This window comes from Kitasatospora sp. NPDC030952 (assembly GCF_055571335.1).
Map to the genome: position 1 here is coordinate 57,672 of NZ_JBVIFM010000012.1, position 191,139 is coordinate 248,810.

Sequence of the window (191,139 nt, forward strand, 5' to 3'; positions counted from 1 at the left end):
GAGACTGTCGTAGGTGGTGACGGTGCGGCCGGTGCGCCAGGTCTTCTGGTCGGACAGCAGCGCGCTGGAGCGGCTGGTGGTCGAGGTGACGCGATGTGCCTCCAGCGGCGGCAGTGTTGAGACTGCGGCGCCCGTCTTGGAGGTCCAGGCCGTTCTGGTCCTGCTGGCAGTCGGGCTGGGGGCGAGCACCGTGGCGTCGTTGAACTGCTTGGCGATGGGCGTGCCGCCAGCCTGGCTGTAGGTGGCGGTCTCCTGCGGTGTACCGGCACGCCAGTTGCTGTCGGTGGCCTCCTCGCCGAGGGAGTTCTTCGGCTTGCTGACTCGGCGGGTGGTCCGGTCAGCGAGGTAGTCGCCGTCCATTCCCTGCAGGTAGGAGACGGTGGTCTGGCCGACCGGGTCGGGTGCGGTGCCGGTGGTGGTGGTGACGGTCCGGTAGCCGCGGAAGTCATTCCAGGTGCGGTACTGGTCGTCGGTCTGGTCGGAGTCGTCGCGGTGCCACGCGGCGCCGTTGTAGCTGTAGGAGGTTTCGCGGGGCGGGGAGTTGGCCTTGGTGGTGTCCGAGGAGGTGACCTTGGTGACCAGGGTCTTGTTGAACCAGTCCGCGATAGGCGCGGCCGCGCCTGTCGGGGTCCAGTAGACCGGGTAGCAGGCCATCGTGTTGGTGTCGGCCGTGGTGGGCATGGTGCCCTTGGCCCGGGAGCACTCGGGGTCGCGGTAGGTGACCGCGATGGAGATGCCGGACTCGCTGTTCACGCCGATGATCCGCGGCCGGTACAGCGGCGGGGCTCCGGTGTCGGAGCCGTCGACGCGGTTGTCGATCTCGGTGCCGGCGAAGGTCGTCGGGTCGAGCTTGATCTCGCCTCCGCCGGCGGAGGGGTCCTGCGCGGTGTGTTGGACCTTGGACAGCCACATCACGGACTGCAGGCCGCCGACGTTCTGCTTGTCCGGGGTCTTGCCGGTGACCGGGTCCATGATGCCGCCGGCGTCCGAGAAGACCTGCGTCAGCTCGTACTTGTCCACGGGCTGCCAGCCGCTCTGGGTCCGCAGCTCGGTGCGGACGGCGGCGAGCCGTTTGGTGGACCAGAACGTCGGCGACACCGGCCGGCAGACGTTGGAGCCGGTCCCGCTGGTGCTCCAGCCGTCCTGGCAAGCGAGGTCGTATGGGACGTCGGGCCAGTTCGTGGCAGTGGAGGAGTTGAGGTTCTCCAGCTTGCACGTGTCCACGGAGGCCACGCACCGTTCGGCGGTGTCGAAGGTGATCCGGGCGGAGGGCTCGCGGCCGGCGAGCGCGTCGGCGAGCTGGTAGCCGTAGGAGACGCGGGTGAGGTAGCCACCGCGGGTGTACGCGGTGAGGGCTCCGCTGCCGCCGGATCCGCCGGCCTGGCCTCCGCCCATGGCGTAGCGGTTGGTCTCGGTGGCCCAGTCATAGCGTTGCACGTTGCCGTGCGGGTCCACCACGAAGTCCAGGTTGAAGCGCCAGCCGGGCTGCTGGTCGCACTGGGACTCCTTACCCTTGGCGGCGTTGTAGCAGGGGTCGCCGCTGTTCGGGTGGTAGACCGGGACGCTCCAGGCGCTGTTGGTGGCTCCGTCGGTGGTGGTGCCGGGGGCGTGGTTGAGGCCGAAGTAGTAGGCGCTGCCGTCGGTGGTGGTGACCTTGAAGTACTCGCCCTGCCACAGGCCGTTTGCCGCGCCGGTCAGCCGCTCGATGCGGGTGCCGTCGTCGTTCTGCAGGTGGTACAGGCCGTTGTCGTCGCGGACCAGTTCACCCGTACGAGAGCCGAGCGAGATGGTCGCGGTCCAGCCGGCCCAGCACTGGTCGCCGGACTGGTCGATGCCCGCGTTCTTGCACGCCTTGTAGGAGCGCTCGATGAAGCCTGGGCTGTACGACCAGCCGTCGCCGATCCAGGAGGCCTGGGAATTGCGCGCCGAGGTCTCGCCGTCTACGGCCTGCGAGTTGTACGAGAAGGCAACGCCTGGCGCCGTGCCCGTCAGCGAGGGTGAGACGGCGACCGGGTAGCTGTAGGTGAAGGCGCCGGAGGCGTTCTGCGACCACGAGCCGGTGGCGGACAAGTCGGTCGCGGTGTAGGAGCCTTGGGAACCGCCGGGAGTGGAGACCGCGGCCACGGCCATCCCGCCGCTCGCGGAGGTGGTGGCGGAGAGCGAGTCGAGTTTCATCGCGGCTGCCCCGCCGGGACGAGTCTTTGTGTCCGTCGCGGTGCCGCTGCTCGGCACTGCGACGGTGCCGCTGATCGTCTTGGCCACCGGGTCGATGACGGAATCGAGCGGTTGCCTGGTGCGGCACTCGGCCAGCTCAGGGGTGGTCAGCGCGCAAGCGGGCATGGCGACCAGGCGGAGGCGGGAGGCCCAGCCGCCCCCGTAGGCGTCGGCTATCGTCGTGTAGTCGAGGGATATGTCGAGGCCGGCCGCGTCACTACCGCCGTCGGTTCGCTTCAGTCCGACCAGAAGGCCGTCGACGTTGGCCTTCGTGGTCTGGGATCGGTCGGCGACTGTGACTTCGACCGAGGACGGCCGGGTGATCTTTGCGGTGCGTCCGGCTACGGCCTTGGCCTTGTCACCGACGTGGTCCGGTCCTACGGCACTGAGCCGGACCGGGGTCAGACCGGCCTGGACGGCGGCGACGTTGTTGTCGTTGGCGTTGCTCCCGACGGCCGGGAAGGCGGGTTCGGCCTTCAGGTCGACTGCGGCCGTAGCCTGGCTGGGCCACCGCACTGGGCTTGGGGTGTGCGTCGCGAGGTCGCGGGCTCCGGCCGGGCGCGGGATGTCCTTTCGGTTCGTCTTGCCGTCCACGTTGTGTCCGTCGACGTGCGGCAGCTCAGGAAGGTTGTCCTTGCCGTGGTCGGCGGCGTGGGCGATGAAACCGGTACCCATGTCTGCGACCGGTACGACCAACGACATCACGGTCGTCAAGGCCGCCGCTGTCAGGACGCTTCGTCGGCCACCGGCTCCTGGTGACCGGCCGACTTGCCATCTCCTGCTGAGTTTCATGCGTGTCCTTGCGTTCCTTTATCCGAATTCGGCTGGCCTGTATCGGTATGTAGTCAGATCAAGTCCATGAAGGACGGCGGGCACCGTATTGTCAGCACGCCATTCGACGCAATAGCGTTTGGCCACGTGCGATCGATCTACCTGACCGACCATCAGGTGAGGTCCAGTCAGATATCGCACCAGAAAAGGACAAAGACCACACCCCGCTGCGGTCACTGTGACGTATCACATATCCGCCGGCGGGGATTCAGCCCTGCCTGAAAGCGATTGACACACCATGGGGGAACTCCTTCCCATCCCGCCGTCGGCCTCTCGGAGACTGACGAGACGCCTTGCCGCCGTGTGCGCGCTCGCGCTGCTTGCCACCGCACCAGGAATCGCAGCGGCCGATGACCGGCCGTTTGCGGCCGCTCCAGGCCAATCCATCACGAAGGCTCCGAATTCGACCGAAATCACCCCGGGGAACGCCATCCAGGCAGCCCGGCTGACTGCGAAGAAAACGGGCAAGCCGGTCACAATTGACGCCTTGACCAGCGAGACATCGCTCACCGTCGCCGAACCCAGCGGCAAGCTCACCGTCACCTCACACCTCCGGCCGGCGCGGGTGAAGAAACAGGACGGTACGTGGGCCCCGGTGGACGCCACACTCAACCGCGGACCGGACGGGAGCTACTCACCGAGCGCCACCCCGTCACAGGTGTCCGTTTCCGGTGGTGGCACGGGCCCATTGGCGACACTGACCGACAGTCACGGGCGCAGCCTCGCACTGACTTTCCCGGTCGCGCTGCCCGCCCCCGCTGTCACCGGAAGCACTGCCACCTATTCCGGGGTTCTGCCTGGCGTGGACCTACGGGTCGATGTGTCCGATCAGGGCGCAGTCCGTGAGGTTCTGGTCGTCAAGGACGCGAACGCCGCCGCGAACCCGGCGCTCAAGACCCTCACTTTCGGCACCGCGGCCAAAGGCCTGACGGTCTCCGCCGATCCTCAGGGCAACCTGACGGCGGCCGGAGCGGACGGCACTCCGGCGTTCCGGGCGCCCGTGCCTCTCATGTGGGACTCGGCGGCGACGGAGTCGGGGGCGCCGACCGCGGCTCCGGCCAAGAAATCGTCCGTTGCGGCGCCGCGCGTCGGCTCGCTCGCTCCCGCCTCGGACTCAGCGCCGACCGGCCCGGACGCATCGTCCGCGGACGGCCCGGGCCTCGGAGCACACGTCAAGCCGGTCCCTGTCGACACGACGAACGGCAAGCTGACCCTGACCCCGGACTCGGACCTGATGGCCGGGAACGGCACTGTCTGGCCGCTGTTCATCGACCCGCCCTTCCAGCCCGCGCCGACGATGGGCGCCAGCCACTTCGCCCAGGTCATGGAGGGCTGTGCCGGCACCCCGCAGTACGACGTCGCCCAGGACAACGGGCAGGGCGTGGGCTACCAGCACTACCGGACCAACTGCTACGGCATGGAGCGTTCGTACTACGAGTTCGGCACCGGCTCGCTGACCTCGCAGATGTACATCGACAGCGCAAGGGCCTACTTCTCCGAGACCTACGGCGCCGCCCACGACTGCGCCGCCACCGCCCCGGTCACCCTCAAGTGGACCTGGGGATTCGACGGCGGCACCACCTGGAACAACCAGCCCGGCGTGCGCCAGGACGGCGAGACCAAGTGGCCGAAGAGCGCGTACGGCACCTGCGGCTCCCAGGGCGTCGACTTCGATGTCACCGGCGCGGTGCGCCAGGTCGTCCAGGAGGGCCGGCCCCTGACCGTCGGCTTGTTCGGCGACGAGACCCGCTCCACCGGCATCGACCACTTCATGCGGTTCAACGCCAACCCGTACGTCATCGCCCAGTACGACCTGCCACCGAACACTCCAGACTCGATGTACACCAGCCCGATGCCGATCAACCCGAACGGGTACGCCTGCGGCAACGGGCAGCCGGGCTGGATCGGACGGACCGTGCCACTGGGCAACGGCGCCTCCGACATCACCCTGCACGCTTACGCCTCCACCCCGATGCCGGGCACCAACATCAACGTCGGTTTCCACGTCTGGGACAACATGGCGGCGGACGCCAACGGCAGTCCCAGCACCGTCACCTGGCCGACCAGTCAGGCCATCAACGGCCGGGGCTGGGGCGACGCCAACATCGGCTTCCCGGCCTCCGACGGGCACCAGTACGGCTGGAACGCGTGGGCCACCGACGGGCTGATGAGCAGCGCGGGTACCGCGTACTGCTACTTCAACGTCGACCTGACCCCGCCCACTCTCGCCTCCATCGCGCCCTCCACCGTCTTTCCCCCGGTCGGCAGCGGTATCAAGCCCACCGGTCACGCGGGCGACCAGGGCGCCACCATCCGCGTCACCAGCAGCGACCCGGTACCGGGCGGTTGCACCCGCGGCAGCTGCCTGGCCAGTGGTGTGCGCGAGTTCCAGTACAACCTGGACGACAACATCCCGCCGACCGGCTACACGGCCCAGCCCGTCGCCGGCGTCGACGCCAACGGCAACGCCTACGCTGACATCCCGATCAACCTCAACCCCGACCAGTGGGGCACGCACCGCCTGTACGTGCGCGCTACCGACAACGCGGGCAACACCCAGCCCCAGGCCGCGACCTACGACTTCTTCGCGCCCTGGAACCCGACCACCAAGGTCGTCGCCGGTGACGTCGACTTCGACGGGACCCCCGACTACCTGGTCCCGGCGGCGGACGGGTCGCTGACCCTGCTTCCGGGCAACAGCGACTTCACCGCCCAGTCGGGCACCGCGTCCACCCGGGCGCAGAGCCCTGAGCAGGACAGTTGGAACAACTACCTGATCGCCCACCGCGGCTCGGTCAGCCAGAACAGCGTCGATGACCTGTTCGCCTACAACAAGGGCACCAAGCACTTCTACGTCTACTTCAACGACTCCACCCGCGTCCCCGCCGGCACTCCGGGTCACTTCAGCGACCGTTCGGGCGTCATGCAGATCGGCAACAGTGGCACGTGCCCCAAGGGACTCGGCGGCAGCTGGGACCACGTCGACCAGCTGACGGCCCTCAGCGCCACCCCGACCAGCGCGGGCCGGCCCAACCTGATCACCATCGAAAGCGGCCACCTGCGGTTCTACCCCGGTAGTGCGGTCGGCGGCTGCCCGCTCGGCGACGGTGTCGAGGTCGGCGGTGACAACGAGGACTGGGGCGGCTTCACCCTGCTGTCCCCCGGCGTGATCGCAGGCGTCCCGACCCTGTGGGTTCGCGACACGACCACCGGCGCGATCACCACCCTTCCGATGCCCCTCACCAGCGGCGCTCCGGCGACGAAGTCCCTGCACATCCCCGCCCGCAAGGCTGTGGTCTCGGCCGTCAAGAACGCCGCCGGAGCCGGAATGTGCGCCGACATCAACGGTGGCTACACCGACAACGGCACCCCCGCCCAGCTGTGGGACTGCCTCGGCATCAGTGGTCAGTCCTTCACCCGCGGCAGCGACGGAACCATGCACGTCCTGGGCAAGTGCCTGGACGTCAAGAACGGTGACACGTTCAACGGCGCCAACGTCCAGCTGTGGGACTGCAACGGCAGCGGCGCCCAGAAGTGGCTCGACGGCCCCTACCCCGGCACGTTGCAGAACCCCCAGTCGACCCGCTGCCTCGCAGTCCCCGACGGCCAGAACAACCCGGGCAACCACCTCATTCTCTGGGACTGCCTGAACAACCTCAGTCAGCAGTGGGTCAGCCCGACCGCCAACGCGTTGCTGCCCGGTGGGTTCAGCTCCGCCCTCTACCCCGTCGTGGACTCCCCGGGTGACGTCAATGGCGACGGCAACCCCGACCTCATCGTCACCGACACCAGCGGTGCCCTCACCCAGTACCTGGGCACCACGCCCGAGGCCGGCCTGCCGCGCTTCGGCACCCCGCGACAGCTGCCTGTACCGACGCCGGTCAGCTACAACATCAATTCCGTACAGAATCCGAACCGCTGCTTCGATAACTGGGGCGCCGGCAACGGCACCAACCTCAACTTCTACAACTGCTGGAACGGAGCCAGCCAGAAGTTCACCTTCGCCGCCGACGGCACCCTGCGCACCGGCGGACGCTGCGTCTCGACCAAGGACAACGGCACCGCCAACGGCACCCAGGTCGTCATCGCGGACTGCAGCGGCGCCACCGGCCAAGTCTGGACCTTGCAGGCTGACGGCACCATCTACAACCCCACCGCCAAGCGCTGCATCGAACTACCCGGTTGGAACGACGCCAACGGCACGTCCCTCGACATCTGGGACTGCCAATCCGGTCACGCCAACCAGCGCTGGACCATCTACCCGAACACCACCTGACGTCCTACGTCCCTGACGGGCCCGGCGGCGCATTCGTGCCGCCGGGCCCAACCCGTTTCAGGCCCGCCCGCGTGGTGGCCTGCCACCCAGCGCTCGTGTCATAGATGCACACTGAGCGGCACGTATCCGGTTCACCGCGGTCCGGTCTTTCGTTCGAGTCGGCCATGCTCTATGGGGGATCAGCCTGACGCTTCACGTCTCGAAGTGATCGCCGTCATCGGCCGTAGCCTCGCGCGTGCAGTGTCCTCGCCACTTGACGCTTCCTCACAGAGCAACGCATCGCCAGGCACCTGCCCCGATCGTAGGGAGCGACGAGTTCGACGCCGTCCGTCGGCGGACCGACAATGTGGCTTCCTTCGAGGGCAGTTGGTGCAGTTTCTCGCCTGCAGGCTCCTGCTGTGCCCGATCCCCGGCCCACGTTCGGGCAGCGTCCCCCTCACCGGATCACTTATGACGGCTGTGGATCTTGACAGGGCCGGGGAGCGGGCTGGGATCGTTGCCGGATGTTCACCACGCCCTCCCGGCCCTTCGACATCCTCATGGCCTTTCCGGAACTCGCGGCGTACGCGAAGCCCGCGACCCGGTTGCATCCGCGTCGCGGGCACCCGCAGGCTGCGGAGAGCTCCGTGGCGGGGCCGATGCTCTGGCCGGCGGACGAGCCCTGGCCGACCTGCCGACTGCCCCACATGGTCCAGATCGAGCGCGAGGCCACCGATGAGGAACTGGCCGCGTTCCGGCTCGCCGATGAGACCCGGGCCCGGCGGGAGGCTCAGTGGAGTGCCCAGTTCCCGGAACAGGCCGCCGACCCGGACTCGCCGCTCGGAAGAGTGCTGGCCATGCGGCCGCGGTCCCCGCAGGGAGCCCATGGTCAAGGCTCTCGCGGGAGGAGCGTGCGAACGTGGGCGCCTGCCGCTCCCGTCGAGCCGGTTCCCATGCTCCCGGTCGTTCAGCTGCACGCCGCCGACATACCGGAGACCCGCTTTCCCGACGGGACGGACCTGCTGCAGATGCTGTGGTGCCCGTTCGACCATCCCGAGGTCCCCGGGATGCACGAGCACTACCGAGGGCCCGCGCCGAAGGTCGTCTGGCGGGCCGCCGGATCACTCACGACGTCGGCCGCCGCGCCCGGCGGAGCGGCGCAGAACGGCGGCTGGGGCCTGGAACCGTGCGTCGTGCATCCGGAACCGATCACCGAATACCCCGACATCGATGACCTCCCCGAGTCGCTGCGGTCCCGTATCCGCGCCTGGCTCAGCGGCCTCGGCGAGGAGCCCGGCTTCGGCTACCGCAACGATCTTTCCGTTGCGCCGGGTCTCAAGAGCGGCGGGTGGCCGTACTGGCCCCACTGCCCGCGCCCGGTCCGGTGCTGCGCGTGCGGCTCGGAGATGAGCCTGCTCCTGACCCTCCCCAACGGCGAGCACACTGCGGAGAGCTGGGTCCCAGTGGAGGACCGGTCCCGCGCCGCCGAACCGGGCTACGATGCCCGGTTCCACAACCCGACGGGCTTCCGCGGCGCCCGCGACGAACTCCTCGTCTTCGCCTGCCGGGAAGACCCCGGACACGAGGTCTGGATCTCCATCGAATAGCCGGCCAGGAACACCGCGGGTGTGGGCGCGGACATCGATGCCGAGGCCCCCGGTCGGACCGGGCCGCTTCGAGCCCCTACTCGGGGCACCGAAATGCGCGAGACGGCGGAGGACCCTTGGGGCGCGGTTGGGCTCGAGCCAGCTCAGTTTGCGCGCGACGTTCTGGACCAGATCAGTGCCGCCTTGGCTACGTGACCTGGGTTTCTACACGCAGCCGCCGCTGCCTTAAATTACGTTCCACGCTGGTCGGGGGTGAGGTCTGCGGCGGCCGAATCAGCCACCTCGGAGCCGCTCCTACGCTAGCCTGCCAGGGGTGACAGAAGCGATCTCCGACGGCCCAAGCGACGCTCGGTACAGCGAGATCACAGACGACCTGGCGGTTCTCGGCGAGGCTCTCGGGCTGGGTGAGGTTCGGGAGTGCCGCTTCCTGTCGGCTAAGGGCTGTCCCGTTTAAGCAGGTGAGGCGGCACTGGCGGCCGCGGTACGGTCCCCCGGTGGAGCTCTTGAACCCGGCCTGCCCGCTGCACGGACCCGGCATCGACCCCTTGTCCTTGGTCGGCAGCCAGCTCCTTGAGGTGCTGGCTTCTTGGCACGTACACGAGGGACGCCCCGACGACGGCCCGGTCAAGGTGTGGCTGATCGACGATCAAGGCAGGTCCACCAACGTCGCCAGCGGCACGGACTGGTGCCTCGTGATCGAGTCCTCCCAGCCCGATGACGGCATCGACATGGGCGACTGGGGCCGGATCGACGTTCTACCCGTGCGTGACGAGACACCCTTCGCGGCCCACCTCGGGGAGCTCATGATCGGAGTCCGACAGGAGTGGGATCCGGCAACCGGGCGCGCGGCGCTCGAGCTGGACTTCCCCTCGGGCAGTGTCCGCTGCGAGAGCTGGAGCGGTGACCTCCGGGTCCTGGCCGTGGACCGGCCCGCGAGCTCGACCAAGCCAATGCCATGATCTTGGAGTGACTGGCGTGATCATGGCGTCAGAGCCGTCCTGGACATCCCCGTTCACCGGGGCTGGGCCCGCGCGACTTCCACAGGCTGATCACGATGCTCCGCCGCGAGGGCGCCGACACGGTACGCCGAGGCCGCCCGTGGAGCCTGTCGTTGGAGGATCGGGTCCTGCTGGTCGCTGCTTACTGGCGCACGAACCTGACACTGCGGCAGCTCGCTCCGCTGTTCGGGGTGTCCGAGTCTGCGGCCAGCCGATCATTGACCACGTCGGGCCCCTACTCGCCCTCAAGCCCTGGCGCCGGTTCCGCAAGGGCACCGTGCTGATCGGGGACGGCACCTGGTCCCCACCCGCGACCACACGATCGCCGAACAGTCCAAGAACTACAGGTACTCCACCAACCACCAGGTCGTGATCGACGCCCACACCCGGCTGGTCGTCGCGCTCGGCAATCCCTGCCGGGCAACCGGAACGACTGCAAGGCCTGGGAGGAGTCCGGAGCCAAGGCCGCTGTCGGCCGGACGACGACCATCGCCGACGGCGGCTGTCCGGGCACCAGCCTGGTCATCCCGCGCCGCCGGCCGCGCGGCGGGGAACTCACCGAGTGGCAGGCCGAGCACAACCGCGAGCATAAGCGGGTTCGAGCCCGCGTCGAGCACGTCTTCGCCTGGATGAAGACCTGGAAGGTCCTCCGCGACTGCCGCCTCAAGGGCGACGGCGTCCACCACGCCATACTCGGCGTCGCCCGCCTGCACAACCTCCTCCAAGCCGCATAGGCGAAGTCCGCTCAGAGGCGGATCACGCCGTCCCGATCCGCCAGAGATCAATTATGGGACGCCCCTTGGCTTGATGAACGGAAACTGGCGGCTGAATAGGGCCGAGGGCTCGTTCGCGTTGAAGCGGATCATGGATATGCCGTGGCACGTCGGAACCTGGCTGTGATGTCGGCGCTGGCCGACGACGGACTGCCAGTGAGCAGCAGGGGACGCCGTGGTCGAGGTCACTGGTCGCGGGTACTACCTGATCCCGTGGACGGAGGGGAGCCATCAGCCGGGTACGGCGCTTTCGGTTGGGCAGGCCGAGCCCACACCGCTCCGGTGCCCCGCTGCACCCGGAGCCCTGGCCAGCGAGAATGCGGCCCTCAAACCTGGAAACAACGGCCATTCAGGTGTGCTGTCGCGTGGAAAGAACAGGAATTCGCGAATCCGTGGTCCAGGACGCAACGGTGAACGCTGGCCCGCGAGACAGTGTCTCGCGGGCCAGCGTCGGGTCGGACGAGCCGGGTCAGCGCCGACGGGCGGTGACCCGGAGCCGTGCCTCTGGCATCAGCTTGAGCACAAAGCCGAGCTGAATGACCGTCAGCGGCCACAGCAGCCATCCAGGCCCACTGATCATCAGGATGAACAGCAGCGGCCCTGCCAGTGTGATACCGACGACGGCCCGCAGGTGCGGGAAGAACCGTAGCGGCGAGAGGGCCAGCAGGAGCACCAGGGAGGGCACGCCGAACAGCGGGAAGAAGATGTACCCCAACCCGAGCAGTCCGTAAGGCACTTGGTCGTACGACGGGTGGAACAGCAGGGTGAGCACGCCGGCCAGCACGAACCAGCCCACGGCGAAGGCCAGGATGTACCTGATCGCCGCCCGGAGGAACCAGCGCAGCGCGCCCTCCTCCCGCGCCTCGGCACCCATCAGCAGTTACCGGAGCATTCGAACTTGGCGTCGCGGCCGCCTGCAAGCGGGGGCGACGTGCCGAGCCCGTCGTCGATGGGGAAAGAGGTCGCCCTGTCCACACCTAGCATGTTCGGCGCCATCCCTCGACGATACTGCACCACCTCCATGTTCGGGTACCTGTCCCCCTTGCGCTCCACCGAGACGGAGTGCGTGCCGAGGCTGACCGTCACCGTCGCGTTGGCGGAGAACGTGTCCATCGCGGAGTTGATCCCGTGGATGTCCATCTTGATCTTGTCCGCGGAGAGTTCGAGCGGGTTGAGGTTGTTGTGCCAGGCCAGCGTGGTGTCCTTGGCGCTGTACGGGCCGACGTCCAGCGGTCGGGCGGCAATCAGTTTGGAATCGAAGCGCGTGCCGAGGCCGGGGATGAACCACGGATTAGAGGTCGACGGCGCGACGGTGAAGCTGATCTCGCCGGTCGCGGTGTCCCAGAACAGCGCCATCCGGTAGGCGGCCTCGGGGTCGTCGGAGGGGCCGCGGTCGTCACCACGCAATTGGAGGAGCGCTGCGTATTGGGTGTGGATGTAGAAGCGGACCATGATGATGCCGTGGTCCTCCGAGGACTTCGCGGTGGACAGCACCCTGCGCTGCGCCTTCGCCGGTGGGATACATCCGAAACCGAACTGGATGACGTCGTCCACCTTGTCGGCCGGCGGCGTGTACGGGGCGGGCGTCGATGTGGAGGGCGCGGTGTCCGGGCAGCTGTTGACCGCCCACGGGCTGTAGCTGCACGAGGCCGCGCCGCCCGAGGCGTTGGTCGCGTTGCAACCGATCTGGAAGATGCTGCAGGTGGGGCCCCCGCCGCAGACGTCCTTGACGCCATCAGCACAGGGTGCGAGTCCACTCGGGTCGGTCAGGTTAACCGGATTGTTCTCGCTGTAGGCATAGGCGTTCCACTGCTGCGGACTGGTGGGCTGGGTGATCGGGTCGGGACTGATGAATCGTCCGGTGCCCGGCTGATACATCCGGGCACCGAGCGTGGTCAGCCCCGTTGAGTCGTCCTTCAGGCCGCCCACGAAGCCCTTGTCGCCGGCCCAGGTGCTCGGCTGGCTGCCGCGCGGGTTGCCGAACGGGTCGAGCGGACGCCTGGTTTCGGCCAGCGTGGTCGCGTCGATCGACAGGATGTTGCTGCCGTGATTGTCCTCGAACTCGAAGCACTGCGAGTTGCCCTGACGCACCAGCGTCATACCGCCGGGGATGGTGTAGTACCGGGTCCCCGTCACCACGCCTGTGGTGCTGTTGTAGTGGAGCTCATCGTTGCCGAGGTACACCGTGGTGCCGCTCGGGTCCTGCTTCTCCAGTTGCTTGCCGGCAGCGTCGTAGACGTACGTCACTTTGCCGGCCGTCGTGTTGGTGAACTGACCGAGCTGGCCCTCGCTGTTCCAGGACAGGTTGGTCTGCTTCCCGGCGGCGTCGGTGATCTGGGTGGTGTCACCCGAGGCGTCGTACTGCGTGCTGGTGACCGACGGGGTGCCGGCACCGGTGACCGAGCTGGCGGAGACCAGCGCGTGTGGACCCGCGACCGCGCCGTTGAGCCCGTTGACCGACCCCGGGGCCGGGAAGGACTGGGTGACAGTGCGGTCGGCGGCGGTGTTGCCCGCCGGGTCATGCTGGACGAACTGGGTCCGGTTGCCAGTAGCGTCGTACTGGTAGCTCTGCCAGTAGGCGGCCGGCCCGCCGACCGTGGTCAGCGCCGGAGCCTGCGCGCCGCTGGTGGGCGTGGAATTCCCACACGAGCCCTGTCCGCCGATCGAGGGCTGCGCAGCCAGGGTGAGCCCGCCCGTGTCGCTCCACGCGGTCGTGAGGCGGCCCAGGTAGTCGTAGCCGAAGCACTGCAGGTCGGTGGAGGATGGAGCGTTGTCGGGAATGTTCCGCACGCCGGTGATCTGGCCGCTCTTGTTGTACGCGTACGTGGTCTGCTGCACCGCGCCGGTGGCGGCGGTCTGCTTGTCCACGAACTGCGAGAGCATCCGTCCGGTCGACTCGTCGTAGGTGTTGGTCAGGACGATCTGGGTGCCCCAGGGGTTGACCGTGGCGCGGATGCTGCGGCCGTATGCGTCCCAGTCCGAGGACAGGTCGTAGGTGGCGCCGCCGACGGCGCCGTAGGAGCGCAACGGGCCGTAAGAGTCGTAGGTGTAGTGGACCGTCTCCTCGGCGAGGTCGCCGACTGCAGAACGGTCGTCGTCGGTCAGTGCGCCGGTGATCGGGTCGTATTGTGCCTGGTAGGTGTAGGTGAACGGGGTCGTCGCGCTCTGGCCGATGTCCGTGCCGGGGATTGTGGTGGTGGTTGTGGTGGGGTGGTAGGCGGTGTCGTAGGTCAGCACGGAGCTGGTGTAGGCCGGGCCGCCGGCGCCGTTGGTGTACCGGGTGGAGGAGCCGGGCTGACCCGTCAGCACGGTGTCGTAGGTGTAGGAGGTCAGCTGGTTGGCCGACGCCACCGAACCGTTGTAGGAACCGGTCTTGCGGCCCAGCAGGTCGTAGGTGTACGCGATGGTCTGGTGACGGCCGTCGGTCTGGTTCACCAGGCTGCCGCCAGGGTTGTAGACCTGGGTCACGGTGCCGCTGTCCGGGTCTGTCGAGGTGGTCTGGCGGCCGCGGAGGTCGTAGCCGTAGCTCCAGACGTTGCCCGCCGAGTCGGTCCGGGTGGCCGGCTTGCCGCTGGGGGTGGAGGTGAACACGGTGACGTCCGCGTCGGACTGCTTGCCCGTGGCGGTGGCGGTGCGGTACTGCCAGATCTGCGCCACCTTGCCGCGGGCGTCGGTCACCGTGCTGGTCGGCGTGGTGCCCGTTGGCGGGGTGACGTCGGTGCGGTCCACGCCCGGGTAGCCGGTGGTCGTGGTGGTCTGCACCACGCCGTAGGCCAGGAACTGGGTGGCGACTGGTCGGCCCTGGCCGTCGAAAACGGTGTAGGTCTGTGCCGGGACCTTCTGTGTGGTGGTCAGGAACGGCGTGGTGCTGGGTGCGGCGTCGTTGTTGTACCAGGCCGCGTTGGAGCGCATGGTACGGCCCTGCGAGTCGTAGTTCGTGTCGGTGATCATGCGGCCCTGGTAGGCCGAGATCGCTGGGTCGGCCTGTATCTGCACGGTCCGTGCCAGGCCGTCCATGATCTGGATCGACGTGGTGTAGGTGTCGTTGGACAGCAGGCTCTTGGTCGTGATGGTCGGCGGGACCGCCGCGTTGTTCACGACACCGGGCACCGAGTAGCCGAAGGTTTTGCTGGCGTTCTGGCCGGTGGTCCGGCCCGGCTGCCAGACTGCGGTGAGCCGGCCGAGTGCGTCGTACGCCTTGGTGGTCACCCGCCCGTTGGGGTCCGTCACCACCAGCGGCAGGGCGCGCCCGGGAGCCATGGTGGTGGTGGTGATCCGGCCCGCGCTCTGCGCGTCCGGGGCGCCGGCGGGCGCTGGGGTGGTCACCGTCATCGAGTTGGGCAGTTCGCCCGGGCTCGCCGAGGAGTACGCCGTCGTGAAGGTGACGCCGCTGTGCGTGTTGTCGGTGTGGTTCGGGTCGGTCACCGTGGCCGAGCGCCCGTAGGCGTCGTAGGTGGTGATCGCCGAGGTGGTGAAGGTCGGGTTGCCCGAGCCGTCGATGCTCTCCACGGCCTGGGCGCTGGTCACATCGTGGGCGGAGCCGAGCTGGTTGAGCGGCTGGCCGTCGTAGAACGAGCGGGTCCAGGTCACCGTGTTGGAAGCGGTCGGGGTTGCGGTGCAGGCACCGCTACCCGACACGGTCTGCTGTTCGGAGGGCAGCGAGGAGATCTGCGGGTCGGAGCCGGCTGCGTACGAGTCCCGCTCGCAGCTGTCCGGCAGGCCGTCCGCGCTGTTCAGGACGGTGAGCACGCGGTTGGCGTGCGCGGGGTCGGTGGTCGTGGTGGTGCTGGTGGTCCGCCAGGTGCCGTCCGTTTTGAGCGCCTTGGCCGTGGTGGCTGTGGTGGTGGAGGCGTAGCGGGCGATCAGGGCCGGCAGACTGCCGCGACTGTGGGTCGCGGTGGTGCTCGGACCGCTGCTGGTGTTCACCGTGTACGAGGTGACCGAGCCGCCGGCGCCGGAGTAGGTGTCGGTCTCCAGAGCCCGGCCGGAGAGCCAGTCGGAGTCGGTCACCGAGCCGCTCTTCGGTCCCGCCACCGAAACGCTGCGGGCCGTGCCTCCGCTCAGCAGGTCGCCGTCCATGCCCTGGTGGAAGGTGCTCGAACTCTGCGCCTGCGGGCCGTCGTTGCCGCTGCCGGTGACGGTGGTCACCGAGGCGTAGCCGCGGAACTGGTCCCAGGTGCGGTCCATGTCCTTGACCATCGGCGAGTCGTTGCGGTGCCAGGCCGCGTTGCCGTAGCTGTAGGCGGTGGTCTGCGGCGTGGAGCCGGCCGTGTTGGGGTTGACCGTCACGGTGCTCACCGGGTAGCGCAGGAACCAGTCGTCGATCGGCTGGGCGTTCGGTTGCTCAGTTGACGGATGCCACTTGACGTTGTAGCAGGAGAGCGTGTCGGTGTCGGCCGTTGCGGGCATGATGTTGTTCACCCGTGAACAGGCCGGCTGGGCGTAGTTGACGCCGATCGTGCCGCCGGTCTCGGTGGTGATCAGCTGGATGCGCGGGCGGTTGAACGCCGGCCGGGCGGGGATCAGGTTGGTGCCGTCCACCCGGTTCGGCAGCAGTTGCTCAGTGAAGCTGACCGCGGGCAGCGAGACCGAGGTGGCCGAGGCGGTAGAGTCCTGCCCGGTGCGCTGGACCGAGCCGAGCCACGGGACCTGGGTGTTCTCGGTGGCGTTCTGCACGTTCACGAAGCGGTGGTTGAGGGCGTAGCCATCCACCGGGATGTACGTGCCGTTCGACCGGATCTGGGTGGTGATGCCGGTCAGCCACTTGCTGGTCCAGAATGTCGGCTGGTAGATGGTGCAGGAGCCAGTGGCGTCACACTGCTCGTCCATCGGGACGTCCGGCCAGTTAGCCGCGTTCGCCTTCGTACGCTGCGAGGGGTCGCAGGCGGCTGTCGACGTGACACAGCGCTCGGTCGAGTTGAAGACGATCTGGGCCGCGGCCTGGTAGTTGCCGCCCGCGCCGAGCTGGTCGGAGAGGCGCTGACCGTAGCTGATCGCGGAGAGCACACCGGATCGGGTGTAGGCGGTGTTGGTCCCGGTGCCGTTGTTCTGGCCGCCGCCGAGCGCGTAGTAGTTGGTCTCAGGGGCGTAGGTGTAGGTGGTCAGGTTGCCGTGCGGATCGACGACGTAGTCGAGGTTCCACCGCCAGCCCGCGTTGCACCAGGACTTCTGGCCCTTGGAACTGTCGTAGCAGGGGTCGCCGCTCTTGGGCGAGTAGACCGGGACCGTCCAGGCCGAGTTACTGGCCGGACCGGTGCCGGTCGGGTTGCCGTTCGCGTCGGGCAGGTGGTTCAGACCCAGATAGTAGGCGTTGCCCGCGGTGTCGGTCACCTTGAGATAGGAGCCGTTCCAGGTGCCGTTGGTGGCGCCGGTCAGGAACTGCACCTTGATGCCGTCGTCGCTCTTCAGCCGCCAGGTGCAGTTGGACTGCTCAGTGGAGCCCGGGGCGTTCGCCTGGCAGCTCGCGTCGTCCGGCACCAGTTCGCCGGAGTGCCCGCCCAGGGACAGGGTCAGGTTGGCGCCCGCCCAGCAGTCGTCCCCGGAGTTGGTGATGCCGTCGTTGTTGCAGGATTGGTAGGAGCGCTCCACGTAGCCGGGGCTGTAGCTCCAGCCGTCGCCGATCCAGGACGCCTGGGCGTTGGTGGAGGAGGTCAGGCCGTCCACGGAGGAGGAGTTGTAGGAGAGCGCGACCTGAGGCGTGGTGCCACCGAGGGTGGGCGGCGAGGCGATCGGGTAGCTGTAGGTGAACGAGCCCGCGGAGCCGCCGGAGGCCCAGGCCTGCGACGGGTTCAGACTGGTGGCCGCGTAGGTGCCGGCGCCGCTGGAGGAGCCGCTGACGGCGGCCAGCACCATCGGCGCGGCGGCCGTGGCGAGCGCGTCGGCCCGCGCCGCGGAGTTCGCAGCACCACGCGGCAGGGCACCATTGTGCGTACCGCTCGCCGGCAGGGTGACGTCGGCGACCAGCTTCTTGGCGGCCGGGTCGTAGTGCGAGGGGACCGGCTGCTGCGCGAGGCAGCCCGGCTCCTGGGGCATCGTCAGCGAGCAGGCCGGAAGCTCCACCACATGGGCGCGGGAGGCCCAGTCGCCGCCGATGCCAGCGCCGAGCTGCGTGGTGTCGAGCGCCACCTCGACCCGGCTGCCGGGGGCGGAGTCGGTGCGGGAGAGGGAGAGAGCCAGGCCCGATATGCCGGCGGCCGAGGTGGTCTTGGCATCGGCCACGTCCACCCGCACGTTCTGCTTGGCGGCCGGCGCGGCGGCCTGGTCGCCGGGGGTCGCGGCCAGCGGGGCGATGGTCACGGGCAAATTCTGCGCCTGGGCCGGGTCGCCGGCGGGTGCGGGCGGCGGAGTGTCGTCCGGCTGCGCCTGGGCCGTCCGCGCACCGGCGGTCGGCGCGGCGCCGAGCACGACGTCGGCCGTGCCGTGCGGGTGCGGCTTCGAAGCGGTGGCGGCCGGCGGCTGCCAGGTCGGCGGCACCGGGTGTTCCGGCTTCGGGGCCGCCACCGGTGCGGCGTCCTTCCCCACCACGGAGGGAGTCGTCGGCAGGGCCGTATTCGGCGGGGACCACTTGCGTGAGTAGTCCGGCCCGGCCGCTGCCGCGAGCGGCAGCGGACCGAGCATCGAGCCGAGGACAGCAGCCGTCGTGACGGCCGCCAGCCGTCCACGCAGTCTCCCCCTCCTGCCCCTTTTGTTCCTGAAAATCGGTGGTCGCCCAAATGGCATGCTATTTACCCCCACGCAGCTTTTGGCCCCCCGAATACGGGAGGCACGTCCTGTATCCGAACTGACGGATGGTAGCGCCCGTTGGTGACTGAACGTCAAGACATCGTGACTGGTGAGGATTCTCACGGGAGTCCACGAATCGACTTTATCGATGCAAGTCTGGACTTCGGTGTCGAATTGAACTGGCCGATGTCATTGCCTCCCCCTACGTTGCCTCTGTCCTGCGTTAATCCAGGCCTACCGTTTCCTTTGGGGGGAGATTCCCGTTTTGAACAGAAAACGCCGCCATAACGGTGCACCGCTCAGGGCCCTGACGGTGACTGCCGTTCTCGCGCTCACGACCGGCCTCTCGGGGCCCTCCGCGCTGGCTGCTGATACACCGACCGTGCCGTCGCAGGCCGCGATCGACGCCGCCACCGCGCAGAAGATGCAGGAGCGTCCACCGGCCAACGCGACCGATCGGGCCATTGCCCAGGCCAAGGCCACGCAAAAGAACGTCCCGGTCGACTCGCTCACGACCGAGTACAGCGAGACCGTTGCCACCCCTGAAGGCCACCTCGCGCTCACCAGCCACCTGGAGCAGCAGCGGGTGCGCCGGGGCGGTGTCTGGCAGGGGCTGGACGCCACCCTTACGGCCAACCCGGACGGCACGTTCTCCCCCAAGTCGGCGGCGGGGCAGGTGGCGCTGTCCAAGGGCGGGAATGGGCCGCTGGCGACCATGACCAGCGCGGACGGGAAGAAGCTCGCGCTGTCCGCTCCGTTCGCACTGCCTGCGCCGACCGTCAGCGGTGACAGCCTGGTCTATCCGTCCGTGGCCCCCGACATCGACCTGAAGGTCACCGCCACCAAGCTCGGCGGCCTGACCACCGTTCTGGTCGTCAAGACCCAGACAGCGGCCGCCAACCCGGTCTTGAAGAACCTGCACTTCGGGACCGCCCTCGACGGCGTCAGCGTCAAGAGCGACGAGCACGGCAGCGTCACCGTCGTAGGCTCGGACGGCAAGCCCCGCTGGGTCTCCCGCACCCCGCAGATGTGGGACAGCACCACCACACCCGCCGCAAGCGCCCCCGCGCCCGTGACGAAGACCGCCATGACGTTCAGAGCCGCCGCAGCGGACTCGCCCGCCCCCGCGCCGACGGACGCGGGCCAGGCTCCGGCCGTCGGCTCCGACACCGGCCCCGGGACGACCTCCAAGGTCGCCACCATGCCGGTCAAGGCCGACGACAACGGCATCGACCTCACCCCCGACCAGGACCTCCTGGCCCACGGCACCGCCCCGTACTACATTGATCCCGACTACCTGCCCTGGACCCTGACGGGCAACTCCTGGACCTGGGTCCAGTCCGCCCACGACAGCCCCGGCAACTGGAACCGCCAGGGTCCCAAGGATGCCGACCACCCGGGCGTCGGCAAGTGCGGCTACTACCCCAACGGCGGCAGCTGCTCACCCGTCGACATCGAGCGCAGCTTCTACCAGTTCGACATCAGTTCGCTCGGCGGGGCGGTCATCAACTCCGCGACGATGACCATGCAGGAGTACGTCTCCGCCGACTTCTCCTGCACCACCAAGTACCCGCTCAACCTGTACGTCGCCAACGGGCCGATCGGCAACGGCACCACCTGGTCGAACCAGCCCGGACAGCAGGGCGGTCAGCTCGGCGATACGGCATGGGTCGGCGGCTCGGGCCAAGGCACGTGCCACGACAACGTGCCGTTCAGTTTCGACATCACCGGCGCGATGAGGCAGTACGTCAACTACGGGCAGCTGACCTTCGGCCTCTACGGTGACGAGAACAACCAGTACGCCTTCAAACGCTTCACCTACCAGCCGGCGCTGTCGGTGATGTACGACCGGGTGCCCAACGTCCCCACCAACCCCGGGGTGTGGCCCGCCCCCACCACAGTCAGCCCCGCCGCGACCAACCAGTCCTGCGGCGACGGCAACGGCGACCACTGGGCCTGGCTCGGCGCCGGCTCCGCCCAGAACAACGCCGTCTGGCTCAACGCCACCGTCAGCAGCCCCGTCCAGTCCCAGGTCGCGACCTGGGACCACATCTGGGACTACAACGTGTCCGGCGTCCCCGACGTCGCGCAGGGCATGACGGCCCCCGTCGCCAACGGCGGTGTCACCAGCTTCCAGGTCCCCGCCAACGTCATCCAGGACGGCCACGCCTACGGCTACGGCATGGTGGCCAACGACACCGTGCGCGACATGCCGTCATCCGCCTCCACCCCGGCCTGCTACTTCAAGGTCGACCTCACCCCGCCAACCCTCACCTTCCCCACCACCGTCGCCGACACCAGCAAGCAGTTCCCGCCCAGCGGCAACGGCCAGGCCCCGCAGATCTACGCCGGCCAGAGCGGCGGCATCCCCTTCACCGCCACCGACCCCAACCCCAGCGGCGGCTACACCTCCGGCGTGGTCTGCCTGCGCTGGAGCTTCGACCCCCAGCTCGTCGACTCCACCTGGCAGTGCGGCGGCGCTATGCCCACTGGCCAGATCCAGGTGACCGCCGGACGCTGGGGCACCAACGTCCTCTACATCCAGGCCGAGGACAACGCCGGCAACCTCTCACCCGTCGCCCAGTACGCCTTCTACGCCCCGTGGAACCCCAACAGCCCCGCGCCGACCTTCGGCGATGTCACCGGTGACGCCCTGCCCGACATCGTCACCGTCGACCCCAACGGCGACCTGCGCGCCTACAGCATCCCCGCCACCGCCATAAAGGCGCCGCTGGCCGCCCCGAAGGCCAACTCTCCTGGCCACGACTCATGGGCGAACTACCGCATCACCCACCGCGGCAGCCTGCGCGGCGCCAACAACGTCGACGACCTCATCGTCCACAAGGACGGCGACCAGAATCTCTGGTACTACCAGAACCCCGGCAACTCCGGTGTCACCGGCGTCTTCGACGCCAAAAGCTCCTTGACCAAGCCTGCCTGCGACTCAAAACTGACCGACTGCACTGGCTACAACGCCACCGATTGGTCCACCACGCTGCAGATCGCCGCCAGTGGCGACCCCAGCACCACCAACCTCGACACCAGCAAGAAGTTCCTCAACCGTACTGGCCTGTTCACCGTCGAGACCACCCCGGACGGCACCGGCGCCCTCTGGTTCTACCCCACTATTGGCAATGGCCTCTTCGGGTCACCCGTCAAGCTCGCCGCGGCCGGCTGGAAGGACTGGGACCTCGTCTCCCCCGGCGACTGGGCAGGCCAGGGCCACCCCGGTCTGTGGGCCCGCAACGAGAGTAACGGCGACCTACGCGGCTACACCTTCACCACCGGCACCATCACCATCGCCGGCCCCTTCGGGCACAGCGTCAACTACCCCACCCTCACCGGCATCGCCACCGACACCAAGATCGGCAACGGCGTCACCGCCGCGAACTGGCCCGTCATCGGCTCCGACGGCGACCTCACCGGCATCGGCTCACCCACCCTCTGGGCCCTGAACCCCAACGGCGTGATCCAGACCTTCACCGGCCACTCCACCACCACCGACCCCTACTTCACCTGGACCAACGGCTGGACCAACGTCGTGAGCGTCTACGCCGAGAACAGCCCCATCACCCACACCGCCCAGACCGGCAAGTGCATGGACATCGCCAACGCCAGCACCGCGAACGGCACCGCCGTCCAGCTGTACGACTGCAACGGCAGCAACGCCCAGCAGTGGACCTTCAAGCCTGACGGCAGCCTCGGCGCCCTCGGCAAGTGCCTCGACGCCACCGACCGCGGCACCGCCAACGGCACCCCCCTGCAGATCTGGGACTGCGGCAACGGCGCACCGCAGCAGACCTTCACCCCCCGGCCCGACGGCAGCCTCTACAACCCCGCCTCCGGCCGCTGCATCGACCTCCCCGGCGGCACCACGTCCAACACCGCCCGACTCCAACTGTGGGACTGCAACAACACCCCCGCCCAGAAGTGGACCGCTCTCGTACGAAGCTGACCCCAGAGAGCAAGGATCGGAGCGGGCCGAGGTGAGCAGGTGCGAGGCGGTTCACCCGGCCCGCTCGGGGTCGTGTCATTTGGGACGGTAGTTCCCGTCCGAGCGCTCACGGAGCGCACGGATCTCGGTCGCTGTCGTTCGGCTGAGCCGCTGGGCTGCGAAGCGCAGCTCGGTCTCCCAGGCTCGGAAGGCGTCCGGCTGCTGGTCCGCGATGTAGTCAACGTAGTACTCGTCGCCTACAGCCTGTAGGAACTCACGCTCCGCTCCGGTCTGCGCTGATGCCAGGCCCTGCCAGACCCTGGCTGCTACGTCCCCAGGGGTCTTCGTCCCCGCTGCGAGCTGGCCGGCCAGGTGGTGAAGAAGGCAGCGTTCAGCGGTTTCCTCACTCGGCATTGACTCGCCGAGCTCGTGCACGGCTTGCCGGAACAGTTCTGCAAGTTCCGTCGTGACCTCGCGCCTGCCACGTCCGGCGAGGTCGCGCAGAGCGGGCGAGTCCATGCCGGCCGCCAGCAGCTCCGCTGCCCGCACAGGTAGGTCCTCGGACTCGATGATGCCCACGACGTACTGCCAGGCGACCGCGTACAACTGATCCATGTCGACATCCTGCCGAATGCCGGGCGCCCACGACGAGCGCATTCCCCGCAGGGCGGGAAGCGGGCGCGGCGCCTGTCCCTACGCTCGGCGCGTGACGATGGTGGAGCACCTGGTCCCTGACGAGTTGTGGGAGCTGTTCGAGCTGGTAGTGCCGGATGCCCCGTCCAGGCCCCAAGGCGGTGGCAGGCGGCGCTATGCGGACCGCGAAGTCTTGGCGGCCATCGTGTACGTGGCGACGTCGGGCTGCACGTGGCGCCAGTTGCCACCGGTGTTCGGGCCCGCCTGGCGGACGGTCTACCGCAGGTTCGCCGAGTGGACCCAGGCACGGGTGTGGGCCAAGCTCCATCGTGTCCTCCTTGACGAACTGGGCCGCCACGGAGCGCTCGACTGGTCCCGGTGCGCGATCGACTCGGTGAACATGCGCGCCCTGAAACGAGGGGACCTGACGGGCCCGAATCCCGTTGATCGGGGCAAGTACGGGTCGAAGATTCACATCATCACTGAGCGGACTGGCCTGCCCCTATCGCTGGCGATATCGGGGGCCAACGTCCACGACAGCCAGGCGCTGGTTCCGTTGGTAGAGAGGCGATCCCGCCGATACGTTCTCGCTGCGGCCCCAGGCGGCCGCGACCAGGCAAACTGCAGGTGACAAGGCCTACGATCACCGTTTCATTCGGGCGTTCCTGCGCCGCCGGCAGATCCCGGCTCGGATCGCGCGGCGCGGAGTCGAGCCTTCCACTCGCCTGGGACGGCACCGCTGGGTGATCGAGCGGACGGTCGCATGGTTCAACAGCTTCCGGCGTCTGCACCGCCGCTACGGGCGCAAGGCCGAGCACTTTACTGCTTTCGCCAGCATCGCGGCAGCGCTGATCTGCTATCGCAGATTCACCAAATGACACCTCTTAATCCGTAGGCCTGCCGATTTCATTCGGCGACCGCTTTTCGGCCCGCTACCCTTCGTGACCTGGTCTTTCTTCCCGTGCGAGAACGCGGCCGGGCAGGCGGCTCGTCTCCTATGGGTCGCTCGTGGGACATCGGGGCCGGGTGTCAGGCCGTCAAATGCTGACCCCGAGCTACACATTCCTCTGTTTATCGAGGTTCCCGGCAGTGCCTTCGCGCGCGCTGTGCGGCGTGGACTGGCACCGGATGCCCCGGGAGAACTTTCGGACCGCATCGATGACCAGTCGGACCGACGTTCTGCGAGCCGACGAAGATATGCGGCCCCGTACAGCTTCGCCTGGATGGGGATCCGCTGCCCAGCGGGGTGGTGGCCAGCACGTCCGCCGTGAGATCCCCCGCCCCGACGGCGGCTGACGGCGTTGGTGAATGAAGCAGCTCAGCGCCCCAGCAGGAATGTGCCACTCAGCCCACAGCCACACTCTCGTGGCACGATGTCCATCGTTCCTTGATTTCTCAACAGCCTGACCTGTCAGATTTGCCGCCAGCACACGAACGACGACGACTTAGCCGATGGTCAAGAAACAGCAAAGCCGCCGCGTCGTCGCAGGTCGCGAAGTATCCTCCCCGCCCCTGCGGGCGTCAGCCGCGCCTCGACGCGGAGGGCGAGCACCTGTTCGTATCCTCCCCGCCCCTGCGGGCGTCAGCCGCCGGACGGCAGTCAGGTCTGGGTGACCGCGTCGTCCTCCCCGCCCCTGCGGGGGTCAGCCGCGACGCGCGAGCGCACCGAGCAACTGGGACGGGTCCTCCCGCACCCGCAGGGGTCAGCCGTCGGTCACCGCTGCCCCGCTCCGGTTCGGCCGGTCCTCCCCGCACTCGCGGGGGTACTTCGGACAGCGCTCCACTACCACCACCGCCACCCTCGATGCGGCAGGTCACCGGCTGGCTGACCGGCCACTCAGCCGGGCTCAGCCCGGACGAAGAAGTCCAGCGCAAGACGATCCTCCCGCACTGCCCCGAACTGAACACCGCCGCAGGCCTGGTCAGTTCCTTCGCCGAGATGCTCACCCGTCTCGAAGGCGAACACCTCGCCGAGTGGATCACCGCGGCCATGACCTCCGGCCTGCATGGGATCAGCCCCACCGAAGGCACGGTCACCCGGATCAAGATGCTGAAACGACAAGTGTACAGCTGAGCCAGCTTCCGACTCCTACGTATGAGGGTTCTGCTGGCCAGTTGAGCCTGTAAGTCCCATAGGGTGTGCACCGACGAGAGAAGTAACTTGATGGACTCCCGCGTACCCCGCGTGCGGTGCAAGCTCGCCGCCGCACCTTTCCAGCCTCTCCGCAGCCACTCCTTCGGCGAGGAGAAGCATCAGTTCCGCCTTGGGCCGAAGCTGACCGAAGCCCGGATCGCGGAGTTCGAGTCCGAACGTGCCATCGCTCTACCCGGCCCGTACCGACAGTTCCTCTTGCACATTGGTGGTTCAGGAGCCGGACCCTTCTACGGCCTCAACCCGCTGGAGAAGTGCACCGTGCTCGTCATGCAGCCCAGCCCGGCGCCTGGCACCCCGCGCGGCTTCGACGAGGCGAGTACCGCAGAGGAAGGCGACCTGTTCCTCCACATCGTTGAGATGGGATGTACAGACGTCTGCGTTCTCGCCCTCACCGGTCCCCTCGTCGGTCGCGTTGTGATCGGCAACAGTGACGGGCACTGGGGGCCCAACGTCTCATCGGCGAGCGACTTCCTCGCCTGGTACGAGCGATGGCTCGACCATATGACGGCCGGGCTGGACAACCGCGCACTGGAACTCACCTCACCCCACCTCCGAAGCCACCCGCATCAGCATCGGCTGGCTCCGAAGATCTGACTCTCCGTAGCCACTCCATGGAAGTTGGCTCTGTCGCTGTTTGAGGGGTTTGTGCTGGACATCAGGTGGGCGGCGGGCCGCGTCACGGCGCTCGGGCCGGGGCTGTGGTCGTTGGTGGTGTGTGGCTACCCGTGTCGGTCGGCCCCGGGAAGGCGGACGAGCCCGATGGCTTCGATCTCGATCATCCACTCGGGGTCGGCGAGTGCGGAGACCTCGACGAACGACTCCGCGAGGTGGGGCTCGTCGGGGAAGTGTTCCGCGCGCAGCTTGGCGAAGATGTCCTGCTGTGCGATGTCGGTGACGAATACGGTCGCCTTGACCACGTCGGCGAGGCTGGAGCCCGCGTTCGTCAATACCGTCGACAGGTTCGCGAGCGCCTGGCGGGCCTGCGCCTCGAAGTCCCCGGCGCCGACTGTGGCCCCCTGGGCGTCGATCGGGGCCTGGCCCGAGGTGAAGACCAGATTCCCGACGCGGATGCCGAGCGATATGCCGGCCGACTCGTACCAGTCGGGCTCCGCGGAGACGCGTACACGCTCGGCGGCGGGCGGGGTAACGGACATGGTGCTGACACTCCTTCAAAACTGCTGCGTGTACCCGAGTGGCGGAACTTGCCAGCTCGGTGGTGATCCACGCAGGACAGCCACGGAATGCCGTGATCCATTCCCGAGGGCGTGTGGGGTCGCTCCTGGGCCAGGTCGAGTGTGAGCGCGCGGTGACGGTCGTCCAGGTACGCGAGGGCACGCCACACCTCAGACGTGATTCATCGGACGGGCTCGGGCAGTGTCCTGGCGGCCATGGGCGAAGCCCGAGGACCGGCGCGGCTGCGGTGACGGTGCCGAGGGCAGGGCCGGAGAACGCGATCGGACTGGAGATGTCCGCCGCGTTCGCCGACATGCTGACACAGGGAGAGAACCCTTGACCGGCACCGCGTCGCATCAGGGTGTACTCGCCGACCCGCTGACGAAGGCCGCGTCCTGACCACTCCCCCCTGGCGCACCGCCGTACGAGCGATCCCCGCGCGAGCCGTTCCTGGACCCAAGGGTCTTCCTGCCCAGGGGCGACAGTCGTTGGCGACCCTTTCCCGCACTGGTCACCGATCCGGTCGAGTTGGGCCGAGATCGCCTACAGCGACGAGTCCCTGACCACCCAGCTCAATGGCCGTCTGACGGCCGGCCGGACGGCGGCCCGTCACCCGGCGCCCCCACGTCCGCGTCCACCACCCCGTCACGGTGGTCGGCCTGCTCGAGCGTCTGGAGGTCGAGGACGGGCACACCGTGCTGAAGATGGGCGCCGGCACCGGAGTCCGCCGCCCTCATGTGCCACCGCCTGGGCGAAGACAACGTGACCACCGTCGAGGTGGACCCACTGGTCGCCGAACGCGCGGACACCGCGCTGGAGACGATCGGCTTCTCCACCCGGATCGTGACCGGTGACGGATTCCTCGGGTACCCGCCGCGCACCCTTCAACCGCATGATCGCCACCGGCGCGCGTCCGCCGCATCCCCTACACGTGGATCCGCCAGAACAGACCGGGCGGAATCGTTCTGGCGACCGTCGGTTCGTGGGGGTACGAACCGGGCTCGCCAAGGTCGTCGCCGACGACGGGACCGCCGAAGGCCGGGTCATCGACCGCTCCTCCTTCATGTAGGCACGCTCCGAGGCCGTGTTCCCGGGCTTCGGCAACCTGTCCGCCCGTACGGCCCATGCCGAGGGCGGGCGAACTGCCAGGGTGCCACCGACCGTCCTGACTGAATGGATACCGGCCGTTCTCGCCCAACTCACCGCTCGCAGCACACAATTCGTCCGCGCCACGACGGGCAACGGCGCACGACTGCTGTACGTCTTCGCCCCAGACCACGAGCCCTTCGTCCGGTTCATCGCCGACGGGGACGGCTGGACGGTCCGCCAGGGCGGACCGGTCGTCCTCTGGGACGACATCGAGCGGGCGCTCCTGGCCTGGGAGGACGCGGCAGCCCGGACATCTACCGCGGTCCGGCTCCGCGTCACCGAAGAGGCTCACACCTACTGGATCGACGGCACCCGGCACTCCACGGCCAGCACAGCCTGACGTGATCGCCGACAGCGACCTCAGGCGGCCCCGGTAGTCTGGCATCGGCCACACGGTCCCAGCCCAAGCGAAGGAACCAGGATGGACGACGAACCGCTACCGCAGTGGGCGGAACGCCGTGACCGCCGCCTGCGCCCGGTGGGCCAGCTCAAGGCCGTCATCCTCGGCCACGAGACCAGCCCCACCCACCTCTACCAGGACCTCCCTCGGCTTCTCCTCCGCTGGGACGGCTACCAATGGCTGGCCGACAGCTATGCCGAGAACTTCGCAGCTGCTCAGCGTCTCCTACACGGCGTCCCGGGCGATGGGGTGATCCAAGGAACTCCACCGCCGACGCGCAAGAAGTCGGTCGGCAGGCACCGAAAGCCGGCCTGAAACACGAACCGGCCCTGGGGTCTTGATGGTCAAGGCGATTCACTGCGCTCCGAACGATCAAGTGCGGACGAGGAACAGGCTGCCGCCGACGACCACCTCCGGCCACGGAACGGACCCGACGCCCACACGGGTCAGCTCGGGCTGATCCGTCGATGCTGCACGCGCCGCTCACCAGGCCCAGACGCCACGACAGCGGTTCCGCCGCACGCCTCCGGGTGCTGGAACTCCTGATTGACCAAGGCCAAGGTGCCGCCATTGAGAGGATGCTCGATCAGCGCGGCACACACCGTCAGCGGGGAGGCGATAAAGCGGTCATCGTGGTCGTAGGCGCCGACACAGGAGGCATGGGGGACGAGTTCGGTCGACCGCGCGGTCGACTCCGCTTCAAAAGGCTGATCAACCCAGTCTGACCAGGGTCATCGCTTTCCTTCCAGGGTCGATCACATGGCACGATGCCTATCGCTCCTTGACTCCTCAACAGGCCTGCCGTCTTAGTCCACCGCCGTCCCATCACACTTGCGGCGCCCCTCGCCCAATAGTCAAGAAACAGCAAAGCCGCCACATCGCCCCAGGTCGCGAAGGGTTCTCCCCGCACCCGCGGGGGTCAGCCGTCCGTGATGCTGGTGGACATCGCTCGCCACCTGTTCTCCCCGCACCCGCGGGGGTCAGCCGATGGGGCGGCCCGCGGCCCGGGTGGTGTTGGAGTTCTCCCCGCACCCGCGGGGGTCAGCCGCTGGCGGTGGGCGTCAGCCCGTCCCCCTCGGCGTTCTCCCCGCACCCTCGGGGGTCAGCCGTTCTCGATGATGCGCTCTTTGCGGTTGCCGAGGTCCTCCCCGCACCCGCGGGGATCAGCTGATCTAGCGGATGCGGCGCCCGTACGGGTCCATGTACCCCGCACAGGCGGCGTGCCGGCCCCCAGGATGGATCGCCCCGGAGTGGCGGTGCCGTCAGTCCGTGGCCTGGGGGTTGGGGAAGTCGGCGCTGAGCGTGACCTCCCGCCAGTCCTCGAAGCCGGCCTTGAGCGCGTCGAGCTTGGCGGTGACGAGGTCGTAGGCCGCCTTGCCCAGCAGCAGGCGCAGTGGCGGGTGTTCGGCGGTGACGGCGTCGATGACGGCTCGGGCTGCGCGTGCCGGGTCGCCGGGTTGGTGGCCGTAGGTGGCGAGGGTGGTGGCGCGACGGGTGCCTGCGGTGGGGGCGTAGTCGTCGATGGTGGTGGCGGATTGTCGCATGGAGGGTCCGGACCAGTTGGTGCGGAAGGCGGCGGGTTCGACGATCGTCACTTTGATGCCCAGTGGGGCGACTTCGGCGGCGAGTGACTCAGAGAGGCCTTCCACGGCGAACTTGGTGGCGTGGTAGTAGCCGGTGGCGCCGAAGGCGAGCAGGCCGCCGAGGGAGGAGACGTTGACGATGTGGCCGGTGCGGCGGGCGCGCATGCCCGGTAGGACGGCCTTGGTGGTGTCGATCAGGCCGTGGACGTTGGTGTCGAACAGGGCGCGGACCTCGGCCTCCTCGCCCTCCTCGATGGCGGCGAGGTAGCCGTAGCCGGCGTTGTTGACCAGGACGTCGATCCTTCCGAAGGTGGCCTCGGCGCGGGTGACCGCGGTGGCGATCTGTCGGGGGTCGGTGACGTCCAGGGGCAGCGGCAGGGCGCGGTCGCCGTGTCCGCGGACCACGTCGGCGACCGCGTGGGGGTCGCGGGCGGTGACCACCGCCCGCCAGCCGCGTTCCAGTACGGCGGTGGCCAGGGCCCGGCCCAGGCCGGAGGAGCAGCCGGTGATGAACCAGACGGGCAGGTCAGGGGAGGTCATGAGGGGTGTGCCCTTCGGCGGGGGTGTCGTGGAGGTCATCGGTGAGGGCGAGGCTGCCGAGCAGGGCCAGTGACTGCTCGGCGGCGGTGCCGGGTTCGGCCCGGTAGGCGACGAGGTGCTGGCCGGGGGCGCTGTTGACGGAGAAGGTCTCGAAGCCCAGGGTGAGGTCGCCGACCAGCGGATGGCGGAAGTGCTTCGTGGAGGCCGTCTTGGCCCGTACCTCGTGGCGCGCCCACATGCGGGCGAAGTCGGGGCTGCGCACGGACAGTTCGCCGACCAGTTCCTGTAGCCGCCGGTCGTCCGGAGCCGGGTTGGCGGCCCGCAGCGCGGCCACGCACCCCTGCGCGATGAGGGGCCAGTCGTGGTAGAAGTCCCGGGCGGCCGGGTTGAGGAACATCGCGGTGATCAGGCTGGATTCGCTGCCGAGCCACGAGAAGAGGGCCTCGCCGAGGGAGTTGACGGCCAGCAGGTCGAGGTGGCGGCCGTAGACCAGGGCCGGGGTGTCCGCCCACGCGTCCAGCAGGGCCACCAACTGCGGCCCCGCGTACTCCCGGACGGGCCCGCGGCGCTGCGGGTCCGGTGGGTGCGGCAGGTGTGGCTGGTACGGCGGATCGACCAGCGCGCGCAGGTAGGCGGCCTCCTCGTCCTTCAGCAGCAGTGCGGCAGCCAGCGCCCGCAGGACCTGGGGCGAGGGATTGCGTTCGCGTCCCTGTTCCAGCCGCACGTAGTAGTCGGTGCTCACCCCGGCGAGGACGGCGACCTCCTCGCGTCGCAGACCGGGAGTGCGGCGCGGCCCTGGGGGCATGTCGTGGTCCTCGGGACGCACCAGGGCGCGCCGGGCCCGCAGGAACTCGCTCAGCCGGTTCGTGTGCATGGCCACCAACGTAGGGGCAGGCGGCACGAAGAAGCTGGACCTGTCACACCCACCCGGGGAGCCCGGGGGTCACAGCCCTGTCCGAGGACAAGGTCATCTGAGACGGGACACCGGTTGTCCCGTCTCAGTGGCTGTCACCATCGGGGATTCAGGCCTGTGCCGGCTGCGCGATCGGCCAGCGCGGTCCGTTCGGACTGCCCTGCCACGCCCACTGGGAGTCGGGGGTCACGGTGATGCCGTAGTCGTAGAGGTCGGGCCGGCCCAGAGCCTCCCACTGCGCCCAGGCGGTCATCACCTCGTCACCGATCCGGCGCGGGCCGCCCTGCAGCAGCACCGGCCGGTCGGCCGTTCCCGGGTGGACCTCCGCCCAGGAGTGCGCACCGTCATGGACGAGGACGACCAGCCCTTCCGGCCCGTGGTTGCTGTAGATCACGGCGTCGGGGACGGCGACCCGCAGGGCGAACCGCACGCCCCAGTCCGCCAGCCCTGCCGGGTCCCGGTCCAGCATCCGCCGTACCCGGGGCTCCGCGTCCGCGCGCACCGCCGCGTGGGCGGCGGGTCCGCTGCTCGGCTGGGCGGGGCCGTGGCGGTCGCCCATGAACTGGGCGAGGCCGTGCACCCAGCCGCGCGCGCTGGTGCCGTCGTCAACGACGGTGAGGGCCACGTACCCGAGCCGGCCCCACGGGTAGACGATCCGTCCGCCCGGCCGCACCGCCTGGACCCAGGACCACGGCACCGTCTCCACGGCGTAGGTGGCGTGCAGCCGGTCGACCTGGCCGCCGCCGGGCGGCCCGCCCCGGGAGCCGTCGGCGACCACCACCTCGACGTCCAGCCCGGCCGCGGCGAGGCGGGCGCGGGCGAACGCGGCCAGGCCCTCGTCCACCTCGGTGGACACCACTCGGCCCGGACCGGCCCGCCAGGCGGACAGCGCCGCCGTCCAGCCCTGGCCGGTGCCGACGTCCCACACCCGGTGCGCGGGTTCCAACCGCAGGCTGTCCAGCATGTCGGCCACCACGCCGGGCGCGGACAGCGACGACGACGGGATGCCGCCGGTGACCTGGGTGATCGCGGCCGAACTGACGTCGCCGTACACCTCGTCGGCCCAGCCGTCCGGGTCGGCCGCGCGGTCGACCGGCACGTACGCCCAGCCGTCCCAGCGCCACAGCCGCTCCGGCGCGAACCGCTCGCGGGGCAGTGCGGCGAAGGCCTCGCGCAGCCACGGCGCACCGATCGGCCACTGCCCGTACCGGTCCATCTCCGAGTCCAGGGCCGTGCGGTGGGCGGCCAAGCCGTCGTCGTCGCTCACCCCTGCTCAGTCCTTCTTGTGCTTGCCCGTGCCGGCGGCCGGCTTCTCCACCTTGCCGTCCGCGTTGTTCGGGGGCGGATCGCCCTTCCCCGGATCCGGTGCGGGCTTCGAGTGGTCACCCATGCGCGTCCCCTTCGGCCGTGATGGACAGAGTCGCCCGCCATCCTGGCGCAGCCATGCACCGGACGGCAGGGGGCGTGTGGGCGCTTCCGAGGGGCGCGCGGCGGTGGAGGTATCCGCCCCTCTCCACGAACCTGCCACCCCGCCCACGCCCACCACTGACGCGGCCCGGCGCCGATCGCGTTGACGCACCGTTGACCGGTTGTCTACCCGGCCCTGTTGTCATGCCCTGCATCCGCCTGCACATCCGCACGCGGTCCGCCGAGCGTAGGAGACTCCCGTGTCCCACCCGTCCACCCGCACCCACCGTCCGGGCACCGGCACCCGCCGCCGCACCCGGCTGGCGGCCCTGGCGCTCGCCGTCTCCGCGATATCCGCGAGCGGCGCCACGCTGCTCGCGGCGCCGGCGAACGCCGCAACCACGGGCGTGGTCGAGCAGATGGTCACGATCCAGGACCACCAGAACCACCACTCGCTGGCCAGCGCCGACGGCGAGGGCTCGCGGATCGTCGCCCGTAGCTACCAGGACGCCTCCACCTCGTTCTGGATCTCCAACAAGCCCGGCGACCGGGTCGACTTCGCCCGCAACGTCAACGGCACCGAGCGCGTGCTGGAGATGGACACCCGGGACGGCCGGACCACCCAGTTCATCCACTGGTGGGCGGGCGACAACCAGCAGTGGACCCTGGAGTCCGCCGCCGAGGGCGGCACCTACCTCCACAACGCCAACGGCAACGGCTGCCTGACCTACCACGGCCTCGACCGGGAGGTCACCGTCGAGGGCTGCGACGGCACCATGTCCCAGCGCTTCGACCTGGTCGGGTCGGGCACCGGCCCGGGCACCGGTCCCGGCCCGGTCACCTCCGACCAGCAGCGCTTCCTGGACCGGCTGAACGCCGTCCGCGCCCAGTACGGCAAGGCACCGGTGCGGCTCAACTCGACGCTCTCCCAGGCCGCGAAGTGCAATGCCGACCAGATGGACCAGCGCCGGGTCTCCGGGCACTTCTGCGACTCGGGCAGCATCGCGGCGGGCCTCGGTTACACCGGGCGGGGCTTCGGCGAGATCGCCTTCTACGGGCCCACGAACATCGACGCGGCGGTCGACGGCTGGATCAACTCCCCGAGCCACCTGGGGATCATGATCGGCGACTACAACGAAGTCGGCCTGGCCCGCACGGGCGCGGCCTCCTGGAACGCCGACTTCAGCACCCGCTGACCTCAGCGCCCACAGACGTCAGCACCCGCTGACGTCCACCGGGGCCGCTCCACCTCCCCGGAGCGGCCCCGGAGCGGCCCCTCGCCCTCCACGAGAGTGATGAGGTCAGGGACTCAACCGCCGCTGGACCCGAAGGTGCCGGAAACGCGGAACGCGTCACCGCTGATACCTCCGAGGCGCGCCGACCAGGCCAGGGCGTCGTCGAAACTGACGTCGTCGCTCACCAGGCGCGCGGCAGCGAGGTTGGGGGGTGCGTTGCCTTCGTCCAGCAGGACGGACCACTGCTGTGCGGTGAGTGCCAGATAGCGCAGACCGTGAAGCTCGGCCAGGACGGCGAGGTCCTGCGTGTCGGCTCGGGAGAGGTCCAGGCAGCGCAGGTTCGGGACGGTGCGCAGCGGTGCGAGGTCGGTCGCGGCCGTGGCCCAGGTTGAGGGTGGCGAGGTGGCGGTGGCCGGCCAGGGGGGTCAGGTCGTTGCCGTCGAGGGTGACCCGCAGGGCCTCGACGGGCAGGGCGCGGACCGGGGCCAGGTCGGTGGTCGCACCGTTGTGGTGGTGGAGCCGTCGCAGGTTCGGGGCGGCGGTGAGCGGGGTGAAATCGACTGCGCCGGACAGGCTGTTGATGTGGATGTCCTGGAGGGTCGGCGGGATCTCCGTCGGGATCTCGTTCACGACCTCGTTGTGGCTGGAGCCACCGGCGCGCTCCAGAAAGCGGATGGAGCCGCCCTCCACCTCGTAGGCGCCTTCCTCCAGCAAGTCCAGGCAGCGGCCGAGCAGTGAGGTCACCGAGCCCGCGACGTACTCCGGGCGGTGGTCGTGGTCTCGGCCCATCTGGATGACTTGACCGGGCCGGCCCTCGCGGGCTGGGGCGGTGTCCACGGCCAGGAAGTTGCCGTCCTGACGGGTGGCGAAGGGAAGCCAGCCAGGGTGTCCGCCGCAGCGCCGGACGGTGTCGGTTGATCACGGGCTCTTCGCAGTTGAGGGTGTAGCGCCGAGAATGTAGAGCTGTTGGACGGTTGGATGGGTCGTCAGGAGGTGCGAGAGTCGCAGTTCTCGCGGTTTGCGAGGACCTCGGCCATGTGCGTCTGCGCCCACTTTCTGAGCCCGCGCGTCATCTGGTGGAGCGAGAGGCCGAGGTCGGTCAGCTCGTAGGAGACGGTGACAGGGACGGTTGGCGTCACGGTACGGGTGAGAAGACCATCGTGCTCCAGCGACCGTAGCGTCTGGGTCAGCATCTTCTGGCTGACCCCGGCCAGAAGACGAGAGATCTCGGAGTAACGCATCGGCTTCGGAGCGTCTGCGTGTGCCGCACCGGGCTGGCCAGCGCTGTTTTCGCCGCCCAGCGCACACAGGATCAGGACGACCCACTTGTTCGAGATTCGGTCGAGCAGCTGCCGGCTGGGGCACCCTGCCAGGAACGCGTCGTACTCCACCTTGGCCTGAGCCCTCTTCCGGGCCGCCTTCATCGTCGTCACTGATCGCACCTCTCACCAATGGGTGGGTTACGCACTCCAAAGTGCCTACTTCCCAACAGGAAGTTCCTCTCCAATGCTGATGCAGGGAGGCAGCAGGCGCCACCCCCAAGTGCACGACGAAAGGCAACAAAGATGAGCACACCCTCCCTCTCTCTTCCCGGCGGCACCTGGACTCTGGGTGACCTGACCGCCACCCGGTTCGGCTACGGCGCCATGCAACTGGCCGGCCCGTGGGTCATGGGGCCGCCCGCCGATCGCGAGGGTGCCCTGGCCGTTCTGCGTGAAGCGGTCGACCTCGGCATCACCCACATCGACACCAGCGACGCCTACGGGCCGCGCGTCACCAACGAGTTGATCCGCGAGGCACTGCACCCCTATCCCGAGTCGCTGCACATCGTGACCAAGGTGGGCGCGACCCGCGACGAACAGGGTGGCTGGCCTACGGCCCGGCGACCCGAAGATCTGCGCCGCCAGGTCCACGACAACCTCAACTCCCTCCGGCTCGACGTACTCGACCTGGTCAACCTCCGACTCGGCAACGCCGAAGGTCCCCAGCCCGGCTCGCTCGCCGAGGCATTCGAGACGCTCGTCGAACTCCAGCGGCAGGGCCTGATCCGCCACCTCGGGGTCAGCAACGCCACCGAGGAGCAGGTCACCGAGGCACAGAGCATCGCGCCGATCGTGTGCGTGCAGAACATGTACAACCTCGCCCACCGCCACGACGACAAGCTCATTGACCGGCTCGCCACTGACGGCGTCGCGTACGTGCCCTTCTTCCCCCTCGGGGGCTTTACCCCGCTTCAGTCCTCGGCGCTCTCGGCGGTCGCCGCTCGGTTGGAGGCGACACCGATGTCCGTCGCACTGGCCTGGCTGCTGCAGCGATCACCGAACATCCTGCTCATCCCCGGCACGTCATCGACGGCACACCTGCGCGAGAACATCGCCGGCGCGGGACTCTCCCTCTCCCATGAGGACTTGACCGAGCTGGACGACATCAGCCGCTGAATGCCCCAGAGCTGATGGTGAAGTTGATCGAGTCGGTCAGCCAGGGCGTCCCAAGCGCATTGAGCGAGATCATCACGCTCGGCCGGACACTGAAGAGCGAGCCGCGCTCTCATGGCACCATGTCCATCGCTCCTTGACTCCTCAACAGACCTATCGTCAGCGCCATCGCCATCACACGGCACCCCTCAGACCAACAGTCAAGAAATAGCAAAGCCGCTTCGTCGTCGCAGGTCGCAAAGGGTCCTCCCCGCACCCGCGGGGGTCGCCCGGCGCTGGAGTACACCGAGCGGGCCCGCGGCCAGTCCTCCCCGCACCCGCGGGGGTCGCCCGATGGCAGGTGCCGATCACGCTACCGAGAGCCAGTCCTCCCCGCACCCGCGGGGGTCGCCCGATGGCAGGTGCCGATCACGCTACCGAGAGCCAGTCCTCCCCGCACCCGCGGGGGTCGCCCGCGCCTGGGTCCAGTAACGGCAGCCGTGTGGCAGTCCTCCCCGCACCCGCGGGGGTCGCCCGCCGGCCTCATGGCTACCGGCGACCGCGCGCCTGTCCTCCCCGCACCCGCGGGGGTCGCCCGCAGCCATGCAGGCGCGCACCGTCTTGTGGACCGTCCTCCCCGCACCCGCGGGGGTCGCCCGCCCTCCACTGTCGCCCCTTGCTGCGACTGGCCGTCCTCCCCGCACCCGCGGGGGTCGCCCGGACGGGGAGGACCTTGACGTCGCCGTGGCCCTGTCCTCCCCGCACCCGCGGGGGGCGCCCGGCGATCTCCTCAGGCCTCTCCGCCGAGGGGCTGTCCTCCCCGCACCCGCGGGGGTCGCCCGATCCCCGAGATCGCCGCACGGCCAGTGGGGCTGTCCTCCCCGCACCCGCGGGGGTCGCCCGGTGGCGGCGTCCACGCTGCCGGCCGCGATCGGGTCCTCCCCGCACCCGCGGGGGTCGCCCGGTGGGCCCACGCGATCGTCCCGCCGGACGGGGGTCCTCCCCGCACCCGCGGGGGTCGCCCGATCCGGCTCGACGCGGTGACGCTGGTGTTGGCGTCCTCCCCGCACCCGCGGGGGTCGCCCGGTGGCGATGCGGAAGGCGATGTAGGACTGGTAGTCCTCCCCGCACCCGCGGGGGTCGCCCGCAGTCGCAGTCGTCGTCGCCGGTTTCGTCGTCGTCCTCCCCGCACCCGCGGGGGTCGCCCGGCCTGGCACCTCACCGCCCAGGGCGCGGCGGTGTCCTCCCCGCACCCGCGGGGGTCGCCCGGCCTGGCACCTCACCGCCCAGGGCGCGGCGGTGTCCTCCCCGCACCCGCGGGGGTCGCCCGTGCATGAGGTGTGGTCGATTCCGATCATGAAAGTCCTCCCCGCACCCGCGGGGGTCACCCGGTCCCCGTCGAGGTGGCCCCCTCCCAGATCGCGTCCTCCCCGCACCCGCGGGAGTCACCCGCCGGCCTGCTCCAGCCACTGGCGGCTGCGGCGGTCCTCCCCACACCCGCGGGAGTCACCCGACTCCTCGCACCTGAGACCCGGTCCCCGGTCTGTCCTCCCTGCACCTGCGGGGGTCACCCGTCCGCCTGCGCGTGGGAACTGCCCAGGTCGCGGTCCTCCCCGCGCCTGCGGGGGTCACCCGTTGGCCGGCGGGTCCGGCCTCACCCACCGTTCGAAGAGCGCCGTCCTCCCCGCACCCGCGGGGGCCACCCGTTGAACATGGTGGTGACGTGGTGGATGCTGCTGTCCTCCCCGCACCTGCGGGGGCCACCCGGTGTCGTCCGTGGCCAGGCTGGCGGCGTAGTCCTCCCCGCACCCGCGGGGGTCACCCGCCGAAGCGGTACGGCAACTCCCGCTGGTTCGGGTCCTCCCCGCACCCGCGGGGGTCACCCGTGGCTTGGGGTTCGGCCAGTGTCTACCCTTCTGTCCCCGCATCCGCGGGGGTCACCCGGCCGAGGACACCACACAGGCCGTTCTCCGGGCGTCCTCCCCGCACCCGCGGGGGTCACCCGCCCTCGCCCTGGTGGCCGTCGTCGGCCCCGAGGTCCTCCCCGCACCCGCGGGGGGTCACCCGCCGTCCAGGGCCGCCGCCATCATGTAGGTGCGGTACTCCCCGCACCTGCGGGGGTCACCCGGACAGCGTGCAGGCGCTCTCGGACATCATCTCGTCCTCCCCGCACCTGCGGGGGTCACCCGAGCGCAGATGGCTGCGTATGCAGAGTGGCTCCGTCCTCCCCGCACCTGCGGGGGTCACCCGTTGTGGGTCGCCACCGGCCCGACCGCGTGCCCGGTCCTCCCCGCACCCGCGGGGGTTAGCCGGGCGCCGGCACCGCCCTGTCTCAGGTCCGTCCTCCTCGCACCGCCTGCTCATGGCGGAGCGTCGGGCCCGGTCAGGGTGTCAGCTCGTGCTGGGTTCCCGGCATGGGCTGGACGGGGATGCGGGTGTAGTACTCGGTGGCGAGGATCCGGTCTCGGGCGTCGGCGCTCAGGCGGGACAGGAGGCTGGGGAGCGGGCGGTCCGTATCGAGCTGGCTGGCGTGGGCGAGCACCGCGGACCATTTCTGTGTCAGCCAGGGACGGACGTCGACGGTCGCGGTGACGTGCTCGTCGGGAACGCTGAGGACGGACTTGCCCACCCGGGTCAGCAGCGGGCCCAGATCGGCGAGGGCGGAGTCCGGGTGGGTCGCGCAGTAGAGGGCGTGGGGCTGCCAGGGTTCCCCGGCATCGGGGTAGGAGTGCCGGAGTGCGGCGGCCTGGACGGCGAGCAGGGTGACGCGGTGGGTGTGGACGTGATCGGGGTGTCCGGTCAGCCCGCCGTGGGCGTCGTGCGTGACGACGACCTGAGGCCGCACCTCGCGCAGGATCCTGACGAGTTGTCCGACGACTTCGTCCAGCGGCGCGTCGCACAGCCGCGGCCGCCCGGGCGCGGAGTCGGGGACGCGGTGGTCGGCCCACCCGAGCAGGCGGGGCTCGCCCGCGCCGAGGATCCGGACCGCCTCGGCCAACTCCCGCGCGCGGTACGTCCCGTGCGCCCAGGTGGCGGTGACCACCGTCGTCCGGGCTCCGGCGGCGGCGTGCTTCGCGAGAACGCCGCCGGCCACCAGGGACTCGTCGTCGGGATGCGCCATCACGGCCAGCAGGCCGGCTGGTCCGTCTGTCTTCTGACCGGAAGTCATCTGGCGGTGCTGGGTGACTCGGGTGTCGGGGCGGGTGGTCACAGGCCTCCCTTGCGCCAGTCTCCGTACGTCCACTGGCCGTCGCCAGCGTCCTGGAGGCCGACTCGGTGTCGCCGGTCCGCGCTGGCCATGGCGGTGTAGGTCGGGCCGGACATGACGGTCGTCCCGTCGTAGGAGACCTTGTCGGTCTGCAGTCGGAAGCCCCAGCCGTTCGACTTGTCGGCCTGCGCCCAGACGGAGTGGCACTTCTTGGAGTAGCGCAGCCACGCATGCACAGCCTGGTGGTGTCCCGGGGGGACCGCAGTGTCGGGAATCGTCTGCGCGTCCGCCGCGCAGCCGGTCGCCTTCGGGCTCTGGCCGTCGCAGGCATTGCCGTGGCAGGTCGTCGCGGCCACCGCCGCGGTGGGCGACAGCAGAGTCGGCGCCAGCACTGTGGCGGCTGCGAGAACCAGGGCAAAGGCCCCACGTGATACGCGCACTGTCCCTCCTTTCCGTCGGCAGCCCCGGCGGAGGCCGCTCGTCACTCATGTGAGTACAGCCGGCACCGCCGTGTGCGAGCACGGGACTTCGGGCGTTCACCCGAAAGGGGACACCCTCAGCCGACGCACTGGGGCACGGCGACGCGTGATGCCGCGGGCGGCAGCATCGGTCTCCCCGTGCTCGCGGGCTGCGGTGCCGCCGCTGGGGAGGCGGCGTCCGCTCATCGGTGGGCTTGCTGTGTCGCGGACAGTGCGAGGGGCGGGCAGGTCCAGGTGAAAGGGGTGGTGGCTTCCGGTGCCGCGAAGATCGCGTCGTAGGTGGAGAACAGGTCGCTGCCGGTCGAGGTGCCATGGAGGAGCCGGGAGGGGGTGAAGTCGGCGGCCAGCGGTCTCGGGTGGGCTTCGCCGCGGTGTGGTGAGAGCTCCCACTCCGGCCTCGTGAGCGCGGTGGCGGTGCTGGCGCCGGCCTCGAGGTGGGTGAAGGCCAGCTCGGGGGTTCGGATGAGGCCGCAGTGCCAGAGCGGGCGGGTTCACCCCGGGTCCCTCCCAGGGAGTCCGGGGCGGCGAGCCAGGTCACGGCCCCGGGTTCGACGGCCGGGCGGGCGCGCAGGTCGACGTGCCGTGGCCGCGGGAGGTGGCGGTGCTGGACGACGAGCACGAGGCGGGCGGGGTCGGGCACGGGCCCGAAGCTGCAGGCGATGAAGTGGACGCTGTGGTCCGGGGCTGGCATGGCCCGGGGAAGCGCGAGCACGGCGTGCCGGATGCCGGGCTCGGTCAGGTAGACAGTCCACGCCGGCGTCGCCTCGGCACGGGCCGGGGCGCTGGGGTACTCGAAGACCAGGACGGTGAACAGCCCTGGCGGCGTGTCGAGGATGCCCCCGTGGGACAGCCGCTTCCCGGGCTCGTCCAGCAGGGTTTCGGGAGGACGGATGACGGTGGGCCGCTCGCTCATCCTGCGAACGTAGGGGAAGGGCCGGTACGGCGCGCGCAGTCGCACCGGCCCGTCAGCCGGTCAGGCGCAGGGTGGTTCGGCCGCCTCGGACAAGGCCCGTCTCGTGCTTGCGCCGCCCTCACTGTGGACTTCCGCGGACACGGGATCACTTTCCGGAGCTCTTGACCGTGCCGAGGCCCGCGGACAACGTGAGACACATGAGCAACCAGACCTTCGAAGCCGAGGGCTACCGTTCGGGCGACGTATTGCGGATGAGCTGTCCGTTTGCCGAGGCCGTGGTCACCGGGGTCTCCCCGTACCACGTCTCGGTGCGCTGGCCATGGTGGGAGATCGACCCTGCGGCGGACGGGATCGAGTGGAACGGCGATGTGGCGCTTCCGACGCCGGCGGACCACGGCTGGAAGAGCGAGTACTTCCGGACGGTGCCGGCCTTGGACACGCTGAAGGCCGGCGACAGGTGCCTGGTGGGGATTCCCGCGACCGTGGTGCACGTCCTGGCGGTCCACCGTTTCGATCCGCCCCTGGAGACGGGCTGGCTGCCACGACCTGCGACTTACCTCGACGTCCTGCGGCAGGGCGAGTCCTACGACGCCAGGCTCGAAGAGCAGGGCTACCAGATCGACCCGGTCGGCGGCGTGCCGCTCCGACTCGAACTGCTCTTCCGCCCGTTCGCGTTCCTGGAAACCGGCGACGAGGTCGTCGACCGCGACGGGCGCGCGTGGACGTTCGACACCCCCTGGTCCTGGCACGCGTTCGACGGCGGGCAGCCGGGCACTCCGTCCTGGCCACTCGCCCTGCTCTTCCGCACCGGTGAGCCGACGCCCGAGGCCGCCGCAGCCGTCGCGAAGGCGACAGCCTCAGGCAGCCACGCCGACGAGGTGAGCCGGTGGATGGAACTCACCGGTGCGGAGCCGACTACAGGCGCCTGACCTGCCACCGCCGTTGGCACCGCGTGTCCTGTCCTCCCCGCACCCGTGCCCAGGACAGCTGGGCGGACCACCTCGCCGCTCGCCGAGAGAGCGAGCACCCCAGGCCGACGCGCAAACTGACGAAATCAGGGACCTCGGGGCCGTCCGGAACCGTGCCGTACGCGGCTTCGCCGGGCCCGTAGCAGCGCTCCGGCGGCAGTTCGCGACCGGGGATCGGGCGCCTCCGGGACAGGAGCTCACACAGCCGTCCACGCCCTCGGCAAACGTGGCCTGACCTGGTGTTTTCTCTGGATTCGCCTAGGCTGGGGAACTCGGTTGGGCACACTTGGGAGGGGACATCGTGAGTGAGGGAACCAACGCGTACGACGCCAGCCGGATCCAGGTACTGGAGGGGTGGGAAGCCGTTCGGAAGCGGCCCGGGATGTACATCGGCTCGACAGGTGAACGCGGCCTGAGCCACCTGGTGTTCGAGGTCGCCGACCAGGCCGTGAACGAAGTCCTGGCCGGCCACGCCAGCCGGGTCGACATCACTCTCACGTCCGACGGCGGCGTGTGCGTCGCCGACGACGGGCGGGGCATTCGCGTCGACGAGGCGATGGGCACCGGCGTTCCCAGCCTCGAAGCCCTACTGACCCGCATGCAGACTGGGGCCGGGCCCGGCAACCGCCACGACGTGACGCTCGGCTTCTGCCGTGTGGGGCCCTCCGTCGTCAATGCCCTGTCTGGCCGGATGACGGCCGAAGTGCGGCGCGGGGGAACCCGCTGGGTCCAGGAATACGCGCGCGGCGTGGCCGTCACCCCTCTCGCCAGGGCGGGAACGGCAACCGGAAGCGGGACCACCATCACCTTCTGGCCCGACGACGACATCTTCGGCACCGCGGAGTACTCGTTCGACGGCCTGGCCGAGCGTTTCAGGGAACTGACCTTCCTGAACCGGCCCTTGGAGATCCATCTGTCCGACGAGCGCCGTCCGGGCGAGTCCCGGTCGGCGCGGTTCCGATTCCCGGGCGGGGCGCGGGACTTCGTCGCCTTCCTCGACGAACAGCAGGAGGCGGCCGTTCATCCTGACGCCATCGGCTTCGAACACGAGGACCCGCGGATGGCGGGGACGGTGGAGTCGGCCTTCCGCTGGCGTGACTCCAGTGAGGAGCGGATCCGAAGCTTCGCCAACAGCCGGCCCACCATCGGCGGCACCCACGAGCGCGGCTTCCGCGACGGGGTGGCGGCCGCAGTCACCGCCTACGCACGGGGCAAGCGGCTGCTGACAGCCACCGACCCCGACCTTGACGCCGACCGGATCGGCGCGGGCTTGACGGCGGTCGTGTCGGTGAAGCTGGACCAACCCGAGTTCGAGGGCTCAACGCGCGATGTTCTGGGGAATGCCGCCGTACGCAGCTGCGTCGAACAGGCCGTCCGGGAGCACCTCGGCAGGTGGCTGGAGGGGCACCCGGAGCAGGCCGCGGCCGTCATCGACCGGATCAAGCAGGCCGCCCGCAGGGGCTGACCGGTGACGGACCGCCCTGCCGGTCGTCCGGGGAACGGGGCCCGGCAGGGCGTCGGCAGGACATGGCGCTCGACCAGGACCTCGACGGAATGACCCAGGGTCGGGACGCTGCCTCTCCGCCAGTACACCGGCCTGCTGGGCACTGACCGCACACCCATAGGGGCAGTCGGGCGGGCGTCCGCCCGACTGCCCCTGGTCGTTCCGGCCGAACGGGGGACGGTCAGCGCCGCAGTTCAGCGGCGCGGCCGGGCTCCTCCTCCCCCTGGAGGCGGTTCAGCCAGGCCGTCGGGTCGCGGAGTCCGCGGTTGGTCGGCAGGAGCGCCTCCTCGGCAAGGAGGCGCTCGACCAGCACGTGCCCGCCGTAGGTGTGGACGGCGGCGATGAACTGTTCGCCGAGGTCGTAGGCGCCGGCCAGGGGGAACTCGGAGGTGAGCCGGGTGAACAGGTCGGTCGGCTCGGGCTCGTCGGGGAGGGGCTTGCGGGTGGCGACCCCGCAGAGCCTCTCGGAGGCCCTGGACTGGACCCAGGCCGCGTGGCCCTCGATCACGGCCATCGGAGCGTGCTGGTCGTCGTGGGGCAGGCGGGCGTCGTTGTCCTTGAGGCTCCAGCGGGGGTAGGCGTAGGCGAGGGCGGGGTTCAGCTCGAACTGAGCGAGGTGGGTGATCTCGTGGGCCAGGACGCAGGTCAGCAACCGGTCGGTGGCCCGGGACTGGGCGTGGGAGGCGGGCATGAGCACCAGGGCCGGGCCTTCGGGGCTCCAGATGATCGCGCCCTGCACCATCGGCGCGAACTTGGCCGCCATCGACTGGCCCTTGGCCTGGGCCGCCCTGGCCGTCGCCTTGAGCAGCTTGGTCTTGATCGAGCCCAGCTCGAGGGAGTCGACCGCCCGGCTCGTCAGCAGGCGGTTGTGCGCGGTCTGCCCGGCGACGAACTGCTCGGCGGTGGCTATCCGTACGGTGATGCGCTCGGGCAGCGGCAGCTGGGAGAGGTCGGCGGCCAGGGGGATGGCGGACTCCAGCAGGCGTTCGTAGCGCTTCTGGTCGTCGGCGGGGGTGTCGGCGTCGTTGTGGATCGTGAACATCGTGGTCTCTCGATGGGTCGGGTAGTGGTGTGGCCCCGGGCCCGTAGGCGTAGGGCGGTAGCGGATGCGGCGGGTCAGGTGACCGGTCGGCGGGTGGTCATCAGGTGCTCGCCGGCTGGTGGTGGTGTGAGCAGGCAGGGCAGTCGGGGTTACGGGGGTGGGTGACGGGGGTGAGCGGTCGGCCGATGGGGGCGATCAGGCTGTGGCGGTGGACCGTGGCGGGTTGGAACTCGCGGGTGCCGGTGAGGTGGGTGAGCGCGGCGTGGGCGGCGAAGGTCCCGGCCAGGCCGGCGGTGACCGGGGTGACGGGGTGTCCGACGGTGCGGGGCAGTGCTGCGGCGGGGACGTCGGTGTCGATGCCGGGCAGGCCGTAGGCGAGGGCGTCGTGGTGGCGCAGGCACTCCCAGCACGGGCTGTCGCCGGTGCCGGGTGTATAGAGGGTGGTGCTGATGACGGGGCCGTGGTAGCCGGGGTCGATCCAGGCGCACCCGGTGTCGAGGGAGGCGCGGTTGGCGGTGCGGCGCAGGCCGTCGGGCTGGTCGGCGGCGAGGACGAGCAGGTCGCTCTCGCGCATCAGCCGGACGAACTGGGGTCGGTGGGTGATCCGTTCGGGGATCGTGACGAGGTCGAGGCCGGGGTGGCGTTCCTTGAGCCGGTCCCGGGCGGCGTCGGTCTTGGGGCGGCCGATGTCGGAGGTGGTGTAGAGGAGTTGCCGGTTGAGGTTGGACTCCTCGACGCTGTCGTGGTCGACGAGGACCAGGCGGCCGATTCCGGCGCCGGCCAGCGCGGCCGCGGCCGCCGTACCGGTGCCGCCGATGCCGACGACGGTCACCACGGCCCGGGCCAGGAGCCGCTGGACGTCCCAGCCGTTGCGGTCGGGCCGAAGGTCGACCATGTTCCAGTACTCGACGTCTCGGAGGTGGCGTCGGACGGTGGTGGGGTCCGTGTCGGCTGGCGGGCCGGGGGTGGCGTGCTGGAGATGTCCGTACCGGGCCAGGCCGGTGAGCAGGCTCATGACCTCGGCGGCCGGTGCGTGCGGGTGCTCCGTGGCGATGGTGGCGACGACCTGGTCCGTCGTCAGGGTGCCGTCCAGGAGTTGCAGGAGTGTCCAGCGCCAGCCGCCGGGGTCGGGCAGGATGCTCGCGATGCCGGGCAGCGATCCGATCTGGAGGTCGCCGTCCGGCCGGATGCTGGGTTGGTGTTCGGTGCGCAGACGGGGGTTCACCGGGGTTCCTCGGGGGCGAAGGGCAGGGACGGGGCAGGGACGGGGCAGGGGCGGGGACGGGGCGGGGACGGGCCCAGTCACCAGCCGGGCCCGTCCGGGTGCCGGTGCTACTGGCCGGAGACGGTGAGGGCCAGCAGGGCGCTGTCGGCGGCCGGACGCAGCCCGGTGTCGTCCTGCTCGGTTTCCTCGGGGTCGACGGCGGTGGCGGGGGTGTTCTCCACGATGTTCTCCTTTGATTTCTCTGATGGGGGTGGTGGTGGATTCTGCGGACCCCATGGAAGCATGTGTCCACTATTCCGAGAAGGGGTCTCCCGAGTATTTTCACCGGCGTTTTTGAGCCTGTCTTCGGGCAGCATTTAATTCCGGGCCGATGTTTTCGGTCCAGTTTCTGAAAGGGGTGTTCGTTGTGGCTGATGTCCTTTCCGGTCTTGGTGAGCGGCTGGCCGGCTGGGCGGATCTGGTGCCGGGCGGGGAGCTGGTGCCCTCCGTCGAGGAACTCACCTCGCGGTTGCGCGATCTGGCCCGGCGTGAGCCGGGACTGTGCCGGATGCGACGGATCGGCACGTCACGTGGGGGGCGAACGCTGCACGTCCTGTCGGTCGGCACGGGGCGGCGGGCTGTTCTGGTCGTCGGCGGCCCGCATCCGAACGAGCCGGTCGGATTTGCGACGATCGCGTTCCTGGCGGATCTGGTGGCCGGTCGGCCGGAGCTGCGCGACGGCGTTTCGTGGCATTTCCTGCCGTGTGTCGACCCTGACGGCTCGGCACTGAATGTGGAATGGACGAGCGTCACGCTCGACCTCTTCACTCAGCATCGCCATTTCTACCGGCCGGCGATGGCGGAACAGCCCGAATGGACGTTTCCCATTCCGTGGCGGGGCGGTGAGTACCGGTTCGGCCTTCCGGAGAACCGGGCGCTGGCCGACCTGGTGGACGAGCTGGAGCCGGCCGTCGCCGTCAGCCTCCACAACGCCGAGTTCGGCAGCCCTTTCTTCATCGCCAGCCACGAGGTGCCGGGCCTGCCCGAGCAACTGGCGGCCGTCGCCGAGAGGCAGGGTCTGCCGGTCGCCGAAGGGGCGCCAGGGGACGTCGTCGGCTGGCCGGTGCTCGGGCCAGGGGTGTACCGGATGCCGCCGGTGGAGGAGCTGGTGATCCGCGACCACGAGCAGCAGACGCCCGCCTTCGGCGCGCACCTGGCCCACCACTCCGCCCGGCACGGCACGCTCACCCTGCTGCCGGAGGTCCCCCGCTGGCACACCGCCACCACCTTCCAGGACGCCCCGCCCGTCGCACTCGCGGACCTGGCCGAGATCCTGAGCCGCGAGGCGGCCGAGGTCCGGCGGCTGATCGAGCAGGCCGGCCGTCTGGACGACGTCTTCGCTCGCGGGGCCGCCGACACCGTCGCGATCGCCGACACCGTCGCCCGCTCCTGGCACCAACGCGCCGACGACGACGGGCCTGTGCCGGGCGCCGACCTCGCCGAAGCCCACTACACCCGCGTCATGCTGACGCTGCGCTCGGCCGGGATGGCGCTGCGCTCCGTGTGCGGGGCGGCTCCCGGCACGGTCGACCCGGGCGTCCCGGCGCAGCTGCGCCGCCTGTTGGCCGAACGGGTCCGGCGCAGCGAGAGGGAGCTGGGGGCTACGCCGGTCGCGTTGCGGCGTCTGGTGGCGGTGCAGGCGTGCGCTGCGCTGGCGGCGGCCGCCCTCACGCGGTAGCGCTCGATCGTGGTCGGCGGTCACTGGATGAGGGCGGGCTCGTGGCCGTCGGCCAGGTATACCGGGGCAGCGGGATCGGCGAGGCGTCGTCGGTGGCCGGGGTGCTGTCCGCCCCGGGAGGTGTGAGGGTCTCGGGCAGCGTGTCCGCGTCCGCGTCCGCGTCCGCGTCGCGGACGGCCGCCGTGCAGGGGCTGGTCCTTGCGGACCCGCCCCGTCGGCTCCGTCCAGGCGGCGTCGTCGCGTACGTCGTACGACACGGTGAGGACGCGTCCGGCCGGGTCGCGGATCACGACCTCGGCGTGGACGCAGCGGCGGGGCGGGAAGAGCGGGTCGATCTCGAAGTGGTCCGTGGACATGGCGATCGGTCCTGGCGGTTGGGTTGATGGCGGACTGGTTCGGGGCGGTGGCTGGTCAGCGGACCGATGGCAGGAGGTCGATGACGCCGGCGGCGGCCAGCGCGTGGTGGAGGTCGCGGTGCTCTTCGTCGGTCATGAGCCGGGAGTGTTCAGCGGCGGCGCCGCCGTAAGCCGCAGCCTGGGAACCGAGCGGCGTGCCGGGGGCGGTGGCGGTGTGCGCGGTGGAGGTGTGGGGGCCGCGGAGCGTCAGGGTGGTGGTGTCGGGCCGCATCAGTGTCTGGTGCACGAGGGTGGGGGCCAGGGTGTAGGAGCTGCCGGGCAGTTCGGTGGTGGTGACGGCCGGGCGCAGCTGATCGGCGGTGAAGGGGCCGGTGTTCCGGCCGTCGGTGCGGGTGGCGATGGTGTGGAGGAGGCCGCCGGTGAGGACGCGGGCGCCGAAGGGGTAGGCGTGATTGTGCGGAGGCCGGCGGGACCGGGGGTTGGTGTTGAGGCGGATCTCGTAGCCGTGCTCGGGTCGGGTGCACAGGACGATGCGGTCCATGAGCGGGGTAGTGCGGCTGGCCTCGAACCGCTCGTAGTCGAGCACGGCGGTGGTGGTCAGGTAGGACAGCGCGCTGCGGCTGGTGGCGAGGTGGTGGAGGGCGTCGAGCTGGGCGTGGATCTTGGGCAGGTCGGCGCCGAGCAGGCCGGGGATGTCTTCGGGGCGGGTGCGGGGCCGGTGGTTGCCGTCGGGGCGGGTGCGGGTGAGGCGGGTGCGGGCCTCCTTCACTGCGACCTCGTACTCGGTCGGGGCGAGCTGACGGGCGTCGGGGGCGGTGAGCGGGTGGTGGGTGAGGACGAGCTGGACGCTGTCGGTGGAGCCGGTGAGTTCGGTGGCGGCGCCGGTGTGGACGGTGCACAGCTGGCCGGGGTTGAGGGTGCGCAGGTACTGGGGTCGGTGCTGGTCGACGTCCTCCTGATCCCGATAGAGCGTCAGGTCCAGGGTTCCGATGAGGGGGAAGGCGATGGTGGTGTGGGCGCCGGCTCGGGCCGGGGTGGGGGTGCCGTCGGGCAGGCGCAGATAGAGGGCGGGCTGGTCTCGGTGGGCGTCGGCGAGGAGCAGCAGGGTCTGGCCGGGCGCGGTGTGGGAGCTGGTGGCAACGGTTGTGGGGTCGGTGTGGTCGAGGAGGTGAAGGAGCTGGGTCGTGACGGAGGTGAGCCAGCCGTCGGTGATCAGGCGTTCCGGGATCGGGACGGTGCCGGGGTGCTGGGTGAGCAGGTCGGTGGCGGGCGGCAGGTGGAGCTCGGCCCGGGTGCCGTTCGGCAGGGTGAAGATCATGAGCGTTCTCTCGTCTCGTTCAGTGACGGTCAGCCGGCGCGAGGTCTGGCCCGGCGGCGGTGACCATCGGCACGTCGTGCTCGCGCCGGGCACGGGGCGGGGCGGTCCCCGCAGGTCGGGCAGGCCTCCGCGTCCGCGGTCCAGGCGGTGTTCACGCGATGCGACCCGTCGTGCAGGCGGGGCAGGGCGGTGTGGTGGCGGTCAGCACGCCGGGCACGCCGTGGAGCCTGGAGGCGGAAGGCGGCCGCCGGGTTGCCCTCGGCGAGCACCCGGCGCCAGGTGCGCGCCGGCGGTGTTCTTCGAGAAGCCCCGGAGCGCGGCAATCGCCTTGCAGGCCTTCCCCTCGGCCAGGTACTGGAAGGACACCAGGGGCCGGGGCGGTCAGCAGCCACCCCGGCGCTGCCTCCCCCGGCACGACGGGAAAGGGAGGCAGCTACCGGGCCGTATGGTGAGCGAAACACGGCTGGGGCCGCGCTGCTCTTCCGCTGCCCGCCGAATCCGGTGGGCGTCCTGGAGTCCGGCGGCATCTGCGCACGCGAAGGGGCTGCGGGCACCACCGGAGATCTACGAGGTGGAACTCACGCCGGTATTCGGCCGAGCCCCGGATGATCGGGCAGCGTGCCGACGGCGAGTCTGAGCCGGGCGCCCCGTACGGCAGTGTCCGCACCGGACTCCTTGTCGCACCAGGACGACCAGTGAAGCCTGACCTCACTCCCTCGGCCGGGCACCGAGGCGACCTCGAGTCGCGGCGCCTGAGCCTGCATGACGCTCTCCGGCTGCACTTCCGCCTCAACGGCGGTGGCCTGGCCGAAGATCAGCGGCAGATCCTGCACGTCCAGCTCGAACCATACGGACCAGCCGATCACCCTGCCCATACCGTCGCAGCGCTGGTTCCATCCGATGTCGTCCGCGTAACCGGCCACGACCGTGAGGCCCCGGCCGCCGGTCGCGTCTAGGTCGTCGACGCGGCTCTCCATCAGCGGCTCGACCATACCGGGATCCGTGACGGTGATCCTCAACCGCCTGCGCTCCGGGTCGACATCGCCTTCGACAAGCAACTCGGCGCTCTCGTATCCGTTTTCACGGGATCCGTGAGTGAATCCGTTGGCGATCAACTCGCTGGAGCACACACGGAGCGCGTATGCCCGAAGCTCGTCGAAGGTGACCCCAGCCCTGGCGATCTGGTCTGCCAGGAGGTTCCGGGTGGAGCCGAGGGACGCCGCTCTGAGCGGGGTCTTGATCTGTAGGACGCGGTGCATGGCAGTTCCCTCCGGGGCCTGTACGGCGGCTTGAAGGCGTTTCCGAGGAAGCGGCCTTGCGGCCGCCAGCGGGGCGAATGGGGTGCTCCGCTCTGGATCTAGACATGCTCGACTGCGCAATCGCCGATCACCGCCCGGAGGCGAAGTGCTGCGATCCGTGACAGCGAGGATGGCAGCTGAGTGTGCGTCAGTACAAGTCGTTCTCCAAAATTTGAGAATTCTCATGACCTGACCCCTGACTCGCATGCCAAGCCTGGGCATGGCTAGCGAGTGGCACCACGCAGAGGGCAGACTGGGCCACTTGATGGTTCAGATCTGAGAAAGGGGGCGCCGATGGCGGCAGCCACGGTTCGGCAACGCCAACTCGGCAACCAGCTGCGGGCGCTCCGCGAGAAGCGAGGCCTCACCCTGGAGGCCGTTGAACACCTCACGGGCATCACCATGGCAAAGCTCTCGCGGTTGGAGCTGGCCAGGACGCCGGCGAAGCACGCCGACGTCGACAAGATCGCCCGTGCGTACGAATGCGACGACGAACTCCGCGAATCGCTCGTCGCGGTCGCCCGGGAAGGCAACAAGCGAGGCTGGTGGTTCAACTACCAGGACGTGCTGCCGCCATGGTTGGCTGACCAGATCAGCCTGGAGTCCTCGGCGATCTCATTCCATACCTGGCAAGTTCAACTCATCCCAGGACTCTTCCAGACCGCCGACTACGCACGCGCTGCCATCAGTGGACTGGCAATAGGCGCGTCACCCGAAGACGTCGAGGCACGGGTGCGCGTCCGCCGTGAACGGCAGGCCGTACTCACCCAGCCGAAGCCCCTGGAGATGTGGGCCGTAATCCACGAAGCGGCCCTCCGCAGCCTCGTAGGCGGACCGCAAGTCATGCGCGGGCAGTTGGACAAGTTGTTGGAACTCGCTGTCCTCGCGAACATCACCATCCAGGTGATGCCCGCAGGGACCGGGGTCCACCAGGGCATGACCGGACCGTTCTCCGTCCTCGGATTCCCCGGCAGTGATCTCGACGTCGTCCTACTTGAAGGACTGCTGACCAGCGAGTGGGTTGAAGATCCACAGCGGGTGAGCGTCTTCGATCGAGCGTTCCGTGAAGTCGCTGCCGAAGCATGGCCTGTCAGCCAATCCCTCAACTTCATCGCTGAGCAGAAAGACCGGTTGAAGTGAGCATCGTGCCAAACTCCACGACTTTGCAGGTCACGTGGAGGAAGTCCAGCTATAGCGGCGGCAACGGAGACTGCGTTGAAGTCGCTGCTACCGACTCAATGATGTATATCCGAGACTCGAAGGACCCCGGAGGGCCAGCACTGGTCCTCTCCCCAGAAACCTATGCCATTCTTCTCCGCACGGTGGTGGCCGGGGGCTTCGACCTCGGCGTCCTTTGAGATTTCCTGGAACACAGTTACGGGCTCGGCGCGCCTGTGGTGCGCCGGGCCCTGCTGTTGTCCGGACCAGGAACCGCAGGTGAACCGGTCCAGGCGCGTGCGGAGGACCTGGTCCACCTCGGATGTCCGGGTGTCGGGCTCGACCCCTGGGGCCGCAAGGCGGCAGTGGCCGGGTCGAGCGGGTGTCTCTATGTCGGGTTGCCCTCTCACAGGAGGCTCGGGAAAGCGTGGGACCGGAACGAGCCGAGCCAGAACGCCGCGGCGGAGGGCTGGTCGAGATCGGCGGTGGAGCCGTCGTGTGGGAGGAGCTCGGTCGGCGCGAGGTAGGCGTCGCCGGGTTCGAGGCGCAGCCGAATGCAGGTGGGGTTGCCGCCGTCGGTGAGGTAGCGGCGGATGTCATCGGTGTGCGGCCATCGGGTGGCGAAGTCGACGGGGTGCACGGTGCGGGTGATGTGCTGAGCGTCGTGGTGTCCGAGGATGAGGTAGCGGGGGCCAGGGCCGAGGTTGACGCAGAGGCGGCGCCGGGAGAGGTGCCGTTGCGGGTACGGGAGGCGGTCCCAGTTGTCGAGGTGGATACCGAGCAGGCGCCCACTGTGGTGGTTGATCGTGGTGGTGGGCTGGCCGGGCGAGCTGGTGACCGTCCCGAGGTAGTGGGCCGGTCCGTCGGCGAAGCCGGTGAGGCTGGCTGGGCCGGTGGGCATGGCCAGTGCCCGCTCCAGGTTGAAGGAGGGAGGCAGGGCGACCAGTTGGGTGAGCAGGTTCGCGGGGGTGTCAGGTGCGACGGCCAGGCGGTGGGCGGCGGGCGGGGTGATGGGTGTCCAGAGGCCGGTGGGAACTGCGGCTCCGGGCTCGAAGGCGGGGTCGCGTCCGTCGGTGCGGAGCGTTCCGATGCTGCAGCGGTCGGTCAGGGCGGCCAGGGAACGGTAGTCGATGGCGATGGGCAACGGGCACTCCTCGTCAGGGCTGTTCCAGCGGCCGGATCGTGGCGTCGAGTTCCGCCATCAGCGCGTCGGTGAGCTGGGCGGGCTGGGCGGGGTCGAGGAGGACCCCGGCGAGGTTGGCTGCTCCCCTGATGGTGCTCAGGTCGTTGCCTCGCAGGTCGGTGTCCTTGTAGCGGCCGGGACCGAACGTGGTCCTGTCCAGGACGCAGTCCCGGAACACGACGCCGCGCAGGTCGCAGCCGGTGAAGGTGGCTTCCGTGAGGACGCAGCGGTCGAAGACCAGGGTGCCGCCCGCGCGAACGTTCTCGAAGGTGGCGTAGTCGAGGCGGCAGCCCTCGAAGAGCGTGTCGCTGAAGATGACGGCGGTGATCGAGGCCCCCATGAGGCGGTTGTCGGCCAGGAGGGTCTGGGTGGTGCGGCTTCCGGACCAGGCCAGGGCGGCGATCGTGCTGCCGGTGATCTCCAAGGAGGACAGCCGGACGCCTTCGAACGTGGCGCGCTGAGCCGAGAGGTTGCGGATGCGGCCTGCCAGGAGCGCGGTGTCGGTGAGGGCGAGGTCGCGCAGGCCGACGTCGGCGTAGACGAAGTCGCGGATGCTGTCGCCGACGAGGTGGGTGAGCGGCTCCAGGTGCGCGTCAGTCGGGCCGAGGCCGGGAAGGGCGACGGTGACGGTGCCGTAGGTGCGGGTGCTCATGGCGCTGCTCCGGAGTGGTGAGGGCGGGGCCGGGCCCGCCGTTAGGGGGCGGGCCCCGGCTGGGTGGCGCTGATTGTGGCAGGGCCGCGGGCAGCTATCGGTTGTTCGGGAAGTCCGCCCAGGCCGGGCCGTTGTGCCAGTCGTTCCACGGGTTGACGGGGGTGTTGTCCCAGGTGGGCTGGTTGTCCCACGGCGATCCGGGGTTGTTGCTCCAGCTGGGCTGGTTGTTCCAGCCCGCGTCGGGCGTAGCGGGGGTACGGGCGGCCTGCTGGATGAGGTGGTCGATCTGCGGGGAGCGTGCGGTGGCGAGTTCGGCGAGGGCGTTCACGCGGCAGTGCCCTTCTTGATGGTTTTGGTGACGGCGAGGACGAGGGCCTGTTCGGTGGAGCGGCAGTAGGCGGTCTCCGTAGCGGTGAAGGTGCTGTGTTCGAAGTAGCGGTTGCCGGCCTGGGAGCCGCGGCAGAAGTCGAAGAACTCACAGTGGGCTTGGCAGTTGTCCAGGCCGGTCAGGAACTCCTGGACGTAGCGGAGTCGGTGGGCGCGGGCGAGGATCGCGGCCAGCGGCTGTTGCAGGATGTTGCCGGCGAGGAAGTCGCCGTAGCCGGGTGCAGAGGTGTCGGCGAGTTCGGGGCTGAGCAGCACGACGTCTCCGTTGGCGGCGACGGTGGGGATCGGATCGTGGCGGCTGCTCTCCCACCAGGCGCGGTTGCCTTCGCGGGTCATCCGCAGATAGCCGCCGAGCCGGTCGAGTTCACGGATGGAAGGGGCGTCAGGGTTGTTCTGGCTCCAGGCGATCACGCTTTCCCAGAACCCGACGGTGTCGGTGAGGTCCGGTGTCGTCCGGCCGGTGTTGACTCCTTCGTACTCCTCGATGTTCAGGCCGATGGAGCGGCAGCCCAGGGAGGCGAGGAAGTTGAGCAGGAACTCGGGGTCGTGGAGGCTCTCGCGGCTGACGACGGAGATCACCGAGAACGGCAGGCCACGTTCGTGCAGCCTGCCGATGCCGCGCAGGATGCGGTCGAAGGCGGGGCGGCCTGACCGGTCTACCCGGCGTTCGTTGAGTGCGCGTGGACCGTCGATGCTGACTCCGATGCGCACACCGTAGGCGGTGAAGAGGTCGCACCAGCGGTCGTTGATGAGGGTGGCGTTGGTCTGGACGGCATGCTGGAGGCGTCCGGTTGCGCGAAGCGGTTCGAATGGGGCGAGGAGTTGCGTGAACCGACCGGTGCCGAGCGCCAGCGGCTCCCCTGCATGCCAGATGATCCGCAGCGGCGGACCGTCCGGAGTGATCAGGTCGGCGGCCGAGCGGGCGACGGCGTTGGCGACCGTGACGGGCATCGGGTTCTTCGAGTCGCGCTTGGGCAGGTAGCAGTACTTGCAGTTGAGGTTGCAGAAGGTTGTGGGTTGCAGAACGATCTGCCGGGGCAGGGCGGTGATCCGGCTCAGGTACCGGGCCCTGAAACTGGGTACCTGCAGGCGGGCCGTCGAACGCTCCAGTGCTGGTCGCATCGTGGCTGCCTCTCCGTGAAGTGGCGTTTGCACAGACGCTACGCAGTGCCCGTTTCCGAGGGCCATGATCTTGCGAGTTCTTGCGCAAGCTACCCGCGGTGGTCGATGAGCGCCGCGATCAGCGACCGGGCCTCCGCCCCGAACTTGGCCATCTGGGACAGCTCGGAGAAGGCGCGGGTGTACATCTCCATCTCGTGGGGCTGTGTCAGCCGCAGGTGTCCGCTGACCAGTTCGACGGAGGTCTGGGCGTCGTCGAACATGTAGAAGTCCTCCGCCGGCGACCTGGTGCGGCCCATGGCCAGCGGGATGACGCCCAGGCTCACCTGCGGCAGGGTGCTCACCGTGATGAGGTGGCCGAGCTGGCCGTCCATGGTGGCCGCGTCGCACACCGCTCCGCGCAGGACCGCCTCTTCGACGAGGAGGGCGAACGTGGCGCCGCCGGCGAAGACCATCGCCTGCCGGGCCATCCGGGACTCCACCGCGGCGTCCACGTCGTCCGCGATCGCCCGGGTCCGCTGGACGGCCCGAAGGACGGCCGTGGTGTAGGCGCGGGTCTGGACCATGCCGGGCACGGTTCGGCTGGCGTAGACGCGGAAGCGCCGGGTGCGCCGGTAGAGGTCGAGCACGGAGTCCTGTGCCTGGCGCAGCCCGGCTTTCTCCATGCGGCGCCACTCGACGTACATCGACTCGACAGCACGAGAGGTGGTGATCAGCTCCTGGGCCTGGTCTTCGGCGCCGCATGCCCGGCACCAGGCGCGGATGTCGGCGTCGGACGGGGCGGCTTTGCCGCCTTGAAGACGGGAGGTCTTGGCAGGGTCCCAGCCGCACCGGGCCGACAGCTGGTCGCCGGTGATCCCCGCGTCCTTTCGCAGGTCCCGGAGCCGCTCGGCGAGGGCCTTGCGGGCCGCGACGACGCTGGAGGACGGGGTGTACACCATGATGCGGTCGGTCCGGTGTGCTCCTGGGTGCGCCGGTCAGATCTTGTACTGGTCGTGCGGGATCGCCCGCTCCCACACCTTCTCGAATGCGTCAACGCAGAGCCGCACCGCGGCCGGGTCCTCGGTGAGTTCACCGCCGAGGGCGTCTCCGTCGCCGGAGAAGTGGCCCCACCGCACCAGGCGCCCGTCGAAGAGCCAGAAGTCGTTGCCGGGCAGCGCCAGGTCGCTAGCGTTGCGCCGGGGCAGCCAGCGGACCTGCTCCCCGGCCTCGACGTTGGGGAACGTCACGTCGTACTCGTAGCGGATGTACTCGCTGACCGGCTCGGAGACGATCCGCGCTCTGCGGATCTCCACACCGCGGCTGACAGTTTCGGCGATGACGTCCAGCCACGGCCGCCACCACGACGCCCGGTCGGCGGGGTCCAGGCGGTGCCCGGCCCGCCAAGCGTGCAGTGCGGGGTCGTCCTGCATGTAGCCGTCACGCATCTCCAAGTGGAGCGCAGAATGGCTGGTGTTCCTCAGCAGTTCATCAATCTTCGCTGCGGCGCTCTGCGACATCCAAAGCCTCCCTGATCGCCTGCGCGAGCCGCGCCGGCACGCGAACGACGGCCTCGTGATCGGGGATGCGACCGCTGGCGAGGCACTCGGCTTCCGTTGCCGAGTCGATCTTCCATCCCTGGATCACCAGGTCCCTCGTCTCCTCATCGACCCAGACCGTCGGCGAGTCACCGTCGGGGCTGTTCGGGTCCTTCGCGATGAACAGTAGCGACATGACGTCCCCCTGCACTCGATGGTTGCGAGATCTTGCGCTATCGCTCCATGCTGCTCCCGCCCGGGCACCTGGAGCAGAGCGATTCGGGCCAACTGTCGTCGTTTCCAATGGCCTTCCCCCGAACCCATGCGCCGGGGCGCGCCGGGCGGAAGGATTGCGCGAGTGAAAGCCACCTCCCCCGGCCAAGGCGCAGCGCCGGACCTCTGGCACCACTACGGCCGCACCCGCACCATCACCGACCGCGCCGTCCCCGACTCCTTCTCCTGGGTCTGGGCCCAGGACGGCGGGCCCGGACCCGAGGTCCTGGGTGACCTCACCGGCCTCGTGGTGGCCGACCTCGGCGCGGGCGCCGCCCGACACGCCGCCCACCTCGCCGTCCACGAGGCACCGGCCCGGGTCGACGCCATCGACACCTCTCCCGCCCAACACGCAATGGCCAGCGATCTCCACAGCCACCTCGCTCCCCGCCTGCGCACGGTGCACTCCGACGTTGCCGAGCACCTGGAGGACCACCCGGGCGAGTACGACATCCTCTACTCGGTGTTCGGCGCCGTCGACTTCGCCGACCCCCGCCGGCTGCTCCCGGCAACGGCCCGCGCTCTGCGTCCCGGCGGGCTGTTCACCGCTTCCACCCTGGGCCACTACATCGGCGGGGCGCCCGCCGAGCCGGACGTCCAGCACGCCGACATCCCGGCCCGCACGCCGGACGGCACCCCGACAACGATGCGCCGCTGGGTCCTCCAAGAGCACATCTGGACGAAGCTCCTGGACGAGGCCGGGTACGCGGCAATCAGCATCGACCGGCTCCCCCAGCCACTTCGGGCCCGCGCTCAGCCGACACCCTGCTCATCCGGGCCTACCGAACGGTGTGAGCGAACCCGCTGGTCAGCCGGGCGCGCCGGTGGGCAGCGTTCCTGAACAGCGCGTCCGCCACGGCATCCCACCCCCCAACCTCGACCGAAGGACAGAGATCCGGAGTACAAACCAGGTCGTCGCGCGCCCACCGACTTGCCCTCCCCGGCCACCCAATCAGGTGGTCTCCCTGAAGATGCTCCACCCGCCACCAGGCGTCGGCCGGCGGAACGCACCGGAAGCCACCCGCCGCACCGGGCGGGCCCGTACGGTCCTCGCATGACCGACACCACACCGTGGCGCGAGATCCAACGCACCACCGAGTTCAGCAAGTTCGGCCGGGCCATCGACCGCGTCGACTTCGAGATGCCAGACGGACAGAAGACCGAGTTCTACCTCAAACGGGAGCGGCCGGCTGGCGCCGTGCTGGCCCTTACCCCCGATCAGCACGTCATCCTCGCCCGTCAGTACCGCCCCGGCCCGGCCCGTGTGCTGCACGAGCTCCCCGGCGGGTACATCAGGCCGCGGCCGCCATCGCCCGGGAGCTACTTGAAGAGACCGGCTACCAGGGCACCATCCTCAAGGTCGGCTCCTACTGGCTCGACGCCTACTCCAACGCCCACCGCACCGCGTTCCTCGCTACCGGCTGCATGAAGATCGCCGACCCCCGCCCGGAACGCACCGAGTTCATCGACGTCATCACCCTCCCCCTGGCCGAGTTCCGCGATCGCGTGCTCCACCAGGGAGCGATGACCGACACCGCCGCGGCCTACCTCGCCCTCTCCCACCTCCAGCTCCTGTAACTGGAAATGCGGCAGACGGGCCGGGCACAGCACGACCGCCCCCCACCCGGGAGGACCCCCGTGAACGAACGGAGCACCGCCCACACTGCCGCCGAGTACTACACCAGCACCCTGCTCACCCTGCCCGAGCGCACCGTCGCCCTGGTCCTGGCCGGCGGGCGGGGCACCCGCCTGCGCGCCGCCGCCGACCCCGAGCTGCAATCCACGCCGAAGGTGCTCGTGCCGATCGACACCGCAACCGGCCCCACCCCCATGCTCGGCAACCGCGGCCTGCGGCCCCACCCCAGCGCCGTCGCCTTCGGCGCCCGGCACGACGATGGACTGCGACGGACCCAGCACGTAACCGAGCGCGGCCGCGACCACCTTCGCCGGATCACCCAGCTCCCGCCGGTCGAGACCCTTCTCGTCCCCATCCGCATACGCCAGCTGCCCGGCCTGATTCTGGTCGTAGGTGGCCAGAACCTTGTACGTCTGGAGTCGGCGCAGATCCTCCATCGGCACCCAGCCGGAGGCGAGTTCACCGAACGGCCCGACTCCGCGCCGCAGCGGCTGAGACATGATCGGCTTGTAGTTCAGCCACGACCACGCGTCGATGATCAGCTCACGCACGCCCAGGCCCATGAGTGCTGCCCTCCCAGGCAACCAGGCCCCACGCCGCCCACCAGCCTAGACGCCAGCAGGATCAGGTCGACTCGGCTCGGTCACTGGGCGGCCGGTGCGGGCACCCTTCTCTGCGACATGCCCAGTGGTCTACGCCGGGGTCAGGCAGCCGTCGTCGAAGCCTTGCTGGTCGGCCATGACCTTCTGCGCCGACGTGAACTTCTGCCCCTCGGCTTCGCACAGCTGCGCGTTGCCCTGACGCCCGCCGCTGTGGACGATGGCGAGTTGGGCGTAGCGGCCGACGACGCGGGAGGCATCGCGGTTCTGCTCGGCGTTGCCCAGCCACTTCGCGGCCCACTCCGGGGTACCCGCAGCAGGCCACCCACGAACCCCGCCAGACCAGCACCCTGAGCAACCGCATCAGGACGATGGATCGCATGGTCTATCAGCCCGCCTCAGCGGATCACAGGTGCGGGGAGACCGGGCGTTCAAAGAAGGTCTCCAGTACCACCGTGGCCTGCGTGCCATTGACGCCCTCGATCGCGTAGAGCCGGCGCAGCACGTCCTGGAGCTGCTGGGTCGTCGCGGTACGTACCTTCACCAACACCGAGGCGCTGCCCGCGATGACATGCGCCTCCTGGATCTCGGGCACCGCGGCGAAGTCGGCAGCCGAGTCGCCCATCCAGGCCGAGGAGTCGACCATCACGAAGGCCAGCACGCCCTGCCCGAGGGCCACCGGGTCGACCTCGACGGTCGTGCGGCGGATGACGCCGCGTTCACGGAGCTTGCGCACGCGCTCGTGTGCGGCTCCGGCCGACAAGCCGACGGCCTTGCCCAGTACCGCGTACGCCTGCGTCGCGTCCTGCTGGAGCAGTTCCACGAGCCGGCGGTCGATGTCGTCCACGCCTGCGATCCCACTTCCCGCGTTGCCCGGCCTTCCCGCGATCGGGGGCCACTTGCGGAGACGATATCCCATCCTGCAATACTTCACTTGAACAGAACCTGCTTCGGATCCTTCGGCGAATGAGGCAACTATGTCTTCCACTATCAGTCACGGGCTCTACGAGATCCTGGACGACCGCTTCCGCGCCGGACGCTGCGCCAACGGCGATGTGCGGCTGGAGAAGCTCTACGGCGACTGCCGCTGGGCCGAGGGCCCGATCTACCTGCCGGCCTGGCGGCAGCTCATCTGGAGCGACATCCCCAACGACCGGATGCTGCGCTGGGATGAGGCCTCGGGCGCGGTCACGGTCTTCCGCTCCCCGGCCGGCCACAGCAACGGCAACACCCTGGACCGCGAGGGCCGACTGATCAGCTGCGAACAGGGCGGCCGGCGCGTCAGCCGCACCGAGCATGACGGCTCGATCACGGTCCTCGCCGACCGCTTCGAGGGCAAACGGCTCAACAGCCCCAACGACGCCACCGTGCGCTCGGACGGCTCGATCTGGTTCTCCGACCCGGACTTCGGCATCACCAGCGACTACGAGGGGCACCGTGCCGACAGCGAGATCGGCGCCTGCAACGTGTACCGGATCGACCCGGAGACCGGTGCGGTCCGGCTCGCCGCCGACGGCTTCGCCACGCCCAACGGGCTGGTGTTCTCCCCCGATGAGCGGCAGCTGTACGTGTCCGACACTCGCGGCGCCTGCATCCGGCGTTTCGACGTGCGCGAGGACGGAACGCTCTCGGACGGCGAGGTCTTCGCCGCGGCCGCCGACGGCGTCAGCCGCTTCGACAACCTCCGCTTCGACGACGGCGGACGCCTGTGGGCGGCGGCCATCGACGGCGGCGTCCACTGCTACGACCCGGACGGCACGCTGATCGGCAGGATCCTGGTCCCCGAGCCGGTCTCCAACATCGCCTTCGGCGGGCCGAAGAACAACCGCCTGTTCATCACCGCCTCGACGAGCCTGTACTCACTGGTCATGGCCGTGACCGGAGCCCCACGCATCCGCCGAGCCTGACCCGGTGCCGATGGTGCGCCGAGCCTCCGGCTCGCTGCGAGCCGAGGCGTCCCGCCGGTGCCAACCTCAGTGACCTGAGCCAGGGTGAGGGAACGGCAGCGGCGAGGACACCCTGCCGTCCCAGCGCGACGGCTCCGGGCCCGGAACGCGGATGATCAGGGGGAACCGCCCTGTCAGACGATCAAGACCGCAGACTTCCACCCCCACCAGCACGAGCACGGTCAAGGGTCGTCACGCCAGCCCCGCTAACCAGCACGTTCGAGATTGCGAAGGCTCACCGGTGTATCTCTACAGCTACACCGGTGCACACCCCGCCGTTTCAGCGGCAGCCGGACAGCCGGTTGTCGTCCATGCCCTGTGCGAGGGCGTCGAGCTGCCCGCCGCCGGCCAGTTCGGTCAGGCCGTGCACGGGGGCGTCCATCCTGTCGGGGCTGTCCATCCCGGCGACCCACGTCGCCATCTGGCCTTCCAGCTCCGGGTAGTGGCCGACGTGGTGGACCCGGCCCTGCTCGTACAGCTGCGCCACGGGGCTCGGCTCGGAGCCTCCTGCCGACCTTGGCGTTGACTTCGACGATCAGCGGCATCAGCTGACCGCGGGTCTCGCCTTCGCGGGCGAGCTGCTTCCATGCCTGGGCGAGGATCTGGCGGGCCATGTTGCCGCCGTAGTTCGCCTCGATCACGATCGCGTCAGCGCCCAGCCGCAACGCGAGGCGGCACGCGGCGAGGCCCCAGTCGTTGGCGCCGAGGATGCCAGACTCGTCGGCGACGACGTACAGGCGGTCCTGGTAGTCGAGGCCGAGGTCGCGGTGGTCCGCGAGAAGCTCACCGAGTTCCGCCGGTTCATCACGGTCACCTCCCGCAGCAGCGGCGACCTGCTGGACACCAGAACCCCGTCGGCCGGCACCGAGCACCTCCAGCTCCACCACTCCCTCGACACCATCGCCCGGGTGTTGACCCCGGGCTCAACCCGTCCGCCCGGGCATACGACGGCTGAGCCCGTACGAACACCGTGTTCCCGACCGAGAAGCCGTCGGGTCCGGGCTGCCTGGGGGCGGGCGGCCCGGACCCGACGGGTGTCCCCACACGCGCGTGGGACAGTGGTGCGCGCGGGCCGGCCATCATCTCGGCCTTCGACGCATCCCCACGCGGGGTAGGGGGCGCAGGACCACGGTCCTGGCCAGCCGGTTCAGTCAGGCAACGGATCGTCAACGCACTGTCGAGGGGCGGCCCTTGTGACCGGGTCGGCCGGGTCAGTAGGAGTCGGTCTCCTGCCACCCGTTGAACGTCTCGTCGCGGGCCTTGGAGGTGAGGTCCTTGTCGTTGACCATGGGGCTCCAGATGGTGACGTGGCCGGTGGCGGTATAGGTGCTGTAGGACTGGCCGATGCTGTTGATGACCTTCACGGTCTCACCGGAGACGGTGTACTGCTTGATCCGTCCCCAGGCGGCTCGGCAGGACGGGCTGTAGCGCAGCTCGAGCGTGGTGTTGGTGGAGACGGTGATGGCGTCGTTGGCACAGGTGGTGCTGGCCGGGTCCAGCCCGTTGCAGCTGCTCGCGTAGCAGCTGGTGGCCGCCGAGGCCGGGGCGGCCGCGAGCACGGCCCCCGACATCGCCAGGGCCAAGGTGGCGCCGACCGAAGCGGCCTTGCGGGTGCGGGAACGCATGGAGTCCTCCGGACTGGTACGGGATCAATGGAGCAGCACTCCCACTCTCGGGCTCCGAACAGCGTCCCTCCACCATCCCGGCGTCCCAGGGACGCTGCGGACCGTCCCGGGACCCTCGCGTCACAGCCTGGCCAACGTGGTTGCCCGACCAACACCGGGCGACTTGGAGTCGTCGGGCAGGTCATGAACACATCTGGAGGCCTGGGGCGGCCGCTGGCCCTGGCCATCGACCGTGTTCATCCGTCCGGGGCGCGGCGATTGCCCGCTGAACGGCTCGCCGACGTCCCCGACGACCAGCTGCCCCAGGCCTGTTCCGACTCCATGGGTGGGCCCTGGTGTAGCTGAAGGGCTACACCAGGGCCCACCGCTCGCGTCATCGGCGGCCGGACGGCCGGTTGTCGGCCTGCTCCACCCGACCGACGGTGCCGGGAGACGCGAGGCCACCGACGCGCGCCGGACATGGGGCAGCAACCGCCCGTCCCTTCACTCAAGCGGTCACGGAACGGACGCCCGCCGACTACACCGAAGCCCTGCGACCACCCGGGCAACGATTCGCACTGACCGACCAGTTGCGGTAGCCCCGGGCACGGTTCGGGGCTACCACGGCGCGGACGGGTGGTCTTCGCCCAAACCCCTGCACCCGGGCGCGCCGGACACCAGGATGGCCCGGGTGAAGACCACCTCCCCCACCCAAGACGCAGCGCCGGACCTCTGGCACCACTACGGCCGCACCCGCACCGACACCGACCGCGCCGTCCCCGACTCCTTCTCCTGGGTCTGGGCCCAGGACGGCGGACCCGGACCCGAGGTCCTGGGTGACCTCACCGGCCTCGTGGTGGCCGACCTCGGCGCGGGCGCCGCCCGACACGCCGCCCACCTCGCCGTCCACGAGGCACCGGCCCGGGTCGACGCCATCGACGCCTCCCTCGCCCAACACGCCATGTCCCGTGACCTCCACAGCCACCTCGCCCCGCGCCTGCGCACGGTGCACGCCGAGGTGGTCGAGCACCTGGACGCGCACCCGGACGAGTACGACGTCCTCTACTCGGTGTTCGGCGCCATCGACTTCACCGACCCCCGCCGGCTCCTCCCGGCCGCTGCCCGCGCCCTGCGCCCCGGCGGGCTGTTCGCCGCCTCCACCCTGGGCCACTACCTCGGTGGAGCCCCCGCCGAACCGACCATCGTGCACGCCGACATCCCGGCCAGAACGCCGGACGGCACCCCGACATCGATGCGACGCTGGGTCCTCCAGGAGCACATCTGGACGAAGCTCCTGGACGAGGCCGGCTTCACGGCGATCACCATCGACCGGATCCCCCCGACGACATCGGGGCCACGCTCAGCCGACACCCTGCTGCTCCGGGCCCACCCGTCCCGGTGAGGCACGCCCCCAGCACGGCACATCCGGCGTAGTGGCCCCCGACCGCGAAGGCCCCTGCGCCCGCCCCCAACGACGGGCCCGGCCCCGCCCTCACCACCCCGGAGCACCAGCACCATGAGCACCCGCACCTACGGCACCGCCACCGTCGCCCTCCCCGGCCTCGGCCCGACTGACGCGCACCTGCAGCCGCTTACCCACCTCGTCGGCGACAGCATCCGCGACTTCGTCTACGCCGACGCCGACCTGCGCGACCTCGCCCTCACCGACACCGCGCTCCTGGCAGGCCGCATCCGCAACCTCTCGGCTCAGCGCGCCACGTTCGAAGGCGTCCGGCTGTCCTCCTTGGAGATCACCGGCAGCACGATCGCCGCCCTGGCCTGGTCCGGAAGCCGCACCACCCAGACCCTCCTGGCCGACAACCGCCTCATGGGGGCCTCGATCACCAGCGTCATCTTCAGCGACACGCTCTTCGAGGGCTGCCGCCTCGACTACGCCACCTTCGAGAACGTTCGCGCGGGCGGCACCCTGGTCTTCGACCGCTGCGTCCTCACGGAAGCCACCTTCACCGGCTGCGACCTGCGCGGCGTCGTGTTCCGGGACTGCGTCCTGGGCAGGACCACGTTCGGTGCCAGCCGCTACAAGGACACCGACCTGCGAGGCAACGACTTGAGCACCATCAGGGGAGCAGCCAACCTCGCCGGGGTCCTCCTCGACCCCGCCCAGCCCGCCCAGCTCACCGACGCGCTGATGGCGGAACTCGACGCCACGATCCGGCCGCTGGAACAGCCCTGACAAGGAGCACTCGTTGCCCATCGCCATCGCCTGCCCTGACCTGGCCGCCCTGGCCGCCCGCTGCGACGCCGCAACCATTTGCGCCGACAGTCTCGACCCCACCTTCGAGCCATCGCTTCCAAGGGGCTCCAGGAACCGGACGCGTGATCGCCATCACCAGCGACCACCGGCGCGTTCCAGGTCATCGGGGCGTGCCCGGCGTTGGACGTCGTCCTCACCTCGACCAGCACCCGCCGGCACTGGAACGATGCCAGGGCGGCCCTCGCCAAGCCGATCCCCGACAAGCGACTCAGGACGGTGCTCGATGTCCTTTCAGCCGGATGACGACACTCGGCACAACCTCACAGCGGCACACCAGAAGGCCGCCGCGTTCCTCGGCCTCGCGTGCACCGGACCGCCCGTCTTCGGCACCTCCGGAACCACCGTCGGCCGCCGGGCCGAGAACAGCTGGCTGCGCGTGTCCAGAAGCAGCCGCCGTCGGGCACCCCGGCCGCCCGGGCAGGGCGCCCTCGGCGCGGAACAGCTCATCCCCACCTCTGTACCGCGGCCCCGGCTCCACGACACCGTGGACTGGACCGAGAGCGGCTGGTTCTACCAGGCCGACGTCTTCGACCTGGCGGGTCCAGCGATCTGCTCCACCCCGGACCTTCGTGACGACCCCGGTCTGGACGACAGCTGGTGGCTCTCGCTGAAGCACGCGCTGGCCGGTATCGCGGAAGCACCCGGCACGAAGACCACCCCGCGCCAGACATGGGTCGAAGAGGCATTCCCGAAGTACCTCGGCATCCCGGCCCCCACGCGCGTCGAGCGGGTCACCGGCCACGGAGACCTGCAGTGGGCCAACCTGACCGCCGAGCCGTTCATGCTCCTGGACTGGGAACGCTGGGGATTCGTCCCGGTCGGCTACGACCCCGCTGTCCTCTGGGTCAACAGCCTTCTCGTACCAGCGGTCGCGGAACGCATCCGCGCCGAGTTCGCTGACATCCTCGACACCCCCGCCGGACGTGTCGGCCAACTGATCGCCCTCGCGGAGATGCTCCAGGCCGTCGACCGAGGGTACTACCCCCACCTGGCGCCGCTGCTCGCCGACCAAGCGCGCGAGCTGACCGGGATCACCCCGTCCCAGCCCACCGGCTCCGAAATCGTCCGGTAGACCATGGACCTGCGACGGGCCCCGTCGATCACGTACTCCCCCAATGTGGCCGGTCGATCGGACAGAATGTCGGTTTGACCGGCCGTTTTGGTGTTCGTGAACGCCGATCGCCCTCACCGGTTCATGAGGGGCGATCCAACCCGTAGCCATCGCACTCGCGCGCCGTCCCTGGGCGCCGACGGATCTGGTAGACGCTCTCCCGATGGCCGCCCAGCAACCCTCTGGGACTACGGCCGTGCTCCGATTGCAGCGGAGCCGGCCCCAGTCGACAGGCTGACCACGTTCGGGGACGCCCCCATGGCGTCCCCGAACCCCCGCCGGCCAGAAAGGCCGTCACGTCACGGCCTGGTCCACCTCGGCCCGCACTGTACGGTCACCCCGGCTCGCTCCGGACGACGGTAAGCAAGAGCCGGCCGGAGTAACGGGGACGGGGCTCAGCGACCGGGTAACGGCCCGATGACGGGATTTCCAAGGGCGGTAAAAATCTTCACCGGGAAAGAGTGTGCCTTTCGGACATTCCTTACCCGATCAACCACATCTGAGAAGGCGTCACACCGACGGGAATTGCGGACCGCTCCACCGGTCGAGTAGATGTTCCCGTCGGCATGCCCGTCCTGGCAGATCCGTCCCGGCATGCCCGTCACGATCCCAGGGGGACCTTCCACATGCGCAACTCGCGCAGACGCGCGCTCTACGCGCCCTTCACCATCGCCGCCGTCGTCCTCGGGGCGACCGCCGTCCCGGCGCACGCGGACGACCTGAAGCTCACCTTCGCCGGAGTCTCGAACTCCACCGTCCAGATCCCGACCAAGCCTGCGCAGCCAGGTCAGGGCAGCCAGAATCTGCACATAGAGATCGGCCGGATCGGCTCGGGCACCGCGCACGACGCGAAGGTCGTGTTCGACACCACCGACCTGGCCGGCGTCGCGGACCTGACCGTTCCCGGTTGCGCGACCGCGGGCAAGACCATCACGTGCGACCAGCGCGAGCTGAACTTCGACCGGATCAACCTCCTGTACAACCCGTGGCTCAGTGCTGTACAGGGGGCGACCCCGGGCAGCCACGGAGTGCTGCACCTGAAGCTGACGGCGTCCAACGCGCAGAGCGCGAGCCGGGACGTCCGGGTCGACGTCGGCGGGCCCGACTTCAAGGCCAAGCCGCTCGCCGACCAGAACAACGTCAAGCCCGGCACCGTGCTGACGCCGTCGGTGGAGTTCGCCAACGTCGGTGACCTGCCGGCCGGCAAGGTCGTGGGTGGCCGTCGACGCCATCTCCGGCATCGACTTCAAGCAGCGCCCGTCGAACTGCGAGTTCGCGTCCGAGCCGGATGGCGGCTGGGGCGACAAGACCTGGCCCGGTGACTCCGTCGCGATCTGCACCGTGGACACCACGGTCGCGCCCGGTCAAGTGGTCGCCCTGGACCCGCTGCAGCTCGGCATCACCGACAGCGCCTGGTACACCTTCGCGGACATCACGGTGTCCCCGGCCGAGGACGCCCAGTTCTCCGAGATCTCGGACTGGCGCAAGCGGCTGACCTTCCAGCGCGGCACCGGCCCGGCCCTGACCGTGAAGCCGACCAACGACCCCGGCCTGCTCAGCGCCCCCCGCACGAGCTACGACAACCGCGTCGAGCAGAACGTGCTGGCCACGAACACCGCCGATTTCTCTGCGCTGGGCTCCTGGAAGCCTAACGGCGACAAGCAGGGCACGCTGTCGGTCGGCTTCCGCAACAACGGGCCGGCCTCGATCTTCTACCGCAGCGGCGACGCGGTCGTGACCGTCCAGGCCGCGATCCCCGCCGGCGTCACCGTGACCAAGGTACCGGACGGCTGCCGACCCAAGACCTGGGAGAACGGCAGGCAGGTCGCCCACCCGGACAAGTACCTGTGCGAGTCCCCGATCTGGGTGGCGAGCGGGCTGGAGAAGGTGTTCCCGTTCGGGCTGTCGATCGATGCCGGCACCACGCCGCCGACCGTCCAGGTGACACTCCAGGACCAGGAGAGCCTGTACGGCACCGGCGCCACGATCGCCAAGTTGTCCTTCGAACCGGACCCGTCGCACGAGTCGGTCTCGGTCCAGCTGGGCACTCAGGCGAGCGGCTCGATCCCCGGCCCCGTCCCGACCTCGGAGCCCTCGCAGGGCCCGACGCCGAGTAGCCGCCCGACCTCCGCACCGCCGATCGCGCGGCCGACCGCCACGCCCTCGACGCCGGGCCAGGCCCCGAGCACGACGGCCCCGGCCGCGAGCACCACCTCCCCCAGCGCCCACGCGCTGAGCGGCGACCTCGCCCACACCGGTAGCGACGGCACGCTCCTGATCGCGGGCACCGGCGCGGCGGCCATCGCCGTCGGCGGCGCGCTGTTCGTGGTCGCACGCCGCCGCAAGGCCGCGACCCACCGCTGAGACCCGACGAGGGCGGGGACCGAGTACCGGTCCCCGCCCTCGTGCGCGTTCGGCGCCGCCCGGAACAGCTTCACCGGCGGGCCGAAGGGTCACGGCAAGTGCCCTCCCGCCGGGCAGGACCGCGCGGGAAATGTCTCCAAAGTCGCGGGCACGATCACCTCGCGGAACGGATGTCACTGCAGGTCAAAGGATTGTGTCGGTTGGCCTTGTAGGAGGGGCTGCCGCGGCAGGATCACGAAGACGATCTTTCCGTCGGCCCTCCGGCGGCCGCCCCGGACGCCGCCCTCCATGAGGGACATGGACGCCAAGCCGGTCGCGTGACTGTCGGCGCCGACGACCTCCCAATTCGGCGTCGCAGCTTGCCCGCCAGCACCAACCGACCTGCGAGGCAACGACCTGAGCACCATCAGGGGAGCAGCCAACCTCGCCGGGGTCCTCCTCGACCCCGCCCAGCCCGCCCAGCTCACGGATGCGCTGATGGCCGGACTCGACGCCACGGTCCGGCCGCTGGAACAGCCCTGACGAAGAGCATCCGGTGCCCATCGCCATCGACTACCGTTCCCTGGCCGCCCTGACCGCCCGCTGCGACGTCGCGACCATCCGCGCCGACAGTCTCGACCCCACCTTCAGGCGTGCGCAGCGTCGTCCTACCCGCCCTGGGCGGTCCGCTGACGGCGACCAGCGTCGGGCGGTCCGCCCCTCCCGCCCGTAAACACCTCGTCTACAACGTGTCTACAACAGCCTGCCAGCGTGCCTCTGTTCAACAGTGAAGTTCAGAGGAGCTCCTTATGGCACGCGCGGTCACGACCGCCCCATCGGCCGGACGGCGAATACGGTGGCGACCACATTGGGCGGGTGCGGCGTTCGTGACGCTCCTCGCCCTGATGGCAGGGCTCGTCGGCGGGTTCCCGGTTCCCGCGCACGCGGTGGGTCCTGCCGCCCCGCCGCAGGCCGGGCCGGCAACCGTCCAGGAACACACGGCCGCGACGTTCAACATCCTGGCCGGCACCAGGTGGCCGCGGGACATCTGGAGCGTTGCCCAACGCGTCGATGTCCTGGCACTCCAGGAGGTCAGGCACGATGATCTGATCGACGCGAACGACGACAAGAACGATCCGGACAACACCGACATCCATCGCCTGCCTCCGATTCAGGTGGATGCCAACGTCCAGGTCGACCGGTTCGAGTGGAACGCGTTTCCCGCCTCGATGGGCGGCACCCGCACCATCTACCGGCTTAACTCGAGCAACCCGCTCAGGCCCCTGATCAAGAACCGCTCGCTGGCCCTCGTGGTGGCGAAGCGCGTCGACAACGCGAACCCCGTCGTCCGGGTCATTCCAGCCCAACCGGAGGAGGACGACGGCCAAGTGGCGTGGGACTCCAAGCCCACTCTGGGCGTCAAACTGGCGGACGGCACGTGGTTCTACTCCATGCACGCCACGAACAGGGTGGGCGCCGCCGAACACAACAACGTGCCGGCCGTCGTCGACGCGATCGCGGCGACCGGCGACGCGAACTGGGCGCTGATGGGCGATTTCAACCGCAACCCGCGGTCACTGACGGCGGCGACGGCATTCGGCAGCGGCCGTGAGATCGTCAACTCCGGCCTGAACACCCACCCCCGGAGCAGGCCCGCCAACGAGTACGACTACATGATCGCCCGTGGGCTGCCCGCTGGCCACCAGTACACGGGGCGCCGTCTCAGCTACACGGAGGAATCGGACCACATCCCGGTGATGTTCAGCAAGGACCCGCTGCGCAGGCGCGACGAGCCGTGCCCGCCGACCGCACCGTCCCGGCCCCGGACGGCAGCCGTGCCCGCGCTCGCACTCGCCTCGTTCGACACCGCGGCCGACGGCACGCCGTCGACGCCCCCCGCTCCCGCCGCCACCACCCGGGAACCGCAGCACGGACGGGTGTCCGTCCTGACGTCCGCCGCAGCCAACCTGGTCGCCGACGTGCCGGATGCCTCGGCTGCTACGGGCAGCCTGGTCCTGGCGAGTGCCCCCGACTGCTCCGCCGGACAGAGCTGGGCGACCTGGCAGAAGCCGGACGACACCTGGGTGATCGAGACCGGCCGGACCAACGGCACCACCCCGGCCGGACAGGGCAGTGTGCTCAGCATCCCCGCGTACGGTGACCGGCTGACCATCCGTCCGATCGAGAACGACGCGACGACCGGCAAGCTCGACGGCAGCCCCGACCAGCGCTGGCGCTTCGTCGCCGACGGCGCGGGCGGCTACCGCATCACCTCGGCCGCCGACGGCCGCTGCCTCACCTCCGACGGCACCGGGCTGACGGTGGCGTCGTGCGACGGCTCGGACCGGCAGGGCTGGCGGCTGTCCGTGCCGTGCGCCGGTGCCGGCCACGCCGTCCCCGGCTTCCCCGACCTGCCGTGGCCGACCGTCGCGGACCACCCCGAGCTGACCTGGCCCTCGCTGCCCGGCCACCCGGCGATCCCGTGGCCGTCCGTCCCGGGCTTCCCGGGCGTCCCGATGCCCGGCGTCGCTGGCCTGCCGGAGCTGCGCTGGCCCGGCTTCCCCACCCTGCCCACCACGCCGTGGCCCACGATCTCCGGCCACCCCGAGGCGACCTGGCCGGCCCTCCCCGACTCCCCCACCGTCCCGTGGCCCGCCATGCCGGGCCACCCCGGCGTCCCGTGGCCGGTGCTGCCACTGCCCGGCAACGGCGACGGCACAACGCTGATTCCCGGGCTGCCCAACGCCGCCGACCCGGCGATCCCGGGGCACCCGGGCCAGGCCTGGCCCACTGTGCCGGGGTTCCCCCAGGTGAAGTGGCCCTCGGTGCCGGGCTCCCCGAACGTGCCGTGGCCGGGCCATCCCGACCTGCCGGACGGGTCGGCAGCGGGCGGGCCGGCCGTTCCGGACGTCACCTGGCCGACGCTCCCGAGCGCGCCGTTCTGGCGCTGGCCGTCCGTCCCCGGATTCCCGACCGTCCCGTGGCCCTCGCTGCCGGGGCTGCCGGACGTCCCCTGGCCGGCGACCACCGGCTTCCCGAACGACCCGGCCGCGTGGTCGAACCCGCCCAAGTCGCCGGAGGAGCCTCCCAAGTGCAAGCGGCAGAACCCGCCGGACGGCAACACCCCTGATGACCCGGGCACGAAGCCGACCGACCCCGGCACGGGTGGCACTCCCGATGGTGATCCGTCGGTGCCCCCGTTGCCGGCCATCGGTCTGCCCAGCTTCCCGGCGCTGCCGTCCTTCCCCAAGTGGGGCACCGGCCCGAGCGGGCCGGGTACCGGCCCCGGTGGCGGACCCCGGCCGGATCCGGCACTGGGGATCGGCATCGCGTCGGTGGCCGACCCCCAACTGGTGCCGGACGTGCGCGGCGGCGTGCCCGCCGCGGGCACGCCCGTGCAGGCGTGGCAGCCGAATGGGACCGACTCGCAGCGGTGGGTGTTCTGGGACCGCGGCAACGGCAACTGGCTGATCGAGACCCGGCTCAGCTACGGCAGCAGCCGTCCGCAAGACCGGATGGTGCTCGGGCAGGACACCGGCTCGCACCGGACGGCGCTCCAGCCGGTGGCGGCGGACCGGGCGGGCCAACTCTGGACGTTCGCCGACGCCGGAAACGGTTCCTCGACGATCACCAACGGTGACGGCAGGGGCTGCCTCACCCTGTCCGCCTCCGGGCAGCCTCTGGCGGTGAACACCTGTGACGGTTCCGACCAGCAGAAGTTCCGCCTGAACGGCCAGACGGGAACCGGCGGCGGCGACAACAGCGGCGGCACCCAGCCACCGCTGGGTGCCGGCGGGACCCAGCCCGCGCACAACCGGACGGTGGTGCTGCAGTCGGGCAACAACGCCATGGTCGCGGACCTCGACGCCGCGAACACCGCCGCCGGTACCCGGATCAAGGCGCAGGGCCGTAACAGCAACGACGCGCAGAAGTGGACGCTGTGGCAGAAGCTGGACGGCCAGTGGCTGATCGAGACCAAGCTCGGTGGCGGCATGGTGATGGACCACAATCCCAACACCCATCGCACCCACCTTCAGGGTGCGCAGGAGGGGAACGCGAACCAGTTGTGGCGGTTCGTCGATGCCGGGGGCGGCTGGTTCACGATGGTCAGCGCCGCCGACCGGGGTTGCCTCACGGCGGCGGCCGACGGCGAGGACCTGGCGATCCGCGGCTGTGACGGCACCAACGCGCAGAAGTGGCGTCTGACCGAGGCCGTCGACAATCCGCCGACCGACGGCGGCGGCAACGGCGGTGGTGACAACGGCAATGGCGGTGGCGGTGGCGGGAACGGGAAGCCCGACGAAGCGGCCGCGGTGCGGGTCTACTCGGCGTTCCCGTCCAAGTGTCTGGACGTCACCGGTGGCAACACCGCGAACAACACCCCGATCGACCTGTACGACTGCAACGACACCGCCTCCCAGCGGTGGACCCCGGCCGCGACCAGCGGTGGTCTCGCCCTGAAGGCGTTCGGCAAGTGCCTGGACGTCACCGGCGGCAACACCGCCGGCGGCACCCGGGTGGGTCTGTACGACTGCAACGGCACCGCGGCGCAGAACTGGCGCCAGGGAGCGGACTACTCCCTGGTCAACTCGAACTCGGGCCGGTGCCTCGACGTCACGGGCGGCAACCCCGTGAACGGGACCGCGCTGCAGATCTGGGACTGCAACGCGACCGACTCCCAGCGCTGGGGTCTGGGCGGCGTCCCGCCGCGCGCCCCGCAGCAGCCCGTGCAGCAGCCCGGCACCACCCCGGTGGTGAGCCCCGGCATCGCCTCCTCGCAGGTCGCCACCTTGCGCTCGGCCAACAACGCCATGGTCGCCGACCTCGACGGTGCGAACACCGCCTCGGGTACCTCGATCAAGGCGCTCGCCGGGAACGGCAACGACGCGCAGCGCTGGGCGTTCTGGCCCACCGCGAACGGACGCTGGATCATCGAGACACTGCTGACCGACGGCAAGACCGCCGCCGGCCAGGGCATGGTCATGGACCACGACCCCGGCAGCCACCGCACCCATCTGATCCGGGTGCTGGAGGGCAACGCCAACCAGCACTGGGCGTTCCACGACGCCGGAGGCGGCTGGTTCTGGATCACCAGCGATACCGACAACGGCTGCCTGACCGCCAACAACCCCGGCGAGCAGCTGGGCATCTGGGCCTGCGACGGCTCGGACCGCCAGCGCTGGCGCCTCGACAACATCCAGAACGGCCCGACCCAGGGCGGCGGCTCCGGCACAGGCTCCAACGGCGGAGGGAACACGGGCGGCGGCAACAACGGCGGCTCCTCGGCAGGCGGCGGGAACGTCAACACCGGCGGATCCCCGCAGGCGCCCGGCGCCAGCTCGGTGCGCCACGGCGTCACCACCGTCCTGCACTCCGGCAACAACGGCATGGTCGCGGACCTCGACGGCGCCAACACAGCCGCGGGCACCCGCATCAAGGCCCTGGGCAACAACGGCAGCACCGCGCAGCAGTGGATGCTGTGGCAGAAGCCGAACAACCAGTGGCAGATCGAGACGAAGTACGCCGGGGCGATGGTGATGGACCACAACCCCAGCACCCACCGCACCCACCTCACCAGCGCCCAGGAGGGCAACGCCAACCAGCTCTGGCGCTTCCAGGAAGGCCGGCCGGGCTGGTACCGGATCGTTTCCGCGGCCGACAACGGCTGCCTCACCGCCGTCAACGCGAACGAGGACCTCGCTGTCTGGGCCTGCACCGCCTCCACCGCCCAGTGGTGGAAGCTCAACGACTGGGGCACCGGAGACAACGGCGGGGACAGCGGGGGAGGTGGCAACACCGGGGGTGCCAACTCCGGAGGCGGCGGCAGCAGCGGAGGTGGTAACTCCGGAGGCGGCAGCAGCGGAGGCGGTAACTCGGGAGGCGGCGGCGGGTTCCGCCCGCCGGACGGCATCCAGCTCCCCCCGCTCTGCAACGGCAGGCAGTCCTCCAGCTCGTGGATGTGGCACGGGGACACCCTGTGCGCGGGCCAGAGCCTCGGGTCCTCGGCAGCAGAGCAGTCCACCCGTCTCGTCATGCAGCAGGACGGCAACCTCGTCGCCTACTACACGGAGGGTGGCGCCCTCGGCGACCACACCTGGTCCGTGTGGGAGTCCAAGACCATGGGCTGCGGGTTCCGGGCCGTCATGCAGGACGACGGGAACCTCGTCGTCTACGGCGCCGACGACCGCGTCTGCTGGTCCTCGGGAACCAGCGGTCGGGGCGGCTCCTGGCTGATGGTCAGCCCCCTGGGCAACATCCAGATCCTCCAGGCCGGCGACGCGACCGGCGCCGCCATCGACGGAGCCCGCGCGGTGGCCGCCGCGGGGAGGGGCGACTTCCTGGAGGCGTTCATCCACGCGCTGCAGGCGATCATCAAGGCCATTCCGAGTGTCCAGTGGGAGACGCGTACAGGACACCAGCGCCTTCTCCCGCCCAAGTGCGTCGTGTCGGGAGGCCGGGTCATCCCCTGTACCTGACCGACTCGCGCAGGATCCGGTAACGCCGGCCGCGTTCGCATAGCGGGAGGGGCACCCACAGGTGCCCCTCCCGCTCCATATGCCGGCCACCGGTCGGAAGGCGAGATGACCGCCACCTGCCGCCACCGCCTCGGTGACGTGGCACACCCCATCAGGTCAGTGAACGCCATCCGCCGGTGCCAGGCCCGCACCAACCGTAGCGAGACCGAGCGGGTCTGCGTCGCTGCCCGGGTCGGCGCCGGCCGAGACGACGTCCATGCATGCGACCCGCCCACCGCCCAAGGGTGCCGTCCACGGACCGGGCCAACACCCTCGCGCCGCTGGTCCGCTCCCTGACGACGCCCAACCCGCCAGAGCTGAGCGGCACCACTTCGGCCCTGCCAGGCCGACATCACGAGTCTCAGGTTCAGTGGTCCGCTTTGGGCCGAGGTCTGTCAGCACGTACTCGACCTTCCCGGCCTCGACGTGGCGGTCGACCAGGCCGCATCGTCACACCGCGCACGCCCGTTCGCCGCGCGGCCGCCCGCTACCGCCGGGATGGCTGCCGCCGGCCCCACCACCGGGTGCCTGAGGTGACGCCTACGGGTGGACGCCTACGGGTGGGTGTTCTTGACCGTGGGCTGGGTCTTCTGGTTGTAGATCTCCTTGCCGGCCGCGTTGAAGGCGTGGACGTAGGGCGTCGGGGGGCGGGAGTTCTTGTCGGGGCCGGTGGAGACGGCCGCCGTGTAGACGAACGCACCGTCGGCCATGACAGCCGGGTGCTGCGTCGGGTCGTCGCCGTAGCTGATGGTGACCTTGGCGACATCGGAGGTGTAGTGCCCGGCGCCCAGGGTGAGGAACTGCCCGGCACCGGCCGGCGTGCTGAAGCTGTCGAAGAACTCGATCAGGTGACCGGTGCCCCACAGGCGATCGTTGATGAACGTCGCGGGGACGGACCTGCTGGTGCCCTTGTCGCCCTTCGACTCGCACTGCACGTACTGGTTGGCGGAGTTGACCGCGATGACCACGCCGTCGGTGTCCGACGAGGCGACGGGAGTACGGACCGCGATCACCGCGTGGTACCGCGACGCGTCCGAGCCCAGGCAGGAGCTCAGGATCTTGGCGGCGGTCCCGGCGTCGATCGGGGTCGTCGCCGTGCTGGAGACGGTGAAAGCGCCCGGGGTGGCAGCCGCACCGGTGACGGACGAGCCGCTGCTGGGGGCCACCGGGGCGACGGCCGAGCCGGCGCCGGAGGGCGTGGCGGTGGGCGCAGCGGAGGGCTTGCCCTGGGCCGCGGGGGCGGCCGCGGGGACGGCCGGGGTGGCCGCGGGTGCGGCCGCCAGGGTGGCCGTGGGGGTGCTGGTTGCGGCAGTGGCAACTCCCCCGACGGTCGCGATGGTTGCGGCGGCGGCGGCGATGAGCACGATCGGGCGGATACGCATGAATCCGTGTCCTTTCCTGCGGGCGTCCGGTTGATGCCCGCACCCCTGAACGCCGCCCGACGCCCGGCAGGTCGCACCCCGCACACGTGATCCAGGTCATAGGCCGCGGGTGCGACCCTGGGACGGCGCTCGTGCGTACAGGCCGGGAGGCTCCGCCCAGGTCGCACGGCTCCACCACCGCGGCCGAGGAGTGCTTCTTCGCGAGCCGTCTGTGCCGCGAGCTGACGGACAGCCCCGGAGGAGAGGCCCTTGATGACGCCACAGGAGTTCGACGCGTTCTACGCGGCGTCCTTCTCCCGCCTGACCGGGCAGCTCTACGCGCTGACCGGCAACTGGTCCGAAGCACAGGACGTGGTCCAGGAGGCCTTCATCCGCGCGTGGGACCGACGGCGCACCTTCGACCCGGACAGCGCCCCGGAGGCATGGATCCGGACCACGGCCCGGCGGCTGGCCCTCTCCCGCTGGCGACGTCTGGCCCGCGGACTGCACCTGGCCGGGCGCCACCACCGCCAAGAACCACCCACCGTCGAGCCGCCCACCGAGGAGCACCTGATGCTGGTCACCGCGCTCCGCGACCTGCCCGAGGCACAGCGGAGCGCCCTGGTCCTGCACCACATGTGCGACCTCTCCGTCGAGCAGGTCGCGGCCGAGACCGGCGCCAGCGTCAGCGCCGTCAAGAGCCGCCTCGCCCGCGGTCGTTCCGCACTCGCGGCCAAACTCGCCGACCAGTCCCCCACCAGCGAGGAAGGAAAGCTCCGTGTCTGACCCCGTCCACGACGCCCTCGGCGACCGGCTACGGCTGCTCGGCTCGCAGATGCCCGCACCGGCCCTGCCCGCTGCGGAGGTCCGCCGACGCGCCGACCGGCGCCGCCACCGCCGGCACGCCCTCGCCGCGACCGCCGCCACGGCCTGCGTCGCGGCGGCCGTGTGCCTGGCACTGCCGTCCGCGCCGCACTCACCTGGCCCACAAGAAGGCGCAGCCACCACAGCCTCCCCCTCCCTGTCGGCTTCCCCCTCCCACCCCCCAGCCGCTTTCACCGTCACCAGCACGACGACGACCCCGATCGACGCCGGGGCGGTCGCCGAGATCCTGGGCTCCTGCCTGGGCTCGGACGCGTCGCGGTACCACGCGGTGATCGCGGTCCGTACTCCGGTCGCCTCGCAGAACGCCGACGGCGTGGTCATCGCGGTCAACTCCGCCAACCAGTACGTGCAGTGCGAGTCGAAGGGCGTCAAGGGCACCAGCAGGTCCGTCCCCGCGACGTTCATCAACGATCGCCTGTGGGGCACCGGTCACCTGATCGAGTTCTTCGACAACTTCAGCACGCCGGCCGGTGCCGGACAGTTCCTCACCCTGGGCGCCGGGCACTACACACCCGATGTCGCCAAGGTCACCATCAGCTACGGCGACGACCCGACGCAGCACCCGGCCACCATGGCCGACGGCACGTTCGTCTACACGGCGGCCATCTCCACCGACCCCAACGCGACCCCCTTCCCCCCGGCCCCCTACGTCCACGCCTACAACCCGGACGGCAAGGAGATCTACAACCAGAAGACCCAGCCCACAGCCCAGAACACCCACCCGTAGGCGCCCACCCGTAGGCGTCACCTCAGGCGCCCGGTGGTGGGCCGACGGCAGCCATCCAGGCGGTAGCGCCGCCTCAACGTTTCGCTCGGCTGCCTGGCATCCCTAAATTCGATTGCAGCCGGCCCGCGGGCTGCGTCGATACTTCGGCATGAGCAGAATCGCGCAGGTGATCGTGTTGGCGCAGTTCGCGGAGGGGGTGATGGAGCCGCTGACCAGGCAGGACGACTCGCGCAGCTGGAGTGGCCGATTCGAGCAGCTCGCCATGTTCGCTGACGGGTGGATGATCGAGTTCAACCGGGTGCGTCCTCGTTCGGGGCTGCTTCGGCACCTGGAGTCCCTGGAGTGGCCGCATCCGGAGAGCGTGCAGGTGCTGATCCATGACGAGGAGGATGACTGCTTCGGGCTGTGGATGATGCGGGACGGGGTGCTGGCCGAGGTGGAGATTCCCGGCCACAGGCGTCTGCATCCTCCGGCGCCGGCAACGGACGAGTTCCCTCCCGACCCGGGCCTGCTGTGGCGGACGGAAACGACCGTGCCAACCGGATTCTCGACGGAACGTCAAGACCAGCGCCCTGCCTGGTAGCGCTGGCTCCAGCCGCTGAGGAGGCTGCATCGGGGTCCGCCCCCCGGTCGGGGTCAGCCCGACATCACGTCCTCAAGTTCGGTGACGGCGGCGTGGGTGGGCGATCGGTACGACTCGATGGCGCAGAAGTGGGACTCCGGCGCGTCCCGCTGGTGAAGTCGGCCCGGGGCGCGGTTCCGGTCTTTCGACCGGCCCGTTTCCCCTGCCTGGTCTCGCCGGAGCCTGCCCGTCAGCGGGGGGTGTCGGCCGCCCGCAGCTCCCGGACCAGAGCGCGCACGGTGGCGGAGGCGAGGAGTTCCGGGGTGGTCACGTAGCCGACGCGGCGTATCGGGCGCTCCGGACCGAGATCGGTGATCTCGATCGAGTCTGGCGCTCCGACCAGGGAGAGCGCGGGCATGATCGCCATTCCGTGCCCCCCGCTCACGAGTGAGAGCACTGCTCCGTCGTCCTCGGCTTGGATCGTGGCCCTCGGGATCCAGTCCTGCGCGTGCCACCAGGCGCGGGTGTACGAGCCGCAGTTCTCGTCCCAGTCGACCAGCGGCAGTGAGCGCGGAGCGGGGTGTCCCGCCGGATGCACCAGGGAGTAGTTCTCTTCGAAGAGTTCGTTCGCCACCAGCCCCGCCGGGAACTGTGCTCCGTCCAGGGTGGCGATGGCGAGGTCCGACCGTCCGTCGGCCACCTCGCCCGCCGTGCCGCGCCCGAGCTCGCGGACGATCCGTACCTGCGGCTCGATCCCCGGATGCCGCGCGCGCAGCCGCTGCAGGACCGGCGGCAGCAGGTGCAGCGCGGTACTGCGGAAGGCGGCGATCCGCAGCGGGCCCCTTGGCTCCTGTGTCGCCTCGGAGCGGGCGGCTTCTCGCGCCTCGGCGGTCAGCATGTCCAGCAGCCGCAGGATGCGGCGCGCATGCGCCACGGCCTTGTCACCCGCCGGAGTGGGCCTGGCACCGCTGCGGCCGCGTTCGAAGAGAACGGCGCCGACCTTGCGCTCGCTGCCGCGTACGGAGTGGGAGACCGCGGACTGTGTCAGCCCGAGCTGCTCGGCCCCGGCCGAGAAGCCGCCGGCGTCCGCGACCGCCACCAGGATGCGCAGTTCGTGCGGAGCAAGATCGGTGTCGGTCGTGCGGGCCACAGGGCGTTCACCTCAGGTATGAGAACTGCTCATGGAACGGAGCATCGCATGAGCCTAACCAGCTGCCCGAGGGTTCCGTTCCGTTCTACGGTCCCGTCATGACCGAGAACGCGATCACCGTCCAGCAGACCGCCCGCCCTCGCGGTTTCCCCGCCACCGGGGATTTCGCCTTCGTCGAGTCCCGGATTCCCGATCCTGCGGTCGGCACCGCGCTCGTGCAGAACCTCTACTGGTCCGTCGACCCCTACCACCGCCAGATGATGGACGACGCGCCCGGCGGCTTCGCGCTCCACGCACCGCTCGAGGGCCGCACTCTCGGGCGCGTCGTCGCCTCACGGACGCCGGAGCTGACCGAAGGGGAGGTCGTGTTCCACCGGCAGGGCTGGCGCACACACTCCGTCGTCCGGCCCGAAGAGATCCGCAAGCTCCCCCGCTTCGACGGGGTCCCACTGACGGCCTACCTGAGCGTCCTCGGCGGTACCGGACTGACCGCCTACGTGGGCCTCACCCGCATCGCCCGGCTCCGCGAGGGCGATGACCTCTTCGTCTCCGGCGCGGGCGGCGGCGTCGGCACGGCCACCGGCCGGTTCGCCCGGCTGCTGGGCGCAGGCCGGCTCGTGGGCAGCGCGGGCTCGGCGGCCAAGGTCGACCACCTGACCCGGGAGGTGGGCTACGATGCCGCGTTCGACTATCACGACGGCCCTGCTGCCGAACTGCTTGCCAAGGCCGCACCGGACGGCATCGATGTCTTCGTCGACAACGTCGGCGGCGAGCAACTGGCCGCCGCGGTGGGCGCACTACGCGAGTTCGGGCGCATCGTTCGGATCGGCACCATCAGCCGCTACAACAACCCGGACGCGCCCCCGCCGAACGTCAACTACTCGGACATCGTGGAGAAGAGCCTTCGCATGGAGGGCTTCCTGGTCAGCAACTACCGCGACCTGCAGGACGAGCTGTACGCCTTCGCGGTCCCCCATCTGCAGAGCGGCCGGCTCGCGCTGGACCAGACGGTGGTGGACGGATTCGAGAACATCGTGGACGCATTCCTGGGCATGCTGCACGGCGAGAACACCGGAAAGATCATCGTGCAGGACCGCGCGTAGGCATGGTCCGGCCGTCTCGCGTGTGCCATCAGGTCAGGACTGGCCGGTCAAGGTTCCGTGAGACCCGTCAGACTCCGGTGAGACAGGACACCCGCCATGATGCGTTTCTGGCGCTTCACGTCGGTGATGCGGCCTTCGCGGACGCCGGAGTCGTGGTGCGTGTGATGCCCCGGTGGACCGCCTCCTGGTCTTCGCGCTGTGCTCGCCTTCGTACAAGGCGTTGTGGCTGACCAACACCTGAGGCGCTCACACAGGCAGTTCTGCGAAGCGGCTCAGGACGGACGGACATACCCGCGCCGAGGGCGTGGCCAGGCAGACTCGTCACTTGCCGGCGGGACCAAGGCTGCGGAACCGTCGGCCCTTACAGCGGACACAGACGTGGGCCTTCGGACCGCAGCCGACGCCTGGTCACCCCCGAACCGCCGTCGCCATCCGCAGCTCGAAGCGGAGGCCTGCCTTCAGGTGGCGACCCCGGCACCACACGACTTCTGGACCGTCACGCCGGTCACCCCCGCACGGCCGCGGCGCTGGACACCATACGATCCGCCACCCGTCGCACGGACCCGGCCCCGCAAGGTCGCGGCGGCAGGCCGGAAGGATCTCGGCGGCGGCCGCACCCGTTCCCGGTTATCCGCTCCTCACAGAAGCTTGGGAATGTCCTGGAGCAGGCGCAGGGCCTTCCGCCAGGGTTTGGCGGTGGTGCGCCAGTTCTTCTCCGTCTCGACGCTGGCACGCGTGACGGCGAGTCCGTTGCCGGTGGTGCGGACCATCTCGATCCGGTGGGCGACGGACGTCAGCGCGTTCGGGTGGTGCGGCCCGATGCCGAGGTAGGACGCCGCCTCTTCCTGGGTCATCCACGGACCGTCCGGCGCAGGGCGCGGCAGGGGAAAGGTATCTGCGGAAGACGGTCCGTCCAGGTCTTCACTGAGGCATTATCGCTGGTCAGGGGCCGAGCACCCTCACCTGCTCCCGGGCGTCGGTGTACCCGCGGCACCCTCCCCGCCAGCGCACCGCCCGGTTCTCCGGCAGCAGAGGTGAAGTCGGACAACAGCCGTGGGGTCACCGGCTGGGGCGCAGCTCCCGTTCGGCGACCTGCCGGAAGCCGTGCGGCGGACGGCCGGTGACACGCCGGACGGTGTCGGTGGTCCGGTCCTCGGCCCCCTCCGCGATGGCGCGGTCCATGCCGGCGAGCAACTCGGCGAACTCCGCCGGCATCAGGGCGGCCAGGCGGTCGCGCAGTCGCTCATGCGTCAGACGGCGGTGGACCACCGGTCGGCCGATGACCTCCGAGACGATCGCGGCGATGTCGTCGTGGGCGAGGGCGTCCGGGCCGGTCAGGACCAGGTCGGTGTTGGGCGCGGCGGCGTCGGTGAGGGCGTGCACGGCGACGGCGGCGATGTCGTCGGCGTCGACGAAGCCGATCCGGCCGGACCCGGCCGCGGTGAGGATGGCGCCGTCCTCGCGGATGCTGCGGGCGTGGAGGTGCTCGCCGGTGAAGTTCTGCATGAACCAGGAGGGGCGCAGCACCGCCCACTCGTCGAACAGCCCCGGCAGGGCCCGGTGGACCGCCCCCACGGCCGGGCCGCCCTCGGGTACGGCCGAGGAGCTGAGGAGCACCGCGCGGCGCACCCCGGCGGCGCGGGCGCGGCGCAGGAAGGGCAGCATGACCGCGGCCGGGTCGGGCTCGCCGACGGGTGGGACGAGGTACACGCGGTCCGTCCCGGCCAGGGCGTCGTCGAAGGTGGTGGGGTCGTACCAGTCGAAGCGCACCGGCTCCGCACCGGCGGACGGGACAACGGACGTGGAGACGGGCGCGGTGGCCCGCCGGCTGGCGGCCCGAACGCGGTATCCGGCGGCGAGCAGCCGCGCGACCGTACGGCTGCCGGTCGTGCCGGTGGACCCGATGACCAGGATGGTCCCGACGGCCGGGGCGGTGGCGGTGGTGGGGTCGGTCATGAGGCGGCGCTCCCGGCGAAGTCCAGGCCCGGCTGCTGGACGGCGAGGGGGTTCCAGTAGTCGCGGTAGGAGGTGAACCGCCCGTCCCGGACGGTCACGACGGCGATGTAGGTCATGTCGAAGGGGCCTCCGGTCCGGACGAGCCGGCCCACGCCGCGCATCTCCGCCACGACGGTCCCGGGATCGGTGGTCCGGTGGATCCGCAGGTCGGGGAAGTCGTGCAGTTCGATGTGGTCGGGGTAGTCGCGCATGTAGGCGGCGACGGCCGCCCGTCCGTCCAGCCGGCGCGGCCAGCCGGGCGGGGCGAACGGGAACTCCATGACGCCGTCCTCGGCCCACAGGCCGACCCAGGCGGGAACGTCCCCGGCCAGCAGCAGCCGCAGACCGTGGCGGAACAGTTCCGCGGGTGCGGGGTTCTCGGGCATGCGTGTCTCCATCCCGTACGATACGGACCGGCGGTCCGCTTCAATGAAAGATACGGACCGCCGGTCCGCATCGCAACCGGAGGCAATCACCCGTGCCCGCAGCCACGCCCGCACCCGACCCCGCCGCACCCCGACCCGCGGGCGTACCCCGGCCCACCGACGCGCCCGGCACCCCGGGCGAACGGAAGCCCCGCAAGGACGCGGTCCGCAACCGGGCGGCCGCCCTCGCAGCCGCCGACACGCTCTTCACCGCCTCCCGCCGCCCAGAGGACGTCACCATGTCCGATATCGCCGCGCAGGCCGGCGTCGGCAAGGGCACGCTCTTCCGCGCCTTCGGCGACCGCACGGGCCTGATCCGCGCCCTCTACGGAACGCGCCTCGCACCGCTCATGGACGCCGTCGAACACGGCCCACCGCCACTGGGGCCCACCACCCCACCCCTGGAGCGCATCCCGGCCCTGCTCGACGCCCTCCTGTGCTTCAAGTTCGACAACCGCCACCTCGCACTGGCGCTGGAGGGCACCGGAGCCGACAGCCCCTACCGGACGGAGCACTACGACCACTGGCACGCGCTGCTCCGGGACCTGCTGCACCGGACCCCGGCCGCGGCCGGCAGCGACTTCACCGCGCACGCCCTCCTGGCGGCCACCCGTGCCGACCTCGTCGAGCACCTGGCAGGCGAGAAACACACCTCCCGCGAGGAACTCCGCTCCCAGCTCGCGGACTTCACCAGGCGGGTGCTCGGCACCGGACTGCATCACGGCGCGTCGTAGCCGCCTAAACCGCTGCTCAAAGCCCTGCTGCTCCACGGGAAAGAGGCCACGCCCACGTCCGACAGCCCGAGAACACCAGGCCGCAAGCACGTATGAACTGCTCTCACCCCGCGGCCGCACTCTCCCATGGCACGATGTCCATCGCTCCTTGACTCCTCAACAGGCCGTGCCGTCAATGCCATTGCACGGACGGAAACCTTCAGATCAACAGTCAAGAAACAGCAAAGCCGCTTCGTCGTCCCAGGTCGCGAAGGGTCCTCCCCGCACCCGCGGGGGTCAGCCGTAACAGGCGGAGAATGCACGCGCCGTTGGGTTGTCCTCCCCGCACCCGCGGGGGTCAGCCGCTGTGCGCCTGGTAGTCCGGGTGGTGGGTTATGTCCTCCCCGCACCCGCGGGGGTCAGCCGGGCACCGTCAACAACAACGTCCGCTGAACCGGGTCCTCCCCGCACCCGCGGGGGTCAGCCGGAGGAGGTCCTGCAGGAGATGCTCGCGGTCGGGTCCTCCCCGCACCCGCCATGGTCAGCCGCTGCACCGCTGACCATGGCGCAGCGCAGGGGCGTCCTCCCCGCACCCGCGGGGGTCAGCCGTCGTCGGCATCTCCCAGGAGCTGCGCGACCAGGTCCTCCCCGCACCCGCGGGGGTCAGCCGATCTCCGGCAGGATGCCGGTCTGGCCCCTGGTGTCCTCCCCGCACCCGCGGGGGTCAGCCGCGGATGCGACTCTCGACTGCCGTCCATCTGCTGTCCTCCCCGCACCCGCGGGGGTCAGCCGTTGACGTTCGGCCAGGTCTGACGTCCGGCACCGTCCTCCCCGCACCCGCGGGGGTCAGCCGGCCCGCAACGGCATCGCCGGGACGACCCGGGTGTCCTCCCCGCACCCGCGGGGGTCAGCCGTGGACGCCGACCTCGGTTCCGAGTTCGCGCCAGTCCTCCCCGCACCCGCGGGGGTCAGCCATGACCGAGTTGTCCAGTGAGTTGGACACGCTCGTCCTCCCAGAACCCGCGGGGGTCAGCCGATGCTCGCCGCCACCTCGACCGGTGGCGTCGTGTCCTCCCCGCACCCGCGGGGGTCAGCCGGTGAAGATCAGGTTGCGGATGAGCGAGCCCATGTCCTCCCCGCACCCGCGGGGGTCAGCCGGTGAGCGAGTGACCGATATCGACTGGAGTTCGGTCCTCCCCGCACCCGCGGGGGCCAGCTGGACCGGGCCACCCGGCCGTCGTCACCTCTGGTGTCCTCCCCGCACCCGCGGGGGTCAGCCGGCACAGCCGGTGATCTCGGTTGTCTCCTCCCTGTCTTCCCCGCACCCGCGGGGGTCAGCCGCAGGTCGCGATGGTGGAGGCCCGGGGCACGATGTCCTCCCCGCACCCGCACCCGCGGGGGTCAGCCGGAATTCGTGATCGGGCCGAAGTCCTCGGGGATCGGCACCCATCCGATCACCGGGGCAACCATGATCAGTGCATCCCCCGGAGAAGCGATCGCCACCCGCCAACCATTCGGCGCCGCCACGAACCCGGCGAGCCCACTCTCGTTCAGCATGACCACCACGCTGGCCCCGACCCGTACCCGCCCCCACGTCCTGCCCTTCTCCGATGCTGCCCGGCCGGCCAGGCAACATCGGAGTGAAAGGGTCAAGCGGCCACCTCATCCGTTCCGGTGCCCAGTTGCTTGATGACGGCCCGGCAGGTGCGCAGCAGTGCCTCGTCGCCCTCGGCGTTCTGGAAGATGTCGCCGCTTCGGCGGGCGAGGGCGAGTTCCGCGTGGATCCGAGGACGGGCGGGCGCGGCGGCGGGACCCATCCGCCGCAGGCAGTCCAGGACATGGCCGGCGGTCGAGTCGTTCTCCTCCCACCCCTCCAGCAACACGGGCAGTACGACCACGGCCTCGGCCGGGCCGCCGATGTCGTAGATCGCTGCGGCAGCGTGCGTGCGGGTCAGGACATGGCCGGCTTCGAGCATCTGCCGCAGGCGGGGCAGCGCCTCGGCCGCCGGCGCTCCGATCCGGCCGAGGACGTCGGCGGCGTCGCGGTCGTTGTCGGTGTCGAGCAGGGCGGTCAGGCGCGGCACGGCGTCGGCGGGGTCGCTCTCGATGTGCCACAGGGCCTTGGCGGCGGCGAAGCGCAGGTTCGGGTCGTCGGCGTCGGCGAGTGCCCGGACCGTCTCCAGCGCGGATGCGGCGCCGCTGCCGATGGAGCTGAGCGCGTGGAGGGCCACGGCGGCGGTGTGCCATTGCTCCTGTTCGACGGCGGTGGTGAGTGCGGTGGTGAGTGCGGGTACAGCCGCCGGGTCGCCGAGCCGGTTGAGGGCGGTCATCAGCGCCGTGGCGGATCCCCAGGGCCAGGAGAAGTCCGCGTCGGCCAGGCGCCGGGTCAACCTCGGGAGCAGTTCCCCGGCCGCCTGGGGGAGGTGGCCGGCGACCTGCAGGGCACGCCACTCGTCGGTGCCGGTGTCGAGCGCCGTCAGCAGGCCGGGCAGGGCCCGCTCGTCGCCGAGGCGGGCCAGCGTCGTGACCGCCTGCTGGTGGGCCCGGCGCAGCAGCGGGTGCCGTGCGGCCCAGCCGTCCGGGCCGTGGGTGGTGCGGTGCGCTTCGACAAGGGCGGCGAGGGCTTCGCGGGCGGGTTCGGCGAGGGCGGCGGGGAGCTTGCCCAGGGTTTCGGCGGCTTCGGCGGCGGTGTACGGGTCGTCGGGAAGCAGGCAGTCGGCGAGCAGGAGGACGAGGCCGGTGTGATCGCCGCGCCAGGAGCGGATCAGGTCCCAGGTCATGGCGATTGCGTCGTGGCGGGTGGCCGGGTCGTGGCTGCGGAGTTGGGCGGTGAGCAGGGCGGTGCGCTCGGGTAGCCGCGCGTCCAGCACCCGGTGGAGGGTGGTCAGCAGTTCGGTGGTGGGGGCGTGGACGCGGCCATGGCGGTCGAGGTCCGCGAAGGCGGCGGCGATCTGCGGGGGGACGTTCTGGTCCGGTGCCGGCTGGGCGGAGGTGTCCGCGCAGGCGCACTGCCCGCAGTCCCCCGGCCCGGCCTTGTCCTTGTCCTTGTCCTTGTCCTCGGGCTCGGGCTCGGGCTCGGGCTCGGGCTCCGGTGCCGGTTCGGGGGTGAGCTGCTGGAGCAAGTCGGTCGCCGTCGGGACGAGGCCGGCGTCGATCGCCTCCGGTGTGCTGGAGGCCTGGTGGACGAGGGCGGCGAGCCGGATGTCGGCGTCCAGCGCCGGGTCCGTGGCCAGGGTGGCGAGCCAGGTCGTCACCGGGCCGAGCGCGGCCGGCAGTCGCTGGGCCAGTGTCGCGGCCGTCTCGATGACCAGCAGTCGCTCCACGGTGCCGTTCTCGGCGGCCAGCCGCTCGCGCAGCAGGGCGAATGCCTGGTCGGCGTCGTCGAGGAACAGTCCCAGGGCCGGTACGGCGGCCTGCCGCACCTGCGGGTCCGGGTCCGTGGCGTGCCGGACGAAGTCCTCGACGTGCTCACGCATCCGAGGCACGACATCCGCATGGGGCGTCGCCGCGTGGCCGGACGGACTGTAGTAGACGCCGTCGGGGTCGCAGTCCAGCGCCGCCCTGCCGATGCTGAGCACGAGCCGGATGACGGCCGCGCGGTCAGGCGTCTGCGGATCGTCGGCGAGCGCGAACAGGAACGGCAGGCTCGCCGCCGTGCAGGAGTAGACGTCGCCCTGGTGGTGGGCCGAGCCGTAGAAGCTGCTGAAGGCCCGCTCCCGGGCGTCCGGGTCCGGCGAGGCCATCTGCTCCAGCCACAGCGGGACTTCGTCGGCCGGACCGTAGGCGTGCCCCATCGACGACCAGTCGACGCGGTCGAGGCCTTCAAGATCGTTGGTCATGGGTCGCACGGTGACACGGGGCACTGACACCGCCACCAGCGCGCGGTCGGTCGCTGGTCATCGGCTCCCTGCGCAGCTCCGGCGAACGAGCAGAATCCTTTCAGCAAGCTCACCGGCTGCACCGTTCACCCGGGAGCCATGTCAGGGCCGGGATCCAGGTTCGTGGTCACGGACACCGATGATCTTGCCCGTCGGCCCCGCACGCTGACGGGTTGTCGTCCTCCGCCGCTGGCCACCGGGGCTTCTCGCCCGGGTCCGTGCCGAGCTGCTGGAGGTGCAGGGGGCTCAGAATTCGTGTCGGAATCTCAGGACCGGTGTGGGTCGGAGTACCTACGACTGAAGTGAACCTTTGATTTCCGACTGAGTTCCGACACGTCTGTTCCATCCCGTCAGGAACAGCCGCTGATGGAAACGGAGCATCGCCTGGTACGGCGTGAGACAACCGACCGTCGAGTGGAATTACTCTCGGTTGTGATGTTCCGCGACCCGCCGGACGACGTCTTATTGAGCCTGCGTCCGGAAGTCCGCTCCGATCTCTGCTTTGAGGACGGCGAGGAAGCTCTCCGCAATGGCATAGTCGAAGCACGACTCCGCGCGTCGTCGAATTTGCCGACTGATCGAGTGGTCGAATCTCCACGACGCCCGCGGCCCCGCAAATGCCATACCGCACCCGAGCCGGCAGCACCTCCACCGCGCCCCGGGCGACGGCCCGCCTCCCTGCGCAGCCTGGCAACCGGCGTGCCGAGGCTTGACGGGCACTACGACAATCTCCCTCGCCGGCGCGCGACACCCACCCAAGCCCGTGTGGACATTGCCGGTGAATCTCGATACCGTCCCGGAGCTCTTCCCCAATTCGCACCCCCGCACCGTTCCACTCCCGGAGGTCCGCATGCTCTCCTTAGCCACTCATGAAAGAAGGGACGTGCGTCGGACAATATCCCGCCTCGCTATTCCTCTTTTTGTGGCCGAATCCCTCAATTTCGCCGCCCAGCTCGGCGTCATCGCCATTCTTGGGCGCATGGGGGGAGAGACCATTTACGTACGCTCCCTCTACCAGCCTGTCAGCTTCGTCGTCCTCGCCCTGAGCGTGGGCTTCGCGGTCTGCAACCAGGCCGCCGCCGCGAGCAGCAAGGGGGCCGGGCGTCCCCGAGAGGTCATGTCGAACTCCGCCAGCCTGGCCAGGGTATGGCTCGGGCTCGGCGCGGCCCTGTACATGGTCCTCGCGCTCACAGCTCCCTTCCTGACCGGCCTGCTCAACGTGGACGCCGAGGTTCGGGCCACGTTCGCCTCCTTCCTGCGCTGGACCTGCGCCGCGAGTCTGCTGGCCGTCGGGGCGGAGCTCTGCGCGTCCGGCCTGCGCGGCTACGGGTACGTGCGACCGGCCACCGCCCTGGTCATCGGTACGGCGAGCGTGCGGATCAGCCTCGTGGCCGGCCTCGGCAGCGACCTCGGGATCGCGGCGGTGCCCATCGCCGAGGCGACGGCGGGCCTGACCGGCCTGATCACGGGCCTGGCGCTGCTGCGCCGCACCGAGCTGTGGCATCCTCCGGCCCTCCGGATCTGGCGGCCCGAGGTGCTCACGGACCTGCGCCGCATCGGGGTGCCCATCGCCATGTCCTTCGTCGTGATCTCGGCGTACAACTTCGCGGTCATCGGCGTCCTCGGGAACTACGGGGAGAACGCCGTGGCGGGGTTCACGGTCGCTTCCACGCTGCAGAATCTCGTGCTGCTGCCGGGCGCGGTCCTGGGTACGGCCACAGCGATCACCATCAACCAGCAACGCGGGTCGGGCGAATGGCTGCGGATACGTGCCTCGATGCGCGGTGGCATCGAGCTCACGGCTGTGACCTACGTGGTGATCGCGCTGCTGGTGTGGTCGGTGCACGACCCCCTGGCGAAGCTGATCGGCGGCGGCGACGCCGCCGTGGCCGCGGCCACTAGGGCGTGTCTCATAATTGATCTTGTGGTGGGTCGAGGAGAGATAACGGATGCTGCGTGGGCTCGGATCGAGCCGTTGCTACCGCAGCGGGATGGTGCCGGGCGTCCGTGGCGGGATCACCGTCAGGTGGTGAACGGGGTGTTGTGGCGGCTGCGTACGGGTGCCCCGTGGCGTGATCTGCCCGAGCGCTATGGTCCGTGGCAGACCGTCTATCGGCGTTTCGCCCAGTGGGAGAAGGACGGAACCTGGGCCGCGCTACTGCGGGAGGTCCAGGTCCGCAACGACGCGGTGGGCACCGTGGAGTGGATGGTCTCGATCGACTCCACAGTCGCCCGGGCACACCAGCACGCGGCCGGCGCCCGCAAAAAGGGGGCCAGTCCGAGGACGAATCGGATGATCCGGCAGCAGTTGCGCGCCGCGAGGCGCTCGGCCGGTCCCGGGGCGGGCTGACCACCAAGATCCACCTGGCGGTCGACGGCCGGGGCCTGCCGCTGTCGATCGTGCTGAGCACGGGCAACACGGCCGACTGCGCGATGCTGCCCTCCGTCCTCGACGCCATCCGCGTCCCACGCGTCGGGGCCGGGCGAGCGCGGACCAGACCCGACCGGGTCGTGGCCGACAGGGCTTACTCCTCCCGCAAGATCCGCAGCCTGCTACGGCGCCGACGGATCAAAGCGACCATCCCCGAACGCCGGGACCAGATCGCCGGCCGCGTCCGCCGCGCGAGCCGCGGCGGACGACCGCCGGCCTTCGACAAGGCCGCCTACAAGGGGCGCAACGTCGTCGAACGCTGCTTCGCCAAGCTGAAGCAATCCCGGGCAGTGGCCACCAGATTCGACAAGCTGGCCAACCGCTATCGGGCCGACGTCGTCCTCGCCTCGCTGATCCTGTGGCTGCGAGCCGAGGAGCAATGACTCACCACAAGATCAATTGCGAAACACGGCCTAGCGGTTACCTGGGCGCCGTGGCGCTCACCTACGCCGTCCAGGGCCCCGTGCTCACCTCGCTGACCGTCATGGAGGAGACCGGCGGCGGCTTCCGGGCCATTGTGCTCAACGCCATCTACTTCGGCCTGATCGTCGCGGTCAGCGCGGCGGCGGCACACGCCGTCGACAGCGCGGACGGCTTCTACACGGCGGTGGCGTACTGCAATCTGATCGGCGTGTCGGTGCCACTCATCGCCGTACGACACATACGGAAACTGGCGGCCAGGGGCAGCGCGCAGGCGGCGGCCGTGACTGGCTGAGCCACTGCGGGAACCGGACGACGAAGGGCGCCACAACCGCACTCCTGTGGCACGATGCCCATCGCTCCTTGACTTCTCAACAGGCCCTGCCGTCAATGCCATTGCACGGACGGAAATCCCTCAGATCACCAGTCAAGAAACAGCAAAGCCGCTTCGTCGCCGCAGGTCGCGAAGAGTCCTCCCCGCACCAGCGGGGGTCAGCCGTTGACCGGCTGCCACGTCTCGGTGGTGCCGTAGTCCTCCCCGCACCAGCGGGGGTCAGCCAGCGTACGGCGTCGTCTACGGGCTCGTCTGGGACGTCCTCCCCGCACCAGCGGGGGTCAGCCGCCGAGACGGCGCATGCCCAGGACCGCGCCCGGGTCCTCCCCGCACCAGCGGGGGTCAGCCGAGGCCCCCGGGAGACGGATTGGCAGTCCGACGGTCCTCCCCGCACCAGCGGGGGTCAGCCGGTCCCCGGCAGCCTGGCAGATCGTCGCCGTATCTGGTCAAAGACGTGGTCGGCCACGTCGTGACCGACTGCCAGCACGGCCCAGGTCGAGCCGAACGTCGCCAGCGTGGTCAGCCCTTCGATGCTGGCCACCGCCCACCCCCGACCGCCACGGGCGCGAGGCTGCGGTGTCCGATCCGGCGCATACGCTGTCGCGACGGAACGGAGATCTCGGAGCGGGAGGCGGCATGTCCTTGACGTGGCTGGAGACGGAGGGCGGCCCGTTCATCGTGGTTCCACGCGATGCTCTGTCGCAGTGGTCGGGAACGGAGGGCGACTACGACCGGGCCTGCGAGGTGGTGGAACTCGTCGGCGTCCTCGCTTTCCCCGGTGACGCCGAGGCGCTCGTCCTCGGGGATGAACCGCTCTCCACCGACTACCTTCCCGAGCACCGAATCCTCGTCCGCTGGTGCTAGGCAGAAACCGAAGAAGGCGTCGCTGACATCGTCCTGGCCGGACTTCCCACTGCCGAGTGGGAAGAAGGACCCGTACTGAAAATCACGGGCGAGCTCGTCATGTTCGACGCCGCCTACTTCGGCACCGAGGTCGGGACACTCGCTGAGAGCATCACCCTCACTCTTGGTCATGGGCACTACAGGGTGGACTCGGCAAGCATCGACCCGACGACCTGACCTGCTTCCGCGTCCACCGATTCGTTGAGCTGGCCTGACCTGGCGTTGATGCGGAGAAGGTCAAGGGCGTAGACGCCGTCCTCGCCGCACCTGCGGGGTCAGCCGCACTCCACCAACGGGGGAATCGACGGCGTCGTGTCCTCCCCTCCCCCGCACCGCGAGGTGGGCCTTGGCCCCGGCCCGGGTGGGCGAGTTGGTCAGATCGGCCGGGCCGGGTCGTCGAGCCAGGCGTGCCAGCCGTCCGAGGTGACGGTGATTCCGAGTCGCTCGACCCCAGGCTCGCCCGCGCCGTGCCACCAGGCGAGGGCGTGCTCGAAGTCGTCCCACAGCCGGCGTCCGCCGTACTGGCGGACCGGGTGCGCGTCCTCGCCGTCGCGGAAGGTCGCGGCGGCCCAGGCCGGAGTGGTGAGGGAGTAGAGCCACAGGGTGCGGGCGCCGTCGTCGTGCGGCTGGATCGCGTGGGTCACGTCGCGCAGGAACAGGCCGGCGGCGAACGGGAACGGGTCGAACTTGCCGTGCGGCGGCAGGACGGCGCGGGTGGTGGTCTCGGTGACGGTGTCGCCGGCGGGTGGGTTCTGCGGCCACCGCAGCCGTTGAGAGCGCATCTTCATGAACTCCACCGGCTGGAGGAACGGGCCGGACGCGGTGCCGTCGCCGTGGGCGGTGAGGCGGAGCAGGGCGTCGGCGTTGGAGTAGTGGGTGCCGAACGGCACGAGGATCAGCCCGCCGGGGCGGGTCTGTTCGATCCACGCCCGCGGGATCTCCCGCAGCCCGTAGGTCGCGGTGATCCGGTCGTACGGGGCGCCGGGATCGAAGCCGCGCGCGCCGTCCCCGCACACGATGTGCGGGCGGTAGCCGGCGGCGTGCAGGGCGGCGCGGGCCTGCGCGGAGATCCGCGGGTCGATCTCGATCGTGGTCACGTTCGCGTCGCCGAGCCGGTGGGCGAGCAGGGCGGCGTTCCACCCTGTTCCGGTGCCCTGCTCCAGCACCCGCATCCCCGGCTCGGCCTGGAGGTCGTCCAGCATGGAGGCGACCAGGGAGGGCATCGAGGCGGAGCTGGTGGGCACCGTGCCGGGCTGGGTGCCCTGGTGCTCGCCGTCGTCCCACTGGGTGACGATCGGGATGTCCGCGGCGGCCGCCGCCAGCCAGCCTTGCTCGTCCTCGGTCCGTACCAGGGGCCGGCTCGTGCCGGCGGCCATGTCGTGCGCCCAGATCAGGTCCGGCAGGAACAGCGAGCGCGGGACGGCCGCGAAGGCCGGCGCCCACGCGTCGGCGACGGGGAAGGACCGCCCCGGCACGGGGCGGTCCTCCTGCTCGGGTGCGAGCGTCACTTGCGGTGTCCCCCGTCCCCTGGCGGGGTGGTTCCGTCCGGGGACGGCGGGTCGGACGGCGGCGTCCACGGGGTACCCGGGTGCCCGTCCCCCTCGCCACCGCCGCCACCCGAACCCCCGCTGCCGTGGCCTCCGTCGATGTCCATACCAGGCTCCTTTTCGTCGCTGTGGTGGCCTCCCGGGGCGCGGGAGGAGTGGACAGGCGCTCTGGGGCACGGGTACGCCTGTGCTGTGCCGATCCGAGTGCGCAGCAGGTCCGCGAGGACGGACCCGCCGTGCGGATCGGGGGTGGCGCCCCCACGGCCGTCGATGGGCGGCCTCAGCCGTGGCCAGGGCCTGAGGTGCGCGGCCACAGTGGCACTCCGCTCTCTCGTCGGCGATGACGGCTGCGCGGATCCGACGGGGGCAGGTACGGCGCAGCGGTCCCAACTCGCCTGCCGGGGCGGGCCCGAGCGTCGGGTCCGTCACGGCGGGCGACGGATAGACAGTAGAGAGTGACCGGCCGGGCTCTCAAGACGTCTGCACGTGTTTGCAGGAAGTCAGCCCAGGGAGTCGGCGGCCCTGGTGATCAGAGCCCGTGCCCGCGCGCCAGTGGACCGCGAAGCCTTGAGCCGGTCGAACGCCTGGGCGTAGGGCGCGAGTTCGCCGGGCGTGGTGACGGCCACCTGGGCGGACAGCAGCTCCACGCCGGCTTCGGCGCCGTCGAAGACGGTGAACATCTCCGCCGGCCGCATGGTGCGCTGCGCGGTGAACGGGATGACGCCGAGTGAGACGGCCGGCAGTGCGATGGCCTCCGGCAGGTGGTCCAGTTGTTCGGCCATCGTCTCGACGCTGCTGCGACGGTCGTAGAGGCAGAGCTTCGCGACGGCGGGATCCTCGCACAGCTCCGGCCCCCAGAGGCCCCGTCGCCGGTGAAGTGTTGAACCGGACGACCGTCCCGTCGAACAATCAAAAGTCGTTCCCCGGCAGCGCGAGGTCGGAGGCCCGGCGGCAGGGCAGCCAGCGGACCAGCTCACTGGTCGCGAGGTTGACCACGGTTCCGGCGTGCTCGCAGCGGATGTACGCGGTGACCGGCTCGGAGACGATCCGGGCCCGGCGCACCATGACGCCGCGGGCAACAGCGGCTCGGCTCATCGACACCCAGCCGGACCAGCCCTCGCCCTCGGGGTCGAGGTCCGGGTGGGCCCCGGTCCGCTGGACTGCTCGAACTCCTCGGCTTCGCCGGCGATGCCGTTGGAGTCGCGCATCCCCAGGTGCACCGCGGAGTGCCGGGCGTCGGCTGGCAGCTCAGAGAAGGCCGTCAGAAGCCGTTGTCTTTCCGATAATGACGAGTGCGTTTCCGCTGGCCAGGTCGCCGAGCCGGAGCTGGCCGTTGACCGTATCCGCGGATTCACTGCCGAAGGTTCTTCGACCAGTCTCCCCCAGGGCGATAGGCCCGGCCGTCACAGACCTGCTTCGTCCCGCCGGGCACGACATCCCCGTGGTATGGATACTGTTCCGTCACCGCCGCCACCAGGAACTCCAGGAAGCCGCCCTCGAAGAGGTCCCACTCCCGCATCGAGTGGAACTTGGCGGCCACCGGCCACCGGTCCGGGTCCGGGCCCCGCATCAGCCAGAAGAAATGGTCGGAGTTCCAGTTGTTGCCCCACTTCAAAAGCCCGCCCTCGGCCGGGAACAGCGGATACGGGCACTCGTCGTGGTCCCCGTCCCGGTAGGCCTCGGCCAGCCAGGCGCAGTATCCGTAGGGCTCCGTCGTGTTGTACAGGAATCCCGCGAAGCCGAGCGGCTGTCCGATCTCGGGACTGGGCGCTGCCGATGGTGTGTAGATGTGAAGCTCGTTGCTGATGCTGACCATCCCGTACCGGTCGGCGAACGCCCGGTAGTCCGCAGGCAGCTGGAAACCGATCTCCTGAGACCCGAGCTCCCACGGAACCGGAACAACTCCATCCGAGGGCGGCGGCCCGATCACCGCGCCAAGCCGGTCCAGCATCTCTTCGATGTCCACGTCCACTCCCAGCAGCCGCCCGTTCCCGCCAAAGGCTATCCGCCTACGGTGACACCGGAGACGGATAGCCCGGTGACGGGCGAGCAGGTCGCGTGGTTCCGAAGACCCGTCGTCGTGACCTTGCGGGTCCGCCGGTTCTCCTGCGCGGAGGGGTCGTGTCCGCGACGGACCCTCGTTGAACAGGCGGAGGGGCTGACCCGTCGACACGGTCAGGGCACCGAGCGGCAGCGCGTCTCGCCCACGGGCCTCGGTCTGGCACTGGCGAGGCGGGTCGGCACACGGATGGCCCTGCTGCTGGGCATCCGCGCAGCGGCGAGCGGAGCCGGTTGGCCATCTGCTGACGGTTCCCGATGGCGTCCTGCTGAGCGCGGGCGAAGCCGGCGACGGCGCGGGCCAGGTCGCTGTCGTCAGGCAGAGGCCGGTGGGCGTGCATGTCGGTGCGGTACAGGCACCAAAAGCCTGCAGTCCCAGGCTGTCGGAGACGGCTCAGCCGCGTAGATGGGCCAGAAGCCTGTCGCTCGCCGGGTAGGGGCGCTCTGCGGGGAGGAGTCGGTGGGCGGCGTCCAGAGCTCCGTCCCTGACGTGGGCGTGGATATCGTGCGCGAGCGCGGTGACGTCGCTGATCGAGACGATCCACTCCTCCGCATAGCGCTCGGCGGCTTCGCCGGCGAGGCCGAGCTGCAGGGAGCGGTGGGCAAGCGGCTGTAGGTGCAGATCGCGTTCGGGGTCCCACTGCACTCGGGCCGGGGCTCGCTTGAGCCGGCGTTTCCAGGTGGCGCGATCGGGATGCAACCCGTGCTCGTAGTGGGCCAGGCAGGCGTTCTCCAGGGCCCATTCGAAGCTCTCTCGGGTGATTTCGATCGCGAGGACGGTCTCCTGGCCTTCCTTGGCCGCCCACCCGCAGCGATACATCATCCAGAGGAACGACGGCTTGATCCACGTCATCCGGTCCCGCCGCCAGATCGCGGGAAAGCGGCCATCACGTGCGGCGGGCAGGCCGATCTCCAGCGCGTATGCCTGGTAGACCGTCACGGTGGTCGCCGTATGGAGGGCGCGGATCTGATGCTTGGGCTCTGACACGGTGACCAGAGTCGAGGTCGGGTGCGCTTCGCGCCATCGAATTACTGGAGCCAAGTCCCATGGTCGGCTGCCGCATGGTCAGGCTCGTCCGGTGGTACAGGCCACCAGCAACACCCGGTCTGCCAGCGGCAGGCGCCATTGCCAGTCACCACCCGGACCGTTGCCACCCCACTCACGCACCACCCGTGTCAGGCCATCGAAGTACCGCACCCGCAGACCCGTGAACGTCCTTGCCTACAACGGCTCAGCCCGCCGCACCCCCCATACCGGAGGAAACACCCCGCACCCAACCTTCTGAAACAAGGTGTAGGACAGGTGGTGTCGCCGCTCAGGCCACACTGACGAACAACGCTGCGCAGCCGGAACTACGGCGCCGATAGGAAGCGGATACCCTCGCTGAGACATGGCATGGCAGCGCCCCGGCCGAGGGGCGGGGGGAGGACGAGCAGCCTGTGATCGACCTTGAAGAACGCCTCACTCGGATCTACAACGCCGAGGTTCGCCCTCTGGTACGGGACGCCCACCGCAGCTACGCGACCGGAGTACCCCGCGCCGCGATCGTCCTTACGTGGACCGCGGTCTGCGCCGACCTGATTGCCAAAGTCCAGGTCCTCAAGGACGACGGTGAGCCCGACGCCACAGCACTCGCGAAGAAGGTGGAGGAGGCGCAGAAGCTCGGTGGTGACAGCGACGAGAAGAAGCGCCGGGAGGCGGTGCAAAGCATGCTCGAGGTCGAGCGGGAGATCCTCGACACCGCGCTCAAGCTGGAGCTGATCGACTCCTCCCAACACGTTCAGTTGGAGCGGCTGCGGGAGGATCGCCACCAGAGCGCGCATCCATCCTTGCGCCCACTCGGCGAGCCGTACCAGCCGACCGCCGAGTACGCCCGCGCCCATCTGGTCGCGGCGCTGGACGCCCTGCTGATCCATCCGCCGAGCCAGGGCCGTAAGGTCGTGGCCAGCTTCGCGACGCACGTCGCCGACATTGGGTTCGTCCTCAACCAGGGCCACATCACCCACACGTACTTCGACCAGGTCCGCCCGTCGGCGCGTAATCGCGTGGTCGAGTTCGCGGCGAAGTTCGCCGTTCGGCAGATCGACGACCCCAATGTCGGGTTGTCGGCGGCGCAGCTGGCCGACCGGATGGCGGACTGTCTACGCTGCTTCGCGGAACGGGACTCCGCGCTGGTCGAGCAGGCGGTTTCCAAGCAGATGGTGGCGCTGGGGAACGCCGATCCGAGCGTGCAGCTTGCGGCCTTCGGCCGTCTGGGTGGCCTGCCGGCGTTCTGGAAAGCCCTGCCCGAGCCTCTACATGGCTTGTTCGCCGACCGGGTCGAACAGATCGGCAGCAAGGGAGCGGATGACGCCACGTCCTTGGGTGACGCGGAGATGAAGGTACTGGGACTTATCACTCACGCCGAGATAAGGCAGTCGTTTCCCGTGTTGGAGAAGGCATTTGAGGGACTGGCTTTTCCCAACCGAGTGGACGCCATCGGTCGACAGCCTGGCGCTTACCACGTGCAACACCTAGCCGGTCTCCTCGATAAGGTCCCCAACTTCGACACCGGCGAGTTCGTCGCCAGCACTGCTGTTCTGCCGTGCGCTCCCTTCCTCGACCTCGTGGCGTTGGAGAAGGTGCTGCGGGCTTGGTGGGACAATGATCAGTGTTGGGGGCGTCGCATGATCGGCTACTTGGAGCAGCTGTACCAGGGGACCGCTCATTTGGGAGTCGAGCGCGACGTCATCTGGCGCTCGTATCTGGATGAGCTGAGCGAGTACGAGTCCACCCATCGGAACCTGGCCCGCCGTCTCGCGCTTCCGAGCATCCCGACACAGGGATCCGAGTCAGAGCGGGTGAGGAGCTGAAGTCGCGTCGTCCGTCAGACCCCAGACGGTGACTACAGGGCGGGGCGGCGACCAGTTGCTGGTAGCCGCCCCGTGCGAGTGCCACATCAAGGGGTTCGCCCCGTCGAAGTCTTCCGTCACCGCAGGAACTGTCATCATCTGCTCCGCACATCATCGACAGGACAAGTTCCAATACCAGCCAACGACCGGACGATTCGCGGGAATGGCGTACCCACCGCCGACCCGTCGGAGGCGGAGCGGGTCCGGGTGCCGGAACGAACAGAACCCGCCGTTTGGTTGGCGGTGGCGCGGACCTGCTCGAACTCTCGTCGTACGGGACACGGGCGGCCGCGATCACGCCACCGGAGGAGCCCCCGCGTAGTCGGGGTTCTGAATCATCGTTCGGTGCAGGTGCGCGATGCTGACTCCGCAGTGGTCCGCGACCTCGATCTGGCGCAGGCGATCGACTGTCGGGATGGTCTCACCGTCACGGGTGGTGACGACTATGGCTGGACGCTGCTTCGCCCCGATGGCCTCATTGAGGGCCGCCCAGATGAGGTCCCGGAACGTGCCGACACGCCCCCAACACACATAGCGATTGATCTCGCCGTTCGTGGCGTAGCAATGATTCGGCTTCTCCCCGAGCGATCCGGACGCTACGGCCCAGCCCTCACCGAAAGCGGCGTGGACGATCTCCTCAGGTCCTCGGAAACGGTTCACGGCGTACCGGACGTAGTGACCGATGCCCTCCTGGGAGCGGCCGTACTCCTTCATGGGAACGTCCTTGATCCAGACACGGGCGTCCTTCTCGGGCCCGTATGCGAGGAGGACACCGCCCACCTTGGGGTCTTCGATCCACTTCCGGTACTGGGCCGTCTTCTCTCCATTGCTCAGGAACTCCCAGTCCAGGTCATTCGCCTGCTGGTAGATCTCAATCAGGAGCAGCTCGCGGACGGCGGCGGGTAGCTGCATAGCGGGCACGAAGTCACTCCCAGGGTGCGAGGGCGGTGGGGAACTGAAGGCGGTGTTCGTCGTAGGCGGTCTCGAGGCTTGCCGCGTCTTTGATCCATTCGTCCATGAGCGTGGCCACTCGCTGATCGCTGAAACCGATCCGCGATGGGGCGACCGTTGGCAGGATCTCGATCTGGCCGTCGCCGGCCAGCGCTCGCTTGAGCTTGAGGGCGGCCGCGATTCGGCGGAGGTCGCTGACGAAGTCGAGAACGATAACGCGATCCTTCCCCTCCCTGAGGCGAAGGCCGCGGCCCAGCTGCTGGACGAAGATACGGCGGGAGTGGGTCACTCGCGCGAAGCAGAGGATATTGACGTCCGGAACGTCTACACCCTCGTTGAGGATGTCGACCGATGTGAGGATGGGCACCTCACCGGCACGAAAGGCCAGGAGTCGGTTCTGACGTTCCCTCTTGGCGAGGCCGGCGTGGATCGCGAGCGCACCGGACCACAACGGGGTGCGCCGCAGCAGCTCCGCGAGGCGCTCAGCGTGCTCGATCGTGCGGCAGAAAACGATGGCGCGGGGGTTGGCGGTCGTCGTCCAGACCGCGGCTAGTTCGTCCCGGACCGCCTCGTCCCGCTGAGGCAGGAAGAGCTTGGCGTTGAGCTCGGCAAGGCCGTACTCGTGCTCGCTGGCATCGCGCACGACGTCCCAATCGACGTTGTCGACGAACAAGCGATAGTCGACTTGGGCCAGATAGCCGCGCCTCATCCCTTCCTCGATGCCGAGGCTGAAACTGGTGGGTCCGAGTTGCCGGGTGATGTCGTGCTTGTCACCGCGCCAGGGAGTCGCCGTAACGCCCAGGTGTCGGGCTTCGCGCAACAGGGCGAGGAGTTCGTCGAACTGGCCTTCCTCGCCGAGGTGATGGGCTTCGTCGACCATGACGAACCCGGGGCGGTACCCGAAGCGCGCGGCGTTGAGCGCCGATCCGACGGTCGCGCAGGTGAGACCCGAGAGATCGTTCGGCCGGCTGTCCCCCGTGAGAAGCCGGGTGGGTACCTCCTTCGGGAGATGCCGCCACAACGCCCGTTCCAGTTGTTGCACGAGGTCCTTGGCGTGCGCGACGACCAGGACCCTGTCCCCGGGATTGCGCGTCAGGTGGGAGGCGATCGCCTCTCCACCGACGACGGTCTTGCCCAGGCCCGTGGCCAGAACCAGAAGCGCTCGGCCGGTGGCGTCGAGATCCGAACCGAGGGCCTCCAGGGCCTCGGCTTGATACGGCCGCGGAGTCACTCTCGTGATCCGCTCGGGCACGCGGTCGAAACTCGCGGCCAGGTCCGCACCACCCCAGAGCATTATCGCGGGCCCCAGGCGGGCGAGGCTGACCACACGTTGGCGAGCGTCAGGGCTGAACCGGGTGTTGGTGACGACGACGGCGCGATGAGCGCGATAGGTGTCCCGCGCTCGAGCGACCTCTTCCACGGCGGCGGCCCCGACCGGCCCGCCGCGTCTCCACTTGCACTGAACCACCCAGACCTCGCCCCTGAGCCGTGCGAGGACGTCGCCCCCCTCGTCCCCCGAGCCATCGATGTTGGACACGTCGGAGAACCCCAGGTGCCACAGGAGTCTCTCGATCTGGCGTGGGAACTGCAGGGGACCGACGTCCAGTAGCGAGGCCGCGTCCAGGAATCCTGACATATGGAGCTGCCTCTAGTTGTTGTCAGTCACGAGTGCGCGAGCGATCAGGCGGCAACTGATACGGAACCGGGCCATCTCATCCACGTCCAGACGCGGTCGGTGCTGTTCGAGCAGCGCCAGGTCGCTCAACGGGTTGATCAACCGTTCCACCACGAGGGCCCTCGCCTCGGGGTCGCTCAGGGAGACGTATCCACGCTTGAAGACCCGGCCGTCGAGGAAGCTGTCCGGGGTCTCCTGGATGATGCGGATCACGGCGCTGGCCGGCACGTAGCGGATGAAGTCCCCGTTGGTGAGCGCGTCGTTCCATGAGAACTCGCCGCCGGACTGAACCGCGAACTTCCTTTCAGACCTCGCGCGTTCCTCCTGTGTCAGGAGCAACCAGTGGATGGCCGGGTTCTCTGCTACGGGAGTCACCATCGCCCCCCGCACCTGGTCCAGCAGACGTTCTGACTCCTCCGCCATCGCGGCCGCGGTCAACCTCGGGCTGGAGGTCTGGGCTTTGAGCTCGGCGATGATCCCCGTCAAAGACAGGGAGAGGTTGTTCGCGCGAACCCTCATGAACTCCGCGACCTCCACCAACGCCAGGTCCCGCAGATCCGCGCCGTTCTCGCTGAAGAGCGGGTGCCCGGTGTTGATGAAGACCTCGAGTCGAGGAGCTCGGAGCATCGACACGACCACCGGGGCGACGCGGTCGTCGCTGCTGACCAGTGTCTGGCCTCGAACCGCCCAAGCCACGAGCTCGACGCGGCCGAGATCTTCGAGGAAGTACTTGCCTCCCAGGTCCACGAGGGCCTCGGCGTTGGCGCGGTAACGCTGCAGACGCTGCCCTATCGTCTCCACGGGAACGGCGTCGTCCCCGATTTCGTCGCCTCCGATCTTCGTTTCGGCGCTCTGGCCGGTACCCGTGGGCGACGAGGTCCCGGGCTTGAGGAGATCGGTCCCGAGTCCGGGCAGGATCTCATCGTTCTCGGGGGTCGCCTCCGGCGAGACGGGGTTGTCGTGCTGGTATGCGGCCTGGTACCAGACCTCGTCGGTCTGGTATTCGCGATCCCCCAGCCTCATCAGATCGGCCCAGCGCAGGGCCTTGTCGTGGAGGGCGGTACGGCCATCGCCCGGGATCAGGTAGTTGAGTCCGGGGTCCTGGCGGCGGAAGCCCGTGTACAGCAGGGCCAGGGCACTGCGGTTCTCCGGCAATCCGAGCCGCTTGGCGATCGTCGGCCGCAGGGGGCTGGTACCGCGTACCTCTCGCAGGACCTGTCGCCATTCTGCGGTCTCGAACTCGAAGGCGGTCTTCTGGTAGTTGGGCGCGACGTGATCGCAGTGGATCTCACCGACGATCCGGCCCATCGGGGTCTTCGAATCGATGGGGTATTCGAGCTCTTGCTCCCCGAGGTTGTCCTCGTCCTGCCAGTAGAAAACCCGCTTGTCCTTGAGGAGGATCTTGCGTCCGTTGCGCAGGAAGTCCAGACCGTAGTCACTACGGTGAACGTACCGCTGGACGCCGATCCAACCCCAGATCCTGCGTTCCCTGAGTTCCAGCCGGTCCTGCCCGCACTCCTCACAGCACTCGGCGTCGACCGAGCTCCAGTAGCCGCACACCATGCAGGCCTTCTTGGGGCTCAGTTCTCGTTCGATGTTCTGGATGGCGTGGATCTCGACACCCTGACGGGTGACGGTTCGCTTCTCGTCCCAGACGCAGGGCAGCCGCGGCTTGACCTTCTTCCCGTTGATCGTCAGCAGGAAGTCCTTGGTGTGCAGAAGGTAGCTGTAGACATCGCCGAGCTTTTCCCGGATCACGGCCTGGGTCTGGGGACGACACAGCGTCGTGTGCTGCTCCTGCTTGAGGTCGTTGATGGTGACCGTTGTGCCGTGCTCGTCGGGGTTGCCCTTGGGCACCAGGCGATACGGAGCCTGGTACTGGGAGGAGTCGGCGATCTTCACCAGGTCGAGGGTGACCTCGATCCAGTAGGGATCGCCGGCTTGGCTGGTACGAACCGTGGTCCGTCGGCCGAGGCGAGCGGTACTGATGTTGAAGCCCATACCGAACAGGCCGAGCGAACCGTGCCGCCCGTTGCTCGTCCAGCCCGCGCTGATGGCGTTGGTCACGGCGTCCAGGCTCATGCCTCGCCCGTTGTCCTGCACGATGATCTCGGCCGTGGCGCGTTGGGAGTTGGCGGCCGGAAGGGAGATAGAGACTGAGAACCGGTCCTCGGGCTCGCCGGCGGCCTGGAACTCGTCGAATGAGTTGTCGACAAGCTCTGCCAGACATTGCCAGTGCGAGAACTCGATGTCACCCAGCACACCCAGGATCCGCGGGTGGGGCATGACATTGATGTACTGGCTCTCGGTCATCCCTTGCGTCCGTCCTTGTCCTGATCCCACCCCGGGGAAGACCGCTTCACGCCACCGCCCAGCGACCACACGGCACTTGTGGCTGGGCGGGCCCGGCCACGGGGATCTTCCGTCATCGACTCCCCAACAGTAGTCGGCACCGCCGGTACTTGGGATACAAAGATCCAGATACATGGCGCCGCCCACCTCGCCCTCCCGTCTCCGTGACCAGTGAGGATGGGTCAACCCCGACAAACCGGCTGCGTGGTCGGGATCCCGGGCGGACTTCGGCGAGGGTGGGCGTGGCCGTCGCCGCACGCGGGTCCCCTTCCGGGGCGGTGTCCGACCCGCGTTCGCCTTCCGGCGCGGGCTGACGGTGATGACCGACCCGGCCGGTTCCGGCGACCTCGGGGTGGGCGGTCCGACGCGCGTTGGGCGGACCGCGGCCCGCCAGGCCCCTGGCTCTCTGGTCGAACCGTGTGCCCGTGGGACGGTCGGTCCGCCACCTCCGAGGCCCGACGGAGCGATCGACTGGTAGACCAGTTTCCTGGGGGCGCTCGCCCGAGGCCGCGCTGACTGCTAACTTCTGCCTCGTCCGACGAGTCGCGCTGACGGTACCCTCGAGTGCGCGATCACCGTCGGCTGGATCGGCCCGATGCCACGCGGTTGAGGCGACGCGAGGTTCCCGCGCTACCGGGAGCACCTCGAGTCGACCGACCAAGATCGCTTGATGAGTGGAAACTCCGCGGTATGCTTTGATAATGGCTGAGCTGCGCGAAAAATCAACGAAGGATCGCACCGGTGTCGAGCTGTTCGCCGGCGCCGGCGGCCTGGCCATGGCCGTGCACCGCGCGGGGTTCCGCCCACTGCTCTTCAACGAGTTCGCGAAGCGCGCTTGCGAGACGTTGGAGGCCAACGGGGCGGAGTTGCTCCCCGAGGGCGAGAGGCCGACCAGGGCCCCCGAACCCGGTCAGAAGGTCCCGCTCGTGGCCGGAGACGTCCAAAAGCTGGAAATGGCCTACCTAAGGGATCAAGTCGACGTTTTGGCCGGCGGGCCACCGTGCCAGCCCTTCAGTCTTGGTGGTGTCGCCAAGGGCGACGAGGACAAGCGGAACATGTTCCCGCACATGTTCAGGGCCGTTCGCGAGATCCAACCGCGGGCGGTCATCTGCGAGAACGTCCGAGGATTGCTCAGGCCCTCGTTCAAGGATTACTTCGAGTACATCCAGCGCGAGCTCGCGCTCCCGTTCGAGGAGCGCGGCGAGGGCGTCGACTGGCGAGACCACAATGACAAGCTGATCGAGCGGCTGTCGCGAGAACCGGTCGACCTGCTCCCGGGGGAGCTCAAGAAGCGGTACGAGGTTGTCATGACGCCCGTGAACGCCGCCGACTACGGCGTGCCGCAGATTCGCAATCGAGTCATCATTGTCGCTTTCCGTCGCGACCTGGAAGTCGACATCGAGCTTTTCAAGAGGCTTGTCGGGCCGACCCACTCTGAGGTTTCGCTCATCCGATCCATGCTGGATGGGGGGAGCTACTGGGAGCGGCACCCGGAGGTCCCGAAGCACGTGCGTGAGTGCGTCAAGGCGCGCCTTCCGAAGAACCTGCCACTCGACGACGGATTGCTGCCCTGGAACACGCTGCGAGACGCGGTCAAGGGTATCGGTGACAACAAGCCGTTGCCGAAGATCACGGATGACATGCTGGACCGCACCGAGCGCTTCGTCGGGGGCTTTACGGAGCACATCGGGTGGCCGGGCGCGCGCATCTACCATGGTCACACTCCCAATGAGCTGGACCGACCGGCCAAGACCGTGAAAGCCGGCGTCCATGGGGTGCCGGGAGGCGAGTCGGTCATGCTCACTGATGAACTGATGCCCGATGGCGTGACCTACAAGCACCGCTACATGACGGTCCGTGAGACGGCCCGGGTGATGACGTTCCCCGACACCTGGGAGCTCAAGGGCCCACGTGGCGAGAAGATGCGCCAGCTCGGGAATGCCGTACCCGTCGTCCTTGGAGAGGTTTTCGCGAAAGCGGTCGCCGCGGTCCTGGACGAGGCGGAGGCACGTCGAAGGTGACCGAGGCGAGCGGCCTCGCGCGGGGCCGGTGGAAGTACGGCCCTCCGCCCGAGCGCGCCTGGAAAGGACGACCTCACCGAAGCCGCGAGACTCTGGCGGCTGAACAGGATCGGGCCGCCGGCGGCCGCCATCGACGATCGGTCGACCTTGGTGATGGCCGGTTCGCCCGTGCTTCCGTGGAACTGAAGGTACTTCCGGACACCCGCCGTATTCGCGCCTACCTTCGCTGGTCCGACTCGGGGAGGTCCCCTGCCCGTTACTTGGGCGAAGTCGAGCACGGCACCCGCGCGGCGAACCTCGCCGAGGGCTGGAGCCTGGCCTGGCAGAAGGGTCTCCTGACCGAGGAACCACTGGCGGAGGGCTCCTGGGCCTCCTCCCCCGCCGTTCGGGCCTCAATGCGGGGTAACCGGAACAAGGACACGAAACCGGAGCTTCGCCTTCGCTCGCTGCTACACAAGCGGGGCCTCCGATATCGCGTGGCGTCGAGACCACTGCCCGAACTGCGGCGGACCGCCGATGTCGTATTTCCGAAATGGAAGGTGGCCGTGTTCGTCGATGGCTGCTATTGGCACGGCTGCCCCGAACACCTACGGGCCCCCAGCAAGAACGTCGAGTTCTGGCGGGCGAAGATCGAGGGCAATCAAGCCCGGGACGCCGAGACGGACCGTCTTCTCCTCGAAGCCGGGTGGACCGTGATTCGGATCTGGGAACACGAAGACCCGGTCGAGGCCGCGGCCCGGGTTGCTGCGGTGGTCCAAGCCGCCACATCACGTGGGTAGGCACCACGCGCTGACCGTCGAGGTGCGAAGCGGAAGCCTGGGCTTGCGGTGCGCCCTGCCCGCCAGCACCGCGTCCCATCCCGTAGGGCCGATAGCGGCTATTCCAGCCTAAGCGAGACCTCGCGGTGCGAGACCAGTCGCGTCGTTATCACTGTGACCCTGACGTCGCGCACCACGCCGACGCCGGTTATCCCCCGTGCGTGAACCTGAGACCCGGACCCGCGCTGCGGCCGAGTTCGCCCTCTTGGCGAGCGTCGCAGGTCGGCGGCCGTGGACGGGTCCAACCGGCCCAGTCGGCTCTGGGATTCCCCGCAGGAGATCACCAGGGCGCCTTGAAGCCGATCCCCCTGCCCGCTGGTCATGTGCTGTCGGCGTACACCCGGGTCTGCCCAGGGCAGTACAGCTGAAGGTGCTCAGGTTTCACGCTGAACCCGGCTCGACAGAACGCGGCGCCTCGCGTAATCGGGAGGCGGTGAGGGCAGGTTGTGCGGAACACTTCGCCGGGTGATCGTGATGCAGCCCGTCCTGGAGATCCGCAGCCCTGACGGCTTCGACCTCTGGCCCGTCTCCGAGACCGAGGCCTCCAGCTTCGTGCCCCTCAGCGGCGGGCTCTCGCCCGCCGAGGTCGGGACGGCGGTGATGCGCATCGTCAGCTGCAACGACATCGACCCCGACGACGACCCCGCCAACAGCCGCCCTCCCCGGCCCGCCGACCCGCTCGGCTCCTTCCTTCACGGACTGCTGACCTTCGACACCCTCTTCGCGGCCGGCGGTCTACGGCTCACCGACACCACCACCGGCACCGTGTTCCTGCCCGGCTGCTGCGACGGGCTGGAGGACTGGCGCGACTGGCACCGGTTCGTCGAGAGCGGCGGCCTGCTCGGCTTCGGCCACGAACCCGTGTCACCGGTCGCGGAGTGCATCGGCGACACCGTCCGGCTCACGGTCAACGCCGAGCAGAGCGACAGCCCGGTGATCGAACTACCCGTCGCTGAACTCCGCAGCCTGCTCGCCGGTGCCGAGCACGACCTGGCCGGCTTCCTCGCACTGGCCGCCGACTGGGCCCGCCGGCGACTGCCCAACCACCAGGCTTCTGTCACCGCCGCCCTTGCCCGGGTCCTCGACCTGCCCGCACCTGCCGGATCGCCCGAGCAGTAGAACAGCGGTCCCAGTTCCACCGGCCGAACCGAGCTCGACACAGCACCCAAGCCTGCGCGCAGTGAGCACGTTCACGTGTACGCGGCTGGGCACCTCAATGTGTACGCCGACATGTGCGTCCGCCGGACGAACTGCTCAGGCGGCTGGGCCGACCAACGGTCAACGTGGGCACGATGGGCATCTCCGGCCCATTCGGTCCCGGGGCCGTCCGGATCGCGCGCTACGCGTATCCGCTGCGGCCTGGTCAAATGTCAGTGCCGCCGGGCAGCCTGGACGTATGCGCTCCCCGAGAATCCAATGCCCGGCCTGCGAACGGTCAGTAGCCCTCATGCCGACCCGCCGGAGCGGCTACGGCGTGATCCATGACCACAAGAGGGACCGGCGCTCCCTCGTCCTCTGCGAAGGAAGCATGAAACAGGTGGCATTGGCCGACGCCACCCTTTGGCAGGACGCCCTGCCGGGACTCGGCGGAACCGAGGGGTCCGAGCTCACGCTCTTCTGACCTCGACAGTGCACGGACAAGGGAGCCAGAGCCCGCGCCACCGGGTCCGGCGCTGGAGACGGTCGGCCGGTGAATCAGCCAGCCCCGGCTCCGACGCTGACGCCTCGTCCGGGCGCACCGCCGGGACCCGCTCCAACCCGGCCGCGTCGAGGCCTCCCAGCCACATCACCAACACCAATCCGCTTCTGGTGGGGCACCTCAGCACGTAGGAGGGCGACCGTGGCACCGCTGACGCGTCCATCGGAGGCTTGGCCACCGGGACCGTCCGGTAGCTCGAGGGTCTTTTCGGCGCGAGGCGGGGCTCGCCCTGGCAGTGATCATCTATAACACTTGAGGCGAGACACGGACACTGCTGCGATCGTCGAGCGCATCCATAGCCAAATGTTGGGAGTGGAGCACTACCTCCAGGTGACGGTGTCAGCACCACAGGGCTTATCGAACCGTCGCCCCAGTCCCCCCGTTCGCCAGATATGGAGGTAAGGCGGTGTCTTGTGGGCGCCGGTTCAGAGCGCGGACGGTCCTGTTGCCCAGGTAGCGGCATGGTCCGCTTATGTATCAGGGCCGTCGAAGCGGCGCGGAAGCGACGCACGGGCAGGGAACCTGTCCGCGCGTCGCCCCATGACCATCACCGAACGGATCTCGGGCGGGCCTTTACTGCCAGTCGCGCTCAGCTCGTCGGCCACCTCCAGACGGTGCCTTCCACTTGGGCGCTGCGCGTGCCCTTGAGACGGATGTCCGACACGGGTTCGATGCGGAGCCGGCGGAGGGGATCGTCGATCATGAGCAGCGTCGGGGTTCCTCCGCTGCCTTCCTCGAGGTGTTCGGCCAGCAGCAGGACGTAGTCCTCGCCCTTCTCCCGGGCGCGCCGGAACTCCGCGGCGGTGAGGGTGACCTCGTTCGGACGTGGGCCGCCGTGTGCCTTGATCTCGTAGTAGCGGCCCGCGCTGTCGACCGCGTCGGCTCCGACATTGTGCTTTCCCCGCTGGTCGAGGCTGTCCGCGTCTTCGCCGAGGACGGATGCGAGGAGTCGGATGACCAGTGCCTCCTTGGTCTTGTCCCGGTAGCCGAGGGGTGCCGAGTATTCGTGAGGCACGGCTCCGCCCGGCCTGGGTGCCGACAGTTCGGTGCTCCGTGTGCGAGTCGCACGTCGCGGTTGCCTCGGGACCGGTCCTCCTGTGCTGTCGGAGGATGCCGCGGTCCGGCTGACGGTCGGTTCGCCGAGTCGTTCGATGCTGACCAGCCGTCGCGGTTGCGGTGTGGTGGTGGCGGTCGGGTTCGGTGTCGGCGAGCCCGTCGACGCCGGTGACGGTTCGCTGTCGGTGCCCGATCGAGGTGCGGGGACGGCTGCGGTGGGTTTCACGGGTGAGTGACGGTTGCCGCGTTCAGGCTTTCGGGCGGGGGTCGGTTTCGTCGGGGGCTCCGCCGCCGCGGCCCGCAGGGAGCGCTCGCGCAGCAGTTCGGTGCGTCGCCGTTGTTCCTCTAAGTCCCTCTGGTCTGCCGAGGTGAGTGGTACAGCGTGGCCGGTCGTGAGGGCGTCCTCCTCCCAGAAGTCCCGCCAGTGATGGGCGACCTGGGCACGGGAGGCAGTGAAGTGGCAGGCCACGGCGGCTCCGGTGCCCAGTCGGGTGCTCAGTTCCTTCGGGGTGGAGAGGAACAGGGCCTTGGCCGTGCGGTCGACATGGGCGCCGATCGGGATCTCCAGCGGCTCCCGGCCATCGCCCGGGTCGAGCCGGATGCGCAGGCCCGGCAGGATGCGCACCTCCAGGCCGGTGAGCCAAGCCCACTCCGTGAAGGAGGCGGCAGCCTCCGGCTGGTCCCGGACCAGGCGGTCCTGCAAGGCGGTGACGGCACGGCGGAATCTCTCGGTGAGGGTGGGGTCGGGTAGGGCCGCGTCGGGCTCGACGGCCTCGGCCGACGCCGGATTCAGCTGCTGCACGCCGAGCGGGGCCATCAGTCCGGTGAACTGCTCCGCTTCGCCACCCGGCGTCCAGAGCGGGATACGGTCGGCGAGGGCCCGCTCGACGGACAGGTGGGCGGCGACGGCGTAGACCGGCCGTCGTTTGGTCCACCCGGCGCTGGTCCACAGTGGTAGCCAGCGCAGCTTCTCCCTCAAACCCTGGTTGACGGTGGCGCGCGCGCCACCGATCGACGTGTTCAGCGCCCGCAGGGCTTCGAGCATCAGCAGTTGCCGGTCCCCGTCCTCGGGCTCTCCGCCGGCAGCGAGCTCCTTGAGGACCTCCACCAGGTCCTCGGGGCCCGGCTTCCCGATTCCGAGGACCTGCCACAATGGCACCAGTTCGGGGCCGAGCGGCACGAAGGGACGCAGGCCGCGCAAGATGGTGGTACCCCGGAAGCAGTCGGCGGGGCGTCGCCAGCCGAGGTCGGTGAGAACGAGGGAGTCGTAGCTCCGGAACGCCGCCTTGATCGTCTCCTCGGTCTGGGCACGGGCGGTGTCCGCTGTGCGTTCCGCCAGGCGCCGGGCGAGCGCGCGGTAGACCAGGTAGACCTCGGTCCTGACTTCCTCCGCCTCGGGGCCGGTGCCGAGTGGGCGCTCGCGCAGGTCCCGGAGGCGGTCGATGAGCCGGGGTACGTCGGGGTCGCCGGCCACACCGAGAGCGGTGAGGACGTCGCCCCTGCCGGACAGTGCGGAGTGGAGTTCCGGGTGGAGGTAGTTCGGCTCGTCCTGCCCGTAGAGCGCCACGGCGTCGGGGGTGCGCAACTGGACCTGGCCGGGGCGGCGCAGGGTGCCCTTGGCATCCTCCAGCCACGCGCTGTCGCGCAGTTTCCAGACCCAGAGTGCGGCGATCTCGTCTCGCACGGTCCAGCCGTAATTGGCGACGGCGGCCTGGACGGTGGCGTGGTCGGGACTGGTGATCATGCCGGGCCTGCTCAGGGTGTGGAGCAACGCGAGCGTACGGCGTCGGCGCTCGGAGGTGTCCCGGTCCGCGACGATGTCCGCGACGACTCGCGCGAGGTCCGGCGAGGACCGGTCGTCCAGGGTGTGGTCGACCCTCAGCTCCAGCATGGCCCGCCGTCGGTCGGCGGGGGAACGCCTGGCATCGTAGGCGAGGCCGGCTCGCCTGTCGCGGGACGAATCGTACTTCTTCACTCCCGCTCCGTTGAGGACCGGAACCAGCCGAGGGATGTCCGCCACACCCAGCAGACGCAGGAATGCCGTGGGACCGAGGCCGCCGCTCCTCGAAGTCGACAGCAGGGTTTTGGCGTAGGCGCGGTCAGCCCACAGAAGGCCGGGCGTCTTCTGCGCTGCGGCCGCGAAACGGTCTCCGGTCGTGGTTTCCAACGACCGGGGGAAGTAGAGCCGGCTCGGTGCGGCCTGGCATGGTTTCTCCTGACCGTCCGTGCCGTACTCGTATGCGTCCAGTCGCACAGTTCGACCGATTCCTGGGCCAAGCCGGTCGCGCTCGGAGTTCGGAAGTTTACTCAGGGCCTGCTGGAGCAGGACCAGTCGCTCGGTTTCGGGCAGGTCGGTGGTCTGTAGCCGACCGCCGGCCGTACCCAGGTCCGCGATGCGGCGGAGCACGGCCGCCGTGTCGTCGCGTCGAACCAGGCGGTCGTACCTGCGCAGCCAGGCGATGACCGACCGGGCCGCGTCGTCGTCCTGCCAGTAGGCGGGGTGCAGGTCGCTGAGGACTCGCAGGGGGTCCAGTAGACCGGTGCCCCGGTCGTCGGCGAAAGCGTGCTCGGTACTCATCGGGGCGAGGCGCCGGCCGTCTGCAGTGGCCAGGCACGCGCGGTGGAGCAGCCTGTACTCCAGGCCACCGCTCAGGGCGGTGGCGGTGAGGCGTACCGTCCGGTCGATGTCGTACGCGGGCTGCTGAAGCAATGCGAGTGCGTCGGTGACCTCGATCTCGTCCGGGAGTTCCGTGACGCCTGCTGCACGCCAGTCGGAGAGCACCTCGCGCCAGCGGTGGTTCCGATCGCGGGCGGTGTCGGGGAAACCGTGGGTCAGGTCCGCGAGCTGAGCGGTGTCCCATCCGGAGATCACTCCGGTGAGCTCCTCCGCCTCGACCGCGAGGTCAGTGAGCGGGACGGCTGTTCCGTCCGGGAGGGGCAAAGTGAGCGCGGTGGCGACCTGATCCCGGGCCCGTTCCACGAGTGAGTCGACGAGCAGGTCGGGCAGCTTGGCCTTGCCGGGGCTGGAGGTCTCGGGCAGTGGCAGCAGGTGCCAGGCCGCCGGTTCCACCTGTCCGAAGATGTCGAGGACCGCAGCCTGCCACAGGTCGGCGACAATTGGGATCAGTGCCGAGTTCAGGGTGCTTGCGGCAAAGCCCTCGCGGCTGACGACCGGGTCGAAGTGCGAGTGCACCCGAGCCGAGACGGGCAGCGGTGCGACCGGCAGGCCCGCGTGGATGTGCCCGAGTGCCGCTACGTGCACAGGCAGCGCCACGGCCACCGGAACGGTGGGGCCGAGTTCCTTGTGCAGCCGGTGCCATCCCGGTCGGGAGGGGATCAGCGTGTCGTAGACGCGCCAGAGCCCGCCGTCGGTGGTCCGGGCCTCCCTGACCCGGACGCCGTGCTCCGCGCCGTCGACGCGCCGATGTAGCGTGGTGACGTCACGCCAGCTCAGCCGCAGCACCCGCGCCGGGCACGCGCCAGGGGGGTCCTCGGTCGTCACCGTGACCTGTTCGAGGTGACGAAGGAAGAGCAGGGAACTGTCCTGCCAGCTCTCGAACCAGGCGAGAAGGTCCTCTGCGGGCAGAACTCCGGGTTCGAGGGGGATTCGGAAGACCGTCCACTCAAGTCCCGCGATGTCCGGCGGCAGTGGTGGGGGGTCGGCCGGGGCAAGGGCGAGGTCGGTGAATCGGACGTGGTACGGGTGGCCGTGCACCTCCCAGGAGGTCGAGAGCAGGCGGAGCGTCGCCAGGCCGATGCCGAATCGGCCGGTGGCCTCGGAGTCCCGACTCTTGCCGCTGATCCACGGCAGCCCGAGCCGTGGGATGTCGGCCAGTCGCAGGCCGCCACCGTTGTGCGCGACCAGAAGTTCGGTCGGCCGCAAGCGGAAGCGGATCTCGCCCGCCCCGGTGTCGTCGGCGTTCTGCACCATCTCGGACAGGACTTGGAGCCGGTCCGAGGAGATCGTCTCGGCGCCCTGCTGGGCGCCCTCCGCCACCTGCCGGAGAAGTTTCGCTCCTGTGTGCAATCCTTCGTCGAAGAGTCTGATGGCTCGGGCGGCCTGCTCTGGTGTCGTCGCCTCGAAGCCCGGATCGGGCTCTGCGTCCAGTAGGGCCTGGACGGCCGCGGCCAGTTCGTCGTTCCCACCCCTGGTCACACTGTCTCTCCTTCTCCCCCGGGTACGGGTCTTGTGGACAGCATCCGTATGTGCTTGGTGCTTCGGGCCCACGACGTCGGATTCCGGTCACGTCCTCCTCGGCTGAGGATCCGGCGGTCAGGGCGGTGGAGGGACCGGGAACCGCGCGGTACACGAGTGGACCCGGGCGACGACCGGTCTCGCGATCCGACTGGATCGGTACCGGAGGAACGGCTGAGTGTCGGTGGCGGATGGTAGGGCGAATGCGCCATGCCCGGACGATGCACTCGTGCCCATCCGGTCTCTCCCGGTGGTTCGTCGCGACGTCGGACAGGTAGTCCCGCCGAGTGCGACGGTCAGGGCGAGGTCGAGCAGGACCTTGCCGGGATCATGCACCGTCCGCGGTTTACGCCACGGCTCCAGTGCCGTGGACAACGCGGTGTCCAGGCCGATCCGGCGGACGGCCTCCACCAGCAGACCTCCGCCAGCCTGCGAGACCACTCCCGATCCGTCCGCCGATATCCGGACACATGGATAGGACCTATTGCGCTTCATCAGGTATGCCTCATGCTGGGGCGACCTAACTAGACCGGACGGGCGGTATCCTCCCAGCTCAAGTGCACTTCGGTGATCTCCGGCTGCCGCCTGGGGCGAGGAGTCGCCGGTTTCGCCGGACACGAAGCACCCGGAGCGAAGGGGCCCACCCATGTCAGCCGGGCACATGGCCGCAGTTCTTGGTCCACTCCAAGCGGTTCACCGCGCTCTACACCGAGTTGCCGGCTTTGGAGCGCCTGGTTCTCAGGTCGGTGCACCTCAGTCCGTACGGCCCTGCTGTGACGTTGCGGGTCGAGCTCCCTCGCTTTCCCGACCTCGCGCCGCCGGACTGGACCGAAGCGGGTTGTGACCGGTTCGAGGCCCAGATCGAGTTCCACGCGGTGGGCAAGGACCTTCGGATGCGGGGTGTACCCGACAGCACCGTGGTCGACATCGAGTTCGGTCCCCGCCTCCAGACCCCGGAGCGCCGGATCAGGATCGCGGTGAGCGGTCCGGAGTTCTCGCTGGGCTTCACTGCGCACGCTCTGAAGGTGGGCCGTCTCAACGCCTATCGCTCCGGGGACGCGGACCCTTACACGGCTCGGCGATGGTTCGAGAGTTCCCTTGACCAGCGCCGGCACCAAGGGGTGCTGCCTCCCACTACTGCGAAGGTGTTCTATGAGCGAGCGTGACTGGTCTGCCGAGGTGGCCAACCCCGAGGCAATCCGCGAAGTCCTCGGCTCACCTCCACCACCCCTGGTGGACTACCACCTGGACTCCATCCACATCGACGAGCGCGAAGTGTCAGTCACCTTGAGATTCTCCGCCTTCGCCATCCCGGTCGGTGCCGCTGACCTGTGGCGGGCTCGCGGCCACAACGCAGTCGAGTTCGTCCTGGTCTGCGTCGGCGTGAAGAACTTCGAGGTGGACACCTGGTCCGGCTGGCCCACGACTGTCGCCAGCCTCAGCGGAAGAACCATTGTGCTCGCCGGCCAGGACAAGCGCGTGTCTTTCGAGACCGACGAAATCCGCGCTCAGTCCCCAGTTGGACGCCTACGGAGTCAAGCGCAGTGACCCCACCCAACGGTCAAAGAGGAACTGGCGTCCAAGACTTCACCTCGAAGGTGAACGCCGCGGATGCTCGACCGAGCCCGCGCAGGAGGAAGAGTCACAGGTCAGCGGTGGACCTTCGTATCCTGATAGCCAATCAGTACCTGTCCTCATGAAAGGGCGAGGCTAGACTTCCGGGTCGCTCGTGGCCCGGCTGATCAACGGCAACCGCCAGGTCACTACGTCTCACGGATCCTGAGCGCCGACCGACCCAGCCTGTCACACCCCTCGCTGGTGTCCGTCCGACGTGGCACCGGACGGGCAGGGGGACGGTGGCGGGCTCACGCGACTGCGGACTCGTAGGGCTGTCTATGACGGGTGCTATTGGCCCCGCATGGACGGGTTCGCATGGACCGGGCTGAGTAACGGGTTCGTGTGGCCCCACCTGGGTGACTAGGAGCGACGCGCCCACGTTCGTGGCAATCGCGGGTTGGTCCGCTTGGCGGCGTCAGGCTGTGCCTCGTCTTGATCGCGGCCGCGTCGGGAGGCCGGATTGTTGTCACGCGTGGAGTTGTTCGAGCGCATCCGCCGTGACCGGAGGCTCGAACAGACCTCGGTCCGGCAGCTGGCTCGCAGGTACGGAGTGCACCGTCGTGTGGTGCGCCAGGCTTTGGAGAGCGCGTTGCCGCCTGAGCGGAAGGCGCCCTCGAAGCGCCAGTCGGTGCTGGACCCGGCCAAGGGCTGGATCGACGAGATGTTGAGGGCGGACCTGAGCGCCCCACCGAAGCAGCGCCACACGAACCGGCGAATCCTCAACCGGCTGCGGGAAGAGCACGAGTTCGAGGTCGCCTACACGACGCTGAACGACTACCTGCGCAAGCGTCGACCGGAGGTCAAGGCCGAGGCGGAGCGGGCCCGGCTGGTCTATGAGGGCATGGTTCCGCAGATCCACCGTCCCGGCGAGGAAGCGGAGGTCGACTCGCCGAGGTCTGGGTGCGGGTGGACGGAAAGCCGTTGCAGTGCCAGCTGTTCACGTTGCGGCTGTCCTACTCGGGCAAGGCCGTCCACCGGGTCTTCTCCTCGCCGAGCCAGGAGGCCTTCATGCAGGGCCACGTGGACGCGTTCCGCCTGCTGGACGGCATCCCGACGCGCCACATCCGCTACGACAACCTCAAGCCCGCCGTCTCGAAGGTCTGCTTCGGCCGCTCGCGGGTGGAGTCCCAGCGATGGGTCGCGTTCCGCTCGCACTACGGTTTCGACGCCTTCTACTGCCGCCCCGGCAGGGACGGCGCCCACGAGAAGGGCGGGGTCGAGCACGAGGGCGGGCGGTTCCGCCGCACCCACCTGGTCCCAGTGCCCGAGGTCGACACGCTAGCGGAGCTGAACGAACGGATCGAGATTATCGAGGCGCTGGAGGACAACCGCCACATCGACAACCGCCCCACATCGGTGGGCTTCGACTTCCACTCGGAGGCCGGTCTCCTGCGGCCGGTGCCGTTCGAGGAGTTCGGCATCGGACTGACACTGACGCCCAAGGTCGACAAAACCTCACGGATCACGGTCCGCCAGAACCGCTACTCCGTGCCGGCCCGGCTCATCGGCCAGAACGTCCGCGTCTCGTTGCGGGCGGACGAAGTCGTCGTCTTCGACCGGCACGAGGTCATCGTCCGTCACCCGCGGCTGGCTGGCCGCTACAGCTTCCGGGACCTGCTGGACCACTACCTGGAGATCCTGCGAAGCAAGCCCGGGGCCCTGGAGAACTCCACCGGCCTGGCCGCCGCCCGCGCCAACGGGTCCTTCACTCCCACCCACGATGCCTTCTGGGCCGCGGCCCGGGAAGCGCGTGGCCGGTCGGAGGGAACCCGGGCACTGATCGACGTCCTGCTCCTGCACCGCCGCATGCCTGCCGAGGCCGTCATCGCCGGCATGAATGCCGTCCTGGAGGCCGGTTCCGTCTCCCCCGACCTAGTCGCGATCGAGGCCGCAAGGCCCTCGCGGCCTCCGGCGGGCCCCCGCCCGTCGTCATCGCCCCGCCCGCCACATCCCCGGAGGAGACCGAGAACATCGGGGCCGCCCCGGTCATCTCCCTGCCCGACGTCGTCCCGTCCTGCCTCCGGACACCCGCCCAGCACCGTCGCTGGCCGCCTACGGCCAGCTGCTTTCTCTCAAATCGAAAGGCTCAGCATGACGCAGAGCACCGCCTCAGCCTCCACCTCGCAGGAGTCCTGGGGTTCCCTCAGCCTGCCCGGACAGCGCAGTGCCGACCCGACCGCCGCTATCGAGGCGGCCTGCCGGTCCCTTGGCCTCACCACCGTCCGCGGCCGCTGGGAGGAGTTCGCCGCTCAGGCTCTGCGCGAACAGGCCTCCTACGGTGACTTCCTGGCCGAACTGCTGGAGCGCGAGTGCGAGGACCGCGACCAGCGGCGCAAGATCCGCCGGGTCAAGGAGGCGACCTTCCCCCGGCCCAAGCGCATCGAGGACTTCGACTTCTCCAAGAACCCGAACGTCCCCCAGGAGGTGATCAACACCCTCACCACGCCGGGCTGGGTGAAGGCCGGCCAGCCGCTCTGCCTGATCGGAGACTCCGGAACCGGCAAGTCCCACCTCCTGATCGGCCTGGGCACCGCCATCGCCGAGGCCGGCGGCCGGGTCCGCTACACGACCGCCGCGAACCTGGTGAACGAGCTCGCCGAGGCCGCCAGCGACAAACAACTCGGACGAACGATCAAGATGTACGGGCGAGTTGACCTTCTCTGCCTGGATGAACTCGGCTACGTCAAGCTCGACCGGCATGGCGCCGAGCTGCTGTTCCAGATCTTCACTGAACGGGAGGAGAGGCACGCGATCGCGATCGCTTCCAACCGGCCCTTCACCGAGTGGGACCAGACCTTCACCGACAAGCGGCTCTGCCAAGCGATCGTCGACCGGCTCACCTTCGAGGCCCACATCATCGAGACCGGAACCCAGTCCTTCCGCCTGGCCAGCACCACCGCCAAGCGCCAGGCCGCCGCAGCTGCCGCCTGAACCAAGCCCCCGACATCCCGCATAGATCAGCGGGACCGACCCGTCTCCGGGGCGACACCCGAGGAGAACATGCAAGCGGATCCGACAGCAAGCCTCCGTTGGCCCAGGTGACCGGTCGGCGGAGGCACGGCGGCTACCCGAGCATCAAAGGCCAGGGCCGCAGTCACCGGGCAGCAGCTCGCTGGCTCAGTCTGTGATCGGGCGCACCCGGCTAGGGTCCAGGTGCAGCTCATAGGCAGTGTTGCACTCGCTGATCAGCGTGCCCACCTCCACACCGCAGGGGCACAGTTGGTTCATACCGCTTTGGCCGTCGCGGCCGCAGCACCCCCTGGAATGCTTCTTCCAGTCAGGATGTGGCTGGAGCCCCGGTGCGTCTTCCGGGTGCAAGACCACCGTGTTCCGGGGGCCTGCGGACACCAGGAACCCGTCGCCGTCCGGGTCACCGAGGCAGGGTCCGCCGGCGAAGACCTCTCGACATTCGTCGGAGGGTACGAGCGGGGCTCCCCACGGCTCGGGTTCCAATGCGAAGAAGCCCAGCGGCAGGGTGGGAGTGGCTCGACGTGATCCGTCCGCTTTGGGCAATCCTTGATCCATCGGACGCGCGGGCACCTCAGGCAGCTTGGTCAATGGCCCCGCGATCGGACGATCGCAGGCCGCACACAAGAACACAGTCACCTTGAAGTGGTAGCACCCACCCTGCGCCCTTCCAAACGGATTATCAGCCGACGACCGCCGTTGGTCCCGACGCGCTCTCGACCCGGACACGGCTGCCGGCTTTCCCGTTCCAACGCTTCCGGGCACCCCGCATCGAACACAGCGGTGCCCGCCCTGACGCATCCTGTCGGGGGCGCGCCGCGGGCGGGCAGCACGCAACACACGCTACCGGCCCGCGACCGCCGTCCCCGATCCGGAGCTGACCAGAAAACCTCACCCGATCGAGGGTGGGGCCACCCCAAACCGTTCCTTCCGGCGACCGCTCCCCACCATCACCCACACAGCCTAAAAGTGGGGCCACTCGAACCCGTTCAGCCGGGGCCAGAACTCCCCGTCAAAAACATAGGGCCGAGGCGGGGCACGGATGGACGGGTCGAGGCTTCTGCTAATCGGCACAGTGGTCAACGGCATCGGCCTGGTGGTGCCGGCTCGGAACCGGTCGGTCGGCTGCCGGATCTGATGGCTGATGACGCTGGCGAACGCCGTCAGCGCGACGGCGCACATCGCGATGCGTTCACCGGGCTGGGCATCGTTCAGGGCGGCCTTCGGGGCGTGGTTCGCCTGGATGTGTGCAACTCCGGCGGAGGGGAGGGCACCCCCGCGGGCTGCAAGCCCTGCGGGCCAGGTTCAGAGGGGCTCATGGGACCGCGCCTGACACGCGTTACGGTGGCGGCGGGCTTCCTCACCGCCGTACCTCGGCGACGGCACCCGCCGTGCGGAGTTCGCTGACCGTGGCCTCGGCGAGCTCCGGCGGCACGTCCTCGAGCACGGTTGCGGGCAGCCGGCCGATGAGGACCCTGCCGTGCCAAAGGCTGAGCCCGGTCCCGCGTCTGATGACTTTCAGGACCTCCATGACGTTGGGGCAGGCCGGTGTTCAGGAGCCGGGCAGCAGGGTGGCCAGGTAGTCCTGGGTCTCGGGGTCGGTGGAGTAGAGGCGGGTGCCGTGGGTGGCCCGGGTGGCGAGGACGCGGTAGGTGTTCAGCGCGTACCGCAGGTATCGCTGCGGTGGCAGCTCCCGCAGTTGCCTCGCGTCGTGGCTGGCCTCGGGGTGGGCCTGCCAGCGGCCGTCGCGGCGGACCAGGTCGGCGCCGAGGATGACGGCGCCGAAGGCGTACTCGAGACCCTGGGCGGTGTAGATGCAGCCGACCTGGTCGTGGCCGCCCGGATCGGTCGCCCAGAAGGGGCGGGGCGGGACGTCGGGGAATCCGGGGACGGGCTGCTCGGCGCGCAGGTTCCAGGGGCGGGCCCAGGAGTGCTCGTCCTCGTCGGGGCCGTGCCAGCGGATGGCGACCTCCGGTTCCAGCGGGGGGACGGCCTCGGCGTTCCAGGGCCAGCAGAATCCAGCGGTGATCCGGGCGCTGTGTCCCTGTTGCGCGTGAGCGTCGACCCAGGCCGCGAGGGTATGCGGGTCCGGTCGTAGAGCGAGGTCGTAGCCGCCGATGTTCCACGGCTCCGGGGTCTGGTCCTCGGAGAAGAGGAGGTCGACCCACTGGTGGTAGGCCTGGGAGCCGTTGCAGCGGAACTGGGCCTCCAGGTCGACGCGCCGCATCACGGCCCCGGACTCGCGGGCGTGGCGCTCGAGTTCCTTCAGGGTGATGCCTTCGGTGGGGCGCACGATCTGGCGTTCGTCGAGGAAGAGGACCAGGACGCCGACCCGGTCGAGGAGGTTGCGCAGGGAGGCGGGGAAGGCGGAGGTTCGCTGCCCAGGGTAGGTCTCGGCGCGGTGGGCCTCGTCGAGGAGGACGACGCTGCTCTTGTCCAGCCCGCTGGGCGGCTGCTGCTTGAACGTCGCGACGAGGCCGCGGGATTCGTCCCGCAGCAGGCGCTGGAGCTGTTTGGTGAGGGCGCCGGAGGTGGTGAGCAGGCGGGGGTTGTGCCCTTCCATGCGGCACAGTTCGCCCATGAGGCGGGCGGCGATGGCGGTCTTGCCGGTACCGGGGCCGCCGGTGACCACGACCAGGCCCCCGGGGCCTTTCCCGCCGGCTTCCTTGACGGCGTCCAGGATCGCGAGGCGGGCGCGGTCCTGCTCGCCGACGAGAGGGAACCGGTTTCGGCCCTCGATGTTGTCGGCCAGTCGCTGCAGGGCGCGCTGGGAGGGCCGGTGCTCACCGGCCAGGAAACGGTCGATCGCATCCTTGGACGCGGGTGTCAGGTCTCGGCAGCGGAGGCGGTCCGCCAGTTCGTCGGCGGGGACGCTGTCGGCGATGTCGTCACGGCCCAGCAGCGGGAACTCGGCGCTGGGAGAGTCCGGGGACACCATCGCGCGCAGGTGCCCGAGCAGTTCCGCCCCGGCGTTGTGCAGGACCACCACGCCCCGTGCCTGTACTCCGGCCCCGCCGACGGCCCAGTCCCTGAGGTAGTGGACGTAGCCGCCGACCTGCCGGGCCGGGTGCGGCAAGGTCCGCTGCCCGGCTTCCAGCATTCCGGACTGGCCTGGCGCGGGCACGGCCCACGTCCATTGCTTGAGCTCGATCACCACGACCGTGAGCTCCGCGTTCGGGTCCTGGCCGACGACAGCCACGTCGACGCGCTCACCCGTTCCCGGCAGGGACAGCTCCAACAGGACGTCGAGGTCGCCCAGGCCTGCGCGCATCAAGGCGTCGAGCAGCACTGGCCAGCTCCGCCGCCAGCTGCCTGCCTCCTCCTTGCCTGGATCCATCCCGCGCCGGGCACGGAATCGTTCGGCGCACTCGTCGACGAACTCCGGCCGGGCACTCAGGCGTGCCGCCTCGCTGATGGTCCCCCGGTGTACGTACATGACCGATGAATACCACTGGCCTCGGACAGCGGGTGGCTCCGGGTACGCCCTCCTGCCGGCATAGACGGCCCTGGCCGGCCACGGCTGCGAACGGTGCGGCATGTCCGGACCAGAGTCGCTTGGGTCGCTTCGGTAGCTGGGAAGAGTGCTCCCGCTTTCTGAGATGCCTTCTCGGGTGCCGCTCCTGCTGCCGGGGGGCCGGAAGTTATAGGTGGCGGGCGGATTCGTGATTCGTGCAGGTCGTTGCGCGAGTTGGCAGCGGTAGTCGGCGGTATCTGGAAGTGATAGTTGGCGGCCATTGCGATCGCCGATCGCAGAGCGTGAGACGAGTGCTCGGCTATCGGGTGCGTCGATGCCCAGTGTCAGCGGGTTGGTACTGCCTTCCTCACCAGTGGGGATCGGGGTCCGGCTCGCTGGTCTGCTCGTACGACTCGAAGGTGTGGTCGTCGAAGTAGCAGGCGATGGAGAACGGCTGCTCGGGATCCGTCAGGACCCGGTAGATGAACTCGCTGGTGGAACCATCGAATCGCTCCCAGCCGGCGGCGACGTCATCATGTGGCTGGGCGAGAATCGGCCAGCGGTCGGGATCGGCAGAATCGGTCAGCCAGAAAAACTGATCGGCCTGGACCGAGTCCGCCCACCGAAGCAGGCCTCCGGTGGCGGGGAACACTGGATGCGGACTGAATAGGTCGCCGATCGAGGACTCGGCAGCGGCGCGTGACCCCAGCCACTCGACGTATTTGATCAGGTCGTGGTGGGGGCTCGGCGTGTCAGGGGTGGAGAGGTGCAGAAACCCGTCGAATGCGCCCGCGCCGAAAAACTGTGCCAGCTGCTTGTAGTCGGTCGGCAGGGCAACCCCGAGCCGCGCCTCGACCGAGGGCCAGTCGATCACCCTCCCTACCGGTCTCTCCCAACCGGTGACGGCTGCCAACTTCTCGTTCCATGTTGCCGCTGTGTCCACGGTGCCGAGTAAAGCGCAGTGGACGGACAAGGCTTCGTCGTGGGGCCTCGGTACTCCTACTTCGGAGTCACAGTCACTCACCGTGGTGAGCTCGCGGAGCCGCCACCTGACGGTTCCCAACGCCACCTGGGCTTCCAGTCACCCCTCTCCCGCTGCCGGCGGCTGGGCGTCGGCAGAGCGACCCAAGCGACTGAAGTGACCGAACTTCGGAACCGTGGGTACGCACGTTCACCTGGAGAACAACTCCTCGGGGCGGGGACTGCTGCGTCCCGCGCCGGCGGAGACAGCTACTGAAGCGACCCAAGCGACCGAACCGGCAGCTTCACCTCGCACCTGGCATGGGCGACACGCCGGGCCCTGACCCCCGAGAGACTCAGTCGCTTTCAGTCGCTGGGCTTCAGTCGCTGGACAAAACCCCAGGTCAGAGGGCATGAACCTACCCCATCAGCGACCCAAGCGACTCAAGGTCGGGTATATGAAGACATTCCCGTGTGCGTGTGCGCGTTATAGACCCGGGCTTCAGTCGCTTCAGTCGCTGTTGGCTTGGGAAAACGGCTCCGACCTGCGGAAACACTGGCGGACCGAAAACAGCGACCGAAGCGACTCGGTCGCTGCCCCAGGGTTCGGTCGCTCAGTTTCCCGGCAAGTCCCGGCAGTCCGGGACCGTATGTGCTCGCTCGGCTAGTCTGTGTGAGCTATCTTCTGGACTTCGGTCGCTTCAGTCGCTGATCCAGCACCCGCCAGTGCTCTGACCTGGCTTTTTGCTGTCAGCGACCGAACGAGCGACTCAAATCCGGGCAGCTACCGAGCTACCGAGGCAGTTGCAGCAGCTACCGAACCAAGGGGAAGGGACCAGCGTGACGGCGCCGAAGGCCGTGGGGAGCGACCGAACGGAGCGTCAGCCGGACGCACTGGCCGTCGCGCGCTGGTGTGCCGCCCAGGGCTGGCCCGTCCATCCGCTGGCCCCGGGACGCAAGACCCCGCCCGCGAACTGCCAGGCTTGCCAGGAATCCCCGCACTCCCCCGCCGAGTGCCGCTGCCCCCGCGTCGGTCGCTGGTGCCACGGGTTCCACGCCGCCACCACCGACCAGGACGTCATCGGCGCCTGGTGGCGGGTCAACCCGGGCTTCGGCACCGGGGTCGCCTGCGGGCCCGCAGGCCTGGTGGTCATCGACGTCGACAGCCACCCCGCCGACGTCCCAGCCCGGGACCGGATCCTGCCCGGCATCCCGATCCACGACCGCGTCGACCTCGACGGCCTGGAGAACGGCTACCACACGCTCGCCCTGCTCGCGGCCCTGCGCAAGGCACCCGACCCCTCCCAGGACACCGGGACCCTGCGTGTGCGCACCCCCTCCGGTGGCCTGCACATCTGGTACCGCGACGACGCCCACCACCGGTTCACCTGCTCCACCGGCTCCTCCACCGGACGGGCCCTCGCCTGGCAGGTCGACGTCCGCGCCCACGGCGGCTACATCGTCGCCCCCAGCACCGTCACCACCAGCGGCGCCTATACCCCGCTGCCTGGCGCCACCACCCCCTCACCACTCCCGCAGTGGCTGGCCGAGGAACTCATCCGCACCGGGCACCTCAAGGACCGCCCCGACCAGCAGCCCACCATCCCCCAGCCGGCTGTCCCCGACCGAGCCCGCCAGGCCGTCGTCGCTGCCGGAGGTGGCAAGCGCGGCGCCGAAAAGGTCCTCGACACCGTCCTCCAGGACGTCACCGACTGCGCCACCACCCCCGAGGGCGCCGGCTTCACAGGCAAACTCAACCGAGCCGCCTACACCGTCGGCGGCCTCGTCTCCGCCGGACACCTCACCCATGCCGCCGCCGAGCGACTGCTCGCCGACGCCGCCCGCGCCGCCCGCCCCTCCCAGGACCGGCAGAGCTCCGCCGTGATCCGCTCCGGCCTTGCCGCCGGAGCCCGGCAGCCCCTGCACGTCGGGAAGGCGCGAGGATGAGCGACAGCACCCGCAAGAGGACGGTCTTCGACCCCGTGGCCGCTGCCCAGCAGATCCTGGAGTACCCGCCGGTCCCCGGGCCCTCGCAGGCCCCCTGGCACGGCACCGCGGTCCAGGAGAGTCTCCTCGACACACCCGCCCCCGCGGCGGCCCCACAGGCGCCCGTCCAGCCCCTCCAGGCGCCCCCAGGCGCTGATTGGCCGGACCAGGCCCCGGCAGGCCCCCAGGCGAGCTCGCACGGCCTCCTGCCCGACTCCCTGTCCGACCGCGGCAACGCCAAGCTCTTCGTCCACCTCTACGGACGCGACTACCGCCACGTCCCCGGCATCGGCTGGTACCGCTGGGCCACCCACCGCTGGCAGCTCGACGAGGACGACACCGTCCTGTGGGCCGCCGGGGAGATGGCCGAGAGTGTCGCCACCCACGACCCCCGCGGCGTCTACACCAACGCCGACCTGCGCCGCCACCGCCGCCGCGCGCTGTCCACCTCGGGCATGAACGCCATGCTCGCCCAGGCCAAGTCCGCCCCCGGCATGGTCCTCAACGCCTCCCTCCTGGACGCCGACGCCTACGCCCTGTGCACCCCCGGCGGCGTCGTCGACCTGCGCACCGGCGCCATCGTCCCGCCCGACCCCAAGGTCCACCACCACTCGCGCTCCACCACCCTCGCCCCCGCCCGGATGCCCACCCCGCGCTGGGACCGCTTCCTCACCGACACCTTCGGCGACGACAAGGAAGGCCGCCAGACCCGCGACTTCCTCCACCTGCTGCTCGGCTACTCGATCAGCGGCGACGTCGGCGCCCAGGTCATGCCCTTCCTCTACGGCCAGGGCAAGAACGGCAAGTCCGTCCTCCTGGACGTCATGATCCAGCTGCTCGGCGACTACGCCGACGCGGCCCCGCCCGGCTTCCTGATGGCCAAGACCTTCGACGGCCACCCCACCGACCTCGCCGAACTCCACGGCCGGCGCATCATCGTCTGCTCCGAGCTCAAGCCCGGCGACCGCTTCGACGAGGCCCGGGTCAAGCTGCTCACCGGCGGCGACAAGATCAAGGCCCGCCGGATGCGCCAGGACTTCTTCTCCTTCGAGCCCACCCACAAGCTCTGGCTCCTCGGCAACCACCGCCCCGAGGTCGGCACCGGCGGCTTCGCCTTCTGGCGCCGCATGCGCCTGATCCCCTTCGAACGGGTCGTCCCCGAGGAACGCAAGATCGACAACCTGGCCCACGTCCTCGTCGCCGAGGAGGGCCCCGGTATCCTCGCCTGGCTCATCGACGGCGCCCGCCGCTACTTCGCCGGTGAGAAGGACCTGGCCGGCCCCCAGGCCGTCCAGACCGCCACCACCGCCTACGCGGAGACCGAGGACCACGTCGGCCGCTTCCTCAAGGAGGCCTGCATCACCGGGGAGGGCATGCGTGCCGAACAGTCCCAGCTCTTCGGCGCCTACACCCGTTGGTGCGGCTTCGAGGGAGCCAATCCCGTATCCGGTCGCGCGTTCGCCGCACGAGTCCGCGAGACACTGGGTATGACCTCTCCCAAGGAGATGGTCCTGTCCAACAGCCGCAAGTACTACCCGGGCATCGGCCTGATCACCGACGACACAGAGGAGCAGAACGCGTGAGCGCGCTGATCGACCCGGCCGAGCTCGCCCACGAAACCGACCTCGTCTGGCTCGAGGACACCACCGACCTCGACTACGTCCGCCAGTCGCTGGACCGCCTCACCACCCGGCGCGGCCGCCCGGCCTACCACCGCGACGGCCGGATGGTCGGCTACGCGATCCTCGGCCCCGACGCCAAGTCCTCCCGCGCCTCCGGCACCTTCCGCCGCCGCGTCTTCTGGCTCCTCCCCCACGACCGCGACCAGGACCCGGACGGCCTCTACACCACCGGCGCCCCCTCCGAGGCCGTGGACCCGCGCACCGTCGCCCCCGGCGTCAAGGGCTACAAGACTGAGCGCTCCGAGGGCGGGCCGGCCTCGCCGGCCATGCTCGAGCTGGGGATAACGCTGCCGAAGGCCTGACCGACCGCTCCGGAACGAAGGCGGTGGGGGAGCGACCCAGGTTCGGGGTCGCTCCCCCACCGCCTTCGTGGTTCGGTCGCTGCGTCGCTGCGCCGCCAGTCGTTCCCGCGGACCGTCCGGCTTGCTCCTTCCCCCCCCCCGTGCTCCAGGGGCCTCCTCGGTCGCTGCTGGCCATCTGACCTGCGGCTCCAGCCTGTCCGGGAGCCGCTCCCTGTCCTTGGGGATGCCCACGAAGCCGTCTCGAACAGCGACTGAAGCGACTCACCTCCAGTCTTCTTCCACGGATCCGGTCCGACGCCTGGACACCGGCCCCTGCCCGGCCCCTGCCCGGTCACGGCCTGCCGCCTGCCGCCTGCCGCCCGAGGAGCGACTGAGCGCTCCAGCCGGCGAAGGCGGCCGCCAGGACATAGCGACTGAGGAGCTCACGGTCATGGAAGGCAGCCATCGGCGAGCCAGAGGCAGTGCGCCGGGCACGAGCGCCCGGGTCGGCCACCGGCTCCGAGCAGCAGCCCCAGCATCACCCCGGGACGAAATCGGCTGCACACTCACTCAGATCCTTGCGAAGATCATCGGCATGACCTCACCGCCCGCCGGCCACGACGGCTCCGACGACACTCTCACCGAGATCGGCGATCCCCTCCTGGCCGTCAGGGAGAAGCGGCGGGGCCTGGTCGCCGTGGCCGGCGCGCACGAGTACGACGAGGCGAAGACGGTCGGCGTCTTCGACGTCACCGGCCGCGTCCGCCGTCGCCTGCTGATGGCCTCGCACTACCCCGTGCACGCGATGGCCTTCCATCCGACCCACCCCCTGCTCGCCGTGGGATCCGGCGAGTACGACGGCGGCTACCACTTCGAGGGGGAACTGCTGCTCCTCCACCTGGAGACCGGCACCGTTCGGTCGCTCATCGAGCACGACTTCGGACGGCAGGTCCTCGGGCTGGAGTGGCTGAACGACCAGGACCTGCGCGTCCTCATGGCGCCGCACGACGACTGGAAGGACCACAAGGCCCACGTGGAAGGGCACGTTGCCGTGGTGCACCGCGACGACTGGAGCGCGGTCGACGCGAAGTCGCTCACCGGCCGCGACCTGGCCGGCCCCCGGGTGCCGGCACCCCGTCCGGACCACCGCGAGGCCGCCCGTCAGACGGTCGCCCACCTGACGGCGCTGCGGACGCGTCGGCACCACACCGGCGCGCGCCCCAGGTGAGGACCAGGACCACGCACGTCGCATCTGCCGACGAGGCGGTGAGGGCAGACCCTCCTGCGTGGACGACCTCCAGCAGATGCGGCGATGTCGTCCACGACGGTGGGCGCATGCCGGGACCAGGCGCCCACGCGTCGCTCACATCCCGCGTTCCGGCCCGTACATCGGTGCGGGGCGGCCCTCGGGTGACATGGGCAGCGGTTCGAGCTTGACCGGGCCGGGGTAGAAGGCGGAGCTGTTCGGGCCGACCATGTCCTCACCGACCAGGTAGCGGTAGAGCCATTCGGCGAAGCTCATCCGGTACTCGTACCAGGAGCCGTCATGCTCCACCGCACAGATTCGCTGCCCCGTGCCATCCGGCAGCGGTGCCAGGAAGATGTACTCGCCGCGGTCGGTACTGGTGATGGAGATCAGACCGTCCTTCGTCCCGAACCGGACCTCCCGCAGGCCGAGGGCGGCGCGGATGTCCTCCTCCGGCTCCAGCCAGTCCTCCCGGTCCCAGTCGAGGCTTGACCAGACCCGGGAGTCCTCGCGGATCTTCTCCCCGAGGCTCCAGGGATCGGTGGCCGGATGCGAGAGATAGAGGTGCCCGTTGATCTGTATCGGGGCGTGGGCGTCGACGATCGCCTTGTAGTCCTCGGGGAACTCGATGCCGATCTCGGCCTCCAGCTCGGCCCAGGCAGCGGGGTCGGCGAAACGGCGTTCGCCAGGACCGAGCATGGCGAAGACGTCAGCCAGGTAGTCGCGCACCGGTTCTCCTCATACGGTGTCGGCGTCACGACGCCGGCGTCGTCGGCACACGAATGCCGTGGTCTGTCGTGAGGGTAGCCGCGGCCGGTGACATCGACTCAGCCGAGCAGACCCGAACGCGTCGAGCGGCGCGGTTCATGACCGATTGCCCAGCCCGGTGCCTGGCGCGCCGTTTCGGTGTACGGCTCGGTCAGCCCCGAAAGGGATCCTCGAAGACCGGTACACACGGCGACAGCGACCGCTCCTGGGGAGCCATCACCGCGACTGCGGCCCGAACCGCTTTTCACCACAGGCTGGGTGACGAGGGCCCGGGCCAGTGACGTTGCCGTCCGAGTGCGGTTGTCTCGGCGGGTCTTGCTTCTGATCTTGCCGAGTTTCAGCGGTCTTCCCCGGTTGATCTGCTCCCCCGGCCAGGCAGCTGGCTTTTGGGGCCGGCCCACGTGGAGCTACAGCACAGCAACGCATGAGCTCAGATCGGCGGTCAGGAAGACGACGTGCGTGTCTTCGGCCATATCCACTCGCCCCAAAGCGACGGGGGTATCCCCTGCACGCCGAAGGGCCGGCAATCCCTGCTCGAAGTCCTTGAGGCTGACGACGCCGTCCTCTGCCATGCATTGGGCCCGCCAAGCCCAAATGTCGAGGAGCTGGCTGGCGGGCACTGTCGAGCCGGCCCATATCCGGAAGTAGGCCCCGGTTCGCAAGGCCAGAGCAGCCTGACGGGCGGCATCGGTCTCATGCCGTTCAAGGGCGGTGATCAGGTCTTGGCGATCCATGACGTGCAGTATGGCGTTCTGCGGGGGCCAGCGGTGTGGCGGTCCAGTGAGGGGTCGATGCGGCGGAACTGCTCCAGTGGCGCCGTAACGTCGGGTCTGACCAGGTACCGGGCCAGGAGGTGCCGAAGGTAGTGCTGGCCCTGGTCGTCGTCGGGGGCATGGTTCAGTGACCGGGCGATTGTTTCCAGCAGGTTCTTGGCCGTGCGTGAGGACGGTAGGGCCGAGAGGCCGGAACGTCGGGTGAGTTCGTACAGCGCGTGCAGGAGTAACTGGGCGTGGACGGTGGTGGCGGCGCTGTCGTCCACTCGCGCCTCGAGCCAGGCGTCCAGCCAGGCATCGTCCTCGCCGGCGATTTCGGCGCAGGAGTTGCTGCCGGGACCAGCGGTTGCCCCTGTCCTGGCCGGCGGCTTCGACGAAGGCATCCGCTGATAGTCGCTCACCCTCCCCTGCTTCGTGCGCGATGGCTTGCACTTCCTTGGACTTCTGAGTGGGTGAGGGTGGCTCGACCTGGTGCGCGTCGAGTTGCTCGCGGGGCGGGAGCCCGTGGCGGACGGATCGAATCGGCGGCGGATCCAGAGCTACAGGCCGACCTGCCGTAGGCGGGAGCCGATCCGATTGCGATAAGTGGCGGGGAATCACGCTGAGCAGACCTGACCAAAGTCCCCAGCAGGGACAGGAGTCTTAGTGAGCATCATCATGGGTGCCGGCGGAGACCTACCCGGCGAGCTTGAGGGCCACAACAACAAGTTCAAAACGCTGAAGCGGCAGGTGTTCGGCAGTGCCAACGTCGACCTCCTGCGCAAGTACGCCCTCCACGCCCGTCCGGTTCCCTGATCGGCAACGAGTGGTGGACCCTTGGCGCCCTGGCCGCGCTGTCCGCCGGAGTGGCCGTCGAGAGGTGGTGCGACGGACGGGGATTCCGGCAAGTCTGTTCGGGGCTCCGACCACACGGCGGTATCCAGGAGTTCGAGCCGCCGCCTGGCAGCGGCAGCCGGGTGCGCCTTGCCCTCGACCCGGCGCACATCGGACCCGACGTCGTCCTCCCCGTCGAACTCGACGGCCTGAACCTGCACGGCCCGCTGTGCTCCGGGCAACCTGGCCCCGGTCGGCTACTGATCCGGGACCACCGGAGCGGTTCGGTGGCACGGGAGGTGCAGTACCGCTGACCACTCCCCCACGGCTTTGACTCGCCTTCCGCCGAGGCTCCGAATTTTCCGCGGAAAATTCCGGGACGCGTCACCAGTGCTGTGACCGAGAAGGTCAGCCAGGTTGGCGCTGGCGAGCCATGGAGGGGCGTCCAGGGCAGGGCCGTGGATGGCCGGAGGCGGCAGCAGCGGCTCGTCGGCGCCGACTGCCGGTCGCTCTGTCGCAGCCTGCTGACATGATCGTCCGAACAGTGCGGGCGAAAGGGGCGGGTATGGACCTGACAGTGGAACAGGCGGCGCGGCAGATCACGGCGGAGGTCGTCGCGCAGGCGCCGGAGGGCTGGACGAAGTGCGTGCTGCGAGGGCACGGGAGCCGGGGGAGTGCCGGCCTGTCCGGTGGCGGGTACGTGGTGCCGAGCCGTCCGGGCTCCTTCTTCCGGACGCCGTTCCCACACCAGAGCCTCGCCTCACTGGCGTCCTGGTTCCGGGACAGCCACGGCTGGGAGTCCATCGTCCTGGAGTTGACCTGCCGCCCGTCGGGTGCTTTCGAGCTGGTGGTGTTCCGGGGCACGCTGCAGCCAGGGAGCGGCCCCGAGGACGGCTGGACACTGACCATCGACCCCGGCTTCCGACCGTCCGAACCGGGCGCGGCCGACGGCGCAGAACCGGCGGAGCTGCGCCAGACCGGGGACCCGGCGGAGGCGGTCGAGCGGCTGCGGGCCGTCCTCCGGCAGCACACCGAGCGCTCCGGCGCGGAACCGGAGATGCCGGCGCCCGTCACCGAGGAGCAGCTCGCCGCCGCCGAGCACCACCTCGGCCAGCCGCTGCCCGCGGACCTGCGGGCGCTCTATCTGGAGGCCGACGGGGATGGCGGCAGCGAGGCGCTGGCCGGGTACTGCTGGCTGTCGCTCGACGGGGCCCTGTCCGAGCGCGACGACTACATCGGCGTCCCGACCTGGTTCGGCTGGGAGCTCGGCTGGCGCCAGGTGGTCTTCGACGCCGACCCGCCGAACACGGTGCGCCGTTGTTCGGGGCACCCGGGCTGGCTTCCATTCGCCACCTGGTTCGACGGCAACTTCTTCGCCGTCGACCTCGCGCCGGCCGTGGACGGCCGCCCTGGCCAGGTGATCGAGGTCGGCCGGGACTTCAACGACGGCCCGCGATACGTGGCTTCCTCCGTCACCGCATGGCTCGGTCAGGCCCTGGGCCAGCCCGATCCGCACGCCCAGCAGTCCGCGGACGGCTCGCGCCAGTTGGTGGTCTCAGCCCTGGACGAGCGGCTCGCGTCGGGCGTCCAGGCGATCCACCTCAATGACGCCCCGTCGCCCGTCGACCTCGTCCCGCTCTCCGCCACCCCGCACCTGCGGCGCCTGCACCTCAACCGCTGCACCACCACCGACCTGTCCCCGGTGGCAGCACTCCCCGTCGAGGACCTGGCCATCGACCTCGCCTCCGAGGCGGACCTCATCCCGCTCGCCGGCCACCCGTGCCTCGCCTCACTCGCCGTCGGATCCGAGGCCCCGATCGACCTCGCCCCGCTGCGCACCCTCCCCGCGCTGCGCTCCCTCGACCTGTCCCGTTGCTCCACCCCGGACTTGGCGTTGCTGGCCGATCTCCCCGGCCTGCGCTACCTCGCCCTCTCCGCCACCCAGTGGACAGCCCTGATCGACGCCGGCCGCCTCCCCGCCCACCTTGCCTCCGCTCGCTTGGCCGGAGCCCCGCCCCTCACTGCCGCCCTCGACCTGCTCGCCGCCCTCGGCGTCGACACCTCCACCGCCTACCGCCTCTCCGGCACCGCCGAGGACGGCTCCTGACACTGTGACCACATCGGGCCACGAGGTCGGTGCTGGCGCGACCTCGGCCGGTTGGATGGGTGGTCTGCCAGAACCAGTGCGGTGGCCACGCCTGTGCTCAGTACGAGCAGGAGGGCCACCTCGTCCCGCGCTACGGCACGGACCTGGACAAGGACCTGAACGAGATCTTCATCGGGGAGCTGAAAGGCCGGGGCATATGGGGGCGGGAGCGGCTGGCCCCAGTGCTCGATCGGCTACGAGCCGCCGTCGACTCCCTGGGCAGCTACGGATCCGGCCGCTCCGACGCCCTCACCGCCGTCTCTGGTCCTGGACGAGTTCCGGTTCTCGGATGCAGCCGAGGCCTGGATCCCGGTCATCTCCGATGAGACCTTCGCTTCGACGGACCGATTTTCCGCAGAAAATTCCAGAGCCTCGGGGGAGGAGCACCAACGGCATCTGCACCCCGAGGCGGTCGGGGTCGAGTCTCCGAGGCTGGCGCTCCGGTACGTAGGCGCAGCTGCCCGACGGCACAATACGTGTGCTGCCACTGGCCACTTCCCACGGGTTCGACGGCCTCTCCCCCGGAGGCTCCGAATTTTCCGCAGAAAATTTCGTGACGCGCTACCGGCGCCGACGAGCCGGGCGACGGAGCTGATCAGCTCTCGCGTACCCGCGTTCTCGCCGCGATGTTCGCCGAGCCCGCATGGTGCACGACCGCATCCCGGCAGCGGATGGCGCAGCCGTTGACGCTTCGGGCAGTCGCTGTGACCGTGATCCCAGGGTTGGCTCCAGTTGTCCGTGTCACTCCCGACGCTCCCCTGGTGACCGACGACGAGATCACCGAAGCCTGCCGAAGGATCGCCCAGGACCGGAACGCGCCCCCGCCCGCCCCGCCGACGGCAGTTGCGGGGGCGGAACGCGACATCGGGTTCGCTCTCCCCCGCTTCTACGACTTCTCTACATGGGGGTTCCAACGGTGGCTTCGGACCCGCTGACGGAGTGCTGCCGGTCGACGTCGGCCAGCGCCGCGAGCGTCTCGCGGATGCCCATGGGTACGGACCGGATCCCACCGGGGGAGTACCAGCCGGAGTGGTGCCGCTCTATGACTGGGCTGCGCGATGTGGTTGGTGATCGACTTCCGTGACCCGGGCGGCCCGGATCGGTCCAGCGCCGAGTGAACGTGCCGACCCCAAGGCGTGAGCCTCGCCCAGTGGCTGGCTGCCGCGATGAACGATGAGTTGCGCTTCGACTGGCCAGGCGAAGTCTCCGCGGAGCCCCGATGGCACCGGCCGACGCCGCCGACCGACCGACTGTCAGGAGCGCTGACCGGTGCACGGACAGAGCGGAGAGACGGAACGGATTCATCCCGGCACTCCCGAGCGGCCGCGTGCCACAGCGGTCGACTGGACACAGATGCGCGACTGCCGGGGGGACGTCGATCGTGTTCCCGAGCTCCTGGACCGCATCGAGCGCGAGGACGATGCCGAAGCGTGGACGGAACTCGGATACCGGCTGTGCCTGGAGAGCGACCTCACCTTCCCCGCCGCCTTCGCAGCCCTACCCCGGCTGGTGCGGCTCGCGTCGACCAACCCGCGGGCGCGCGCACTGGCCGGGACGATCGTCCGCTGCACCGCTGGATGCCATGGCTGTGACGATCTACTCGCGGCCTGCGCCGAGACGATCGCTGAGCTTCGCGTGCTGCTGGACCAGCACCTGAAGTCACGGCCGGACGACTACCTCGTGACGTTCCTCGACCCGCTGGCAGCCAAGGAGCAGCGCCACTGGAGCGCCAGCCTGGACGACTTCACCGACGACTTCTACCTCCTCCCCTGTCCCCAGTGCGATGCCGAGGTGACGATCGCCATCGGTGACTACTGGGGCTACTCGGCGATCAGGGACTGGAGTCACGGGGACATCGACCGACGCGACCTGCGGCCGGCATCCCCCGAGCGACTCTCGGGGATCGGCCGCTGGATGTACGAGACTGCGGTCCGCGATGGGCAGGAGGCACTCGCCGACGGAAGCACGCATCTCTTCGGCGACGGCGAATGCCCTCGCTGTGCCAGCGTGTTCAACATCGCGGACGAGTACACGTTCGCCAACCGTCCGGACCTGTGACGGTCGCCGGTATCGACGCAGCGTCGTCGAGGGGAACGGCACGGTTCGAGGATCACCGGACCGGAGGCCGACCGATTTTCCGCGGAAGATTCCTGGCCGCGGTCGGTCGGCTGGTGGCCACCAGCTGTGAGAGCCCCGAAGCGGTTGTTCGGACGACCATCGGCCGCCGCAGCGGGACCCCGCCAGAAGAACATCGCGACCCACCAACCCGGATTCGGGCTACAGCCTGCCGGCAGCCAGCGTGCTGCACCGCTGGCCCTGGCCGACGTCGGCTCCCGCGGGCGGGACTGGATTTTCCGCAGAAAATTTTCGTGGTTCGGAGACACAAGACGTGGCTCGGCGACGTGAGCCGTCTGCGAGGTGCCGACCCTCCGGTGGACTCAGCTCTCGCAGGGGTGGCCCCGGCCGCTCAGGATTTTCCGCGGAAAATTCTGAGCCGGGGAAGTAGGGGAGTAGGGGAGTCGCAACCGGCAGCCACTCGTCAACGCCGTCCCGTCGGCACCGATGGGAGATGTCAGTGGCATCGGAGATGCTGAGTGATCGCTGTCATCGAACCAGGGGGCATCCGATGCCGATCCGCATTGCCAGCCGTCGCCGCGCGACGGCGTCTCTGACCGCCGCGTTCCCGGGCGCCGAGATCATCGACGTGACCTCCAAGGCGCCGGAGCCGTGGGTGCGGCTGAGCCCGTTCTACCCGCACGGCGGGATCCCGGTCCCCTACAGCGACGGAGTGACCAGCCAGTCCGTGGAAGGGATCTGGCAAGCCCTCAAGGTCTTCCAGGACTCCGACGTCGACCCCGCGAAGCTCGGGGTCACCACGATGAAGGGCCTGAAGCGGACGGTTCGTCGGTACGGCCCCGTCCTGGGCCACCGAGCCGGTCTGGACGGAGATCGGCTGCTGTCCTATGAAACGGCCCGCCGCCGGATCTACCTGCCGGCCTACCGCTGGATCCTCCAGCACCGAGCCGCCGACCTGGTCGAGCAGCTCAGGAACAAGGACGACATCGTACTCCTGGACTACACCACCAACGGAGACGTCACCGACCCGACCACCCCGCTCTCCCACGCCGCGCTCATCCAACTGCACATAGACGGTCGCTGGCCCAGCGAGGACGACCTTGAGGCTCCCGCAGCACCGGCAGCTGACTGCCGCGAGTGACTGATCCGGGGGACTGCTGGGTGGCGCTGCACCTGCTCAGGCAGACCCCACGAATTTTCCGCGGAAAATTCTCCAGACCCCGGCGCCTGCCCTGGTGGTGCTGCCAGGCACCAGGACGCTGCGGCACATTATGCGACCAGACCCACCCGACATACCCCTGAGGCGACGCCATGGACGAGTACGCGATCCCGATCCTCCCGAGCCGGGACCTGGACGAGACACAGGAGTTCTACGGCGGCCTCGGCTTCGAGCCCCGTGGCCGCTGGGACGGACCGGACGGTTACCTGATCGTCGTTCGGGGCACCATCGAACTCCACTTCCGCCACGACCCCGGAGTGGATCCGCTGTCCACCGCCGGCTGCTGCTACCTCCAAGTCCGGGACGCGGACGCCCTCCGCCACGAATGGGCCCAGACCGGCGTCCTCACCGACCCGGCCACCGGCAGCCGACTGACGCCCGCGACCGACACCGACTACCGGATGCGCGAGTTCGCCGTGGTCGACCGCACCGGCAACCTCATTCGGATCGGTAGTCCGTACGGCTCCTAGGTGCCGCATCAGACAACGTTTGCCTGGCCACGGGAGATTGTTCTATCGACCGGTGGGAGAGTGGGGCCATGGAGACTGCCGACCGCGCGCTGACGGCGGACGTGATCGCGGCACTGACGTCCTGGCCTGGCGTCATTTGGGGAGGTCAGAAGCATCCTCCAGACCCGGTGGACACGGCTGTCCTGCTGCCCTTCTTCAACGAGGTGCTGCAGGGCCTTCCGTGGTGGAACCGCGACTGGAAAGTCGACCGCGTAAAGCCGGGCGTTCCCATGGAGACCGGGGACCACCGCTGCGATCCCGCCGAACGGTTCGCCGAGGTGTCGATCCCGGGAACGGTCGCCTCCGGCAACGGCGAGAGCCTGCCGTTCGTCGCGAAGGTCGGGTTCACGGGTGACCGACTGATCCGCTTCCAGGCCAAGATCGGTGACGTTGTCATCGGCCCTGCCGTCGCTCCTGTCGGGCGGGCGGAGCCGCATCCATTCGGACGGATGCTCACCGGGTTGATGGACCGGCGCGGGATTCCGGTCAGGGACATGGCCAGGACCGCCGGACTATCGATGTCCACCATTCACATGCTCCGCGGCAGGCACAACCCGGATCTGCTGCAGGCCCGCCTGATCGCCGGGATCCTGGACATGCCCGAAGCGGACGTCAGAGTCATTGCTGGATTCGACGACGGCAGTACGCAGTAGCTGACAGGTGACAGGTGGCAGCGTCACGATGCAGCGTTGGCGTTGCGTCAAGCGATGCTCGCCCTGGTGACCACTCTCGTAGGCACTCGTCCGCGGCGTGCTTGTTCCGCCGGATGAGGTAGCGGCGGATCATGCTGCCCTGCTCCTTGTGGCTGGCGTGGTCCGTGGCGTCGACGGCGAAGTAGCGCAGAGCGGTGAATTGGGTCTCGAACCGGTCGAGCCAGGAGCTGTTGGCGGGTGTAGGCGATCTCGACGTTGTTCGCCGGGATCGGCCCGACCTCTTGCCGGACACATATATGTAGGGTGCGCTGCCATGGTTGACGATTGGCGGAACGACAGGATCGGCAGCGCCTTGAGGGGCGTGAACCCCACCGTGCTCAGGCGGCTCGACGCGGGCTTCGCCGTGATCGGCGACGTGCAGTTCCTACCGGGGTATTCGGTCCTGTTGGTGGACGACCCTGATGTCCAGCGCCTGTCCGATCTACCACGCAGCAAGCGAACGACATTCCTGGCCGACATGGATCGGTTGGGCGAGGCCGTGGAGCGAGCCTGCCGGCATCTGGACCCGGGGTTCCGGCGCGTGAACCTGGAGATCCTCGGCAACACCGACGGCTTCCTGCACGCTCATGTATGGCCTCGGTACGAGTGGGAGAGCCCGGACCTCGTCGGCCGCCCGGTGTGGCTGTACGCCGCAGAGAACTGGCGTGACCCTGCGAGCGCGCTCGGACCGGAGCACGATGTCTTGCGTGAGGCGATCGGCCACGAGCTCGACGTGCTGTCCGCTCCAGCTGCCGGTTTGGCGGACGCAGGATGAGTCATACCGGCAAGGGGGCAGCCGTCAGTGCCCACCTTTCTGACGTTCGGTGAGCCGACACGGGCTCATCCATAGCGGAGGATGCCCGGGCACATCGTCGTCGCCCGAGGTCCCTGAAGCGGGAGACCCATTGCGTGGCGGGCTGAGTTTTCTGCGGAAAATCCTGTCGGGGAGTTGGGCAGCTCTGTCGTTCGGGAGAGACCGGGCGCGCCTCGTCGCCCCGGACGCATGTGCTCCCACGGCAGACCGGCTCGCCCCTGCACGGGCACCGGGCGACCTGTCTTGACCACCCGCGCTCTAACTGGCAATGCCCGAAACCGCACCCGTCGAGCCAGCCGTCAGCTGAGCAGCCGTGACTGCCCGAGCCGGTCTGGGGGACCGCCGCGTCGAGCAGGGCTGAAAGAGCAACCCGGCTTTCCAACAGAGTGCATGGGAGCCGTCCTGACACCGCGAGGCCGCATCCTCCTACCGGAGGAGACGGCCCGGCGCTCGCAGCCGCGTACCGGCTCGCCGCCGACGCCTTGGACGCGCACGGCCAGCCCCAGGCGGCTGCCCACTATCGTGCTCCCGCGGTGGACGACCGGGCGTCCGGGAGCATGGCGCGGACGGGGTTCGCGGAGGGCACTGGATCGTGAGCGGATCACCCTGCCCTCGAATTTTCCGCGGAAAATTCCCGTCCTCGGCTCTACAAACGGGCCAGCGAGCTCCTGACACGGATGTCTCAGGCCTCAGACGTCACGACCCCACCGATCGCCGGCGAACCGGGACAGTGCACCCTCCAGGTCGAGCGGCAGTACCTCGGTCGAGCCCAGCTCCCACACCCTGACCCACCCCTTCGAGTCGGTGAGGGACCGCGGCGTCTTCAGGCCCGCCACGGGCCTCATCAGAAGACAGTACGAGACGGTCACACCCGGGGCGTCGACCTCCGCGTTCCTGAGAGACCGCACCCTGCGCACCCGTACCTCCGCCACGTGCTCCCATCGCAGCCGTAGCCTGCGGCCCCCGTTGAGTTTCACACCCTCGCTGTCGATGCGCAGTCGTGTAGCCACCGCCCGCAAGGCCACTGTTCCCAGGGCGAGCACGGTGAGCACTCCCAGGGGCAAGGGCCACCAACGCACCAGGAGCAACCAGGTCTGGCGCAAGTCGGCCAGGAAGCCCGACCCCGAGGACACCGGGGAGACCACCAGGAGGAACACGGAGGTCAGGACCGACACATCGAAGGTCAACGCGCGCAGGACCTTGACGCTACGACCGCTACTCGTGAGCACCACCTCAATTGGGTCGCCGGAACCCTCGGGCATCCCGCTCAGCGCCTGGGCTGCGAGCCGTTCCCGCAGTACTGCGTGGCGGAACTGGTAGACCGCGCCGACTCGCCGTAGCACGCCCAACCGGCGGCCCTCCTCGAGGAAGCCCAGCACATCCCGGGGCAGACGTCGCTGTCGCGCCAGGATGAGGCGCGTGGCGCTCCAACGACCCCATCGACTGAGCGCCATCAGCACTGCGGCCGAGCACGACCAGGCGATGACGAACCCGCTGGCGATGAGCAGCGGCTTGCCGTTGAGCCAGTGGAAGAGCGCCAGGGTGGTCCCCGCGACGGCCGACGCGACCACTGCGGATTCGACGAGGGCGATCCTGCGCTCCGTACGCAACAACTGCCTGGGCCTAGCTGCCATGTCGGACTCGGCAGAGCGTGTCAGAAGCACACCGGAGAGCAGGGGAAGAGCGAGGAGACACAGACTCGCGGCCGTACTGCCGGGCAGGGCCGCGCCGACGGCCGTGGTGGCGACGGCCGATGCCGCCAGGAGCAGCGGTCCACGGATTCCGGGCGCCAGCCGTCGTGGGCGCTCGTCGAACCCGCTGACCAGGTGCCGCGTGACGCTTCTTCCGAACGCTGTCGCGATGATGGCGACCGCGGCGACGGCGCCGAGCACCTGGCCCACTCCCGGGATCCCGAGCCCGGGCCGCGGGGGAGCGGCTCCCAGGAGGGCGGACAACCACGCGATCGCATAGCTCGCGGATGTGCCCACAACGGCCAGGGCGACGATGACGACGGCGCCCCAGACGCCCGGCTCGGTCAGCTGGCTCCGTAGCTGCCACCAAGCGATGTCCTGAGTACGTCGACGGTGCAGCTCGTGCGCCAGGAACGCGAAGTATGCGAGCGCGTTGTCGGACCTCCAGCGCCGCACCGCTCCGGGGCGGTAAGGCGGCCGTGGTCCCAGCTCGCCCACGGAGGGGATCAGGCTGTCCAGGAGATGGCCCTCGACGTCCGTCTGCGCGGGCAGCTTCGTCGTGTCGAGTAGCTCGCGAGGGTCGGTGTCCTTCGAGGCGTACACCGTCGCCGCGAGCCAGAGCATCAGGGGCGAGGAGAGCGTCCTCGCGACCGGGCCCGCGGGGTTGTTCTTCATCGCGTCGAAGAGCGACTGCCAGGATTCGGTCCGTTCCTGATGGCACATCTGGGCGAGGTACGCCTTTCCGACCTCGAACGGGACCGGGCGGGCGCACAGTACCGGAACACCGCGGAGGAAGGGAACCTCGTCGATGGCCTTCTGATGGGCCTCGGGCCTGGACGTCAGGACCAGGGTGTCTCCCGCTCCGAATGCTTGCTTCAGCGCTCTCGCGGCTTCCGTGCGACTCAGTGGGAACAGCTCGTCGAAGCCGTCCAGTACCGGAACGATCCGCCGACTCTGCACGAGCGATCTCGCGACATCGTGCTCAAGGCTTCTGACGAGCCCTCCGTACTCCTCGCACACCCTTCTGGCGACCCACGTCCGGAGGTCCACGTCCGGGTCCCAGTCCGAGAGCGAGAGGACGACCGGAACAGGCTCGCCGGAACCCGGCTCCCTGTCCTCCAGCACACTGACTACAAGAAGAACGGCGATGGAGGACTTCCCTGCTCCGGCCGGACCGGTGATCACCAACTGGTGCGGTGCGAGCGCTTTGACCCGCGCGATCAAGTCGTCCGCCTCGACCCGTTCCGAGCGCCGCCCACCCGGTCCGATCCCGTACCCCTGCTCCAGTTGCCACGGGACCATCATCGGAACGTGCTCTCGCAGGCCGCGAACGTTGGCCTCATCCCGCCACTGATCCAGGACCTCGCGGCCCAGCCCGTCCAACGCATCGTTCTCGGCATCGGCGGAGGCGGACCGTCCGTGACGGGAGGCGGGGGAGGAGCACATGTGGATGTCGCGGACGCTTCCCGCTTGGACCAGGTTCCGAGGCGAGCCCTCGCTGTGGTTGTGCACCTCTTCAGTCACGCCGACATGATTCCAGTCCGTGAGACCTGGGCGAGGGGCTTCCCGTGGACTGAGGCAACGGCACTGCCGCGCGGTCTTCGAGGCCTTCACGACAGCAGTTGTCCCCGGCGATCACGAAACGAGCACTGGGAGGTGTTCCGCGCTCAACATAGAGAACATAAAAGACAGAGATGGACGGTTAATAGAGAATCGATGCGGCTGGGCCCGATTCAGTGCGCCGGCACTCTTCGAGCGGTGATGCCGTCGGTTGTGCCGAAACGGCGCCGCCGGTTCGGAGAGGCACGGGGTGCCAGGCCCGCTGACTCGGATGAACCCCGCGGATGGGAGGAGGAGCAGGCGACCGCCAGGATTGCCGACTCCTCGTTCGGGTCGGGTCGGGTTCGGCGCTGGCCCGGGCCGGTGCGCTGGACGTTGATGAGGTTGATGACGGTTTCGGCCTGAGTGCAGTTGTTCGGGCGCCTGCGGTGATGGTGGAGGCGGGTGGGCGGCCCTTCCTGTTGAAGGCCAGATGGATCTTGCTGGGTCAGCCCGCCGCAGGAGCGGCCGGGGGCGCGCCGTTCGTGCCCCCTTTTGGCGGCGGCGTTCTGGTGGGCCCGCGCGATCGTGGAGTCCAGGGCGACCAGCCAGCCGATGTCGGAGCGGGCCTGGACAGCAGCGAAGATCAGAGCCGGCTAACCGACATCTCGCGCTGGGGTCTCCCGGTCCCGCTAACCCCCGCAGGGCGGGGAGTAATGCCGAACCAAGCCGAATGAACCACCAATGGTCGGCTGACCCCCGCGACCATGCGGGGATGAACATGAATGTGCTGGCCCAAGCCGGCTGTTCAGCGACCGACCGTGAGGCGGGCCGCCCTGCGGCAGATCCACAACATAGCCGACTTGTCTTCCTCACGCGTAACGATCGACCGCTCGGGATCCACCAAGGGCATCCTCGGGAATCCAGGAGATGTCTTCGAATCCGTTCGCACAAGCCGTCAACATCGACTTCAATTCTTGTCGCGCCAGGTGGGTGAACTGTGCATGTGGCAACGTTGACCTGGCGGACTCGCGCAAGCCCAACGAACCACCAATGGTCATCTTGCCAGGGTGGATCCTGCATGGGAGCGACTGCCGATGGCTTCATGCCTGAATGATCTGACGAAAAGTCAATCTCGCTGCCGTGTCGACCTATAGCTCTTGCGCTGGCCCAGAAGCAATCTCCCCGTGGCCATACGGTGGCTCCAGCACAACCCCCCCTGCCGGGACAGGAGGTGCGGGGTCAACGTCTCAGGAGAAGGGAGAGGCTTCGCTTGAATACTCGTCACAGCAGCGATGACCGGGCGGAGCATGGCGAGGAGGATCGGCGAACCGATCTCGGTCCGAGGACTGAAGCGGACCGTGGCCTCAGGGCCGAGCGTAAGGCCAGGACCGAGCTGGAGCTGGCGCGCGAGCGCTATCGCTTCACCCTCGATCTCGTGAAGCTCTTGCTCTCGTGGTGGAACTGATCGGCTGACCGGAGAGGCTCGCAGCTGAGTGGGCGCTCAGCCACGAGCCGTTCTCACCGTGCGAGGCCGTCGCCTCTGGCCAGTTCAAGTCCGGGGCGGCGGCCCTACCTCGGTCATGGCCACGCATCGGGTTCGGCCCCGAGCGGTGAGGCCAGGACTCATCGAAGCAGACAACAGCCTATGTGGCCGACGCAGGAACCTGGATCAGGGAACTTGCGTGGCCGAGACCAAAGACCGGGCCTGTTCGATTTTTATCTGTCGCATGTTTCGCAGAGCGGCCCCGAGATACCGTGCCCGTCTGTTCCGCATGCTCGGGAATCCTGTCGGTATCAGTCCCCTCCGGGCCGCACCAGCAGCAGGCCCGCGCTGTAGGAGCGTGCGCGGCCGACGCCGGTGGCCAGGGCGTCGACGAAGGCGTGCGGGTCGGTGACGGTGAGGGCGCCCTTGATCTCGGCGCGGCCGATCTTGGCGCCCTCGTGCTTGGCGGCCAGGCCGAGCTTCGGGAGCATCCGGATCGTCAGGGTGTCCAGGTCCGCGTCGGCGCCGATGCGGCGCACGCCGGCCGGGCCGACGCGTTCGGCGCCGTCGGGCTGGAGCCGGGCGGCGAACCACTCCTTGACGTAGCGCGGGGTGGTGTCGGAGAGCCGTTTGCGGACGAGCGTGCCGTCGCCGGCGCGGGTCTGACGGTCCCGGGTCGGGTTGACGACGATCCGGAATCCGAACCTGACTCCCGTCCGTACCGTGGTGTCGACCTGGATGAGGGCGATCTTGTCGGCGAGGGCCGCGCGGGGGATGGAGGACCAGTCGGGCTGGACGCGCGACTGCACGATCACGACCAGGCTGTTGTTCCTCAGGTCCAGCGTCCAGGTGTTGAGGATGCCCATCTGGGCGCGGGGGTCCGCTTCGCCGGGCTCGGTCCAGCCGTAGAAGCCGGACATCACCAGCCGGTGCATGACGTGCGGGTCGAGGATCGCCTTCTGCGCCAGGGCGTGGGTGGCGTCCAGGTGCAGGATGCTGTGGCAGGCCACGAAGCGGGCGGTGTCGGTGGAGGCAGTGGTCACAGCAGGTGGTCCCATCCGATGGACTCACCGGGCTCGATGCGTACGCGCTGCTCCCAGCGGGGCGCGTAGGACCGGTGGACGGTGTGGAAGCTGACGGGGTGGTCGGCCACCGAGGAGGCCCCGGCCGTGCCGGCGGGCACCTCGATCCACGTCCAGGGGCGCGGCCGGCAGTCCTCCGAGAGCAGCCGGGTGGCCCCGAGGACGTCCTCGATGCGGCCCGCGTGGACGCCCCCGGAGATCTCGCCGGCGGGCGGGCAGTTCTTGCGGCCGAGCCAGAGCAGGCGCCGGGGCTGTTCGAGGGCGATGGCGAGTTCCTCCAGCAGGTCTTTGTCCGGGTGCTCGACCGCGGCGACGAACTTGGCGTCCGCCAGGTAGCTGCGGCTGGTGATCATCGGGTCGCGGCCGACCTTGCGGGCGAGCAGCGGACCGCCCTCCGGGTCGGGGGCGATCCCCTTGGGAGCTCCGTACCAGCCGGTGACGGCTCGGGCCGGCAGCGTGCCGAACACCGGTCCGGTGGCCGCGTCGAGGGCGCCGGCGGCCTGCTGGGCGCGTCGGTGGTCGGTGATCAGGTCGCGCGGGCGTAGCGGGTACCGGCCGCCGCCGACGGTGTGGTAGTCGCGCACGGCCGTGCCGGGCCGGTCCGCCCGGATGGCGAAGCGGAGTTCGTCGAGCGGTGCCAGCGACTCGTCGCGGGAGTAGCCGGCGGCGGCGGCGAGCATGCCGATGAAGCCGGACTTGGTGGGCCTGAGGTGGGTGTCACGCCGGTCGAAGCGCGAGACCAGGCCCCAGGCCTGGAGCGGCCCGGCGAGCCGGGCCAGGAGCACGTGCGGCTGGGTCACGGGGCGGTCAGCTCCTCGGCGGTGTCGGCCTCGGCGGCGGCCAGGGCACCCTGGGCGGAGAGCTCGTCCAGGAGGTCCTGGATGCCGAGGTCGTAGGTGAGGACGCGGCCGTCGGCGACGTCGGAGCGCTTGCGGGTGACCAGCCGGTGGTGTGCCAGGAGGCGCTTGGCGGCGGCACGGCTGGCGCCGCCGCCGGCGTGCTCGTCGATGGGGTCCTCGAAGACGGCGGAGTAGTTGAACGGGCGCTTGCCGTCGAAGGCGAGGACCAGCTTGGGCAGGGAACCGGTGGAGGCGGTGGTGTTCTTCTTGGCGGCCGGCATGGCGTCGATGAACGCCTCGACGAACTGGCGCTCGGCGGCGACGGCCGCCTCGTCCGCGTCCTCGGCGTTCATGCCACCGGCCATCAGGTTGATGCGCAACTGCACGCGGTCGAGGGCGGCGTGCCGGTAGAAGGTGCCGGAGATGAGGGACTGGTAGCCGGTCATGCCCGCGCCCGCGTCGTCGGCGGCGTCGAGGTAGTCCAGGGCGTTGGCCTTGCGGCGGATCTTGGAGTCGTCGGCGGCGCTGTAGAAGTCGTCGATCTGGGCCGCGGCGTGGACGGTGAAGGCGGGGCCGGTCATCACGGCGCCGTCCACGTTGGGGGAATCGGCGATCTCGGCGAGGAAACGGCCGTAGAGGGCGATGTCGATCGCGTCGCGGGGGGCGAGGGCGGCCAGCACGGCCGCGCGGACGGCCTTGGGCAGGGCCGGGATGCCGGCCTCCTCGGCGCTCTCCTCGACCTCGACGGGAAGGACGTCCTCGTCGGCCGCCGCCGCACGCCTCTTGCCCTTGGCCTTCGCCTTGGCCGCCTCGGCGGCCTTGCGGGCCTCCTCGAACGCGCCGACCCAGGAGACGACCTCGTCCCGGTGGGCCTCGATGAACTCCGCGAGCTTCGCCCCGGCGTCCTCGGGGGCGAAGAGCAGCACCTTGGTGAGGTTGCGGGTGCGCTCCTTGTCCCCGAACTTGAGGCCCACGCCCTCGAGTACGGCCTTGGCCACGGGCAGGGCGTCCTGCTCCTCCCAGCCCAGGCCGCGCAGTGCCTCGGCCGTGAGCAGGGCCCATTCACGGGTGCGGATGCCCATGGTGTAGCCGGCCAGGGCGCCTTCGCCCGCGTTGGCCTTGTCCCGGCTGAGGGTGCGCTCGGCGCGACGCCGGGCCTGGGAGGTGATCAGGTTCCGGGTCTCGCCTCCGAACGGGATGATCTTCGCCATGCCGTTCTCGTCGCGGACCGGCAGGACGGCGACCAGGCTCTCCAGGGCGTGCAGGGACAGGAACTGGTGGCCGTCGAGCCGCTCGGACACGGCGTTGGTCCGGATGATCGTCATGTGGTCAGCCGTTCTTCTTCGCAGGGTATTCGGGGGTGTAGAAGGCGCGGGCCCAGCGGTACTGGATCTCCTCGCCGGGCTTCTTCCACGCGGACAGGTCCTCGGTGAGCCGGGCCCAGGACGGCGGCGCCACCTCACAGGCACGGGCGCGTTCGACGGCGTGCTGCAGGTGGCGTGCGGGGATCTCGCGGGAGGACACCAATCGGTCGAGGAGGCGCTTGGCGCCCGGGTCGTTCTTGCCCCGGCCCGCAGGGGTGCCGATGCGGCGCAGGGCGTCGCCCATTGAGCCGAAGCCGGCCTGGGGCACGCTCCGACCGGCGTGGTAGCGGGCGAAGAGGAAGGCGACCTTCTCGAAGACCGGCCGCTGGTTCTCCTCGAGACTGAAGGAGGCGGCCCGGAGCCTGGGTTCCGAGAGGGCCTCGGGGCGGCGCAGGTCGGCGAGGCGGCCGTAGTCGTGGGACCACACCAGGCCGCACAGCCAGGCGGTGAGGCGCTCTGCGGGGGTCCGCTCGGTCTCGGGCAGGTCGTCGGGGACGCCCTGGGAGTCGGTGCTCGGACTCAGGACGTCGGTCAGGTCCAGCTCGAGCTGGTCGTCAATCACGCGGGGGCTCCTTCAGGTACGGCGGACACGACGGGCTCGCCAGCATCTTCTTCAGCCTCTGCTCCGCCTGGGCACGGGCGTTCTTCCCTCGCACATCTGGCGGCAGCGACGTCAGGCGGGCCTTGAAGACCTTCCAGGTCAGTTCGCGGATCTCCTGGCCGAATTCCGCCAGGGGGCCATCGTCGGCGGGGGTCCCGTCGCTCACCTCCGCCATCAGGTACGCGAAGTGGTCGGCCGCGCTTGCCCACAGCTCCGGTTCGGCGTGGAAGCGCTTGAGCAGGGACGTCTTCTCCGCCGGTTTCGGATTGGGGTAGACCGTGTCGCGGGCCACGGCCGCGGCGGCGTACAGGGCCTTGGCGGCGTACTCGCAGATCCGTGAGCCCTCGTCCGAGGCCTGCTTGAGCTGCTTCGCCCGCATGGGCACGTAGGGGAAGGTGTCCGAGACCCAGGCCGTGGCGGTCGCCTGCCGGGAAATCAGGCCGACTGCGGTCAGGTCCACCCGGCGGTCGCGCAGGCCCGCGAGGCGGTCGTACAGGTCGGTGTCCTTGTCCAGCTCCGGATCGATCCTGTGGGTGGCCGCGTACAGCGCGTGGGACTCCCGCCAGAGCGTGCGGTCCTCGCTCGGCCGCAGGGCCTCCTGGGCACCGCCCTTCCTGCCCGCCATCATGACCGCGTCCTGGAGGTGGACGGGCGCCAGCGGATCGAGCAGCTCGCCCGCGGCTCGCAGGACCCGGTCGACCATGACCTTTCCGTCGACGAGCGTGGGCCTCAGGAGGATCGACCGGCCGAGGAAGGAGTGGAGGTCGGCCGGTCCGTCCGGCAGCCGGGTCTGCTTCCGGCCGCGGAAGGTGCGGCGGCCGGGGCGGCCGTCGGTCCAGGAGTAGTTGAAGGTTCCGGTGTCGTCGGGCTTGCACGGCATGACGTTCAACCGCAGCGTGTCGCCCAGCGTTCCTCCCCGGGCCACCACCCGGATGCGGGTGCCGAGCCGGCCCACCGCCTGGTAGGTCAGCTGCGGGCCCAGCCAGTCTGCCTTCGCCATGGCCCGTCCGCCGAGGCCGTAGGCGTGCTGGGTCAGCATGGCCCGGAACGCCGCGTCCGGTGGCATCGGTTCGGGGTCGTGCAGGTGCACCTTGTCGAAGAACTGGTTGTAGTCGCCGGTGCGTTCGATGACGAGCTGGGCCGAGCCGACGCCGTGCACGGACATGAACGGGGCCAGCAGCGCGTTCTGGCCCAACGGGCGCTCGGGGTGGAACAGGTCCCAGTGGTCGACCGGTCTGTTCTCCAGCCATTCCGCCGCCTTGGCCAGCGAGTGTCCGTCCTTCACCCACTGGCGCCATTCGACGGCCGTGGTCGGTACGCACTCGGACGCGTACATGATCGCCATCAGGTACTCGAGGACGGCGACTTCCTCGCCGGGCGTCGAGCTGACAAGTGCGGTGAACTCATCGGCGCACCGGAGCAGTTCGACCAACCCGACCCGCTCGACCTGGGTCGGCCGTACAGTCGGTTCCTCCTCCGGCGACCGGCGCCGTCCGGGGCGTGTCAGTACCGGCTGGCATGCTTCCGTCCGCGGGTCCCAACTCAACCACGTGTCACGGGTGTTCAAGAGATCTCGAGACATCCTTGCGGTTTGACGGTTCGTCACAAGCGCGGACCTTACTAGCTCGGGAGCGGCCAAGCGATGGAACCTGACGGAATCACCCGTGCGGGTGTTACGGTCTGGGGCAAGACCGACCTCTCGAAGAACAGTGAGAGGCGCAACGGTCCGGCCTGGAACCCGCTCCTGGCCCACCTGCTCGACACGGCCGCGTGCGCCGGAGAGCTGTGGGACCACTACCTCGCGACGCCGGTCCGCGACCGTCTCGCCGAGGCACTGGGCTCCGGCGACGCCGCCGTCGCCCGGCAGAACGCGATGTTCTACGCGGCTCTGCACGACCTGGGGAAGGCCTCGGCGGGCTTCCAGCTCCGCTTCTTCGACACGGACAAGGGCCGACTCCGCAGAGCGGCCAAGGTGTGGCTCGCACAGGCCCGCGCGAACGGGCTGCGGCTTCCCATGGACGTCCGTGCGGCCCGTCGGCTGGAGCACGAGGTCATCACCGCCTTCTGCCTGCCGCGGCTGCTCGGTTGCGCTTGCGAGGACTGCGGCGGAACGGGCGCCCAGCACCTCGGTCTCCACCGGGTCGCCCTGCTCCTCGGAGGGCACCACGGCCACATCCCCGGCCCCGAACTCCTCGGGCGGGCGCCGACAGCGGCTCCTCCAGAGGACTGGGACGACATCCACCGGTTCCTCATTACCGTCCTGGCGCGATACCTGGACGTCGACCTGGACCGGCTGGCCGACCGGACCTCCTTAGCGCGCCCGGCCGCCCTGCCCCTCTTCGCCGGTCTGGTCGTCACCGCGGACTGGATCGCCTCCGACGACAACCGCTTCGAATACCGCAACAGCGGGAGCATCCGGCAGTGGTGGCACGAGGCGCAGCAGCAGGCGTACACAGCGGTGCGCGAGCTCAGACTCCGCACCTGGGAACCCGCGCCCGCGACCTGGGCGCAGCTCTTCCCCCGGACCCCGGAGCCCCGTCCGTTCCAGCAGGCGGCCATGGACGCCGCCCCGGTGGAGGGGCCGACCCTGGTCATCATCGAGGCTGGCACCGGGGCCGGAAAGACCGCCCTGGCCCTCTGGTACGCCCACCACCTCGCCCGCACCAACGGCTACCACGGTTTCTACACGGCGATGCCCACCCGGGCCGCCACCGACCAGGCCGCCGTGGAGCACATCGAGTTCCTCACCAGATCCTTCGGGCGGCCCACCGACGCCAACCTCGCCATCGTCCACGGGGCCGCCGAGGCGACGGAGACGGTGCACCGCCTCCTCGACGCGGGCGAGGCCCCCGTCCAACCGGACGACCTCACCGACCTCACCCTTTTCGTCGAATCCACCCTCTGCGACCGCCATGACAGGGGCGCGACCGCCACCGTGGTCCTCGACCCCTGGTACCTCCGCCGCTGCCTCGGCCTCGTCTCCACCTTCGGCGTCGGCACCGTCGACCAGGTCGCCCTCGCCTCGCAACGCTGCGCGCACTGGTTCCTGCGCCTCTTCGGCCTCGCCAACAAGACCCTCGTCATCGACGAGGCCCACGCCTACCAGCTGTTCCAGGAACGGTTGCTCGGCGCGGCCGTCTCCTGGCTCGCCGACGCGGGGGCCTCCGTCGTGGTCCTGTCCGCGACCCTCCCCTCGGCCACCCGCGAGGAGCTGGTCGCCGCGTGGTGCCGCGGCCACCGCACCGCCGCCCGGCCCACGGACGCCAAGGGCCCCGTCACCCTCGTGGACCGGCACGGCCGTATCACCAGCGCGGCCCCCGCCGAACCGCCCACCGAGCTCCATACCCAGCTCGATCTGCTGCCCGACCCGGGCACCGCAGCCCTCGCCGACCGTCTTCTGCGCGAGGCCGCCGCGGGAGGCGTCACCACCGTCATCCGCAACCGGGTCGGAGCGGCGCACGACCTGTACACACATGCCGTCGACCAGGCGGAGAAGCACGGCTGGTCCACGGAGGAGATCCTCCTCCTGCACGGCAGGCTCGCCCCCCGAGACCGCCTGCCGCGGGAAGCCGAGATCCGCCGACTCATCGGACCGGGGGAGGACCGGGCAGCACCCAACCCGGACCGCCCGGCCCGGCTGCTCGTCATCGCCACCCAAGTGATCGAACAGTCACTGGACCTGGACAGCGACCGCCTCTACACCGACCTGGCGCCCGTCGACCTGCTCATCCAGCGCCGCGGGCGCCTCCACCGGCACGTGGTCAACGACAGCGTCGGCATCCGGCAGGCCGGCCTGCGGACCCCCCGGATGACCGTCCTCTGGCAACCGGACCGGGAACACCTGCCGCTCGTCCAGCCTCCGACCCGCCGTACCCCGGGCAACCGCGACGCCCTCGTCTACGCGCCGTACGCGCTCGCCGCGACCTACCACCAACTCGCCGAACGCACGGTGGAACCGGCCTGCCCGGAGTGCGAGGGCGCCCGACTGGCCGATCCGGGCGCCCGCATCGCCTGCCTGTCCACGCCGCGTGACAACGAGGCCCTGATCGAATCCGTCTACGCCCCAAAGGCCTTCCCCCGGACGCCCATGGGCGCGTTGCTGTCGACGACCTGGGAGGACTGGAGCGCCGAGCTCGCGAAGCACGCGAGCGCCGCGAAGGACTATGCCCTGCAGCCCTATCACCCTGGCGACGGCACCCCCTGCGATGTCGACGCGCTGAAGAGCGGAGGCGCGAACGGCCGCGGCAACGACGGTACTCCGGGGCTGGCGGCGCGTTCGCGCCTCGCGGAGCGCTCCGTCGAGGCGGTCCTGCTCTACTACCACCCCGTAGAAGGCGAACACTTCAGCAACCACTACAGCTACGACCCGCAGGGCCGCATCAGGGCGGACCTCAGGCGATACAGCCGTCGCTTCGCGGACCGCGCCGCCCGGCGGGCCCAGCAGCAGAACCTCCTCCTCAACACGGTGTCCGTCCCGCACCACTGGTTCGAGCACCTTCCGCCCGCCGAGTACTGGGAGAACCCGGGTATCGGGGTGCTACGCCATCGGCGCGTCATCATCCTGCGGCCGGACGGCACGAGTGCGGACGGGAGCGCCCTCCAGCGGCTCCGCTACGACCCGATAAGGGGCCTTCACCTCGCGTTCCGACGGTGAACGGTACGCTGCCCATTCCTGCTCCCGGTGTCCGCGGGGATGGGCCCGATGTACCGAGCTCTCTGATCCCATGTTCCCCGCGCCAGCGGGGAGACGTCGACCGTCTGCTGGGCGGATTCCGGTCGGCTCCGATATCGGCGCCATTGACGTCAGTCGAATCGCGCCAGTACCGCGGGCCCGCTCCCAGCCCAACCGACTGTGTCGCCTTCGACAGGGAACCGCGCATTCTGTCGATCCGAGCACGTCCCGAGCGGGAGAGGGGTCATCCATGACGGGTTATCCGATTTCGGAACGACATTGGCCCGGTAGCTGAACCACCATGGGGTGGACGCCGGACGGCTGTCCGCGGAGTCCGGCGTTCCGGCACCCGAACTCCGTGGGGTGCTTGCGGGCACGGCACCGCTGCCCGCACGCCTGGAGGCACTCGCGTCGGCGATCGGTTTCCACACGGCTGACCACTACGTGATCGCGGCCCTCCGGGTGCCGCAGGCCCTGACTCCTCGGGAGTCGGCCCCCGGGCCTCGGCGCGCGGACCTCGTCCGCTACGCGCTCGCGCTGCCGCCGGACCGGCGGGACCGCGTGCATGGCCTGGTCGACCAACTGCGCCGGGAGCCCCAGGAAGGTCCGCTCCACTTACCGCGGACGGCGGACCAGCAGCAGGTCGGTTTCGGAGCCGCACTCGTCAACCTGCTGTTCGGCAACCGGAACCTGAGGTCCCTGAGCGCCGCGGCCAAGCTGCTGTTCTTGCTCACCAACGGCCGCCTGTGCCTGGCCGAGACCACGATCGCCGCCCTGGCCCGGGGTGGCGTTCCCCTGACTCCGGACGTGGTCGCCGGCTTCGTCCGCACCCTCGGCATCCCCGGGGGCGACCTCTCTGTCGTCGTGGGTGTCGCCCCCCTCCGAACCGCTCTGGCCCGGTGATCCGTTGGTCGCCGAGATGGCGGGGCTGCCATGGACTTCCGCCTGCTGACCTCGGCTCAGGTCGACCAGGTGCGCGGCGACGCGCTCGATGCTCGTACCGGTCCCCGCCGGTGCCTCCGACGAGGACTGGAACAGCGTCTAATACCAGGACGGCATCTGGTGGGGGCCGAGAAGCAATAGGTGCCGATGGCGTGTGCCCACTCCGGGGAAGAGAGGTTCGCGAGGAGGACACCGAGATCGAAATGGTCGGCTGGATCTTCTCGGGCCCGACGCGGGTGTGCGAGGCTCAATCCCTTCTGCATCGTCCGCGGCTGTCGTCCTCGAGGACGCAGTGGTTGACGGCAACGTCCGGGGATGCCGCCGCGGGGCAGGTGTCTCTCTTGACGAGACCGGGGGTTCGCTGGTCCTTCGGGACGGCGGGGATGGGGGCGGGATGTTCGGCGCGGTGGTCACGTTGGTGGTGGCTTTCTTCGGTGTGATGGGGACCTTGTTGGCGCCGTGGCTTGCCCAACGCGTTCAGGCCCGGGCGGCGAGGGAGGACTTCGAACGCCAGCAGCTGGCCGTCCGGGCGCAGTGGGACCGTGAGCAGGAGCAGGCGAGCCTGGCCTTGCGGCGTGGGTGCTACGTGACCACGAACGCTGCCTTCCGGCGCTACCGGGTCGAGATCATGAACTTCCTCTGGTTCTCGCACCAAGGCGCTGTGGCGGAGCGGCACAGGGACGCTCTTGAGGAGGCACGGCGAGCACACCACGCCGCGTTCGCAGAAGCGCAGATGGTCGCCTCGCCCGCCGTCCTGGAGCAACTGGATGTGGTCACCCAGGCGTTGTCCGAGGCGTACCGCAGGACGCTGTGCCTGCACGAGGGCAACCCGGACCCGGACGGGTCGTTCGAGGAGATCCAGGACTACCTGAAGTGGCTCTGGGAGCGCTGGGAGGAGCTGCGCGGCGTCATGCGTGTCGACCTGGGCGTCGGCGGTTCCACAGCTGGCTGATACTTCGTCCGTTGCGGGTAGGCCCTCGCAACGGACTTCATCGTGTCGGGCCGAGGCCGGTACGGAGCGAAGACCGACCCGCTGGCCGATCAGTGTGCACTCGAGGAGTGATGGGAATGCGCGTTGTCCTCCTGCAACCACCGGCGTGGCGGCTGGAACACCCGGTCGGCACGATCGCCGACGTCCTGGCGGTGCCGCGCATCGTGTTCGGCGACCTCATCCGCGCTCACCTTCGCCAGGGAACCGAACTCGGGACTCGCTGCGCTGACACCTTCCGGTCCGGCGGACCGGTGCCGGACCAGATCATCAGCGCGATCGCGCACGACCACCTGCGCCAGGCGGCCCCCACGGCCTTCCTCCTTCAAGGGCACCCGCTCAACACCGCCCAGGCGCGCGCACTGGACGAACTGCTCCACGAACTCGGCACGCCCCTCGACCGCGTGCTACGTCTGCAACTCTCCGAGCACGAGATCGAGCGTCGCGTGCGGCACCAGGGTGCCCGCCGCCTGTGCCGCGAGAATCCGCTCCACTGCTACGAACCGGAGGAGGCCGACCTACCCGGCAAAGACGTCTGCGATGTCTGCGGAGGTGAGCTGTACCAACGTGAGGACGACAAGGAGGAGCGCATCCGGGGCTGGTTCAGGTCCTATGACGCGATGGCGGAGCCCCTCATCCAGTACTACGCCGGTCAGGACCTCGTCGTCACGGTCGATGCTGTCGGCACGCACGAGCAGATAGCCGGGCGTGCGCTCACCGCGCTCCGCGAACACGGCCGTTGACCTCGGACCGAATGAAGTCGCCCCGCGCCTGTGCCCTTGAGGCGCGGGGAAGACGACCGCTGTCGGGCGCACGGGGGACGCTACCTCCTCCGCCCGCCACCCAGCGCCGGGTAGCGCAGCTCCTGTCCGAGGACTGCCGTGGGCGGCCGCTCGTGGTAGCGGACCCAGAAGGGGGCCGCGCCCCGTTCCGCCTGGGGGTGGCAGCGGTGGCAGAGGAGGCCGCGGGTGAGGCCGGTCTGGGGGTCGTGGTCCTCGGTGTGGGCGGGGCGGCCGGGGCCGGGGGTGGCGCCGCAGACGGCGCAGCGGTTCCGGTGGTAGGCGAGGAGGCGTTCGGCGGGGCGCTGGCGGTGGTCGTAGGGCGGCACCGGCCAGGACAGGTAGGCGGGGGCGCCGGTGTCCCAGCGCTGCTCCCACGTCTCCCACATCCGCTTGCGGACCGCGCAGCGTTCGCAGTCGGCGGGGCAGCCGCCGTCGGCGGGCGGGCAGAGCGGGGCGGCGTCCAGGGCGTGGCGCAGGTCGAGGCGCAGGCGTTCGAGGGGTGGGGCGTCCGGCGGGGCCCAGCCGTCGGGGCCGGGGGCCGGGAGGGGGTGGTCGAGGAGGACGGCGGGGGCCATGGCCAGGCGGTCGGGGGTGACGGTGTTCGGTTCGAAGACGAGTTCCGGAACGCGGGCGGCGATGGCTTTGACGATGCGTCCGGGCATGGTGTTGGAGTCCAGGCGCCGGCCGTTGCGGCTGGTGAGCAGGGGGCGTCGGCCGGTTACGGGGTCGCGGCCGTCGACGCGGTGGGGGAGGTAGTCGGCGATGGCCTGCCAGATCTCGCGGGCGGGCTGGTGGGTGATGGTGCCGTCGCCCTTGGGGGCGGGACAGGTGAGGGTGCGGACGCGGCGGTGCGGGTCCTCCTCGTTCAGGTCCTCCAGGTCGATGCCGACGGCCTGGCGGGGGCGCAGGCCGTCGAGGAGGAGGTGGACGAGCAGGCGGTCGCGGTGCGGGGCGGTGTCGTAGGGGCCGCGGTGGTGGCGCCCGGGCAGGACGTCGTCGGCCGCGTACTGCAGGGCGGCGGCCTGTTCGAGGGTGAGCGGCGTGGTGCGGGGCAGTGCGGTGGGGGCGGGGCGCAGGGCCGCGGCGTTGAACGGCGGTTCGGGGATGTGGCCGGCGTTGGCGGCGTAGGCGTAGAAGGCGGCGAGGGCGGCCAGGCGCCGGGCGGGGTTGTGCAGGGAGACGCGCGGCGCCAGTGGCCGGCGGGAGGGGCGGTCCGGGTTCGGGGGCCGCAGCGCGGGGGCGTAGGCCCAGGTGGAGGCCGTCGACTCGTTGGCGTTCCAGGCGCCGATGCCGGTGGTCTCCTCGGTGAAGTACAGCCAGTCCCGTACGTCGGCCTCGTACCGGGTGGGCGTGGTGCCCTGCAGCGCGCGGCCGTGCTTGCCGTAGCCGGCGGCGAGCCACTGGGCGAGGACGTCGTACGGGTCGGGTCGGGTCACCAGGAAACTGTATGCGCGGCGCGCGGCGGGCCTGTTGGCTCGCCCGCCGGTGGGCGGCCCCGGGGTTGCCGTGCGCGGTGACCAGTTCAGGGGGCGTCGCGTTCGACGCCGGACGGACCGGTGGTCAGGGGAAGGGTGTTCTGCGCCGTGTGGTGTCGGCGGCGCCTGGAAGAGTTCCCCGGGCGACTGACCAGACGGTGAGCCGGCGACCCCGGCAAGCGGAGCGGCGCGGCGGCGTCCCGGGTCTCGCGGCGCGGGGCCCGGGAGACCGGTTGCTCAGCGCAGACGAGGGTCGAACCGGTAGCCGAGCGGGACGACGAGGCCCAGCGCGACCATGAGGAGAAGCATCACGGCGTGATCGTCCCGAGGGCCTTCACCACTGACGACGACGATTCGTCGAAGGGTAGGACGCCGGGTGGGCGCGGCTGGGGTTCCCGCCGGCTCAGCGGGCGTCGGTTTCGTCGATCAGGTACTGGAGCTCGTCGAAGACCTGGAGCACGACGACGACCAGGACGTGGTCGGCGACCATGAACTCCACCACGACACCCGGTGCGGCGTACGCCTTGCGCAGGTGCTCGTCGGGGCCGATCGGCGCCGTCGCGGTCTTGTGGTAGGGGTCGCGGGCGAGCACACCCAGTGCCCGCTCCAGGAGGTCACGCCGCTCGGCAGGCAGCGCGTCGATGGTCGCCTTCGCCTCGACCGTGTACTGCACGCGGTACGTCATGCCCGACACGATAGCCGGGACGGCACCCGAACGGGGGACCGGTCCCCGCCTCCGACAACACCGGGACAACACCGGCCGGCACGTACTCGGTGGCGGCGGAGCCCAGCCGACCCGCCCGGCAGGCCCCTCCACGCTGGGATAAGCGCGGATCGGCGGAAGACGCGGGAGGGTACATCGCGGCTTTCGCACGCCGGCGGGCCCCTGGGCCGGGTGCCCGCCGGGCAGGGCGAACACGGTGGTGTGGGGTCCCGGTCGTCCAGGCCGTGTGCACGTCGTCCCGTCGCCGGGGTGAACGCGCGGTCAGTGGTTCAGCACTGCCAGAGCAGGGTGGCCTGGGCGCACGGCCGGCAGGTGAAGCCGTAGGCGCAGCCGCCCGCGCCGAAGTTCATGGCGGTGGTGTGGTCGGGGCCTTCTTCGAGCTGGACGGTCAGCGGCATCGGTCGAGTGCACTGGGGGCAGGTGGGTGTTTCGTCGCCCTGGATCCATGCCGGAGTTCCGCCGAGTTGGCCGAGGACGGAGGTGTCCGGGCGCCCGGTTCTGGTCGTCCAGGCTTGTCGGGCCTGGTCGTAGTCGGGGGTGTCTTCGTGTGCGGTGGTCACCGCTCTGACGGCTCCGAGCATGAGTACGGACTCGTCGGCGTCGTCGTCCAGGTGGGGCAGGGGGAGTGGTCGCAGGTCGTCGGCCGGGAGGAGGAGGGCGCGGTTTCCGCCGGCGCTGGGGTCCCAGTCGTCGCACATGCCGGGGTCGTTCTGGCACGCGAACAGTGCGAGGATCCAGCGGTCCGGTCCGGTGGCGCCGCCGGTGCCAGTGCCGTTGTCGTTGTCGATGTCGTCCAGGAGGACCTGTGCGAGGAACTGCATCGGGCCCTCGCAGGAGGTGCAGACGGGCCATTCGGTACCGGGCGGGGCCAGTGGTACTCCGCCGGTGCGGGTCACCGGGGCGTCCGGGGCGGTCGGGCCGGTGTCGATCATGAGAGTGGGCACGTCCGGACTCTAGGACACGCCGGCGGCCGCGCCTTACCCGGCCGCCGGCCGGCGGCGTCCGTCGCTCAGTCGCAGCTGTTCAGCATCTCGCCGAGTTTCGTCCGTCGGAGCTGTTCTCGGGTGGCCGCGGTCAGAGGGGGTACCGGTTGTCGGTTGCCAGTACGTCGCCCGGCACCGTCGAGCCCGCCTGGCGTCGCAGTGTGCCGATCGCCGGGTCGGAGATGGAGACCGTGAGCCGGTAGGGCGGCTGGCCGGTGATGGTGTTGTGGGAGTCGGTCGGTGCCATCAGGCGTTGCTGGACGGCGAAGCCGTCGAAGCCCGGGCACAGGGCACCGGCCGGGAGGGTCACCTGCACGGACGCCCCGTTCTCGGGTCCGACGTGGACGGTGTCGCCCGCGTCGGAGGGGGTGTCGTCGTCGGGTGTGAGCGGGAGGCCGTGGGCGCCGGCGACCAGGCCGTCCGGGCCCTCGATCTCCACCGCCACGCCCTGCGGACCGAGTGGTGCGGAGAGGTCCAGTGCGCGGTCGCCGGGGCCCGGAGCGAGTTGCAGACCGATGGTGATGTGCCCGGGGTCGTCCGCCGAGGTCCGTGAGAACCCGTAGGAGCCGAGGACGAGTTGCGGTCCCGGCGGTGGGGTGTCCGATGCGTCCGACGGTGATCCGGCGAAGGTGAAGGACGCGGGTGCCGGTTCGAAGTGGTGGAAGCCCTGGGTGCCGCACCTGGTGCCGTCGGAGACCCCTCCGCCGGGCAGTGCGACGTCCACGGTCGGCCGGGGCGATGCGGGTACGGCGAGCGGGGTGCGCGCCGCCGGGCCGTTCCGGTTCAGCAGACCGGCCGGGTCCGTTCCGACCGCGACGGCCAGCAGCGCCGCGAGAGCGGTGACCGCGATCAGTGCGGTGCGCGGGCGTCCGGGTCGGGTCCACCTGGAGCGGGCCGTGCCGGGTGCCGCGCCGGGTACCCAGCGGCGGCCTCCCGGGTCCACCGGCGGCTGCTCCCGCCACCGCGCGGCGAGCATCCGGGTCCGGGCGGTCGGCTCCTCGACGGCGGCGTCCTTGACGAAGCGCTCGTCCAGGACGAGGCCCTCGAACGGGTCGGGTGTCTCCTGGCCCGGCGCTGTCGGCTCCGGCTCGCGGGAACGGGGCTGGTGGGGCTGGTGGGGGTCCTCGGCGGTTGGCACGGCGTCAGTATGCCCGCCCGTTCGGACACCGACCGCGCCCTGGGGGATGTCCCCGAGGGTCTGCTGGGGGACATCCCCCAGCAGACCCTGGGATGTGCCGGATCGCGCCCGGTTCGGGCGGCGGGGCTGGTTAGCGTCCAGCCATGACTTCGACTCCGCGAAAGCACTTCGCCGTAGCAGCCGGCGCCGCTGTGCTGCTCGCCGCCACCATGGCCGGCGCCGTCGCCCAGCCCGCCGGTCCCTCTTCCGCAGACCGGTTACGCCGGGACACTGAGGCGATCCGTGCCCTCGGTGTCAGCGGTGTGCAGGCCCGCGTGATCGCGCCTGATGGTCGGCAGTCGGTCGCCACCAGCGGCACCGCCGAGCTGAACACCGGCCGCCCGGTCCCCTCCGACGGCTACTTCCGGATGGCCAGTACGTCCAAGACGCTGGTCGCCACCGTGGTCCTCCAACTTGAGGCCGAGCGCCGGCTGTCCCTGGACGACACGGTCGACCACTGGCTGCCCGGATCGGTGCGGGGCAACGGCAACGACGGCAGCCAGATCACCGTCCGTCAACTGCTCCAGCACACCAGCGGCATCTCCGACGACGGCCTGCCCGGATACACCACGCCGACGGAGTACTACCAGCAGCGCCACGAGGTCTACAGCCCCGAGCAGTTGGTCGCCCGCGCCATGGCCCACGCGCCGTACTTCCCGCCCGGCAAGGGCTGGAAGTACGCCAACACCGGCTACGTCCTGCTCGACATGATCATCCAGAAGGCCACCGGTCGACCAGCCCACCAGGAGATCGAAGACCGCATTCTGCGCCCGCTCGGCCTTGATCGGACCCGGTGGATGGGCACCTCGCCCACCCTGCCCCGGCCGCGCGCCCAGGCCTACCAGCTCTTCGGCCCCGGTTCCCTGGTGGACGTCACCGGCCAGATACCGGTGGACCACGAGAACCTCTCGTGGGTCACGACCACACAGGACGAGAACCACTTCCTCCGCGCGCTGCTCGCGGGCCGGCTGCTACCGACGCGGCAGCTGGCCGAGATGAAGCAGACCGTCCCCGTGAGCGCGGATGTCCAACGGCTGTGGCCCGAAGGCCAATACGGGCTCGGCCTGGCCGAACGCCCCCTCGGCTGCGGGGGAACCTACTGGAGTCATGAGGGCGGGGACGGAGGCTACATCACCCTCAACGGCGTCACCGACGACGGCAGGCGAAGCGCCGTGGTCTCCATGTCCGAGGCACGCGGCGACACCCCGGAGCACATCCTGGACCAGGAGAAGGCAGCCAGCGCCCTGATCGACCACGCGCTTTGCGCCGGGGGCCCCGGCACGTCGTGAACGGGCCATGCCTGCCATGCCTGCCATGCCTGCCATGCCGCCCGTGCTGCCGTGCTGCCGTGCTGCCGGGCGGCACGGGTCGCCCGGCAGCACGGGGCGATGTCAGTGACGGCTGGCAGCATCGGGCGCATGACGAATGCGACACCGTTCGACTGGCGGCCGTTCCTGCTCGGGTGGAGCGGGGAGTGGTCCGACTCCCTGCCGCCCGATGACGAGACGCGAGGTGAGGAGGACGAGGCGGCCCGGCGGGCGCGATGGCTGGGGTTCCCGCGGGCGTCCGAGGAGCGGATCGCGGCCATGGAGGAGCGCCTCGGTCGGCGGATGCCCCCGTCGTACCGGGAGTTCCTCAAGGTCAGCGACGGGTGGCGGCACGCCGGCGAGTTCATCGGGCTGTTGGCGGGGACGGCGGACGCGCGCTGGCACGGCAACGAGTCCGGGCTCGCGGACATGTTCGAGGAGTACCTGGACGACGACGCCGACGAGGCCGAGTGGCGGGAGGCGGGTATCTGGCGGCGTGGGCTCCAGCTCGACGTCGAGTCCGACATCACCCACGTCCTGCTGGATCCCGAGGACGTGGGCGAGGACGGCGAGTGGGCCGTGTACACGTGGGCGAGCTGGCGGGCCGCGCCGCCCGAGCGGTACGCGAACTTCGTCGAGTTCATGCGGGACATGCACCGGGAGTTCCACAGCCTGCGGGCCCACCGTACCGACGGGGAGCCGGAGTTCGCCAACGACCTGACGCGGGAGCTGGACGCCCGGGTGGAGCGGGCCCGGCTGGAGGCGCTGCGCGGTGACTGGGAAAGGGCCGGGCAGGAGCTGGACGAGGCGAAGGAGTACGGCAGGCCGCGGGCCGTCGGGCTGGGGGACCAGATACGCCGTCTGCTCGGGCGGACGTACATGGTGTACTTCGAGGGCCTGGTGACCGACCCGCGGTACGCGCCCGAGCTGCTTCCGGCACTGGTCGCCGAGCACGCGGCGCACTCGTACCGGGACGACGCCACGCTGATGTTCCACCTGGGGGGAGCCGGGGACGACGTGGTGTCGCTGGCCTACGCGACGCTGGAGCAGGTGCGCAACGGCACGTACCGGTACACGCCGGTCGGACCGTTCGGGGAAGCGGTCGAACGGGCGAGGCAGGCGGCGCGGTGGGGCGACACCGACGGAGCGTGGCGGACGCTGATGGACGCCCTGCCGGCCTGGCAGCCGCTGGGCCCCGACCACCTGGCGCCCCTGGGGTGGGTGGCCGACCCCCTGCTCGGGCCGCTGCTGACCCCGGAACGGGGCCGCGAGCTGCTGTCCACCCCCAGGGGTGGTCAGCCGGGCGAGGCACCGGGTCGCTCGCCCGACCTCGACCCGGACGGTCTGGCCTGGCTCGCGGACCCGGACGCCCAACGCAACCTCACGGCCTACCGGTTCGTCCTGGTCGAAGGTGTGGAACCGGCGGACCTGCCCGGATGCCTCGCGGACGGGGACGAGGCGGCGCTGAACGATCCCATGACCTCCGACGAGGCGCGCCACCGATCGCTCAGCGGGCGGGGGGTCTTGTCGCCCGTCGACGACAAGGCCCTCATGGCGGTCGGCCGGGCCGGCGCCCGTTGGAGCTTCGCCTTCGAGAGCGACCCCGCGCACTTCGACCCGCGACGCTTCGCCCCGCAGCGGTTCGTCTCCCCGGTCGCTGCCGCTGCTGCTGCCGCCGCCGCCGTTGCCGCCGGCGAGGGCGCCCGCGCGGTGGTCGTGTGGAGCGGCCTGAGGACCTCGCACGGGGAACCGTTCTTCCACCTCTCCGTGGCGCAGGACGGCGCCGAGCAGTACGCCTTCACGTACGCGGACGGAGAGGTCCACCGAACCGGGCGGATACCACGGGAGTTGGACCCGGAACGGTTCTTCGGCTCCCAGGGTCAGGGCACCGGGGCGGAGCGCTCGCTGCTGGAGGCCGTGACCGCCGAGTTCGGTGTCCGCCTGCCACGCCACGCGCTCACGAACGGGCGGCTGCACACGTTCACCACCCGCTCCTGGACGCGACCGCCCGGAGACGGGGAGATCCGAGGAGGAGGGGATTCGTCGTGAGCTTCCTGGGGATGTGGTGCCTGGTGCCCATGGACGCCGACACCATCACGCACTACTGGAAGGACCTGGCCCCGGCGGTCGAGGCCGAGGCCGCGCTCCCGGCGTCCAGGGACCTCCTTCGGTGGTGGCAGCAGGCGGGCAGTTCCGAGGCGACCATGCACCGGTTCCTCGACGCTGCCGGCCCGTCCGCACTGGACGAGCGGATCTGCCTCGTCTACGAGGCCTGGGAACGCGGCCACGACGAGGCCCTGCCCCACCTCGCGGTCGCCGCCCGCAAGGCCTACCCGGCAGCCGCCATGGCCTTCGCCCTCGGACCCGAGCGCCACGTCGAACTGCCCGGCTGGTTCGGAGACCTCGTCCTCACCCCCGAACAGGTCCGCCAGGCCCTCCCCGCCGTCGAACGGGCCTTCACCTGGACCACCCGTACCCGGGACCAGGCCGGGCAGCTGCTCGCCGCCGCTCTCCACCCCGAGGGCGACCAGGAGGACATCGACACCCTCCTCGACGGGGTACCCCCGGTCTGGCGCGCCGCTGCCGACGCCGGCCGAGGCCTGCTCGGGGCACAGTTCATCCCCTGACCGGTGACACCGCCATCGCGACCGGTACCGACCCCTACCGCCTTGTACCGCCTTGTGCCGCCTTGCCGGCACTCCGGCCTGACGCACCTCGGCGAGCAGGCGTCTCCCGATCTCGAAGCCCTGAGCGCCCGGCCCGTCACCCATTCGGGTGCTTCGTCTCTTTGTCTCATTGCCCGGACCACCCACAGGCGTGGAGACTGTTCGCCATGATCAGGACAAGAGCATCCCGACTCCTCGCCCTCACCGCCTCAAGTGCCCTGCTCCTGCTCGGCGTTCAGGCCGCTCCCGCATCGGCTCAGGTCTTCTGCAGCGAGGGCCACTCGGTCGACGGGGCCATCTGGACCGAATACACGCAGACGCCGGGTGTTCAGGCCTCCCTGGGCTGTCCGAAGTCCGACGAGATCCCGGTCCCCAAGGACGGAGGCGCCCGCCAGGTCTTCGAGCACGGCTCGATCTACTGGAGCCCCGGCAGCGGGGCCCACGCGATCTGGGGCCTCGTCGGCGACAAGTGGGGGCAGCTCGGCTGGGAAGGCGGCAGTCTCGGCTATCCCGCCAGCGACGAGATCCGGCTCCCCGACGGCAAGGGCGTACGCCAGGTCTTCCAGGGCGGCTCGGTCTACTGGTCCCCCGACACCGGGGCGCACCCTGTCTGGGGTCGCATCGGCGAACGCTGGGGACAGGCCCAGTGGGAGAGCGGCCGCTACGGCTACCCCATCAGCGACGAAGTCCAGGTTCCGGGCACCAAGGGCATCAGCCAGATGTTCGAGCACGGCCCCATCGCATGGTCTCCCGAGGAGACTCCCAACCCGCAGTACGCCCAGGCACGCGACCTGTACCTCACCCCCAGCAGCAGTACGCGCGACGGGGGCCTGCAGGAGGCCGCGAACCTGCTGCCCCTGGGGGGAGACCGGGGCATCGTCGTCGTGCGCGGCTACATCGCCACCGACAACAATCCGGTGAACGACATCATCGGCAACCACCGCCAGTGGAGCACCGACCCGGCCGCCGAATCCAAGGTGACCGTCGCGTGGGACACCGAAACGGGCCGCGTCGGCGTCTACGTCGAACACTCCTGCGTCCACGACCCCAGCTCCACGCTGAACGGATGCCGCGACGCCAAGCCCCTCGTCCGCACCCCGCATGCCGAAGTCGTCCAGGACGACCCGACCCCCCGGAATGAATACTGGGTCACGCCCACCGCCGGCGGGGGCATCAAGGTGTCGATCTCGGCGGTCAACTCATTCGTGGACGTCCCGGGCTACCAGCTCGGAGACCTCGGCCGGATCAACGCGACGTGGTACCTGACGCCGCACGGGTACGACGACAAGAACAAGTCCTTCACCGGCTTCGACATCACGACGACGAAGGACAAGTTCCCGTCGTGGGAAGTCCTGCGCTACCCCCGACTCCTCGACAACGCCGGCGCCCCGCAGGCCAAATGGCAGGGCGCCGTCTGGCAGACCCACGTCAGCGACCTGTCAGCCCCCCAGCACACCTGCACCCGGAACGATCCGGATTCCCAGGACGCCACCATGGCGTGCACGGGCTGAGCCAGTAGCGACGACGAAGCCCCTCGTCAGCCTCCGGGCCGGCGAGGGGCTTCCGTCATCGAGATCCACTGATCGCCCCTTTGACGCGTATCCCGGCTGAACCCCCAGCGCATGTGCCTCACGGCCCCGCCCGGTGTGACGGCTCCCGAACCCCTCTCCGCCTCCGGCGACCGGCGCTGACGGCTGACGCGCGTCACGGGTCCGGCGACGGTCGTCGGCTGGCGTTCTGACGACGGGCCGCAGGCTGATCGAGGAGCGAGCCGCCGAGCTGACCGATCTCCGCGGTCGTCTGGCCTGCCCCACCGTCCACCAGTACTCCCGCGACCCTCGGCGCAGCACGCCGCCGGTCCGGCACGGCCACGACATCACAACTGTTCGTGAGGTGAGGTGCCGTCACGGTGTGGTCAGCTCGACGAGGTCGGCTATCACCTCGGAGGCGATCACCGGGTCCAACTCCGCGAAGGTCGGGAAGGTCCGGTTGTGCGTCCAGTAGTCGCCCGGGTGGTTGTCGAGCCACACCGTCTCGACGCGCTGCTCGGGATACGAGTCGTGCATGCCGACGGCGATGCCGTCCTCCGGGGCGAGCACCACGAAGCGGTCGGGCCCGACCTGCCGGGACAGCCAGCGCTCCACGCCCGCGTCCTGCGGTTCGCCGCGCCGCCAGCCGCGCCGCTCCATGCCGACCAGCCGGGTGGTGGGCAGCACCGGACCGTTCTCGAACCGGGTCAGGCGGTGCCCCGCCCGTTCCTCGTCGGTCAGCGCGTACACCGGGCGGCCGAGTTGACGGAACGGCTGCGGGATCCGGTGGTCGGCGAACAGCTCCGACCAGGCGGCGAGGTCGTCCCCGAGCAGCAGCGGGTGGGCCAGCCGGACGGTGGCTCCGGCGGGCAGCACGAACACCTCGTCCCGGACGTCCACCAGGGTGCGGTCCTCGGTGACCCGGAACGCCGTCGTCGTGCCGCCGTCCGCCTCGGCCAGCCACACCAACCGGCGCGCCAGGTGGCACAGCAGCGGATGCCCGACGAAGAACCGTTCGAACTCCTGCGTCGTCCACGCCCGCTGGGTGACCATCGCCTCCTCCAGGCGGCGGATCTGGTCCCCCGCCACGGTGCGGACCTCCTTCTTCAGCGCGGCGAAGCGCTTGCGCTCGGCCGGCGCCAGCTCGGCGTCGTCCCGCGCCCCCGGGGCCGGCAGATCCTTGCGGCGGACGCCGGCCGCGTCCAGCACGTACGGCTTGAGCTGCTCGTCGAAGCCGACCGTGAAGGTCCGGGTGCCGTAGTCGATGACGGTCGTCGCGTCGGCGTCCAGCCCGAAGTCCGGCACCAGCCGGTCGGACAGCTGCTCCCCGGACAGGCCGAGACCGGCGGCCACCTCGGCGATCTTCTCCTGCGCCCGCGCCTTGAGTGCCTTGAACTTCACCCGCTGCGCGATACCGCTCAGGTGCAGCAGGGCGACGTCGGTGCCGATCCCGGCCAGCACCTCCAGGCCGTCCTGGGCGCGGTGGTGGGCCCCCTCGCCCGGCCAGGCCCGCAGCACCGGCGTCAGTCGGCGGACCGTCTCGTCGTCACCCAGCCTGCCGAGAGCGTGCAGCGCCCACCCGTCCTGGGCCGGCATGCCGGCCAGCCGCCACTGTTCGAACACCGCCCAGCCGAACTCCGCCAACGACCGGGGCTCGCACACCTCGGCCACCTGGTCGAGGCCCGGGTAGAACTCCCGGGACTTGGAGAGCGCGAGCATGGTGAGCACGTGCCGTACCGCCTCGGCGGGCAGTGCCCGCTCGCCGCCGCGCACCAGCAGTTGCGGCAGCGTCACCGGGTCCGCCCAGTCGCCGGGCTGGGGCAGCTTCACCGGCAGCATGCTCACCAGCGGGTCGGCCGACAGCAGCGCGCCCACCGCGTCCTCGGCCTCCGCCCCGTACTCGCGGGCCACCGCGCGCACCGCCGCCACGCCCTGCGCTCCACCGATCAACCGCAGGGCGTACTCGGCGTTGCAACGGGCGGCCCCGGCCTTCCCGACCGCGGCGGGAACCAGCAGCCGGGCCGCGTCCAGCCCGTGCCGGGCGAACCAGGAACGCGCGGTGTCCCCGGCCGATTTGAGCCGCATCAGCCAGTCCGCCATCGTCTCGGCCACCCGGACGTCCAGGTACGGCAGCAACAGGGATGCGTGTGTCGCGGGGTACGGCAACGCACAGGCCAGTACGGGCGCGAGTGAGTCCGGGCCGAAGCGGGCGGTGATCCGGCGCAGGGCGTCCCGGACGTCCCACATGTACTCGCCGCCGCGCCATTGCGAGATCAGGGGTCGGCCGAGCTCCTCGTCGCCGTACGCGAACAGCGCGAGCTCATCGCGCTGGTCGCGCTGGTCGCGGTGGTGAGGTGTGTCCTCGGACCGCCCACTCGTGGCCCGGATCGTGTCCGCGATCCGCTGCCATTCGGTGTCCGACCAGTGCGCGTAAAAGGTCTCGGAAGCAGCCCATGCCTCCCGCTCGCCCGGCAGCCACCGCATCCGCGGTTCCTGCGGGGCGGTGAGGCCGGTCAGCACCCGGGGCTTGCCAGTGGCGCGCGGGCGCGTCCACGGCGGACTGGTCAACAGCTCCGGCAGCGAGTCGGGGCGGACCTCCGGTACCCGGTCGCCCAAATCGGTGAGCGGCTCGACCAGGGCCGCCTGCTCCGGCGGCAGCTGCGGCAGCAGCTCGAGTGCGGCCGCGCGGTGGGCGGCGACGTGGCCGGTCAGGAGCTGGGCGGCGAGCCGCTGCGTGGCAGGGTCGGCCGGGGCCGCCGGGGCCGCCGGGGCCGCCGGGGCCGCCGGGGCCGATGGGGCCGATGAGCCCGCCGCGGCCTCCGCGAGGAGACGCAGAGCTCGCCGGGGGAAGCGGCGGACGGCGGCCAGCAGGGCCGCGCGGGCGGCCTTGTTGCCGTCCTGGTGAGCCAGCAGCCCCCGAAAGCCCTCGTCGGAGGGAAGCTCGGCGAGCGCGCTCAGCAGCCGCTTCTTCCCGTCGGTGTGGTGGTAGCTGGTGGTCAGGTCGTGCAGCATCAGCGGCGCCGCAGCGCCCCCGAGGCCCTCCGCCACGGTCGCGATGATCCCGGTGGACCATCCCTCGTAGCCCAGGCTCGGCAGCGGGGGAAGGTTCTCCAGCGGTTCGGCCGAGGAGAGTGAGCACAGCAGCATCGACCACTCGGCCGAGCCCAGCCGCGCACCCGACTTCGCGCACTCCTCGGCCCAGGCCGGCTCGGACGGCACCAGGTACGCCGCCGCCACCAGACGGGTCAGGTCGGCCCGGCATCCGGCCAGGGCCTCGACCGCCGCGCGGTGGGTCTCCTCGTCGCACGCCGCCAGCAGCGACCGGACCCGGTCCGCGGCGGGGCGATGCACCGCGGTCCTGGGGTCGACCCCGCGCCGGACACGGGGGTTGACGGTACGAGAGTTGTGCCAGCCGGTCTCGACGGCCACCGCGAACAGCTCGACCGTGGCCCTGGCCGCGAACGGCAGACCGAACTCCGCCACCCAGGCGTCCACCGCCCGGCGAACGCCGTTCCCGGCGGGGCACGAGAACAGCGCGGCCAGCACCGCCGCACCGAGCGGGTCCCGGCTGCCGGACTGGTGCGCCCGGGCGGCCGCGACCAGGTCCGCGTCACTGCCGTCCGCGGTGAGCGCCTGCTCCAGCCAGGCATCCATCTGCCGCAGGGCGTCGTGGTAGCCGCTCACCGCGTCCTTCGCCGGCGCGGCCGGCGGGCGGGTGGCCCCGCCTCGGCGGGGGATCAGCGCCCGACGCCATGCCTCCGGCAGCACGAACACGTCCTCGTCGACCGGGGCGTCGTGCGTGTCGACCGGGGAGTCGTCCAGGACCTCGGGGACGGCGGCCGCCGGGGTGGGCGTCATGGGCTGCGTCATGGGCTTCGGCGCGGGCACCGGACCCGTACTGATCTCGCGGTAGCCCTTGCGGACCTTCTCAGCGACCGCCTTGGCGAAGTGCGCCCGCGCCTCCTCCGCAGTCGGGAACTCCTTGCGCTGCCCCCGACCATCCGTGCCGCTCCGGCCGTAGCGCACGGTCACCGCGGCACCGTAGACCCCGGCCTCCCAGAACTTGTCCGAGCCGCCTTCGACGAACTCCCAGCGCCGCACAGCCCCGCCCCTCTCCTCGAACAATCGATCAGGGGGGAACGGTAACGAGGCCCACCGACAGGCCGACCGACAGGCCCCACCGACGGGCCGACCTGCGGTCCGACCTTCGCGGCGGCCGTGCGGGACAGCAGACGGCTGTCCCGCACGGCCCGACGACCGCTTCGGCGTGCCGCTCGAAAGAGCCGCCGTCGTACGTGCTCGCGCCGCCGTCTCCACCGCGGCCGCTGAACCCTGGCCGCGCGATCGCGGCCGCGAACGCGCGGTAGCCGCGCTGGTCCCAGGGCGGGATTCCCGGATATTCGTGCGCGTGTCAGCGGCGGTTCGTACGATCCCGTCTGGACCTGGCCGGGCAACTGCCGGCCGCTGGAGCAGGGGGCGGGCTGATGGAGTACGCGGGCTGGATGGTGCTGGCCGCGCTGGTGATCGGCGGCGTGGCGCTGTGGCTGAGGCAGCGCTACCCCGGTGGCTGGCGCTACGCCCTGAGTACGGAGTACGCCGGGCAGCGGCGTGACCTGGACGCGGCCCGCGGCAGACTGCGGGGGCTGAGCCGCGAGGCGGACCGGGCTATCGCCGCTGCCCGCGCCGGGGTCGAGGCGGCCGAGCAGGCCCGCCGCAGCCGCATCGCCCAGGCCGAGGAGCACCTGGCCCGGCTCCGGTCCTTGGGGAGGGGGATGCTTCGGTCGTCGGTCGGGAGTGTTCTGTGGCTGTACGAGCACGTGCTGGTGGTGGCGGTGGACGGGCGCGACGTCGAGTGCCCGCTGCCCGAGGTCTCGGTCCGTGACGAGTACTCGGCTGGAAGCGGCCACGTCTACGTGGCGCTTCCGGACGGCCGTCAGCAGATGGTGTCCGTCTCCCTGGAGGAGACCCCGGAGGCCGAGGTGCGCCGGTTCGTCGTCGCGGTGTTCAACGCCGCCGCCGATGAGAAGATCGCCCGGGCCGAGCGGCGGGCGCGCGTTCCGCAAGCCGAGGCCGAGCTGCGTGCGGCGAAGTCCGACACGGCCGGCCAGGAGCAGGCGCGGAACCGGCTGGCCGAGGTGAGGAGCAGCCAGAAGTCGGACCAGCGCATCCCGCACGCGCGTCGGGAGTTGGACGCGGCGTTCGACCGGTGGGAGCAGCTCACCGGCTGCCGCCCGCAGTAGCGCGCCCCGCCCGAGCGGACAGCCCAGGACTGCCTGGCGGAGGTCCTCGCGGTCACCGGGCGGCTGCTCGCCTCCTAGGCCGTACCCCGTCGGGAGCTGCCGCCGTCGGCCGGCTCACATGACCCGGATGACCTGGCACGGCCGGCCGATGAATCCGCTGTGGCCACCGTGTGGGTGCGGACGCCGTACGGCCGCCGCTGCCCGGCCGATGTGCTGCGGGTGGCGGCGGCGTGGGGTTTGCCGGGGAGCGCGGCGGGTCGGCGCCGGAGCGGTCAGCGGGTGTTGCCGTGGACGATGACGCGGCCGGGGTAGTGGGCGTCGATGTAGGCGCGGGCGGCCTGGAGGTCGCCGACCACGCCGACGGTGGTACGGCCGTCGGGCGCGAGGTCGGTGTTGAAGACCTGGAAGTCCGGCTGCTGGAGGTCTTGGAGTTCGCCTTCGAGCTGGTAGTCGTGGTCGCGCCGGTAGACGAGGTCGGAGGTGATGTGGCCGCGCACGACGTGGGTCTGGCCGGGGAAGCGCTGGTCGAGGGTGCGGCGGGCGTCGTCGAGGTCGCCGATCACCTCGACGGTCTGCACCCGGTCGCCGGGGCTTGACCCGACGGTGTCCGCGTGCCAGGTGGCAGGGCCGACGCCGGCTTGGTAGATGGCCTGTTGGAGGTCGGCCAGTTCCTGTCCGCGGGGACCTTCGGGCTGGGCGGCGGCCGCGCCGCACGCGACGGCGAGAACTCCGAGGGTGGCCAGGAGCCGGTCGGTGAGTGCGACGTCCACGGGGGCGCCGTCCTTTCGTGCTGTCAGGCGAGGGAGAGGCCGAACTTGTCGATGACCGGCGAGATCGGGGTGTACAGCAGGGCGTCGCAGTAGTAGGGCCGCCCGTCGGCCACGGGACCGCAGAACTTCAACCCGCAGTGCACGCCCGACGTCGCCCCGCTGTCGCACACCAGGCCGCCGACGGAGTTGTGGCCGGCGCCGATGGCACGCTTGGAGTAGCCCGCCTGGTTGTCCCACGCCCCGTCGTAGAACCGGCCGCTCGGCCCGCCGTTGGTGTTGATCACGGTGACGTCGAGCCCGGTGTCCGAGTCGGACGCGGTGCCGATCGTCGTGCCGGTGCCGGTCTTGTACGTGCCCGAGGTCCCGCAGTGCGCTGCAGTCAGCAGGACCGCCGTCTTGCCGCGCCACCCGCCGAACCCGGAGCTGCAGAACGCGTTACCGGGGGAGATCAGTTCGGCGCCGGCACTCCACGGGCCGGCGTCGCTGTGCCGGGTCGCGGTGGCTACCGGGGCGATCCCGGGCACGGCCTGGACCACCGGGACACCGGCGAGCTCGGCGGCGTGCGCGGCGACCCGCTCGCCGCTCGGAGCACGGGAACGGCCGGTGGCGTCGGGGGTGTAGGGGACGGTCAGCCCGGTGCCGTCCGGTGCGGGCCCGGCGCCGTTCCACACCGCGCCCGCCTCGCCCCGCACCGCGGCCTCGACGAGCCGGTCCCGCGCCGCGCGCAGTTGCCCCAGGGCGTAGGGCGCCGGCCGGACGGTCGCGGTGATCCCCGGCGGGGCGTGCTCCAGCAGCTTCGTGACCCGCGCGGGTACGTCGCCGTGCCAGTACAGCGCGAGGACGCCCCGCTGTGGGTCGATGGTGTGCCCTGCGTATCCGGACACCGTCGCGCGCAGGTGCTCGGGCACCCCGGTGACGGCGTCGATGAGCCGCTCCAGGGCGGCCTGACGCTCCAGCACCTCGGCGTTCCCGACGGCGGCCGCCCGGTGGGTGTCGCGCACCGGTGGCTCCTCGGACGCGTGGGCGGGCACCGCCGTCAGGAGCGCGAGCACGACGGCGGCGACGAGAGCCGACCTCCTGACAGGCACCCGCCCAGTACCCCACGACACGGGCTGCCGCCGCCGGCGAACAGCCGCCTCGTCACCCGTACGGGCGACGGTGACCGGCCCCACCGAACACGACCTTCTCAACGCGAACAACGGACACGACTGAAGGACCCGCCGGCCTCGGAGCAGCCATCGGGTGCTCCGGCCTGCCGCGCCCGTCGGCCCGTCAGCAAGCCGGGGACGACGCCCCCGAAAGGCCCTGGAGCCCGCTGTGAAACCCGATGGACCCTCCGCCGCGATCGAGGCACAATCGCGGGGAACCACAGTGGGGGAGCCTGATTGGACGTGTTCGCGTGTGCCGGGTGCCACACCGGGCTGACGGCACCGGTGTCCCGGGTCGCACTACCGGTCCACAGCCACCACGGGGCCTGGGAGGAACTCCATCCCCCGCTGATGGAACCGGGGACCTACGCCGTCGACCCACAGCCAAGCGGACCGCCCTGGCGGTTGTGGCGGGACGTCGGGGACGAGGCCGCCGCCCGACAGGGCGTCTACGCGCCGGTGTACTCCGTCTCCTTCGGCGCGCGCGACAGGATCGTCATCGCGCCCGGCGACTCCCGATCGATGACCCTGATCCTGGAGAAGTGCGAGGGCTACTGCCGCGGCGTGGACGGCCGGGCCGGGCCGAACCTGGCCTGTGCGGGGTGCGGACGGGCCGTGGCGACCCGGATCGACGACTGCGGCTCGTGGCAGACGGTGTGGCTGGAGCCCGACGCGGTCGTCCGCCGCCCTTCGGGGCTCCCGGCCGACCCGCCACCCGACTGGGCGGACCTCGAGCGTGCCGAGCATCGCGTCCCGCCCGTCGAACCCGACGGGTCGTGGAGCCGCCGCTGGGAGGCCGCGATCGGCGTCGCGCTGGCCCATCTCGTGGCAGCCACCGAGAACCACCCGGTGACCCTCCCCGCAGGCTCCGTCGCCGAGCTGCTCGGCCATGCCGTGGCCCGCTACCTCCCGCCGGGGCCCGACCCCCGCTCGGTGGCCCTGGCCGGCCCGGGCATCCCCGACCCCGGGCCCCGCTCAGACGTCCTCCTCGTCCCCCGCCACCCCGGCACGGGCGAACCGTGGCGCCCACCCGAGCGCGAGGCGACGGTGGTGCCGCTGGACAGCGGAGTCTGGGCGTACCTCACCAGCCCCGGGGAGACCTCGCCGGAACCCGCCACCGGAGGACTCCCGGAGGGCGTCCTGCGCGACGATTACCCACTGCCATCACGCCCTTGGTACCCCCTGGAACCCGATCACCACGCCCTCAGGGACACCCTGGTCAGGTTGCCCGCGATCCGCGGCCCCCGACTGCGCAGGTACCACGACGCGTACCGGCCATGACGCCCGATGGGCGACAACCCCTTCCACGTGAAGGTCATCCCGTAGGCGGACACTGGTCAGAGCTCAGCCTTTTCGGTGACCGCGGCGAACGGTGACAGGTCCTGGGCCCGCGGGCCGACGCGACGTTCTGAGGCTCGCCCGTCTACGCCGCGCGCCTCACGCCGGGGCCGACCCGGGCCGGAAGGCCGGGCGCAGGCGAAGGGATGACCGGCTCGAATCACGTGTGGGGCCGGAGCCGGTCGTCGAGTGCGGCACCGACGTCGGGGCAGGTCTTCCGGATGGTGTCGAGGAAGGCGTGGAGCACCGGGGAGTGATCGCGGGCCGCGAAGGACAGGACGAGATCGGGCAGGGGAGTGCGCGGGGTCACGTCACAGAACCGCACTCCCGGACGCGGGACCGCCCTCATGCGGGACGGCCCCAGGCCGACGCCCACGCCCGAGGCGGCGAGGCCGATGATCGTGTGCACGTCCCTCGCGACGGTCGCGCCGCCGAGGGCCGATGAGTCCGTGCCCAGCAGTGTGCGCAGTCCGGCGACTACCGCGGGCTCATCCTCGCCGGCCGACACGATCAGCGGCTGTTGCCGCAACTGGTCGGCGCTTACCGACTGTTGACCCGCGTACGGGTGTGCCGTACTGACCACGGCGATCACGTGGTCGCGTCCGATCGGGACGGACACGAGATGCTCGGCTCCGGCACCCCGTGGCGGGCCGAGGGTGAGGGCCACGTCCAGCTCCCCGGCGACGAGAGCCGAGCTGCTGCGGCTGGTCGCCATCTCGTGCAGTTCCAGTCTCACGTCGGGCCGTTCACGGCCGAACCGGTTCAGGACGCCCGGCAGGGGGTCGAGCAGTGCCGAGGCGATGAAGCCGAGGCGCAGACGTCCGGTCTCGCCGCGCGCGGCCCGGCCCGCGTCGACCGTGGCGGCCGCGATCTCGTCGAGCGCCCGGCGTGCCCGCGCGAGGAACGCCTCACCGGCGGCGGTCGGGAACACCCCCTGACGTGTGCGGTCGAAAAGCCGGGCCCCGACCTCGCGCTCCAGGTCGGCGATCTGCTTGGACAGCGGCGGCTGCGCGATGCCCAGCTCGCCGGCCGCCCGACCGAAGTGTCCGTGCTCGGCGAGAGCGACCGCGTACCGCAGGTGTCGCGCTTCCATGACGCGCCCTCCATCCCGTCCATCCCGTCGGTCCCGTTGGTCCCATCGGTCCCGCCGATTCCATCGGCTGCCGACAAGACCTCAAAGATATCGCCACGCCACTTTCCAGATCTATGAATGGATGGCGCTGTGGTTCCTGCCTGGAATGGAGCCATGAAGAACGCATCGCTGACCGACACCCTCTTCGTCTTCGTGCACGGCGCCTGGCACAGCTCCGGACAGTGGGCGGCGACGCAGCGCGCGCTGGCCGGACTGGGCGCTGCGAGCGTGGCCGTCGACATGCCGGGGCACGGCTTCGACGCGCCCCTGCCCACCGGATACCTGCTGCCCGGCCAGCCGGGCCTGCTGACCGAGAAGTCACGGCTCGCCACCCTGACGATGGACGACTGCGCCGAGGCGGTACTGAGCGTCCTGCGCCAGGTGCGTCACCATCGCACCGTCGTGCTCGTCGCGCACAGCGCGGGCGGCGGTCCCGCGTCCCTGGCCGCGGAGCGGGCGCCCGAGCTGGTGGACCGGATCGTCTACCTGTCCGCGTTCGTCCCGGGCGGGCGGCCGAGGTTCCTCGACTACCTGGGCTCACCCGAGAATTCCACCGCGCTCGGCCGGAACCTGAACCTCGGCTACCCCGAGGCCCTGGGCGCCATCCGGATCAATCCGCTCTCACCGGATCCCGCCTACCTCGACGAACTGCGGGAAACCCACTACCACGACACCCCGCCGGACCGCTTCGACCGGTGGCGGTCCGCGCTGAGCCCTGATCTGCCCCTGGCGATCCCGACGGCGCAGGTCATCCTGACCGCGGCACGGTGGGGACGCATTCCACGAACCTTCCTGCGCTGCGCCGAGGACCGGGCGCTGGCACCGGCCGCGCAGGACCTGATGATCGCGGAAGCCGACCGGGCCTTCCCCGGTAACCCGTTCACCGTGCACACCCTGCCCGGCAGCCACAGCCCGTTCGCAGCCCGGCCGGACGAGCTCGCCGCGGTCCTCGCCTCGTGAGCCGGCCTCGGCCTGTGAGCTGGCCTCGCCTCGTGAGCCGGCGTCGGCCCGTGAAGGGTTACCCGTCCCTGAGCGTGGGACGGCCCGCGGCCGGTGGCGGCGGGCGGCTCGTACTGCCGGTCGTGCTGAGCGCGACATTCGTGCAGTTGCTCAACGTCACCGTCGCGCAGATCGCCGCCCCGGCGATCCGGGCCGACCTGGGCGCCGGCTCAGGTGCCGTGCAGCTGATACTGGCCGGGTACACCCTGACCTACGCCTGCTTGCTCATCACGGCCGCGCGCCTCGGCGACCGGTACGGCTACCACCGACTGTTCGTGCTGGGCACCGTCGTCTTCATGACCGGCTCGGTAGCCGCCGCGGGTGCTCCCGATGCCACGTTCCTCATCGCGGCCCGACTGGTCCAGGGCGCGGGCAGCGGCTTGGTCGCCCCGCAGGTTCTGTCGATCATCCAGGTCGCCGTCCCCGCTGCCCGGCGCCCACGGGCTCTCGGCCTGTTCGGTGCCACGATGGGAGTCGCGTCGCTGGCCGGGCCGCTGATCGGCGGACTCCTCGTCGGCGCCGACCTCTTCGGTCTCGGCTGGCGCTCGGTGTTCCTGGTCACGGTGCCGGTGGCCCTCGTCTCGCTCGCGGGCGCGACCGTACTGCCTCGCACGCGAGGCGCGGCCGGACAGCGAGTGGACGGGGTGGGCGTGTTGCTGACCACCGTGGGCTTCGGTGCGCTGGTGCTGCCGCTCGCGCTGGGAGGGGAAGCCGGCTGGCCCTGGTGGACATGGGCCGCTCTGGCCGTTTCCGTGGCCGTTCTCGGCTGCTTCGCCCTGACTCTCCCGCACCGGCCGGATCCCCTGGTGGATCCGTCGCTCTTCCGCGACCGGAGGGCACGTGCGGGGGTGCTGCTGGTGTTCGTGTTCAACGCCGGGGTGCCGTCCTTCACGTATCTGCTGTTCCTGCATCTGCAGTCGGCCATCGGATATCCCGCCCTCACGGCCGCACTGACGTCGGCTCCCTTCGCGGCCGCGGCCGTACTGGGCAGCCGTAGCGCACCCGCGCTGGCCCACCGACACGGGCCGGCCGTGCTCACGGTCTCGGCGCTGGTACTGGCGGGGACGGTCCTGACTCTCGCGCCGCTCATCGGCACGGCAGCCGGACGCTGGGCTGCGCTGCCGGTCCTGGCTCTCGGCGGCGCCGCGTTCGGCTCGTTCACCGCCTCGGTGTTCGCGCTGGTGCTGGCGAGAGTGGACGGCTCCGCGGCCGGTTCTGTCTCCGGGCTGTTGCCCACGGCTCAGCAACTGGGCGGGTCGATCGGCGTGGCTGCGGCGGGACTCGTCTACTTCGCACCCGCCGCCGGCCCGGGCGCCGCGTTTCGGCACGCCATGATCTACGAGGCCGCCGTCTTCACCGTCACCGCGCTGATCGGCCTTCGGATGCGCGATCGGAACCGACCAGCCGCGTCACGAGCAGAAGCGGCGCGTGCTGCGGGGACGCCCGGAACACCTGGAATGTGAGCCCGGCGAAGCGCCGGGATGCAACGCGGCAGGCTTGTAAGCCCCGCCGCCGAGCCGGCCTGCGGCCTCATCCGCCTCCGCCGTCTGCGAACCTCGTTCTGAAACGATCAGTAGGTCATCGCCGTCGCCGGTGTACTCCGCTGGACGCGACGCCCGCGAACCGGCCCACCTCGACGTGGTCCTCCCCACGCTCGCCGCCACCCGAGGCTGAGCCCTGGGCCTGGCCGGCGGCAACACCCAGGACTGGTGGGCCGCCATCGTCGGACTCGACGCCGCCACGCACTGGGCCCCGGCCGGGTTCGACACCACCACCCGCACCCTCAGCGTCCTGGCCGACTCCCTGGACCGGGCCACCCCAGCTCCGCCCGTCCTGTCGTCGCTGGGGCATGCGGCAGCCTGCCAGTGGGTGGGTGGCATCACACACGCCGCCATGACATGCTCAAGCCAAATTAGTTCGGGCTTGCGCCATCCGGATCGTTCGTGTGATGAGACTCGCCTGCCGCCCCGAGACTGTGCCTTGACGACCATCAGGCAAGAGGAGCCGGGGGAACATGGCGCACGATCACCCGACAACGGGCCGCAGACCAATAGCCGCCGACGAGCCGGTGAGACGCAATCGCCTCGCGCACCAGGACGGCCTGCGGATCACCGAACTTGCCTGCCATGACGACCACCGATCGTTCCGACGGCTGGCGACCGGCACGCCCGACGAAGCGGTACTGATCGTATCGCTCGTGCGTTCGGGCGGCTTCCTGCTACGCGCGGCCGGGCGCGAGGACTTCATCGACCCGACGATGGGGCTCGTGCTGCGCCACGGCAGCGAAGCGTCCGTTGCCCACCTGCCCCGCATCTGCGATCTGAGCACCGTTGTGGAGTACAGCCAGGACCTCCACGGAGACTGCCTGGCAGCGCGCGGCACAGGTGTCCTGCGGATCGAGGCAGGTCTCGACATCGCCCATCGGAGCCTGGTGGCCGCCTGCAAGGCAGGCGTGGACGCGTTTGAGGTGGCGGAGCGGGTCCACGGCCTGATGGCCCGACTGGCCGGGGCCCACGGACCCGCCAGCAGCGGGCGCAACGCGTCCACCGCCGCAGCGCACCGCAGGCTTGTCGGCCAGGTCTGCGCCGCCCTGACGGACGGTCCGCTCACCCTGGGACTGGAGGAGCTGAGCCGGGACGTGGGGTGCTCGCCCTCCCATCTGAGCCGGGTCTTCCGGTCGGTAACCGGGCACACCCTCACCGGTTACCGCAACCAGCTGCGGGTGCGCGCGGTGGCGGAGGAACTCAACGCTGGTCGACCGTTGCGGGAGCTGGCGGCGAAGTACGGGTTCGCCGACCAGGCCCACATGACACGCGTATTCCGGCGCATCGTCGGCGAACTGCCCGGGACCGTGCGGGCCTTGCTGCAGAGACCCCGTCCCGCAGGTATGGATTGAGCAAGAATGTTCAACGCCCGCGACCGCCATGCCCCCGAGGCTGGTTGCGAGCCGGTCGGGCTTGGCCGGCACGTCATTCGGTGGCAGAACACCGGATTCACGAACGAGGGGGAACGCACATGGCGAGGACTGTATCGGGCTCGGGGACACAGCGGCGGTGGGCCCGCAAGCTGCGGCTCGGCCTGGCCGCTTCCGGCCTGGCGGTGGCATCCACGGTTGGGTTGATGTCCGCACCCGCCCAGGCGGAGTCCATGAACTGCGGGACCCTGGTGTGCCTGTTCATAACGGGCAAGCCCGACGGGTACGCGACGCACGCCTACAAGCGGTCGACCCAGGCCGGCCGCACGGACTTCGAGGGCTTCTTCGCCTTCAGCGGCCCAGGGCTGCACGCCGACACCGAGACCAAGCGGTGGTACGACCACGAGAACACCAGTACGTACGGGGGCCAGGGTGAAGGCCTGGTGTGTGTGCGACTGATGTGGAAGAACCAGGACGGGAGCTTCACCTACGGGGAGCAGCGGTGCGACACGGTCCACTGGTGAACGGCTCCGGCCGCTGCTGAACGGTCCGTCCGTCCTGTGGGATGAGGGCGGAGTACGACGTGCTCAGGACGCATCACCCAGCCGTTCCCGTGTCGTGACGGCACGGGAACGGCTGGCGTGCGGCTCCGTCCCGCCCTGCGCACCGCAGGCGCTGGGCTGGAGCCGACGGCCGCCTGCGCGAGCAGGGTGCGGGCTGGGCTTCGGGGAGTCCGCGTGAGCTCAGCTCCCGAAGTCCCGCCCGGGGTGGATCGTCCTCACGGCGAGAACCGGATCAAGAGGCGGAACAAGTGCCTTGGCCGCAGCGACGACGAGGTGCTCTGGTGCGGGGCCGGCCTGCAGGGCAGTCACGTATTCGATGACTTCGGTGTGAGTCAGGCTCGGGACGCGTTTCCGCAGCAGGTGCATGGCGGTGATCCGGCCTCGCTCTGCCGTCGCTTGGCGAATTTCGTCGTGTAGGTCGTCGACGGCCGTACGCGTGGGAATCCTTCGGATGCGCTGGCGGTAGTCGGCTTCCCACTCGCCGGTGACGTAGGAGACCGGTCCGACCACATGGAGACCGCCGTCGGCGCGGTCGACCAAGTACGGGCCGTTCCCGCCCAGAAGCTGTCCCGGGTCCCGGGTTCGGAGGTACTCCTCGGTCTGGTAGTAGACGATCCAGACCAGTTCGTGCTCCTCGACCCCGGACACCGCCAGCCGTCCCGCGTAACTGCGGTCCAGCTCCTCCTGGGCTGTGCGCCTGGCGTACTCGCGGTCGATCATGCCCGGCAGCATCCCGCATGACCGCTTGGGGGACCAGTGGTTTTCGCGCCTGGGCCGGGGCCGTCATGCCGGGGTGAGCTGCTCGACGGGTGAGGCCGCTTCGGGCAGGGTGAGGCTAACCCTCGGCGCCCACGAGGTCTTGGGCCGCGTGGCCGAACGCCTCCGTGGCGGGCGTCGCGCGGTCACGGTGGTGGAGCAGGCCCCACTGCACCGGGGGCGCGTCGGCCAGCGGGCGGTAGGCGACATCGGGGCGGGGGTGGTAGCGGCGGGCCTGGGCGCCGAGGGGGAAGCCGGCCCGGCCTGTGCCGACGAGGGTCAGGATCTCGTTCAGTGTGCCGCCCTCCGGGCCGGATGGGATCGGTCGGCCGGTCGGCGTCCGCATCGGGGTGCGGTCGGCGCGGAAGGACTCCGGTACGGCGGACGGAAGTCGGACGAGCGGGATCCCGGCCAGCTCCTCCAGCGTGACAGAGTCCTGCTGCGCGAGCGGGTGACCGGCGGGCAGGGCGATCATCCGGGGCTCACTCACCAGGACCGGACCCGCCACCAGATCGGGCTCGCACAACGGGTACTCCGCGAACACCAGGTCCACCTCGCCCGCGCGCAGCAGGCCTATGCGGTCGACGAGTTCGGCCTCCCGGAGAGTCGCCTCCCAGCCGGGCAGCCGTTCCCGGAACCGCTCCGCGACGCCGACGAGCAACTGCCCGGCCGCCGGGCCCGCGAACGCCACCCGCAGTGTTCCGGTGCGGCCGTGCCCGGCGTCGGCGACCCGCCGGACGGCGGCGCCTACCGCCTCCCACGCGGGCCGCAGCTCTTGTGCCAGCTGCGCCCCGAGCGCGGTCGGCTCCACCCGGCGGCTCGTCCGGACGAACAGCGGTGCGCCGACACGGCGTTCCAGCTTCCGTACGGTCTGGCTGATCCGTGCGGTGGAGACGTGCAGCCGCTCGGCCGTCCGCCCGAAGTGCAGTTCCTCGGCGAGCGCCAGGAATGCCTCGATTTCGTGCCGCTCCAGCATCCGTACCGCCTCTCTCCAGCTACATCGTTAATCTTCGCTTCACGATCGTTGCGCAGCCTCTCATTGATCGTCCGACCGCTCCGGCGGGAGGGTGGACCCATCGCCCAAGGACAACCACCCAACCGGGAGTTTCACCGTGTACGTCACCACCGACCGCGCCCTCGCCGCACCCGCCTCCGACCCGGCCGCCGTCGCCGCCGAGCTGCGCGACCGGACGGAGATCCTGGACGCCCTTCTCCGCTTCGGCCTCGGCCAGGACCTCCACGACCGCGAGCTCTTCGCCTCCTCCTTCACTCCGGACGCCGAACTGGACTTCCGCCCCGCGGCCGCCGCATGGGGCGCCGAGCCACCGGTGATGGTCGGCCGGGACCACATCGTGACGACCATCCTCGGCATGTTCGCCGGGCGGGTGGCCACCACCCACCAGGTCACCAACCCCCGTATCACCGTGGCCGGCGACCGGGCCCGGCTCACCGGCCTCGTCGAGGCGCAGCACCTGCTGACCGCCGCCCCTGCGACGCGCGCGCTGCTCAAGAACCGCTACGACGTCGAGCTGCACCGTGACGGTGAGCGCTGGCTGATGCACCGGGTGCGGATCGACAACGTGTGGTTCACCGGTGAGCCGCGGGCGATCTTCGGGTGAGCGCCTCGGAGACCCGAGGAGCCCGATCACTGCGAGCTTCACCGTCTCGGGGCTGTGGGCACAGACCCGGCCGTTGCGCATGGAATCCCGCGGCCAAGCCGTGTGTTCACGGTAACTGCCGCGGCCGCAGGGCCGGCTTGTTCCTCGACCGGACGATGGTGGTTCCGCAGGCCCGGGCTGCGTCCGGCCTTGCAGCCGAGGGCACACCCCGTGCTTGCCAACGTGAAACGCACATGGGCAGTCAGGAGGCCTGTGACAAGCTTTCATGTCAAGCCAGCCGCCGGGCACAACGACACCGGAACGGTCCACGAGATCCTCCGGGAAGTTCTGGCCGCAGGGCGACGTGGACCGGCTCCGCAAGGCCGCGGCTCACCGGAAGCACCTTGAGGCGCTGATCAGCCGGCTGGGAACCGAGGGCGACAAGCGGGTGGACGGTCAAGCGGATGATCAAGACTGCCATCAAGAAGGCTTCCGCTCAGTCGAACACCAAAAACGGGGTCGGCCACCGGCACATCCACGACTTCGGCAACCGGACCGTCGGGTACAGCTCAAAGAGTGTGCGAAAGACACGCATCCAAGTCGTCGTCCGCAATGGAAAAGTTGTCGCCGCCTACCCGGTCTGAACGTAAGGAGGAATTATGGGATTGGATGTATTCTGGCATGGCGAACGCCCTGACTTGAAGAACTGGAATTCTTTGCAGGAAACGGTTGTTGATTCTTTCGGTGATGGGGACGGCGTACTGATGGACGTTCTCATGGATCTCCCTCTCGAGGATTTCCCTCTTCTGTCCGGCATCGACCCCTATGGCGACACGTTGCTGGATTCGCAGCAGTGCGCAACCGCCCGTTCAGAGGTGCACCGGATTCCTGGCTGGCAGGAAAGCCCGCAGCTGGTTCGCCTGGAAAAGCTGCTGGGGCAGTGTGGCGAGTCGTCCGGCAGCTACGTCTCCATCGCTGGAGACTGAGAAAAACACGCCGCCTGTGGCCTTGGAAGAATCCAGGGCCACAGGCCTCCAGGGGCGACGGGCGTCCCTAAGAAGGCCGGGTGGGGCCCTGAATCCTCAAAAGTGCCATGCGCATACAGATAATCTTGATTCGGCCGAGGTGGCTACGAGGTATCCGCGGTCACCCTCAACGTGCTCTCGGTCCAGGGTCCCCGTCACCACACAAGGCGAAGGGGGGCCGGCACGCGTGGCGTGTCTGCCCCCCTTTCGCCGTTCTTTGCCCCGTTGCGGGCGGGCCGGTCCCGCTCCTACAGGTGCCGATGTGCCGCCCGGACAAGCGGGACATCGGCACCTGTCAGCGGCCTCGGTACTGGTGGGCTCGCGTATTCAACCGTCGCGAGTTGACCCACCTGACTCCGACACTGCTACTGAGCGTGACAGCCCTTGGGGGGATTCTGGGTGTCAGGGGCATCCGGTTGGATGAGCACGTGACTGTCTATGACGTAGCTCGCCAGTTCCCTTCGATCGCTGACCTGCGGAACCTGTGCCGCTCACTGGCGATGCTCGACGCGATCCTGAGCCCGGACTGGGAAGGCCGGTACTACTCCTTCAATGCCGGCTGGGCCGACGGCGAGGAGATGGCGTCGATGCGCAACGGGTCGGGGGACGAGTACTCCATCGTGTTCTCGGCGGCCGGGGCCTACGTCCGTGGCTTCGATCACGAAGCACCGATGAGCCCGTACGGCAACGATGGCGAGCCCTGGCCGGGAGTGGTCGACGAGGTTCCGGAGGTCTTCAAGCCCTTCGTCGGAGAGCCGGCGTTCACCGACGAGGATGACGTCCCCGTCGTGACGGCCTGCCTGTGGCGGGAGGCGACGGACGATCGGTGGCGGCATGGCGCGATCGACTTCCCCGCCGGGTGTTCCGACCCGGACGGGGCAACGGGCCTGTTCGGCCTCCTGGTCGACCGCTCGCCGGAGGCGTTCCAGCAGTTCGCCGAGGACTACTACGAGGTTTCCGTGGACCTGAAAGCGGTGCGCGATGTGTATGCCTTGCGACCGCTGAGCCACGAGCTCGTGTCATCGCTGAACCCAGAGGTCACCTTCGTAGAGCTGGCCGAGGACATCGCCGAGATCGGCTACCCGCAGCTGCTCCGGGACGCGACCTGAGCTTCAACCGTCGGTGAGTGGATGGGGAGTCCAGCCCGCTGGTGACCGGGTGTGGTCGCCTGCGGCGTATCGGCTCCAGGTCCCGCCGTTCTCTCGGAGGAGTCGGCTGGTGGTCTTGTCGTGGTAGCCGAGGGCGTCCGCGACGACGGGGGCGGGCAGTTCGAGGAGTTGTTGTCGGATGGCGGCGCCGCGGGCGGCGGCGACCGGGATGCCGATCTCGCCCAGGAGCGCGGACAGGTGGTCGGGGCGGGCTGGTTGGCCGGCTCGGCGGCCGGGGAAGAGCCAGCGGGACGCCTGGTTGGTGGCGGTGTTCATATTGTCGCGGTCCGCGATGTATGCCAGCAGCAGGGCCGCGACCGGTGAGGGGATGGGTGAGGCGGGTTCTCCAAGCCGGAGAAGCGTGGTCTCTCCGTCGTGGAGCACGTCGTCGATCGTCAGCCGGACGATCCGGGTGAGGGGTTGCGCGTAGAGGAGGACGATGACGCCGGCGACGCGGAGGCGCATCGGTGTGTCCGCGTCGGTCAGCAGTCGGCCGAGTGCGGCCAAGCGTTCGTCCTCGCTCAGGGTAGGCCGCCGGGAGATCCTCTGTGCGGGGATGGAGAGGGAACGTGGGCATCGGCGGCTCTGCATGGCCCAGTTGAGGAAGGGCCTCAGGGAGGTGCGGCCGCGTTCGGTGTTCTCGGCGAACCAGGCGTCGATGTCGAGCTGGCCCAAGGACACGAGGGTCCTGTTCCGGGTGCTGAGCCACTGCAGGAAGGCCGTCGCGCAGGTGATCTGCTCGGCTGCGAAGCCGCGGACGCTCGGTGTGATCCGACTGCGATCGGCTCGTTCCCGCAGGTGGGGAAGGACGCGCCAGGTCGCGAAGAGCTTGATCGTCTTCAGTTGCTCGGGATCGGCGATGTCGGCCAGGTGGCCGGGCAGCCATCGCTGGAAGGAGCAGATGTACTTGTCGACGGCGGGTAGGACTCCGCTGGCCATCAGGAGTCCTTCCAGATGAGCCGCTGCCCGCCAGGGCTGCAGTTCGTGGAAGGCGTCGTGGGTCAGGGGGATCTCGCCGAGCCCGAGCCGCCGCAGCATCTGGGAGGCGTTTCCGAGAAGGTTGCGGCGCATCGCCAGCCATGCCAGGCCGCTCCTGGGCTCGTCCATCGCCACCAGCAGGTTGAACAAGGGTGTCAGCGCGGGCCGGACGCGGCCGGTGCCGTCGTCCAGGAGGGCGGTCAGCCGGTCGGTGAGCGTGCAACGTTCGCAGAGTCGGCCGCCCAGGAGTTTGCCCTCGAAGCCGCAGCGCGAGCAGTCGAAGGTCTGGGAGAAGCCGGCGCAGGTCGTACAGATCGCGGAGCCGTCGGCGGGGTGACGTCCGGGAAGGGCACGGTCCTGGCCGCATCCTGGGCACGTTCCTCGCGTTCGCACCGCTCGGTCCGAGCAGGTCCGGCAGACGTAGCCGTCCGGCCAGGTGCCGGACTTGTGCCTGCGGCGGCCGCAGCGGCAGCACTCGGCCATGAACCAGCGTTCGTACTGCTCGTCGGTGGCGTAGGGGCGGCTCATGCGTCGGGCAGGATGCGGGCCGCGCGGGGCCGGAGCTTCGCGACGTTGGAGGGCGGGGTGGGCAGGTCGCCGGTGGCGGTCTTGCGGACGCCGGCGTTCTCGGCGGTGGTGGTCACCAGGTCGGCCGGGGTGCAGGAGAGGATGTCGCAGAGCGCGGACAGGACCTGCAGCGACAGCCTCTCCGGTGTGCCGGAGACCATGCGGTGGACCTGGGAGGCGGACAGGTCGATGCCGCGTTCGCGCAGCAGCGGGACCAGTTCGGTCGCGGTGAAGATGTGGCGCTGGGCCATCAGCTCACGCAGCCGCCAGGTGTAACCGACCTTGCGCTTCATGCCTGCTCCCCGTTCTGGGCCTGGAGCGCGGCGGCGACGGTGGCGTCCAGGTGCCGGCGCAGGGTGCGGGTGCGGAAGTCCGAGGAGACGCAGGTGTAGATGGACGTGGTGCTGGCGTGCTCGTGACCGACCTGTTCCTGGACGAAGCGGGGATCCCAGCCGTCCTCGATCAGGTGGGTGACGTAGGACCTTCGGAACGAGTGGTAGTCCAACCCGTCGTCCAGGCCCACGGCCTGCGGTAGGCGATGAAGCGGGAGTTGATGCGCTGGCAGCCGATCCGCAGCCCGCGTTCGGAGGGCCAGGCCGCCGGGTTGCCGTCGGTGCCCAGCAGCGGGCGGACCTCGGTGAACCACTCGTCCAGAACATCGGGCGTCCAGCCGAACACGGTCAGCACACCGCGGCGTTTGGGCGGCGAGCCCTTCTTGGCCTTGCCGAACCGGACCTGGCAGCGGCCGAACTCGCCGTACTCGGCGCCGTGCGGGTTGCGGCCGAAGTCGGCGGCGTCGAGCATCCGCGTCTCGTTGCGCCGCAGCCCGTAGGCGTAGGCGGTCTTGAACAGGGTGGCGTCACGGAACGCCGGCAGCCAGCCCTTGCGGCCGAAGGCCCTGATCCGGGCGACCTCGTCGTCGCAGTGCTCGAAGAACGCGTGCAGCTCGGCCTTGGTGAACGCCCGCTTCTTCGCGTCGGCCTCAGTGTCCTGGACGTGCACCGCGGTGTTCCACTCATGCACGACCTGGACCGGGTGGGTGCCGAACCGCTCCTCGCACGTGGCCGCCCAGGCGTAGAGCGGGTCGGTGACGAAGTGACAGAACGCCCGGACCGCCTCCGAGTAGGAGCGGATCGTGGAACGGCGCAGATCCCTCAGCGAGCGCAGGTCGCCGAGCCACTCGTCGACCATCGCCGGCGTCCAGTGCCACGGGTAGGTGTTCACGTACGCGGCGAACGCCTTGACCGTGTTTTCCCTGCCCTCCACTGTCGTCCGGGCCAGGTTCCGCGCGAGCTGCTGGTTGGCGAACCCGGTCAGCATCGCGGTGAAGACCTGTTCCTCCGGCCGCAGCAGCGCGACTCCGTCCACCAGGTGCAGCCGTGCCGCACCTGGGATCGACCCGTTGAACCCCACCGGTCCACCACCCTCCGTCACTCGCGTCGTATGCGAGAAAACCGCATCTGATGCGAGTCGATGGACAAACCGCAGGTCAGTCAGCCGGACGAGTGACACAGACTGGCGCCGTCACCACGTCCCTCGCTACCGTCGCCCCAGCAAGCCAGGGCCAAGTTCCGTGGTCAGCATGCTGGTTGGCACCGCCTCCCAGGACGATTCGCGAACCGTCGCGAGTTCGCATCAGATGCAATTGGCGGCGCTTGGAGCAATGGAACGGTGGTTGGCGTTAAGCACTGGCCGACGCCATGGACGCCGTTGACGGCGGGTGTTCCCGCCGGTTGTCCGTGATTGTCCGGTTCGGCGTCGGTGAAGGCGCGGTATTCGTCGAGATCTCGGGCTGGGCGAGGACGTCGCCGCGGTGTACGACTCGGACCGAATCCGGCCATCATCGGATGCCGATCTGCCGGCGTAGCGAGGTCGTGTCGGACATTCAGCAAGTCCGCCGGGCGCAAGGTCTTCGGCCTCGCCACCGCAGGCGTTCGGCTCGCTCGACCTCTTGTGCGTCAGTCCGGCAGCCAGTGCAGCTCGTGCGCCAGGGTTTTGGCGGCGGCACGGATGCGGCGGTGCAGTGGCGACTGCTCGCGTGGGAGGACCAGGTGGATCGTCAGGCTGGGCGCGTCCCGCAGCGGTCGCCAGGTGAGACCGGCCGGTTGCACCGTGGCCGCGGCTTCTCCGGCCGGGGCGAGGGTGACCCCGTCGCGAAGGTCTCGCTGGGACATGTCGAAGCAGACTGCGGGCGTGTGGAATCGGGGGTGTGGTCGGGTGTCTCGGAACAGTGCGGACAGCTGATCGTAGATCACGGGGTTGGCCGCACGGTCCGGGAGGCGCAGCGGATACGCGGCCGCGTCGGCGATCTCGATATCCGGGTGTTCGGCCAGCGGATGGTGCTGCGCCAGCTGGACCCCGATGCGCGCACGCCGCAGCAGGAACCGGCGCACGTCACGGCCCGGCTGTTCACCGCGGGTGATCCCGGCATCGATGCGGCCGTCGGTGACCGCGGGGGAGATCTCCGGTGTCGCCATCGGGACCGCGCCGACCTTGAGTCCGGTGTTGTCGCGAATCAGCCTGTCCACCAGGGCGGGTGCCGTCTCGGCCCCGGCACTGAGGCTGTATCCGATGCGCAGGGTGCCCAGTTCACCGGCCGCCGCGCTCCGGGCGGTGTCCCATGCCCGGTCCAGTGCCGCCAGCGCGGGCGGCGCGGACTCCGCCAATGCCGCACCGGCCGTGGTCAACACGACGCTACGCGTGTTGCGGACCAGCAGGGCCGTACCGAGTTCCGCCTCCAACCGGCGCATCCGGGCGCTGAGCGCGGGCTGTGCGATACCGATCCGTGCGGCCGCGCGGGTGAAGTTCAACTCCTGTGCCAGCACCAGGAAGTACCGCAGGCTCACCGTATCCGGCGCCACGTGCCCTCCCTGCCGATTGATAACGATCCGTTCTGAGTCTATTCCGTACCGATCTTTCCCTCGACCGCACATCAAGCCCTAGCCTGCGCATGCCGGGATCGATCGATCCGAGTGTCGATTCGAAGCCGGACCTGTCCGGCCGAACACAGGAGGTTTCCATGGCCAAGGGTTACTGGGTCAGTGTCTACCCCGCCATTTCCGACCCTGAGAGGCTGACCGCTTACGACAGGCTGGCCGGTCCGGCTGTCCGGGCTGGGGGCGGGCGCCTCCTGTCCCGTGGCGCTCGAGTCGTCGCCCGCGAGGCCGGAATCACGCAACGCGCCGTTCTGATCGAGTTCAACAGCTTTGAACAGGCCGTCGCGGCATACGAGAGCGAGGCATACCAGAAGGCGCTGGTGGCCCTCCCAGACGGCTTCGAGCGCGACCTCCGCATCATCGAAGGCATCGACTGACCGGCGGGCCCGGCCATCGCCGAGCAGCCGTCACCTGAAACGCACACGGTGCTGAACGACGACTCGCGAGACGAGTTCGAAGCCGTGCCCCGCGTCCCAGTTCGTCGTCGACGTCCTCGACGGCCTGATCCCTGTCGGCGGCTCGCCGCACTACCCAACGTCGAGCAACGTGCCTGACTTGCCTGACCCGGCGATCAAGCTCTGACCTGCCATAACGGCGATTCACCCTAGACAGCGGTCGCCACCGCAACTCGCGGACGCCCTGTTTCGGAGCGCCTTGGCCCGTGCCGTGTACGACCCCGATGCCCCCGAGGAAGCGTCAGCGGTCAGCGGTCAGCGGCCCTCGGGGAGGGCGGGGACGACTGCGGCTTCATCGTCTCGCTCGACCTTCTCGTAGAGGTGATCTTGGTGGGATGGCGGTCGGTCCAGAGTGCCCAGCTTGGTCAGGCGTCCGGAGCCGGTCGTTCAGGTGCCGCTCGCTGAGGCGGCACAGCGACTGGGAGCGGTGGGGGCCAGTCCGTGGTGGTGCAGACGAAGCGGAGGTCGGCCAGTCCTTCGGCCTGGCACAGCCGGTCGGAGGCGCCGCCGGCGGTGGTCTGCAGTAGTTGGTAGTCGGCGCCCGGAGCCGACCCGATGCACGACGGGACCGTCCGTCCGGTCCGCGTCCTGCCCCGCGACGGAGCGCATCGACTGGACAATATGACCCTGCGTCAACTGGAACCGGTGCTGCTGGACGGCGACCTCGCCGACTGGGTGGAGAGCATCGCCGCGAACGCCGGCCTCAGCGTTCCCAAGTACCTGGCCGCCGAGCGCCTCGGTGTCGCGTTCGCCGCCGCGCACCGCCAGGTCGCTCCGGCGGTGACTGTCCGGCTCACCGGTGCGGAAAATGCCGACGATCATGGGGCTGCCGTTACCCCTGTCGTGTGATCGGCGCGGATCCATTGCCATCGGAAGGCGTGTCGGCAGGCCGTGAATCACCCTTCGGACGATAACTGGATCATATGCCTGGCTGGAAACTGTCTTTCTGTGCGGCCGTCGCCGGCTTGGTGCTGGTGGGGTCGATCGCCAGCCTGCCGCTGGCCGCTGCAGTCGCCGGCCTTCCGTACGGTGGGCAGAGAACCGGTGAGTTGGTGCTGTCGGTGACGGTCGACGGTCGACCTGGCGTCCCGGAGGTGAAGACCGGCGGCGAAGTGCAGGTGAGCTACCAACTGCGCAACGACGGTGAAGCCCCCGTGACGGTCCTGCGGATCACCGACACCCTCGCTCTCGGGGCGGAGCCCCGGTGCCCGGGCGGCGGCGCCGGAGGCATCCCTCAACTCCGTCCGGCGACCACCACCGTCTGCACGGTGACCCTGCGCGCCCTGGCCGGTGAACACACGGGCCTAGTCACCGCCCGGGGACTGACCGCCAACGGTCACGGCACCCTCACCAGCTCGGCGCCCTCGGGTTACACCGGCGTGGACGCCGGGCCGGCCACCTCGGGTACGAGAGCGGTCCGTGCAGGAGCAGCCACTCCGGCAGCCGGGGCGCCTGGAGCAAAGGTGTCTGCCCTCGCAGCACCCGGAGCGTTCACGTGCGGACCCGGGGCTCCGACTCCCGGGGCTCCGAGTCCCGGTGCTCCGAATCCTGGGGTTCCGAATCCTGGGGTTTCCGCACCGCCCAGTGCTCCGACTCCTGGCGGACCGACTCCTGGGGTTCCCCCGCCGCCCGGGGCTCCCGCTCCCGGGGCACCAGCGCCCGGGGCTCCGATTCCTGGCGCTCCGACTCCTGGGGCTCCTTTGCCGCCCGGGGCTCCCGCTCCGGGGGCCCCCGCCCCTGGGGCGCCTGCGCCCGGTGCTCCGACTCCTGGGGTTCCGGCTCCGGGTGTTCCTGCGCCGCCCGGTGCTCCCGGGGCACGGGCGCCCGGGGCACCCGCCCCCGGAGCAGCTGCGCCCGGAGCAGCTGCGCCCGGGGCACCCGCAGCAGCAGCGCCCGCTCCCGGGGTACCTGCCCCTGGAACAGCTGTGGGTGGGGCACCCGCAGCAGGAGCGGCCGCCCCCGGAGCACCTGCCGCCGGAGTGGCTGCGGGTGGTGCACCGGCCCCCGGAGCATCCGCAGGTGGAGCGCCCGCTCCCGGGGTGCCTGCCCCTGGAGCAGCTGCGGGTGGGGCACCCGCAGCAGGGGCACCCGCCCCCGGAGCACCCGCAGGTGGAGCGCCCGGAGCCGGAGCAGCCGCAGGAGGAGCAGGGGCACCCGGTGCCGGTGCGCGAGCACCTGGAGCTGGTGCACCGGGAGTCGGAGCACCCGGAGCCGGTGTACCCGGAGCCGGAGCAGCGGGCAACGCGCACAAGCCCGTGAAGAGCTCGCCGAGCGGCTCGAGTACCGCCTCCCCCAAACCCTCCGGCTCCCCTTCACCACACGCCGGGGGAGGCCACGTGTCGTCACCCCTGCTGCACCCCGGCCGCTTCGGCCACGGCAACGCCCCGCTGCCGCGCAACCTTCTGCTGCTGTTCTTCATGCTCCTGTTCGTTCCCGCGATCGCCGCCGGAGCCATCGCCTGGCGTCGCCGCAGGGCAGAGCGCCGCACCGACGAATCCTCAGGGGCACCATGGGACAGGTAATGGGAGTGATCGGCATCGTCGCCGGATTCGTCGTCGTCGCCGGGGGCGCTGCTCTCCTCAACAGTCGTAAGTCCAGGCGATCGGCCTCGACGGACGAGGCGCGCGACAACACGGCCGAGTACCTGACGATGATGGTCGGTGTGTTGTACGCCTTGGTGCTGGGCGTCGCGCTGGTTTCGGTGTGGGAGGCCAAGGACGACGCCAATACCAATATCAGCGCCGAGGCGGGGGCGCTGCAGCAGACGTATCTGCTCGCCGACGGGCTGCCACCCGCCGACGCCCAGCGGGCCCGCTCGGCGACGACGACCTACGCCGCCTACGTGCGGAACGAGGAATGGCCCCTCATGGAGCAGCGCAAACCGCTGGGCGCGCACGGCTGGGCGCTGCTACACGATGTGCAGAACGCGTGGGCGTCCTTCGAGCCCACCACCAACGCCCAAATGCAGGTGGACCAGCTGGCGTTCGGGCAGATCTCCGCCGCTTACCAGGCGCGCCACGGGCGGGAGGCGGACGGACACCGGGGGATGTCGGGCGTCATGTGGTTCGGCCTGATCGCCGGTGGTGCGCTCACCCTGGGCCTGATGTTCCTCTTCGGGATCGAGCGCACCCGCACCCATCTGGTCCTGGCGGCGGGCTTCACCAGCCTCATCGCCTTCATGGTCGTCCTCATCTACGCCTTGAACTCCCCCTTCGGAGGCCCGCTCGGCCTGAGTTCCGTGCCCTTCGCCGACGTCGGTCTCGGCGGCTGAGACGGTGCCCGTCGGGTGACACGAGGGCGCCGGAGCCCGTGAGCCAGGGGCCTGTTCGCGGGCGCGAAGCGTCAGGCAAACGTCCGGCCAACAGCGTTCCTCGACCGGCGGCGCACGGGCAGAATGCTGCGCGGACGGCCGGGCGCCCCGCGCCGGGGGGCATGGTTGTCCACCGTTTCAGCACCACGGGCCCACGGATCACGGAGGAACCATGCGTCGTCGTATCGGAGCAATGATCGCTGCCGCCTCGCTGGCGGGCATCAGCGTCGTCGGCCTGTCCGGGACCGCCCACGCCGGGACGACCGGCTCGGTGAGCATCTCGGTTCCCGGCTGCATCGGCCATCTGAACCTCTCGGCCAACTGGGCCTACGGTCACCTGGACTCGTACACCACCACCTGCTGGCTGACCATCTTCGACCGGAACGACCAAACCGGGGGAAAGACCTCTCAGACCATCTCCTACGGGCCTGGCGGAAGCGGCGACACCGGGCAGTTCTACCACGACAGCGTCGTCCACGCGGTCGCCATAGCGATCTCCAACGGCAGCCAGAGCACCGGCTCGGCCTGGTACCACTGAAGCCGTCGGCCTGCCCCACCCGCCGCCGGATCCGGTTCCGGTGTCCGGCGGCGGGCCTGGCTCTCCACCACCCGGCTCGTCGCCCACCGCTTCTGCCCCGGGCGAGCTGACACCGAGGGCTTCCGCGCACATGGCGCCCCGACGCCGGCCGGGACCGACGGCGCGCAGCCGGAACCGGGGGACGACGACCACCAGGCGGCGCCGGACACCCGGCCGGGAGGCCGCGGACGCGGTCCTGCAGGCCGACGCAGAACAGGCGGGTAGAGACGGGCTTGGGCATGGGTGGGGAGCTCCCGTCGGAAGGGGCGAAGAAGGTGTGCACCTGAGCGGTGGTCAGGACGCATGTCCCGCATTGAATTCGGCGAGGTGCAGGGGTCGCTCGCGGCCTCTACCAACCATGGCGCGAGGGCCCCCCGGACGCCACTTCCCGGCCCAGGGTTGATTCAGATCCGCCTACGTACGTCACGTCAGTGACGGCGCTCACTGAGCTGCCGTCCGCCCGCGCGAACAGCCCGGACATCGCCCCGAAGAGTCAGACCTGCCCCACGTGACCAGGGAGTTCTCGGCCCGCCACCAGGGTCCGCCGACCACCCCCGGCAGTACCCGAAACCCGGCCCCGTTGCGCCTTGCTTCGGCCGCGAGGCGGCCGGGGTACCGCGTCCACCGGCAGGGTGTACGCCATCACGATCCGCGCGACGGCGTCGAGCAGCATCGCGGCGTCCTCCGGGGCGCGGGCAGGCCGGGGTGGTGCAGGATGACGGCCGGGTCAGCGCGGGCGGTACCGCAGGTAGCGCACGTACAGCACGATGCACGTGATCGCGCCGATCGCGCACACCGGCAGGCTCAGCCCGACCGCTGTGATCACGCCGTCGCCGACGCCCTGCACGGTCTCCTCCCTGACCATCCCGTTCGCGTCGGTGATCCGGCGGGTGGTGTCCGCGTTGTTCGCGAGATAGGTGACCATCGAGGCGCCCACCACCAGGAACAGCGCCGTCCCGGCCAGGAACCAGCCGCCCGCCCGCTCCTGCCACTCGTCCCCTTCCAGCCGCCGCGCGCGGGGGCTGTGCTCCACCACCGCGCGGCCCAGGCCGGGGGCCCCGGAGGCGTGCCCGTCGATGCGCAGGCGCGCGCCGTCGGCGAGGGCGAGGCGGCAGCGGTAGTCGTTGCCCAGCCGGCGGGCGAGGCCGTGGATCCTCGTGGTGCCGGGCATCGTGATCGACACGACCTGGCTCCACTCCCAGCCCACCGCGCCACGCCGCGAGCCGTGGACGATCCCGCGCTCGCGGACCTCGAAGTACTCTCCGGCTCCGCCCCGCACCGCGCGCCACGCCTGCGTCACGGCGACGTACAGCGCCCCCAGGGACAGGCCGATGACCAGGCCGATCGCCCGGCCGCCGCCCGAGCGGCCGTCGTCCATGCCGAACGCCCATACCCCGAGCCA

The 191,139-nt window shown here is 70.0% G+C and carries 145 protein-coding genes, 10 pseudogenes and 4 CRISPR repeat arrays (1 of these 159 cut by a window edge); of the genes and pseudogenes, 81 read left to right on the forward strand and 74 right to left on the reverse strand.

All coding sequences use genetic code 11. The features are described from left to right. Positions 1-2,919 carry the beginning of a ricin-type beta-trefoil lectin domain protein gene (locus ACZ47G_RS21580; protein WP_465745189.1) on the reverse strand. 4,695 nt of this gene lie to the left of the window's left edge, so only the first 2,919 of its 7,614 coding nucleotides appear in the window; its start codon is at positions 2,917-2,919; the stop codon falls past the left edge of the window. 1,360 nt (positions 2,920-4,279) lie between these two features. On the opposite strand from ACZ47G_RS21580, the gene ACZ47G_RS21585 reads away from it, so the two are divergent. From ACZ47G_RS21585 to ACZ47G_RS21600, 4 genes and pseudogenes are all read left to right on the forward strand, one after another. Further along, on the forward strand, positions 4,280-7,321 hold the full coding sequence (locus ACZ47G_RS21585) for a ricin-type beta-trefoil lectin domain protein (RefSeq protein ID WP_465744923.1): 3,042 nt from the start codon (positions 4,280-4,282) through the stop codon (positions 7,319-7,321). A gap of 503 nt (positions 7,322-7,824) precedes the next feature. After that, entirely contained in the window at positions 7,825-8,907 is a 1,083-nt protein-coding gene (locus ACZ47G_RS21590; protein ID WP_465744925.1) for a hypothetical protein, read from the forward strand. 494 nt (positions 8,908-9,401) lie between these two features. After that, the gene (locus ACZ47G_RS21595) at positions 9,402-9,866 is read left to right on the forward strand and encodes a hypothetical protein (protein WP_465744927.1); all 465 of its coding nucleotides are present in this window, start codon (positions 9,402-9,404) and stop codon (positions 9,864-9,866) included. A 7-nt stretch (positions 9,867-9,873) separates the two neighbouring features. After that, positions 9,874-10,639: pseudogene (locus ACZ47G_RS21600) on the forward strand (transposase). A 508-nt stretch (positions 10,640-11,147) separates the two neighbouring features. Here the strand turns inward: ACZ47G_RS21600 and ACZ47G_RS21605 are convergent. Together ACZ47G_RS21605 and ACZ47G_RS21610 are read right to left on the reverse strand one after the other, a co-directional pair. Then, on the reverse strand, positions 11,148-11,552 hold the full coding sequence (locus tag ACZ47G_RS21605; protein ID WP_465744929.1) for a hypothetical protein: 405 nt from the start codon (positions 11,550-11,552) through the stop codon (positions 11,148-11,150). After that, complete coding sequence (locus tag ACZ47G_RS21610) at positions 11,552-18,202, reverse strand: RHS repeat domain-containing protein (RefSeq protein ID WP_465744931.1); 6,651 nt, start codon at positions 18,200-18,202, stop codon at positions 11,552-11,554. The genes ACZ47G_RS21605 and ACZ47G_RS21610 overlap by 1 nt, the downstream gene beginning before the upstream one ends. Positions 18,203-18,782: 580 nt before the next feature. Between ACZ47G_RS21610 and ACZ47G_RS21615 the strand changes: the two genes are divergently transcribed. Continuing rightward, on the forward strand, positions 18,783-22,355 hold the full coding sequence (locus ACZ47G_RS21615; protein ID WP_465744933.1) for a ricin-type beta-trefoil lectin domain protein: 3,573 nt from the start codon (positions 18,783-18,785) through the stop codon (positions 22,353-22,355). 75 nt (positions 22,356-22,430) lie between these two features. Here the strand turns inward: ACZ47G_RS21615 and ACZ47G_RS21620 are convergent, their stop codons facing one another. Beyond that, entirely contained in the window at positions 22,431-22,949 is a 519-nt protein-coding gene (locus tag ACZ47G_RS21620; RefSeq protein WP_465744935.1) for a hypothetical protein, read from the reverse strand. 97 nt (positions 22,950-23,046) lie between these two features. On the opposite strand from ACZ47G_RS21620, the pseudogene ACZ47G_RS21625 reads away from it, so the two are divergent. From ACZ47G_RS21625 to ACZ47G_RS21635, 3 genes and pseudogenes are all read left to right on the forward strand, one after another. After that, a pseudogene (locus ACZ47G_RS21625) lies at positions 23,047-23,845 on the forward strand (IS5 family transposase). Between the two features lie 926 nt (positions 23,846-24,771). Beyond that, positions 24,772-25,041 (forward strand): hypothetical protein, encoded by a 270-nt coding sequence (locus ACZ47G_RS21630; protein ID WP_465744937.1) that lies wholly within the window; start codon positions 24,772-24,774, stop codon positions 25,039-25,041. Positions 25,042-25,131: 90 nt separating this feature from the next. Beyond that, positions 25,132-25,716, forward strand: coding sequence for an SMI1/KNR4 family protein (locus ACZ47G_RS21635; protein WP_465744939.1), 585 nt, complete (start codon positions 25,132-25,134; stop codon positions 25,714-25,716). Positions 25,717-25,841: 125 nt separating this feature from the next. Here the strand turns inward: ACZ47G_RS21635 and ACZ47G_RS21640 are convergent, their stop codons facing one another. Then, a complete protein-coding gene (locus tag ACZ47G_RS21640) occupies positions 25,842-26,276 on the reverse strand; it encodes a RidA family protein (protein WP_465744941.1) in 435 nt (144 codons plus the stop codon). Positions 26,277-27,187: 911 nt separating this feature from the next. On the opposite strand from ACZ47G_RS21640, the gene ACZ47G_RS21645 reads away from it, so the two are divergent. The 3 genes from ACZ47G_RS21645 (at position 27,188) to ACZ47G_RS21655 (ending at position 28,159) form a co-directional block, all read left to right on the forward strand. Beyond that, entirely contained in the window at positions 27,188-27,364 is a 177-nt protein-coding gene (locus ACZ47G_RS21645; RefSeq protein ID WP_465744943.1) for a hypothetical protein, read from the forward strand. 15 nt (positions 27,365-27,379) lie between these two features. Further along, positions 27,380-27,784, forward strand: a complete 405-nt coding sequence (locus ACZ47G_RS21650) for a hypothetical protein (RefSeq protein WP_465744945.1) — start codon at positions 27,380-27,382, stop codon at positions 27,782-27,784. Positions 27,785-27,865: 81 nt separating this feature from the next. Further along, positions 27,866-28,159 carry a DUF6087 family protein gene (locus ACZ47G_RS21655; RefSeq protein WP_465744947.1) on the forward strand — a complete coding sequence of 98 codons (294 nt, stop codon included), beginning with the start codon at positions 27,866-27,868 and terminating at the stop codon, positions 28,157-28,159. 582 nt (positions 28,160-28,741) lie between these two features. Continuing rightward, positions 28,742-29,014: direct repeats of the CRISPR family, unit length 29 nt; unit sequence GTTCTCCCCGCACCCGCGGGGGTCAGCCG. Between the two features lie 92 nt (positions 29,015-29,106). On the opposite strand, the gene ACZ47G_RS21660 is transcribed toward ACZ47G_RS21655, so the two are convergent. The 3 genes from ACZ47G_RS21660 to ACZ47G_RS21670 all read right to left on the reverse strand — a co-directional run bounded on the left by ACZ47G_RS21660 (position 29,107) and on the right by ACZ47G_RS21670 (position 32,147). Beyond that, entirely contained in the window at positions 29,107-29,967 is an 861-nt protein-coding gene (locus ACZ47G_RS21660) for an oxidoreductase (protein WP_465744949.1), read from the reverse strand. Beyond that, complete coding sequence (locus ACZ47G_RS21665; RefSeq protein ID WP_465744951.1) at positions 29,954-30,841, reverse strand: helix-turn-helix domain-containing protein; 888 nt, start codon at positions 30,839-30,841, stop codon at positions 29,954-29,956. Before ACZ47G_RS21665 ends, ACZ47G_RS21660 begins: the two co-directional genes overlap by 14 nt. Positions 30,842-30,989: 148 nt before the next feature. Continuing rightward, a complete protein-coding gene (locus ACZ47G_RS21670) occupies positions 30,990-32,147 on the reverse strand; it encodes a methyltransferase domain-containing protein (RefSeq protein ID WP_465744953.1) in 1,158 nt (385 codons plus the stop codon). Between the two features lie 400 nt (positions 32,148-32,547). On the opposite strand from ACZ47G_RS21670, the gene ACZ47G_RS21675 reads away from it, so the two are divergent. Next, a complete protein-coding gene (locus ACZ47G_RS21675; RefSeq protein ID WP_465744955.1) occupies positions 32,548-33,483 on the forward strand; it encodes a CAP domain-containing protein in 936 nt (311 codons plus the stop codon). A 417-nt stretch (positions 33,484-33,900) separates the two neighbouring features. Beyond that, positions 33,901-34,260 carry a hypothetical protein gene (locus tag ACZ47G_RS21680; RefSeq protein WP_465744957.1) on the forward strand — a complete coding sequence of 120 codons (360 nt, stop codon included), beginning with the start codon at positions 33,901-33,903 and terminating at the stop codon, positions 34,258-34,260. A 248-nt stretch (positions 34,261-34,508) separates the two neighbouring features. Here the strand turns inward: ACZ47G_RS21680 and ACZ47G_RS21685 are convergent, their stop codons facing one another. Next, on the reverse strand, positions 34,509-34,946 hold the full coding sequence (locus tag ACZ47G_RS21685) for a winged helix-turn-helix transcriptional regulator (RefSeq protein ID WP_465745191.1): 438 nt from the start codon (positions 34,944-34,946) through the stop codon (positions 34,509-34,511). A gap of 141 nt (positions 34,947-35,087) precedes the next feature. Here ACZ47G_RS21685 and ACZ47G_RS21690 point away from each other — a divergent pair, with 141 nt between their 5' ends. Then, positions 35,088-35,960: an aldo/keto reductase family oxidoreductase gene (locus ACZ47G_RS21690; RefSeq protein WP_465744959.1), complete on the forward strand. Its 873-nt coding sequence runs from the start codon at positions 35,088-35,090 to the stop codon at positions 35,958-35,960. Between the two features lie 240 nt (positions 35,961-36,200). Next, positions 36,201-37,823: a CRISPR direct-repeat array (repeat unit 29 nt; unit sequence GTCCTCCCCGCACCCGCGGGGGTCGCCCG). Positions 37,824-38,319: 496 nt separating this feature from the next. On the opposite strand, the gene ACZ47G_RS21695 is transcribed toward ACZ47G_RS21690, so the two are convergent. Continuing rightward, complete coding sequence (locus ACZ47G_RS21695; RefSeq protein ID WP_465744961.1) at positions 38,320-39,105, reverse strand: PIG-L family deacetylase; 786 nt, start codon at positions 39,103-39,105, stop codon at positions 38,320-38,322. 38 nt (positions 39,106-39,143) lie between these two features. Next, positions 39,144-39,629: a DUF2690 domain-containing protein gene (locus ACZ47G_RS21700; RefSeq protein WP_465744963.1), complete on the reverse strand. Its 486-nt coding sequence runs from the start codon at positions 39,627-39,629 to the stop codon at positions 39,144-39,146. 1,104 nt (positions 39,630-40,733) lie between these two features. Here ACZ47G_RS21700 and ACZ47G_RS21705 point away from each other — a divergent pair. Next, positions 40,734-41,465, forward strand: coding sequence for a hypothetical protein (locus ACZ47G_RS21705; protein WP_465744965.1), 732 nt, complete (start codon positions 40,734-40,736; stop codon positions 41,463-41,465). A 340-nt stretch (positions 41,466-41,805) separates the two neighbouring features. Then, the gene (locus ACZ47G_RS21710; RefSeq protein ID WP_465744967.1) at positions 41,806-42,969 is read left to right on the forward strand and encodes an ATP-binding protein; all 1,164 of its coding nucleotides are present in this window, start codon (positions 41,806-41,808) and stop codon (positions 42,967-42,969) included. Between the two features lie 220 nt (positions 42,970-43,189). Here the strand turns inward: ACZ47G_RS21710 and ACZ47G_RS21715 are convergent, their stop codons facing one another. Together ACZ47G_RS21715 and ACZ47G_RS21720 are read right to left on the reverse strand one after the other, a co-directional pair. Continuing rightward, complete coding sequence (locus tag ACZ47G_RS21715; RefSeq protein WP_465744969.1) at positions 43,190-44,050, reverse strand: hypothetical protein; 861 nt, start codon at positions 44,048-44,050, stop codon at positions 43,190-43,192. A gap of 100 nt (positions 44,051-44,150) precedes the next feature. Continuing rightward, positions 44,151-45,275, reverse strand: coding sequence for a HesA/MoeB/ThiF family protein (locus ACZ47G_RS21720; protein WP_465744971.1), 1,125 nt, complete (start codon positions 45,273-45,275; stop codon positions 44,151-44,153). Between the two features lie 370 nt (positions 45,276-45,645). Between ACZ47G_RS21720 and ACZ47G_RS21725 the strand changes: the two genes are divergently transcribed. Next, the gene (locus ACZ47G_RS21725; RefSeq protein WP_465744973.1) at positions 45,646-46,992 is read left to right on the forward strand and encodes a M14 family zinc carboxypeptidase; all 1,347 of its coding nucleotides are present in this window, start codon (positions 45,646-45,648) and stop codon (positions 46,990-46,992) included. Positions 46,993-47,012: 20 nt separating this feature from the next. Here the strand turns inward: ACZ47G_RS21725 and ACZ47G_RS21730 are convergent, their stop codons facing one another. The 3 genes from ACZ47G_RS21730 to ACZ47G_RS21740 form a co-directional block, all read right to left on the reverse strand. Continuing rightward, complete coding sequence (locus ACZ47G_RS21730; RefSeq protein ID WP_465744975.1) at positions 47,013-47,348, reverse strand: hypothetical protein; 336 nt, start codon at positions 47,346-47,348, stop codon at positions 47,013-47,015. Between the two features lie 55 nt (positions 47,349-47,403). Continuing rightward, positions 47,404-48,666: a hypothetical protein gene (locus ACZ47G_RS21735; RefSeq protein ID WP_465744977.1), complete on the reverse strand. Its 1,263-nt coding sequence runs from the start codon at positions 48,664-48,666 to the stop codon at positions 47,404-47,406. 578 nt (positions 48,667-49,244) lie between these two features. Continuing rightward, entirely contained in the window at positions 49,245-49,925 is a 681-nt protein-coding gene (locus ACZ47G_RS21740; RefSeq protein WP_465744979.1) for an ATP-binding protein, read from the reverse strand. A gap of 333 nt (positions 49,926-50,258) precedes the next feature. Here ACZ47G_RS21740 and ACZ47G_RS21745 point away from each other — a divergent pair, with 333 nt between their 5' ends. Then, a complete protein-coding gene (locus ACZ47G_RS21745; protein WP_465744981.1) occupies positions 50,259-51,104 on the forward strand; it encodes a helix-turn-helix domain-containing protein in 846 nt (281 codons plus the stop codon). Between the two features lie 5 nt (positions 51,105-51,109). After that, positions 51,110-51,322, forward strand: a complete 213-nt coding sequence (locus ACZ47G_RS21750) for a DUF397 domain-containing protein (RefSeq protein WP_465745193.1) — start codon at positions 51,110-51,112, stop codon at positions 51,320-51,322. 206 nt (positions 51,323-51,528) lie between these two features. Here the strand turns inward: ACZ47G_RS21750 and ACZ47G_RS21755 are convergent, their stop codons facing one another. From ACZ47G_RS21755 to ACZ47G_RS21785, 7 genes are all read right to left on the reverse strand, one after another. Then, positions 51,529-52,266, reverse strand: coding sequence for a hypothetical protein (locus ACZ47G_RS21755; protein WP_465744983.1), 738 nt, complete (start codon positions 52,264-52,266; stop codon positions 51,529-51,531). 13 nt (positions 52,267-52,279) lie between these two features. Further along, positions 52,280-52,957 carry a pentapeptide repeat-containing protein gene (locus ACZ47G_RS21760; protein ID WP_465744985.1) on the reverse strand — a complete coding sequence of 226 codons (678 nt, stop codon included), beginning with the start codon at positions 52,955-52,957 and terminating at the stop codon, positions 52,280-52,282. 94 nt (positions 52,958-53,051) lie between these two features. Beyond that, positions 53,052-53,285 carry a multiple cyclophane-containing RiPP AmcA gene (gene amcA, locus ACZ47G_RS21765; RefSeq protein ID WP_465744987.1) on the reverse strand — a complete coding sequence of 78 codons (234 nt, stop codon included), beginning with the start codon at positions 53,283-53,285 and terminating at the stop codon, positions 53,052-53,054. Next, positions 53,282-54,466 (reverse strand): cyclophane-forming radical SAM peptide maturase AmcB, encoded by a 1,185-nt coding sequence (gene amcB, locus ACZ47G_RS21770; protein WP_465744989.1) that lies wholly within the window; start codon positions 54,464-54,466, stop codon positions 53,282-53,284. Before amcB ends, amcA begins: the two co-directional genes overlap by 4 nt. 89 nt (positions 54,467-54,555) lie before the next feature. Next, positions 54,556-55,404 carry a helix-turn-helix domain-containing protein gene (locus ACZ47G_RS21775; protein ID WP_465744991.1) on the reverse strand — a complete coding sequence of 283 codons (849 nt, stop codon included), beginning with the start codon at positions 55,402-55,404 and terminating at the stop codon, positions 54,556-54,558. Positions 55,405-55,440: 36 nt separating this feature from the next. Next, a complete protein-coding gene (locus tag ACZ47G_RS21780) occupies positions 55,441-55,962 on the reverse strand; it encodes a DUF6879 family protein (protein WP_465744993.1) in 522 nt (173 codons plus the stop codon). Further along, positions 55,934-56,176: a hypothetical protein gene (locus ACZ47G_RS21785; protein ID WP_465744995.1), complete on the reverse strand. Its 243-nt coding sequence runs from the start codon at positions 56,174-56,176 to the stop codon at positions 55,934-55,936. The genes ACZ47G_RS21780 and ACZ47G_RS21785 overlap by 29 nt, the downstream gene beginning before the upstream one ends. A 162-nt stretch (positions 56,177-56,338) precedes the next feature. On the opposite strand from ACZ47G_RS21785, the gene ACZ47G_RS21790 reads away from it, so the two are divergent. After that, positions 56,339-57,094 (forward strand): methyltransferase domain-containing protein, encoded by a 756-nt coding sequence (locus tag ACZ47G_RS21790; protein WP_465744997.1) that lies wholly within the window; start codon positions 56,339-56,341, stop codon positions 57,092-57,094. Positions 57,095-57,573: 479 nt separating this feature from the next. On the opposite strand, the gene ACZ47G_RS21795 is transcribed toward ACZ47G_RS21790, so the two are convergent. Continuing rightward, the gene (locus tag ACZ47G_RS21795; RefSeq protein ID WP_465744999.1) at positions 57,574-58,452 is read right to left on the reverse strand and encodes a hypothetical protein; all 879 of its coding nucleotides are present in this window, start codon (positions 58,450-58,452) and stop codon (positions 57,574-57,576) included. Positions 58,453-58,894: 442 nt separating this feature from the next. Then, positions 58,895-59,335 carry an Lrp/AsnC family transcriptional regulator gene (locus ACZ47G_RS21800; RefSeq protein WP_465745001.1) on the reverse strand — a complete coding sequence of 147 codons (441 nt, stop codon included), beginning with the start codon at positions 59,333-59,335 and terminating at the stop codon, positions 58,895-58,897. Positions 59,336-59,465: 130 nt separating this feature from the next. On the opposite strand from ACZ47G_RS21800, the gene ACZ47G_RS21805 reads away from it, so the two are divergent. Continuing rightward, positions 59,466-60,395 carry an SMP-30/gluconolactonase/LRE family protein gene (locus tag ACZ47G_RS21805; protein ID WP_465745003.1) on the forward strand — a complete coding sequence of 310 codons (930 nt, stop codon included), beginning with the start codon at positions 59,466-59,468 and terminating at the stop codon, positions 60,393-60,395. 319 nt (positions 60,396-60,714) lie between these two features. Here the strand turns inward: ACZ47G_RS21805 and ACZ47G_RS21810 are convergent, their stop codons facing one another. Both ACZ47G_RS21810 and ACZ47G_RS21815 read right to left on the reverse strand, forming a co-directional pair. Beyond that, positions 60,715-60,921, reverse strand: coding sequence for a hypothetical protein (locus ACZ47G_RS21810; protein ID WP_465745005.1), 207 nt, complete (start codon positions 60,919-60,921; stop codon positions 60,715-60,717). A 724-nt stretch (positions 60,922-61,645) separates the two neighbouring features. After that, the gene (locus ACZ47G_RS21815) at positions 61,646-62,059 is read right to left on the reverse strand and encodes a DUF2690 domain-containing protein (protein WP_465745007.1); all 414 of its coding nucleotides are present in this window, start codon (positions 62,057-62,059) and stop codon (positions 61,646-61,648) included. A 670-nt stretch (positions 62,060-62,729) separates the two neighbouring features. On the opposite strand from ACZ47G_RS21815, the gene ACZ47G_RS21820 reads away from it, so the two are divergent. From ACZ47G_RS21820 to ACZ47G_RS21845, 6 genes are all read left to right on the forward strand, one after another. After that, a complete protein-coding gene (locus ACZ47G_RS21820; protein WP_465745009.1) occupies positions 62,730-63,440 on the forward strand; it encodes a class I SAM-dependent methyltransferase in 711 nt (236 codons plus the stop codon). A 114-nt stretch (positions 63,441-63,554) separates the two neighbouring features. Continuing rightward, entirely contained in the window at positions 63,555-64,232 is a 678-nt protein-coding gene (locus ACZ47G_RS21825) for a pentapeptide repeat-containing protein (RefSeq protein ID WP_465745011.1), read from the forward strand. A 304-nt stretch (positions 64,233-64,536) separates the two neighbouring features. After that, on the forward strand, positions 64,537-65,385 hold the full coding sequence (locus ACZ47G_RS21830) for a hypothetical protein (protein WP_465745013.1): 849 nt from the start codon (positions 64,537-64,539) through the stop codon (positions 65,383-65,385). A gap of 665 nt (positions 65,386-66,050) precedes the next feature. Further along, on the forward strand, positions 66,051-66,746 hold the full coding sequence (locus ACZ47G_RS21835) for a hypothetical protein (RefSeq protein WP_465745014.1): 696 nt from the start codon (positions 66,051-66,053) through the stop codon (positions 66,744-66,746). Next, the gene (locus ACZ47G_RS21840; RefSeq protein WP_465745015.1) at positions 66,640-67,788 is read left to right on the forward strand and encodes an LPXTG cell wall anchor domain-containing protein; all 1,149 of its coding nucleotides are present in this window, start codon (positions 66,640-66,642) and stop codon (positions 67,786-67,788) included. Before ACZ47G_RS21835 ends, ACZ47G_RS21840 begins: the two co-directional genes overlap by 107 nt. A gap of 866 nt (positions 67,789-68,654) precedes the next feature. Then, positions 68,655-74,243, forward strand: a complete 5,589-nt coding sequence (locus ACZ47G_RS21845; protein ID WP_465745017.1) for an RICIN domain-containing protein — start codon at positions 68,655-68,657, stop codon at positions 74,241-74,243. Positions 74,244-74,836: 593 nt separating this feature from the next. Here ACZ47G_RS21845 and ACZ47G_RS21850 read toward each other — a convergent pair. Beyond that, on the reverse strand, positions 74,837-75,664 hold the full coding sequence (locus ACZ47G_RS21850; protein WP_465745019.1) for a hypothetical protein: 828 nt from the start codon (positions 75,662-75,664) through the stop codon (positions 74,837-74,839). Positions 75,665-75,916: 252 nt separating this feature from the next. Between ACZ47G_RS21850 and ACZ47G_RS21855 the strand changes: the two genes are divergently transcribed. From ACZ47G_RS21855 to ACZ47G_RS21865, 3 genes are all read left to right on the forward strand, one after another. Next, positions 75,917-76,429, forward strand: coding sequence for a SigE family RNA polymerase sigma factor (locus tag ACZ47G_RS21855; protein ID WP_465745021.1), 513 nt, complete (start codon positions 75,917-75,919; stop codon positions 76,427-76,429). Beyond that, on the forward strand, positions 76,422-77,255 hold the full coding sequence (locus ACZ47G_RS21860) for a hypothetical protein (protein WP_465745023.1): 834 nt from the start codon (positions 76,422-76,424) through the stop codon (positions 77,253-77,255). The genes ACZ47G_RS21855 and ACZ47G_RS21860 overlap by 8 nt, the downstream gene beginning before the upstream one ends. Before the next feature lie 148 nt (positions 77,256-77,403). Next, positions 77,404-77,838, forward strand: coding sequence for a hypothetical protein (locus tag ACZ47G_RS21865; protein ID WP_465745025.1), 435 nt, complete (start codon positions 77,404-77,406; stop codon positions 77,836-77,838). 229 nt (positions 77,839-78,067) lie between these two features. Here ACZ47G_RS21865 and ACZ47G_RS21870 read toward each other — a convergent pair whose 3' ends face one another. Next, a complete protein-coding gene (locus ACZ47G_RS21870; RefSeq protein WP_465745027.1) occupies positions 78,068-78,967 on the reverse strand; it encodes a LysR family transcriptional regulator in 900 nt (299 codons plus the stop codon). Between the two features lie 98 nt (positions 78,968-79,065). Here ACZ47G_RS21870 and ACZ47G_RS21875 point away from each other — a divergent pair, with 98 nt between their 5' ends. Continuing rightward, entirely contained in the window at positions 79,066-80,070 is a 1,005-nt protein-coding gene (locus ACZ47G_RS21875) for a zinc-binding dehydrogenase (protein ID WP_465745029.1), read from the forward strand. A gap of 638 nt (positions 80,071-80,708) precedes the next feature. On the opposite strand, the gene ACZ47G_RS21880 is transcribed toward ACZ47G_RS21875, so the two are convergent. The 3 genes from ACZ47G_RS21880 to ACZ47G_RS21890 all read right to left on the reverse strand — a co-directional run bounded on the left by ACZ47G_RS21880 (position 80,709) and on the right by ACZ47G_RS21890 (position 82,451). Beyond that, a complete protein-coding gene (locus tag ACZ47G_RS21880; RefSeq protein WP_465745031.1) occupies positions 80,709-80,924 on the reverse strand; it encodes a hypothetical protein in 216 nt (71 codons plus the stop codon). Positions 80,925-81,129: 205 nt separating this feature from the next. Beyond that, the gene (locus tag ACZ47G_RS21885; protein ID WP_465745033.1) at positions 81,130-82,026 is read right to left on the reverse strand and encodes an NmrA family NAD(P)-binding protein; all 897 of its coding nucleotides are present in this window, start codon (positions 82,024-82,026) and stop codon (positions 81,130-81,132) included. Next, on the reverse strand, positions 82,023-82,451 hold the full coding sequence (locus tag ACZ47G_RS21890; RefSeq protein WP_465745035.1) for a nuclear transport factor 2 family protein: 429 nt from the start codon (positions 82,449-82,451) through the stop codon (positions 82,023-82,025). Before ACZ47G_RS21890 ends, ACZ47G_RS21885 begins: the two co-directional genes overlap by 4 nt. Before the next feature lie 92 nt (positions 82,452-82,543). Between ACZ47G_RS21890 and ACZ47G_RS21895 the strand changes: the two genes are divergently transcribed. Then, the gene (locus ACZ47G_RS21895; protein WP_465745037.1) at positions 82,544-83,224 is read left to right on the forward strand and encodes a TetR/AcrR family transcriptional regulator; all 681 of its coding nucleotides are present in this window, start codon (positions 82,544-82,546) and stop codon (positions 83,222-83,224) included. Positions 83,225-83,478: 254 nt separating this feature from the next. Next, positions 83,479-84,611: direct repeats of the CRISPR family, unit length 29 nt; unit sequence GTCCTCCCCGCACCCGCGGGGGTCAGCCG. A 241-nt stretch (positions 84,612-84,852) separates the two neighbouring features. On the opposite strand, the gene ACZ47G_RS21900 is transcribed toward ACZ47G_RS21895, so the two are convergent. Continuing rightward, positions 84,853-87,042, reverse strand: a complete 2,190-nt coding sequence (locus ACZ47G_RS21900; protein ID WP_465745039.1) for a HEAT repeat domain-containing protein — start codon at positions 87,040-87,042, stop codon at positions 84,853-84,855. Between the two features lie 889 nt (positions 87,043-87,931). Between ACZ47G_RS21900 and ACZ47G_RS21905 the strand changes: the two are divergent. The 4 genes and pseudogenes from ACZ47G_RS21905 to ACZ47G_RS21920 form a co-directional block, all read left to right on the forward strand. Beyond that, positions 87,932-88,987: pseudogene (locus ACZ47G_RS21905) on the forward strand (MATE family efflux transporter); the annotation flags it as partial. 21 nt (positions 88,988-89,008) lie between these two features. Further along, positions 89,009-89,895 (forward strand): IS5 family transposase gene (locus ACZ47G_RS21910; protein WP_465745195.1). Its coding sequence is split into 2 segments (ribosomal slippage): positions 89,009-89,363 and positions 89,363-89,895, totalling 888 coding nucleotides; the frame shifts between segments, so codons are not numbered across the junction. Between the two features lie 50 nt (positions 89,896-89,945). Continuing rightward, the gene (locus ACZ47G_RS21915) at positions 89,946-90,227 is read left to right on the forward strand and encodes a hypothetical protein (protein ID WP_465745041.1); all 282 of its coding nucleotides are present in this window, start codon (positions 89,946-89,948) and stop codon (positions 90,225-90,227) included. 175 nt (positions 90,228-90,402) lie between these two features. Next, positions 90,403-90,675: a CRISPR direct-repeat array (repeat unit 28 nt; unit sequence GTCCTCCCCGCACCAGCGGGGGTCAGCC). 227 nt (positions 90,676-90,902) lie between these two features. Continuing rightward, positions 90,903-91,346, forward strand: a pseudogene (locus ACZ47G_RS21920) (Imm21 family immunity protein). Positions 91,347-91,543: 197 nt separating this feature from the next. On the opposite strand, the gene ACZ47G_RS21925 reads toward ACZ47G_RS21920, so the two are convergent. The 7 genes and pseudogenes from ACZ47G_RS21925 to ACZ47G_RS21955 form a co-directional block, all read right to left on the reverse strand. Then, positions 91,544-92,677: a methyltransferase domain-containing protein gene (locus ACZ47G_RS21925; protein WP_465745043.1), complete on the reverse strand. Its 1,134-nt coding sequence runs from the start codon at positions 92,675-92,677 to the stop codon at positions 91,544-91,546. 539 nt (positions 92,678-93,216) lie between these two features. Beyond that, positions 93,217-93,498, reverse strand: a complete 282-nt coding sequence (locus tag ACZ47G_RS21930; RefSeq protein WP_465745045.1) for a Scr1 family TA system antitoxin-like transcriptional regulator — start codon at positions 93,496-93,498, stop codon at positions 93,217-93,219. Positions 93,499-93,625: 127 nt separating this feature from the next. Further along, positions 93,626-93,826: pseudogene (locus tag ACZ47G_RS21935) on the reverse strand (DUF6879 family protein); the annotation flags it as partial. Positions 93,827-94,067: 241 nt separating this feature from the next. Further along, positions 94,068-94,682, reverse strand: a complete 615-nt coding sequence (locus tag ACZ47G_RS21940; RefSeq protein ID WP_465745047.1) for a hypothetical protein — start codon at positions 94,680-94,682, stop codon at positions 94,068-94,070. A gap of 304 nt (positions 94,683-94,986) precedes the next feature. Further along, positions 94,987-95,130, reverse strand: a pseudogene (locus tag ACZ47G_RS21945) (IS110 family transposase); the annotation flags it as partial. A gap of 38 nt (positions 95,131-95,168) precedes the next feature. Continuing rightward, a complete protein-coding gene (locus tag ACZ47G_RS21950) occupies positions 95,169-95,762 on the reverse strand; it encodes a DUF4291 domain-containing protein (protein WP_465745049.1) in 594 nt (197 codons plus the stop codon). Between the two features lie 52 nt (positions 95,763-95,814). Beyond that, positions 95,815-95,978: pseudogene (locus ACZ47G_RS21955) on the reverse strand (IS5/IS1182 family transposase); the annotation flags it as partial. Positions 95,979-96,214: 236 nt separating this feature from the next. On the opposite strand from ACZ47G_RS21955, the gene ACZ47G_RS21960 reads away from it, so the two are divergent. Next, positions 96,215-97,627 carry a hypothetical protein gene (locus ACZ47G_RS21960; protein WP_465745051.1) on the forward strand — a complete coding sequence of 471 codons (1,413 nt, stop codon included), beginning with the start codon at positions 96,215-96,217 and terminating at the stop codon, positions 97,625-97,627. 333 nt (positions 97,628-97,960) lie between these two features. Here ACZ47G_RS21960 and ACZ47G_RS21965 read toward each other — a convergent pair whose 3' ends face one another. From ACZ47G_RS21965 to ACZ47G_RS21975, 3 genes are read right to left on the reverse strand one after another with little or no spacing between them, the layout of a single operon-like run. Then, on the reverse strand, positions 97,961-98,578 hold the full coding sequence (locus ACZ47G_RS21965; RefSeq protein ID WP_465745053.1) for a hypothetical protein: 618 nt from the start codon (positions 98,576-98,578) through the stop codon (positions 97,961-97,963). Positions 98,579-98,591: 13 nt separating this feature from the next. Further along, positions 98,592-100,253 carry a DEAD/DEAH box helicase family protein gene (locus ACZ47G_RS21970; protein ID WP_465745055.1) on the reverse strand — a complete coding sequence of 554 codons (1,662 nt, stop codon included), beginning with the start codon at positions 100,251-100,253 and terminating at the stop codon, positions 98,592-98,594. 12 nt (positions 100,254-100,265) lie between these two features. Further along, positions 100,266-102,605: an ATP-binding protein gene (locus tag ACZ47G_RS21975; RefSeq protein ID WP_465745057.1), complete on the reverse strand. Its 2,340-nt coding sequence runs from the start codon at positions 102,603-102,605 to the stop codon at positions 100,266-100,268. A 740-nt stretch (positions 102,606-103,345) separates the two neighbouring features. Between ACZ47G_RS21975 and ACZ47G_RS21980 the strand changes: the two genes are divergently transcribed. From ACZ47G_RS21980 to ACZ47G_RS21990, 3 genes are all read left to right on the forward strand, one after another. Next, positions 103,346-104,665, forward strand: a complete 1,320-nt coding sequence (locus tag ACZ47G_RS21980) for a DNA cytosine methyltransferase (protein ID WP_465745059.1) — start codon at positions 103,346-103,348, stop codon at positions 104,663-104,665. Next, positions 104,662-105,444: a very short patch repair endonuclease gene (locus ACZ47G_RS21985; protein WP_465745061.1), complete on the forward strand. Its 783-nt coding sequence runs from the start codon at positions 104,662-104,664 to the stop codon at positions 105,442-105,444. The genes ACZ47G_RS21980 and ACZ47G_RS21985 overlap by 4 nt, the downstream gene beginning before the upstream one ends. A 513-nt stretch (positions 105,445-105,957) precedes the next feature. Beyond that, positions 105,958-106,602: a hypothetical protein gene (locus ACZ47G_RS21990; RefSeq protein WP_465745197.1), complete on the forward strand. Its 645-nt coding sequence runs from the start codon at positions 105,958-105,960 to the stop codon at positions 106,600-106,602. Positions 106,603-107,771: 1,169 nt separating this feature from the next. Here ACZ47G_RS21990 and ACZ47G_RS21995 read toward each other — a convergent pair. Both ACZ47G_RS21995 and ACZ47G_RS22000 read right to left on the reverse strand, forming a co-directional pair. Beyond that, the gene (locus ACZ47G_RS21995) at positions 107,772-112,394 is read right to left on the reverse strand and encodes a sacsin N-terminal ATP-binding-like domain-containing protein (RefSeq protein ID WP_465745063.1); all 4,623 of its coding nucleotides are present in this window, start codon (positions 112,392-112,394) and stop codon (positions 107,772-107,774) included. Positions 112,395-112,712: 318 nt separating this feature from the next. After that, positions 112,713-112,928 (reverse strand): annotated as a pseudogene (locus tag ACZ47G_RS22000) (transposase); the annotation flags it as partial. 179 nt (positions 112,929-113,107) lie between these two features. Here ACZ47G_RS22000 and ACZ47G_RS22005 point away from each other — a divergent pair. The 4 genes and pseudogenes from ACZ47G_RS22005 to istB all read left to right on the forward strand — a co-directional run bounded on the left by ACZ47G_RS22005 (position 113,108) and on the right by istB (position 116,981). Beyond that, entirely contained in the window at positions 113,108-113,599 is a 492-nt protein-coding gene (locus ACZ47G_RS22005) for an Imm50 family immunity protein (RefSeq protein ID WP_465745065.1), read from the forward strand. Further along, complete coding sequence (locus ACZ47G_RS22010; protein WP_465745067.1) at positions 113,586-113,981, forward strand: Imm50 family immunity protein; 396 nt, start codon at positions 113,586-113,588, stop codon at positions 113,979-113,981. The genes ACZ47G_RS22005 and ACZ47G_RS22010 overlap by 14 nt, the downstream gene beginning before the upstream one ends. A gap of 529 nt (positions 113,982-114,510) precedes the next feature. Continuing rightward, positions 114,511-116,145 (forward strand): annotated as a pseudogene (istA, locus tag ACZ47G_RS22015) (IS21 family transposase). Further along, positions 116,142-116,981, forward strand: coding sequence for an IS21-like element helper ATPase IstB (gene istB, locus ACZ47G_RS22020; protein ID WP_465745069.1), 840 nt, complete (start codon positions 116,142-116,144; stop codon positions 116,979-116,981). Before istA ends, istB begins: the two are co-directional and overlap by 4 nt. Before the next feature lie 1,396 nt (positions 116,982-118,377). On the opposite strand, the gene ACZ47G_RS22025 is transcribed toward istB, so the two are convergent. The 3 genes from ACZ47G_RS22025 to ACZ47G_RS22035 all read right to left on the reverse strand — a co-directional run bounded on the left by ACZ47G_RS22025 (position 118,378) and on the right by ACZ47G_RS22035 (position 121,345). After that, a complete protein-coding gene (locus tag ACZ47G_RS22025; RefSeq protein WP_465745071.1) occupies positions 118,378-118,548 on the reverse strand; it encodes a ribosomal protein L7/L12 in 171 nt (56 codons plus the stop codon). A gap of 21 nt (positions 118,549-118,569) precedes the next feature. Continuing rightward, the gene (locus tag ACZ47G_RS22030; RefSeq protein WP_465745073.1) at positions 118,570-120,306 is read right to left on the reverse strand and encodes a DNA/RNA helicase domain-containing protein; all 1,737 of its coding nucleotides are present in this window, start codon (positions 120,304-120,306) and stop codon (positions 118,570-118,572) included. Positions 120,307-120,838: 532 nt separating this feature from the next. Continuing rightward, positions 120,839-121,345 carry an SMI1/KNR4 family protein gene (locus ACZ47G_RS22035; RefSeq protein WP_465745075.1) on the reverse strand — a complete coding sequence of 169 codons (507 nt, stop codon included), beginning with the start codon at positions 121,343-121,345 and terminating at the stop codon, positions 120,839-120,841. A gap of 926 nt (positions 121,346-122,271) precedes the next feature. Here ACZ47G_RS22035 and ACZ47G_RS22040 point away from each other — a divergent pair. The 4 genes from ACZ47G_RS22040 to ACZ47G_RS22055 all read left to right on the forward strand — a co-directional run bounded on the left by ACZ47G_RS22040 (position 122,272) and on the right by ACZ47G_RS22055 (position 126,608). Further along, complete coding sequence (locus ACZ47G_RS22040; protein ID WP_465745077.1) at positions 122,272-123,378, forward strand: bifunctional DNA primase/polymerase; 1,107 nt, start codon at positions 122,272-122,274, stop codon at positions 123,376-123,378. Further along, a complete protein-coding gene (locus ACZ47G_RS22045) occupies positions 123,375-125,000 on the forward strand; it encodes a DNA primase family protein (protein ID WP_465745079.1) in 1,626 nt (541 codons plus the stop codon). Before ACZ47G_RS22040 ends, ACZ47G_RS22045 begins: the two co-directional genes overlap by 4 nt. Then, the gene (locus ACZ47G_RS22050) at positions 124,997-125,401 is read left to right on the forward strand and encodes a DUF6009 family protein (protein ID WP_030556097.1); all 405 of its coding nucleotides are present in this window, start codon (positions 124,997-124,999) and stop codon (positions 125,399-125,401) included. Before ACZ47G_RS22045 ends, ACZ47G_RS22050 begins: the two co-directional genes overlap by 4 nt. Positions 125,402-125,975: 574 nt before the next feature. After that, positions 125,976-126,608: a hypothetical protein gene (locus ACZ47G_RS22055; protein WP_465745081.1), complete on the forward strand. Its 633-nt coding sequence runs from the start codon at positions 125,976-125,978 to the stop codon at positions 126,606-126,608. A 135-nt stretch (positions 126,609-126,743) separates the two neighbouring features. Here the strand turns inward: ACZ47G_RS22055 and ACZ47G_RS22060 are convergent, their stop codons facing one another. The 3 genes from ACZ47G_RS22060 to ACZ47G_RS22070 all read right to left on the reverse strand — a co-directional run bounded on the left by ACZ47G_RS22060 (position 126,744) and on the right by ACZ47G_RS22070 (position 128,568). Beyond that, the gene (locus ACZ47G_RS22060; protein WP_465745083.1) at positions 126,744-127,355 is read right to left on the reverse strand and encodes an SMI1/KNR4 family protein; all 612 of its coding nucleotides are present in this window, start codon (positions 127,353-127,355) and stop codon (positions 126,744-126,746) included. A gap of 446 nt (positions 127,356-127,801) precedes the next feature. After that, the gene (locus tag ACZ47G_RS22065; RefSeq protein WP_465745085.1) at positions 127,802-128,128 is read right to left on the reverse strand and encodes a hypothetical protein; all 327 of its coding nucleotides are present in this window, start codon (positions 128,126-128,128) and stop codon (positions 127,802-127,804) included. Further along, positions 128,110-128,568 (reverse strand): hypothetical protein, encoded by a 459-nt coding sequence (locus ACZ47G_RS22070; protein WP_465745087.1) that lies wholly within the window; start codon positions 128,566-128,568, stop codon positions 128,110-128,112. The genes ACZ47G_RS22065 and ACZ47G_RS22070 overlap by 19 nt, the downstream gene beginning before the upstream one ends. Positions 128,569-128,812: 244 nt before the next feature. Between ACZ47G_RS22070 and ACZ47G_RS22075 the strand changes: the two genes are divergently transcribed. From ACZ47G_RS22075 to ACZ47G_RS22105, 7 genes are all read left to right on the forward strand, one after another. Further along, positions 128,813-128,962, forward strand: a complete 150-nt coding sequence (locus ACZ47G_RS22075; RefSeq protein ID WP_465745088.1) for a hypothetical protein — start codon at positions 128,813-128,815, stop codon at positions 128,960-128,962. Between the two features lie 583 nt (positions 128,963-129,545). Continuing rightward, complete coding sequence (locus tag ACZ47G_RS22080) at positions 129,546-131,087, forward strand: SMI1/KNR4 family protein (protein WP_465745090.1); 1,542 nt, start codon at positions 129,546-129,548, stop codon at positions 131,085-131,087. 59 nt (positions 131,088-131,146) lie between these two features. Further along, positions 131,147-131,452, forward strand: coding sequence for a DUF6210 family protein (locus tag ACZ47G_RS22085; RefSeq protein WP_465745092.1), 306 nt, complete (start codon positions 131,147-131,149; stop codon positions 131,450-131,452). A gap of 943 nt (positions 131,453-132,395) precedes the next feature. Beyond that, positions 132,396-133,184, forward strand: coding sequence for a hypothetical protein (locus ACZ47G_RS22090; RefSeq protein WP_465745094.1), 789 nt, complete (start codon positions 132,396-132,398; stop codon positions 133,182-133,184). A 568-nt stretch (positions 133,185-133,752) separates the two neighbouring features. Further along, the gene (locus ACZ47G_RS22095; RefSeq protein WP_465745096.1) at positions 133,753-134,343 is read left to right on the forward strand and encodes a DUF6939 family protein; all 591 of its coding nucleotides are present in this window, start codon (positions 133,753-133,755) and stop codon (positions 134,341-134,343) included. Between the two features lie 170 nt (positions 134,344-134,513). Beyond that, positions 134,514-134,891, forward strand: coding sequence for a bleomycin resistance protein (locus ACZ47G_RS22100; RefSeq protein WP_465745098.1), 378 nt, complete (start codon positions 134,514-134,516; stop codon positions 134,889-134,891). 68 nt (positions 134,892-134,959) lie between these two features. Further along, on the forward strand, positions 134,960-135,583 hold the full coding sequence (locus ACZ47G_RS22105; RefSeq protein ID WP_465745100.1) for a helix-turn-helix domain-containing protein: 624 nt from the start codon (positions 134,960-134,962) through the stop codon (positions 135,581-135,583). A gap of 47 nt (positions 135,584-135,630) precedes the next feature. Here ACZ47G_RS22105 and ACZ47G_RS22110 read toward each other — a convergent pair. Continuing rightward, a pseudogene (locus ACZ47G_RS22110) lies at positions 135,631-135,846 on the reverse strand (hypothetical protein); the annotation flags it as partial. A 50-nt stretch (positions 135,847-135,896) separates the two neighbouring features. On the opposite strand from ACZ47G_RS22110, the gene ACZ47G_RS22115 reads away from it, so the two are divergent. After that, complete coding sequence (locus ACZ47G_RS22115; RefSeq protein WP_465745102.1) at positions 135,897-136,397, forward strand: diadenosine tetraphosphate hydrolase; 501 nt, start codon at positions 135,897-135,899, stop codon at positions 136,395-136,397. A gap of 728 nt (positions 136,398-137,125) precedes the next feature. Here the strand turns inward: ACZ47G_RS22115 and ACZ47G_RS22120 are convergent. Further along, positions 137,126-139,651, reverse strand: a complete 2,526-nt coding sequence (locus ACZ47G_RS22120) for an NACHT domain-containing protein (RefSeq protein ID WP_465745104.1) — start codon at positions 139,649-139,651, stop codon at positions 137,126-137,128. Positions 139,652-140,939: 1,288 nt separating this feature from the next. On the opposite strand from ACZ47G_RS22120, the gene ACZ47G_RS22125 reads away from it, so the two are divergent. Beyond that, on the forward strand, positions 140,940-141,134 hold the full coding sequence (locus ACZ47G_RS22125) for a hypothetical protein (protein ID WP_465745106.1): 195 nt from the start codon (positions 140,940-140,942) through the stop codon (positions 141,132-141,134). A gap of 329 nt (positions 141,135-141,463) precedes the next feature. On the opposite strand, the gene cas6e is transcribed toward ACZ47G_RS22125, so the two are convergent. From cas6e to casA, 5 genes are read right to left on the reverse strand one after another with little or no spacing between them, the layout of a single operon-like run. Beyond that, the gene (cas6e, locus tag ACZ47G_RS22130) at positions 141,464-142,195 is read right to left on the reverse strand and encodes a type I-E CRISPR-associated protein Cas6/Cse3/CasE (protein ID WP_465745108.1); all 732 of its coding nucleotides are present in this window, start codon (positions 142,193-142,195) and stop codon (positions 141,464-141,466) included. Then, positions 142,192-143,034 (reverse strand): type I-E CRISPR-associated protein Cas5/CasD, encoded by an 843-nt coding sequence (cas5e, locus tag ACZ47G_RS22135; protein WP_465745110.1) that lies wholly within the window; start codon positions 143,032-143,034, stop codon positions 142,192-142,194. The genes cas6e and cas5e overlap by 4 nt, the downstream gene beginning before the upstream one ends. Next, positions 143,031-144,398 carry a type I-E CRISPR-associated protein Cas7/Cse4/CasC gene (locus ACZ47G_RS22140; protein ID WP_465745112.1) on the reverse strand — a complete coding sequence of 456 codons (1,368 nt, stop codon included), beginning with the start codon at positions 144,396-144,398 and terminating at the stop codon, positions 143,031-143,033. The genes cas5e and ACZ47G_RS22140 overlap by 4 nt, the downstream gene beginning before the upstream one ends. Before the next feature lie 4 nt (positions 144,399-144,402). Then, positions 144,403-144,999 (reverse strand): type I-E CRISPR-associated protein Cse2/CasB, encoded by a 597-nt coding sequence (gene casB / locus ACZ47G_RS22145; protein ID WP_465745113.1) that lies wholly within the window; start codon positions 144,997-144,999, stop codon positions 144,403-144,405. Continuing rightward, a complete protein-coding gene (gene casA / locus ACZ47G_RS22150; protein ID WP_465745199.1) occupies positions 144,992-146,620 on the reverse strand; it encodes a type I-E CRISPR-associated protein Cse1/CasA in 1,629 nt (542 codons plus the stop codon). Before casA ends, casB begins: the two co-directional genes overlap by 8 nt. 60 nt (positions 146,621-146,680) lie before the next feature. On the opposite strand from casA, the gene cas3 reads away from it, so the two are divergent. The 4 genes from cas3 (at position 146,681) to ACZ47G_RS22170 (ending at position 152,383) form a co-directional block, all read left to right on the forward strand. After that, complete coding sequence (gene cas3, locus ACZ47G_RS22155) at positions 146,681-149,692, forward strand: CRISPR-associated helicase Cas3' (RefSeq protein ID WP_465745115.1); 3,012 nt, start codon at positions 146,681-146,683, stop codon at positions 149,690-149,692. Positions 149,693-150,073: 381 nt separating this feature from the next. Continuing rightward, positions 150,074-150,613 carry a hypothetical protein gene (locus ACZ47G_RS22160; protein ID WP_465745117.1) on the forward strand — a complete coding sequence of 180 codons (540 nt, stop codon included), beginning with the start codon at positions 150,074-150,076 and terminating at the stop codon, positions 150,611-150,613. A 433-nt stretch (positions 150,614-151,046) separates the two neighbouring features. Then, positions 151,047-151,604, forward strand: coding sequence for a hypothetical protein (locus ACZ47G_RS22165; RefSeq protein WP_465745119.1), 558 nt, complete (start codon positions 151,047-151,049; stop codon positions 151,602-151,604). 116 nt (positions 151,605-151,720) lie between these two features. Then, positions 151,721-152,383, forward strand: a complete 663-nt coding sequence (locus tag ACZ47G_RS22170; protein ID WP_465745121.1) for an adenylate kinase family protein — start codon at positions 151,721-151,723, stop codon at positions 152,381-152,383. An 80-nt stretch (positions 152,384-152,463) separates the two neighbouring features. Here ACZ47G_RS22170 and ACZ47G_RS22175 read toward each other — a convergent pair whose 3' ends face one another. The 4 genes from ACZ47G_RS22175 to ACZ47G_RS22190 all read right to left on the reverse strand — a co-directional run bounded on the left by ACZ47G_RS22175 (position 152,464) and on the right by ACZ47G_RS22190 (position 156,742). Then, positions 152,464-153,858 carry an endonuclease domain-containing protein gene (locus ACZ47G_RS22175; protein WP_465745123.1) on the reverse strand — a complete coding sequence of 465 codons (1,395 nt, stop codon included), beginning with the start codon at positions 153,856-153,858 and terminating at the stop codon, positions 152,464-152,466. Between the two features lie 442 nt (positions 153,859-154,300). Then, on the reverse strand, positions 154,301-154,582 hold the full coding sequence (locus ACZ47G_RS22180) for a hypothetical protein (RefSeq protein WP_465745125.1): 282 nt from the start codon (positions 154,580-154,582) through the stop codon (positions 154,301-154,303). 308 nt (positions 154,583-154,890) lie between these two features. Further along, complete coding sequence (locus tag ACZ47G_RS22185) at positions 154,891-155,565, reverse strand: DUF1963 domain-containing protein (RefSeq protein ID WP_465745127.1); 675 nt, start codon at positions 155,563-155,565, stop codon at positions 154,891-154,893. Positions 155,566-155,695: 130 nt separating this feature from the next. After that, positions 155,696-156,742 (reverse strand): SCO2583/SCO2584 N-terminal domain-containing protein, encoded by a 1,047-nt coding sequence (locus ACZ47G_RS22190; protein WP_465745129.1) that lies wholly within the window; start codon positions 156,740-156,742, stop codon positions 155,696-155,698. 143 nt (positions 156,743-156,885) lie between these two features. On the opposite strand from ACZ47G_RS22190, the gene ACZ47G_RS22195 reads away from it, so the two are divergent. The 4 genes from ACZ47G_RS22195 (at position 156,886) to ACZ47G_RS22210 (ending at position 162,265) form a co-directional block, all read left to right on the forward strand. After that, positions 156,886-158,070, forward strand: coding sequence for a serine hydrolase domain-containing protein (locus ACZ47G_RS22195; protein WP_465745131.1), 1,185 nt, complete (start codon positions 156,886-156,888; stop codon positions 158,068-158,070). Positions 158,071-158,199: 129 nt separating this feature from the next. Continuing rightward, positions 158,200-160,137 carry an SMI1/KNR4 family protein gene (locus ACZ47G_RS22200; RefSeq protein WP_465745133.1) on the forward strand — a complete coding sequence of 646 codons (1,938 nt, stop codon included), beginning with the start codon at positions 158,200-158,202 and terminating at the stop codon, positions 160,135-160,137. Further along, a complete protein-coding gene (locus ACZ47G_RS22205) occupies positions 160,134-160,715 on the forward strand; it encodes a hypothetical protein (protein ID WP_465745135.1) in 582 nt (193 codons plus the stop codon). The genes ACZ47G_RS22200 and ACZ47G_RS22205 overlap by 4 nt, the downstream gene beginning before the upstream one ends. A gap of 206 nt (positions 160,716-160,921) precedes the next feature. Beyond that, the gene (locus tag ACZ47G_RS22210; protein ID WP_465745137.1) at positions 160,922-162,265 is read left to right on the forward strand and encodes an LGFP repeat-containing protein; all 1,344 of its coding nucleotides are present in this window, start codon (positions 160,922-160,924) and stop codon (positions 162,263-162,265) included. A 393-nt stretch (positions 162,266-162,658) separates the two neighbouring features. Here the strand turns inward: ACZ47G_RS22210 and ACZ47G_RS22215 are convergent, their stop codons facing one another. Beyond that, positions 162,659-166,384 carry a DUF4132 domain-containing protein gene (locus ACZ47G_RS22215; protein ID WP_465745139.1) on the reverse strand — a complete coding sequence of 1,242 codons (3,726 nt, stop codon included), beginning with the start codon at positions 166,382-166,384 and terminating at the stop codon, positions 162,659-162,661. 383 nt (positions 166,385-166,767) lie between these two features. On the opposite strand from ACZ47G_RS22215, the gene ACZ47G_RS22220 reads away from it, so the two are divergent. After that, a complete protein-coding gene (locus ACZ47G_RS22220) occupies positions 166,768-167,523 on the forward strand; it encodes a hypothetical protein (RefSeq protein ID WP_465745141.1) in 756 nt (251 codons plus the stop codon). Positions 167,524-167,795: 272 nt separating this feature from the next. On the opposite strand, the gene ACZ47G_RS22225 is transcribed toward ACZ47G_RS22220, so the two are convergent. After that, a complete protein-coding gene (locus ACZ47G_RS22225) occupies positions 167,796-168,293 on the reverse strand; it encodes a hypothetical protein (RefSeq protein WP_465745142.1) in 498 nt (165 codons plus the stop codon). Between the two features lie 23 nt (positions 168,294-168,316). Beyond that, the gene (locus ACZ47G_RS22230; protein WP_465745144.1) at positions 168,317-169,294 is read right to left on the reverse strand and encodes a chymotrypsin family serine protease; all 978 of its coding nucleotides are present in this window, start codon (positions 169,292-169,294) and stop codon (positions 168,317-168,319) included. A gap of 498 nt (positions 169,295-169,792) precedes the next feature. Between ACZ47G_RS22230 and ACZ47G_RS22235 the strand changes: the two genes are divergently transcribed. After that, positions 169,793-170,722: a hypothetical protein gene (locus tag ACZ47G_RS22235; RefSeq protein ID WP_465745146.1), complete on the forward strand. Its 930-nt coding sequence runs from the start codon at positions 169,793-169,795 to the stop codon at positions 170,720-170,722. 217 nt (positions 170,723-170,939) lie between these two features. On the opposite strand, the gene ACZ47G_RS22240 is transcribed toward ACZ47G_RS22235, so the two are convergent. Continuing rightward, a complete protein-coding gene (locus ACZ47G_RS22240) occupies positions 170,940-171,872 on the reverse strand; it encodes a LysR family transcriptional regulator (protein WP_465745148.1) in 933 nt (310 codons plus the stop codon). Positions 171,873-172,025: 153 nt separating this feature from the next. Between ACZ47G_RS22240 and ACZ47G_RS22245 the strand changes: the two genes are divergently transcribed. The 4 genes from ACZ47G_RS22245 to ACZ47G_RS22260 all read left to right on the forward strand — a co-directional run bounded on the left by ACZ47G_RS22245 (position 172,026) and on the right by ACZ47G_RS22260 (position 176,348). Further along, complete coding sequence (locus ACZ47G_RS22245) at positions 172,026-172,871, forward strand: alpha/beta fold hydrolase (protein WP_465745150.1); 846 nt, start codon at positions 172,026-172,028, stop codon at positions 172,869-172,871. A gap of 122 nt (positions 172,872-172,993) precedes the next feature. Next, positions 172,994-174,373 carry an MFS transporter gene (locus ACZ47G_RS22250; protein ID WP_465745152.1) on the forward strand — a complete coding sequence of 460 codons (1,380 nt, stop codon included), beginning with the start codon at positions 172,994-172,996 and terminating at the stop codon, positions 174,371-174,373. Positions 174,374-174,924: 551 nt separating this feature from the next. Beyond that, on the forward strand, positions 174,925-175,806 hold the full coding sequence (locus ACZ47G_RS22255) for a helix-turn-helix transcriptional regulator (protein ID WP_465745154.1): 882 nt from the start codon (positions 174,925-174,927) through the stop codon (positions 175,804-175,806). A gap of 224 nt (positions 175,807-176,030) precedes the next feature. After that, positions 176,031-176,348: a hypothetical protein gene (locus ACZ47G_RS22260; RefSeq protein ID WP_465745156.1), complete on the forward strand. Its 318-nt coding sequence runs from the start codon at positions 176,031-176,033 to the stop codon at positions 176,346-176,348. 219 nt (positions 176,349-176,567) lie between these two features. On the opposite strand, the gene ACZ47G_RS22265 is transcribed toward ACZ47G_RS22260, so the two are convergent. Both ACZ47G_RS22265 and ACZ47G_RS22270 read right to left on the reverse strand, forming a co-directional pair. Further along, a complete protein-coding gene (locus tag ACZ47G_RS22265; RefSeq protein ID WP_465745158.1) occupies positions 176,568-177,107 on the reverse strand; it encodes a YrhB domain-containing protein in 540 nt (179 codons plus the stop codon). Positions 177,108-177,222: 115 nt separating this feature from the next. Then, positions 177,223-178,119 (reverse strand): LysR family transcriptional regulator, encoded by an 897-nt coding sequence (locus tag ACZ47G_RS22270; RefSeq protein WP_465745160.1) that lies wholly within the window; start codon positions 178,117-178,119, stop codon positions 177,223-177,225. Positions 178,120-178,255: 136 nt separating this feature from the next. Between ACZ47G_RS22270 and ACZ47G_RS22275 the strand changes: the two genes are divergently transcribed. From ACZ47G_RS22275 to ACZ47G_RS22290, 4 genes are all read left to right on the forward strand, one after another. Beyond that, a complete protein-coding gene (locus ACZ47G_RS22275; RefSeq protein ID WP_380460264.1) occupies positions 178,256-178,762 on the forward strand; it encodes a nuclear transport factor 2 family protein in 507 nt (168 codons plus the stop codon). Between the two features lie 443 nt (positions 178,763-179,205). Further along, the gene (locus ACZ47G_RS22280; protein ID WP_465745162.1) at positions 179,206-179,385 is read left to right on the forward strand and encodes a hypothetical protein; all 180 of its coding nucleotides are present in this window, start codon (positions 179,206-179,208) and stop codon (positions 179,383-179,385) included. Between the two features lie 15 nt (positions 179,386-179,400). Continuing rightward, entirely contained in the window at positions 179,401-179,727 is a 327-nt protein-coding gene (locus ACZ47G_RS22285; RefSeq protein ID WP_465745164.1) for a hypothetical protein, read from the forward strand. A gap of 467 nt (positions 179,728-180,194) precedes the next feature. After that, positions 180,195-180,875: a hypothetical protein gene (locus ACZ47G_RS22290; RefSeq protein WP_465745166.1), complete on the forward strand. Its 681-nt coding sequence runs from the start codon at positions 180,195-180,197 to the stop codon at positions 180,873-180,875. Between the two features lie 3 nt (positions 180,876-180,878). Here the strand turns inward: ACZ47G_RS22290 and ACZ47G_RS22295 are convergent, their stop codons facing one another. The 5 genes from ACZ47G_RS22295 to ACZ47G_RS22315 form a co-directional block, all read right to left on the reverse strand. Continuing rightward, entirely contained in the window at positions 180,879-182,420 is a 1,542-nt protein-coding gene (locus ACZ47G_RS22295; RefSeq protein WP_465745168.1) for a hypothetical protein, read from the reverse strand. Further along, positions 182,417-182,752: a helix-turn-helix domain-containing protein gene (locus ACZ47G_RS22300; RefSeq protein ID WP_465745170.1), complete on the reverse strand. Its 336-nt coding sequence runs from the start codon at positions 182,750-182,752 to the stop codon at positions 182,417-182,419. Before ACZ47G_RS22300 ends, ACZ47G_RS22295 begins: the two co-directional genes overlap by 4 nt. Then, entirely contained in the window at positions 182,749-182,964 is a 216-nt protein-coding gene (locus ACZ47G_RS22305; protein ID WP_465745172.1) for a tyrosine-type recombinase/integrase, read from the reverse strand. Before ACZ47G_RS22305 ends, ACZ47G_RS22300 begins: the two co-directional genes overlap by 4 nt. Continuing rightward, entirely contained in the window at positions 182,922-183,872 is a 951-nt protein-coding gene (locus ACZ47G_RS22310; protein WP_465745174.1) for a site-specific integrase, read from the reverse strand. Before ACZ47G_RS22310 ends, ACZ47G_RS22305 begins: the two co-directional genes overlap by 43 nt. A 545-nt stretch (positions 183,873-184,417) precedes the next feature. Continuing rightward, on the reverse strand, positions 184,418-185,320 hold the full coding sequence (locus ACZ47G_RS22315; RefSeq protein ID WP_465745176.1) for a LysR family transcriptional regulator: 903 nt from the start codon (positions 185,318-185,320) through the stop codon (positions 184,418-184,420). 158 nt (positions 185,321-185,478) lie between these two features. On the opposite strand from ACZ47G_RS22315, the gene ACZ47G_RS22320 reads away from it, so the two are divergent. From ACZ47G_RS22320 to ACZ47G_RS22345, 6 genes are all read left to right on the forward strand, one after another. Then, positions 185,479-185,772: a DUF1330 domain-containing protein gene (locus ACZ47G_RS22320; protein WP_465745201.1), complete on the forward strand. Its 294-nt coding sequence runs from the start codon at positions 185,479-185,481 to the stop codon at positions 185,770-185,772. Between the two features lie 699 nt (positions 185,773-186,471). Beyond that, on the forward strand, positions 186,472-186,699 hold the full coding sequence (locus tag ACZ47G_RS22325; protein ID WP_465745177.1) for a hypothetical protein: 228 nt from the start codon (positions 186,472-186,474) through the stop codon (positions 186,697-186,699). A gap of 906 nt (positions 186,700-187,605) precedes the next feature. After that, the gene (locus ACZ47G_RS22330; protein WP_465745179.1) at positions 187,606-188,109 is read left to right on the forward strand and encodes a hypothetical protein; all 504 of its coding nucleotides are present in this window, start codon (positions 187,606-187,608) and stop codon (positions 188,107-188,109) included. 77 nt (positions 188,110-188,186) lie between these two features. Continuing rightward, positions 188,187-188,372, forward strand: coding sequence for a hypothetical protein (locus tag ACZ47G_RS22335; protein ID WP_465745181.1), 186 nt, complete (start codon positions 188,187-188,189; stop codon positions 188,370-188,372). A gap of 5 nt (positions 188,373-188,377) precedes the next feature. Further along, positions 188,378-189,121: a bestrophin-like domain gene (locus ACZ47G_RS22340; protein ID WP_465745183.1), complete on the forward strand. Its 744-nt coding sequence runs from the start codon at positions 188,378-188,380 to the stop codon at positions 189,119-189,121. 232 nt (positions 189,122-189,353) lie between these two features. Next, positions 189,354-189,698, forward strand: a complete 345-nt coding sequence (locus ACZ47G_RS22345) for a hypothetical protein (protein WP_465745185.1) — start codon at positions 189,354-189,356, stop codon at positions 189,696-189,698. A gap of 766 nt (positions 189,699-190,464) precedes the next feature. Here the strand turns inward: ACZ47G_RS22345 and ACZ47G_RS22350 are convergent. Beyond that, positions 190,465-191,139: hypothetical protein (locus tag ACZ47G_RS22350; RefSeq protein WP_465745187.1), on the reverse strand; the 675-nt coding region annotated here is incomplete at its 5' end.

Bases quoted from the DNA above. Each gene is read 5' to 3' on its own strand.
- ACZ47G_RS21585 (WP_465744923.1), top strand. From the start codon at position 4,280: ATGGCCGGGAACGGCACTGTCTGGCCGCTGTTCATCGACCCGCCCTTC.
- ACZ47G_RS21590 (WP_465744925.1), top strand. From the start codon at position 7,825: ATGTTCACCACGCCCTCCCGGCCCTTCGACATCCTCATGGCCTTTCCG.
- ACZ47G_RS21605 (WP_465744929.1), bottom strand. From the start codon at position 11,552: ATGGGTGCCGAGGCGCGGGAGGAGGGCGCGCTGCGCTGGTTCCTCCGG.
- ACZ47G_RS21620 (WP_465744935.1), bottom strand. From the start codon at position 22,949: ATGGATCAGTTGTACGCGGTCGCCTGGCAGTACGTCGTGGGCATCATC.
- ACZ47G_RS21630 (WP_465744937.1), top strand. From the start codon at position 24,772: ATGCGGCAGGTCACCGGCTGGCTGACCGGCCACTCAGCCGGGCTCAGC.
- ACZ47G_RS21635 (WP_465744939.1), top strand. From the start codon at position 25,132: ATGGACTCCCGCGTACCCCGCGTGCGGTGCAAGCTCGCCGCCGCACCT.
- ACZ47G_RS21640 (WP_465744941.1), bottom strand. From the start codon at position 26,276: ATGTCCGTTACCCCGCCCGCCGCCGAGCGTGTACGCGTCTCCGCGGAG.
- ACZ47G_RS21645 (WP_465744943.1), top strand. From the start codon at position 27,188: ATGATCGCCACCGGCGCGCGTCCGCCGCATCCCCTACACGTGGATCCG.
- ACZ47G_RS21655 (WP_465744947.1), top strand. From the start codon at position 27,866: ATGGACGACGAACCGCTACCGCAGTGGGCGGAACGCCGTGACCGCCGC.
- ACZ47G_RS21660 (WP_465744949.1), bottom strand. From the start codon at position 29,967: ATGACCTCCCCTGACCTGCCCGTCTGGTTCATCACCGGCTGCTCCTCC.
- ACZ47G_RS21665 (WP_465744951.1), bottom strand. From the start codon at position 30,841: ATGCACACGAACCGGCTGAGCGAGTTCCTGCGGGCCCGGCGCGCCCTG.
- ACZ47G_RS21685 (WP_465745191.1), bottom strand. From the start codon at position 34,946: ATGAAGGCGGCCCGGAAGAGGGCTCAGGCCAAGGTGGAGTACGACGCG.
- ACZ47G_RS21690 (WP_465744959.1), top strand. From the start codon at position 35,088: ATGAGCACACCCTCCCTCTCTCTTCCCGGCGGCACCTGGACTCTGGGT.
- ACZ47G_RS21695 (WP_465744961.1), bottom strand. From the start codon at position 39,105: ATGACTTCCGGTCAGAAGACAGACGGACCAGCCGGCCTGCTGGCCGTG.
- ACZ47G_RS21705 (WP_465744965.1), top strand. From the start codon at position 40,734: ATGAGCAACCAGACCTTCGAAGCCGAGGGCTACCGTTCGGGCGACGTA.
- ACZ47G_RS21715 (WP_465744969.1), bottom strand. From the start codon at position 44,050: ATGTTCACGATCCACAACGACGCCGACACCCCCGCCGACGACCAGAAG.
- ACZ47G_RS21725 (WP_465744973.1), top strand. From the start codon at position 45,646: ATGTTTTCGGTCCAGTTTCTGAAAGGGGTGTTCGTTGTGGCTGATGTC.
- ACZ47G_RS21730 (WP_465744975.1), bottom strand. From the start codon at position 47,348: ATGTCCACGGACCACTTCGAGATCGACCCGCTCTTCCCGCCCCGCCGC.
- ACZ47G_RS21735 (WP_465744977.1), bottom strand. From the start codon at position 48,666: ATGATCTTCACCCTGCCGAACGGCACCCGGGCCGAGCTCCACCTGCCG.
- ACZ47G_RS21740 (WP_465744979.1), bottom strand. From the start codon at position 49,925: ATGCACCGCGTCCTACAGATCAAGACCCCGCTCAGAGCGGCGTCCCTC.
- ACZ47G_RS21745 (WP_465744981.1), top strand. From the start codon at position 50,259: ATGGCGGCAGCCACGGTTCGGCAACGCCAACTCGGCAACCAGCTGCGG.
- ACZ47G_RS21760 (WP_465744985.1), bottom strand. From the start codon at position 52,957: ATGAGCACCCGCACCTACGGCACCGTCACCGTCGCCCTTCCCGGCCTC.
- amcB (WP_465744989.1), bottom strand. From the start codon at position 54,466: ATGCGACCAGCACTGGAGCGTTCGACGGCCCGCCTGCAGGTACCCAGT.
- ACZ47G_RS21775 (WP_465744991.1), bottom strand. From the start codon at position 55,404: ATGGTGTACACCCCGTCCTCCAGCGTCGTCGCGGCCCGCAAGGCCCTC.
- ACZ47G_RS21780 (WP_465744993.1), bottom strand. From the start codon at position 55,962: ATGTCGCAGAGCGCCGCAGCGAAGATTGATGAACTGCTGAGGAACACC.
- ACZ47G_RS21785 (WP_465744995.1), bottom strand. From the start codon at position 56,176: ATGTCGCTACTGTTCATCGCGAAGGACCCGAACAGCCCCGACGGTGAC.
- ACZ47G_RS21795 (WP_465744999.1), bottom strand. From the start codon at position 58,452: ATGGGCCTGGGCGTGCGTGAGCTGATCATCGACGCGTGGTCGTGGCTG.
- ACZ47G_RS21805 (WP_465745003.1), top strand. From the start codon at position 59,466: ATGTCTTCCACTATCAGTCACGGGCTCTACGAGATCCTGGACGACCGC.
- ACZ47G_RS21815 (WP_465745007.1), bottom strand. From the start codon at position 62,059: ATGCGTTCCCGCACCCGCAAGGCCGCTTCGGTCGGCGCCACCTTGGCC.
- ACZ47G_RS21825 (WP_465745011.1), top strand. From the start codon at position 63,555: ATGAGCACCCGCACCTACGGCACCGCCACCGTCGCCCTCCCCGGCCTC.
- ACZ47G_RS21830 (WP_465745013.1), top strand. From the start codon at position 64,537: ATGTCCTTTCAGCCGGATGACGACACTCGGCACAACCTCACAGCGGCA.
- ACZ47G_RS21835 (WP_465745014.1), top strand. From the start codon at position 66,051: ATGCGCAACTCGCGCAGACGCGCGCTCTACGCGCCCTTCACCATCGCC.
- ACZ47G_RS21850 (WP_465745019.1), bottom strand. From the start codon at position 75,664: ATGCGTATCCGCCCGATCGTGCTCATCGCCGCCGCCGCCGCAACCATC.
- ACZ47G_RS21855 (WP_465745021.1), top strand. From the start codon at position 75,917: ATGACGCCACAGGAGTTCGACGCGTTCTACGCGGCGTCCTTCTCCCGC.
- ACZ47G_RS21865 (WP_465745025.1), top strand. From the start codon at position 77,404: ATGAGCAGAATCGCGCAGGTGATCGTGTTGGCGCAGTTCGCGGAGGGG.
- ACZ47G_RS21875 (WP_465745029.1), top strand. From the start codon at position 79,066: ATGACCGAGAACGCGATCACCGTCCAGCAGACCGCCCGCCCTCGCGGT.
- ACZ47G_RS21880 (WP_465745031.1), bottom strand. From the start codon at position 80,924: ATGACCCAGGAAGAGGCGGCGTCCTACCTCGGCATCGGGCCGCACCAC.
- ACZ47G_RS21885 (WP_465745033.1), bottom strand. From the start codon at position 82,026: ATGACCGACCCCACCACCGCCACCGCCCCGGCCGTCGGGACCATCCTG.
- ACZ47G_RS21890 (WP_465745035.1), bottom strand. From the start codon at position 82,451: ATGCCCGAGAACCCCGCACCCGCGGAACTGTTCCGCCACGGTCTGCGG.
- ACZ47G_RS21900 (WP_465745039.1), bottom strand. From the start codon at position 87,042: ATGACCAACGATCTTGAAGGCCTCGACCGCGTCGACTGGTCGTCGATG.
- ACZ47G_RS21930 (WP_465745045.1), bottom strand. From the start codon at position 93,498: ATGGCCGAACAACTGGACCACCTGCCGGAGGCCATCGCACTGCCGGCC.
- ACZ47G_RS21965 (WP_465745053.1), bottom strand. From the start codon at position 98,578: ATGCAGCTACCCGCCGCCGTCCGCGAGCTGCTCCTGATTGAGATCTAC.
- ACZ47G_RS21970 (WP_465745055.1), bottom strand. From the start codon at position 100,253: ATGTCAGGATTCCTGGACGCGGCCTCGCTACTGGACGTCGGTCCCCTG.
- ACZ47G_RS21975 (WP_465745057.1), bottom strand. From the start codon at position 102,605: ATGACCGAGAGCCAGTACATCAATGTCATGCCCCACCCGCGGATCCTG.
- ACZ47G_RS21980 (WP_465745059.1), top strand. From the start codon at position 103,346: ATGGCTGAGCTGCGCGAAAAATCAACGAAGGATCGCACCGGTGTCGAG.
- ACZ47G_RS21990 (WP_465745197.1), top strand. From the start codon at position 105,958: ATGCAGCCCGTCCTGGAGATCCGCAGCCCTGACGGCTTCGACCTCTGG.
- ACZ47G_RS22010 (WP_465745067.1), top strand. From the start codon at position 113,586: ATGAGCGAGCGTGACTGGTCTGCCGAGGTGGCCAACCCCGAGGCAATC.
- istB (WP_465745069.1), top strand. From the start codon at position 116,142: ATGACGCAGAGCACCGCCTCAGCCTCCACCTCGCAGGAGTCCTGGGGT.
- ACZ47G_RS22025 (WP_465745071.1), bottom strand. From the start codon at position 118,548: ATGGAGGTCCTGAAAGTCATCAGACGCGGGACCGGGCTCAGCCTTTGG.
- ACZ47G_RS22045 (WP_465745079.1), top strand. From the start codon at position 123,375: ATGAGCGACAGCACCCGCAAGAGGACGGTCTTCGACCCCGTGGCCGCT.
- ACZ47G_RS22055 (WP_465745081.1), top strand. From the start codon at position 125,976: ATGACCTCACCGCCCGCCGGCCACGACGGCTCCGACGACACTCTCACC.
- ACZ47G_RS22065 (WP_465745085.1), bottom strand. From the start codon at position 128,128: ATGGATCGCCAAGACCTGATCACCGCCCTTGAACGGCATGAGACCGAT.
- ACZ47G_RS22080 (WP_465745090.1), top strand. From the start codon at position 129,546: ATGGACCTGACAGTGGAACAGGCGGCGCGGCAGATCACGGCGGAGGTC.
- ACZ47G_RS22095 (WP_465745096.1), top strand. From the start codon at position 133,753: ATGCCGATCCGCATTGCCAGCCGTCGCCGCGCGACGGCGTCTCTGACC.
- ACZ47G_RS22100 (WP_465745098.1), top strand. From the start codon at position 134,514: ATGGACGAGTACGCGATCCCGATCCTCCCGAGCCGGGACCTGGACGAG.
- ACZ47G_RS22105 (WP_465745100.1), top strand. From the start codon at position 134,960: ATGGAGACTGCCGACCGCGCGCTGACGGCGGACGTGATCGCGGCACTG.
- ACZ47G_RS22115 (WP_465745102.1), top strand. From the start codon at position 135,897: ATGGTTGACGATTGGCGGAACGACAGGATCGGCAGCGCCTTGAGGGGC.
- ACZ47G_RS22140 (WP_465745112.1), bottom strand. From the start codon at position 144,398: ATGACGATCATCCGGACCAACGCCGTGTCCGAGCGGCTCGACGGCCAC.
- casA (WP_465745199.1), bottom strand. From the start codon at position 146,620: ATGTCTCGAGATCTCTTGAACACCCGTGACACGTGGTTGAGTTGGGAC.
- cas3 (WP_465745115.1), top strand. From the start codon at position 146,681: ATGGAACCTGACGGAATCACCCGTGCGGGTGTTACGGTCTGGGGCAAG.
- ACZ47G_RS22165 (WP_465745119.1), top strand. From the start codon at position 151,047: ATGTTCGGCGCGGTGGTCACGTTGGTGGTGGCTTTCTTCGGTGTGATG.
- ACZ47G_RS22170 (WP_465745121.1), top strand. From the start codon at position 151,721: ATGCGCGTTGTCCTCCTGCAACCACCGGCGTGGCGGCTGGAACACCCG.
- ACZ47G_RS22180 (WP_465745125.1), bottom strand. From the start codon at position 154,582: ATGACGTACCGCGTGCAGTACACGGTCGAGGCGAAGGCGACCATCGAC.
- ACZ47G_RS22195 (WP_465745131.1), top strand. From the start codon at position 156,886: ATGACTTCGACTCCGCGAAAGCACTTCGCCGTAGCAGCCGGCGCCGCT.
- ACZ47G_RS22200 (WP_465745133.1), top strand. From the start codon at position 158,200: ATGACGAATGCGACACCGTTCGACTGGCGGCCGTTCCTGCTCGGGTGG.
- ACZ47G_RS22210 (WP_465745137.1), top strand. From the start codon at position 160,922: ATGATCAGGACAAGAGCATCCCGACTCCTCGCCCTCACCGCCTCAAGT.
- ACZ47G_RS22220 (WP_465745141.1), top strand. From the start codon at position 166,768: ATGGAGTACGCGGGCTGGATGGTGCTGGCCGCGCTGGTGATCGGCGGC.
- ACZ47G_RS22235 (WP_465745146.1), top strand. From the start codon at position 169,793: ATGGAACCGGGGACCTACGCCGTCGACCCACAGCCAAGCGGACCGCCC.
- ACZ47G_RS22240 (WP_465745148.1), bottom strand. From the start codon at position 171,872: ATGGAAGCGCGACACCTGCGGTACGCGGTCGCTCTCGCCGAGCACGGA.
- ACZ47G_RS22245 (WP_465745150.1), top strand. From the start codon at position 172,026: ATGAAGAACGCATCGCTGACCGACACCCTCTTCGTCTTCGTGCACGGC.
- ACZ47G_RS22255 (WP_465745154.1), top strand. From the start codon at position 174,925: ATGGCGCACGATCACCCGACAACGGGCCGCAGACCAATAGCCGCCGAC.
- ACZ47G_RS22260 (WP_465745156.1), top strand. From the start codon at position 176,031: ATGTCCGCACCCGCCCAGGCGGAGTCCATGAACTGCGGGACCCTGGTG.
- ACZ47G_RS22265 (WP_465745158.1), bottom strand. From the start codon at position 177,107: ATGATCGACCGCGAGTACGCCAGGCGCACAGCCCAGGAGGAGCTGGAC.
- ACZ47G_RS22270 (WP_465745160.1), bottom strand. From the start codon at position 178,119: ATGCTGGAGCGGCACGAAATCGAGGCATTCCTGGCGCTCGCCGAGGAA.
- ACZ47G_RS22280 (WP_465745162.1), top strand. From the start codon at position 179,206: ATGATCAAGACTGCCATCAAGAAGGCTTCCGCTCAGTCGAACACCAAA.
- ACZ47G_RS22285 (WP_465745164.1), top strand. From the start codon at position 179,401: ATGGGATTGGATGTATTCTGGCATGGCGAACGCCCTGACTTGAAGAAC.
- ACZ47G_RS22295 (WP_465745168.1), bottom strand. From the start codon at position 182,420: ATGAGCCGCCCCTACGCCACCGACGAGCAGTACGAACGCTGGTTCATG.
- ACZ47G_RS22300 (WP_465745170.1), bottom strand. From the start codon at position 182,752: ATGAAGCGCAAGGTCGGTTACACCTGGCGGCTGCGTGAGCTGATGGCC.
- ACZ47G_RS22320 (WP_465745201.1), top strand. From the start codon at position 185,479: ATGGCCAAGGGTTACTGGGTCAGTGTCTACCCCGCCATTTCCGACCCT.
- ACZ47G_RS22325 (WP_465745177.1), top strand. From the start codon at position 186,472: ATGACCCTGCGTCAACTGGAACCGGTGCTGCTGGACGGCGACCTCGCC.
- ACZ47G_RS22345 (WP_465745185.1), top strand. From the start codon at position 189,354: ATGATCGCTGCCGCCTCGCTGGCGGGCATCAGCGTCGTCGGCCTGTCC.